Source organism: Yersinia sp. 2540 StPb PI, from assembly GCF_052217165.1.
Taxonomy (GTDB): Bacteria; Pseudomonadota; Gammaproteobacteria; order Enterobacterales; family Enterobacteriaceae; genus Yersinia; species Yersinia enterocolitica_E.
Genome location: NZ_JAZGQC010000001.1, coordinates 1 through 230686 on the forward strand (window position 1 = coordinate 1; position 230686 = coordinate 230686).

The window sequence follows — 230686 nt, forward strand, 5'->3', positions numbered from 1 at the left end:
GGCTAATGTGACTGGCTGTAACCTGATACCCATTCCAGTATGCAGACCTGCCACTAACGGTAATCTTCTGGCCCAACGGGCAAAGCATTAACTCCAGCGCCAACATATCAAAGGCAATAACCCGCAACGGGTAATCACTGCGTTTATCGCTCGATGCAAGAATTGTCGCTACAGCCATCACCTTCCCTGTGCTGCTCTGTACCCGCTTAGGGGCTTTGGTTATATGCCCCGTCACGGTCGCTATAGGTTCAGTGCTCACAACTTACATCTGATCTTCGGTATAGATACCGGCTGAAATAATGGCACCGCCGATAATTCGCTCACCGTAACCAATCGGAATAGGGTTTCCCTGTGCAACTGTATTCACAGGCCCACCAAATGCATAGCTTGGGGTATTCTCTGCTGATTGCCTTGACGCAAGTCCGCCCTGTTGCGGTGATAACATTTGCACCACCCCGCCGAGCATCATTGACGCACCAGACATGACCAACGGAACGCCCATAGGGGTAGCCCAAAGTATCGCCCCAACAGCAACCAAAACAGCTCCGAGAATGGTTTGAAATATTCCCGCTTTTTTACTGCCAATAATCACAGGGATAATCCGAATCGGAGCCTTACCATCAAGATCTAGCTCATTCTCACCAATATTCCGTTTTCCATTAAAAACAGCAAATGTAAGCCCTCTTGATTCACTGTCTAATAGGAATTGCTTAAAACCTTTAATTTGTAATCTTAAGGCTTGTATTGCCTCTGCTGGGCTTGATACATCCCAGTTATATTCCCGTCCGAATTTCTTACCTAAAACACCACCTAACACAATTTGTCTTTTCATAACCAATCTCCAATTAAATACCGTCAAAGGCTTTAAGCCGCTGTTGCTGTTTTTCGCTCAAGGTGTACGCAAAGTCTTCATGTTCAATCTGGTAAGTGCCAAAGCTCATCAGGAAGGCAATAGCCGGGTCTATCTTGTTGGCGGCTTTCTTCTTGTTCGGCTTGATGTTGGCGTTGGCGTCGGTTTCCATCACAACGTTGCTCATCGCCCAAGCCAAGACCGGATCGCCGTTGTGCTGAATTACCTTGCGGTTAACGAATACCTCGGCAGACTTGGCTACCGGGCTAAATTTCATGTAGGTCTGCGGGAACGGCTCTACATCCAGACCGGCCCCTTGTAGCTGTGTTCTAAGATGGGTGGCGTTCCACGTATCGAACCCTACCAACTTGATACTGAACCGCTGGCTATCTGCCAGTACATCATCACGGATGCGGTCATAATCGATACAGTCGCCCGGTGTGGTGCGTATCCAGCCACTTTTAACCCATTGCCGATATATGGCCCGGTTCTTATTGGCGGCATTATTCAACTGGGCTTCGGGGATATAGTGGCGGGTAAGTAGCAATACACGGTTCTCAACCGGGAACGAGTAGCACACACTGGTAATATCGCTGGTTGATGACAGGTCTAACCCGGCGTAACACTCCAGACCGGTTAAATCATCCTCGCTGTAATCGGCTATACAGGCGTCCCATGCACCAGCTCCCATCCACGGCGTTTCGCCCTGACACCAGATATTAAAGCGCTTGGTCAGCATCTCAACCCATTGAGAGGGAATGCCCCGCGCCTTATTGATGGTGTCAGTCAGTGCCGTAACATCAACAGAAACACCCAGATTAGGGTTCGCTTTAATCCATTGTTCGGGCTGCTCAACTTCGCTTTCGTCGTCCAGCTCGTAGATCAAGGCAAACAACGATTCGTTTTGTTCTTCACTGGCCAATATCTGGCAGCAATAGTCATAATGTTGCTTACAGGCTGAAACCACGTTGCTACCCGCTGTGGTGATAGCAAAGAGTATCCCTTCTGGCCGGGCACCCATTCCCAACTCAAGCGCCGAATAAACGGCGTTATCCGGGTGAAGATGGTACTCATCCACCACCGCCAGACTGGGGTTCGTCCCTTCAATGGTCGAGGCTTTGGAGGCCAGTGGCTTTAACAGGCTGTTGGTTTTGGCATAAATCAGTTTGTGCTGCTGAATAGTGAGACGCTTTCTCAAGGGCTTTGAGATAAGGCTCATCTGACGGGCATCATCAAATACGATACGGGCCTGATCACGACTCACGGCGGCGGTATAGATATCTTGCTGGCCCGGCTCCATCACCAGAAACCAGTTAGCCAGAATAGCCGCTACCGTTGACTTGGCATTCTTGCGAGGTACCTGAATGTAAGCACTGCGGTACTTTCTGCGGCCTGTAGCTGCCACCTTGAACCCCAACAAACAGGCAAAGGCAAACTGTTGCCACGGCTCCAGCACGATAGGCTGACCCCGTAGAGGGCCTTTTACGTGAGGGCAGAGGTGAGAGAAGGCAATAAAGCGCTCTACAGTGGCCCCATCGAACGTATAAAGCGGGTTATTCAGGTCATTAAAGTACCGCTCAACGGCCTGTTTTAGCCGCATACAGGCCGGGATTTTGCCGCTTTGTACCTCCAGCGCGTACCGGTTATAGGCTGTCAAGGGCGTCTGCCTCATCAACTTCCACCGGATTACGGCGGCGAGATACTGGATCAAAGCCCATAAGCGAGGACATTTTTATCATAATTTTCTCAGCGTCAGACTTGGCTTTCAACGCAGGGTTCGTGGTGGTCGCACCGCGAGAACCTTCAACCGAGAAACCCCGCGCCGCAAGGTCTGCCACGGCTCTGCGGTACATCGAGTAGTTGAGGCAATACAATTCAAGGTTACGCCAGTCCGCATCAATCAGATCGCCGCGCTCCATCAACTGCTTTGCCCTTGCCTTCCACTCTGCGGTAGCAATCTCATCTAAATAAGTGGGGGCTTTGGGTGGTCTAGCCATAAATTGCTGTTTCCTGTGCCTTTACTGCTACGAAAAAAAGTGCCGCGCGTAAAAATTTGAGGAGGCGGGTGGTGCCAGCGGTCTTGGGCTTTGTCCTCAAACCTCCCCCACCCCTTGCCCTGCGCCTCGTCACCGGTTTCGGAACGCATCCATTAACTCACGGTCACGCTTCGTCATACGCTTGCCTGTGGCTTGCTTAGACGCCTTGCTATGGCTCTGTATAAAACCCTCGCGACTACGCTGTAACTCGTTGATTAATCGCTGCATCTCTTCTTCACGCATTTTTGTTGTACTCATGTATCCAATCATTGCGGTGCTTGGCGGCCTCCTCTTGCTCATGGAACTTACCCGCTTTGCGCTGCTGCTTTGTCACAGGGTCTTGCGTAGTGGTCTTACGACTGTGGCAACTGACACACAAACCTTGATGATTACTCTCCGGCCAGAACAAAACATCTTCACCACCATCAATCGGGATAATGTGATCTACTATCTTGGCGGGGGTATAGATGCCTTGCTTCTCACAGCGGACACAAAGCGGGTGAGCCTTGAGATACATCAGGCGGTACTTATCCCATCTGGGCGTATAGCCACGTTCACGACGAGAACCACGTTGCGAATCCTGTTGCACTCTGGCTTCACGTTTATGCTCAACACAACGGCCAGCTTTCACACGTATGCGGCATCCGGGATAACTACAACGTTTCAATGGATGGACTGGCATCAGTACACCCCCGGATCGCGATAAGTACTCCACAATGCAGAAATGGTCAGTGGCACCTCTTTAGCCTCAACCTCACTGACCATCGTCCGGCCGTCATACAATTGAGATACATACATCAGGCACCCCACACGAATAGCAGGATTGAACTCCAGACCGGCATCAAACCGTTTACCGATATGCTGCTGACAGACCTCCAGCGCGGCATCGATATAAATCTGAATAAGTGAATCTTCATAATCACCATCAACACGACAATGTAGCTTTGCCTCATCCAGCGTTATCATTGGCTCACACCTCCCTTACACAGCAGCTCTAACCGGGTGGCTTTCTCATCGGGTATCACTGCGGTAATGTCATAATTCATGGGCTTGCCACCCCTGACGGTAAAGCGAATGCGGTTCGCTGAACTCACGCCAGCCCGGTAACGCATCCAGATCCGAATAGTGATTTCTGACATTTCCGCACCAGAGGCAATCAGCTCACGGCCACTAATTGCCTTCACTTCGGCCCAGACTGTAGCGACATCGTTCCATTGCTTTAATGGCTGGCCGGACGGTAGCTGAGTCGTGGTAAACGTCTGTATCGTCACTTTGTGTCGTAAGCCGCCAGCTCTCATAGGTCGTCCTTAGCATCGTCGGATTTCACCTGTACTGTCTGTTTCCATGCCTGACTGAATTCCTCACCACCGGCATACGCTGGCATCCCCTCACGCTCACGCGCTTCATTCGGAGACATCACGCCTGATTTAATGGCGGTTTCGTAACTGCGGAAACGTTCTTGAGGATTGGCCCGTAGCAAGTCGGCAGTGTCAAACTCCACCTGATAGCGAACCTGAACCGGGTGACTGGCCACCAGAAGAGAGGCTTTAACCTGTTGCTCAAAATTTGTTAGCCAGGGGCGCAAGGTCTGAGACAGAAAAGCGCGACTCGCCTCGCTGAAATTGCTGTAGGTGCTGTTGGAGTACTCTTGCAGGAATATCGGGCTGATATTGAATATCCGGGCGATGTCTTCAATGGTGAAGCGACGAGAGGCCAACCACTCAGCATCCTGATTGCTCATGCCTAACTGCTCGTACTTCATGCCGCCTTCGATAATCGGCGTTTTACCGGCATTGCGTGCGCCTTTGTAACGCTCCAATGCTTCCAGTGCCTTAGCGCCTTTTGGCCCGTCTAACCAGTCACCGGTTGTCAATACGCCGGACGCCATCAGGCCGTTATTCATCACCGACGAGCCATGACGTTGTTGAGCCAGTCCAAGCCCAACTGTTTCACGACAGACAGTGATCGGCGAACGCCCAAGGAAACCATCTTCAGTAGCATGTCGCAGGTGCAAGATTTCTTCCTGAAGGTACGTTTTTACCGTGCCGTCCGGGTGTGTAATGGTGTAGGCGAATCGGTGATTGCTCAGGCGTTTGGGTACCACGGCGCGAGGTGGGTAAGAATGCAGTGATTGCGGTTTACCATCCTTGCCCCATTCGATAACTGCATAAGCGTTACCATTGAGCAGACAATGACGCATCATCGTGCGCTTGAACTGGTAAGGGGTCTGGCAGTCATTCGGGTATTCATTCAGCAAGTAATCAACTGGATGCTCCGATAACCATTCTCTTTTCTCATTCTGAACCCGGTACAGGTAACACGGCATCGAGGCCACGGCTTCACTGATAACGGTCACAGCATTCATAACAGCCGGCAGAGATTCAGCAGTAGCAGCAGACACATGTTCACCGGCCCCCGTATTGGGGATGCCAGCCAGCGCCATAAACTCATCAATGGTCATTGAACGGCTTTCGGTCTTGCGTTTGAACGGCCACATATCACAACCCCGCCAGATAAGCCCAATGGGAACGCAGAGACAGATCCACCAGCTCCGGGTGTTGAGCTAACAGTGAGCGCTTGGCAATCTGAACATCCGTTTCACGGTAGGCCGGTAAGCTGGTCACGGTGATTTCCCGTAGTTCAGCCGCCAACACAGTACGGACATAGGGCTGTTTGGTACTGTCCCACTGGTCTTTTAATGCCCTAAATCCAAAGCTCATCCCTGATATATCGCCACGCTCAACCATGGTCAGCACATCACGGCCTAACTGGGTATCGGGTGGGGTTAGCTCAAAACGCAGACCGGTAGCGTCTTCACTTAACACTAGGGTATTTGACTGGGTGCGACCTAACAGCGCGGTATAGTCATGCTCAAACAAAGCGCGAACATCGGTACCGGCGGCAAGACTGGCTTTAAAGGCATTGGGCGCGAACTGCTCGACAAACTCATCCCACAGCACCTCTGAGCGGCTATTCCATTTCACGGCATAGCCCACTAACTTTTTATCGCTAGTGGATAAGCTGGCGGTGCGGATCTCAAAATCGGTGTCTTTCATTGGTAAACTCCCTGACAAGAAAGGGGCCGTAGCCCCCGACTGGATTACTTGGCCGCGGCCTTGATTTCCAGAACCTTGATCGCGTTGGAGTCCACCAACCCACCGCCCAGATACTTATCAGTGTGAACCTTATAGAAGCCCGGTTCGGTGATATTGTCAGGACGGGTGCGGGTGCCTGTTTCATGATCGACGATGAAATAGCCGCGCTTGAAGTCACCTACAGCAATAACCGGCTTACCCGGTTCAGCATCGGGCATATTTTCCAAATAGCGCACTGGATGGCCCAGCAACATATCCGGATCGCCAGCTTGCAGACGGTCACGCCAGATATAATCACCATTACCGTTTTTCAGCTTTTGCAACATGGCGGCACTGTTGGAGTTCATCACCCAAACAGCATTTTTGCGGTAGCGGCGGCGCAGCTTGAAGACCAAATCAATTAATTCATCAGCGGTAGGCGCATCACCGGCAGCAACCATTTTTTCCAGCGTTCCGAATGGGCGAGTACGGTCACCGGTTGCAGCACGAGGGTAAGACAGGAAGCCTTTAGCCTTTTTGGTACCATCACCATTAACTAAGTCGGTTTCTTCGGTCTCAATAAAGGTGTCGCTGATTTCTTCGGTCAACCAGCCCAAGATATCCACATCACTAAAATCAAGGATTTCCTGCGTGGTTTTCGGGTAAGCATAGATTGGGTTCAGCTTGATACTGACCTCTTCCAGCTTAGGCGTCGCGGTTTCGGTACGGGCTTCACCTTCTACGCCTCGACCTACCGCCGCGCCGCCCACGGACACAAGTTTTTTATACTCGTTGGATTTGGTGGTTTTGACGGTGCAAATTTGGCGCATTTCTGACTCATCAGCCAACATGCGCATAATTTCACTGTCCAGCTCAGGGATAACTGAATAGCCGCCACTCTCATTCACGGTGGTAGACAACATACGGGTTTCGCCGGTCATGATGTAATGGCGTAACTCGTCATTGGTCACTTTCTTACCATCGCCTACAGGCTTGGCTTTACCGCCCTGAGTGCGTTCTTCATCAGCAAGGGATTCATAACGGATGATATCAGTAACCAGAGCATCTGCCTGAGCACGGATTTCATCAAACTGGGTGGCTTCTTCGGGGGTAAGGCTGCGTTTTTCATCTTCGGCCTTGGTCAGCAGTGAGCGCATTTGAGTGGCTAACTCGGCTTTCTTCTGGCGTAACTCTAACAATTTTTTCATAGTGGTTTCCGTAAGTGTGAATACAGACGGGAAACCAACTTAAAAGGTAAAGCCGTTTAACAGAATTCCAGTGCGGAAAGGTGGGCGCTAAACGGCTAAAGTGACGGCTCCCGTCGGAGTGTCACTGACCAATATATGACTGAAAATAATAAAGAAAACCCCTCAAATATCGAGGGGTAAACACGAGTAAGCATGAGAACAAAACATTTACAAAACTATTTATTACTCCTTAATATTCCAAGGCGCGTTTTCCATTATTGACGCCAGATATTCAAGGTGTGAATTCATTCGACGTAACTCAATAAGTTTGAGTGCTTCGATAGTATCCTCATACCTGACGCCTGATTGACACATGGCGTCACGATCAGACTTTAGGTTGTTGGTTTCAAGTTTGCTTAATGACATATTTATTCCTCATTTACTGGATAATAAGCAGATGAACTCGGCTCGCTACTAGGCTTGAATTTAGCATCTGGCAGATATCGGATTCCAGCATCACCAGTGATATAAGGAACAATGGCACCCTCACCACCATCCACCATTGGGAATAGCCCCTCAAAATCTATATAAGTAGTTACATACTCCGAACCATTATTTAGGATTCTACAATTTGCCCATGCAACAATAGGCTGGAACCATGTATTACCTTCCTCGTCCTGACATTCAAGCCACCAGCCAGCAATCGAAGGTGTAATACTTTTGATTTTATACTCATCATCCACGCTCAGTACTCCTCAAGTTTTGATAGTTTTATATAAATACACGAAAAGTAGTTGTACCAGTTGTACCAGTTGTACCAAAAACAGATAACCTAATGTTAATTAACAAATTGACGTAAATTCTCTGGTACAACTACCCCCCTATTTTGGTACAACTCGATATGAGTCTGGTACAACTGTGCAAACTGACTATCCCACCTTCACTACCCTTGCATGGTTGTACCAAAAACCCCTTTAGTTGTACCAAAATGGCCTTGAGTTGTACCAGACTTGTACCAGAACTTAATTACAAACCACTTATAAAACAGATGTATATAATTAAAAACCCTTCTCTGGTACAACTGGTACAACGTATTTTCATTCTCTTATTGAGTTATTCTTCATCTGACAGTTGGACAATCAGGTAAGTCCGCTGCTTTATTCCGCCAAGGTGCTTAAGGCGTGGGGTGAATGTCTGATAACCATTCACATTGGCTGGTTTCTTTAGTCTGCCGGACTCATGAAGCGTTTTTGCAAACTGTGCCGAATCAAACCCCTTTGCCATTTCACCCTTGAATGTTGCGGGCAGGACATAGAACGTCACAGGGTCGCCGTAACTTTTGCTTTCCCGGTATCCTGCCAAATCACGAATAGGGAGGCTTTCCGGGTCGTAGGGCAGTGGCGCGAACCGGCTCATACCGTAGGCACTCAAAAATGCCTCTGCCTGTTCAATAATTTGTTCTATCTCTTTGTTGCCTGTGCCGAAAGCTGCCACCCATTCGTTAAACACATGCTGTAACGCATCACGGCACCCTTGTTCACTCCAACCGGTAACAGCCTTGCCCAGTACGAGTGAAGCCTCGATAACGGCAAAGCGATCAATAACCCGCTGTACCTGCTCACCGTAACTGCTTGGAATCAGTGCCCGCCATCGGGCTTTTGCCATTGCATAGACGGCTATAGCGTCCTGTGTATGCTCGGACAGGTAAGCAATCCACGCCCGACCTGCTGTGCCGTGGTTATGCTGCCATGCGTCCTTAAGGGCGTCGGCATGGGCCTTGCCATCTGGGTGGCCGTGAAGTTCCGTTGGTCGAGATACCGGAATATTGAGCAACCGCACCAGTTGCCCGGCGTTAACCTTGATACCTGCCCCTTTAAGGTAGGTTTCAATATCGCGCTCACCGGTACTGATAACGGCCGTTTTCCAGTATTTCAGCGCCCGGTTCCCGCCATCTTTATCACCTTGCAGCTTACCCTTGCCGTTAAACAGTGTGTAGGCCGATGTGTAAACGTGACGAGGGTTCGCGCCCTGATCCACTTCATCAAGCGCCATGAGTCCGTGATTATGCGCTTCCGCTTCGTTAGCAATACCCAGAGACGTCCCATACCACGTAAGGCGCTGGCGCTCTGGCTCACCATACAAACTTGATGCTAAATCTTCGGCTGTTGTCTTACCTGCGGTAGATTGGGCGTAGAGGTGGATGCCGAACCCGTCAGCGCCCACCAGTGGCAACATGGGCGCAGCCAGCGCAACCCCTACGGCCAACATTTGAAACGGATTACCGGCTGCCAGTCGCGCCACATTATCGCGCCAGCTTTCCGCCGTTCCTGCCACGCTGTAAGCCTCTGCTGCGGCTGTTCCACCGTTAAACATGATAGGTTGCTCTGGTTCACCGATGATAGAACCATCAGGCATGATATAAGCGCCCATATGCCAGCCAGAGCGAGGTGTTATACTCCACATCTCATCATCGGCGCTGCGTTGTAACCAGTCCCCTAAAGTAGCCCGTAAAGCCGGTTTTGTGGTGACATCTACACCCCCACCTTTCAGAATGCGCCAGCCCTCACGCTCACCAATATCCGCCTTTCGAATCGCTTTTGTGACAGGTAACTTCTGGCCCGATGCTTTCCAGCACAAAATCAAATATTGCTCACGATCTTCCTGACCCTTGCCGATAACTTCAAGCGGCGAACATAACCAGCTTTCATTGTTGATGATTTCGCCACTGTCTTTATCCACCTTTGGCGTGATCCAGAAAATGCCATCTTTTCGGCTGAGAACATGCGGTGCGAGCGGATCACGTTCTTCTTGGCCTTTTTTGCCGCCCTCTATCGCCGTGAGTTGAACGGACATGCTCGCCCCCTTTGGTTGATACAGTGATTCAGTAAAAGCGCGCGTAGTGGCCTCTGTGCCGTTTTGTTGGCGGTAGTCGTCCCAGTCGGCTTTATGGTGAGTCGGTGGCGTGGCTACCCAGCCAGAAACGGAAATGGCGGCTTTTTCAGCGGAGATAACACCAATATTCAGTTTGAGTTTACCTTTTTCGTCACATTCTCCCGATTCGTGCCAGTCGTTATCTGCGGCAATGATGATTTTTGCCAGTGGCCACCGTTCACGGCAGACCTTCGCGACGTGAATTAGGTTGCCTTCGTCCAGTGCGGCCAGTACCACCCCATCATCCAGTAACGAAACGGTAACGCCGGTTGCGTAACCCTCGGCGATCAGCACCGTTACAGGCTGTTCGTCCTCTGTTGGTGACTGGAGCCTTACCGGAATAAATGAACCTTTTTTCGCGGTACCCGCTAATAACCGTTTCGAGCCGTCAGGGTTAATCACCTGTGCGCCGGTGGTGGTGCCGTCCATTGCTTGCAGTATCAGCAACAGAGAGCCGTCACTGAGTAAGGCATTGGAGGGGCTTGGAAGGCCCTTATTGTGTAGGTACTGAGATTCACCCGATACTGTTTTAGCCACCAGCACCGCCACCTTGTCAGCTATAGCGATGTTGGGTTGAGGCTTCTCTCTGGCTGGCTTCGGCTCTGGCAAGGGCAGCGCCATTACACCCGCGACCATTTCTGCCGCTGAACGGGCGTCACACTGGTTAACCTTCATCACTAAATCCAACCCGGTACCCGCGCCACAGTGTGAGCAATAGTAGGTTCCGCGCCCCTCCCGATCATCAAATCGATAGCGGGTTTTACCGCCACAGCTTGGACACTCACCCTCGCTACGATTGGTTGGAATATCCAGACGTTGTAAAATAGCTTCCCAGTGGCCTTTGGCTTTGCTGCGAACGTCATTAACGAATGTCATTTTTGTACAGCCTCCCGTTCGAGCAAATGAACCGCCACAGGCCCGGCGAGATCCAGTGCTAACCCGATTAACTCCTTTTCGTCAGTAATATCTAAATCAACATCGGATTCAAACATCAGCAGCAAGAGCGCATTTAATTGACCTGCTTTATGCGTGGCAATATCCAGAGGTACGGGTTCTTTAGGCCGCAGTTCACGCATAGTTCACCCCCTTGATATTTTTCGCCGCTTTTGCTGCATGTTGTTGTGCAAATTCAAGAAGTTCATAACCAATATCTTCACCTTCTGGTTCGCCTATCAATAATTGAGCAACTTCCAGCATACGAGAGAGGCTAAACAACACATCGGATACTTCGCATGGGGTTAACTTATCCATGATTAGCCTCCAGAACAGCGCTGAGTGAATGATTAACCTCACTATTGATGTCACAAGCTATACATATAAGGTCGAGTAGTTGCTTCGAACATTCATCACTCGCTTTATCCAAAATGGTTTCATAAAGCGAACAGGCTAAACCGGTGCGATAGAGCGCTAAATCTAATGGGATAGGCTTACGCATGGATCACCTCCGGCAGGCGACCAGCAAAGGAAAGTACGAACTGACCGGACAGAGAGCGGCGGGCTTCTTGTTCAGAATGGGCGGTTACAGATTCACGGTGCGGCTTGGCGTTCAGGTCAGAACGGTGCACGGCGAGAAAGAGAAATTTAAAGCGAGTTGGGGTATGATTTAACATAGCTGCCTCGATATCTAATCTATCGTTGGTGGTTAAACGCCTCAGTAGTGTTCTAGCACTCTGGGGCGTTGCCTTTTGGTATGCACTTGTCATACACTTGACTACCAACCAAACATAGTTAGGTGTCAACCAAATGTCAACCATAGAAATAAAAGGTAAAGGTAATAAACAAATTGCTTTGCGTGTAGAACCTGCGTTGGAGGATGGTATCAAGCAAGCTTTGGCACAAGATGGAGATGCATCTGTTTCTGCTTGGATAAAGCGCATTATCCGAAAAGAGTTACAATCTCGCGGTATCGAGCAAAAAGGCTGAGTATTCAAAGGAGGTTTTACTATGGAAATACCAACTAAAGGGCAATCAGTAATAATCGTAATATTTGTAATATTGCTGTATTGGTTTACGAAAGGGCTGCTCTCAGGTGATATTAAAGTAAACCACGATCCAAATTCGAGTGATAAAGTTAACACCTCATTCAGTTTAAAATAAAAGCCAAAAGGCTGACCTACGAAAGTTTCGCAGGTACTAACATGCTGTTCTGCAAGATGTTGATTTTCCTCATGACTCAGATTTGAGTAATCATTTAGCATGTGTGGGTTTTGCGAATAGTTTCTAACTAGCTGCAAATCCTGCCGCGCTGCAAGATGTTGATTTAACTCATGATGGAAAAAACCATAACCACAAAGGGCGGTATTCTCAGTACCTCCCTTTTCTTTGCCTGTAACCTGCTGATTTTCGTTGTTACATCCGTTTCGAATGACTACCGAACCTAAGCAATGTTTATGTTCAGCCGAACCCGAATACTGTTCGTCTTTGTTTACTCGACTCCCTGCGCGGCAGGTTTGTGCAAGAATCAATGAGTTAGCTAATTCCATTTCAGCACAATTAAGTTTAATCAACAGGTTACGGTGTGCCGGTAAACTCGGTGAATTGCGGTGTTTAGTATGCGACTCGCTCAAAGATAGTCGGTTCAGGATGCCAGCCAAGGGAAAGGCTTTACTCTGGCTGGCTACTGGAGTTGTAAGCATCATGCCACTACCTCCACACGCAGACCTTTAGCTGTGTAGCCCTGAACCTGCTTACCATTCACACGAACCCGCTTTTTAGTCAGTAAACGGATGTGGTCGCCATACACATGAAGTAATTTCCCATCTAAAGCGACCTCGTTATAACCATATCGAGGCTTGTGTGACACCTGCACAAATGGGCCGCAAGCCTTGCTATTAGCGGGAACTGCTGGACATACCCCCTTATCATTGCCAGTTACACGATACAGCCAGAAACTCTCCTTCTTCCCTGTCAGCTTTCGCGTACGAACCGGCACATAGCCAGCTTTGCGCATGGCAATACTAAACGCTGAATCATCCGGGTAATACTGGCGACGAATAATAGCAGGTACTGAAATAGCGAAACTTTGCTTAGTCCAATACTCTGTCCACTGACTAACAAACTCGATAGGCAAGCCATTAACGTTAATACCGCTGAGTACGATTTTAGGCTGAGTTTGGGTACTGCCAGATAAGGCAGTTACTTTCTTAGATACCATTTTTATTGCTCCAATAAGTTCATTATTTAGAGCCGCCGCGACAGCATTTCAGATACTGCTATTTACTTTGTGCAATTGCTCGCAAGTTAATTTCTTTTCGCTGATCAGGCGATCTTGCGTGAGTTTGCATTGACACTCTGTTAGGCCAATTTGCGACCACATGGAGTATTAACGTTATTTACAGCCGGGGGATTGCGAACCCAGCAAAGTAAGTCACTGAGCAACCATGCACATGAGTTGCGGCCAAGAGGCTTACGGGCAGGGAAACGGCCTTCGTTCTCAAGAAGCCATGCAGTTGAGCGGGAAATAGAAGTAATGCGCTGACGTTCCTTTTCACGCACGAGGCGATCATTAGGTTCGGCATATTCGGCAAGAACAACACGGCGCTGTTCTGGGGTAGGGTTAAATTGATTGGTAGTCATGCTGCCTCCACTGCTTCTAAGTTTGTGGAGGCTATTTTGTCTGCATTAAAAAGCGTTAGCATTATGCAAAAATAACTTTTATTTCTCGCTTAATAAATTTACATAAAAAAGATTAAGAGATTTCTCTTTTGAATTTCTCTATAGAAGAAAAGTTAAAAATTTTATCTAAAAATGGTTTAATCGTCTGTGCTATATTAATTGAGTCATATTCACCATCAGGGAATAAAGTAACCGCTAGAACTCCATTCGTTATGCTATTATTTGTTTTTTCAGACCATGCCAACAAGTCGAATAATGGAATTATTTTATAGTCTAATATTTTTGCCCTTGAAACGGCCCATGATGAATTAACCGGTTCCTCACTAACAAGCACCCCCATCTCCTTTCGCCACTCAGGGATAAGCCTACTTAAACTATCTATTATTAATTTATCATCCAACTCAAGATCTATTTCTACGTAAATTGACCCATCATTATCTAATATTTCTTGAGGGATAGTATTTATATGTCTTTGTTTCATCCAGAATTTAGAAAAAAAACTCAATTCACTATTATTATCAATAGAATCTGAAAACTCTTTGCATCTTTTATATAAATGAAAAGCAGTGACTAACTCCATTGGTCTAACACCAACATATGAAGATAATCTTGGGCCTAACAATTCTGATTCTACTTTCATTTTATGGTCTTTTAAAGTGTGTAATGCATTCGGTTCTAAAATCACAGGCTCCATCAGAATATTGTTTATATCTTCAATATCATACATTTCATAATCTGATTTAATATCCAGCCGCTTAACTAATTGCTGTAGTAAAGATTCATCGTCTAATACTGAGAAGGCTTTATATTTATCAGCATCAAAATAGCTTGGCAACTGACTTTTTTTGTTAATTCTCATTTTTCACCAACCTTTAAAATAACAACGTTTTCATGATTACCGGCTAGCACATCCAGCCGTTCTATCCACTTGTTCAGAGCGTCCAGTTTCTCAGGCAAATACTGACTGCGGTTGTACACTGCCATAACGCCGGGCAGAGCATGACCAAGTAGTAGCTCCACGATATGCGGAGGTATACCCATATCATTCATACCTGTTGATAGCGTTCTGCGTAAATCGTGGAGTGTCCATAATTCACTATGCCCCAATCTTTTCCAAATACCCCGTCCAGTTTGGCTAACAGCAGATGAATCTTTTTCTTCACCTAATAAATAACCGCTCTTTTTATTCTGCTCTTTAAGGTTTTCTAACCATCCGTATATTGCGTCTGGTATTGGTCTTATTATTTTGTCTCCCGTTTTACTATGTTCTTTCGGGACAATCCATAATCTGGAATCAAAATCCCATTCATTCCAAGTAGAAAGACGAACTTCATGAGTACGAGCACCAAATACCACCAGCAATCGAACTAAATTTCGATAATATGGCAACATGTTATTTTCTTCGGTAGCAAGCCATACATCACGTAATTCTTTATCAGAAAGCACTCTTGAGCGTTTACTCTGCCTTTTCCCGACATCAGGTATAGATAACCAATCAAGGGCGTCACAGATTGCGTAGCGCCTCACTCGGCAATATTTCAATGCTTGTTTACACATCTGCAATACATAACCGGCTGCAACTGGTGAGTTTTTTTTCATGCGGTCAAAGCATTGCAACCAATATCTAGTTTCACAATCTGACAGCGCCATATGGCCTATGTAGGGGTAAATATGCTTATTAAGCTGGGCTTTATGTCTCTCCACATTCGCCCTATGTTCTGTAGCATATTCAATAACCCAATAATCCAGAGCCTCTTTTACCGTTACCGGCTTTAAAGACTCAGTAAGAGTAAGGTTTAACTGATGCTTAGGATCTTTCCCTGATGCCAGCCAAGAACGACATTTATCCCGTAATTCTCTGGCTTGTTTCAAAGTCACATCAGGATATCGACCAAGGGTAACCCTATGCAATTTAGCGCCACCGCCAGTAATTCGATAAGTGTATGTCCAGCTAATCCCACCAGTAGTGGAAACCCGGATGCTCAATCCTGCCCCATCAGCAAAAAACTCATATTTCGCCCTGGTAGTTCCAAGCAGATTTTTAAGTTTTTTATCTGTTAGCTTGTTCAGTTCACCGGCCATGACAACCCCATTTCTGTTATACAAATTGTTATACACTATTTGTCGCAAGAACCCAAAAGCAGTGAATAACATAAAAACAGAAATCAACGTAACCAATTGAACTTAAATATAAAAAATGCATTAACACGAATGAGTAAAAAAGCACAAAAACCATATATGCCATTCTACGGCATGAACTGATACTAGTCAGTTAAGTTGTTGTTTAAAAAGGCGTACTCCACACGGAGCGCGCCTTTTTTATTACGCAATCTCTACCCGATTGCGCCCTTGCTGTTTCGCTCGATATAGGGCTTCATCTGCCAGTTTGAGCGAATCTTCCAGCACACCCTCGCCATTCCAGTACGCCACGCCTAGCGAAATCGTAATGGGACGAATGTCCGATATCACCATCTTTTCTACATTTTGACGCAGCCGGTTAGCGACCTGTGTGGCCACATCCAACGTAGTACCCGGTAGCAACATCAGGAACTCCTCCCCTCCGCTACGACACAAGATATCCGTGTCACGGGAGCTATCGCGGATTTGGACTGCCAATTGCTTAATAACCTCATCACCAACGTCGTGGCCGTAAGCGTCATTAATCGACTTAAAGTGGTCAATATCCAGTGCAATAACCGAAAAATGCTGCCCAAGTTGTGAGATAGGCTCGAGGGTGATGGCCAATCCACGCCGGTTAAACAGGCCAGTCATGGGATCAGTTTGTGCCTCAAACTTCAATTTACCGATTTTCTTTTGCAACAAACTGATGCCAATCAATAGCGCCCGTTTGAGTTGGGTCGATTCGAAATACCAGGAAGGAATTTCCTTGATGCTGCTGGCAATATCGGGCTTATCCATATGGTTGGCACTGCCGGCGAGCAACCACAGCGGGCGGGCAATTAACCGGGATAACAGCCAAACACCCAGCAAAGTGAGTAGCGCCAATGGCGTGATATGACCAAGCCCTTTTAGCATTAAACCTTCCAGTGGCTTCAACGTTGACGCTTCGGGCCGTAAGGTAATGATTTCCCAACCGGAGGGTTCGACAATGGCATAGCCCGCCAGCATCGATTCGCCGCTAGTATTGGTAACCATCAAGCTGCCGTTAGTGGCGGTTTTTATCGCTTCCGTGATGGGCTTAGGTTCAAGTATTTCCCCGATACGGCTGGTATCTTGGTGATAAAGGATGCGCCGATCGCTGTCGAGCACCACGATATAGGAGCCATCACGATAATAATGCTCACCCAATAGCTCATTTAAAATACTTTGCTTGCGCAGGTAAATAGTACCGCCGATATAACCGCGATAACGTCCATCCGGCGTAAAGATGGGGGTCGAGATATTGATAACCAGATTATTTGCTGCCGATACATAAGGCTTACTAATTACCGGGCGACGTAGTTTTAACGCCTCCACTGACCCTGGTGATGTCAATACGTGACCTAATAACTGGAGATTGTCCGGGGATGTTGCGCGGATAACACCATGTGCATCCGTTATTACCACCGAGTTAAAACTATCGGTTTGGTATTTTAGCCGTGCGGTTTCCGCTTGCAGCACCTCATGATCATCAAAATTCTTGGCGACAATCATACTGCTGTAATGCAGTTGCTTTTGCGCGCTTCTCAGGAAAATATCCGTACTGGATGCCAGTTTAGTCGCATAAACACGGTTGGCTTCGAGTGTGTTATCAATCAGTAGCTGCCGCTGTACCCGATAACTGGCATAGAAACTGTTCGCAAGCGTCACAAAAGCGCTCATTACAGCTAGAATAAGGATTAGTCGACCTAAGTCGAGGCGGAAAATTTTGGCAGCAAGAATAGAGCGTAGCAAGACAGCCTTCCTGAGTCGATAAATGACTATGTTTAGCATGACGGTAACATGAAAATAAGGCGAGAATCCGCCTATATGTACACTGCTATCATATTTATCTCCTCAGATTAAGAGTTCTCACGCTATAGTCATTGTTAACAATTATCTATACTCAAAGTAATTGCCGTTACAGTGAGGTAACAAGCGCATCTCGTTGAGCTTATCAAGGTTCAGAGTGAAAACAGCTAACACTGCTGCAACGTCAAGTAGGAAGGGTATTGCTGACGAAGTCTGATTTGTACCGATAATAGGGGTTTGATTATGAATAAGCTGGTCATTGCCGTAGCACTTACAGCGACAGTATTAAGTGGATGTGCCAACAACAGAACTGCGTCTGGTGATACTTTCACCGCCTCTCAGGCACGACAAGTACAGACCGTAACCTACGGCACCGTTATCTCTGCACGGCCAGTCACCATTCAGGGCGGCAGTGAAAATAATGTGGCCGGTGCCATTGGCGGTGCTGTAGTCGGGGGCTTCTTGGGTAACACTATAGGTGGTGGCCGTGGTAATAGCCTGGCAACGGCAGGTGGTGCGGTAGCCGGTGGTATGGCAGGTCAAGGCGTGCAAAGCGCCATGAACCGTAGTGAAGGTGTACAACTGGAAATTCGCCGGGATGATGGCAGCAGTATCGTCGTCGTACAGGCACAAGGGCCAACGCGTTTCAGTGCGGGTCAACGCGTCATGATTGCCAGTGATCGTAGCGGCACAGTAACAGTTTCTCCTCGCTAAATTAATCAGCCGGGGGGATCCCCCTCCGGCTATTAGCGCATTAACACAAAAAATACCCCACAATTTAGCAACAACTTTTATCGGTGTAATAGGCTGTTTAGTAACATAAAAGGCATTACCTCTCGCCCCCTCCCAGATGAAAAAACTATTGATACTGATTATGATAGTCAAATATTGTGTTGCCACGAGGAATGTGTTGTGGTTAAATAGCCTCATCGGTTTGGAACACAGACCTTATGAAAGCAGTTTTAGTAAAGCAGTCCTCAGTTCAAGCGTTATCCATAGATATCCCTTCTCCGTGAGTCTCCTCCTAAGTGCCCAAATAAGTAATCCGCTGAAAAACAGACCACGTTCGCCGCACTATTGTGGCAAAAAATAATTGAAGGAAGTATCCCTATGTCTAATAAAATGACTGGTTTAGTAAAATGGTTTGACGCTGGTAAAGGTTTTGGTTTTATCACTCCTGCTGATGGTAGCAAAGATGTATTCGTACACTTCTCTGCCATCCAGAGCAATGATTTCAAAACGTTAGATGAAGGTCAAAAAGTTGAGTTCTCTATTGAGAACGGCGCTAAAGGCCCATCAGCGGTAAACGTAGTCGCTCTGTAATACAGCGTGATTAGGGGAGCAGGTTGCCGATAGCGATGACGGCCAGACCCGAGCAGTGTAACCCGCTCTCCAAATAAAGTAATAAGCAGTACCCGGTTGACAGTAACATTTATGCAAGCAGTTTTAGTAAAGCAGTTCTCCGTATTAGCGTTATCAGACAGATACCTCTTCTTCGCGAAATTCCTTCTAAGTGCCCCATAAGTTGTACCCAAGCCTATCCGTTCGCCTATGGCGGCAATCAAAAATAATTGAAGGAAGTATCTCTATGTCTAATAAAATGACTGGTTTAGTAAAATGGTTTAACGCTGATAAAGGTTTTGGTTTTATCTCTCCTGCTGATGGTAGCAAAGATGTGTTCGTTCACTTCTCTGCCATCCAGAGTAATGATTTTAAAACCTTAGATGAAGGTCAAAAAGTTGAGTTCTCTATTGAGAACGGTGCTAAAGGCCCAGCAGCGGCAAATGTTATTGCGCTGTAACAGCCAATAATAGATACCAAAACTATTGGAATAACGTACGATAGATGAAGGTGATAGCTCTGAGCCGTTACGTTATTCTGAATAAAAAGAACCCGCCTTGGTGCGGGTTTTTTTGTTGCCAAAAATAGGGCTACACTCAGAATAATATTCAATTGCCAGTAGGCAAAAAGTAATAAATCCAATAAGCAACGTTTATACATTAATCTTTACCAATAGATTTAATCTGTCCAACTTTCCTCTACTCAGGCTGCCCCTGGCTTTACCCTCTCGTCTATTAATGCAAAATTACGTTGTTTTAACAGATAAAATCCCGCGTAGGATAATTAATAAAGTAGAGTAACCGCTAAATTTCTTCTGAATTGTTCGCGCCAGAATAATATATATCTCCCGCTATGCATCCTCATCCCGAACAATATAAGAATGACTTTGATCAAAATGACTAGGTTATTTTGTCTATACTCTAAATAATTCAATTTGCAGGAAGGCGGTAACGAAGTGAACCTAATAAGTTTAGATAACTCAATGACTTGGATTAATGATGGCAGCCAACGCACATGCAGTTTGAAGTATGACGGATATATACAGTTATTTCATATAACCATCGCCTTAATCATCTCATTATTACCGCTTTTTCACTGGCGATGATTAACACTGCACATAAAATAGCATCAGGGTAAATAATCATGTCGATATTCAAAACACGTATAGGAAGGATGTTACTTATCCTATTTATTGGGATAGGTATCTGGTTTAGCCCAGTCCCGGAATCGGTTGATCCGCGCGCCTGGCACCTGATGGCGGTTTTTGCAGCGACGGTTATCGGCCTGATCCTGTCGCCATATCCGTTAGGAGCAATGGCGATATTCAGCCTGACAGTCGTCGCGGCTACAGGTTTGTTGAGCATCAAAGAAGTGTTAGCTGGTTTTGCTGACCCGACAATCTGGATGATAGCTTGCGCCTTCTTTATCTCACGCGGTTTTATTAAAACAGGTTTTGGCCGCCGGGTCGGTTATCTGTTTATCAGTAAGTTGGGCCACAGCTCGCTAGGTCTGGCTTATGGTTTGGTTCTAACCGATTTGCTATTCGCACCGGCGATGCCGTCTACCTCCGCCCGATGTGGTGGCATCATTACGCCGCTGTTCCGCTCAATTTCTGAAGCCTATGAATCGACACCAGAACGCGGTACCGAGCGCAAAATCGGGGCATTTCTGGTGCAATGTATCTTCCAGTGTAATGCCATTACCTGTGCGATGTTCCTGACCTCAATGGCCGGTAATCCAATGATTGGCAAACTGGCCGGTGAAATGGGGATTACCATTACCTGGACCAGTTGGGCATTGGCCGCCATCGTCCCTGGTTTAATCTCTTTGGCAGTAATCCCGTTGTTGCTGTATCGCTTCTATCCGCCAGAAATAAAGAAAACCCCGGAAATGCGCGCCCTGGCAATGGTGAAATTGAAAGAAATGGGGCCAATGAGCCGCAATGAATGGATTGTATTATCTGTTTTCGTCGGGCTGGTGACGCTGTGGGTATGTGGCGCAGCACTGAATATTGATGCCACCATGACCGCCTTTATTGGACTGGCAATTCTATTACTGAGTGGCGCACTGACTTGGGATGATGTGATTGCCGAGAAAGAAGCCTGGCATACGGTGATTTGGTTTGCGGTTCTGCTAACTCTCGCCAGCCAACTGAATAAGCTGGGCTTTATTACCTGGTTTGGCTCATCAATTGCCGGTTCAGTGCAGGGGATGAACTGGGTGCCAATGATGGGAATCCTGCTGCTGGCGTACTATTACAGCCACTATATGATGGCCAGCGCCATCGCCCATATCAGTGCCATGTATGCCATTTTTGTCTCCATTGCTATTGCAGCAGGTGCTCCGCCAATGCTGACAGTATTGGTATTCGGTATGTTCAGTAACCTGTATATGGCAACTACCCACTACTCTGGCGGCCCGGCCCCTATCCTGTTTGGTTGTAACTTTATCCCACTGGCGACCTGGTGGAAGATTGGTTTCCTGATAAGTCTGGTGGTTATCCCTATCTGGCTGATTATCGGTAGCGCCTGGTGGAAAGTGCTGGGTTTCTGGTAATACATTGAAATATTCAGAATAAAAAACACCGCGTGATGACACTGGTGCGGTGTTTTTTATCGGTTAATTACTGCTGTTTACGTAATTCGATACCCACATCTCCGCCAGGGTGCACCGCCAGTAGGGCCTGTTTGGTAAAACCTCTGCGTGCCATCAGGCAGGCGCAGATAGCATCAAACAGGGCTAATACCAGAACAATAGATGTGGTTGCTAACATATTCAGCGGGTCTATCTCTTGCTTCACATGCGTTTTCAGCACCAAGGCAGATACCTGCGCGATAGCCGACTGCTCGTTTTCCGTTACACTGATAATCTGCACTTGCTTGCGTTGCAGCGTTGGCAGCAACCGGGTCAGCTCATCGGAATTCCCACCACGAGAGATCAAAATGATGATGTCCTGTGACCCGAGGAAACCCAAATCGCCGTGCGCAGCATCCGTAGCATTCAGGTAAATCGCCGGTTGCTCTACGCAAGCCAGCATATGAGCAACCTTTCGTGCGGCAATACCTGATGTGCCCACCCCAGTTACCGCGATTTTGCCACGGCACCCAGCCAACATCTCCAGCACCTGCAACCACACTTGCGGATCGACATTATCCTTTAACGCCGCCAACTCGCGGCTATAAGTCATCCATGCGTCACTGGCTATCTGCCATTCATCACTCTGGCTCATCCTTCCTCCTGCATCAGTTCCTGATAGCGCATATGGTCGTGATACATCTGGTGGAACACGCGGTATTTGCGGTCGTAATAGGCTTTGATTTTGTTAGTTTGCGGTGTGACCGTTTTACCAATGCGGCTCATGGCAGCCATCGCCTCCGGCAGCGACTCAAACACACCTGCTGCGACCGTGCCCATCATGGCACTGCCGAGCAACATGGCTTCACTCTCTTCCGGCAGTAACATGGCGCAACCCGTCGCATTAGCGTGTTCTTGTACAAAGATCGGGTTTTTAGTCCCGCCGCCACTGGCCATCATAGTGTCAATGCAATAGCCGTTCTTATTCATGGTTTCGATGATATGCCGTGTTCCCAGCGCCAGCGCCTGAATGGTTGCCAAATAGCGCAACGCCATATCTTCAAAGGTGGTAGACAGTTTCAAACCAGTAATAATGCCCGTCAGATTCGGATTCGCGCGCGGTGAACGGTTACCGTGGAAGTACGGCAAAATGTGAATATCTTTGGTGAGGAAGGCGATATTCTCCGGTTCACCGGCAAGCTGGCGCAGAATATGATTTAGCGCCTCGTAAATAGTCTCACCTTTGCTTTTGGCCTGTGCCAACAGCTGTGGGTAACACGGATGTGTTTGAATAATATGGTCAATTAATGCTCCCGTCGCCGACTGCCCGCCCTCATTTAGCCAGTACTCCGGTAAAATAGCCGAATAATAGGGTCCCCAGATGCCGCCAATAAAATGCGCGGAACGGGACATCGCCATATGTGCCGTTGAGGTGCCACCAATCAGCGCAATGCGCCGATCAAAATTGGCATTTTCGCCAGTCACACCACTGGCACCGAGGATGCCAATGGTACCAGCATGGGCATCAATAATAGAGACACTGACCGCAGTGCCAGGGATCAACCCCATTTCTGATGCCGCGCGTTGGCTGAGCCCACGACCCAACGGCTCGCCCATTGGTTTAACGCTAGCGCCGATTTTCGCCGCATTGTTGTCCAGCAAATCAGCCAGCCCGACCAATTTGAAATAGGACGGGTCCCAGCGATCCTCATGGCCCAGATAGGTCCATTTACATACCGTGGAACAGAGCGAGCGAGTTTCATCTTTGGTCGCCCGCCAGGTGAGAAAATCCGGTAAATCAAACAGATGACCGACATTACTCCACGTGGTTGGCATATGCTGTTTCAACCACAGCAGTTTTGGGGTTTGCATTTCAGGTGAAATCACGCCGCCAACAAACTCCAATACCGGGTGTTTGGTGGCATTAATTCTTTCTGCCTGGGTAATGGCACGATGATCCATCCAGACAATTACATTCTGTTCGCTGCGCCCCGACGGGCTAACGGTCAACGGATTGCCTTCTTTATCCAGCACCACCAGCGAACAGGTGGCATCGAACCCCAGCCCTTTCACTTGGATCGGGTTGATATCAGCCTGATTCACCGCATCTCGTACCGCATTACACACCGCCTGCCAGATATTATCGGAAGACTGCTCAACAAAATCCGCCTTGGGCTTAAACATGGTAATTTCACGGCTGGCCTGCCCGACCATGCGGCCCTGCAAATCGAATACTCCGGCCCTTGCGCTGCCGGTCCCTACATCTACGCCGATAAAGTAACTTGCCATTGTTGTATCCCTCAATTCTTAAGCCTTACGATTCTGTAATGCGATAAAGAGGATCAGCACCCCCCCCCATAACGCCATGGTCAGGTAGCTACTCACCCCCAGCAAATTCAGGCCACTTTCCAATAGTTGCAGTACCACCAGCGCCAGGATCAAGCCGATGATGCGACCAAAGCCGCCATCCGGGTTAATGCCACCCAATACCGATGCCAGAATGGTGACTAATAGATAGGATTCGCCGTAACCGGCTTTGGCCGAGTTAAATTTCGCCATCATCAGGATAGCCGCCCCCCATCCTAATATGGCTGACAGGATATAGACCGCGACCTGTACCCGATGGGTATTCACGCCACTAAAACGGCTGGCCTGCTCATTGGAGCCGACCAGATAGATGCTGCGCCCCAAGGTCGTGTGTTCCAAAAGTACCCACAACCCAGCGGAGACCAGCAAGAACAAGATCATCGCGACCGGAATACCGGCGATATCACCACTGCCAATGTATTGAATCACCGGTGGGAAATCAGAGATCACGTCACCGTTGGACAATAAAATATTCAGGCCGGTAATCAATGTCATGGTGCCCAACGTCGCCAGAATTGGCGACACCCCGACCACTGAAATCAGTAAGCCATTCAACGCACCAATCACCACCGCCACCAGCAAGCCAGCAACTAATGCCAGTAGCAGAAACAGCGGCTGATCAGGGTGGCTGACAATGATGGCAGCCATGACTAATGAGCAAGCGTTCGCTCCGGCAATAATGGATAAGTTAATACCGCCGGTCAGCATGGTCAGCCCCATCCCCAGCGCCAGCATGCCTAAAATCGGCAACTGCGAGGAAATAGACTGGAAGTTACCCAAGCTGAAGAAGCGTTGTCCCAAGGTCAATGAGAAGGCCAACATCACTGCCACCAGAATCAATAATTGCAGGCGGATAATGCGGTCATCAGGAATAATTCGGTTTAGCCAGGTCATATCAGTGCTCCCTCAGCAATTTGCGTTTTTCATTCCATGCGGTGGTACTGATACTCACCAAAATGATTGCGCCGCTGAAAACCGTATGCCAGTAAGAGGAGACGCTCAGCAGCGTCAGGCCGTTTTGCAAAAATGCCAGCAACATCACGCCGAGCACGGTGCCACTGAGGGATCCACGGCCCCCCGTCATACTGGTGCCGCCCAAGACCACGGCGGCCAGCACGGTCAGCTCAAACCCCATCAATGAGTTCGGTGCCACTGACTGGGAAATCTGCGCCTGTACCACCGCCGCCACCCCCGCCAGCATGCCCATGTAGCCATAGACGTAGAGATGCAAACGCAGAATATTAATGCCCAGACGGGAAGCCGCATCTTTATTGCTGCCCATGGCAAAGATCTGCCGCCCAAGGCGGGTGTAGTTCATCAATACACCGGTGAAAATGATGGTCGCCGCCAGGCAGAACAGCGGTAGTGTCAAGCCATAGTCATAGCCGTCACTGCCGGTAAACGAGAACCAGTTAATCCCGGTCATAAACCAGTCAGGGAAGCCGTACAACCAGGTACCGTTGGTGAAATAAACCAGCAGGCCATAGAACAGATTCAGTGTGGCAATGGTGATAATTATCGCTGGGACTTTCAACCAATACACCAGCAACCCATTGATCAGCCCCAGCACTAAACCAACTGACATGGCCAGAACAAACGCTAGCGCGAAGCTGCCGCCATGGGTAATCACCCACGATGCCATGACATATTGCGCAATGGCCGTTACCGCCGGGAAGGAGATATCAATACCACCAGCAATCAGCACCACAAACAGGCCACAGGCCAGAATACCCAAAATGGCATAACTGGTGGCGACATCGGTCAGATTCCCTAAGGTCAGGAACTCCGGGCTTTTTACACTCAGTCCGATGACTAACAGTAATACCAATAGCCCAAGATAAAACTCATGTCGCCCCGTCAGTTGCCGCAGTTTTAGCTTATCCATTGACCACCTCGGCTACCTGTTGTTCGGTGCATTGATGCGGATAAAACTCGGCCACCAGTTCACCTTTGCGCATCACTAATATCCGGTGACTGTTGTAGTAAGCCTCCGGGATCTCGTCACAAATCATCAATACCGCCATCCCCTGCTCTGCCAAAGCTTTGGCAATATGGTAAATCCCTTCTTTGTTGGCGATATCCACGCCGACGGTCGGAGAATCGAGGATCAAAATACGCGGTTGCGTCGCTACCCATTTAGCAATAGCGATGCGCTGTGCATTACCACCCGATAACGTCTTGACCGGTAGGGCGGTATCGGACACTTTGATGTTCAGATCTTGCACCAGTTTTTTCACCAGCGCTGCGGCTTTGGCATGATCCAACAATCCACTACGGGTATGTAATTTGTCAAAAACGGACACGATGGTGTTGTCATAGATCGATTGCTCCATGATCAATCCCTGTGTCAGGCGATCTTCAGAGACATAACCGATCCCGTGGCGGATCGCATCACGGTTATTACGGAAATGCACTTGTTCACCGGCTACCCACACCTCGCCACTATCGGGTTGGGTCATGCCAAACAGGCTCAGACACAGCTCAGTACGCCCCGCCCCCAGTAAACCGGTGATCGACACTATTTCGCCCTGATGTAGGGTCAAATCGATGTTACGAAACTGCTCGCCACGACTCAGTTTTTTGATTTCCAGCAACGGCGTGGCTCCGGCCGCCAGTGGCGGTAACTGGCTGTAGGTAAAGCGCTGGCCGGTCATTAGGAACGCCAGCTCATGGCTGTCCAGTTCGCTGGCCGGCCAGGTACCAATGAGTTGGCCATCGCGCATGACACTGATTCTGTCGGCCACATCCATCACTTCATCCAGCCGGTGGCTAACAAACACCACGCAGATACCTTGTGATTTGAGATCACGTACCACATCCAGCAAGCCTTTCACTTCCTGACTGGTTAGCGAGGCAGTAGGTTCATCCATAATCACCAAGCGGGCATCGGCAGCGATAGCGCGGCAAATCGCCACTAACTGGCGGTCAGCAATAGAGAGTTGTTCAACTTTTTTATCGGGATCAAGGGTGACACCCACTCGCTGCATGGCGGCTAACGCACGCTCACGCATACTTTTGCGCTTCACCCAAAAATCACCACCTGGCAGATAACGGTGGACGGCAATATTTTCCGAAACGGTGAGATTAGGAAATAGCGACAAGTCTTGATATATCACCTGCACGCCATAGAAGAATGAGAGTTGCGGCGTAAACTGATGGAACAGCTTGCCGTCTATCAGGATACTTGCGCCTTTCTCTGGCTGATAAACTCCTGAAATCACTTTGATAATGGTGCTCTTGCCGCAGCCGTTCTGGCCTGCCAGACAGTGCACTTCTCCTTTATTCAGTGTGAGATTCACCTGATCCAGCGCCAGCACGCCGGGGAATCGCTTACTGATATTTTCAAGAGTGATAAATGCGTTGGCCTGAGTCATGACAATACCTTCCCTAACGCCATAAACATGGCGCTATTTTTACAGCAATTCGGTGATGATGGTGAGGGCTGCGGGGATGCTCTCCCGCTGCCTGATTTACTGCCAAGCACGGCTCGTTAGCCGGTAATTCCCTGGTGTGGCGTCTGAAAATCAGAAACCTAATGTTTTCGCATTATCTTTAGTGACTTCAAGGATCTTGTTGAAACGGATCACTCCTTTCTCGCTATCCACATCGGCTTTACCCAAGCCTTCGATGGTCAAGTCTGGCGTGATTTTTTGGCCTTTCAGTAATTGATCTGCAATCTGCACCACAGCAAAACCGGCGTCTTTTGGATCCCACAACAGGGCTTTTTTGATATCACCACGCATCAGATATGGCGCTGCCTGTGCTGGCATGGCGATACCCACTACTGCGATTTGATCTTTCGCGCGTTTCTTAGCCACTGCTTGACCGGCACCGATTGGCCCCAGTGAACCAAAACCAATGATCCCTTTCATTTTCGGATAGGTTTTCATCAGATCCAGAGTGGTGGAGTAAGACTTATCAATGTTCTCAGCCACTGGCAGGCGTGGAGTAACTTCGAACATATCGGGGTATTTTTCTTTCTGGTATTTGATAGCATAATCCGCCCAAGCGTTATGCAATGGCACAGTCAGGGAACCCACATAAATCGCATAACCCCCTTTGCCCCCCATGGCTTTCGCCAGTTCGTCCATGTTGGCCTGAGCATATTTTTCACTATCGATGGTCTCAACATCCCACTGCCCGATACGTTGATCAGGAGATTCGTGAGTTAACACCACAATGCCTTTCTCTTGCGCTTTTTTCAGTACTGGTTCCAGCACTTTGGCATCGTTTGGCACCACAATGATGGCATCTACATTTTTGGCAATAAGGTCTTCAATGACTTTAACTTGTTGCGCCGGGTCTGGCGTGGCAGGCCCAACCTGATAAGCATTAACATCCAGTTTTTTTGCTGCTTCATTTACGCCAACTTCCATACGGGTAAACCAAGGAATACCGGTAACTTTCGCGACAACAGCAATTTCATATTTTTTCTCTGCCATCGTTTGCGTAGTGAACAGCATGCATGCGGAAACGACACATGCATTCAGTAATGCGAGATTAAGTTTCATAGCAATACCTTCTTGTTTTCTTTCAGATAACGGGTTGGTTGCGAGGTGAGAAGCCCGTAGTGTGACACCGTGACTGTTTTATTTTCATGTGACTGCTTTTCACACACATGAGATTAACAAAGGAACACAATAGGCTGCGCGACGAGTCAGAGTGAATTGTGATGAAAGCCCAAAAAGGTAAAATTTAATGATTTGTTATGTTAATAATTGGTTAATTAAATATAAGAAAGAATAAATGTGATCAAATACAAAGGTAATAAATACAAATAAACATCAAATTAATAACATTAAAAACACAAATTGAATTTATAACTCCCTCTGTGGCACGTCGATAACCCCAAAATAGAACAACGGTAACAATAATTAATCGAAATTGAGATGAGTCTCTCATTTTCCAGCCAGTTGGCTTATTTCTCCTCGATTCTAAGGCACCATTTTCTGCGATATGCCGAACAGTAACGCAGTTTATATCGCGATAATTCCGCCAGCACATCTGGCGTTGATCTTTTTCTTTCATTTATCGCGAATATGGTATAATCCTCTGAAAGCCCCCATCGCTTATAGATAGCCTGCCTTCATGACCATCCCCTACGCGACCCCGCTTTTAATGTAAAAATTATGTCAATTGTCGTATTCACCAAAACAATAGTTGACCACCGGTGTCTGAAGAAATGTATCGCTATCGAGTTACATCCATATGCGTTACAAACCCGCACTTAACGCATAACGATAGAGTTCATATGATAAAGCCGCAGAAATTCCATATCTCACTGCTCCACCCGCACTACTGGCTGACCTGGTTTGGCCTGGGGGTATTATTTCTGTTAGTCCAACTCCCCTACCCGCTGTTAAACAAGTTAGGAATTTGGTTGGGGCGTACCTCAATGCGCTTCCTGAAACGGCGGGTATCTATCGCCCGGCGCAATCTGGAGCTTTGTTTCCCTGATATGGATAAGCAGACTCTTGAACGGACTATCGTCGGTAATTTTGAATCCTTAGGCATGGGGTTGCTGGAAACCGGCATGGCCTGGTTTTGGCCCGATGCGCGCATTAAGCGCTGGTTTACCGTGACGGGTCTGGATAACCTGAAAAAAGCGCAGCAAGGACAGCGCGGCGTACTGGTGATTGGCGTCCATTTTATGTCGCTGGAACTTGGCGGCCGCGTAATGGGGCAATGCCAGCCAATGATGGCGATGTATCGCCCGCATAACAATAAAGTGATGGAATTGGTGCAGACCTGGGGCCGTATGCGCTCGAATAAGGCCATGCTGGACCGTAAAGATCTTCGTGGCATGGTGCAGGCATTGAAAAAAGGTGAAGCTGTGTGGTTTGCACCGGATCAGGATTACGGCCCACGTGGCAGTGTGTTTGCACCACTGTTCGCCGTCAATCAGGCCGCGACCACCAGTGGCACTTTTATGTTGGCCCGGCTAGCCAAACCGGCACTGTTGCCATTGGTTTTACTGCGTAAAACAGATGGTAGCGGCTATGACTTGCTGATCCAGCCGGCATTAGAAGACTATCCGCTTGATGATGAGATAGCGGCCGCCAGCTATATGAACAAAGTTATCGAAAAAGAGATCATGCGCGCACCTGAGCAATATCTGTGGCTACACCGCCGCTTTAAAACCCGCCCAGCCGGTGCGCCATCGCTGTATTAAGCATCAACAAGATCTGTCATAAAAACCCGGCCTATGTCGGGTTTTTTATTAGCTAACATCCACTCAATATCGCGAAGCTATAACTGCGCTTCAGCTTCATCGGGATCATCTATCGCATCGTCTGGTGTGATAAGCGCACGCCCCGGCAACGTTTTGCATGCAGGCCCACCGGTAGGGGGGGCTGTAGTGGGATAACTCTCCTGCGGCGAGACATAAACTGGCGTGGTTGCCACGAAGCCATCACTGAATGTGGCCTCGATAAAGGTCGCCTGCCAACCGGTAGCTGGCGTGCTAAGTGCAACTTCAAGGGTATTACCCGGGGCCACGGCCAACGGAAATGCGCTATATCTTATATCGCACGCATAGCGGAAATCGCGAGCATCGGGGTTAGCTGCGGTCCATAACAGCACCTTTTCTGGCGTCTCTGACAGACTAACCGTGACGGTTTGCACCTTATCTTTCATTGCCAGAGTGGTATTCAACTGCGGCATCGGTGTGGCTTGCCGTAAACGGTTAACAAAGGTGATCAACGACTGTTCGCTAAATGCTTTAATACCAGAGTGACTGGAGTTAGGTACAACCCGCAACGTTTTATCACCGGGTAATTTGTCATAATAAAAATCCGTATTATCAGGCACGTAGAAATCATCACCACTGGCATTAATAATGTATTTCGCAATACTGAGCCGGGGTTGATACTCACTCGTCAGGTACTGTAGGGGATCCATAATCTGCATCAGTTTGGCAAAGCCGGGGGTACTCAGTTTCTTATCAATCTCTTCCTGATAGTAGGGGGTGAAGGCTATAGGCCAGTTGCCACCATAAGATTGATACATATGTTCCAATGCGGCGCGGGTATCCAGCAGATCAATCACAAAAGGCACAATAGCCTCCACACGTGAATCCGCAATTGCCGTCAGCCAACTGGTCCAGCCACGCTTGGATAAACCGGTGACAATAAAACTGTCTAAGGCTTTTTCCGGTAAGGCTTGCTGTGCCATGGTCATCGCCTGAGAAATCGCCGCCACCATCGGGACATGTAGCGGTAATATTGAACGGGCTTCTGGGGCATCTATAAATAAAGTCCAACTACGCGCAACACTATAATCTTCCTTACGCGGATTCCCATCTTGTTGATATTCAAGGTACTGATTGGGAATGGTGCTAATGGCAATCACCACCGTGTCAGTTGAGCGGGCAATATTTTGCAAGGTCTCGATAGCAAAATCGCCAGGACCGGAGGGAGGAATGGTTTCAGTACCATAGTTGGTACCATTATTGATGACCACCAGCGCCTTGGTGGACGTGCTATTTTCGGGAATAAAGATCTCCACTTCATGCTGCCATGCAGCAGGGGAGACTAAGCTCTCCGGCGACCAATTCTGCGAGGTCAGTTGGTAACGGCGCCACTCCAACCCCGGCAGGTTTTCCTGACTGAGCAAGTTATAGATAAGGGGTTCTGCGGCCAGCTTTTCTCTGTAACAAGACAGAACCTGAGTAAAATCGGTATCACTGCATTTTGCAGTTTCAACATTCACCTGTGCCAGACAACTGGCGGTAAACAGCAATGGCAGCCCGCACATCAGGGCGGTTAAATAACGAGGCATAATCCCTATCCTTCTCTCTAATGTGTTTACGTTAAAACACTCCCAAGAGGATTAGATAACGGATCAGAGATTTAAAAAATCCGAATTTCACCTGTCTATGCCGCTTTTTATGTTATTACATTGACGAAATGTATACCTCAGTCTGGTTCAATTACTCTTATCTCTCGTTCATCGCTGTATATAAGAATTTTCTGCACTAAAAAGTATCAATCCGCCGTTAAATGCGCCATTTAAGTGCATCCTACCCGGTCAGAAATTACCTACAAAGAGTTAACGCTAAGTAATTACTCATATCATCAATGAAATGCAACTCTGGCATCCCATTTGCTAATACCAAACTGGCTACACGCCAACAGACAGCGACGGTGCATCACTGGTGCGCTACAAAATTAAAATAGGCTCGACTTTGCCTCACAGGACGCTTTCATGAAGAAAATAATGATTTCAACACTGGTTGCCGCCGCCTCATTAGTGGCATTAGCGGGTCAGGCCCACGCGGGCACTACTTTGGATGCGGTGAAGAAAAAAGGTTTTGTACAATGTGGTATCAGTGATGGGTTGCCCGGTTTCTCCTATGCAGATGCCAGCGGCAAGTTCTCTGGTCTGGATGTCGATGTCTGCCGTGGCGTAGCTGCTGCCATTTTTGGTGATGCAGAAAAAGTAAAATACACCCCGCTTACCGCAAAAGAGCGTTTTACCGCCCTGCAATCGGGTGAAGTTGATATTTTGTCACGTAACACCACCTGGACTTCATCCCGTGATGCTGGCATGGGGATGTTATTTACCGGAGTGAACTATTACGACGGTATCGGCTTCCTGACCCACAATAAAGCGGGGCTGAAAAGCGCCAAAGAGCTGGACGGGGCGACGGTGTGTATTCAGGCCGGTACAGATACTGAGTTGAACGTCGCTGATTACTTTAAAGCCAATAAAATGCAATACACTCCAGTTACCTTCGACCGTTCTGACGAAAGTGCCAAGGCATTGGATTCCGGGCGCTGTGACACATTGGCCTCTGACCAATCACAACTGTACGCACTGCGTATCAAATTAGGTAAACCAGACGAATTTATAGTATTACCGGAAGTTATCTCTAAAGAACCACTGGGACCGGTTGTGCGCCGGGGTGATGAGGACTGGTTCGCCATCGTGCGCTGGACACTGTTTGCCATGTTAAATGCTGAAGAGATGGGTGTGACGTCGAAAAACGTCGAAGCACTGGCAGCAAAACCAACCACACCGGATATGGCCCATCTGTTAGGTCAGGAAGGCAACTATGGTAAAGATCTGAAAGTGCCTAACGATTGGGTGGTTAAAATCGTGAAACAAGTGGGTAACTACGGCGAAAGCTTCGACCGTAACGTCGGTTTGGGCAGTGAGCTGAAAATAAAACGCGGCCAGAATGCGCTGTGGAACAATGGCGGTCTCCAGTACGCGCCTCCGGTTCGCTGATTACTGATTACCTCTCCGGCAGGCCCGCCCTGCCGGATGTATTATCCAGACCGAGGCCCACACTATGTCACAACGCCCAACCGTCAAAGGTGCCTTTTCGCTGACCAATCCAGCGGTACGCGCCTGGTTGTATCAAATTATCGCGCTATTGATACTGATCGGATGCGGTGCGTATCTTTTCCATAACACCATTACCAACCTGTCGACCCGGGGCATCACCTCCGGCTTTGCTTTCCTGAATAACAGCGCCGGTTTTGGTATTGTTCAGCATCTTATCGATTATGAGCAAGGTGATACCTACGGCCGGGTGTTTTTGGTCGGGTTATTCAATACCTTGCTGGTATCAGTATTATGTATTTTCTTTGCGTCGATCCTCGGGTTCTTCCTTGGGCTGGCGCGTTTATCTGATAACTGGCTGTTACGCAAACTGTCCACTATCTATATCGAGACATTCCGTAATATCCCGCCCTTGCTGCAAATCTTCTTCTGGTATTTCGCGGTATTACGCAATCTACCGGGGCCACGACAGAGTCTGGATGCCTTCGGTGTGGCTTTTCTCAGCAACCGTGGCTTGTATCTGCCATCACCGGAGTTTGCTGCCGGTTTTATACCCGCCATACTCGCTGTGCTGCTGGCCGTTGTTATCACCGTGGCGCTGTATCGCTATAACCATTTCCGTCAGTTACATACCGGTCAGTTTCACCGCACCTGGCCGATGGCCTTACTACTGTTGATGGCTCTACCAGCAGCGGCCCATTTTCTGTATGGCTCGGCACTGCATTGGGATCTACCGCAGTTACGCGGCTTTAACTTTAAAGGTGGCCTGGTTCTTATCCCTGAATTGGCGGCCTTGACCTTGGCACTGTCAGTTTATACCTCGACCTTTATTGCTGAGGTGATTCGTTCAGGCATTCAGTCCGTGCCCTATGGTCAGCATGAAGCAGCCCGTTCACTGGCGCTGCCCAACACCGTCACCTTGCGTCAGGTTATTCTGCCACAGGCGTTACGGGTCATCATTCCGCCACTCACCAGTCAATACCTGAACATCGTCAAAAACTCCTCACTGGCAGCCGCTATCGGCTATCCAGATATGGTGTCGTTGTTTGCCGGCACAGTGCTGAACCAGACTGGTCAGGCGATAGAAACCATCGCCATTACCATGTCAGTCTATTTGGTTATTAGCCTATCCATTTCATTTTTAATGAATCTCTACAACCGGCGGATCGCGCTGGTAGAGCGCTAAGGGAAGCGAATGACGATGACACTAACCCGTGAACCACCCAGCACAGTACGGCCGGGCAACCCGTTAAGCCGGATGGTGTTTTGGGCGAGAAAGAATTTGTTTTCCAGTTGGACTAATAGTCTGCTGACGCTGCTGTGCCTGTGGCTGATGTGGCAATTGATCCCGCCATTACTGAATTGGACTATTTTTAACGCCAACTGGCTAGGTACATCGCGCACTGATTGTACCCGTGAGGGTGCCTGCTGGGTGTTTATTCATGCGCGCTTTGGCCAATTTATGTATGGCCTTTATCCCATTGAGCAGCGCTGGCGCATCAACACCACCTTGATCATCGGATTGCTGACGCTCATTCCATTGTTCTGGCGCGCTATGCCACATCGAGGCCGCTATTTGGCGGTGTGGATGGTGGCGTACCCACTGCTGGTGTGGTTGATGTTATATGGCGGTTTCCTCGGGTTAACCCGGGTTGAGACCCGCCAGTGGGGCGGCCTGACACTGACGCTGATCATTGCCGCAGTAGGTATTGCCGGTGCGCTACCGCTGGGGATTTTATTGGCCTTGGCCCGCCGTTCGAGTATGCCAGTGGTGCGTATTCTGTCAGTGGTATTTATCGAGTTCTGGCGCGGGGTGCCGCTAATCACCGTGCTGTTTATGTCCTCGGTGATGTTGCCGCTGTTTATGACCGAAGGCACCAGCATCGACAAACTGATCCGTGCCTTGGTCGGGGTGGTATTGTTCCAATCGGCCTATGTGGCAGAAGTGGTGCGCGGCGGGTTACAGGCCTTGCCCAGAGGACAGACCGAAGCCGCCGAGTCACTGGGGCTGGGCTATTGGAAAACCCAAGGGCTGGTCATTTTGCCACAAGCCCTGAAGATGGTGATCCCCGGGTTGGTAAACACCATTATCGCCCTGTTTAAAGATACCAGTCTGGTTATCATCATTGGTCTGTTTGATTTGTTCAGCAGCGTGCAACAAGCCACCGTCGACCCTGCCTGGTTGGGGATGTCGACCGAAGGCTATGTCTTTGCCGCCGCTGTCTATTGGATTTTCTGTTTCAGCATGTCGCGCTACAGCCAGCATCTGGAAAAGCGCTTTCACACCGGACGTTCCACACATTGAGGCATAACATGAGCGACAATCAGCCAACTCCAGGTGATAAAATGATGATTACGCTGGAAAACGTCAATAAGTGGTACGGGCAGTTCCACGTATTGAAAGATATCAATTTACATGTGCGCCCTGGCGAACGCATCGTACTTTGCGGTCCTTCTGGCTCAGGTAAATCTACCACTATCCGCTGCATCAACCATCTGGAAGAGCATCAGCAGGGGAAAATCATGGTGGATGGCATCGAACTTAACGATGACCTGCGCAATATTGAACGGGTACGTACCGAGGTCGGCATGGTGTTCCAACACTTCAATCTGTTCCCGCACTTAACGGTGATGCAAAACTGCACGCTGGCGCCAAGCTGGGTACGTAAGATGCCAAAGAAAGAGGCCGACGAATTGGCAATGCATTATTTAGAACGAGTGCGGATTGCAGAGCACGCCCATAAGTTCCCCGGCCAACTTTCCGGTGGCCAGCAGCAGCGGGTGGCAATCGCCCGTTCGCTGTGTATGAAACCCAAAATCATGCTATTTGATGAACCAACCTCGGCGCTGGACCCTGAGATGGTGAAAGAAGTGCTGGATACCATGATCAGTCTGGCAAATGAAGGCATGACCATGTTGTGTGTAACCCACGAGATGGGTTTTGCCCGTACCGTTGCCGATCGGGTTATTTTTATGGACCGTGGGGAGATAGTGGAACAAGCACCACCCGCCGAATTCTTTTCTAACCCGAAATCAGAGCGCACCCAGGCGTTTCTGGCGCAGGTTATTCATTAACTGATTCATTACTTTGGGTTTTCCATTGCGTACTTGCGGGTGAGGGTGTCCTCACCCTTTTTATAAACCGGCCACCGAACGGCAGCCGGATTTAAGAAGCGTTAACCTTCTTTTTCGATCAGCAGCGCTTCCAGCAAATCCAAATCGTGCAGCAGTTTTTGCAGCGTTTCATTGCTGATTTTCTGCGTCGCACGCAGGTGATACAGTTCCCCACGCTCGGCTCGTAATGCGGTTAAACGAAAACGCCGCTCCAGATTCTCAACCAGCAAGGTGTTCTCAATTTCATCCTTACTGCCGGTACGCCGTCGCAATGTCCCGATAACTCGTGAACTGATCTCTTTTAGCAACTCTGGGTCAATATTCTCCTCGCTGCTGGCTGCCAGCCGCTCTTCCATTTTATTCAGGCTAACAATTGCCACCTCGGCAGTCGCCGCCCGGGCGAAACGCACTTCTTCACGGCTGGCACTTTTATCTGCTACCACCACACCACGCAGCAATGGCGGCAAAGCAATCACCCCGATAATAACCGACAGCAGAATCACACCGGTGGCGATAAATACCAACTGGTAACGGGATGGGAAGGCTGAACCATCGCTGAGGAATAACGGAATAGAGAGGACACCGGCAAGAGTAATCGCTCCCCGTACCCCTGCGAATGACGCCACCCACAGTTCACGTGTGGTGTAATTGCCAAACTCCAGTGGCCGTTTGGTCAGGATGCGTTTACTGATTTTCTTCATCGACCATAGCCAGCTAAAGCGCAGTACCAACAACGCACCATAAATAATGGCAACATCCGCGAAGAGGTTCCAGGTTTGAATGGTTGGGTCCAGTTCAGCCTGTATGATTGATGTTTCCAAAATCCCCGGTAATTGCAGCCCCAACAGGATGAACACCATGCCGTTAAACACAAACTCCAGCATCGACCACACGCTGTCAGCACGTAACCGCATCGTCAATGGCGCATTACGGATAACCCCGGACTGACTGATGGTCATCCCTGCCGCCACTGCGGCCAGAATGCCGGAGACGCCAATATGCTCAGCAATCAGATAAGAAGCGAACGGCAACAGCAGCAGTAAGACAATTTGTGTTGCCGGATCATCACCACTCCAGCGGCTCATCAGGCGCAGTGACTTACTGTATAGCCAGGTTACCGCCACACCAGCCAGCAGGCCACCAATCGCCACTTTTAGGAACTCAAGTGTGGCACCAGACACGGTAAAGACCATCGTCCCCATTGCAACCGCAATGGCAAACTTTAGCGCAACCAGACCAGAGGCATCATTCATCAACGCCTCCCCTTCTAATACGCCCATAATCGATTTAGGTATGCGCCCTTTCCCCACAATGCCGGATAATGCCACAGCATCGGTTGGCGACAATACCGCCGCCAGTGCAAACGCGGCTACCAGCGGAATACCCGGCACCATCCAGTAAATCAGATAGCCGATACCCACCACGGTGACCAGCACCAATGCCAGCGCCAGACCAAATATCTCCCGCCCATGGTGAATAAACTCTCGTGTCGGTGTTTTCCAGCCGTCGGCAAAGAGCAGCGGTGGAATAAACAGTACCAGGAATAATTCCGGGTCAAAATCGACATGCAAACCAAAGTGGGGGAAGGCCAACAAGGCACCACAGACAATCTGCATCAGAGGAAGGGGGATTTGAAACGGCAACATCCGAGTGACAACGCCGGAAAGCGACACCACCAGAATCAGGATGAGGATTGTAAAAAAGATTTCCATGCTTTCCTTAGACTCAACTCAACACAACTCAATATAAGATTTAACCTCACCCGCCCGTAGACAGGGCCGGAGTTTAGCTTTTGATAGTAGATCACTTTTTTGTTAAACGGGGAAAAAACCTGTAACTGATGGCAGGAAAAAACAAAGAAAATAGGGTTATTAAAAACCGCTGTGGCATCGGGGACAGCGTCACCCCGATGCCAGCAAAAACTCATCGCTTAGATTGCCCAGCCACCCGCATAGAATGCCACTAACGCGATAGCGATAATCACAGTACCGACATTCAGTTTACGCCATTCACCGGAACAGATACGGCCAATAACCAGCGAGCTGAAGCCCAACATAATACCGGTGACGATATTACAAGTCAGCACGATAAACACGGCACAGAGCAGGCCAGACATCGCATCAACAAAGTCTTCGAAATCCAGTTTGGATACGTTGCTCAACATCAGCAACCCTACATACATCAGAGCCGGTGCCGTCGCATAAGCCGGAACCAAATAGGATAGTGGCGACAGGAACAGCATCAGCAGGAACAAAATACCTACCACGGTAGCGGTCAAACCGGTTTTACCACCAGCGGCAGTACCGGCGGCAGATTCGATATAAACCGCCGCAGGCGCAGCGCCCACCAAACCAGCAAAAATGCTGCTGACGGAGTCAGATGTCAGAGCTTTACCGCCGCTGATGATCTGGCCGTCTTTATCCAACAAATTAGCCTGACCCGCTACCGCGCGGATAGTCCCGGTGGCATCAAATACGGCAGTCATCACTAATGCCAATACACTTGGCAGCACCACAGGTTTCAATGCACCCATGATATCAAGGCTGAAAATCAATGAATTGCCGTTAGCATCCGCCAGGCTTGGCATCGCAAACAGCCCTTGATAGGTCACACTCGGATCAAAAATCAGGCCGATAACCGAGATGGCGATGATCACCAGCAGAATGCCACCCGGCACTCGCAGTTTTTCCAGACCGAAAATCACCGCCAGCCCCAGCAAAGTCATCATGACCGGGAAAGAGGTAAATGCACCCAGTGCAACCGGTAAACCTTCAATCGGGTTTTTGATAACCAGGCCGACACCGTTTGCTGCAATCAGCAACAGGAACAAGCCGATACCGATACCGGTACCATGTGCCACGCCCATCGGCAAATTACGCAATATCCATGAACGGATACCGGTCACAGAGATAATAGTGAACAGCACCCCCATCAGGAATACTGCCCCCAATGCCACAGGAATACTGATGTGTTGCCCCAGCACCAAGCTGAATGCCGTAAACGCTGTCAGTGATATGGCGCAACCAATCGCCATCGGCAAGTTGGCCCACAACCCCATCAACAAAGAACCAAGACCGGCAACCAGACAGGTTGCCACAAACACCGCTGTTGGTGGGAAACCCGCTTTGCCAAGCATACTTGGTACAACAATGACCGAGTAGACCATGGCGAGAAAGGTTGTCAGGCCAGCCAGCACTTCCTGGCGTACATTACTGCCGCGTTCACTAAGCTTGAAAAATGCATCAAGCGAACCTTTTGGCGTTACTGCCCGGTTCACTTGAGGGTTGGTGCTAGACATGGTTATGTCCCCTGTGTGTCATTTTAAAGTAGTCAGCAAGTCAGGCGCCCTTCCCTACGTAATCGTTTCCGTTTTTGCCGATTAACTCGACAACGCCTCCAACATCTTCATGGTGGAGAAAATAGCAAACGATTAGCTGGAAGCACGCATGACTGAAAAAAAATCGAAGGAAACAATCCCCCCGCAATAAGCGTATTGGAAGGCAAACGATTATCTAGCTATTGGCAGCGACTAATCAACACCAGATAGCGACATTTATTGCATTTTTTTACATTAATTTGTCGGGGAGCATTAATTTGACGGGAAACAAAAGTGTGAGTAGCCTCACACTCATTTACTTTGCGTGGCAATGATGCCGAATCATCGGTTATCAGCCTTCCAGTTTGTAAGCTCCGCCCTTCTCAATCGCCTGTTGGTAGGCTGGGCGCTGATGAATACGCACTAAGAAATCTTGCAGTTTCGGGAACCCCTCAAGACCACCACGGGTGTTGATTGCCTCGATAGGAAAACTCATCTGAATATCCGCCGCGCTGAAATCACTGCCAGCAAACCACTGATTATTCGTCAAATGCTGTTCCAGATAATCGCGGTGAGTAGCAATTTGCTTATTCAGATAACTTTTCTGTACGCCATCACCCAGAGCCTTGGCAACCGGGCGAATAATCCACGGCACTGGCGGCCCACCCAATCGGCTAAAGATAAGTTTCATCACCAGCAAGGGCATCAATGAGCCTTCGGCATAGTGCATCCAGTAACGGAACTGTTGACGATCATAGTGACCGGTGGGCTTAAATAGCCCCTGTGCATCATAGGTTTCCTGTAAATACTCAATAATGGCACCAGACTCCGCCAAGGTGAGATCACCATCAGTAATCACCGGTGATTTCCCCAATGGATGGATTTTTTTCAATTCTGGTGGTGCCAGTAAGCTGCCGGGGTCGCGCTGATAGCGCTTCAACTCATAAGGAACTTGCAGTTCCTCCAGCATCCACAAGATACGTTGTGAACGTGAATTATTCAGATGGTGAACCGTGACCATGACCAAGCTCCATATGATGAACATCAGAGTATTGATTATAGTGATAAAATCATTTTTTGGTTTGCAAAGCTGCCAACACCGATTTTAAGAAAGCAAAAACAGATATATCGAGGTATAAAAATCTCATCCCTCAGGCGCGGCTTAACACCAACAAAAAGCCCTGTCGAGACAGGGCTTTATTTTCCTAATCAGCACTGTTGTGCTTAAAAAACAGCGCCATCAGAACGGGATATCATCATCGAAATCCATTGGTGGCTCATTGCCGCCTTGTGGTTGTGCTGCTGGTGCAGACTGGGCCGGACGTGAAGTCTGACCGCCGCTGAACTGGTTACCACCTTGTGGCTGCTGAGGTTGACCCCAACCGCCTTGCGCCCCGCAGTCTTGTGGTGCACCACCACCTGCCGGAGCACCGCCGCCCTGACGGCCACCCAGCATTTGCATGGTGCCGCCCACATTAACCACAACTTCTGTGGTGTATTTCTCAACACCAGCCTGATCTGTCCATTTACGGGTTTGCAGTGCGCCTTCAATATAAACCTGAGAGCCTTTACGCAGATATTCACCCGCCACTTCTGCCAGTTTGCCGAACAACACCACACGGTGCCATTCAGTTTTTTCTTTCTGCTCGCCGGTGGCTTTATCACGCCAGCTTTCGGAAGTGGCCAGGGTGATATTGGCAACAGCTCCGCCGTTTGGCATGTAGCGGACTTCCGGGTCTTGGCCCAAATTCCCGACCAAAATCACTTTGTTTACGCCTCTGCTGGCCATGTGAACTCTCCTGATGAAGTAAATTTTGTACAGTACATGCTCTAAATAATTCGAGTTGCAGGAAGGCGGCAAACGAGATAATCCCGATGAGCTTACTGTCGTAAGTGATTCGGGTTATTAAGTGTAGCTAACGCACATGCAACTTGAAGTATGACGAGTATAAGCGAGTAAGTTTAACACGCTAGCAGGTAAACGGCACAGTAGATCATAACTGCGAAATGTGTTGCAGTTTTATCATGACATCTGCCTTAATTGCACTCGAATACTGGATATCCATTCAGGTTTTTTTGTGTCATAATTATCCGTTTCGTACTGGCTGTGTCCTTTTTTGACGCTGCAAAATGCGTCTATACATTACTCAAAGTAATTGGAGTTGCAGGTAGGCGGCGAGCGAGTCCCTATGAGCTTACAGCCAGTAAGTGATTAGGTGAGTGAACGCAGCCAACAACCCTGCGGCTTCAAGTACGAAGAGTAAAAAAGGGCACGGGAGAGGCTCAGTTTACATCCGGGAAGTGTTTGAATGGATAATATAGAAGTTCGGGGCGCTCGCACCCATAATCTTAAGAATATCAACCTGATTATCCCGCGCGACAAACTGATCGTGGTCACCGGTCTATCGGGTTCAGGCAAATCCTCACTGGCTTTTGATACCTTGTATGCCGAGGGGCAACGCCGTTATGTTGAGTCTCTTTCCGCCTATGCGCGCCAATTTCTATCGCTGATGGAAAAACCGGATGTCGACCATATTGAAGGTCTGTCACCGGCAATCTCTATTGAGCAAAAATCAACTTCGCATAACCCACGTTCGACTGTGGGTACCATCACTGAAATCCATGATTATCTGCGTTTGCTGTTCGCCCGTGTCGGTGAACCACGCTGCCCAGATCACGATGTTACGCTAGCCGCGCAAACCGTCAGTCAGATGGTGGATAACGTCATCAGTCAGCCGGAAGGCCGCCGCTTGATGTTACTGGCTCCGGTGGTAAAAGATCGCAAAGGCGAACATACCAAAACGCTGGAAGGTCTGGCTATGCAGGGCTATATCCGGGCGCGGATCGATGGCGAGGTGTGTGATCTGTCTGATCCACCGAAATTAGAACTGCAAAAAAAACATACCATTGAAGTGGTGGTCGATCGCTTCAAAGTGCGTGAAGATCTGGCTCAGCGTCTGGCTGAATCATTTGAAACGGCACTGGAGCTTTCTGGTGGTACTGCCGTCGTTGCCGATATGGACGACCCTCACGCCGAAGAGTTGCTGTTCTCCGCCAACTTTGCCTGCCCGATTTGCGGCTACAGTATGAGTGAGTTGGAACCACGCCTGTTCTCCTTTAACAACCCGGCGGGCGCCTGCCCAACTTGTGACGGCTTAGGGGTACAGCAGTTCTTTGATCCAGACCGTGTATTACAGAATCCAGAGCTGTCGCTGGCGGGTGGTGCCATCCGTGGTTGGGATCGCCGCAACTTCTATTACTTCCAGATGCTGCGTTCACTGGCAGATCATTATAAGTTTGATATCGAAACGCCATTTAACTCGCTCGATAGCGCGATACAGCACGCCGTTTTATACGGTTCTGGCAAAGATACCATTGAATTCAAATACATTAACGATCGGGGTGATACCACCGTTCGCCGCCACCCATTTGAAGGGGTGTTGCACAATATGGAACGTCGCTATAAAGAGACGGAATCCAGTGCAGTACGTGAGGAACTGGCCAAATATATTAGCAATCGCTCCTGTGCTTCATGCCACGGTACTCGCTTGCGCCGCGAAGCGCGTTATGTGTTTGTCGAAAACACCACTTTGCCCGAGATTTCTGAACTGAGCATCGGCCACGCACTGACCTTCTTCCAAAACATGAAACTAAGTGGTCAGCGGGCGCAAATTGCTGAGAAAGTACTGAAAGAGATTGGCGATCGGCTGAAGTTCCTGGTTAACGTCGGGCTGAATTATCTGTCGTTGTCCCGTTCGGCGGAAACACTGTCTGGTGGTGAAGCGCAACGTATCCGTTTGGCCAGTCAAATTGGCGCCGGCTTGGTGGGTGTCATGTATGTACTGGATGAACCGTCCATCGGCTTGCACCAACGTGATAATGAACGGTTGCTGGAAACGTTGATTCATCTGCGCAATCTGGGTAACACCGTGATTGTAGTGGAACATGATGAAGACGCTATCCGCGCAGCCGACCATGTGATTGATATTGGCCCGGGTGCGGGTGTGCATGGTGGTGAGGTGGTGGCCGAAGGGACCGTTGAGGACATCATGGCTGAGCCTAAGTCACTGACCGGTCAGTTCCTTAGCGGCAAACGAGAAATCGCCATACCTGCGCAACGCGTGCCGGGGGACCCAACCAAAGTGTTAAAACTGATTGGTGCCAGCGGCAATAACCTGAAAGATGTCACGCTGACCCTGCCGGTCGGGCTGTTTAGCTGTATTACCGGGGTTTCTGGCTCAGGTAAGTCAACGCTTATCAACGACACCTTATATTGTATCGCCCAGCGCCAGTTGAACGGCGCGACCAGCAACGAACCGGCGCCATTCCGTGAAATTCAAGGCTTGGAGCATTTCGATAAAGTCATCGATATTGACCAAAGCCCGATTGGCCGGACGCCACGCTCTAACCCGGCGACCTATACCGGTATCTTTACCCCCATTCGTGAGCTGTTTGCCGGTGTTCCTGAATCACGTACCCGTGGTTATACGCCAGGCCGCTTCAGCTTTAACGTCAAAGGGGGTCGTTGCGAGGCCTGCCAGGGCGACGGGGTGATTAAAGTCGAAATGCATTTCCTGCCCGATATCTATGTGCCATGCGACCAGTGTAAAGGTAAGCGTTATAACCGTGAAACGCTGGAAGTAAAATACAAAGGTAAAAGTATCCACGAAGTGCTGGCGATGACTATCGAAGAGGCTCGCGAGTTCTTTGATGCGGTTCCGGCACTGGCGCGTAAGCTGCAAACACTGATAGATGTGGGCCTGTCCTATATCTGTCTGGGGCAATCTGCGACTACGCTGTCGGGTGGTGAAGCGCAACGGGTGAAACTGTCGCGTGAACTATCAAAACGCGGCACCGGTCAGACGCTCTATATTCTGGACGAGCCGACTACCGGTCTGCATTTTGCTGATATTCAGCAACTGCTGGCGGTGTTGCATCAGCTGCGCGATCAGGGCAATACCATTGTGGTCATTGAGCACAATCTGGATGTGATTAAGACTGCTGATTGGATTGTCGATCTGGGGCCAGAAGGCGGTAGTGGCGGTGGCGAGATTCTGGTCGCCGGTACACCAGAGACTGTTGCAGAATGCGCCGCGTCACATACCGCACGCTTCCTCAAGCCAATGCTGCAACGTAAGTAGAGCATCAAATAATCTATCAGCATCCAAAATCATTGGAGCTGCAGGTTGGCAACCCGTGAACAACAAATCAGCCAGGCCCAAGGATGGGCCAAATAATGAACCTGGCTAACAACCCTGCAACTCCAAGTACCAAGGGGGTATCAAACAGCCAGCTCCTGTCGCCTATGTTCCGGTAACCCCTGCAATACCAATTGATAAGAGCGGTCAATTAACGAGTAAAATTGTGAGTTCGGTAATTGTCCATCCAGAAACACCGTGTTCCAGTGCGCTTTATTCAAGTGTTCACTCGGCACGATCTCCGGATGTTGCTCTCGCAAACTCTCCGCCAACTCAGGGCTGGTTTTTACCGAAATAGAGGGCCGCCCACCAATTTCACCCACCATCGCAAACATCACATCGGCTACTTTAATCTGATTGGTCTGCCATTCCTCATGATCACTCTGCTCTGCCCCCGGTTTAGACATGCAGTATTCCAATAATGCTGAATTATTCATTGGGTTATCTCCTGTAATGGGCCAGTGCCGTCTAGCGAAAGGGCCTCATAGCGTATTCATTCCATCGGATACAGCAACATGCTGAAGTATTAGCTTGCACTTATAACAGAAGATTTACTGTGAGCGATGAATGATCATTGGGCATGGGGCTGCCACCTTATTTAGTATATTCTTTAATCTATTTACAGCCATTGGCGGAGGGCTAACCAGACAGGTTATGTGGATAAGTGACGGAAAGATGGTGGAAAAAATAAAGCAAAAAGGCGATATTTCTATCGCCTTAAACAGTTCGTCGTCTCAGATAACGCGGATCTCTAATTACTGTACTGCCGCAAACGCAGCTGCTACCCGCTGAACATTGCTGTGGTTGACGCCTGCCATACACATCCTGCCGCTGGCAATCAGATACACGCCAAACTCGTCACGCAGACGGTCCACTTGAGCGGCACTAAAACCGGTATAGCTGAACATGCCACGCTGTTGCAGTAAGTAATCAAAATTGCGATTGGGTAGTGCTGCCTTCAAGGCTTCCACCAACGTGCTGCGCATTTCAATAATACGCCGACGCATCTGCTCCACTTCAGCCTGCCATTGCGCCCGTAACTCGCTGTCATGCAGTACTTTTGAAACAACCTGTGCACCAAAGTTTGGCGGGCTGGAATAGTTACGCCGCACCGTGGCTTTCAGTTGCCCCAATACCCGACCAGCAGCTTCTTCACTTTCACATACCACGGAAAGGCCACCGACCCGTTCGTTATACAGAGAGAAGATTTTAGAGAAGGAGTTACTGACCAGACAGGGTAACTCCGCTGCCGCCATGGCTCGAATCGCATAAGCATCTTCATTCAGCCCAGCACCAAAACCCTGATAGGCAATATCCAGGAACGGGATCAGATCCCGGTCTTTAGCCGCGCCAATAACCTGATCCCACTGTGCATTCGTCAGATCAGATCCGGTTGGGTTATGGCAGCAAGGATGGAGCAAAACAATGCTTCTGGCCGGTAACTGCTGCAACGTTGCCAGCATTTGATCGAATTTTACGCCCAGCTTGTCATTATCAAAGTACGGGTAGGTATTCACCTTAAACCCTGCGCCACTGAAAATAGCGACATGGTTTTCCCACGTAGGGTCACTGACCCACACCTGAGAATCTGGGAAATAGGAATGAAGGAAATCAGCACCCACTTTCAATGCACCGGAGCCACCGACAGTTTGGATAGTCGCTACTCGTTGCTGAGCCAGCATAGGGTGATCGCTGCCAAATAGTAGCTGCAAAATAGCAGTACGATAAGATTGCAGACCTTCCATCGGCAAGTAAACCGGTGTCCCATGTGGCTGAGCATTCAATTGGGTTTCAGCGGTATCCACTGCCTGCATTTGCGGGATCTCACCCTGCTCATTGTAATAAAGCCCGATACTCAGATTCACTTTATGTGCCCGGCTATCGGCTTTAAAACTCTCCATCAATGACAGGATCGGGTCACCTGCATAGGCATCAACATTTTGGAACACGGCGCTGCTCTCCTGGATTGATAATAATTGTCTATACCTTGATTAGTCAGCTTACCTTATTCCCCTAAATATTCCATCGCTACTCGGGAGGTCAGCTTGGTGATCAATTCATAGGCACTGATACCGGTGTAAGCGGCGATCTTCTCAACCGGTAAATCCGCGCCCCACAACAGCACTTCATCACCGACTTTGTCGCTGCTATCTGGCCCAAGATCAACTGAAATCATGTCCATCGATACCCGCCCCACAATGTGCACTTCGCGGCCATTGACCCACATCGGCGTACCCGATGGTGCGCTGCGCGGATAACCATCACCGTAACCAATCGCCACCACACCCAGACGCGTATCACGTTCACTGACCCAAGTACCGCCGTAGCCCACTGGCTCACCGGCTTTATGTTCACGTACAGCAATCAGGCTGGATTTTAATGCCATCGCTGGCAGTAGACCAAAATGGCTGGCATAAGGTTCATCCAGCGGCGAAACGCCATACAGTATGATACCGGGACGAACCCAATCACGATGCGCTTGCGGCCACAGCAAAATACCGCCAGATGCAGCAATAGACTGTTTACCCGGTTTGCCAATAGCAAAGGCGTCAAAACACGCCAGTTGCTGGCGGGTAGTAGCCACTTCAGGTTCGTCGGCACGACTGAAGTGGCTCATAATATTAACTGGCTGACTAACGTTGCCGCAAGCACATAGCCGCTGGTAGAAGGCTTCGGCCTGCTCAGGACGGACTCCTAAACGATGCATACCGGTATCGAGCTTCATCCAGACATTGATCGGAGCAGGGAGATTGGCCGCTTCCAGCGCTTCTAATTGTTCAATACTGTGTACTGCGGTTTCAATCCGGTTAGCCACCAGAATAGGCAAGTCCTCTGCGGTAAAAAACCCTTCCAGCAGTAGAATAGGTTTTACAATTCCGCCAGAACGTAGCATCAGAGCTTCGCCGATGCGCGCGACGCCATAGCAATCGGCATCCTGCAAAGTATGTGCTGTTTCTAATAACCCGTGGCCATAAGCGTTTGCTTTCACAACAGCAATCAGGCGGCTTTGTGGCGCCATGCGCCGTACCTGATGCAAGTTATGTCGCAGAGCGCGGCGGTCGATTACTGCTGTTGCCGCTTTCATTTCTTATCCTTAATAATTGATGTTATACCCAAAGAACCTGATGTTGCAGGTCGCCTGCCAGCGAGGGTTCCGCGTGAGTCATCGCCGCTAACAACCCTGCAGCGTCAAGGACTAAGGGGAAACTATTCGTCGTCGTACTGTGGACCGGCATAGTTATCAAAGCGCGACCATTGACCGTTAAATTTCAGCCGGACAGATCCGATCGGACCGTTACGCTGTTTACCCAAAATAATCTGCGCGATCCCTTTCTCATCACTGTTCTCGTGATACACCTCGTCACGATAGATAAACATGATTAAGTCCGCATCTTGTTCGATAGAGCCGGATTCACGTAAGTCGGAGTTAACTGGCCGTTTATCAGCACGTTGCTCCAAACTACGGTTAAGCTGTGATAACGCCACTACCGGGACTTGCAACTCTTTCGCCAGTGCTTTGAGTGAGCGCGAAATCTCGGCGATTTCCAACGTTCGGTTATCTGAAAGAGACGGTACCCGCATCAATTGCAGGTAGTCGATCATAATCAGACTCAAACCACCATGTTCGCGGAAAATACGCCGCGCGCGGGAGCGCACTTCTGTCGGTGTCAGACCGGATGAGTCATCGATGTACATATTGCGTTTTTCCATCAATATACCCATGGTGCTGGAAATACGCGCCCAATCCTCATCATCGAGTTGGCCGGTTCGGATACGGGTCTGGTCAACATGTGACAGCGACGCCAGCATACGCATCATGATCTGATCGCCGGGCATCTCCAAACTAAAGATCAATACCGGTTTTTCCTGCATCATCGCGGCGTTTTCACACAAGTTCATCGCAAACGTGGTTTTACCCATTGATGGACGTGCGGCGACAATGATCAAATCTGATTTCTGTAATCCGGCGGTTTTTTTATCAAGGTCGGTAAAGCCGGTTGAAACACCGGTCACCCCATCATGGGGCCGCTGATAAAGTTGCTCAATTCGCGCGACCGTGGCTTCGAGGATTTGATCGACACTTTTCGGCCCTTCATCTTTACTGGCACGGCTTTCAGCTATCTGAAACACTTTGGATTCAGCCAAATCCAGCAGATCTTCACTGCTACGCCCTTGAGGATCATAACCGGCGTCAGCTATCTCATTGGCGACCGAGATCATTTCACGAACTACCGCACGTTCGCGCACGATATCAGCATAGGCACCAATATTCGCCGCACTTGGGGTGTTTTTCGATAACTCTGCCAGATAGGCAAATCCCCCCACCGAATCCAGATCGCCTTTTTGCTCTAGCGACTCAGATAAGGTGATCAAATCGATCGGTTTGCTGTTTTCCAGCAAACGCTGCATTTCAGTAAAGATTCGGCGATGCGGGCGGCTGAAGAAGTCATTGCTGGCAACGCGTTCTGACACATTATCCCAGCGTTCATTATCCAGCATCAAACCGCCCAACACGGACTGCTCTGCCTCCAGCGAATGAGGCGGGAGTTTCAGCCCTTCCATCTGGCGGTCTCGTGGCTCTGTCATATTGTTGGTTGGTTTTTTTGCGGCCATGAAGAGTGTTCTTTACCTTTGTTGCGATAGGAAAATATCGAATAGAAAATATAACGGCCTAGTATATACACAAAGTAATTGGAGTTGCAGGTAGACCGCAAATGAATGGAGCTGATGAGTTCAGAAAGTTCGGTGATGAGGAAAAAAATGCCGCTCACATTGCAGTACCGTCTTATTCGCAGAGGTAATAATATTCCCTATTACATATCGGTATTAGCCAGATCTTGGCACTCCGAGCAGAACCCTGTAGGGTGAAAATACACCTATCTATAGGAGCTACCATGGCAAAGCATATCCAATTCAGTACCACTGGCGGGCCGGAAGTGTTGCAATACCTTGACTTCACCCCTTCTGACCCTGCAGCACATGAAGTTCAGGTAGAAAACAAAGCGATCGGTATTAACTATATCGATACTTATGTTCGCAGTGGGCTTTATTCACCATCACAGTTTCCTAGTGGGTTGGGAACAGAGGCGGCGGGAATTGTCACCAAAGTTGGTTCGTCGGTTAACACAATCAACGTCGGTGACCGGGTGGTATATGCCCAATCAGCTCTCGGGGCTTACAGCGAAGTGCATAATGTTGCGGCAGAGAAGATTGCCATACTTCCTGACAACATCTCTTTCGAGCAGGCCGCAGCATCATTCCTCAAAGGGCTGACCGTCCACTATCTGTTGCGCCAAACCCACGAGATAAAACCGGGTGAGGTATTCCTATTCCATGCGGCGGCGGGTGGTGTCGGGCTAATTGCTTGCCAGTGGGCGAAAGCGCTTGGTGCTAAGCTTATCGGCAGTGTTGGCTCTGATGAAAAGGCCGAATTGGCAAAAGCCGCTGGCGCCTGGGCCACGATTAACTATCGTACAGAAAATATCGCCGAACGGGTGGCAGAGCTGACGAATGGCGAGAAAGTGGGTGTGGTGTATGACTCGGTTGGGAAAAGTACCTGGCTGGATTCGCTTAATAGCCTTAAGCGCAGAGGCTTGATGGTGAGTTTCGGTAATGCCTCCGGCCCAGTGACAGGAGTAGATCTTGCCATCCTGAACCAAAAAGGCGGGCTATATGTTACTCGCCCCTCCCTCAACACTTATGTCACCAATCGGCAAGAGTTAGCAAGTGCCAGCCACGAACTGTTTTCACTGATTGCTGGCGGAGCCATTAATGTCGATGTGGCAAAAGCACAGCAATTCCCGTTGCGTGATGCTCACCGTGCCCATCAAATCCTAGAAAGCCGCCAGACCACAGGATCCAGCTTACTGATACCCTGAGTTGTTTGGCCATTCCTAAGGTAATATTGTTGAAAAAACAAAGGGCTCCGATTAAGGAGCCCTTCTTTACAACGCTTTCTTTGATGCACATGTAGGGGTACAGCAGCGTATTCTGTCAGAGCTAACTGCCGTTTATACGGCTATTTTTACCTCTGGCAGGGATGAAAATGCGATACCAAATCGTATCGGTTAGCATCCTAGCAAGCACGCCCGAGAAAAAATACGTTTTCCCTCTGATTCGCCCCACTAATCTTTCAGGCTGTGATCGCTACCGCAAGAAAGGGAAATTTTAGTAACGCCGGACTATCGGTTTCTGCATCGAACGCCATATCCAGACCGCCACAACCGCCAGAATCAACCAAGGTAGCAGCTTAATCATCATGACGAATAAGCCACCCACCATCATAAAAGCAGCAGCCACCAGCAATGCAGCGAAGATCCCTAACAGGGAAATACCGGTTACCATCAGCATGACAAAAAAGCCGATAACAAAGAGAATTTCAAACATGGCTGGCTCCTTAATAAGGGTGTATGTCCCACAACCACATCATTAAATATAACGAACAAATCGGGGATTTTATAAGAAGTACTACAAGAAGCATGCCAACTTTAACATATCGGCTAATTCATTGAATTTACTGATTAAGTAATATTAATGCCTACCAGAAAAATGGATAGGCATGGTCAATTTGACTAACTTATAGCTAATTTACTATTCTATTATACCCAAAGTAATTGGCGTCGCAGGTAGGCAGCAAGTGAACGCATCCCGATGAGCTTACACAGTCAAGTGATTTGGGTGACAAATCTGCCGGGAGCAGATTTGAACGCTGCTTGCAGCGGCCTCGCCTTGCGAGGCCCACCGGATGGGCCGAGTAACTAGCGTAGCTAACAACCCTGCGACTTCAAGGACGAAGGGTATAAGGCCGAGTGACCAGCGCTAAGGCTTGCTCTACTACAGCAACGCCAGCACCTGGCTTATGGGCATTTTCGCTTAGATGACGACGCCATTGACGCGCACCAGGAATTCCCTGAAAAATCCCAAGAATATGCCGGGTGATGTGGCCCAAATAAGCGCCGCGAGACAACTCCTGTTCGATATAAGGATAAAGCGCTTCAATCGCCTTAATGCTATCGACCACTGGGGCATTCACATCAAATAGTTCGCGATCCACTTGGGTCAAAATGCTTGGATTTTGGTAGGCTTCACGGCCCATCATTACCCCATCAAGATGTTTAAGATGCTCTTTGGCTTCAGCCAGCGTTTTCACACCACCATTAATGGCAATAGTCAGTGTTGGGAAATCACGCTTGAGCTGATAAACCCGCTCATAATCCAGCGGTGGCACTTCACGGTTCTCTTTCGGGCTAAGCCCTGAGAGCCAGGCTTTGCGAGCATGAATGGTAAAGATATCGCATTCGCCACGGTCCGCCACCGTTTGCACAAACTCGCACAAGAACTCATAGCTATCCAGTTGGTCAATGCCGATACGAGTTTTAACGGTGACAGGAATAGAAACCACATCGCGCATAGCTTTAATGCAGTCAGCGACCAGTTCAGCCTCACCCATCAGGCAAGCGCCAAAACGACCATTTTGTACCCGATCAGACGGGCAACCCACATTTAGGTTTATTTCATTGTAGCCGCGTTGTTCAGCCAATTTGGCACAATGGGCCAGCGCCTGCGGGTCACTGCCTCCAAGTTGCAGTGCCACCGGATGATCCTGTTCGCTATAAGCCAGATAGTCAGCTTTACCATGAATAATGGCACCGGTGGTGACCATTTCGGTATATAACAAGGTCTGCTTGGTTAACAAACGATGAAAATAACGGCAATGACGATCGGTCCAATCGAGCATCGGCGCGACGGAGAAACGTTGTAGGGGGTAGTGTGGCTTATTGGCCGGGGTGCTGGAAAAAGTCTGGGCTGCGTGCATTTACGGTGATTTCATCGGTTATTATTTCATCAAATACCCTTTGAAGTTGCCCGCCGAGCGAACCCTACAAAGGGATGGAATGACTAATTATACCATAGAAGCTGACCATAGCTGCCTGTGTGATAATTGAACTCTACGACTGATCGTTCTGTCATCGAATCCTGTGAATTAACAAAAGTGTGATACCCACCTTCCCCTCGTTTTTTCACCTCTCGGCGATTAACGCTAAATATGGTAAAATCAATTCAATTCAAATGCTGCGGGATGGATATAATGAAACCTATCGATGAGGAAAAGCTGCTGGCTCAGGCTGAAAGTCTGTGTCAACAACGTAACGTCCGGCTGACACCGCAACGTCTTGAAGTACTACGCTTAATGGCACAACAACCTGGCGCAATCAGTGCCTATGACCTGTTGGATTTGTTGCGTGTGTCTGAGCCACAAGCCAAGCCTCCAACTGTTTATCGCGCATTGGATTTTTTGCTGGAGCAAGGGTTTATTCACCGCGTCGAGTCGGCTAATAGTTATGTGTTATGTCATCATTTTGAAGAGCCAACCCATACTTCAGCGCTATTTATCTGTGATCGGTGCAAAATAGTCACTGAACGCACTACAGTGGGCATTGAAGAGGCATTGGCACAGTTAGCAAAACAATCAGGTTTTGTACTGCGTCACAGTGTGGTTGAAGCGCACGGTTTATGTGCTGAATGCGGGGAAGTTGAAGCATGCGAAAGCCATGAGCATTGTGACCATGACCACTCTATTGTCACTAAAAAGAAATAGCTGCGTACCTAATTGAAGTTGCTGCAATGTTAGCTGCTCTACAATTACTTTAGATATAAATCCCTGGTGGGTATATATCAGTTAATAAAAAGCAGACTGCCGCGAGCAATGCGACAGGGTAATAATTAATAATAAGGCACATCCGTGTGCAGACGTAGATATAAATACAGGTTAGCTAGAATAGCTTTTATTAAAATAACCTCACCGCTTCAGTATAATTGGAGTTGATACACCAATAACAAGACGGGGTTGATTAACAATACATATTCTATGAAACGAGAAACCCGATTAATTTATATCAATATCAATTTAATTCCATTTAATGCTGTTACCAGCGATATTTACTGTGGTCTTCCCAGGCTTTGACTTCTTTCTCGGCTTGCTCTTTCTGATAGCCGTATTTCTCCTGGATTTTACCCACTAGCTGGTCACGCTTACCTTCGATTACCGTTAAGTCATCGTCAGTCAGCTTGCCCCATTTTTCTTTCACTTTACCTTTAAACTGCTTCCAGTTACCGTCGGCTTGATCTTTATTCATAATATCTCCGTTACCTTGGGATTAGTCAGTTTATTTAATTCAATACGATAAACATTCTCTATTGAGAAAAACAACCACATTTAAATTAGTCACTCACAGTCATAATTTAAAATTAAACTTCGTTGTTTCGCTTACCGTACGAATAACTATAGCAGAGGATACTAGCAATTAAAGCCAGGATAATATTAATCACTGAGATTATAGCTATAAAGTAAAAATAAGCACTGATATTATTCAGTTAAAACAGTAGGTAATAACTTATTGTCGGAATCGTCTCAATCTAAATAACTTTTCCATACTTGGAGCTGTAGCAGGCTAGCTGTACTTGTTACTTGGCCCCTTCCCAGACATCACCTCTGAGAGGCCGCTGCAAGCAGCATTCAAATTTTCTCCCCGCAGATTTGTCATCCGAATCATCTACTTGTCGTTAGCATTGATCGGAATTAGCGAGCTTCTTTGCGGCTGCCTACCTGCAACGTCAATTATTTTGGGTATCTGAATCGTTTAATGGGGTCATTCATAATAAAAAGCCGCTCCTGAGCAGGAACGGCTTATCAGTTCAATATAAAACGCTAATGTTAGATCCAGTCGCCATTACGGATAACACCGACGGCCAATCCTTCAATGGTAAAGCTTTGTTCGCGCAGATCGACAATAATCGGTTGGAACTCACTATTTTCTGGCAGAAGCTGTACGATATTACCTTGTTTTTTCAAGCGTTTTACCGTCACTTCATCATCAATTCGTGCCACGACCACTTGCCCGTTACGCACATCTTGCGTTTTATGCACCGCTAATAGGTCGCCATCCAGAATACCGATATCTCTCATCGACATCCCATTAACCCGCAACAGAAAATCTGCACTCGGTTTAAACATTGATGGGTCTACTTTGTAGTGCCCTTCGATATGCTGCTGTGCCAGCAAAGGTTCACCTGCGGCAACCCGACCAATCAGTGGCAGGCCGTCTTCTTCTTCCATCAGCAAACGAATGCCACGGGAAGCGCCAGAAACAATCTCAATGACGCCTTTACGGGCCAGTGCTTTTAAATGCTCTTCAGCGGCGTTAGGAGAGCGAAACCCCAGACGCTGCGCAATTTCGGCACGGGTCGGTGGCATGCCGGTTTGCGCTAGGTGATCGCGAACCAGGTCATAAACCTCTTGCTGTCTGGTAGTAAGTGCTTTCATTCCGCCCCCTGTTTGTTTATACAGTCTTGCTGTGAGTATATACAGGTATGCGGGTGTTGGGAACCAAAGAGTGAATAAAAACAGGGATTAATCACAGCTTATTTCTGCGGCATTGTTCGGCATAACGTTAACCAGCATGCTGCCAAAGTACGGTTATCCAAACAAATAACGCTAACAAGATAGCGAGGAATACTGCCGCGGACCCCATATCTTTGGCGCGGCCCGATAGCTCATGGAACTCACTGCCAATCCTGTCCACTACCGCCTCAATCGCACTGTTAATGACTTCGATAATGATCACTAAAACCACGCTACCAATTAATAAAAGGCGTGCGATAGCATCTACATCCAGCCAGAAGGCCAGTATGATAGCGATTATGGCAGCAACAGCTTCCTGACGAAATGCCGCTTCGTTTTTCCAGGCAGCCGTTAAGCCTTTCACAGAATAACCGGCCGCTTTATAGACTCGGGCCAGCCCTGTTGATTGATTCGCCATGTTTTATTGCCTTTATCTTAAGTTAATGATGATTTTTGCCGCTTTCTGTTGTCTTATCACCACAGATCTCAAAACCAGTTTCTGGTATCCTTGCGACGAATTGCTAACAAGAGGCTTCATGTAGTTATGTCAGGTTGGCGTAAAATATATTATAAGTTATTGAATTTACCACTTAAAATGTTGGTAAAAAGCAAGGTTATTCCGGCAGACCCTGTGACTGAGTTAGGGCTAGACCCCTCTCGTCCTATTCTGTACGTTTTGCCTTACAATTCTAAGGCTGATTTGCTGACTTTGCGAGCGCAGTGTCAAGCACAAGACCTGCCCGACCCATTGATTCCATTGGAAATCGATGGCGTGCAACTGCCCAGCCATGTGTTTATCGATAATGGCCCGCGGGTCTTTCGCTACTACGCGCCTAAACAGGAATCGGTAAAGCTGTTCCACGACTATCTGGATTTGCACCGCAATAATCCCGAGTTAGATATCCAGATGTTACCGGTTTCCGTGATGTTTGGTCGTTCGCCGGGGCGTGAAGGCCACGGAACACCCCATCTGCGCGTGCTTAACGGAGTGCAAAAATTCTTCGCGGTATTGTGGCTGGGTCGCGATAGTTTTGTGCGTTTCTCTACCACAGTTTCACTGCGCAGGATGGCCAGCGAGCACGGTACCGATAAAACTATCGCCCACAAACTGGCTCGCGTAGCGCGGATGCACTTCTCCCGTCAACGCCTGGCAGCGGTTGGCCCTAGTCTGCCTGCCCGGCAGGATCTGTTCAAAAAGTTGCTGACCTCAAAGGCGATTGAAAAGGCCGTCGCCGATGAAGCGCGGACCAAGAAAATCTCCCATGAGAAAGCACAGCAAAATGCCATTACGCTGATGGAAGAGATCGCAGCCGACTTCTCATATGAAGCCGTGCGTCTCTCTGACAGAGTATTGAGCTGGACGTGGAACCGTTTGTATCAAGGTATTAACGTCCATAATGCAGAACGGGTGCGGCAGTTGGCGCAAGATGGCCATGAAATCGTCTATGTGCCTTGTCATCGCAGCCATATGGATTATCTGCTGCTCTCCTACGTGCTTTATCATCAAGGGCTGGTGCCGCCGCATATTGCCGCCGGGATTAACCTTAACTTCTGGCCTGCCGGGCCTATCTTCCGCCGTTTGGGCGCGTTCTTTATTCGTCGCACCTTTAAAGGCAACAAACTCTATTCAACGGTTTTCCGCGAGTATTTAGGTGAACTGTTCACCCGTGGTTATTCAGTTGAATACTTTGTTGAAGGAGGGCGCTCACGTACCGGCCGCCTGCTGGAGCCAAAAACCGGCACACTGTCGATGACCATTCAGGCGATGTTGCGTGGTGGCTCACGTCCAATCACTTTGGTGCCGATTTATATCGGTTACGAACATGTGATGGAAGTGGGTACCTATGCCAAAGAGCTGCGTGGTGCGACCAAAGAGAAAGAGAACCTGTTGCAGATGCTGCGGGGCTTGCGCAAGTTGCGTAACCTCGGTCAGGGCTATGTCAACTTTGGTGAACCGATCCCGTTGACCACCTATCTGAACACCAATGTACCGCAATGGCGTGATGCCATTGATCCGATTGAAGCTCAGCGCCCAAGCTGGCTAACACCGGCGGTAAATGATTTGGCCGGTAAAATCATGGTGAGAATAAATAATGCGGCAGCAGCGAATGCCATGAACTTGTGTTCTACCGCATTGTTAGCCTCACGTCAGCGTTCACTCACCCGTGAGCAGTTGCTTGAGCAACTTGATTGCTATCTGCAACTGATGCGTAATGTGCCGTATGCGAAAGATGTCACTGTGCCGGATAAAACACCGGAAGAGTTACTTAATCACGCCTTGAATATGAATAAGTTTGAGGTGGAGAAAGACAACATTGGTGACATTATCATCCTGCCACGGGAACAAGCCGTGCTGATGACCTATTATCGCAATAATATCCAGCACTTACTGATGCTACCGTCACTGATAGCCAGCATGGTGATGTACCACCGCCGCATTACCCGTGACGAATTGTTGCGCCAAATCAGTATGATTTATCCGATGTTGAAAGCTGAACTGTTCCTGCATTACAGCAAAGAGCAGTTACCACAGACGCTGGACACGCTGATAGATGAACTGGCCCGCCAGCAGTTGATTTGTGACAAAGGGACCGAACTAGTGCTGAATCCGGCCCGAATTCGCCCACTGCAATTACTGGCCGCCGGTGTGCGGGAAACCCTGCAACGATACGCGATTACCCTGTCGCTGTTCAGTGCCAATCCGAGCATTAACCGTGGGGCGCTGGAGAAAGAGAGCCGTATCATGGCGCAGCGATTGTCTGTTCTGCACGGGATTAACGCACCAGAATTCTTCGATAAAGCGGTATTTTCAACACTGGTCGGTACCTTGCGCGAAGAGGGTTATATCAGTGACAGTGGTGACGCGGTTCAGGAACATACGTTGGAAGTTTACAATATGCTGAGTGCGTTGATGACGCCGGAAGTGAAACTGACTATCGAGAGTGTCAGTATGCCAGCCGAAACCAGCAATCAACGGCCAGAATCCGAGGCAGAGGATAAATCGGAAGATTGATTCCTCAAGACGCTAAACAAAAATGGCCGGATTCATCATCTGGCCATTTTTTTGACTGTTTTCCAGAAACGTATTTACTGCCAATAACTAATCAGAATCCCTAAAAACAACACCAGCCCTACGTAATTATTATTCAAAAACGCACGGAAGCAGGCGTCGCGGTCACGCTGCACAATCATCTTTTGTTGGTGGATAAACAAGGCACCCGCCAGCAGGATTGACCAATAGAATGCGCCGCCCAACCCCATCAGCCAGCCGATAGCAACCATCAACACAAGTGTAGCCAGTTGCAGCAAACCTATAATCAGCTTGTCATGTTGACCAAATAAAATCGCCGTGGACTTAACCCCAATTTTCAGGTCATCGTCGCGATCAACCATTGCGTATTGCGTGTCATAAGCGACGGTCCAGCAGATGTTCGCCAGCAATAACAGCCAACAAACCAAGGGTAAGCTCTCACTCACCGCAGCGAATCCCATCGGAATTGACCAACCAAAAGCTGCGCCTAATACCACTTGGGGTAGATGAGTGACCCGCTTCATAAACGGATAAATCCAGGCTAACGCCAATGCTGCCAATGATAACCAAATGGTCATGCTATTAAGGGTTAACACCAGACCAAACGAGAGCAGTACCAATACCACAAACAGGATTTTGCTCTCTCGTTCACTGATAATACCACTGGGTAACGGGCGGGATGCCGTGCGTTTTACAAAGCCATCAATATTTCGGTCAGCATAATCATTGACGACACAACCAGCCGCACGCATAAAAAATACACCCAACACAAACACAATCAGTATTTTGGTTTCTGGGATACCCTGTCCCGCCAGCCATAATGCCCACAGCGTCGGCCACAATAGCAATAACGAGCCAATAGGCTTATCAATCCGCATTAAACGGCAATAAGCCTGCCATTTGGTCTGAACAGTACTTCCCTTCAATTTATCCATCTCCAAAATCTTACTACGGCTTAAACCGCATACAGTGGCGAGGCCGGTAAAAAAACTTCCGTCAGTAACAGGGGTTTGCCTGACAGACGCAGCAATGAGCGGCGCGCCCAAAGTTCATTCTGCCGCCCCACTTGAATATAATCACGGCTTAAATTGTCCCCACCAAATAAATAGCGCCCGAGTGGGAGGGTGCCCAAATCCACCAGCGCCCTATCTGGGCCAGACAGTGTCTGCTCGGGGATAACCGTGCGACCAAGCAGCCAGGGTTCATTATCACCACACAAAATGATTTCCCGTAGCCAATAGCGTTCGCTTACAGGTAAGTGTTCTGCATCTTCCCCTAACTCATTACGCGTAATAAAGCATTCTCGCTGGGGTTCGACATGGACTCGTTGGCAATATTGCTCAAAACGCCGGGTCATCGACCCCAATTCCATCAACCAATCAGCGATATCAGCAGGAAAATTGGGCTGGTCAATGGCACACCATTGGATAGGTTTTATAATTGATGCATCGCCGGTAGACATCTAGCTTGCTCCCTGCCGGGGAGAAAAGACTCTCCCCGCTAATTCGTAAAGAAGGGGACATTGTAGCGCAGATTGAGGATCCCGCGACATCAGGTTACTTTTTATTATGACCAACAAAGGACGTAATTTTATCGAATTGTTTTCTATTATTGATGAGTTAGGGGAACCCATCCCTTATAACGGATAATTGCCGCACCAGAGTTATCATGTCGACTGGACGGCCTGAAGTACATCTCAAGTAAATCTGCCGCCTCTTGTCCAGAAAGGTAGGTATTGTCTCCCTGGGTGATCAGCTCAGGAGTCAAATTTTCATATAATTGTCTTATCTTCGGCACCATTGAATTAAGCTGTTCTACATTTATTAAATTTGTATCAAAAACGTATAATCCTTCTTTGTTGGCAGTTTGCACAATGGTAATAACATGCCCCCTCTCCGGAAAAAATAAAATGCTTTCACCGGGTTTAAACTGCTAATTTCCGCTTTTATCGTCTGCAAATCGAAGGGATAGACAATCATTCAATTGATGATATCGGCGCAAGCTCAATCGCATGTCTTTTACATTCTCACTTAATCTTTTTCTTTCTGGCAAAAAACTAAATAAGTGAGTTTGAGATTTAAAGCAGAATTAACCACAACAGGGTGTCGCGAAGATAACCAATAGCAAAACGAGGCGTTGCGAACGGCAGTAGCTGTATATAAGACCCAACGAAAAAAGGTGCGCCAAAGCGCACCAACCATCTAGCCATATTCGGCAGTGCCGGGATTTAACCCTTGCCTTTTACACTACCAATAAAGGTTTTTCGGGCTGAAGTTGAGCCCAAATGTTCCGCCTCGTTCAACAATTTCAGCGCCTTATCGACATCACCGGCTTTCACCGCATCTTTAATCGCCTGGTTGAAGTAGTTTTCAGTCTCACTCAGCATTGGCTCCGCAGGTTTTATCGGTGCGGGTACTGCAGCTGGTGTAGGTTGAACCGCGCTGCCTACCACGACTGGAGCCGAAGCCGGTGCTGACTGTATTAAGCCAATCATAACGTTGCCCATCCCCTGCTCAGCAGTGGCCTTGATTTTCAGGTTGCCTGTCGGGGTGTGTTTAGCGATTGGATCTGGAATATCCGGTACCGCATTACCGACACCCATGGCATAAGCTTTGGCTGGGTCCAGCAGCTTGGTGGTTTTTGCCAAATCGTCACGGGTGGTGTAAACCAGCAAATAAATTTGTTTCTGGCCCAGTGCCGGGGTCAGTTTCATCACCCCTTGCAGACGATCACTGGTCATAATGCCCGCTTTTTCATAAGTGAAATAGCTGGACGGATAGTAAGCCGCTGGGCGCATTTGCTCGTCCAGCACTAAAACGCTAGGGGAAAAAAGCTGATTATCAGTCACTAAACTGCTAAGTGTAATCTCCATCGATCCACGATCGGCGGGTAAAGCAAAAGCGGCAACAGCCCCTTCAACATTCTCTTGAGAGATTTGTGGACTCGCCGCAGTCAGTTTGATGTCCTGCGTAGTCGGTGGCACTAATGGCTGCCATGGTAACTGCTGTAAGGTGGCGGTACTGATCGTCGGCGCGATAGAAACATTCGCCGGAGAAATAGTTGACTCTGCTTGCACCGCCAGAGGTGCTGTAACCCCTAAAGCCAATGCCAGACAAAGTGACAGTAGATTCTTTTTCATTGTTATTACCCTCATACATTGAGCGTCAGCGCTAACTGTGCACAGGCAAGGTCGGCAGAGTTAACCAAATCCCCATCATACTTCAAGCTGCATGGGCGTTGGCTGCAACTCGAATTATTTAGGGCATCTCACTTTTCTTGTTTAAACAATCAAACAGCCGCCCCAAAGGGCGGCTGCATCATGCTGTTACCACCAAGCTTCGAATTGCGCACCAAAGGTGACTTCGTTGCTCTTACCGCGGCTATCAGTACCGATAGTCCCATTTTGTGCCAGACCGTTGTCCGCGCTACCGCTGACATCGTTATAGCCCCACTTCTCATCCCAGTTGGCATAAGTTGCGAAGACACGAATTGCCGGGCGTGACCAGATGCTATCGCCTGCCTGCCACTGTTGTGCCAGGGTCAGTTTGTACTGGCCGTTACGGTCACCGGTACGTTGTGACTTAACATTGTCGTAGCCTGCTTCCAGCAAGGTACTCATGATTGGGGTCCATTTGTACATCGGACGCACCCCCACGCTGTACCACGTGGTGCCGTTTTGGTTGTCCCAGTCAGTGTCCTGATACAACGCGACGTACATCATGTCCCACTTCTCAGCCAGGTTGATGGCACCGTGGTCGATAACACGTAATCTGTTACCGTTGTTATTAACGTTTGCACCTTCAGAGTGACCTGATTGTGATGATGTCATTGAATCTGTTGCGTATTGCACCACGAACTTGTTAAAACCACCCATCATGCTTTGGGTATGTTCAACCGTCAGCATGGCACCATCTTTAGAGGCATCAGGAGCTAACGCGTAGTCGTCCTGAGTATTGGCGCGGCCATAATCCACACCAAACTCCAAGGTGCCGCCTGGGTTAGTTTCTAAACCGGCTAAACGCACATCGAACACATCATTAGCAGTGTGGTCAGCATCTTTACGGGCATTATCGATCCAGGCACTTGAACCACCCGCTTCTGAGTTACGGGTTGCTGCCAGAGATAACTTACCGAAGCCCAGATCAATAGCTTCTACACCTGCACCTGGACCTGAAATATCCCAGTAGTAGAAGTCAATCATATGGACGTCATGACGTTGATAGAAGCGTTTACCGGCCCACATGGTGGAACCCGGTAACCATTCGATCAGGTTTTTACCCTGCACGTTAGCCTCACGGAATGCAGGAGATGTTGACTCCCAGTCATTCTGTTGTGAAACGGAATACGCCACGTTGGTATCGAAGTAGAAGCTCTTGTCGCCTTCTTTCCACAATTCCTGGCCTAATTTAATTTCCGCATACGTTTCACACTCGTTACCCAGACGGTATTTACTTTGGGCGCCAGTGGCTTTGAAACATTGCTGTTCGCCACCGCTTCCTGTCCAACCGATACCGGAACGTGCATACCCGTGGAAATCAACAGCCATAGCTTGAGTAGAAAGAACACCAGCGGCAACAGCCAGTGCTATCGGTAACTTGCGCAGAGTAGTCATCAGTAATCTCCTGTTATATTTGCCTGTCGGCATGCGTGCTTTACATTCTGCTGTGGCTAGACGCCCAGTTCCTGGTACAACCGCTTACACGCAGTGCCGTCCTCACGGAACAGATGACAGCGTTGCGGCGGCAGGCCAATAGCGAATGTTGCACCTTCTTCTACCAGCACCACGTCGTTCTGGCGGTAGACCAGGTTCTGACGTATTGCCGGGATTTGGATGTGAATTTGAGTTTCATTACCCAGTTGTTCTACCACCTGAATCTCACCTTCCAGCGTGACTTCAGAGGCACTGCTTGGCAGCAGATGTTCCGGGCGAATACCCAAAGACATATTTGCACCGACCTGAACCTGAGTACCTTCCACCGGCAGCCACACTAACTGGCCATTTGGATTTGGCAGTTCAATCTGTACCTGACGAGGTTCAACGGCGGTCACTTTAACCGGTAAAAAATTCATTTTTGGCGAGCCGATAAAGCCCGCAACAAAGCGATTAGCTGGGTAGTGATACAGCTCCAGCGGCTTGCCGACCTGCGCAACATTGCCGGCATCCAGCACCACAATCTTGTCTGCCAGCGTCATCGCTTCCACTTGGTCATGGGTGACGTAAATCATGGTGCGTTGCAGGCGCTTGTGGAGGCGCGAGATCTCAATGCGCATCTGCACCCGCAGTGCCGCATCCAGGTTGGACAGGGGTTCATCGAGCAGGAATACATCCGGCTCAGCGACCAGTGTCCGGCCAATTGCCACACGCTGGCGTTGACCACCGGATAGCGCTTTTGGCCGCCGGTCCAGCAGGTGAGCCAGTTGCAGCACTTCGGCTACCTGATTCACCCGTTGGTTAATTTCGGCTTTCTTCGCACCCGCCAATTTCAGGCCGAACGACATGTTCTCTGCTACAGACAGATGGGGATAAAGTGCATATGACTGAAACACCATGCCAATACCGCGTTCAGACGGCGGCACTTCGTTCATCCGCTTGCCACCAATCAGCAACTCACCCGAGGTTATGTCCTCAAGACCGGCAATCATCCGCAGCAGCGTTGACTTTCCACACCCTGATGGGCCAACAAACACCACAAACTCACCGTCATCGATTTCCAGATTGATATCTCTGGAGATCACCGCCTCACCAAAGGCCTTATAAACGCCGCTCAGCGTTACATTAGCCATCTGTTACTCCTTTGCTTACGCAAACAACTTTTCATATGAACCTGAATGAAGAAAAATGGCGGAAGCAAACCCCGGCATAACCCATCGATTACTCCCAGCCCCTGATGACTCTCGCACTGCGCGTCGTACCGCCATGCTTAGAGCAGGTTGCCTCGGACGACGTCGCGGCCTGAGTATAGGGCTGCACATTGCTTAACGCTTCAAGGTGCTGATCTGTCTGGGTGATAATTAACCGAACAACCACATTTTGTTGGCGACGGTGTTTCAATGCTGCCGATAGTGCGCGAGTGGCACTATTTGGTAATCATCCGTAACAAAGTTTTTCATGGGGGAGGAGATGGGAGGATGAGGGAACGACCCGCGTGGGCAGAAGTTCCACTGGAAAGACAAATACGTGATCTGGCTTGCAAATTTCGACCTGCATTATTGTGTCTGACACCACAGAATAGGCAGCAGTGTTAACTGGGTCACAATAACCTGCTGGGGGGCGTAGAGGGGGGGAGGATGATGGTGTATCCGGTTGTGACTCAATATGTCGGCGTAGTGTTTTGGTCAGTGTAATAAATAATTTGCAGCCCAACATTTTTGCAGCGCTGCCACACCCTCCTCACTTAGTGATTCACGGCTACACCAGCCTGAAAATGGGCTACAGAATTCGCAGCTAATGATTCACAAGAAAGTCGATACCCACAAAATTGGATAAAAGGATTGGATTATGACTCGCAGCTTCACAAAATCCGGCATTGGTAAGACCGCACGTGTTTTGGCTCTTTCAGCATTAGCCACGCTGGTGCTCTCTTCCTCTGCTTTTGCCAAGATTGAAGAAGGTAAACTGGTTATCTGGATCAATGGCGATAAAGGTTATAACGGGTTGGCGGAAGTCGGTAAGAAGTTCGAGAAAGATACCGGCATCAAAGTCACTATCGAGCATCCAGATAAATTGGAAGAAAAATACCCGCAAGTGGCTGCCACTGGCGATGGCCCGGATATTATCTTCTGGGCTCATGACCGGTTTGGCGGTTACGCACAATCCGGTTTACTGGCTGAATTGCACCCTTCTAAAGCCTTCCAAGACAAACTGTTCCCGTTCACTTGGGACGCCGTTCGCTTTAATGGCAAACTGATTGGTTACCCGGTCGCGGTTGAAGCACTGTCGCTGATTTACAATAAAGACTTAGTGAAAGAAGCACCAAAAACGTGGGAAGAAATCCCAGCGCTGGATAAAACCCTGCGTGCCAATGGCAAGAGCGCCATCATGTGGAACCTGCAAGAACCCTACTTCACCTGGCCGGTTATCGCCGCTGACGGTGGCTATGCCTTCAAACTCGAAAACGGTGTATATGATGTGAAAAACGTTGGCGTGAACAATGCTGGCGCGAAAGCGGGTCTACAATTTATTGTCGATTTGGTGAAGAACAAGCACATCAATGCCGATACAGATTACTCCATTGCAGAAGCGGCCTTCAACAAAGGCGAAACAGCAATGACCATCAATGGCCCATGGGCATGGTCCAACATTGATAAGAGCAAAATCAATTACGGTGTGACCTTGCTGCCAACCTTCCACGGCCAGCCATCCAAACCGTTCGTCGGCGTGTTGACTGCCGGTATTAACGCCGCCAGCCCGAATAAAGAACTGGCAACTGAATTCCTGGAGAACTACCTGTTAACTGATCAGGGTCTGGCTGAAGTGAATAAAGACAAACCTCTGGGCGCAGTAGCACTGAAATCATTCCAGGAACAACTGGCAAAAGATCCACGCATTGCTGCCACCATGGATAACGCCACCAAGGGTGAAATCATGCCAAATATTCCACAAATGGCGGCTTTCTGGTATGCCACCCGCAGTGCGGTACTGAACGCCATCAGCGGGCGTCAGACAGTTGAAGCGGCATTGAACGACGCAGCAACGCGTATTACCAAATAACAGTTTCACCTGCAAAAGGGCACGATTCGTCGTGCCCAACACCACTTGCTGCAACACGATAACCATACTCAAAGTAATTGACGTTGCAGCAAGGCAGCCAATGAACGACAAGTTAGCTGAAACTAATTTGAACAGCATTTTATGCTGGCCCGTAGGGTGAGCCTCAAAGAGGCTTATTAATCCCGATAAGCTTACACAAGTAAGTAATTCGGGTGAGCGAGAGCAGCTAACACCGCTGCGACTTCAAGTACGAAGAGTATGAAGGGAGTTTTATGCAGTTATCCCACACCGAGTTCGAAAGTCATAAAAAGAAAACCGCCTGGTGGCAAAGTGATGTGCTTAAATGGCTGATTATCGGCACATTAAGCCTATTTACCTGCTATTTGATTGTGTTGATGTATGCTCAGGGTGAATATCTTTTTGCCATCGTGACGCTAATTTTGGTGAGTCTGGGGCTGTATGTCTTTGCCAATCGTCGCGCCTATGCCTGGCGCTATGTTTATCCCGGCGTGGCAGGTATGGGGCTGTTTGTGCTGTTCCCACTGATTTGCACTATCGCCATCGCTTTTACCAACTACAGCAGTACCAACCAATTAACCTTTGAGCGTGCCCAATCAGTATTAATGGATCGGCAGTTTCAGACCGGTAAAACCTTTACCTTTGGCCTTTATCCCAGTGATAACCAATGGCGTTTGCAGCTTACCAACCCTGATGACAGCTCTGTTCTGATTTCCGCGCCTTTCAGCCTTGATACGACGGGTGAGAAAAAAGTCACAGTCGCCCCCACCAGCACTGAACAGACCGGCGAACGCGCGTCACTGCGTATCATTACTCAGAATCGCCAGGCACTCGCTGAGTTGGTGGCACTGCTGCCCAGTAGTGGCGAACTGCGCATGAGTTCACTGCGCCAGTTTTCAGCGACCAGCCCGCTCTATAAACTGGGCGCTGACGGTAAAGAGCTGCTCAATCAGCAAACCGGGGTTATCTATCGGCCAAACCCTGATGTCGGTTTTTACCAAGCCATTAACGCCGACGGCCAGTGGCAAAACGAAAAACTCAGTCCTGGCTTTACCGTCACTATCGGCTGGAAAAACTTCCTGCGGGTGCTGCATGATGAAGGGATACAGAAGCCTTTTATCTCCATCTTTATCTGGACCATTATTTTCTCGCTACTGACCGTGGTACTGACAGTTGCCGTCGGTATGGTTTTAGCTTGTGTGGTGCAATGGGACTCGTTGAAAGGCAAAGCGGTTTATCGCGTGCTGTTAATACTGCCCTATGCGGTACCATCGTTTATTTCAATCTTGATTTTCAAAGGGTTATTTAACCAAAGCTTTGGTGAAATCAACCTGATGCTAAGTAGCCTGTTTGGCATCAAGCCCGCCTGGTTCAGTGACCCCATTACCGCGAAAAGCATGATTTTAATCGTCAACACCTGGCTCGGCTATCCCTACATGATGATTCTGTGCATGGGGCTACTCAAAGCGATTCCCGAGGACTTATATGAAGCCTCGGCAATGGATGGCGCAGGCCCGTTCCAGAACTTCTTCCGCATCACGTTGCCACTGCTGATTAAGCCGCTGACGCCGCTGATGATTGCCAGCTTCGCCTTTAACTTTAACAACTTTGTGTTGATTCAGTTATTGACCAATGGCGGCCCGGATATGATTGGCACCACCACGCCAGCAGGCTATACCGACTTGCTGGTCAGCTACACCTACCGTATTGCCTTTGAAGGGGGCGGCGGCCAGGACTTTGGCTTGGCGGCAGCGATTGCCACCCTGATTTTCATTCTGGTCGGCGCGCTCGCGATACTGAATCTGAAAGCCAGCAAAATGAACTTTGACTAAGGAGGAGATGCAAATGGCAATGGTTCAACCTAAATCCCAGCGTTTGCGTCTATGGGGCACTCATTTTCTGATGTTGTGCTTTATCGCGCTGATTATGTTCCCGTTGCTGATGGTGATTACCATCTCGCTGCGGCCTGGTAACTTTGCGACCGGTAGCTTGATCCCGGATCAAATTTCATGGGAACACTGGAAACTGGCACTGGGTATGAGTGTGACTCATGCTGATGGCAGCGTAACCCCACCACCATTCCCGGTGATGTTGTGGTTATGGAACTCCATCAAGATTGCGGTCATTACCGCCATTGGGATTGTCACGCTCTCCACTACCTGCGCTTACGCCTTTGCTCGCATGCGTTTTCGCGGTAAAAGCACCCTGCTGAAAGGCATGTTGATCTTCCAGATGTTCCCAGCAGTGCTGTCGCTGGTGGCGTTATATGCATTATTCGACCGTATCGGGCAGTATCTGCCATTTATCGGGCTGAATACCCACGGCGGGGTCATTTTTGCTTATATGGGCGGTATTGCCCTGCACGTCTGGACCATCAAAGGCTATTTCGAAACCATTGATAACTCGCTGGAAGAAGCCGCAGCACTGGATGGCGCGACCCCATGGCAAGCTTTCCGGCTGGTGCTGTTACCCCTGTCGGTGCCGATTTTAGCCGTGGTGTTTATTCTGTCGTTTATCGCCGCTATCACCGAAGTCCCGGTGGCATCGCTGCTATTGCGTGATGTGAACAGCTACACGCTGGCAGTGGGTATGCAGCAATATCTGAATCCGCAAAACTATCTGTGGGGCGATTTCGCCGCTGCTGCGGTGCTGTCTGCCATTCCCATCACCGCAGTCTTCCTGCTGGCACAACGCTGGCTGGTAGGTGGCTTAACGGCAGGTGGGGTGAAGGGTTAACGATATCATCATTCAAAATTTCATCACCCAATACCCAACGTAATTGGAATTGTAGCAAGGCAACAAACGAGTGACTAATCGGTTGAAAACCGATTTGAACAGCATTTATGCTAGCCCGCAGGGTGAGCCTCTTTGAGGCTCATTAATCCCGATGAGCTGACTTAGGTCAGTGATTCGGGTGAGATAGTGCAGTAAACAAAGCTACAATTTCAAGTAAGAAGGGTATTTTTTCCCTCTGGTACTGTGTCTTTAGGGCGGCCGTAATGGCCGCCATTTTTATTCTCTTTTTAATCTTTCGGTATTCGCCAAATACAAGGTCACCACCAGCAACAATATCGAACCGGAATAAATTAACGTATCGATCGGGTTTTCATGATCAACGATGATCAGGCGGATAATCGCGGTGATCCCGATATAGATAAAATAGCGCAACGGGAAGTGATAACCCGACTCAAAATACTTAACAATCAACGCAATAAACTCAAAGTACAGGAAATAAATTACAATCCCTTCAATCAGCATGTAAGAAGATGCATCCTGATTATTGACGAATAAGACCTTACCAAGATGGAAGGTTTCTTTTATCAAAAAGACCACCAAAATAGCGGCCAATGCAATCAACCCCACATTCAGTAAACGCTGTAGATTTTTGGCTATCCATTGAGAACGCGAATTTTTGGCCATAAATACTCCTATTGAAAGTAGGTGAAATAATCCGGGCCGAAAAAAAGCCCCTTACTGAGTAAGGGGCTAATAAGCACGGATCAAAGAGCTTAAGCCCGCAAGCTTAACGCCAGTTCTTGAAACGGTTAATCAACGCATTGGTAGAACTGTCATGACTGGTTACGTTTTTATCATCTGCCAGTTCTGGCAAGATACGGTTAGCCAGTTGTTTACCCAGCTCCACACCCCATTGGTCGAAGGTATAGATATTCAGGATAATCCCTTGAGTAAAGATCTTGTGTTCATACAGCGCAATCAATGCACCCAGGCTGAACGGCGTAATTTCACGCAGCAGGATGGAGTTGGTTGGGCGGTTGCCTTCAAACACTTTAAATGGCGCGACATGAGCCACTTGCTCAGGGGTTTTGCCTGCCGCAGCAAATTCAGCTTCAACTTCTGCCAGTGATTTGCCAAATGCCAGTGCTTCGGTCTGGGCAAAGAAGTTCGACAGCAGCTTGGCGTGATGATCACTCAGTGGGTTATGGCTGATAGCCGGTGCAATAAAGTCACAAGGAACCAATTTGGTGCCCTGATGGATCAACTGATAGAACGCATGTTGGCCGTTAGTACCTGGTTCACCCCAGATAATAGGGCCGGTCTGGTAATCAACCGGATTACCGTTACGATCCACATACTTGCCATTAGACTCCATATTGCCCTGCTGGAAGTAAGCCGGGAAACGGTGCATGTACTGATCGTAAGGCAGGATAGCTTCGGTTTCTGCGCCGAAGAAATTGTTATACCAGATGCCGATCAATGCCAGCAGGATTGGTAGGTTGTGCTCCGCAGACGTTTCGGCGAAGTGTTTATCCATGGCATGCGCACCACTCAGCAGTTGTTCGAAGTGTTCGAAACCAACCGACAGCGCGATAGATAAACCAATGGCGGACCACAGAGAGTAACGGCCACCAACCCAATCCCAGAATTCAAACATATTGTTGGTATCAATACCAAACTCACCCACAGCTTTGGCATTGGTCGACAATGCAGCAAAGTGTTTGGCGACATGTTCCACAGAAACCGCAGTAGACAGGAACCAGTCACGCGCACTGTGGGCGTTGGTCATGGTTTCTTGGGTGGTGAAGGTTTTTGATGCCACCAGGAACAGCGTGGTTTCTGGGTTCAACGGTTTCAACGTTTCAGCAATATGGGTGCCGTCAACGTTTGAAACGAAATGCATATTCAGATGATTTTTGTACGGGCGCAGTGCTTCAGTCACCATGTAAGGGCCGAGATCTGAACCGCCGATACCGATGTTCACCACATCAGTAATCGCCTTGCCGGTATAACCTTTCCAGTCACCGCCAATCACGCGGTCACAGAACTGTTTCATTTTAGCCAGCACTGCATTCACTTCTGGCATCACATCCTTGCCATCCACCACAATCGGGGTGTTACTGCGGTTACGCAAAGCAATATGCAGTACCGCGCGGTCTTCAGTGCGGTTGATTTTTTCACCGGAAAACATGGATTTAATTGCACCGGCCAGATCAGTTTCCTTCGCCAGAGCTTGCAGCTTTTCCATGGTTTCGCTGGTAATGCGGTTTTTGGAGAAATCCACCAGCATTTGATCATTAAACGTGGCTGAAAACTTGTTAAAACGCTGGTCGTCCTTGGCAAACAGACTGCTGATGGTGACATCTTTCATCTGCTCAAAGTGTTGCTGTAACGCTTTCCAGGCAGCGGTTTGACTAGGATTAATATTTTTCATAGCGGCGCTCTTCTAGGCTTAAGGATAATGAAACGAATGGGTTAATTGTATCCTGTTCGGGTGTGATTGAGATCTCTTTTCTTGCGATAGGTGTTATCTCTCGAAACAACACTTGATCTCATCCCTGTTTTCGCAGTGTGTCATTGTCTAACAGTATCTATTGCCAAAGTAATGGTAGTGGCAGGTAGGCAGCAAGCGAACGACAAATCGGTCGGGAACCGATTTGAACAGCAGTTATGCTAGCCCGCAGGGTGAGCCTCAAGGATGAGGCTCATTCATCCCAATGAGCTTACTCGGGTAAGTGAACGTAACTAACACTCCAGCAGCTTCAAGTACGAAGGGAATAGTCAATTTAGTGATATCACAGCGCATATTATTAAAGATGAAAATACCTCATAGCCATTTCATTGACAGAAAGTCGATAACCCGTTATTTCCTTGTACAGAGATAAATACTGATGACCCCCAAGATGGCATCCCTGATACGAGGTTTTTTTAGATGATTCAAGCAGCACCCCAGCAGAGCCGCAGCGCCCCTTCTGCGACCGTGGTTGCCAAATTTGGTGGCACCAGCGTGGCAGACTTTGATGCCATGAGTCGCAGCGCCGATGTGGTTTTATCGAACCCGGACGTTCGTTTGGTTATCTTGTCAGCTTCGGCTGGCATTACCAATCTGTTGGTCGCCCTTGCCGATGGCTGTGAGCCTGAAAAGCGTGAACTTCATTTAGCAGAAATTAGTCGAATTCAATCCGATATTCTAGCCAAACTCGGCAATCCGGTGGTTATCCGCGATGAAATTGAACGCATGCTAGAAAACATCGCCATGCTGTCTGAAGCAGCCAGTCTGGCAACGTCTGCGGCGTTAACCGATGAACTGGTGAGTCACGGCGAATTGATGTCTACACTGCTGTTTGTCGAGCTAATCCGCCAGCGTCAGGTGGCAGTGGAATGGTTTGATGTACGTAAAATCATGCGAACCAATGACCGTTTTGGTCGTGCTGAACCGGATACCCATGCGCTGTCTGAATTAGCCCAAACGCAATTGGCCCCACGTATCGCGCAGGCCATTGTTGTCACACAAGGTTTTATCGGCAGTGAAAGCAAAGGGCGCACCACTACCCTTGGCCGTGGCGGTAGCGATTACACCGCTGCGTTACTGGGTGAAGCACTGAATGTTGGCCGCATTGATATTTGGACAGACGTTCCTGGGATTTATACCACCGATCCACGGGTGGTTCCGGCAGCAAAACGCATCGATAAAATTGCTTTCGAAGAAGCGGCTGAAATGGCGACATTTGGTGCCAAAGTCTTGCATCCGGCCACCTTGTTGCCAGCCGTGCGCAGTGATATTCCCGTGTTTGTCGGCTCAAGCAAAGACCCAGCGGCTGGCGGCACCTTAGTCTGTAATGAGACCGAGAGTCCACCACTGTTCCGTGCCTTGGCATTGCGCCGCAAACAGACGCTGCTGACCTTACATAGCCTGAATATGTTGCATGCACGTGGTTTTCTGGCGGAAGTGTTTAATATTCTGGCGCGCCACAATATTTCAGTTGATTTGATAACCACCTCTGAGGTGAGTGTCGCGCTGACTCTTGATACGACAGGTTCGACATCAACGGCGGGCAGTCTACTGACCACCTCACTGCTGACTGAACTCTCCTCGCTATGTCGGGTTGAAGTGGAAGAGAATCTGGCGTTGGTGGCAATTATCGGCAATAACCTGTCACAAGCTTGTGGCGTCGGTAAGGAAGTATTCGGTGTCCTTGACCCATTCAATATCCGCATGATTTGCTATGGCGCCAGCAGCCATAACCTGTGCTTCTTGGTGCCAGGGAATGATGCTGAAAAAGTGGTGCAAACCCTGCATCACAATCTGTTTGAGTAACAATTTATTTGAATAATACGCTGTTTGAATAACACGGCTTGAGTCAGAGTAAAAACTAACTATACACTGCTAACAACAACAACAAGCTGATAACACCGACCGGGCGATTTCGTCCGGTTTTCTTATATCTGACACTGACGACTAAGGACTTTCGCTTCATGTTAGTAAAAATCACCCGGCTGTTCCCGCTGTGGGCGCTGCTGCTGTCAGTCGCGGCCTATTTCCGCCCGACCACCTTTATCGGTATCGGGCCTTATGTCGCCCCGCTACTCATGTTAATCATGTTTGCTATGGGGGTCACTCTGCGGCTGGATGATTTCAAACGTGTACTATCGCGCCCGGCACCGGTAGCCGCGGCAACTTTCCTGCATTATCTGATTATGCCGCTCACTGCCTGGATTCTGGCGATACTATTCCGTATGCCACCGGACTTGTCTGCCGGTATGGTACTGGTAGGCAGCGTTGCCAGTGGGACAGCATCTAATGTGATGATTTATCTGGCCAAAGGAGATGTCGCGTTATCAGTGACTATCTCGGCGGTTTCTACCCTGGTGGGGGTTTTTGCCACGCCATTACTGACCCGTTTATATGTCGACGCCACCATCAGTGTTGACGTAGTGGGAATGCTGAAAAGTATTCTGCAAATCGTGGTCATCCCTATTAGCGCAGGGCTGATTATCCATCACACCTTTACTAAAACGGTGAAACGTATTGAGCCTTATCTACCGGCGATGTCGATGGTCTGTATTGTCGCTATCATTAGTGGCGTGGTCGCCGGTAGCCAGAGTCATATCGCTTCAGTGGGTTTCGTGGTGATTATTGCGGTTATCCTGCATAACGGTATTGGCCTGTTAAGTGGTTACTGGGGCGGGAAACTGTTCGGCTTTGATGAATCCACCTGCCGCACACTGGCCATTGAAGTCGGTATGCAAAACTCAGGACTAGCAGCTACGTTGGGTAAAATTTACTTCTCGCCACTGGCTGCCCTACCCGGCGCATTGTTCTCGGTCTGGCATAACCTCTCCGGTTCACTACTGGCGGGCTACTGGTCAGGTAAACCAGTAGAGAAAGATAAAAAGTAATACCAAAGAGTATAAATGCCCGAACCACTCGGGCATTTTCAATTTTTCTGTTTCTTTTTATTCCTCGTTTTAGACAGAAAAACAACATCAATAACACCCAGCATTACCCTGATAATATTTAAAATAAATCTGAAAACAGTCACTCAATAACCGCTTAATATTAAAAATTTATTATATTTCCCTTCTCCCTTAATATTCCTTAATTATTGTCTTCAGCCCGCCGTCTCTACTCTTTAGGGACGGTAATAGTGCTGCCCGTAAATTTGACTCAAGGACGGAAAGGACTGGGTCCACTCATCGCGTTATACCCAGAAAATTCCCCCACAAATATCATGATAAAAAAACGTACCGCATTATGTTTTTTATTGAGCACGGGCGCTCACGCAAACATGACACCGGGGATAGATATTCCCTCCCCGATCAATGAATCACGCCAGAACCTACAGAACAGCAGTACTGAAATTAATCACTTAATAGAAGAGCGTCGTCAGCCTCATGCTAAACAGCCTGAGGCAGAGATAGAAACGCCCGAAAATAGTGCACCTGAATTAGATGATAGTGCGCAATGCCTCCCCATTAGCGGCGTCTATATCCAGGGTATTACCTTATTGACTGAAGCAGATTTAGAGACCTTAAGCCCAATACCGGAACAATGTATTGGTAGCGAAAATGTCAATCTGTTGGCTCGTGAACTCACTCAGCTTTATCTTAACAAAGGTTATATTACCGCCCGCGTCCAGTTTATTCCTACCGATGAAGAGGGCGAATTGGGTTTCGATGTAACCGAAGGTTTTATTGAGAGCATTGAAAGTGTTGACCCAGAATTAAACGGTGAAACTGTTTTCTCCAATATGGTCGGGGAACCATTAAATATTAAACAACTTGACCAAGGACTCGATCAAGCTAACCGTTTACCCTCCAATAAAATAACCGTCGATATTTTACCGGGAACAGAGCCGGGCGGTTCAATTCTCAGGTTGAGTAATATCCGGTCAAAACCCTGGCATCTGACAACATCACTCGATAATTATGGCAACAAAAGCACCGGTAAATGGTTAAGTCGTAATGCATTTTCTTTCGATAACCCCCTAGGGTTATCAGATTCTCTCAGCTTAAATATCAGCAGTACCACCGATAACCCACAGAAAAACCATAGCCGCGCCTATTCACTGTTTTATTCCGTGCCTTATGGTGCATTAACCTTCAGTGGCTTTGGCAGTTATTCCGAATACCTTTATCCGGTGCAATTACAATTTAATACCATCGAGCTACAGGGTAAAACCCAGCAGCATGGTTTGCGTACCGATTATGTTTTCTATCGCGACCAAGACCAAATTAATGGCTTAAGTGCACAACTAACCTATAAACAGGCAGAAAACTACTTTAACGAACAGAAAATCGCCGTCAGCAGCCCAACACTGACAGTATTAGAATTAGGTATTAATCATCTGCACATTATGCCCACTGGCATATTCAATGTGAATGTCAGCCTCGAGCAGGGATTATCATGGTTAGGTGCTGATCAGAATTTGACCGCCAATTATCAGGACAGCCAATTCACCAAAGCTAAAGCCGCTGTGACTTCCAATCAATATTTCAAACTGTTTGATGATTTCTACCTGTTTAGCAATCAGTTCTATGGCCAATACACCCGTGACCGTCTGCCAGGCGTTGAATGGTTGAGCGTCACCGACAGCAATGCTGTTCGCGGCTTTAGTCGCAATACCTTATCGGCGGATAGAGGTTGGTATCTCCAGAACACCTTATCGCGCAACTTTACCCTCGGCAATACCACCCTAACCCCGCGGCTAGGAGCAGATGTAGGCCGTATTCAGCAAAACCCTCAGGGCTGGAGCAGTGCTATGGGTTTAAGTGCCGGCATCAACGTCAGCTATCGCGATATCAAACTGGATATTGAAGCCAGCCGTGGACACTTATTGTCCGGTAAAACAGAGAATAAAGACCCTACTCAGATTCTGGCGCGCTTCTCTTATTCCTTTTAATTAATCCGCTGCCAGCGCAAGCCAATTTTTATCAACACCAAGCAATATGACAAAAATGGAGAAGTAAAAATGAAACAAAATAAGTTCAAGCTCTCCCCGGCAGGAAAGCTGGCGGCGGCAGTCGCGATTATTTCAGTATCAGTCGCTACCTGTTATGCCGCAGGTATTGTCGGCGCGGGCGATCCTGCTCATAATCCAGCTATTAATTCAGTCAATGGCGCTACGGTGGTCGATATTGTAAAACCTTCGGCCTCCGGTTTGTCCCATAACCAATATAATGAATTTAACGTTAACAAAGCAGGCGCTGTATTTAATAACTCCCTCAATGCCGGACAGTCACAACTTGCCGGACAATTATCTGCTAACCAGAACTTAAATGGTCAAGCGGCAAGTATTATTCTGAATGAGGTTATCAGCCGTAATCCTTCATTATTATTAGGCAAGCAGGAAGTCTTTGGTATGGCTGCTGACTATATTCTGGCTAACCCTAATGGAATTACCTGTGATGGCTGCGGTTTTATTAATACTACCCGAAACTCACTGGTAGTCGGTAACCCACTAGTAGACCAAGGTAAATTACAAGGCTTTGACACCCGCAACAATACAAACTTGTTAGACATAACAGGTGGTTATACTTCAGCACTTGGGCCAATAGACTTAATTGCGCCACGTATTAATATGCTGGGAGCTGTAGACTCCAGAGAAGGCATTAATATCATTCTCGGCCAAAACAAAGTGGGTACTGATGGAGAAATACTCGCATCACAAAAATATGTTGGTTCAGCGTACGACAGTAAAATATTTGGCGGTATGGTGGCTGGTAGAATCAGAATAGTTAATACCGCAGAAGGTAATGGGGTAAATATGTCAAGTGGGTATTCTGCCCGTGACTCGATAGAAATTTCAACACCGGGAAGATTGAATCTTGATGTTGATTCCGATCCAAACTTGAATTATAACCCGACCCCCGCCAACTTAAGCGGTAATGATATAACAGTCACCGCCGGTGATATTTTTACCTCAGGCGATATTATTGAATCTTCCGCTGGCGGCTCTACCACACAAACACTCAAACGCACCAAAATAAAAGGCTCGAACATTTCGATTATTGCCAAGAAAAAAAACCATCTTAGTGCGGCCATCATTGATGGTAAAAACATCACTATTCAAGGTGGGGATATTCAACTGGATTCAGAGAAACTCACTAATACACAGGCCAATGGCTATTCAGAAAAGGGTGGGTGGGGGCTACATAACTGGAGCAAATCTGAAGATAATAAAAACCAACAACAAACAGTTATTGGAACCACTATCATTGCGGAGAATAACATCTTTCTTAAATCAACCAAAGGGGATATAAAATTATCAAGTTCTTCTGTAAGGGCAGGCGATAATCTTTCAGTCAAAGCGGAAAAAGATTTACAACTCAAAGGCCAGATTGAACAAAGTTCAAAATATGGAAAAGGCCATAACTATGTGCAAATGAGAGAGGATAAATCTTGGGACAATAAAGAAAATACTCAAACACTCAATAAAACCACGCTACAAGCCGACGGGAATTTGGGTTTAACGGCAGAAGGAAAAATTACCGGCAATGGTGTTAAGGCCTCTGCTGGCGGTAATTTATTAATCAATGCCAATGAAGTCAATATTGGTGTAAAAAAGACCAAAGATATTACGTTAACTAACGGCAAGAATGAACAAAACTTAGGTCTGGGTGGTATTGATCACAATAATAACAATAAAAATGCAGAAACCATCCATCGTTCTGAAATAACGGCTGATGGAAAAATTTTGGTTATCGGCAATAAAGGTGTTTCCATTACCGGTAGCCAGGTTAAAGGAACACAGGATGGTTATGTGCAGGCCAGCGAAGGTGGTATTAAAATTGACAATGCTATCAGTACCACTACCACAAAAATAGATGAACGTACTGGGGTCGCTTTTAATATCACCGGCAGCTCTCATAAAGCCAATAATAGTGATGAAACAGTTATCGGTGGTGAATTAGCGTCAGACGCCAATCTAAAAATAATCAGTAAAGATAATGTTGATGTTATTGGCAGCCTGGTAAAAAGCGCCGGTGAGCTGGGTATTGAAACGCTAGGTGAAGTCAATGTTAAAGCCGCACAAACCCAACAGAAAATAGATGAGCAAAAAAGCAAGCTGACTATTTCAGGTTTCACCAGTGATGATGGTAAAAATCAGTATCAGGCAGGTTTAAAACTGAACCACACCAGTGAGAGCGAAAAAACTGACAGTATCAAAAACCACGGCGCAGCACTTGAAGGTAGCAGCATCAAACTGGATGCCCAAAAAGACGTCACTTTCACGGGTTCGAAAATCACTGCTACCACTGGTGATGCAGAAATTAAAGGCGAAAACGTCTCGTTTGTCGCGGCACAAGACAGCCTCTCCAGCAACAAAACCAAAGAAAGTGTTGGAGTTGATTTCCACTACACCGGTGGCATGGATAAAGCCGGCAGTGGTGTAAACGTAGGCTACGAGGATACCCAAACCAGCAGTGACAAATCAACCGCCGTGGTCTCGGGTTCACAGGTGGCGGGTAATCTGAATATCACCGCAACAAAAGATGTCACCAATCAGGGAACAGACCATAACGTCGGCGGTGCTTATCAGGCTCAGGGCCATAATATCCACAATCTGGCCGCCGAGAACAGTGAAAAAACACATACCAAAACTACCAAGGTTGATGTCGGTTATGAGGCCAATATTGCTTATGGCGAAGTCACCCGCCCAATTGAAGGGGTAGTCAATAAAGCACAAGAGCTTGATTTGGGAGGCATGATTGAGTCAGTCGGCGAAGTGGGTGGTCCCAATGCCGGGTTAGACCTCTATGCTAAAGGCGGAACTAAAGAAACCAACCTCAATAGTAGCCAATCGGTGGTGACATCAATTAAAGGCGGTAACATCGCGCTCAATGCCGCAGGAGAAGTTAAAGATCAGGGGACAAAATATCAAGCCGATAAAGGTGGCATTACTCTGGATGCTGCGAGCCATACCTCAGAAGCCGCCGTTAATCGTTCTGACCGACATGTTACCGAAACCTCTGGCGAGGCGGGTATTCGCGTTTACACCTCTACCGGAAAAGATATTACTCTGGATGGCAAAGGTAAAGGCGGCTCGAAAGATCAGCATGTCAAAGGTGATATCGCGCAAGTTGGTAGTATGAACGCCGCCAATGGCATCAATATCAACGTGAAACAAGATGCGACCTATCAAGGCACCAATATGAATGCAGGGGATGGCAAAATCGCAGTTAATGCGGGCGGAGATATTCGTTTTGATCAGGTCACCAACCATACTAGCGAAAGCCATAATAATGTTGAGGCTAACGCTAAAGCTAATCTTGGCACTAACGTCGGCAGTAAAAACTTTGGTGCTGGTTTAGGTGGTGGCAACAGTAAGGGGCAAAGCAGCACCTCAGTTGCTCAGGTCAGCCAATTACAAGGTCAGCAAGGTGTTGAACTGAATGCAGGGAAAGACTTAACCCTGACAGGCACAGCATTTGGCAGTAAAGACAAAGCAACGGGTGATGTTCAGTTGATAGCTGGCGGCAAAGTTGATGTGCTGGCCGCACAATCACAAGGCTCCAAACAGGATATCACCTGGTCAGCCAGCGCCAACGCCGGTATCAGTCAAAGTTCTGGGACAGATAAAAATAACAAAGGAATCAGTGCGGGAGCTGAAGTCAAAGTTGCTGACAAAGATGAATCAGCACTCAAGCATCAGGGCACCATTATCAATAGTAATGGTACGGTAACGGTTAAAGCGGGTAGTCACGATAACCAAGCCATCCATATGCAAAATACCAATATTACCAGCCAAAAAACCACACTAACGGCTGATAATGGCGGTATCTTGCTGGAGTCGGCCCAAGACAAAGAGCATAGGGATAACTGGAACTTTACTGTCGGAGCCAATGGTAATCAAAACAGCTCTTTCAATAAAGATGACAAAGGTGTTGTTGATAAACAAAGCAGCGGAAAACTTCATAATATCAGTGCTGAATTGGATGTTGGTGTTAAACAGTTAGATACTGTCATACAGCAAAACACCCATATCAATAGCAATAATATCGCCATGAATAGCGCCAAAGACACGGCTCTGGCGGGTGCTATGCTCAAAGCTAATGATATTACTGGCACTATCGGCGGTAACTTGAAAGTGCAAAGCCGTGAAGATGTCCGACAGGAGGTCAACGTCAACACCGGCTTGAGTTTCAATCACAGTAACGAGAAACAAGACAGCATGATTAATCAGGTAGCCGATGCGACGCCAATCGGCTCGGATAAAGTGAAAAAAACCCTGACCACTAAATCCAATAAGTTATTCGATAAAGTCAAAAAGCAGTATGACCAAATCTCAAGCCGCTTTGATAGCAAGAAAGAAGATAATGTCCAGCCTGTTAGCTACACTAAAAAAGGCAGTGAAGCCACCTTGACCGAGTCTAAGGAAGAAGTAGAAACCAAAGACAAATGGTGGCAGAAAGGGGCCAAAGCAGCAGGCAAAAAAATCAAAAGTAATGTTCAGGATGAACAAGTCAAAGGTGGCAACGGCAAAGCTAAAGTTGAAGTGGAAGTCGTTGAAAATAAAGCGGTTGAAGAACAGTCAGCCATTAGCGGCACACAGTCAGTTAATTTGAACGTAACGGGTAAAACTGAACTTATTGGTGGCAAAATATCCAATAGAGACAGCGATGTAAACTTACAAACCAATGGTCTGGAATTACAGGATATCAACGGTAAACACACCCAGGGCGGGGCGAGAGTAAATGCATCGTCTAAAGTTACCGAGATAATTGGTAGTGGCATTGGTGAGATGATGGAAGGCAAAACACCGCTGCTCGGCGCTCATGGTGGCTCCGAACAGAAAAATGCCGTAGCAGGTGTGACGCGAGGCTAAAGCACGCAAACCACTGGGTTAAAGGGCATTAAAAAAGGAGATAGTCATCGCGGCTATCTCCTTTCATTTTACTGAACAACTGACTTAAATATCAGTCCGCATCATAACCCAAGTTCGGGGCTAACCAGCGCTCGACCTCCGCTATCGGCATCCCCTTACGGGCAGCGTAATCTTCCACCTGATCACGCTGAATCTGTGCCACTGCAAAGTATTTGCTGTCTGGATGGCTGAAATACCAGCCTGATACCGAGGCACCCGGCCACATGGCGTAGGATTCGGTCAACTTCATGCCAGTGTGAGTTTCTACATCCAGCAACTGCCAGATTTGGCCTTTTTCAGTATGTTCCGGGCAAGCCGGATAGCCCGGTGCTGGGCGAATCCCTTGATAGTTCTCGCGCACCAATTCTTCGTTGCTCAGGTTTTCATTCGGTGCAAAGCCCCAATATACCTTACGTACCCGCTCATGCAGATATTCTGCAAAAGCTTCTGCCAGACGGTCTGACAAGGCCTTAATCATGATTTTATTGTAATCATCATGCTGAGCATCATAAGCCTCGGCCAAGGCATCTTCTTCCAAGCCACCGGTGACAGCAAATGCTCCGTAGTAATCAGTTTTGCCACTAGATTTAGGTGCGACATAATCAGCCAGGCAATAGTTCGGGAAGTCGGTCTTCTCGGTTTGTTGGCGCAGATGATGACTGACCACCAGCACATCCTCACGCCGCTCATCGCGATAAATTTCAATATCATCGCCGACGCTGTTAGCCGGGAATATCCCCACCACGCCTTTCGGATGCAGCAAGTTTTCTGCCGACAATTTATCCAGCAGTTCATTGGCATCGGCAAATAGGCGTTTGGCCTCTTCGCCGACCACCTCATCTTCCAAAATACGTGGGTATTTACCCGCCAGCGACCAGGTCATAAAGAATGGCGTCCAGTCGATGTAATTGCGCAGAGTTTCGATACTGGCCTCGACAGGCTGCACACCTAATTTATGGGCGACTGGCGGCGTATAATTTTCCCAATCGATTACGGTTTGGTTATCCCGCGCGACCTGTAAACTGACCGGCGGGGTACGCGGTTTTTTACGCGCATGCTGAATACGGACGGTTTCATATTCTTTGCGCGTTTTTGCTACGAAATCATCACGCTGCGTGTCAGATAACAACGCTGAGACCACGCCAACGCTGCGTGAGGCATTGGAGACGTAAGTGGTGGAACCACTGTAGTTCTGTTCGATTTTAACCGCGGTATGGGCTTTCGAGGTGGTCGCGCCGCCAATCAATAACGGCAAGGTGAAACCCTGTCGCTCCATCTCTTTGGCAACGTTAACCATTTCATCCAGCGACGGGGTTATCAGGCCGGACAAGCCGATAATATCGACCTTTTCCTCCCGCGCCGTGCGCAGGATTTTTTCGGTCGGCACCATCACACCCAGATCGATAATCTCATAGTTATTACACTGTAAAACCACACCCACAATGTTTTTGCCGATATCGTGCACATCACCTTTAACCGTTGCCAGCAGGATTTTGCCCGCGGTAGTGCCTTTCTGCTTACTGGCTTCAATATAAGGTTCGAGATAGGCTACTGCCTGTTTCATCACTCGGGCAGATTTTACCACTTGTGGCAGGAACATTTTCCCTTCACCGAACAGGTCACCAACCACATTCATCCCGGCCATCAATGGCCCTTCGATAACCTCGATTGGCCGCTCAGCCTGCTGACGGGCTTCTTCGGTATCCAGCTCGATGAACTCAGTGATGCCTTTAACCAGTGAATATTCCAGCCGTTTTTTTACATCCCAGCCACGCCACTCCGCTTGTTGAATCGCCACTTCACCACTTTTGCTGCTGCGATATTTTTCGGCCAGATCCAACAACCGCTCAGTGCTGTCGCTACGGCGATTAAGGATCACATCTTCCACCGCATCACGTAGCTCATCCGACAGATCATCATAGATAGCCAATTGGCCAGCATTGACGATCCCCATATCCATGCCATTACGGATAGCGTAATAGAGGAAAACAGCATGGATCGCCTCACGCACCGGATCATTACCGCGGAATGAGAAGGAGACGTTGGAGACACCACCTGAAATCATGGCATGAGGGAGCTCGGCTTTGATATCGGCGCATGCCTCAATAAAGTCGACCGCATAGTTGTTATGCTCTTCAATCCCGGTGGCGACGGCGAAAATATTGGGATCGAAGATGATGTCTTCCGGCGGGAAGCCGACAGTTTCGGTCAATATCTTATAAGCGCGGCGGCAGATTTCGATTTTACGCGCACGGGTATCCGCCTGCCCGGTTTCATCAAATGCCATCACCACCATGGCCGCACCATAACGGCGCACCAGCTTAGCGTGATGGATAAAGGCAGCTTCGCCCTCTTTCATCGAAATAGAGTTAACAATTCCTTTGCCTTGAATACATTTCAGGCCTTTTTCGATCACATCCCACTTAGAGGAATCGATCATGATTGGCACCCGGGCGATATCTGGCTCACCGGCAATCAGGTTGAGGAAGCGCACCATCGCGGCTTCTGCGTCCAACATACCCTCATCCATATTGATATCGATGATCTGCGCGCCGCTTTCAACCTGTTGGCGGGCTACATCCAGCGCTTCATCATATTTATCTTCTTTTATCAGCCGCTTAAAACGAGCCGAACCGGTGACGTTGGTGCGCTCGCCGACGTTAACAAATAGCGAGTTGGCATCGATAGTCAGCGGTTCCAGACCAGCCAGACGGCAAGCCACTGCAATATCCGGCAACGGGCGCGGAGGGACGCCAGCGACGGCTTTAACCATCGCCGCAATATGCCGTGGTGTGGTACCACAACAACCACCGACAATATTCAAAAATCCAGCCCGCGCCCACTCACCAATCTGCTCGGCCATCTCTTTGGCTTCCAAATCGTATTCACCAAAAGCATTAGGCAAACCGGCATTCGGGTGTGCACTGACATAATATTCAGAGATACGGGATAACTCCGCCACATATTGACGTAATTCATCCGGTCCCAACGCGCAGTTCAGGCCAAAAGAGAGCGGTTTAACGTGGCGCAGCGAGTTATAAAAAGCTTCCGTGGTTTGGCCTGATAATGTCCGGCCCGAGGCATCAGTAATGGTGCCGGAAATCATCACCGGCAACAGCACACCCATGGCTTCAAATTCAGACTCAACAGCAAAGGTAGCCGCTTTCGCATTAAGGGTATCGAAGACCGTCTCGATCATAATCAGATCAACACCACCTTCAATCAAGGCGCGGGTAGATTCCCGATAAGCCTCAACCAACTGATCAAAACTGACATTACGGAACGCCGGATCATTAACTTTAGGCGAGATAGACGCGGTACGGTTGGTCGGGCCAAGAACCCCGGCAACATAGCGCGGCTTCTCTGGGGTACGGGCGGTCCATTCATCAGCGCAAATCCGAGCCAACCGAGCAGCTTCATAGTTAATTTCGGCTGACAGCGACTCCATCTGATAATCCGCCATCGCAATGGTGGTGGAGTTAAATGTATTGGTTTCGAGAATATCAGCGCCCGCTTCAAGGTAGGCATTGTGAATGGCGATAATGACTTCCGGTTTAGATAGCACCAATAAGTCGTTGTTACCTTTCAGATCACTTGGCCAATCAGCAAAGCGCGCTCCACGATAATCAGCCTCTTCCAGCCGATAGCTCTGGATCATCGTGCCCATACCACCGTCCAGCACCAGGATCCGTTGTGCCAGTTGCCGATGCAATTGCTTAACCTTATTGTTTAATACTGTGTCCACCACTGTCTGTCGCCTCTTTACCCTGTTGCCTTGCCATTATCTGACGTATCTTGGTTGTTTATTTGTATCAGATATGCTGAAAAATTCATCTGTCATCCTAGCACAAGTTATCAATGTAATGAGTCCGCTAGCAGTTGAGACTTTTTCAGGTAGAGAAACCGACTCATCGGATGAGCGTTTTCTATCGTTTGCATGCATAATTGAAAAACGAAAATGAATTCCATAAAAATAGATGAGAGGTGGATTTATGGCGTTACCGATTGCGATTAAACGGGGGAAAAAACCCAAGGCAGCTGCACAAACCACCCCTGCTGCAACCGGTCAGGTTCAGTCATTAACGCGCGGGCTTAAATTACTGGAATATATTTCCGAATCACAAGGCAGTGTCGCCCTGACGGATTTAGCACAACAGGCGGGATTGCCGAATTCTACCACTCATCGCCTGCTGACAACCATGCAACAGCAAGGTTTTGTCCGTCAGGTGGGGGATTTAGGGCTTTGGACCATGGGGGCTCACGCCTTTATTGTTGGCAGTAGCTTCCTGCAAAGCCGCAATTTGCTGGCCATGGTGCATCCGATGCTACGCCGTTTGATGGATGAATCAGGCGAAACCGTCAACCTGGCGGTGCTCGACCATAGCGACTACCAGGCCATTATTATCGATCAAGTACAATGTACTGCGCTAATGCGCATGTCAGCCCCCATTGGTGGCAAACTGCCGATGCATGCTTCCGGTGCGGGTAAAGCCTTTCTCTCTACTCTGACAGATGATCAATTAGTGCAGTTGTTACATAAGAAAGGGCTGCACGCATATACCCAACATACCCGTACCAATCCAGCCAGCCTGAAAGAGAATCTGGCACTGACTCGCAAGCAAGGTTATTCATTTGATGATGAAGAACATGCCCTCGGCTTGCGTTGTATCGCCGCCTGTCTGTTCGATGAACACCATGAAGCCTTTGCCGCAATCTCTATCTCCGGCCCGGTATCACGCATTACCGACGACCGCGTCACCGAACTTGGCGCACTGGTTATTCATGCTGCGAAAGAAATAACTCAATCATACGGCGGCGGGAATCGGAGTTAATTAGTTAAAACTTTGTCGTTCGGTGAGAACAAGCAGTTCGTAAAGACGCCGTAAATACTTCCCTGTAGGCTCGAGCCGCGCCGTCCTGGCGCGGACGCTTTACTCTTCTGCCTGCCCTCACCTCTCTGAATCGAGAACTAATTACTCACAACAGTGTTTCTTTACATTCCCAATCAAGGCGTAGCGAGCTAAGCCAGTTTAGGTGCGGCCAGCGCGGAAAAACCGGAGCGTACACGAAGTACGTGAGGATTTTGAGCACTGCCCAATCCTAAAATGACAACGCGCAGTAGCCGCTAATTTAAAGCCCGCTGGGAGAAACGCTGCTTCCGGCGATAGGCAAAAACATCCTCCACATGCCCGTCCTTAATACGCTGCTGCAACCCACGCCAATAGCTGGCGTGAAACAGGTCGCTGTGCATCTCCTCAAAAAAATGCCGTATTTTCAGATCAGTGCATAAGAAATGACGAAACTCTTCAGGGAATACATCATTGGGCGATACGCTATACCACGGCTCGCTGGCCATCTCATCTTCCGGGTAGCGCGCTGGCGGAATATCGCGGAAATTAACCTCTGTCATATAGCAAATTTCATCGTAATCGTAGAACACCACGCGACCATGGCGGGTCACACCAAAGTTCTTAAATAACATATCACCGGGGAAGATATTTGCCGCAGCCAACTGCTTAATGGCATTACCATACTCCTCGATAGCATCCTTTAGTTGCTGATCATTGGCCTGCTCCATATAAAGGTTCAATGGCGTCATCCGCCGTTCCATATAGAGATGCTTAATAATGATTTGGTCGCCTAAATCTTCTAACTTTTCCGGCACTTCCCGTTGTAGTTCGGCCAGTAACTCTGGGCTTATCCGCTGCTTATCAATAACAAAATTCTCATACTCTTGAGTATCCGCCATGCGCCCGACGCGGTCATGCTCTTTAACCAGTTGATAGCACTCTAAAACTCGTGCCTGGCTGACCTCTTTTTGCGGCGCAAACTGATCCTTAATTACCTTAAATACCCGATCAAATGACGGTAGGGTAAACACCAGCATCACCATGCCTTTAACCCCTGGGGCGATAATAAACTGTTCACTGGATTGATGAACAAAGGTGAGGTATTCACGATAACTTTCAGTTTTGCCGTGTTTCTGGCATCCAATTGCCATATACAGCTCAGCTGTCGATTTACCCGGTAATATTTCCCGTAGCCATTCCACCATTGCCGCTGGCAGCGGGGCATAGACCATAAAGTAAGAGCGAGCAAAACCGAACACAATGCTGGCCTCCGCTTTACCGGTGAGGCAAGTATCAATAAATAGGGCGCCAGATTCATTGTGATGGATGGGGAGCAGGAAGGGATAAACCCCCTCAGCCAACCGCAATTTACCGACTAACCAAGCCGCTTTATTGCGATAAAACAGTTCATTAGCGATTTGAAAACGTGCGCCTATCAGTTGCTCATCAGGGAATGCTTGCCGAAGAGCCTCTGTGATATAGCCGATATCACGCGGCAGATCTTCCCACGGCAAACGCAGCGGCAAATCACTAAGAACCATCTGCAACATGCCACTCAGATCCCCTTTTGGGGAAAAATCGCGCGCTAACGGGCGTGGGATCTCACGAAAGCGCCGCTCCGGTTGCGAGCTGAAAACAAACAGCTTATCCGGCGTTAAATCACGGTGCTTAAACAACCGGCAGTAAACAGAATTAAAAAAACTCTCCGCAATTTCAAAACGCGGGTAATCCGGCAACAACTCGGTGTAGATCTCTTTTACCCGTGCCAGAAATTCTGCATCAAAACAGCGCTGATCGGTGATGTGCTTTAGTTGCTCAACCACCAGACCGACATGGTGGTCATAGAGGTGAATACGCTTCTTCATCGCCTGCTGAACGGCATGCCAGTCCGCCTGCTCAAAACGGTGCTGAGCGCTGGCAGTGACCTCTAGAAAGCGACCATATTGTGCATCGAAGCCCTGCAAGATTGTCTGAGCGATTAATCGTTCCAGTTTTACCGCCATACTCACCCCCGCCATACGGAACAGAGCCTGCATATGCAGGCTCCTGAAAGACACGCGTTCAATCAAACCGCATTTAGAATTGCTGTTCTTCCGTCGAGCCAGTCAATGCCGTCACCGATGATTCGCCACCCTGAATGATATTGGTGACTTTATCGAAGTAGCCCGTACCCACTTCTTGCTGATGGGATGCAAAGGTATAACCGCGCTCAACTGATGCAAATTCTGGCTGCTGCACTTTCTCAACATAGTGCTTCATACCCTCGCCCTGCGCATAAGCATGGGCTAAATCAAACATGTTGAACCACATGCTGTGGATGCCTGCCAGGGTAATAAACTGGTATTTGTAACCCATCGCCGACAGATCATCCTGGAAGCTGGCAATCTGCTGGTCGGTCAGATTCTTTTTCCAGTTAAATGATGGCGAGCAGTTATAAGCCAATAATTTACCAGGGAATTTCGCATGAATCGCCTGCGCGAAGCGTTTAGCCAGTTCCAGGTCCGGTGTAGAGGTTTCACACCAGACCAAATCAGCATAAGGGGCATAGGCCAGGCCACGGCTGATCGCTTGCTCAATACCGGCATGTGTGCGGAAGAAGCCTTCGGCTGTGCGCTCGCCGGTCACGAATTCACTGTCATATGGATCGCAATCAGAAGTCAGTAAATCAGCCGCATCAGCATCAGTACGGGCAATCAACAAGGTTGGCACACCCAGAACATCGGCGGCTAAACGGGCAGCAACCAATTTTTGAATCGCTTCTTGAGTCGGCACCAACACCTTACCGCCCATATGACCACATTTCTTCACCGCAGCCAGTTGGTCTTCAAAATGCACCCCCGCCGCGCCAGCTTCAATCATGGCTTTCATCAATTCAAAAGCATTCAGCACACCACCAAAACCGGCTTCAGCATCAGCCACAATCGGCAGGAAATAGTCGGTATACCCTTTGCTACCCGGTTCAATATTATTCGACCACTGAATCTGATCCGCGCGGCGGAAGCTATTATTAATTCTTTTAACCACCGCAGGGACGGAGTCGACTGGGTATAACGACTGATCGGGATACATGCTAGAGGCGGTATTCGCATCGGCGGCAACCTGCCAGCCCGACAGATAAATTGCCTCAACACCGGCTTTCGCTTGTTGCAGAGCCTGACCACCGGTTAACGCGCCGAGACAGTTGATATACCCTTTGCGCGCGCCACCATGCAGTAATTCCCACAGTTTGTGTGCTCCGTGCTGCGCCAGCGTACATTCAGGATTCACTGAACCGCGCAGTTTAATCACCTCTTCTGCGCTATATGGTCGGGTGATACCTTTCCAGCGCGGCGATGTCCATTCCTGTTCCAACTGCTGAATTTGTTGAGTACGAGAGGTAGTCATGGTGATATTCCTTATTATTCAATCTTGTAGGGTTAATAGAGTGTCATATCCAAAGTAATTGGAGTTGCAGCTAGGCAGCAAGCGAACGAATCCCGATGAGCTTACACAAGTAAGTGATTCGGGTGAGCGAACGTAGCTAACACCGCTGCAACTTCAAGTACGAAGGGTGTTTTAGGCTAGTAATGCATAGCCTGGTAGCGTCAGGAAGTCGATAAGCTCATCTTGTGTTGTAATTCGCTCCATCAGACGCGCGGCTTCTTCAAACCGCCCGCCATCAAAGCGCTCTGCGCCAAGCTCAAGCTTCACTACCTGCATTTCTTCACTCAACATGCTGCGGAACAGCTCTTTGGTCACCGTCTGGCCATTACTCAAGCTTTTCTGGTGATGGATCCATTGCCAAATAGAAGTACGCGAAATCTCTGCTGTTGCGGCATCTTCCATCAGGCCATAAATTGGTACGCACCCATTGCCAGAGATCCATGCCTCAATATATTGCACTGCCACCCGAATATTGGCTCGCATCCCTTCTTCAGTACGATCGCCAGTGCAAGGCTCCAATAACTCAGCAGCCGTAATTGGCTTATCCTGCTCACGCGTGATCTCTAACTGATTTGGCCGTGAACCTAATACGCGGTTGAAGACCTCCATCACGGTATCTGCCAACCCAGGATGCGCAACCCAAGTACCGTCATGGCCATTGCTGGCTTCCAACTCTTTGTCAGCACGAACTTTATCCAGTACCAGAGCATTCTTTTCTGCATCTTTATTCGGGATAAAGGCCGCCATGCCGCCCATCGCCAACGCACCACGCTTATGACATGTCTTGATCAGCAGGCGAGAGTAGGCACTGAGGAAAGGTTTCGTCATCGTCACTGACTGACGATCCGGTAATACACGATCACTGTGATTCTTCAGCGTTTTGATATAACTAAAGATATAGTCCCAACGGCCACAATTGAGAGCAACAATATGATGGCGCAGGTGGTAGAGGATCTCGTCCATCTGGAATACAGCGGGTAATGTTTCAATTAACACCGTGGCTTTGATGGTGCCTTGTGGCAAATCGAAACGTTGCTCAGTAAAGCTGAAAACATCACTCCACCAGGCAGCTTCCTGATAGGATTGCATTTTTGGTAAATAGAAATAAGGGCCGCTACCGTTGGCCAGTAATTGCTTATAGTTATGGTAGAAATACAACGCGAAATCGAATAAGCCTCCGGGGATAGCTTCCTCTTGCCATTTAACATGCTTCTCTGGCAAGTGCAGGCCACGAACCCGAGCAATCAATACCGCAGGATTAGGTTTTAACTGATAAATTTTGCCAGATTCATTTGCATAAGAAATTGTGCCTTTTACCGCATCGTGCAGATTAATTTGACCCTCGATAACCTTATCCCAGCTCGGTGCTAATGAATCTTCAAAATCGGCCATAAAGACTTTCACATTAGCATTGAGGGCATTAATCACCATCTTGCGCTCAACCGGCCCGGTGATTTCCACTCTGCGGTCACGTAAGTCTGTAGGAATACCTTGAATCTTCCAGTCACCATCACGAATGGAATTGGTTTCCGAAATAAAATCAGGTAAAGCGCCCTGATCAATGGTCTGTTGCCACGATGCCCGTGTAGCAAGGAGTTTGTTCCTCGGCTCAGCAAATTTCACCACCAATTCGGTCAAAAATTCAATGGCCTCATCTGGCAAAACTTGCCGCTCAGCAGCGTTAAAATGCTGTGTGAAAACTAACTCCGTGCCAACTAACTGTTGTGTCATTACCCTTCCCCTTACCAATCTCACTTCGTTCACATCAACGCTAACGTAGCGTCACTCTTGGATTCTTATCGGGTAATGCCTTCCGGCTGGAAATTTAAGGCTGGATTTCATGGTTATTTTTCACCCCGACAGGACTAAGAATAATCAATTAATTATTAAAATCAAAAACGATTTCCATTTTTATTTAAAATAATTTTTTAATCTTTATTTATCATATTGTTAGCATAGGTATGTGTTATATACAGATAGGAATAGGCTTCCATTACTGGCGTTTTTCGAAGATAACTCATTGTTTAACAAAGAGATCAGACCAGTTTATCGAGGGGGAATAAGCTTTTTTACTGGGGAATAATAGACAGGCGGCATCGATTCAGCCGCCTTTATTAACATTTAAGGTGATAAAAAGTCAGTCGAGCGTAGGATTCATATGGCGCAAATCAAATGGGGTGATTTGGTACACGTAGTAGTTCAGCCAGTTCGCAAACAGCAGATGACCGTGGCTACGCCACGATGCTTTTGGTGGTAAAGAAGCATCGTCATCAGGAAAGTAATTGAGTGGAACTTGTGGGTTAAGACCGGCGGCCACATCACGCTGATATTCACCTGCTAGCGTGTCGACGTCGTATTCAGGATGACCGGTAACAAAAGCCACTCGCTTATCTTTACTGGCAAACAAATAAGCTCCAGCCTCTTCTGATGAGACCAGGATATCCAAATCTGTATATTGCTTAAGCACCTCAAGTGGGAAATCGGCATAGCGAGAATGAGGTGCCAGGAATGTTTCATCAAACCCTCGGGTGAGCAGTGCCAGTGGCTCTCGAGTTTGGTGCTGGTAAATACCAGAGAGTTTGACCTCGCGAGTCATCTTAGGAATGCCATACAGGATATTTAATGCCGCCTGTACCGCCCAGCATACGAACAAGGTTGAGGTCACGTGGTCCTTTGCCCAAGCAATAATACGTTCGATCTGTGGCCAGTATGCGACGTCACAAAAATCAACTAAACCGAGAGGTGCGCCAGTCACGATCAACCCATCAAAATTCTGATCTTGAATATCTTCAAAGTCACAGTAGAAGTTATTCAGATGCTCTGCTGGCGTATTTTTTGACTCACGGCTATCAATCCGCAGTAATTGGATATCAATCTGTAAGGGTGAGTTAGAGAGTAAACGTAGGAATTGATTCTCCGTCTCAATTTTTTTAGGCATTAGATTCAGAACCAACACCTTCAGGGGACGAATTTCCTGGGTTTTCGCACGCGATGAGGTCATCACAAAGACATTCTCATTGCGTAAGAAACTCACTGCGGGTAATTCATCAGGAACCCTAATTGGCATGCCTATATCCTCAATATATCCGTTTATACGTTTAGACTTCTAGATGCCTGAAGATAGCGGGTTTTCAGTAAAAAGTCGAGTGATCTGCCACAACCTGAAAATGTTTCATTACCACCATCTCAATAGTACTTAGTGCAGTGAACAGTCGGCATATATTTTCGATACTGCCAAAATGCAAAAACCCTCTACAAATGCAGAGGGTTATCATTTTCTATGACTTTATTTTTGAGGGCTATATGTGATTTAGCTACATTTTCAGCATACAACAAACTCGTCACTAACATCTATTTTCGGATAGCACAAAAGCAAAAACCCCACGCTTTTGGCATGGGGTCTTTACTTGATTTGATACCTGGCAGTGTACGAATGGCTTTCCTGCCATTCGCCCTTCGGGCCGTTGCAAGCAACGTTAAAAATCGTTCCCGACGATTTTTTCCTACAATATTCGTCTCATCTTGAGGATGAGTCTCACCCCTCCGGGGCCAGCGCAAGCGCTGTTCAAACTGCATTCGCAGTAGTATTCGTCTCATCTTGAAGATGAGTCTCACCCCTCCGGGGCCAGCGCAAGCGCTGTTCAAACTGCATTCGCAGTTTGTCGCATGTCATGCTCGGGTTGTATTCTGTCTGAACCCATAAGCAAAAAAGGCCACCCGTTAGGGTAGCCTTTTTTGCTTATTTGATACCTGGCAGTGTCCTACTCTCGCATGGGGAGACCCCACACTACCATCGGCGCTACGGCGTTTCACTTCTGAGTTCGGCATGGGGTCAGGTGGGACCACCGCGCTATTGCCGCCAGGTAAATTCTTTTCTACTACTACCGAACTTTAACCCATGTAATTGGTGCTGATACCCAGAGTCGAACTGGGGACCTCACCCTTACCAAGGGTGCGCTCTACCAACTGAGCCATATCAGCACAACTAAATTTGATGCCTGGCAGTGTCCTACTCTCGCATGGGGAGACCCCACACTACCATCGGCGCTACGGCGTTTCACTTCTGAGTTCGGCATGGGATCAGGTGGGACCACCGCGCTAAGGCCGCCAGGCAAATTCTGTCTAAACTAAACCCGCTATATGTTTCCACACAGCCAGCCAGCCCAATCTCGGAACTTCGCTGAAAATATCAATCTTTCAAATCTAAAACACCTTTGGTGTTGTAAGGTTAAGCCTCACGGATCATTAGTACTGGTTAGCTCAATGCATCGCTGCACTTACACACCCAGCCTATCAACGTCATAGTCTTTAACGTTCCTTCAGGGGGCTTAAAGCCCCAGGGAAGACTCATCTCGAGGCAAGTTTCCCGCTTAGATGCTTTCAGCGGTTATCTCTTCCGAATTTAGCTACCGGGCAATGCCATTGGCATGACAACCCGAACACCAGTGATTCGTCCACTCCGGTCCTCTCGTACTAGGAGCAGCCCCTCTCAATCTTCCAACGCCCACGGCAGATAGGGACCGAACTGTCTCACGACGTTCTAAACCCAGCTCGCGTACCACTTTAAATGGCGAACAGCCATACCCTTGGGACCTACTTCAGCCCCAGGATGTGATGAGCCGACATCGAGGTGCCAAACACCGCCGTCGATATGAACTCTTGGGCGGTATCAGCCTGTTATCCCCGGAGTACCTTTTATCCGTTGAGCGATGGCCCTTCCATTCAGAACCACCGGATCACTAAGACCTACTTTCGTACCTGCTCGAGCCGTCACTCTCGCAGTCAAGCTAGCTTATGCCTTTGCACTAACCTCACGATGTCCGACCGTGATTAGCTAACCTTCGTGCTCCTCCGTTACTCTTTGGGAGGAGACCGCCCCAGTCAAACTACCCACCAGACACTGTCCTCACCCCGGATCACGGGGCCGAGTTAGAACATCAAACATTAAAGGGTGGTATTTCAAGGTTGGCTCCATGCAGACTGGCGTCCACACTTCAATGCCTCCCACCTATCCTACACATCAAGGCTCAATGTTCAGTGTCAAGCTATAGTAAAGGTTCACGGGGTCTTTCCGTCTTGCCGCGGGTACACTGCATCTTCACAGCGAGTTCAATTTCACTGAGTCTCGGGTGGAGACAGCCTGGCCATCATTACGCCATTCGTGCAGGTCGGAACTTACCCGACAAGGAATTTCGCTACCTTAGGACCGTTATAGTTACGGCCGCCGTTTACTGGGGCTTCGATCAAGAGCTTCGCCTTGCGGCTGACCCCATCAATTAACCTTCCAGCACCGGGCAGGCGTCACACCGTATACGTCCACTTTCGTGTTTGCACAGTGCTGTGTTTTTATTAAACAGTTGCAGCCAGCTGGTATCTGCGACTGGCTTCGGCGCCGGGAGCAAGTCCCATTACCTAATGCCAGCGTGCCTTCTCCCGAAGTTACGGCACCATTTTGCCTAGTTCCTTCACCCGAGTTCTCTCAAGCGCCTGAGTATTCTCTACCTGACCACCTGTGTCGGTTTGGGGTACGATTTAATGTTACCTGATGCTTAGAGGCTTTTCCTGGAAGCTTGGCATCAACTACTTCACCACCGTAGTGGCTCGTCATCACACCTCAGCGTTGATAAGCAACCGGATTTACCAAGTCACTCCGCCTACATGCTTAAACCGGGACAACCGTCGCCCGGCTAGCCTAGCCTTCTCCGTCCCCCCTTCGCAGTAACACCAAGTACAGGAATATTAACCTGTTTCCCATCGACTACGCTTTTCAGCCTCGCCTTAGGGGTCGACTCACCCTGCCCCGATTAACGTTGGACAGGAACCCTTGGTCTTCCGGCGTGCGGGTTTTTCACCCGCATTATCGTTACTTATGTCAGCATTCGCACTTCTGATACCTCCAGCAACCCTCACAGGTCACCTTCAACGGCTTACAGAACGCTCCCCTACCCAACAACACCTAAGTGTCGCTGCCGCAGCTTCGGTGCATGGTTTAGCCCCGTTACATCTTCCGCGCAGGCCGACTCGACCAGTGAGCTATTACGCTTTCTTTAAATGATGGCTGCTTCTAAGCCAACATCCTGGCTGTCTGTGCCTTCCCACATCGTTTCCCACTTAACCATGACTTTGGGACCTTAGCTGGCGGTCTGGGTTGTTTCCCTCTTCACGACGGACGTTAGCACCCGCCGTGTGTCTCCCGTGATAACATTCTTCGGTATTCGGAGTTTGCATCGGTTTGGTAAGTCGGGATGACCCCCTAGCCGAAACAGTGCTCTACCCCCGAAGATGAGTTCACGAGGCGCTACCTAAATAGCTTTCGGGGAGAACCAGCTATCTCCCGGTTTGATTGGCCTTTCACCCCCAGCCACAAGTCATCCGCTAATTTTTCAACATTAGTCGGTTCGGTCCTCCAGTTAGTGTTACCCAACCTTCAACCTGCCCATGGCTAGATCACCGGGTTTCGGGTCTATACCTTGCAACTAGACGCCCAGTTAAGACTCGGTTTCCCTACGGCTCCCCTATTCGGTTAACCTTGCTACAAAATATAAGTCGCTGACCCATTATACAAAAGGTACGCAGTCACACCACGAAGGTGCTCCCACTGCTTGTACGTACACGGTTTCAGGTTCTATTTCACTCCCCTCGCCGGGGTTCTTTTCGCCTTTCCCTCACGGTACTGGTTCACTATCGGTCAGTCAGGAGTATTTAGCCTTGGAGGATGGTCCCCCCATATTCAGACAGGATGTCACGTGTCCCGCCCTACTCATCGAGTTCACAGCAAGTGTGTTTTGGTGTACGGGACTATCACCCTGTACCGTGCGACTTTCCAGACGCTTCCACTAACACACAAACTGATTCAGACTCTGGGCTCTTCCCCGTTCGCTCGCCGCTACTGGGGGAATCTCGGTTGATTTCTTTTCCTCGGGGTACTTAGATGTTTCAGTTCCCCCGGTTCGCCTTGCATGGCTATGTATTCACCATGCAATAGTGCAACGAATTGCACTGGGTTTCCCCATTCGGGTATCGTCGGTTGTAACGCTTCATATCAGCTTACCGACGCTTTTCGCAGATTAGCACGCCCTTCATCGCCTCTGACTGCCTAGGCATCCACCGTGTACGCTTAGTCGCTTAACCTCACAACCCAAAGATGTTTCTTATGTTCAAGTCGGTTGCGCGTCGTGAATACAGCGTTGTGCGGTACTCGGAATGCTCATGAACGTTAAGTTCACTCCGCGTCCTCCGTGCCGTACGCCTTGCCTTCACTTAGCTCACGCGACTCTCTTCATCAGAATGCACATTGGCATTGCGATTATTTGAGAGACTCTATTACAGGTTACTCTTTATCTCAGTATATCTACGGAGAGATAAATTTCGGCTGTAATGTTTCAATTTTCAGCTTGTTCCAGATTGTTAAAGAGCAATATTTCACAACACACTGTGCCTTACGACCGCAGTACGTTTTGAAATAGTTTTTTTATATGGTGGAGCTAAGCGGGATCGAACCGCTGACCTCCTGCGTGCAAGGCAGGCGCTCTCCCAGCTGAGCTATAGCCCCATATAAAAAGCAAAATACCTTATCGGCATAACTCATTCTCAGACAAGACGCAGTCACGCGACGTTTATGGGTATAAACGAGTGTGTCTGTAACGCACTATGAGGATGAGTTGGTGGGTCTGAGTGGACTTGAACCACCGACCTCACCCTTATCAGGGGTGCGCTCTAACCACCTGAGCTACAGACCCAACAAGGTACTAAAGCCCGACTAATCTCTCAGTCCGGCCTTATTTGCTCGTTACTTTCTATCAGACAATCTGTGTGGACACTACGCAATGCGTATCGTTTAGGTAAGGAGGTGATCCAACCGCAGGTTCCCCTACGGTTACCTTGTTACGACTTCACCCCAGTCATGAATCACAAAGTGGTAAGCGCCCTCCCGAAGGTTAAGCTACCTACTTCTTTTGCAACCCACTCCCATGGTGTGACGGGCGGTGTGTACAAGGCCCGGGAACGTATTCACCGTAGCATTCTGATCTACGATTACTAGCGATTCCGACTTCATGGAGTCGAGTTGCAGACTCCAATCCGGACTACGACAGACTTTATGTGGTCCGCTTGCTCTCGCGAGTTCGCTTCACTTTGTATCTGCCATTGTAGCACGTGTGTAGCCCTACTCGTAAGGGCCATGATGACTTGACGTCATCCCCACCTTCCTCCGGTTTATCACCGGCAGTCTCCCTTGAGTTCCCACCATTACGTGCTGGCAACAAAGGATAAGGGTTGCGCTCGTTGCGGGACTTAACCCAACATTTCACAACACGAGCTGACGACAGCCATGCAGCACCTGTCTCACAGTTCCCGAAGGCACCGAAGCATCTCTGCTAAGTTCTGTGGATGTCAAGAGTAGGTAAGGTTCTTCGCGTTGCATCGAATTAAACCACATGCTCCACCGCTTGTGCGGGCCCCCGTCAATTCATTTGAGTTTTAACCTTGCGGCCGTACTCCCCAGGCGGTCGACTTAACGCGTTAGCTCCGGAAGCCACGCCTCAAGGGCACAACCTCCAAGTCGACATCGTTTACAGCGTGGACTACCAGGGTATCTAATCCTGTTTGCTCCCCACGCTTTCGCACCTGAGCGTCAGTCTTTGTCCAGGGGGCCGCCTTCGCCACCGGTATTCCTCCAGATCTCTACGCATTTCACCGCTACACCTGGAATTCTACCCCCCTCTACAAGACTCTAGCTTGCCAGTTTCAAATGCAGTTCCCACGTTAAGCGCGGGGATTTCACATCTGACTTAACAAACCGCCTGCGTGCGCTTTACGCCCAGTAATTCCGATTAACGCTTGCACCCTCCGTATTACCGCGGCTGCTGGCACGGAGTTAGCCGGTGCTTCTTCTGCGAGTAACGTCAATCAACCGTGCTATTAACACGATTGCCTTCCTCCTCGCTGAAAGTGCTTTACAACCCGAAGGCCTTCTTCACACACGCGGCATGGCTGCATCAGGCTTGCGCCCATTGTGCAATATTCCCCACTGCTGCCTCCCGTAGGAGTCTGGACCGTGTCTCAGTTCCAGTGTGGCTGGTCATCCTCTCAGACCAGCTAGGGATCGTCGCCTAGGTGAGCCATTACCTCACCTACTAGCTAATCCCATCTGGGCACATCCGATGGCGTGAGGCCCGAAGGTCCCCCACTTTGCTCTTGCGAGGTCATGCGGTATTAGCTACCGTTTCCAGTAGTTATCCCCCTCCATCAGGCAGTTTCCCAGACATTACTCACCCGTCCGCCGCTCGCCGGCAAAGTAGTAAACTACTTCCCGCTGCCGCTCGACTTGCATGTGTTAGGCCTGCCGCCAGCGTTCAATCTGAGCCATGATCAAACTCTTCAATTTAAGATTTGTTTGATTTGCTACTAATAAAAGCAGCGATGCTCAAAGATTACTTTCTGCAAATAAGCATTCGAACCGAAGTTCAAATGTGTACTGCTTTGGTCACTCTTCAAGACTTTGATATTGCTTCTGCCTGCCGAAACAGGCTTCGATATCGTCTTGCGAGTGCCCACACAGATTGTCTGATAAATTGTTAAAGAGCAGTGCGTTAGCAACCGGTGGTTGGTAACGCGAGGTGCGCATATTACGCTTTCCTCATTCAGAGTCAACTACTAATTTCGTTGAATTTCTCTGTTCTCTTTGCCAGTCACTTAACTACTTGATTCGTTGTGTGCCGTCTCGATGGATGCGCATTATAGGGAGTTCCGCGCCGCCCGCAACCGCTAATTTCAATAAAAATGACTGTTTGCTGCATTCCACAGCAAAACCCCGCTTTATACCCAGTTGTGCACAAACTTATCCACAGATTGAATCTGCACTCAAAATTGACGAGCATCACGCAATCGTTTTCGCTACAATTCCCCGCGGCGAAAAAGAGTGACCTTGTCGGCAAAATATCGATGACATGATGTGATTTTTTATAAAACTGGGGAATACCGCTCAGGATAAAGCGTATTTTATTGTGGTAGAGGATGAATCGCCCTGGTGAAAGCAGCAAAGAGTGGCATTGCTCCCTATTTGGGACGTTATCTGAGTTTGTTCCTCTCTATATAGTTACCTATATAAGAAGGTAGGATTCAGATAACGCTCTATTGAATGATTGCGAAGAATAACTGCGACTCCAAAGCCAAGGGATAAAACCATGCAACAACGCCGCCCAATCCGCCGTGCTCTACTCAGTGTGTCTGACAAAGCCGGTATCATCGAATTCGCCGCCGCACTTTCTCAGCGTGGCATCGAGTTACTTTCCACCGGTGGAACTGCCCGCCTGCTGGCCGATGCGGGTCTGCCCGTCACTGAGGTTTCTGACTATACCGGTTTCCCGGAAATGATGGACGGACGCGTTAAAACGTTGCATCCAAAAGTGCATGGCGGCATTTTGGGCCGTCGTGGTCAGGATGATGGCATCATGGCTCAACATGATATTCAGCCAATTGATATTGTTGTCGTGAATCTATATCCGTTCGCTCAGACAGTTGCTCGCCCGGATTGCTCACGGGAAGATGCAGTTGAGAATATCGATATCGGTGGCCCTACCATGGTGCGCTCCGCCGCCAAGAACCATAAAGATGTCGCCATTGTCGTTAAGAGTAGCGACTACCCAGCGATTATTGCCGAACTGGACGAGAATGATGGTTCATTAACTTATCCAACCCGTTTCGACTTGGCTATCAAGGCGTTTGAGCACACCGCCGCTTACGACAGCATGATTGCCAATTACTTCGGCGCGCTGGTGCCACCTTACCATGGTGATACCAAGCAGCCATCAGGCCGCTTCCCACGCACCCTGAATCTTAACTATATAAAGAAACAAGATATGCGCTATGGTGAAAACAGCCACCAGCAAGCGGCCTTCTATATAGAAGAAGAGGTTAAAGAGGCATCTGTGGCTACCGCACAGCAATTGCAGGGTAAAGCGCTCTCCTATAACAATATCGCAGATACCGATGCGGCATTAGAATGTGTGAAAGAGTTCAGCGAGCCTGCCTGTGTGATCGTCAAGCATGCCAACCCATGCGGCGTGGCGATTGCCGACTCGCTGTTGGCCGCTTACGAAAAAGCCTATAAAACTGACCCAACTTCTGCTTTCGGCGGCATTATTGCCTTTAACCGTGAATTGGATGCCGAAACCGCCAGCGCAATTATCAACCGCCAGTTTGTTGAAGTCATCATTGCCCCCGCAGTCAGCACTGAAGCACTGGCATTGCTTGCCGCCAAACAAAATGTCCGTGTTCTGACCTGTGGCCAGTGGCAGGAGCGTGCTACCGGTCTGGACTTCAAACGCGTCAATGGTGGTTTGCTGGTCCAAGACCGCGATTTAGGTATGGTGACCGCAGCCGATCTGCGCGTGGTGTCCAAGCGCCAGCCAACGGAGCAAGAACTGCGTGATGCACTGTTCTGCTGGAAAGTAGCTAAGTTCGTTAAATCCAATGCTATTGTCTATGCACGCGACAATATGACTATCGGTATAGGCGCAGGCCAAATGAGCCGTGTCTATTCTGCCAAAATTGCCGGTATTAAAGCGGCGGATGAAGGATTAGAAGTAGCCGGTTCTGCCATGGCCTCCGATGCTTTCTTCCCGTTCCGTGACGGTATCGATGCTGCTGCATCTGTCGGGATCAGTTGTGTTATCCAACCGGGTGGTTCAATCCGTGACGATGAAGTCATTGCTGCGGCTGATGAGCATGGTATCGCCATGATCTTTACCGACATGCGCCATTTCCGCCATTAATTAACCCGCTTAACGGAGTCATCTGATGAATATTTTGATTATTGGTAATGGCGGGCGTGAACACGCGCTGGGCTGGAAAGCAGCACAGTCGCCTTTAGCGGGCAAAATTTATGTCGCGCCGGGTAATGCTGGCACCGCACTAGAATCTGGTTTAGAAAATGTCGATATCGCGGCAACTGATATTGCGGGTCTGTTGGCCTTTGCTCAGAGCCATGATATTGGCCTGACCATTGTCGGCCCGGAAGCACCGTTAGTTATTGGTGTGGTTGATGCTTTCCGCGCAGCCGGTTTGACCATTTTTGGGCCAACGCAAGCCGCGGCTCAGTTGGAAGGATCTAAAGCTTTCACCAAAGACTTCCTGGCGCGCCACAATATCCCAACTGCGTTTTACCAGAACTTCACAGAGGTGGAGCCTGCTTTAGCCTATGTTCGTAAAATCGGTGCACCGATCGTGATTAAGGCTGATGGGCTGGCCGCCGGTAAAGGCGTGATTGTTGCGATGACGTTGGAAGAAGCAGAAACCGCTGTTCATGACATGCTGGCAGGCAATGCCTTTGGTGATGCAGGCCACCGTATCGTGGTGGAAGAGTTTCTCGACGGCGAAGAAGCCAGCTTTATCGTGATGGTTGATGGTGAAAATGTATTACCAATGGCCACCAGCCAGGACCATAAGCGGGTTGGCGATGGTGATACCGGTCCGAATACCGGTGGCATGGGGGCATATTCCCCGGCACCGGTAGTCACTGATGAAGTTCATCAGCGAGTGATGGAAAGTGTTATCTGGCCGACAGTGCGCGGTATGGCGGCAGAAGGTAATGTCTATACCGGCTTCCTCTATGCCGGTCTGATGATTTCCGCTGACGGGCAACCAAAAGTGATTGAGTTCAACTGTCGCTTTGGTGACCCGGAAACTCAACCCATCATGCTACGCATGCGTTCAGACTTGGTTGAATTGTGCTTAGCCGGTGCGCAAGGCAAATTGAATGAGAAAACCTCTGACTGGGACGAGCGCCCATCGCTAGGTGTGGTGTTGGCCGCTGGCGGTTATCCGGCAGATTATCGCCAGGGTGATGTCATTCATGGATTACCACAGCAGGAGGTAGCTGACGGTAAAGTGTTCCACGCCGGAACCAAACTGAATGGCAATAATGAAGTCGTCACTAGCGGCGGTCGCGTATTGTGTGTAACTGCGCTGGGTGCCACCGTCGCCCAGGCACAGCAAAACGCGTATCGGTTAGCTGAAAATATTCAGTGGGAAGGGGCTTTCTACCGTAAAGACATTGGTTATCGGGCGATTGCTCGCGGTAAATAAATCTACCCTTGTATTCTACGGGCGCAGCTTGCTGTGCCCTGCTTCTTATCAGGTCTTACAAACTACCGGCTGTCGGCTCCCAGCGGCAGAAGTCCTGATTGGCAACCAACAGCAATTGCTGACCCTGCGACGAATCCAACCACGCGACGCCCAGAGGTTGCGCACTGCCCTCTCCCCGTTTGCTCAGCCATGCCTGTGAGTTATCGTCAACTTTCAATCGCAACGTTTTCTTATCACAGGTGGTAACCACACCATCTCGCCACTGTCCCTGAATTAACCTGACATTTCCGGCGCGCAGTGCACTGCTCTGTTCGAGAATTCGTTTCGCTTCCAACTGATAGACCGCGATATTATCCGCAGAGAGCTGCTCACGCCGTTCGGCCAGTTGGCGCTGCATAAAACTCACCTGTCCTTGTTCATCAAAACGCAGCTCGACGCTCTGCGGGTTATGACCCAAATCGTTGCGCCGAATTTCCCGCAAAATGCCATTTTGATATTCGTAGAAGGTTACGCGAGTATTGTCCCCGGAATAGGGGCTGTAGACGCTCATCAGCACTTGTGGCTGCTGCTGCGCATTATCCTGACGCCATAAACGAACGACACCGCTATCGGCGATATATCCGCTGGCACTAAATTGAGGGGAACCTGACTGACTGCTACAGGCGCTGAGACCAAAGGCTAAACCGAGGGTCATCAGCACCCGCTGCATAAACAAAAGGGGCTTTGCCACCCCCCTGCTTATTATTTTCACTGACACACTATTAAGATTTAACAGAATCTTTCAGTGCTTTACCAGAAACAAACGCTGGCACATTAGCTGCAGCAATTTTGATTTCTTTACCAGTCTGTGGGTTGCGGCCAGTGCGCTCATTACGATGGTTTACCTTGAAAGTACCAAAACCAACCAATTGTACTGGATCACCGTCTTTCAGAGATTCGGTAATTGCAGCCAGTGTGGACTCCAAAGCAGCTTTAGCTTGTGCTTTAGAAAGGTCCGCTTTGTCCGCGATTACGTCAATCAGTTGAGTCTTATTCATAAGTTATCCTTACAGTGTGTTTATCGTTTGCAAAGCATCGAGTGCGACGGATATGCCGATGGACAGCACTCTCCTGCATACACGCACCGATAGCCACTTTTTTTCGCCCCCCAAATGTAGAACAGACAGGGGGCAGATGTGAAGCCTTAAGACGTGACAAATCAGGCGTTAAATCACGTTTTCTTGCCTTATTGCGTTAAATTTATGCCAATGTTGCTAACAGCCGCTTCCCGCAGGTCAGATCGTAGCCCTTTTATCAGATCTAAGTCGCGCTCTTCACAGTCAGCTAACAGACGGAAAATCTCCCATTGGATATCCCATTCTTCTTCAATCGCAGGCAAAATTTTCAGTTCTTCATCGGTCATTTCTTTACCGGCCAACGTCATTTCCAACATTGCAACGGTACGAATTGATGCTTCGCTGATAGCGACAGCATGTTCCAGTGTTTCACCACTCAAACGCGAATGGATGGCCTCGCCCAATGCAATACAGGCATCGATGGCAGGATAAACACCGTAGATAGCATAGTCATCGGCTGAAGGAATTGCCTCTTCCAGCTTCTCTAACTGGCTATCAAAGTTAACTTTTGCGTCTTTTATGACCAAAGTTTCCCAGATCAGGTCCAGAATGCGCCGGTAAACAGCCGGGTCGCCAAATTCAGTTTCCAGACAAAATTGCTGATAGTTGGGATACATCCGCTCACATAAGCAAGCCATGAAAGTCAGGTGTTGCCAACTTTCCAGCTTCTCGAGACGTAGATGAATCGGATTACGTATCATTATAAGTTCTCATTATTCATTATCTGCGCGGCAGTGTACCCGAAATTAAATCATATCCCTATGGTTGCCAAGTAAATCAGGATTTTTCCGCACCCAACGCTGAAATTGCGGGCGGTTTGAGGCGATAGCATCAGCCCAACGGGTTGGCTCAGGCAAACGGTAGCCCGCCATGCAAGCCTGTACCCACGCCAAAGCACTGCTAACACTGACCCGATGACCGGGCGAGATAAACAGTGGATTGCAACGGACTTTGCTGCGCCACACCCAGCCAAGTTGCTCATCACCATCAATGAGTGGTTGTAATGCGCCGTTATCGCTCTCTAGCGGCAGAGAGTGCCCACACAGGCGACTTTTGGCGACACCAATGGTCGGAACATCAACCAACAGCCCAAAATGGCTGGCAACGCCTAAACGACGCGGATGTGCGATACCTTGCCCATCAACAAACACCAGTTGAGGCCGTTGCTGCAACTGCCCCCAGGCGGCTAATAATGCAGGATATTCACGGAAAGAGAGTAAACCGGGGATATACGGCAGTGAAGTTGCCACGCGGGCAACCTGATATTCCACCAGTTCTAGCGAGGGATAACGCAAAATCGCGATAGCAGCACGGGTAATCTCCCCCTGCTGCTCAAAACCAACATCCGCACCGGCAATAAAGTGCACTGACCCACTATCAAAATCATCGTGAAGAATAATGTCAGATGCTCGTTGTAACTGTTCTGCCCGTAACGCTTTGGTATCTATCATCGGCCAACCTCCCTCGCGCTTGAAGCTACAGTGCGGTTACCTGCCGCCCCAATGACTTTGGGTATAAGCGATTAGTTTTGATGATAAGGCTTTGATAACGTATGCACTGCATCAACAAAAGCCCCTGCATGTTGTGGCGGAACATCCTGATGAATGCCGTGCCCCAGATTAAACACATGCCCTTCACCCTGGCCAAAACTTGCGAGAATAGTACCCACTTCCTGCTCAATACGGGCAGGTGGTGCGTATAGCACAGAGGGGTCCATATTACCTTGCAGAGCGACCTTATCACCCACCCGACGGCGCGCATCGCCGATATCCGTGGTCCAATCCAACCCTAATGCATCACAACCGGTAGCAGCCATTGCTTCCAGCCATTGCCCGCCACCTTTGGTGAACAAGGTCACCGGCACCCGACGCCCGTCGTTTTCGCGGATCAGGCCATCGACGATTTTATGCATGTAGTTCAAGGAGAATTCAAGATAATTACGCCCTGTCAGTACCCCGCCCCAAGTATCAAACACCATCACAGATTGAGCGCCAGCTTTGATTTGCGCATTGAGATACAAGATGACGCTATCGGCCAGTTTATCCAGTAGCAGATGCAGGGTTTGCGGCTCGGCATACATCATTTTCTTCAGTTTGGTGAACGCTTTGCTACTACCACCTTCAACCATATAGGTTGCCAGCGTCCATGGGCTGCCGGAAAAACCAATTAATGGCACTGCACCTTTCAGCTCACGGCGAATGGTTCTTACCGCGTTCATCACATAACCCAATTCCTGTTCTGGGTCGGGGATGGGTAACTTTTCGACGTCGGCGCAACAAGTAATCGGGGATTGGAAGCGTGGGCCTTCACCGGTTTCAAAATAGAGCCCCAGCCCCATAGCATCGGGGATGGTCAGAATGTCTGAAAACAGAATCGCGGCGTCCAATGGATAGCGACGTAATGGCTGCATCGTCACTTCACAAGCCAGTTCCGCATTTTTGCACAGCGACATAAAATCCCCGGCAACCGCGCGGGTAGCTTTATATTCCGGCAAATAACGGCCCGCCTGACGCATCATCCATACCGGCGTTACATCTACCGGTTGACGCAATAAGGCTCGCAGATAGCGATCGTTTTTCAACTCATTCATGGTGGAGCTCCCTTAATTATCTGGCGGCCATCTTTTAGCGGACCATATTGTAGCATGTCAGATAATACTTTCCTGCTAACTGCCGCCGCTATTAAGGGCGCGATAATGACTCACTCTCATGGGGTTTAAACTGCGTCGGCTATGAGGTTAGCGCTTCAGTACTCCCTTCTGATTAGATCAACTCACGGTGCTCGCGGCATAACACCACGGTATCTTCAATTAATCGTCGTGCTACGGTGCCTGGCGGCGGCAGTAATGGCAATTGGTCATAACGATACCAACCGGCATTTAGCAGCTCTTTAGGGTCATGTCGTAATTCACCACTGTCATACTCGGCCATAAACGCCATCATCAGTGAATGGGGGAACGGCCAAGGCTGTGATGTTACGTAGCGCAGATTTTTAATGTGAATATTACTTTCTTCTAAAACTTCACGGGAAACCGCCTGCTCCAGAGTCTCACCCACTTCGACAAAGCCTGCCAATACGGTATTAATGCCGCCACGATGCCGTACATGCTGCGCCAATAAAATTTCATCATCACGGCGAATGGCAACAATCACACAAGGGGCGACTTGTGGGTAATAGCGCTCACGGCAATGATTACACAGACAAGCCCACTCGGAACGGCTGGCCTGCATTTGGTGACCGCAATAACCACAAAAACGGTGAGAACGATAAAACTCTGCCAGTTGCACACCACGCCCAGCCAATTGGAACAAGCCGCGATCCACATCCAGTAATTGCCGCACGGACCCCATATCAGTAGACATCATCTGACGGATCAGCCATACCGCCTGCCCTTGCCATTCACCGATTTGCCTTGCCGTTGCGCCCTGCAATGACCAATTAGCGGCATTACCTTGTGGTAACTCCCCTTTCGGCAACCATAATTTGTTTTCATGACTGACAATCCACCAGCCACTTTCTTTACCTGTAAGTTGTAGTTCCATATCGTTGTTGCACAACCTCGACTTCACTGGCAATCTAGAATCCGGCTTGTTACATTTTTGTAACCCACTATTACTTTTCCTTACTCACGGAGTCGTTCATGCTCAACCGACTAGAAAGCCTGACTCAACGCGTTGGCGGCAGTAATGAATTAATTGATCAATGGCTTCATGCGCGTAAAGAACTGTTAGTTTCATATTGCACAGTGATCGGTATTAAGCCGCAAAAAGAAAAGCATACCCCGCTTAACGAAAAAGCGCTGGAGAACTTTTGCCATAATTTAGTGGATTATCTCTCTTCCGGGCATTTTCATATCTATGACAGAATTATCAAACAGGTGGAAGGCGCGTCTAGCCCAAAAATGGCGCTGACGACCAAAGTGTATCCTGCGTTAAAAAATAATACTCAAACGATCATGACATTCCATGATCGTTATACCAACATTGAGATCGATCAGGACAGTTGTATCGAGTTTCAACAAGCATTATCTGATATCGGTGAAGCCCTTGATGCCCGTTTCCGCTTGGAAGATCAATTGATTCAATGGGCATCCGAGTCGTGGCAAGCCGCCCAGCCAGTTATTCAAACAGGGCAGGTAAAATAACCCACTGAACAGCACGGGCTTGTAGTTTTAATTCAACCTCGTATAGTAAAGATTCTTGTCGGAGTGCCTAGCGATTGCCTTTTTAGGAAAGCAAACGCAGGCTGAGACCGTTAATTCGGGATCCGCGGAACCTGATCGGGTTAATACCCGCGAAGGGAACAAGAGTAATTTATCGCTACAGGCCCGGTCTTTATCCTTACAGGTAGCTGCCGGTTACTGGCCAACATCGTTACTCCCGCCAAGCTCCAGACAAGCAATTTTCCCTATAAACCACACTGGTAGGAATTGCTATGTCTAATAATACAACCACTAAAAGTTCATCACGCCCACGTAAACCTATTCCACGTAAGCCTATTCCACGTAAACAACAACGTGAACAAGCTCAACAGTTTATTGATACCTTGCAAGGTGTCACTTTCCCCAACTCCCAACGTATTTACCTACAAGGCTCACGGCCAGATATTCTGGTACCGATGCGCGAAATCCAGCTCAGTCCGACACTGATTGGCGGTGGCAAAGACGCACCACGCTATGAAGATAACGAAGCCATCCCGGTGTATGACACTTCCGGCCCATATGGTGACTCAAATGCCAAACTGGATGTTCACAGCGGGCTACCCAAATTACGCGATAGCTGGATAGCTGAACGCCAGGATAGCGCCGCACTGACCTCTGTCAGCTCTGGCTTCACCCAACAACGTTTAGCCGACGAAGGCTTGGATCATTTGCGTTTTGAGCATCTGCCACACCCGAAGAAAGCCATCACAGGCAAATGCGTCACCCAACTGCATTACGCCCGTCAGGGTATCATCACGCCAGAGATGGAGTTTATCGCGCTGCGAGAAAATATGGGCCGTGAACGTATTCGCGGTGAAGTACTACGCCAGCAGCATCCAGGACAGGCTTTTGGCGCTAACCTGCCAGAAAATATCACTGCCGAATTTGTACGTCAGGAAGTGGCGGTGGGCCGAGCTATCATTCCCGCCAATATTAACCACCCAGAATCTGAGCCGATGATTATTGGTCGTAACTTTTTAGTGAAAGTGAATGCCAATATCGGTAACTCTGCGGTGACCTCCTCCATCGAAGAGGAAGTAGAAAAACTGGTGTGGTCAACCCGCTGGGGTGCAGATACCGTGATGGATTTGTCCACGGGACGCTATATCCATGAAACCCGCGAATGGATCCTGCGCAATAGCCCGGTCCCTATTGGTACCGTTCCTATCTATCAGGCATTAGAAAAAGTAAATGGTGTGGCTGAGAACCTAACCTGGGAAATGTTCCGTGACACGCTGTTGGAGCAGGCCGAGCAAGGGGTGGATTACTTTACTATCCATGCCGGTGTGTTGCTGCGTTATGTGCCGATGACCGCCAAACGCTTGACCGGTATCGTCTCCCGTGGCGGTTCAATTATGGCGAAGTGGTGCCTTTCCCATCATCAGGAAAACTTCCTGTATCAGCATTTTCGCGAAATCTGCCAGATCTGTGCGGCCTATGATGTCTCACTGTCACTGGGTGATGGTCTGCGCCCTGGTTCCATCCAGGATGCCAATGATGAAGCCCAGTTCGCTGAACTGCATACCTTGGGTGAATTGACCAAAATCGCCTGGGAATATGATGTGCAGGTGATGATTGAAGGCCCCGGTCATGTGCCGATGCAGATGATTCGCCGCAATATGACCGAAGAGTTGGAACACTGCCATGAAGCACCATTCTATACCTTAGGCCCGCTAACCACGGATATTGCGCCAGGTTATGACCATTTCACGTCAGGTATTGGGGCGGCCATGATTGGCTGGTTCGGTTGCGCCATGCTGTGTTACGTCACACCGAAAGAACATCTTGGCCTGCCTAATAAAGAGGATGTGAAACAAGGACTTATTACTTATAAAATCGCCGCCCATGCCGCAGATTTGGCCAAAGGCCACCCCGGTGCGCAGATCCGCGATAATGCCATGTCGAAAGCGCGCTTTGAATTCCGCTGGGAAGATCAGTTCAATCTGGCGCTTGATCCAGAAACCGCACGAGCCTATCACGACGAAACCCTGCCGCAGGAGTCCGGCAAAGTGGCCCACTTCTGCTCAATGTGCGGGCCGAAATTCTGCTCGATGAAAATCTCTCAGGAAGTCCGCGACTATGCCGCTACGCAAGAACAGGCTGCGGCGCAAGAGCTAGCAGCGACACAAGAAACAGCAGCCCAACCGATCGAAATTTTACAATCAGGTATGGAACAGATGTCAGCGGAGTTCCGCTCTCGCGGCAGCGAGCTGTATCACAGCCCCGTTAACCTCAAGAGCGAGGCCAATAATGAACCTGTCTAATCATGCCTCATTTTCTGCAAAGAAAGGTTTCCCTGCGACGGTACAGCGTCTTGGTCTCTATCCCGTCGTCGATAGCCTACTTTGGATAGAGCGCCTGCTTGCCGCAGGTGTAACTACAATACAACTACGTATCAAAGAGTTAGATGATGCGCAGGTAGAACAAGACATTGCCGCTGCCATAGCGTTAGGCAAACGCTATCAGGCACGCTTATTTATCAATGATTATTGGCGGCTGGCGATTAAGCATGGTGCCTATGGTGTTCATCTGGGTCAGGAAGATCTGGCAACAGCCGACTTGGCTGCGATTCAGCAAGCTGGATTACGGCTGGGCGTATCAACCCATGATGAGCAGGAACTGGCGATAGCTAAAGCTGTCCGGCCCTCTTATATCGCCATGGGTCACATCTTCCCCACACAAACCAAGCAAATGCCGTCATCACCACAAGGGTTGACGGTGCTCAAGCAGATGGTCGACAACACGCCAGACTACCCGACCGTTGCCATCGGCGGCATCAGCATTGAGCGCGTACCGGCGGTCCTGGCCACGGGTGTCGGTAGTGTAGCGGTCGTCAGTGCTATTACCCTGAGTGACGATTGGCAGCAGGCAACAGCACAATTACTGCACCTGATCGAGGGCAAGGAGCTGGCTGATGACAAACAAGCATGAGTTGAGTGACAGCGAATTCTTGCGCTACAGCCGCCAGTTATTACTGGAGGATATCGGCCCTGAGGGCCAGTTGAAGCTGAAAAGTGCCTGTGTGCTGATTATCGGCCTTGGCGGTCTTGGTTCGCCTGCTGCGCTCTATTTGGCGGCAGCCGGCGTCGGTAAGCTATTACTGGCTGATGATGACCAACTGGAACTGACCAATTTACAGCGCCAGATCCTGTATCGCACCACAGATATCAGCCAAACATCCTTTGCTAATCAAAGTAAAGCACGGTTAGCCCAGCGTCATTTGCAAAGCCTCAATCCGTTGATTGAGGTTGTCCCATTTGATACGCGGCTGCTAGGTGCGGCATTGGCCGATGCGGTAGCTAACGCTGATTTGGTGCTGGATTGCAGCGACAACATGGAGACGCGCCATCAGGTAAATGCAGCCTGTATCACCGCACAAAAACCATTAATTAGCGGTAGTGCCGTGGGATTCAGCGGGCAATTGCTGGTGATTGAGCCGCCTTATTCTCAAGGCTGCTACGCCTGTCTATATCCCGATAAAGAATTACCACAACGTAACTGCCGTACTGCTGGCGTATTGGGGCCGGTGGTCGGCGTCATTGGCACCTTGCAAGCACTGGAGGCTATCAAGATGTTGGCAGGACTGCCGTCGGCACTGAGCGGGAAATTACGCTTATTCGATGGCAAGCAGCAGAGCTGGAGCACCCTGCAACTGACTCGGGCGAAGCATTGCCCTGCCTGTGGAGGTTCACAGTGAAAACGGGTCACATACAGATTGTGCTCAATGATCAGCCGTTAGTGGTGGTGAGCAATATCACCGCTGAAATGCTGCTCAATCAGCTCAAACGCCACCAGCCGGGTACGGCTCTGGCAATTAATCAGGTCATCGTCCCCCGCACTGACTGGGAAAAATGCCAGTTACACGAGGGTGATAACATTTTGCTATTCCAAGCGATTGCCGGGGGCTGACATGCTGAAGATCGCCGATACCACTTTTACCTCACGTTTATTTACCGGTACGGGAAAATTCTCCACCCCTGAATTGATGCTGGAAGCATTGCGCGCCTCGGGGTCACAACTGATTACTATGGCGATGAAGCGGGTTGATTTACGGGCCGGGAACGATGCAATTCTTGCGCCCTTGCAACAATTAGGTGTGCGTTTGCTGCCTAATACCTCGGGGGCTAAAACTGCGCAAGAGGCTGTATTTGCCGCCCGTCTGGCGCGCGAAGCGCTGGGTACCCATTGGGTAAAATTGGAAATTCATCCCGATGTGAAGTATTTACTGCCTGACCCAATAGAAACCCTGAAAGCCGCCGAAATACTGGTCAAAGAGGGATTTGTTGTTTTGCCTTACTGTGGCGCGGACCCGGTATTGTGCAAGCGGCTGGAAGAAGCAGGCTGCGCTGCCGTCATGCCATTGGGTGCACCGATTGGCTCAAATTTGGGCTTACGTACCCGCGACTTTCTGCAAATCATTATCGAGCAGGCCAAAGTGCCCGTGGTAGTCGATGCTGGAATTGGTGCGCCAAGCCATGCGCTTGAGGCAATGGAATTGGGAGCTGATGCCGTGCTGGTCAATACCGCAATTGCCGTGGCACGCTCACCCGTGCACATGGCGCATGCTTTCCGTTTGGCGGTTGAATCCGGTGAATTGGCGCGTCAGGCTGGGCTTGGCAACCAACAGTTTGGCAAGGCCATTGCCACCAGCCCACTGACTGGCTTTCTCAGCCAGTTAGAGGAGGAGCATCATGTCTGAAGATTTCAGCCAACACTGGCAACAATTAGATTGGGATGATATTTCTCTGCGTATTAACAGTAAAACCGCCACTGATGTTGAACGGGCCATTAATGCCGTCAAACCGAATCGCGACGACTTAATGGCGTTGATTTCGCCCGCAGCACTGGCTTATCTCGAACCAATGGCGCAGAAGGCTCAACAATTAACCCGCCAGCGTTTTGGTAACACGGTGAGTTTTTATGTGCCGCTCTACCTTTCTAATCTGTGTGCTAATGATTGCACTTATTGTGGTTTCTCGATGAGCAATCGCATCAAGCGCAAAACCTTAGATGAAGCAGAAATCATCCGTGAGTGTGATGCTATCAAAGCGCTAGGCTTTGAACATCTGCTACTGGTCACTGGTGAACATCAGGCAAAAGTAGGAATGGATTACTTTCGTCGTCACTTCCCAGTCATCCGTAGTCGATTCAGTTCACTGATGATGGAAGTTCAACCATTGGCGCAAGAAGAGTATGCGGAGCTAAAAACGTTGGGATTAGACGGTGTGATGGTTTATCAGGAAACCTATCACCCAGCGACTTACCAGCAACATCACTTGCGCGGGCATAAGCAAGATTTTCACTGGCGACTGGCAACCCCAGATCGTCTCGGTCGGGCTGGGATCGACAAGATCGGACTAGGTGCGTTGATCGGGCTGTCTAATAGTTGGCGCACTGACTGTTATATGCTGGCGGAGCATCTGTTTTATCTGCAACAGACCTATTGGCAAAGTCGCTACTCTATTTCGTTCCCACGACTACGACCTTGTGCGGGCGGTATCGAGCCAGCATCTCTGATGAGTGAGCCGCAACTGCTGCAATTGATCTGTGCTTTTAGATTGTTTGCCCCGGATGTGGAACTGTCGCTATCTACCCGTGAATCACCTTTCTTCCGCGACAATGTCATTCCGGTCGCGATTAATAATGTCAGTGCGGGTTCCAAAACTCAGCCTGGTGGGTATGCAGATAATCATCCAGAACTTGAGCAATTCGCTCCGCATGATAATCGCACACCAGAGCAGGTAGCACAGGCATTGACACGGGCGGGGTTACAGCCGGTGTGGAAGGATTGGGATCGCCATTTAGGGCGTTCTCTGCAATAAACCGATCGTTTAAATCCTAAAAAAAGCAAAAAAAAACCGCCCCATAAGGAGCGGTTTTTACGTTGGTGAGCAACAAAGAGATTAGTCTTTGCTGTTACCAAAACCGGCGTTAAGCAATTCAGCCAGGTTAGCCGTTGCTTCATCCGCGCTAACTTGCGGTACAACAGGAACTTCACCCAGAGCTTTACGGCGTGCACGATCCTGATGATAAGCGTAACCGGTACCGGCTGGGATCAGACGGCCCACGATTACGTTTTCTTTCAGGCCACGCAGTTCATCACGTTTACCGGCAACTGCCGCTTCAGTAAGAACGCGCGTGGTTTCCTGGAACGAAGCCGCAGAGATGAAGGACTCGGTCGCCAAGGATGCCTTGGTGATACCCAGCAGGTCACGCGTGAACGTAGCCTCGATTTTGCCTTCGGCTGCCAGCTTACGGTTAGCGATTTTAACGCGAGACATTTCTGCCTGCTCGCCTTCCAGGAAGTCAGTGCTACCTGAGTCAACGATGGTGCCTTTACGCAACATCTGACGAACGATAACTTCGATGTGTTTATCGTTAATCTTAACGCCTTGCAGACGGTAAACTTCCTGCACTTCGTTGGTGATGTAACGGGTAACCGCGTGAACGCCACGCAGACGCAGAATGTCATGTGGAGATTCTGGGCCGTCGGATACCACGTCACCGCGTTCTACAATTTCACCTTCGAACACGTTGAGCTGACGCCATTTCGGAATCATCTCTTCGTATGCATCGCTACCATCCAACGGTGAGATAACCAGACGACGTTTGCCTTTGGTCTCTTTACCGAACGAGATGATCCCGCTGATTTCAGCCAGGATTGCAGGCTCTTTCGGACGACGTGCTTCGAACAAGTCAGCAACACGTGGCAGACCACCGGTAATATCCTTGGTACCGCTTGATTCCTGAGGAATACGCGCCAGGGTATCACCTGCACCGATCTGAATGCCGTCTTCCAGCTGTACAATCGTTTTACCTGGCAGGAAGTATTGAGCAGGCATATCAGTACCTGGGATCAATACATCGTCGCCTTTGGCGTCAACGATTTTCAGTGCCGGACGCAGGTCTTTACCGCTACCGGTACGCTCTGCACTATCCAGTACTACCAGAGAAGACAAACCAGTCAGTTCGTCGGTCTGGCGGGTAATGGTCTGGCCGTCAACCATGTCCGCGAAGCGAATGAAACCGCTCACTTCGGTCACAACTGGCATGATGTGCGGATCCCAGTTAGCAACGGTTTCGCCGCCCTGGACTTCTGCGCCATCGCCTTTAGCCATTACAGCACCGTAAGGCACTTTGTAGCTTTCTTTAGTACGACCGAATTCGTCGATCAGCTTCAGCTCGGTATTACGAGAAGTAATAACCAGCTTGCCCGCTGCATTGGTAACGAACTTGACGTTGCTCAGTTTCAAGCTGCCTTTGTTCTTAACCTGAATGCTAGACTCTGCTGCCGCACGAGATGCCGCACCACCGATGTGGAACGTACGCATCGTAAGCTGGGTACCCGGCTCACCGATTGACTGTGCTGCAATAACACCAACTGCTTCACCTTTGTTGATGATGTGACCACGTGCCAGGTCGCGACCATAGCAGTTTGCACACACACCAAAGTCAGTTTCACAGCTTACTACTGAACGAACTTTAACGCTGTCGACGGAGTTTTCTTCTAACAGATCACACCATTTTTCGTCCAACAGGGTGTTACGCGGAACCAGAATATCAGCCGTACCCGGCTTGATAACTTCTTCTGCGGTCACACGACCCAGAACGCGATCGCGCAGTGGCTCTTTAACATCACCACCTTCGATAACCGGGGTCATCACGATACCGTTATGGGTACCACAATCGTCTTCGGTTACCACCAGATCCTGTGCCACGTCAACCAAACGACGGGTCAGGTAACCGGAGTTCGCAGTTTTCAATGCGGTATCCGCCAAACCTTTACGCGCACCGTGGGTTGAGATGAAGTACTGAAGTACGTTCAAACCTTCACGGAAGTTCGCAGTGATTGGCGTTTCAATGATCGAACCATCTGGCTTGGCCATCAGACCACGCATCCCTGCCAGCTGACGAATCTGTGCAGCAGAACCACGCGCACCGGAGTCGGCCATCATAAAGATGCTGTTGAATGACACTTGCTGTTCGACAACGCCGTCACGGTTGACAACATCTTCTACAGACAAGTTATCCATCATCGCCTTGGCAACACGTTCGTTAGCCGCGGCCCAGATATCGATCACTTTGTTATAACGTTCGCCTGCGGTTACCAGACCAGATTGGAACTGCTCCTGGATCTCGGCAACTTCAGTTTCAGCTTCTTCGATGATCCCTGCTTTCGCTTCTGGGATAACCATGTCATCGATACCTACAGAGGCGCCTGAGCGTGCTGCGTAAGCAAAACCGGTGTACATGATCTGGTCAGCAAAGATAACCGTTGGCTTCAAGCCCAGGATGCGGTAACAGGTGTTCAGCATCTTGGAGATAGCTTTCTTGCCCAGCGGCTGGTTCACGATAGAGTAAGGCAGGCCTTTCGGGACGATCATCCACAAAATAGCACGGCCAACTGTCGTATCGATGATGCTGGTGCGCGTAATGCTTTCGCCTTCGACATTACGAATTTCTTCAGTAATACGTACTTTTACGCGAGCATGTAGCGATGCCAGGCCACCACGATAAATACGTTCAGCTTCTTTCGGGCCAGTCAGAACCATGCCTTCGCCTTTGGCGTTAACACAGTCGCGGGTCATGTAATACAGACCCAATACAACGTCCTGAGAAGGAACGATGATTGGCTCGCCGTTCGCTGGTGACAGGATGTTGTTGGTAGACATCATCAACGCACGCGCTTCTAACTGAGCTTCCAGTGTCAGCGGTACGTGAACAGCCATTTGGTCACCATCGAAGTCGGCGTTATATGCCGCACAAACCAATGGGTGCAACTGGATTGCCTTACCTTCGATCAGAACCGGTTCAAACGCCTGGATACCCAAACGGTGAAGGGTTGGTGCACGGTTCAGCAGCACTGGGTGTTCGCGGATAACTTCATCCAGGATATCCCAAACCACAGCTTCTTCACGCTCAACCATCTTCTTGGCGGCTTTAATGGTGGTAGCAAGACCACGCAATTCCAGCTTGCCGTAGATGAACGGTTTGAACAGCTCAAGAGCCATTTTCTTAGGCAGACCGCACTGATGCAGACGCAGGTATGGACCAACGGTGATAACCGAACGACCTGAGTAGTCAACACGTTTACCCAGCAAGTTCTGACGGAAACGACCTTGCTTACCTTTGATCATGTCAGCCAGTGACTTCAACGGACGCTTGTTAGAGCCGGTAATCGCACGACCGCGACGGCCGTTATCCAGCAATGCATCTACTGCTTCTTGCAGCATACGCTTTTCGTTACGTACGATGATGTCAGGAGCCGCCAAGTCCAGCAGGCGCTTCAAACGGTTGTTACGGTTGATCACGCGACGATACAAATCGTTCAGATCAGAAGTCGCAAAACGACCACCATCCAACGGAACCAATGGACGCAAGTCTGGCGGCAACACAGGCAGCACGGTCAGGATCATCCACTCTGGCTTATTGCCAGACTGTACGAACGCTTCCAGCAGCTTGATACGCTTAGTCAGCTTCTTACGCTTGGTTTCAGAATTTGTTTCGTTCAATTCTTCACGCAGGATCTCGCACTCAGCTTCCAGATCCATGTTTTTCAACAGGGCCTGAATCGCCTCGGCGCCCATTTTCGCGTCGAACTCATCACCAAACTCTTCCAACGCGTCCAGATACTGCTCTTCAGTCAGGATCTGACGACGTTCCAGGTTGGTCATACCGCCTTCAACAACCACATAGGATTCGAAGTACAGTACACGTTCGATGTCACGTAATGGCATATCCAGCAGTAAACCGATGCGGGATGGCAGCGATTTCAGGAACCAGATGTGCGCAGTTGGAGAAGCCAGTTCGATGTGACCCATACGCTCACGGCGCACTTTGGTTTGAGTCACTTCAACGCCGCATTTCTCACAAATAACACCACGGTGTTTCAAACGCTTGTACTTACCGCACAGGCATTCGTAATCTTTTACTGGGCCAAAGATACGGGCACAGAAAAGGCCGTCACGTTCTGGTTTGAACGTACGGTAGTTAATGGTTTCCGGCTTTTTAACTTCACCGAACGACCATGAACGGATCATGTCTGGCGATGCCAGAGCAATTTTGATCGCATCAAACTCTTCGGTCTTAGTTTGCGCTTTCAGAAACTTTAATAAGTCTTTCACGGATTGGCTCCTGTCGGAGTTAGACCTGATAGGCGCTCAAACGAAATTTGAGCGCCCCTGTGACCAGTACGAACCACCAGCAGACTCCCGGCTGTAAGAGTCTGCCGTCTGGCGAAGAGTTACTCTTCTTCCAGCTCGATATTGATGCCCAGCGAGCGGATTTCTTTCAACAATACGTTGAAGGACTCCGGCATGCCTGGTTCCATACGGTGATCGCCATCCACGATGTTTTTGTACATCTTGGTACGGCCGTTTACATCGTCGGACTTGACGGTAAGCATTTCCTGCAATGTGTACGCGGCGCCATAAGCTTCCAACGCCCACACTTCCATCTCACCGAAGCGCTGACCACCGAACTGAGCCTTACCACCCAGCGGCTGCTGAGTAACCAGGCTGTAAGAACCGGTAGAACGCGCATGCATCTTGTCATCAACCAAGTGGTTCAGTTTCAGCATGTACATGTAGCCGACAGTAACCTGACGTTCGAATTGCTCGCCGGTACGGCCGTCAAACAGAGTAATCTGACCAGAAGTTGGCAGACCACCTAGCTGTAACAGTTCCTTGATCTCTTTCTCTGTCGCGCCATCGAAGACTGGTGTTGCAATTGGCATACCTTTTTTCAGGTTCTCAGCCAGACGCAATACTTCGTCATCGGTGAAGGTGCTCAGATCAACTTTCTGACAAACGTTGTCGCCCAGATCGTAGGCTTTCTGGATGAACTCACGCAGTTTGGCAACTTCTTCCTGCTTCTTCAGCATGGCGTTGATTTTCTCGCCAATGCCTTTCGCTGCCATCCCTAAGTGGGTTTCCAAAATCTGACCGATGTTCATACGCGATGGTACGCCCAGCGGGTTCAGAACGATGTCTACCGGCGTACCGTTTTCATCGTAAGGCATATCTTCGATCGGGTTAATCTTGGAGATAACACCTTTGTTACCGTGACGACCGGCCATCTTGTCACCCGGTTGAATCTGACGTTTAACCGCCAAATACACCTTGACGATCTTCAGCACGCCTGGTGCCAAATCATCACCTTGGGTGATCTTACGACGCTTGGCATCCATCTTCTTCTCGAATTCGGATTTCATTTCGTCGTACTGCTCTGCCAACTGTTCCAGTTGGTTTTGCTTGTCTTCGTCGGTCAGGCCCAGTTCGAGCCAACGATCACGTGGTAACTTGCTCAGCTTGTCAGCTTCGATGCCACCAGAAACCAGTACTGCATGGATACGTGCAAACAGGCCCGCTTCCAGGATCTGCAACTCTTCAGTCAGGTCTTTCTTAGCCTGCTTCAGTTGCATCTCTTCGATTTCTAACGCACGTTTGTCTTTTTCTACACCGTCGCGAGTAAAGACTTGTACGTCAATAACCGTACCGGAAACACCGTTTGGTACACGCAGAGAAGAGTCTTTAACATCAGACGCTTTCTCACCGAAGATCGCACGTAACAGCTTCTCTTCTGGCGTCAGTTGGGTTTCACCTTTAGGTGTTACCTTACCAACCAGAATGTCGCCGCCAGTCACTTCAGCACCGATATACACGATACCGGACTCATCCAGTTTGGACAGTGCAGCTTCACCCACGTTCGGGATATCAGCCGTTATCTCTTCTGGCCCCAGCTTGGTGTCACGGGACACACAGGCCAGTTCTTGAATGTGGATGGTGGTGAAGCGATCTTCTTGTACCACGCGCTCGGAGACCAAGATGGAGTCTTCGAAGTTGTAACCGTTCCAAGGCATGAACGCTACGCGCATGTTCTGACCCAATGCCAGTTCGCCCAGGTCTGTTGATGGGCCATCTGCCAGCACGTCGCCGCGCTCGATTGGCTCACCCAGATTCACACACGGCATCTGGTTGATACAGGTGTTCTGGTTAGAACGGGTGTATTTAGTCAGGTTATAAATATCAATGCCTGCTTCGCCCGGATACATTTCGTCTTCGTTAACTTTAATAACGATACGGGATGCATCTACGTATTGAACCGTACCGCCACGTTTGGCTACAGAGGTTACCCCTGAGTCAACCGCTACTGCACGTTCCATACCAGTACCCACCAGCGGCTTATCAGCACGCAGAGTAGGAACCGCCTGACGTTGCATGTTCGCACCCATCAATGCACGGTTGGCGTCATCGTGTTCCAGGAATGGAATCAGAGAAGCACCAACAGACACCACCTGTTGAGTGGAAACGTCCATATAGTCAACTTGGTCGCGGCTAAACAGGCTTGATTCGCCTTTGCTACGACAAGTGACCAAGTCTTCAATGAAGCGGCCGTCTTCGTCCAGGTTGGAGTTCGCCTGAGCGATAACGAAATTGCCTTCTTCAATAGCAGACAGGTAGTTAATTTCATCGGTCACCACACCATCGCGCACGCGACGATAAGGTGTTTCCAGGAAACCATACTCGTTGGTCTGTGCGTAGACAGACAAGGAGTTGATCAGACCGATGTTTGGACCTTCTGGCGTTTCGATTGGACATACGCGACCGTAGTGAGTCGGGTGTACGTCTCGAACTTCAAAGCCAGCACGTTCACGGGTCAAACCGCCCGGGCCCAATGCAGAGATACGGCGTTTATGCGTAATCTCAGACAACGGGTTGTTCTGGTCCATAAATTGTGACAACTGGCTGGAACCGAAGAACTCTTTCACCGCCGCCGAAATCGGCTTAGCGTTGATCATGTCCTGAGGCATCAGAGTGTCGAGGTCGCCCAGAGACAAACGCTCTTTAACTGCACGCTCAACACGAACCAGACCTACACGGAACTGGTTTTCAGCCATTTCACCAACGGAACGAATACGACGGTTGCCCAAGTGGTCGATATCATCCACTTCGCCGCGACCATTACGGATATCGATGAGCTTTTTCATCACTTCGGTGATGTCTTCTTTGCTCAGGATACCGGAACCTTCGATTTCGTCACGCAGCAGAGAACGGTTGAACTTCATCCGGCCAACCGCTGACAAATCATAGCGGTCTTCAGAGAAGAACAGGTTCTCAAACAGATTTTCAGCAGCTTCGCGTGTTGGTGGCTCACCAGGACGCATCATGCGATAGATCTCAACCAAGGCGCTCAGACGATCGCTGGTTGGGTCAACACGCAGGGTCTCGGAGATATAAGCACCGTGATCCAGATCGTTGGTGAACAATGTTTCGATGTGCTTGTGGCCAGACTGGCTCAGTTTAGCCAGCAAATCCAGTGACAGCTCCATGTTGGCTGCACAGATAAGCTCACCGGTGTTCGTATCGATATAGTCTTTTGCAACTACTTTACCGGCAATGTATTCAACCGGAACTTCGATGCGATCAATGCCGTCTTTTTCAAGCTGGCGAATATGACGTGCAGTAATACGGCGCGCTTTCTCGACGTAAACCTTGCCATTCGCTTCAATATCAAAGGATGCCGTTTCACCGCGCAGGCGCTCTGGAACTAATTCCATCTGCAGCTTGTTGTCACGAATCTCAAAGACCACTTTCTCGAAGAACAGATCCAAGATCTGTGCAGTGGTGAAACTCAATGCGCGCAGAATGATGGTTGCAGGCAATTTACGACGACGGTCGATACGGACAAACAGGTTGTCTTTCGGGTCAAACTCGAAATCTAACCATGAACCGCGGTAAGGGATGATACGTGCGTTGTACAGCACTTTACCCGATGAATGGGTTTTACCCTTATCACTGTCAAAGAATACGCCAGGGCTACGGTGTAGCTGAGATACGATAACCCTCTCAGTACCGTTAATGACAAAGGTACCGTTTTCGGTCATGAGTGGAATTTCACCCATGTAGACTTCTTGTTCTTTGATGTCTTTGACCGTACCTTCAGGAGCTTCGCGCTCATAGATTACCAGACGCAGCTTAACGCGTAGCGGTGCGGAATAGGTCACACCACGGATCTGGCACTCTTTAACATCAAATACAGGTTCACCAAGACGGTAGCTAACGTATTGCAGCTCCGAATTGCCACTGTAGCTCTGAATTGGAAAAACAGAACGGAATGCTGCTTCCAGACCGTGCTGCCCTTCGGGATCTTGCTCGATGAATTTCTGGAACGAGTCAAGTTGGATAGAAAGGAGATAAGGTATGTCCAGAACTTGTGGACGTTTACCAAAATCCTTACGAATACGTTTTTTCTCGGTATAGGAGTAAACCATAGGGTTCCTCAGCTCGCTGAAAAGTCGACCCACTCTGTCTGCCCTGAACATAGGACAGTTCATGCAACACTATTATTTAGAGAGAAGTTGAAACACTTCTCGAAATACTCTTTTCTATCACTCTTAAACCATTTCATCGCGTTACTTTGACTACCGAGCTACCCGAGTGGGTCGTAGCTGAGAACGCAGTATATTAAGTCGTAAATAGAAAGGAATATTGGGGGTTAGTCAGCCGCTAAACAGTGTGAAATGCGACTAACGCCCTACAGCGCAAAAAGGCTGATGACTAAAAAGTCACCAGCCATCAGCCTATAAGTTAGGCTGCGAACTCAAAGCTAAACTTACTTGATCTCAACAGAAGCACCAGCTTCTTCCAGAGATTTTTTCAGAGACTCAGCTTCGTCTTTGTTCACGCCTTCTTTCAGAACTGCAGGTGCAGACTCAACCAGGTCTTTAGCTTCTTTCAAGCCCAGACCAGTTGCGCCGCGAACAGCTTTGATTACTGCAACTTTGTTGTCGCCGAATGAAGCCAGAACAACGTTGAATTCAGTTTGTTCTTCTACAGCTTCAGCAGCAGCAGCAGGACCTGCAGCAACAGCAGCAGCTGAAACGCCGAATTTCTCTTCCATAGCAGAGATCAGTTCAACGATTTCCATTACAGACAGAGCTGCAACGCCTTCCAGAATTTGGTCTTTAGTGATAGTTGACATAACAAGTGTTCCTAAAATACAGAAATAGTTTATACGTTAAAAAGCAGTGACTGACAAAAGTGAGGGCGATTAAGCCGCTTCAGCTTCTTTCTGATCACGCAGCGCAGCCAGAGTACGAACCAATTTGCCAGCAGCGGCTTCTTTCATGGTTCCCATCAGACGTGCGATTGCTTCTTCGTAGGTTGGCAGAGTTGCCAGGCGGTCGATCTGAGCCGCAGGGATTAACTCGCCTTCAAAGGCTGCTGCTTTAACCTCAAATTTTGCATTATCTTTAGCAAATGCTTTGAACAGACGAGCAGCTGCGCCCGGGTGTTCAGAAGAGAATGCGATCAAGGTTGGACCAACAAACGTGTCTTTCAGGCATTCGAATTGAGTGCCTTCAACAATGCGGCACAGCAAGGTGTTACGAACAACTTGCATGTGAACGCCAGCTTCACGACCTGCTTTACGCAGTTCAGTCATTTTGTCAACGGTAACGCCACGAGAATCCGCAACAACCGCAGACAGCGCACCTTTGGCTACTTCTTTAACTTCAGCAACAATCGCTTGTTTGCCTTGAAGATTTAGTGCCATTAGTTCTTGCTCCTGGATTAACCGGAGAGTAATTCCCCGGAACTCACGTCACCCAATCCACTACAAAATGCAATGAACGGGCGTTGAAACACGGTGAGCAGAATTCAGCAAGGACAATTCTTTATAGGAAAGAAAAAAATGCTTTAGGTTCTGTCACCGTCTACGCAGGAAATTAAGTGTCTTACGACACACCTGCGGTCTTGGACGGAGGCTTGGATAAGGCCAAGCTCCAACCGAAAATTCTGGTGTTCTGCTGATAAGTAACCCCATCAACAGAAGCATGGGCGTAAGATTCTAGACAAACCTTACACCCACGTAAAGCGATAAAATCAATTCGTGATTAGATCACTACTGCTGACAGACCGCTTTGATCGATTGCAACGCCAGCACCCATGGTGGTGGAGAGGCTGATTTTCTTGATATAAACGCCTTTCGCTGTAGCAGGTTTAGCACGCTTCAGCGCAACAACCAGAGATTCTAAGTTTTCTCTCAACTTATCTGAGTCGAAATCAACTTTACCAATGGTAGTGTGGATAATACCGTTTTTGTCGTTGCGATAACGAACCTGACCTGCTTTAGCATTCTTAACTGCTTCAGCAACGTTAGGAGTAACAGTACCCACTTTAGGGTTAGGCATCAGGCCACGTGGGCCCAAGATTTGGCCCAATTGACCTACAACGCGCATTGCATCTGGGGAAGCAATAACAACGTCGAAGTTCATTTCGCCTTTCTTGATCATATCAGCCAGATCTTCCATACCTACCAATTCAGCGCCTGCTTCTTTCGCAGCTTCAGCGTTTGCACCCTGAGCGAAAACAGCAACGCGTACTGAACGGCCAGTACCATGTGGCAACACAGTTGCACCACGAACGTTCTGGTCAGATTTACGTGCGTCGATACCGAGATTAACGGCAACGTCTACACTTTCTACGAATTTAGCAGTAGCCAGCTCTTTCAGCAGGGCAACAGCTTCGTTGATATCGTATTGCTTAGTCACATCAACTTTGTCACGGATCACGCGCATGCGCTTGGTCAGCTTAGCCATTTATTAACCCTCCACTACCAGGCCCATGGAACGAGCAGTACCTTCGATTGAACGCATCATGTCGTCAATTGAAGCACCAGTCATATCCGCAGCTTTGGTTTCTGCGATTTCACGGACCTGAGCACCGGTCACAGTCCCTACTTTGTCTTTGTTCGGCTTGCCAGAACCAGACTTAATACCTGCCGCTTTTTTCAGCAGAACTGCTGCTGGCGGGGTTTTAGTAACGAAAGTGAAAGAGCGATCAGAATAAACAGTAATAACAACAGGGATCGGCAGGCCTTTTTCAATGCTTTCAGTCTTAGCATTGAACGCTTTACAGAATTCCATGATGTTAACACCCTGCTGACCCAAAGCTGGACCAACTGGTGGACTTGGGTTCGCCATACCAGCTGCTACTTGCAGCTTGACATAGGCTTGTACTTTCTTAGCCATTTACGATTTCCTCGATTTGGGTAGTATCGCCTCGCGTTCGAGGCTCCCCGTGTTTTGTCTCGCTATTATTTACGATGAAATAAGTTGCCACGGATGACAAAAGCAAGACATCTAAAAACAAAAGGCGCGAAATTATATTTTAATTTCGCGCCTAAGACAAGACTCAAATTTCAATCACTGCTGAAAAATGAATCAGCCTTTTTCTACCTGACTGAAATCCAGCTCGACCGGTGTTGCACGGCCAAAGATAGAAACAGATACTTTCAGGCGGCTCTTCTCGTAGTCCACTTCTTCAACAACACCGTTAAAGTCGGCAAATGGACCATCGCTGACACGCACCAGTTCACCTGGTTCAAACAGTGTTTTAGGACGTGGTTTATCACCCACTTGTTGAAGACGATTCATAATCGCATCAACTTCTTTATCACTGATTGGTGCAGGGCGATCGGATGTACCACCGATAAAGCCCATAACACGTGGCACGCTACGCACTAAGTGCCAGCTGGCATCGTTCATCACCATCTGGACCAGTACATAGCCTGGGAAGAATTTGCGTTCACTTTTACGACGTTGACCACCACGAATTTCGACGACTTCTTCCGTTGGAACCATGACTTCGCCAAACAGCTCTTCCATGTCATGTAACTTGATATGCTCACGCAGCGATTGAGCTACGCGGCCTTCAAAACCGGAAAACGCCTGAACGACGTACCAACGCTTTTTTGGTGCTTCAGACATCTTAGAACCTCAGGCCAGTAATAAATGATACCAGGCGGACTAGGATACCATCTAGCCCCCATAGAATCAGTGACATTACAGCAGTTACCGCAGCAACGATTAACGTTGTATGCAGAGTTTCCTGACGGGTAGGCCAAATCACTTTACGCACTTCCGTGCGTGCTTCACGAGCAAACGCTACAGTGGCTTTACCTTTTGCCGTCATCAATGCAACAGCACCGGCAACAGCGATAATTACTACAACTGCCAACGCACGCAACGGCAGGCTGTAATCACGGAAATAATAGTTACCAACAATAGCTGTAACTAATAATACAGCAACGATTAGCCATTTAGCCGTTTCCAGGCCGCGTCCGCTCCCTGGAGCCTCGGTATTCGCACTCATAAACCAACCTGTCACTATGATTCAGAACAACAACTTTGCTTCGCATCGCAAAGCAAACCAAGCCGAAGGATGCTCTAGAGACTCTCTAATCGGCACCACTCGGCACTATTCGCCGTATTTCCAGAGCCCATCTCACCAGTAATTATGATGAAAAAACCACTGATGAGATAGGTTCTAGCATGACAACGTAGAAAAAGGGCATCAAATGATGCCCTTTTATCGCATGTCGCGTCAAATCTTATTCAATGACTTTAGCAACAACGCCAGCACCTACCGTACGGCCGCCTTCACGAATTGCGAAACGCAGACCGTCATCCATTGCGATAGGCGCAATCAGGTTAACAATCATTTGAATGTTATCACCTGGCATCACCATCTCAACGCCGTCTGGCAATTCAATAGTACCGGTTACATCCGTTGTACGGAAGTAGAACTGAGGACGGTAACCTTTGAAGAACGGAGTATGACGGCCGCCTTCGTCTTTGCTCAGAATATAAACTTCTGATTCGAATTTAGTATGTGGCTTGATAGAACCTGGCTTAGCTAATACCTGACCACGCTGTACGTCATCACGTTTAGTACCACGCAGCAGAACACCAACGTTCTCACCCGCGCGGCCTTCGTCCAGCAGTTTGCGGAACATTTCAACGCCAGTACATGTTGTTCTAATGGTATCGATAATACCAACGATTTCAACTTCTTCACCAACTTTAACAATGCCACGCTCTACACGGCCAGTGACGACTGTACCACGGCCTGAGATAGAGAATACGTCTTCGATTGGCAGCAGGAATGGTCTATCGATTGCACGCTCAGGCTGTGGGATGTAGCTATCCAGTGCCTCAGCTAATTCAATAATTTTTGCTTCCCACTCTGGCTCGCCTTCTAACGCTTTCAGCGCTGAACCACGGATAACGGGAGTATCGTCGCCAGGGAAATCATATTGAGACAGAAGTTCGCGGACTTCCATTTCTACCAATTCCAGCAATTCTTCATCGTCAACCATGTCACACTTGTTCAGGAAGACCAGGATGTAAGGAACACCAACCTGACGACCTAACAAGATGTGCTCGCGAGTCTGTGGCATCGGGCCATCAGTTGCAGCAACAACCAAAATCGCGCCGTCCATCTGAGCAGCACCGGTTATCATGTTTTTAACGTAGTCGGCATGCCCTGGGCAGTCAACGTGCGCATAGTGGCGCGACGGGGTGTCATATTCAACATGTGATGTGTTGATGGTGATACCACGCGCTTTCTCTTCCGGAGCGTTGTCGATCTGGTCGAATGCACGAGCACTACCGCCGTAGGTTTTAGCCAGTACGGTGGTGATTGCAGCAGTTAGGGTAGTTTTACCATGGTCAACGTGGCCAATAGTACCCACATTAACGTGCGGTTTTGTACGTTCAAACTTTTCTTTAGACATCGATTGTCCCTCTAAGACACGGAATCGGTGGTTTCACCACATCACCAAGCGCATGCTTGCTGAATCCATAACACAGAAAGAAAATCAGGGGACGAGAGAATGAGAAATGGTGCTGATAGGCAGATTCGAACTGCCGACCTCACCCTTACCAAGGGTGCGCTCTACCAACTGAGCTATATCAGCACATCTTGGAGCGGGCAGTGGGAATCGAACCCACATCATCAGCTTGGAAGGCTGAGGTAATAGCCATTATACGATGCCCGCATCTTAGAACTCGGCTACCTGACTTAATCTGCAGAAATTTGAAAGGAAGGGCTTGGCCACTTCACTCTTCATCGAGAGCGGTGCTCTCGCCTTGAGTGTGTATTAGGAGTTCGATCTTCTGAATCACCCTGAGACTCAAGGTTAAATATGGTGGTGGGGGAAGGATTCGAACCTTCGAAGTCGATGACGGCAGATTTACAGTCTGCTCCCTTTGGCCGCTCGGGAACCCCACCTAAATTTTAGTACTTGAATGGTGCCGGCACCAAGAGTCGAACTCGGGACCTACTGATTACAAGTCAGTTGCTCTACCAACTGAGCTATGCCGGCATCAAGTGCAGCGCATTCTAGGTAGAGCGAGCTTATGATGCAACAAAAAAATTGCATAAGTCGACCTTTCGCTCACAAAACAGCCACTTTTTAAAAGCCAGATGTATTATTAACCATAGTTAGCTCATTTCACATCCAGCACGCCCACTTTTGTAATCAACGCCATGAATGAAAAATCCCCCCTTAAATGAGTTCACCTCTCATTGTGCCATTAATTTTAGTACCACTGACTGAGTATAAATTTAGTTTTACGCCTCAAAAAAGGGAGAGTGCCCCAATTGAGTGCATCTCGTCTAAAGAAATATTGCTCCAATGAGGGTAATCACACTACTCATATTTGGCTTGTTTATTGCTTAAACATAGACATAAGCATAGACCAGCAGCGGTTGAGGAGTTTGATCATGAAGATAGTTTTACTTAATGCGGCAACATTGCCTATATATCGCAGTGAGCTGGCAAGTTTACTGATTGATGCCGTAGCTCATGGGGCATCTGTAGGCTATGACTCCCGCTCTCTGTCGCAGAAAGAAGCTGAGAGCTATTACGATGGTCTGCGCCCGGCCATCGCCAAAGGAGCGTTACTATTATGGATAGCACGCGATGAGATGGGGATTACTGGAACTATCCAATTAGACCTTTGCCAAAAGCCAAATGGTTTAAATCGAGCCGAAGTGCAGAAATTATTGGTGCATAGTCGTAGCCGTCGTACTGGTATTGGGCACAAATTGATTCTCGCGATGGAGAGTACCGCGGTTCAACTACGCCGTGGATTGCTATATCTCGATACTCAAGCAGGTTCTCCTGCTGAATCTTTTTACCGTGCACAAGGTTATCGTTGCATGGGAGAAATTCCGGATTATGCCTGCACACCCGATGGCAGCTATCATCCGACCGCAATCTATTTCAAACGTTTATTTTCAGTAAATCAATCACATACTGCCATAGCCAGTTGATGACAGTGATTGTTATCTATAAAAAGGGTAGAACCTGCCATCCGTGTTCTTAATTGATTGGAATAGCAACGTACATCAAATAAATCACTCACTAAGCACAAAAATGTCTACGCCAAAAAGCAAGCTGCCTATAATATGCAGCTTGTTTCTTATCTGGAGTTGGCGTCCAGCGCCTTTCCCAACCTGCGTTAACAGGCAGAATTTGGCTTATGACAAAAAGAGATCAATCTTTAGCGACGCCTTATCTACAGTTCGATCGTACCCAGTGGGCAGCCTTGCGCGACTCAGTACCATTGACACTAACAGAAGAAGAAATCGTTAAACTCAAAGGGATTAACGAAGACCTTTCATTAGATGAAGTGGCACAGATATACCTGCCACTTTCGCGCCTGCTTAACTTTTATATTAGTTCTAATTTGCGGCGACAGGCGGTTCTGGAACAATTCCTTGGAACTGATGGCCAGCGTATTCCCTATGTCATTGGCATTGCAGGCAGTGTTGCTGTCGGTAAAAGCACCACCGCGCGCTTACTGCAAGCGCTACTGAGCCGCTGGCCGGAACATCGCAGTGTAGAACTGATTACAACAGATGGTTTTCTTTATCCCAATAAAGTCCTGAATGAGCGCGGGCTGATGAAGAAAAAAGGATTCCCACAATCCTATGATATGCATAATCTGGTGAAGTTTGTCTCAGAAGTAAAATCAGGGACAGGTTATGTTACGGCTCCGGTTTATTCTCATTTAATATATGATGTTGTCCCTGACGGTAATAAGATCATCAAGCAGCCTGACATTCTCATATTAGAGGGCTTAAATGTTCTACAAAGTGGAATGGATTACCCTCATGATCCGCACCATGTATTTGTCTCTGATTTTGTAGACTTCTCTATATATGTCGATGCCCCTGAAGATTTACTTCAAAGTTGGTATATAAACAGGTTCCTTAAGTTTAGACAGGGTGCATTTTCCAATCCTGATTCTTATTTCCATAACTATGCTAAATTGCCTGAAGCAGAGGCAATCAAGATTGCCACTCAATTATGGAAAGAGATTAACGGGTTGAATTTAAAGCAAAATATACTGCCAACGCGTGAGCGTGCCAGTCTGATAATGACTAAAAGTGCCAACCATGCCGTTGAGAGTGTACGTTTGAGAAAATAGCCAAAGTGGGAGGTTCTAACCTCCCATCTATTATAAAATTAAACGCCACGTAGAGATATTTCACCGCCAATATAAGGTTTTACATTGCCATTTTGCTCCAATAATAATGCACCTTGTTGGTCAATACCTCTAGCAATACCAAATATCTCTTGATTGCCAATAATCAATTTCACAGGGCGATCAAGATAATTGTCCATTTCTCGCCAACGAGAAATAAAAGCAGATAAGCCTTCGTTTTCAAATTTAACGACTGCAAGTCGTAATTCAGATAACAGTTCAGCCGTCAGTTTATTACGATCAATATTAACACCCGCTTCCTGTAAGTTGATCCAATCCTGACTGATGACGTTAGTCGTTGATTCACGCATTGTTAAATTAATGCCCGCACCAATTACCAACTGAGCAGCATCTCCTGTTTTCCCTGTGAGTTCTACCAATATACCTGCCAGTTTTTTATCATTTAAATACAGGTCATTTGGCCATTTTACACGAACCTGCTCAGCACCGAGTTTACGTAGAACCTCAGCCATGACAATCCCAACCACCAGGCTTAATCCCATTGCAGCAGCAGGGCCTTGCTCCAGCCGCCAGAACATAGATAAATAGAGATTCGCACCAAAGGGAGAGATCCACTGACGCCCCCGTCTTCCTCGCCCTGCATGTTGGTATTCAGCCACACAAGCATCGCCAGACTTCAATTCAGTAATGCGGTCTAATAAATATTGATTCGTCGAGTCGACGACAGGCAAGACAGCCACCTGGCCTGCGGGGAGATAATTTAATATTGTTTGTTCATTAAGCAGTTGAATAGGTGCAGGTAAACTATAGCCCTTACCAGGGACAGTAAAGACATCTAGTCCCCACTCTCTGATAGTTTGCATATGCTTGTTAATTGCGGCACGACTCATCCCAAAGGTTTCGCCTAATTGCTCTCCTGAATGGAAAGCACCATCAGCTAATATGCCAATCAACCGTAAAGGGATTTTAATATCTTTCACGACAAACACTCCACAGCATTAACCTCACCATTACTTGCGATAAATCGCACTTCTGGTTCCAACCAGATTGCAAATCTCTTGGCAACTTGCTGACGGATATAACTGGCAAGGCCTATCACATCCTGACCTGTCGCTTCTGCCAGGTTAATCAACACTAACGCCTGCTGCTGATGCACCGCCGCACCGCCAATCTGATATCCCTTAAGCGCACATTGATCGATAAGCCAACCGGCAGCCAGCTTAACAGAACCATCGGGTTGCAGGTAATGGGGCGCATTGGGGTAGCGCTTTACAATCTCTTCAGCTACAGCGGCATCCACAACCGGATTCTTAAAAAAACTGCCTGCATTGCCGGTCACTGCGGGATCGGGTAGCTTACTACGCCGCATGGTACAAACTGAGTTGAATATCTCTTCTGCTGTAACTGTCGATGGATCCATTCGCGTTAAATCACCATAGCCCAATGTTGGGATCCATGATTTTACCAATTTAATGCCTACAGCTACGATGGCAAATCCATGACCATAGTGATGCTTAAAAATGCTGTCGCGATAGCCAAATTGACAATCTTTAGCTGAAAGGCGTATCACTGTGCCCTTATCCATATCAAGCAAATCAACGTATTCGCATACCTTTTGCAGCTCAACACCATAAGCACCAATATTCTGAATGGGTGCAGAACCGACACAACCTGGGATTAACGCCAGATTTTCTAGACCTGGCATGTTATTTAGTAATGAATAACAAACTAATTGATGCCAATTCTCTCCAGCCCCAACATGCAGGTGCCAGGCAATATCATCCTCAGTAGAAGTGATACCCTTAATCCGATTAAGTAATACTGTTCCTGAATAGTTTTCAATAAACAGCACGTTGCTGCCTTCGCCAAGTAAAAGCACTGGCTGATGCTTAGAAACAGACTCATGCCAAGCATTAATCAATTCTTCAGGTGAGTTAACGCTAATTACTTTGCTCGCATAAGCTGCTAATGCAAAAGTATTGAGATGTTTTAGCGGGGAGTGTTGATTCGACATGACATTGGATACTCATTCTAACTAGTTCTGGCGCTAGTCTAACCGATCATAATACTCATATTGTATTTTGTTTTAACTGAAGGTAAAAAAAGCCACCTATCAAGGTAGCCTTCTGTTTTATTCATCGCTGTAACGGCCGGATTTGACTCACCTGCCCCTGCAATATTTGACTCATCTGACTATGAACCCTGCGGCGCAACCACTCTAAGGTCACTATTTATACATATTTCACTATTCTGCCCATAGCAAAAACCCCACGCTTTTGGCATGGGGTCTCGGCTTTATTTGATGCCTGGCAGTGTCCTACTCTCGCATGGGGAGACCCCACACTACCATCGGCGCTACGGCGTTTCACTTCTGAGTTCGGCATGGGATCAGGTGGGACCACCGCGCTATGGCCGCCAGGCAAATTCTGTCTAAACTAAACCCGCTATATGTTTCCACACAGCCAGCCAGCCCAATCTCGGAACTTCGCTGAAAATATCAATCTTTCAAATCAAAACACCTTTGGTGTTGTAAGGTTAAGCCTCACGGATCATTAGTACTGGTTAGCTCAATGCATCGCTGCACTTACACACCCAGCCTATCAACGTCATAGTCTTTAACGTTCCTTCAGGGGGCTTAAAGCCCCAGGGAAGACTCATCTCGAGGCAAGTTTCCCGCTTAGATGCTTTCAGCGGTTATCTCTTCCGAATTTAGCTACCGGGCAATGCCATTGGCATGACAACCCGAACACCAGTGATTCGTCCACTCCGGTCCTCTCGTACTAGGAGCAGCCCCTCTCAATCTTCCAACGCCCACGGCAGATAGGGACCGAACTGTCTCACGACGTTCTAAACCCAGCTCGCGTACCACTTTAAATGGCGAACAGCCATACCCTTGGGACCTACTTCAGCCCCAGGATGTGATGAGCCGACATCGAGGTGCCAAACACCGCCGTCGATATGAACTCTTGGGCGGTATCAGCCTGTTATCCCCGGAGTACCTTTTATCCGTTGAGCGATGGCCCTTCCATTCAGAACCACCGGATCACTAAGACCTACTTTCGTACCTGCTCGAGCCGTCACTCTCGCAGTCAAGCTAGCTTATGCCTTTGCACTAACCTCACGATGTCCGACCGTGATTAGCTAACCTTCGTGCTCCTCCGTTACTCTTTGGGAGGAGACCGCCCCAGTCAAACTACCCACCAGACACTGTCCTCACCCCAGATTATGGGGCCGAGTTAGAACATCAAACATTAAAGGGTGGTATTTCAAGGTTGGCTCCATGCAGACTGGCGTCCACACTTCAATGCCTCCCACCTATCCTACACATCAAGGCTCAATGTTCAGTGTCAAGCTATAGTAAAGGTTCACGGGGTCTTTCCGTCTTGCCGCGGGTACACTGCATCTTCACAGCGAGTTCAATTTCACTGAGTCTCGGGTGGAGACAGCCTGGCCATCATTACGCCATTCGTGCAGGTCGGAACTTACCCGACAAGGAATTTCGCTACCTTAGGACCGTTATAGTTACGGCCGCCGTTTACTGGGGCTTCGATCAAGAGCTTCGCCTTGCGGCTGACCCCATCAATTAACCTTCCAGCACCGGGCAGGCGTCACACCGTATACGTCCACTTTCGTGTTTGCACAGTGCTGTGTTTTTATTAAACAGTTGCAGCCAGCTGGTATCTGCGACTGGCTTCGGCGCCGGGAGCAAGTCCCATTACCTAATGCCAGCGTGCCTTCTCCCGAAGTTACGGCACCATTTTGCCTAGTTCCTTCACCCGAGTTCTCTCAAGCGCCTGAGTATTCTCTACCTGACCACCTGTGTCGGTTTGGGGTACGATTTAATGTTACCTGATGCTTAGAGGCTTTTCCTGGAAGCTTGGCATCAACTACTTCATCACCGTAGTGACTCGTCATCACACCTCAGCGTTGATATACAACCGGATTTACCAAGTCGTACCGCCTACATGCTTAAACCGGGACAACCGTCGCCCGGCTAGCCTAGCCTTCTCCGTCCCCCCTTCGCAGTAACACCAAGTACAGGAATATTAACCTGTTTCCCATCGACTACGCTTTTCAGCCTCGCCTTAGGGGTCGACTCACCCTGCCCCGATTAACGTTGGACAGGAACCCTTGGTCTTCCGGCGTGCGGGTTTTTCACCCGCATTATCGTTACTTATGTCAGCATTCGCACTTCTGATACCTCCAGCAACCCTCACAGGTCACCTTCAACGGCTTACAGAACGCTCCCCTACCCAACAACACCTAAGTGTCGCTGCCGCAGCTTCGGTGCATGGTTTAGCCCCGTTACATCTTCCGCGCAGGCCGACTCGACCAGTGAGCTATTACGCTTTCTTTAAATGATGGCTGCTTCTAAGCCAACATCCTGGCTGTCTATGCCTTCCCACATCGTTTCCCACTTAACCATGACTTTGGGACCTTAGCTGGCGGTCTGGGTTGTTTCCCTCTTCACGACGGACGTTAGCACCCGCCGTGTGTCTCCCGTGATAACATTCTTCGGTATTCGGAGTTTGCATCGGTTTGGTAAGTCGGGATGACCCCCTAGCCGAAACAGTGCTCTACCCCCGAAGATGAGTTCACGAGGCGCTACCTAAATAGCTTTCGGGGAGAACCAGCTATCTCCCGGTTTGATTGGCCTTTCACCCCCAGCCACAAGTCATCCGCTAATTTTTCAACATTAGTCGGTTCGGTCCTCCAGTTAGTGTTACCCAACCTTCAACCTGCCCATGGCTAGATCACCGGGTTTCGGGTCTATACCTTGCAACTAGACGCCCAGTTAAGACTCGGTTTCCCTACGGCTCCCCTATTCGGTTAACCTTGCTACAAAATATAAGTCGCTGACCCATTATACAAAAGGTACGCAGTCACACCACGAAGGTGCTCCCACTGCTTGTACGTACACGGTTTCAGGTTCTATTTCACTCCCCTCGCCGGGGTTCTTTTCGCCTTTCCCTCACGGTACTGGTTCACTATCGGTCAGTCAGGAGTATTTAGCCTTGGAGGATGGTCCCCCCATATTCAGACAGGATGTCACGTGTCCCGCCCTACTCATCGAGTTCACAGCAAGTGTGTTTTGGTGTACGGGACTATCACCCTGTACCGTGCGACTTTCCAGACGCTTCCACTAACACACAAACTGATTCAGACTCTGGGCTCTTCCCCGTTCGCTCGCCGCTACTGGGGGAATCTCGGTTGATTTCTTTTCCTCGGGGTACTTAGATGTTTCAGTTCCCCCGGTTCGCCTTGCATGGCTATGTATTCACCATGCAATAGTGCAACGAATTGCACTGGGTTTCCCCATTCGGGTATCGTCGGTTGTAACGCTTCATATCAGCTTACCGACGCTTTTCGCAGATTAGCACGCCCTTCATCGCCTCTGACTGCCTAGGCATCCACCGTGTACGCTTAGTCGCTTAACCTCACAACCCAAAGATGTTTCTTATGTTCAAGTCGGTTGCGCGTCGTGAATACAGCGTTGTGCGGTACTCGGAATGCTCATGAACGTTAAGTTCACTCCGCGTCCTCCGTGCCGTACGCCTTGCCTTCACTTAGCTCACGCGACTCTCTTCATCAGAATGCACATTGGCATTGCGATTATTTGAGAGACTCTATTACAGGTTACTTTTTATCTCAGTACATCTACGGAGAGATAAATTTCAGCTGTAATGTTTCAATTTTCAGCTTGTTCCAGATTGTTAAAGAGCAATATCTTAAACACGACTCGTTAAAGTCATCTTTAAGATATTCAGTTGATAATGTCTTTCACACATTATCGGAGTGGCGTCCCCAAGGGGATTCGAACCCCTGTTACAGCCGTGAAAGGGCAGTGTCCTAGGCCTCTAGACGATGGGGACACAAAAATTTCTACTGAATCACTGATTCAGTATTTTTGTGTAAAGGTGAGAATGTGGTGACACATTCGAACGACTGATGCAGTAAAAACTCGATACTGAGGTCTTATTGCACAATCATCACCCTCATCAACAGGTGCTCTTGCTCATTTACATTCATCAGACAATCTGTGTGGACACTGCGCAATGCGTATCGTTAGGTAAGGAGGTGATCCAACCGCAGGTTCCCCTACGGTTACCTTGTTACGACTTCACCCCAGTCATGAATCACAAAGTGGTAAGCGCCCTCCCGAAGGTTAAGCTACCTACTTCTTTTGCAACCCACTCCCATGGTGTGACGGGCGGTGTGTACAAGGCCCGGGAACGTATTCACCGTAGCATTCTGATCTACGATTACTAGCGATTCCGACTTCATGGAGTCGAGTTGCAGACTCCAATCCGGACTACGACAGACTTTATGTGGTCCGCTTGCTCTCGCGAGTTCGCTTCACTTTGTATCTGCCATTGTAGCACGTGTGTAGCCCTACTCGTAAGGGCCATGATGACTTGACGTCATCCCCACCTTCCTCCGGTTTATCACCGGCAGTCTCCCTTGAGTTCCCACCATTACGTGCTGGCAACAAAGGATAAGGGTTGCGCTCGTTGCGGGACTTAACCCAACATTTCACAACACGAGCTGACGACAGCCATGCAGCACCTGTCTCACGGTTCCCGAAGGCACTAAAGCATCTCTGCTAAATTCCGTGGATGTCAAGAGTAGGTAAGGTTCTTCGCGTTGCATCGAATTAAACCACATGCTCCACCGCTTGTGCGGGCCCCCGTCAATTCATTTGAGTTTTAACCTTGCGGCCGTACTCCCCAGGCGGTCGACTTAACGCGTTAGCTCCGGAAGCCACGCCTCAAGGGCACAACCTCCAAGTCGACATCGTTTACAGCGTGGACTACCAGGGTATCTAATCCTGTTTGCTCCCCACGCTTTCGCACCTGAGCGTCAGTCTTTGTCCAGGGGGCCGCCTTCGCCACCGGTATTCCTCCAGATCTCTACGCATTTCACCGCTACACCTGGAATTCTACCCCCCTCTACAAGACTCTAGCTTGCCAGTTTCAAATGCAGTTCCCACGTTAAGCGCGGGGATTTCACATCTGACTTAACAAACCGCCTGCGTGCGCTTTACGCCCAGTAATTCCGATTAACGCTTGCACCCTCCGTATTACCGCGGCTGCTGGCACGGAGTTAGCCGGTGCTTCTTCTGCGAGTAACGTCAATCAACCGTGCTATTAACACGATTGCCTTCCTCCTCGCTGAAAGTGCTTTACAACCCGAAGGCCTTCTTCACACACGCGGCATGGCTGCATCAGGCTTGCGCCCATTGTGCAATATTCCCCACTGCTGCCTCCCGTAGGAGTCTGGACCGTGTCTCAGTTCCAGTGTGGCTGGTCATCCTCTCAGACCAGCTAGGGATCGTCGCCTAGGTGAGCCATTACCCCACCTACTAGCTAATCCCATCTGGGCACATCCGATGGCGTGAGGCCCAAAGGTCCCCCACTTTGCTCTTGCGAGGTCATGCGGTATTAGCTACCGTTTCCAGTAGTTATCCCCCTCCATCAGGCAGTTTCCCAGACATTACTCACCCGTCCGCCGCTCGCCGGCAAAGTAGTAAACTACTTCCCGCTGCCGCTCGACTTGCATGTGTTAGGCCTGCCGCCAGCGTTCAATCTGAGCCATGATCAAACTCTTCAATTTAAGATTTGTTTGATTTGCTACTAATAAAAGCAGCGATGCTCAAAGATTACTTTCTGCAAATAAGCATTCGAACCGAAGTTCAAATGTGTACTGCTTTGGTCACTCTTCAAGACTTTGATATTGCTTCTGCCTGTCGAAACAGGCTTCGATATCGTCTTGCGAGTGCCCACACAGATTGTCTGATAAATTGTTAAAGAGCGTTCGTTACCCGTTTGCCTTTCGGCGAATCTTACGGTAACGCGGGAGGCAGATAATACGCTTTCCCGCTGAAGAGTCAAGAGTTTCTTTGGTTTCTTTCGAAGTCAAAATCATTCTTTTCGCTTCCTGACCCGGCGAAGTATGTTTCGTTGTTCCCGGTCAGTGGAGGCGCATTATAGGGAGTTCCTGACAGCCTGCAACCCCTAATTTGAAAAAACTTTTCAACCGCGTTTTATTTCAACGATTTGCCGTGATAAACGGCATTATTGCTATTTTTTGTACTGTAGCGCCAAGAAATCCTGAGAAAAACTGCTTACCTGTTGCCAATCCGTATATTCAACTTCTTTACTGGTATCCGTTTCGCCGCCCGTCATACGCATAATAAGTTGAATCATCACCCGATCTATCCAGCGATAACGGGGATAACGCAAAGCGCCCGCAAATACCGTACATAGCGTTGGCTGCCACGGGGTACTGAGTAAGAACTTACGCACATAGGCATTGGTTTGCGGGGATCGCTTTTCCGGCTTGCGTGCTGTCAGATTCACTGCAAAGAACGCACTCGGCATCTGATTAAGTTGTTCAACGTGTTTGTTGACGAATTTACTCAATACTGGGCTGAAGTGCCCATAACGCACCGACGCACCAATCATGACTTGCTGGTATTGATTCAGATCGATTTGCCCTACCTGCGATAAGTCCTGTATTTCACAGGTAGCTGCCGCTGATAACTGTTTAGCTATATAAGAAGCAATAGTCTGTGTTTGGCCATCTCGGCTGGAGTAAAGAATCAGAACTTTCATTGCAATGTTCCTTATGCAGAATTACTCACGCCAGAATGTTGGAGTGAATAGAACCAGCAGGGTGAAAACTTCTAACCGACCAAATAGCATGGTGATCACCAATATCCACTTGGCGGCCGGATTCATCGACGTGAAGTTATCAGCTACCACCCCCAGACCAGGGCCAAGGTTATTCAGCGTCGCAGTCACCGCCGCGAAAGCAGAGAACTCATCAACACCGGTCGCGATAATAGCCAGCATGCTAATAATAAATACCAGAGCATACGCGGAGAAGAATCCCCAGACCGCTTCCAGGATTCGTTCCGGCAGCGCCCGCCGCCCCAATTTGATGGTATAAACCGCATTCGGGTGGACCAGTCGCTTTAACTCACGCGAACCTTGCAGGTAGAGCAACAGAATACGGATAACTTTCAGGCCGCCACCGGTTGAGCCCGCACAACCACCAATAAACGCAGAACATAGTAAGAGTATCGGCAGGAACAACGGCCATTTTGAAATACTGTCAGTGGTGAAACCCGCAGTAGTAGCCATTGATACTACTTGGAAAAATGCCTGATTTATCGTCTCCAGACCGGATTTATAGACATTATGATACCAAAGCACCAAGGTACACACGGCGACCAGTGTCAATTGGACAAAGATAAACATACGGAATTCAGGGTCACGCCAATAAACTTTTAAACTGCGCCCACTCAATACCGCGAAGTGCAAACCAAAGTTACAACCGGAAATCAGCAAGAAGATAGCGATAATGGTGTTAATAGTTGGACTGTTGAAGTAACCGATACTGGCGTCATGGGTCGAGAAGCCGCCAATCGCAATTGTCGAGAAGCTGTGGGAGATGGCATCAAATACCGACATCCCTGCCCCCCATAAAGACAGCGCGCAAGCAATGGTCAGTAAGACATAGATAAGCCACAGGGTTTTAGCCGTCTCCGCAATGCGGGGCCGCATTTTATTATCTTTCAATGGGCCAGGCATTTCCGCCCGATAGAGCTGCATTCCCCCGACCCCCAAGATAGGCAGGATAGCCACTGCTAACACGATTATCCCCATACCGCCGAGCCATTGCAGCATTTGGCGATAAAATAGAATGGCTTTAGGCAGTGAATCTAACCCTACTAATGTGGTCGCGCCAGTAGTAGTCAGCCCGGAGAATGATTCAAAGAATGCATCCGTTAATGAAAGATTAGGCCGCTCTGAGAATAAGAAAGGTAATGCCCCTACACTGCCCAGCACCGTCCAGAACAGAACCACGATGAGAAAGCCCTCACGAGGCTTTAACTCATGCTTCTGTTTTCGGTTCGGCAACCAAAGAAAGAGGCCGATTGCCAGAGCAACAAAAAAGGTTTCGCTGAAGGCACGGCCGGCACCATCACGATAGATCAATGCCACCAGTCCGGGAATAAACATTGTTCCAGAGAATAAGATGACCAGCAGACCAACAATACGGGTTATGGCACGAAAATGCATTCCGGCACGTTCCTTAGCAATTCACTTGGATGGGGATTATTGCGAAATGGGCGTCAATTGCAACGTACCACGACTGAGATCACGCAATTTGTCCCCGGTCTGACTGGCTTGAGTTGCTGGCAAAGAGAGATGAAGCGTTACGAATTGTGCGTACTCACTCCGTATAATCTGGCCTTCAACCTGCTGTAACAAGGTTTCTACTATGGCAAGCTGCCCATAGTCACACTGCAAAGTATATTCTACCTGTGGGACTTTATATTTTACTTCGATCTGTTTTAACGCTTGTTGAACACCGCTACCATAAGCCCTTACTAACCCACCAGTACCGAGTTTGATGCCACCATAATAGCGCACAACTACTGCGGTTATCTCACCAATACCACTCCCCATCAGTTGAGCCAAGATAGGTTTACCCGCAGTACCTGAGGGTTCACCATCATCAGAAAAACCTAATTGCTGCGAATCCGTCGGCTTACCGGCAACAAAAGCCCAGCAATGATGCCGGGCGGTGGGATGCTGCTGCTTAACCTGCTGAACAAAATCTTTCGCTTCACTCACCCCGCTGGTATGGGCCAGCAAGGTGATAAAACGACTTTTTTTGATCTCTTCGCTGATAGTCACCGGACTTGCAGGGATTAGATAAGGCTGCATCAGGCCAGTTTCAGGTCACGTGTCATGTTCTCAACCCGGTTATCGTGAATAACGATATTATCTTCTATACGAATACCGCCGTAAGGCTTCAGCGCATCAATACGTTCCCAATTGAAATACTTGCTGAACTCACCGTTACGCCAAGGTGCCAGCAGAGATTCGATGAAGTACAGACCCGGCTCAATAGTCAGTACCATACGCGGTTGTAAAATACGCGTACAACGCAAGTAAGGGTATTTGGATGGTGCGCCAAGATGGGTGCCTTTATCATCTTGCATAAAACCAGCAGTATCATGCACTTGTAGCCCAAGAGGGTGGCCTAACCCGTGCGGCAGGAATGGGCAGGTAATGCCTTGTTCGACCATGGCCTCTTCACTGATACCGGTAACCAGATGATGCGTACGCAATAACTTCGCAATGCGCTGATGCATCTGGATATGGTAATCGGTATAGCGCTCACCACTTTTAATGGTTTTGATCAGTTCAAGCTGCTCGGTATTAAGGTCATTAACCAACGCGGCAAAATCGCTATCACTGTTTGCGGCGTAAGTGCGAGTCAGATCTGCGGCATAACCGTTATATTCCGCACCGGCATCCATCAAGAAACTACGCATTTCTGCCGGAGGCTGATGTTGGAACGTGGTGTAATGAAGTACCGCCGAGTGTTCATTCAGCGCAACAATATTATCGTAAGGGACATCAGTATCACGATGACCGGTAGCCATCAGATAGGCCAGATTGATATCGAACTCACTCATACCGGACTGGAACGCTTCATGTGCTGCACGATGGCCGACAACTGCCGTCTTTTGTGCTTCACGCATACAAGCCAGTTCATAATCCGTTTTATAAGAACGATAGAAATGCAGGTAATCCAATACTGGTTGCGGGTTAATGTTTTCAGCACTAAACCCCAGCGCCTGCGCACGTTGTTGGGCATAACCGATATAGGCCACACGCTCCCGTTGCACCGGTAATTGCTGAGCAATATCATCTGCATTGGCTAATGGCTGGATATCGATAGCCTTGGTCCAGAAGCTATCTGGTAATGGCTCAACACTGTGCCAATAATCAACTGGGGAATAAAACCATAATTTTGGTGTATTAACCCCATCGACCCATAACCAACAGTTTGGTACTTGAGTGACCGGCACCCAAGCTTTGAACTGCGCATTGGCTTTAAAAGGATAGTCACGGTCATCGAGAAAAATACGTTGTAACTCACCGGAATGAATCAGTAAAGCGTCTAACTGATGGCGTTCCAGCACATCGCGGGTGCGCTGTTGTAGAGTGGATAAATGTTCGTTATATAAAGAAGCCAGCGTTTCCATCACAGTACCCTTTGCTATTAGAACTTAATTTTTTTCATCTTATCATAGTCGCCAGAATCATGTTTTAGCGACCGCTTATCTGCCTATCAAATACATTATCCGCCCCCAAAACTGAATATTTCCCCCTCCAATCCACTGCGAATAAATATGATAGAAATCAATTACCCCATCTGAATGACTGTGATCTTCACTGCAAAAAATCAATCTCTTATTTGCAATTCGTTAACAAAATATCCACACTTCCTGAATATCTGGTCATACCAGATCACATGCGCTTATTCAGGAGATAGATATGCTCTACCAAAGCGAAACACTACAGCTTCACTGGTTGGAAAACGGCATTGCCGAGTTGGTGTTTGATGCACCGGGTTCAGTAAATAAGCTGGATACTAAAACTGTAGCCAATCTGGGTGAAGCCCTAACGGTGTTAGAGAAACAAAGCGAACTCAAAGGGTTGCTGTTGCGCTCCGCCAAAGCGGCCTTTATCGTCGGTGCCGATATCACCGAGTTTTTATCCCTGTTTAATGCCCCACCAGAAAAGCTGCACCAGTGGTTGGTTTTTGCTAATGATATTTTCAACCGTCTGGAAGATTTACCGGTTCCGACCATTTCTGCGATCAATGGATATGCATTAGGTGGTGGCTGTGAATGTATTCTGGCCACAGATTTCCGTGTTGCCTCGCCAGAAACACGGATCGGTCTGCCGGAAACCAAGTTGGGCATCATGCCAGGCTTTGGCGGCTCCGTGCGATTACCACGTTTGTTAGGGGCGGACAGTGCATTAGAAATTATTGCCGCAGGCAAAGATGTGAATGCCGCTGAAGCATTAAAAATTGGTTTGGTTGATGCCGTTGTCGCCCCCGAAAAACTGGCCGATGCCGCCCTAATCATGCTGAAACAGGCGATTGACGGCAAGCTGAACTGGAAAGCCGCGCGTCAGCCGAAACTTGACCCACTGAAACTCAATTCAACTGAAGCGACCATGTGCTTTACCATTGCTAAAGGCATGGTGATGCAAGTCGCCGGGAAGCACTACCCAGCACCACTGGTTGCAGTAAAAACCATCGAAGCGGCCGCTAAACTTGGCCGAGCTGAAGCATTGAAACTGGAAACCAACAGTTTTGTCCCGTTGGCGGGTTCCAATGAAGCGCGCGCGTTAGTTGGGATATTCCTCAACGACCAATTTGTGAAAGGGCAGGCGAAAAAACTGTCGAAAGGTGCTAGTGCACCGAAACAAGCAGCAGTTTTGGGCGCCGGGATTATGGGGGGTGGGATTGCCTATCAGTCAGCACTGAAAGGTGTGCCAGTCATTATGAAAGATATTAATGACAAATCCCTGACCCTGGGGATGAACGAAGCAGCCAAGTTACTGAATAAACAGTTGGAACGCGGCAAAGTGGATGGCCTGAAAATGGCAAACATTTTAGCGACTATCCAACCCACTCTGGATTACACCGGCATTGAGCGTGCTCAGGTCATTGTGGAAGCGGTAGTGGAAAATCCCAAAATCAAAGCTGCGGTGCTGGCAGAGGCTGAAGCACTGATCGGCGAAGATACGGTACTTGCTTCTAATACCTCTACAATCCCTATCGACCAACTCGCAAAATCACTTAAACGCCCTGAGAATTTCTGCGGTATGCACTTCTTCAACCCCGTGCACCGCATGCCGTTGGTTGAAATCATTCGTGGCAGCAAAACCTCAGATAAAACCATCGCTGCGGTGGTGGCATACGCCACACAAATGGGTAAAACACCAATAGTGGTTAATGATTGCCCAGGCTTCTTCGTTAACCGCGTGTTATTCCCTTATCTGGCTGGGTTTGGCATGTTGGTTAGAGACGGTGCTGACTTCCGCCAAATCGATAAAGTGATGGAAAAACAGTTTGGCTGGCCGATGGGACCAGCCTATCTGCTAGATGTCGTGGGTATTGATACCGCACACCATGCACAAGCCGTGATGGCCGTTGGCTTCCCTGATCGGATGAACAAAGATTATCGCGATGCGGTTGACGTGATGTTCGATAACCAACGATTTGGCCAAAAAAATGGCCAAGGCTTCTACCGCTATACCCAAGATGCAAAAGGTAAGCCGCGTAAAGAAAATGACGAAATTGTAGATAGCTTGCTGGCAACAGTTAGCCAACCGATTCAGAAGTTCAGTGACGACGATATTATTGCCCGCACCATGATACCGATGATCAATGAAGTGGTGCGATGCCTGGAAGAAGGCATTATTGCCAGCCCAGCCGAAGGTGATATGGCGTTGGTATATGGTCTTGGCTTCCCTCCTTTCCACGGGGGTGTGTTCCGTTATCTCGATACTATCGGCAGTACAAACTATGTCGAAATGGCCCAGCGCTATGCTCACCTTGGCGCGCTGTATCAAGTCCCCGTAGGGCTGAGAGCCAAAGCTGAACACAACGAAAGCTATTATCCTGTGGCAGCAGCGCTGCTTGATGTTTCTACCAGTCAACCGGCATGAGGCCTGAAAATATGGAAAATGTAGTCATTATTGATGCCGTCCGTACACCGATGGGCCGCTCCAAAGGGGGCGCATTCCGTCAGGTTCGGGCTGAAGATCTCTCCGCTCACTTAATGCGTGAGGTTCTGAGCCGTAATCCTGGGCTAAACGCGGCCGAAATTGACGATATCTATTGGGGTTGTGTACAGCAGACGTTGGAGCAGGGTTTTAACATCGCTCGCAATGCTTCTTTACTGGCAGAAATCCCCCATAGCGTACCGGCCGTTACTGTTAACCGCCTGTGTGGTTCATCAATGCAAGCTTTACATGATGGTGCCAGAGCCATCATGGTGGGTGATGCACAAATCAGTTTGATTGGTGGCGTAGAGCATATGGGTCATGTGCCAATGAATCACGGTGTGGACTTCCATCCAGGTATGGGCCGAACTGTGGCGAAAGCCGCCGGAATGATGGGATTAACTGCTGAAATGCTGGCAAAAATCTACAATATCAGTCGCCAATCTCAAGATGAATTTGCTGTTCGCTCTCACCAACGCGCTTATGCCGCGACTCAGGCGGGCCATTTTACCAGTGAGATTGTCGCCACCAATGGGCATGATGCTGATGGTATCCTGAAACGTTTTGATTTCGATGAAGTTATTCGCCCGGAAACTAATCTCGCAGGTTTGGCAGCATTGCGCCCAGCCTTTGATCCGGTCAATGGCACGGTGACTGCCGCAACATCATCTGCATTATCCGACGGTGCTTCTGCCATGCTTATCATGAGTGAATCCCGAGCTAAATCATTAGGTTTAAAACCGCGTGCCCGTATTCGCTCAATGGCCGTGGTGGGTTGCGATCCATCAACCATGGGTTATGGCCCCGTGCCCGCTAGCCAATTGGCATTAAAACGTGCCGGGCTAACCTTGGAAGATATTGGTTTATTTGAATTAAACGAAGCGTTTGCAGCTCAGTCGCTGGCTTGCCTGAAAGGGTTGGGTCTGCTGGAAAGCATGGATGACAAAGTGAACCTGAATGGTGGCGCTATTGCATTAGGCCATCCACTGGGTTGTTCAGGTGCTCGTATCTCTACCACCTTACTTAATCTGATGGAACGCCGTGACGTGCAGTTCGGTTTGGCAACCATGTGTATCGGTTTAGGCCAAGGCATTGCGACCATTTTTGAACGCGTATAACCTCCAAACGAATTAACCTAAAAAATATTAAGGGCCTGAATACAGGCCCTTATAACCGCTGTACCTGGTGTTTAGTTGCCGTTTTCCCGCCTGTCAGGGGCGGGCTTTTTTTATCCGCGATACAAACAACAATATGGATAAAATCTTAATATACCCAAAATAATTCAAGTTGCATGAAGGCAGCTAACACCGATGCAGCTTCAAATATGACCGGTAAATTAGATAAAGGCGAAAGCATCACCATAGATATGCGCTTCCTGAGCGCCGCGCTCAGCACAAAAACGCTCACGAGCAATTTTAGCCATTTCAAAACGGCCAGCGATATAGATATCTTGCTCAGCAAGAGAGCCATAGTCTTGTAATACAGCACTCAATACCGTTCCTGTGCGGCCACGCCACCCATCTTCCGGCTGCTCTACCACTGGGATAACTTTCAACTGTGGATACTTAATTGACAGCGCTTCCAGCTCGTTTAGATCATATAAATGCACGGCTTCGCGCCCCCCCCAATAAACAGACACTTCACGGTCAGGTTGCTCGGCTAACGCCGCCAATAAAATTGAACGCACATAGGAAAAACCAGTGCCGCCAGCAATCAGGACCAATGGACGTTCACTGCCCTCACGGAACCATGCATCTCCGTGAGGAATATCCACATCCAGCGTTTTCTCTTTCAGAATACGGTCCATCACTGCCATGGCGTACAGATTCAGTTCCGACGCCCCGATATGCAGCTCGATAAAGTCTTGCTGCAACGGCGTGGATGCCATAGAGAATGGGCGCTTATCACGCTCGTCCATTACTACCATCAAATACTGCCCAGCACGGAAAGAAAACGCAGATGCAGGCACCAATTGCACCCGGTACACCGTATCGGTAATGGCCTCTACGGAGGTTACTTTACAGCTTAAAGTTGTCATGCCTTCCCTCTGTCGGGTCATCAAATGCAAAACCAAGGACAAAATCGACGCCGGTTAGCGTTTCGTCTCTTTGTCACTGAAAATGGCGAGCTCATCCCAAATAGCATCAATACGGGCGCGAACGTCTTCATCCATTTTAATTGGACGCCCCCATTCACGCGAAGTCTCAGCAGGCCACTTATTGGTGGCATCCAGCCCCATTTTCGATCCTAAACCGGAAACCGGTGAAGCGAAATCCAAATAATCTATTGGTGTATTTTCAATCAACACCGTATCGCGGGATGGGTCCATTCGGGTCGTAATTGCCCAAATGACATCATTCCAATCACGAGCATTAATATCATCATCACAAACAATAACAAATTTTGTATACATAAACTGACGTAAAAACGACCAAACCCCCATCATTACGCGTTTAGCATGCCCTGCATATTGTTTCTTGATGGTTACAACAGCCAGCCGGTATGAGCACCCCTCGGGCGGAAGATAGAAATCAACAATTTCCGGGAATTGCTTTTGTAAAATAGGAACAAACACTTCATTCAGCGCAACCCCCATCACCGCAGGTTCATCCGGTGGACGACCCGTATAAGTGGAATGGTAAATTGCATCTTTGCGCTGAGTAATATGTGTGACCGTAAAAACAGGGAAGCTATCTACCTCATTATAATAACCCGTATGGTCACCATAAGGGCCTTCTGGCGCCATATCACCCTGCTCAATATATCCTTCCAATACAATTTCTGCACTCGCAGGAACTTCAAGTGAGTTGGAAAGGCACTTTACGACCTCTGTTTTATGCCCGCGCAACAAACCGGCAAAAGCATATTCAGACAGCGTATCGGGGACCGGGGTTACCGCAGCCAGAATAGTCGCAGGATCTGCGCCCAAGGCGACGGCGACGGGGAAACGTTCACCAGGGTGTGCTTCACACCACTCTTGATAGTCCAAAGCGCCGCCACGATGGGATAACCAGCGCATAATTAATCTGTTTTTACCCAACACTTGTTGGCGGTAGATACCCAGGTTTTGCCGCTCTTTATGCGGGCCACGCGTAATAGTCAGCCCCCACGATACTAACGGAGCTGCATCCTCAGGCCAGCAATGCATAACTGGAATGCGGCTAAGATCGACATCATCGCCCTGCCAAACTTGCTCCTGACAAGGAGCCGAACTCAAGCATTTCGTTGGCATATTCAACACTTGCTTAAATTTCGGCAGTTTATCGAATAAATCACGGAAACCTTTCGGCGGATCCGGCTCTTTCAGGAAAGCCAACAACTTGCCAACATCTCGCAGTGCGCTGACATCTTCTTGCCCCATGCCCATGGCAACCCGTTTGGCCGTGCCAAACAAGTTACACAATACGGGCATTGTGTAACCCTTAGGATTTTCAAACAGTAATGCAGGCCCACCAGCACGTAAGGTACGGTCGGCAATTTCTGTCATTTCCAGATAGGGATCAATGGGCTGGCTAATACGTTTAAGTTCACCCCTCTGTTCCAGCAACGAGAGGAAGTCACGTAAGTCACGGTATTTCATGCTGATCATTTCGGCGGCTATGTGATGCGCCATTATAGGCTGTCTTTATAGCAGTTGCTGTCTTTTTGTTAAAAATGAATACAGGCTCACTCAAAAAAATATCATGCTGCAATTTATCGCTAATTATCATCAGTACAAATATGATTTTGTCGATATAAAATAGACTAAATCTTTGTATAACAAACTATATATCCTGAACTGATGTATTCTTCCTCTCTATATATATCCTTCTACTTTTGTTATGCTGCCAAGTAGTACTTAAAGGCATGTGAAATTATGAAACACTGGCATTTATTATATTGTAAACGTGGTCAGCTTTTGCGCGCCAAGGAACATTTAGAGCGGCAAACTGTGGATTGCTGGACACCGATAGTGACTATCGAAAAGATAGTGCGAGGGAAACGCACTGAGGCGACTGAGCCCTTATTCCCTAACTATCTGTTTGTGGAGTTCGATCCTGAACATATTCACACCACAACAATCAGCGCAACGCGTGGTGTAAGCCACTTCGTCCGTTTTGGCGCACAACCCGCGGTGATCCCAGCAATTGTTATTGCCGAGATGCAATCTCATACAACGGATAAAATCATTGATCCAGAGGTGCCGGTTCCAGGCGATATCGTGACGATCACTGAGGGTGTTTTTGCTGGGTTACAGGCGATTTATACTGAACCAGACGGTGAAGCGCGCTCAATGTTGTTACTGAACATGCTTAATAGCCAGGTGATGCAAAGTTTGGATAATCGTCAATTCGAAAAGCAATAATATATCTGCCAAGGTAGGCACGCTCGGTACCTACCTCATCAACAACCATCCCGTGGCTTAACGTTGCATATGATCGTCATATAACCATTGTGCGACTTGCTTGGCGAAATAAGTTAATACCCCATCAGCACCGGCACGCTTAAAGCACAACAGAGACTCCATAACGGTTGGTTTCTCTTGCAACCAGCCATTCTGGAAGGCAGCCATATGCATAGCATATTCGCCTGACACCTGATAGGCGAAGGTCGGCACACCAAAGGTATCTTTCACCCTACGTACCACATCCAAATATGGCATCCCCGGCTTAACCATTACCATATCAGCACCTTCCTGCAAGTCCTGAGCAATCTCTTGTAAAGCCTCATCACTATTGGCCGGGTCCATCTGATAGGTTTTCTTATTCCCACCTTTCAGATTACTGCTAGAGCCAATGGCATCACGGAATGGGCCATAGTAGCAAGACGCATATTTCGCTGAATAGGCCATAATTTGCGTATTCACCAACCCTTGTAGCTCTAGTTGAGAGCGCACTGCACCGATGCGTCCATCCATCATGTCGCTTGGCGCGACAATCTCGGCACCAGCCTCGGCGTGTGATAACGCCTGACGGACTAAAATCTCTTTAGTTATGTCATTAATGACATAACCATCGGTATCAATTACCCCATCTTGCCCGTGGGTTGTATAAGGATCGAGAGCAACATCAGTAAGGATACCTAACTCTGGTACTGCGTCCTTTAACGCACGCACGGTTCTTTGTACCAAGCCATTCGGATTATAGGCTTCTTCGGCATGTAATGATTTCAAGCTAGATTCAATCACTGGAAACAGCGATATGACCGGCACACCTAGCTTAGCTATGGCCTCAGCTTCTTTCACTAGCAGATCGATCGTCATACGTGAAACACCCGGCATTGACGGGACGGCTTGCTGCTGGTTGGTCCCCTCCATAACAAACACCGGATAGATCAGGTCATGGACTGTCAGCTGATTCTCTGCGACCAGACGACGACTGAAATCATGACGGCGCACACGGCGCATACGGCGACCAGGGAAGGTGCCCGGAAATGCATAGCTCATCTTGTTCTCCTAACTCAAACCAACCGGAAAATCCGGCGGGCGTTTTCATCAGTTTTCTGCCCCAGCCATTTAGGGTCTTCTTGTCGCCAGACAGCAACCTGCTGGACGATATGGGGTAGAAAGCAGGGTTCATTGCGGCGGGATGCCGGCTTAGGATGTAAATCCCTTGGCAATAAATAGGGGGCATCTGTTTCTAGCAACAATTGCTGAACAGGAATACGTGGCAGTAACGCCCGTAGCTCAAGACCACGACGCTCATCGCACACCCAACCGGTAATACCAATAGATAAGCCTAATGCCAGACAAGAGTCCAACTCATCAGCCGTGCCAGTAAAACAATGCACAACCGCAGCGGGGAGTTTATCTAGCCAAGGCGCAAGCAAGGCAATGAAACGTTCGTGAGCATCGCGGCAATGTAAAAACACCGGCAGTTCGAGTTCGGCAGCCAGCGCCAGTTGTGCAGTAAATGCGACTTCTTGTGCTACTGGAGTAGAGAAATTGCGGTTAAAATCCAGTCCGCATTCACCAATAGCGACTACTGCAGCATTCGCGGCTAATAATCTGATTTGCTGTTCAACATCTATTTGCCAACAACTCGCCTGATGGGGATGAACACCCGCAGTTGACCAGCAGTAGCCAGGATAGGCAAGGGTAAGCTCCAGTGCTGCCTGGCTTTCTTCAGCATCCGTACCCGTAATAAGCATACCGGTAACTGCAGCATTTTTGGCTCTGTTGACCACTTGATCGTAATCTTTGGCAAATTGCGCGCTGGTTAAATTCACACCAATATCAAACATGAGCGTTCCAAAACAGAAGCCGCCTCAAAGGGCGGCTAAAATATCCAGGCATATACCCACAGATTTAAGGCACTTTCGGATGGCTATCCGCTCCTTCATCCTCTTCGTCAATATCTACCCGGCGTTGCTTACCCGTATAAAAACGAGCAAAGAACACCCCAACCTCAAATAGCAGATACATCGGGATCGCCAATAATGTCTGAGACAGCACATCAGGCGGGGTGAGAAGCATGCCGACAACAAAAGCGCCGACAAATACATAAGGGCGTTTTTTCTTCAATGCCTCGGGCGTTGTAACCCCTGCCCAGCACAATAGAATTATCGCAATTGGGACTTCAAAAGAAATACCAAAAGCCATAAAGAGCGCCATAACAAAATCAAGGTATTTAGTGATATCCGTGGCAATCAGCACGCTTTCCGGTGCTGTTTTGGCAAAAAAACCAAAAGCTAACGGGAAAACCACAAAGTAAGCAAATGCCATACCCAGATAAAACAATAGGCTGCTGGAGATAAGCAGCGGCACCATCAGACGGCGTTCATGCTTATATAACGCTGGGGCAATGAAAGCCCACACCTGATAAAGGATCATCGGTGCGGAAACAAACACCGAGACCATCATGGTCAATTTAATCGGGGTAAAGAAAGGCGATGCAACATCTGTTGCGATCATACTGGCACCGGCGGGCAACTGTTTGATTAACGGTGCTGATACCAAGTGATAAATATCATTGGCAAAAAATACCAATACCAGAAAAACCACCAAAATAGTGATTATGCAATTCAATAGCCGCTTACGCAGTTCTATCAAATGAGTGATTAGGGGTTGGGTATCATCAACAGCCATGTTTACCGATCGCCGCCAGGTTGGTGAGTTCGAGGTTGTTCAGTACTGAATGAATCAGTGCTATGGGAGTCAGTTGCGGTAGTTTGGGCCTTGGTTACGGATGGATTCGTAACAGTCACAAGATCCCCGGCTACAGTAGGAATAGGCTTAACAGATTCCTCAACCTGAACTACGGGTTTCTCAACGCCAGCAGGCTCAGTTTCAACAGTTGGTTTAATTGTCACCAACGCGCCCGCATTATCGACATCAGGAATTTGCGGTGATGCCGAAACTTGAGTTGCGGACTCCGCAGGCGTAACACCATCATGAATCGCTTCCGGTTCAGTCACCAGCGGATTATGGATAGTATGCGGTGCCTGGGAGCTAACGTCTGAGTGATAAGAACGTTTCAGCGCTTCTGCGGCTTCCTTAAGTTCATCCATCGAAGCTTTCAACTCCGGTGTCAGATTCTGCAAGCCAGCCTGTTCTGCTTTTTTCAGGCTGTCTTGCAACTCTTGAATCTTAAGTTCTTGTGCCAACTCGTTTTGTACGGTTGCCGCCAGTGAACGTAGTGTACGAATCCAACCGGCAACCGTTCTGACAGCAACCGGTAATCTTTCCGGCCCAAGCACGACTAGGCCGATCACAAGTACCAGCAGCAGTTCACTAAACCCGATGTCGAACACAGCTTATCCCTGCTCTTTGTCGTGACTCTTAGACTCTTCAGCTTTAACTACCGGCTGCTGTTTTTCAGTAATCGATTTTGCAAAATCAGCATCATTGCTGGTTTTATCAGTGTTAGTTGGAGGAGTCTGTGGATCATCACCAATTGCCTTTTTAAAGCCTTTGATGGATGCACCCAAGTCTGACCCTAAAGTCCGCAGTTTGTTAGTGCCAAACAGCAGAACGACAATCACGGCAATGATTAACAACTGCCAAATACTTATACCGCCCATCACATTCACCTCTATATTACAGGGGTTATTCCACAGAGGGCCGCATTATACGTCATACTGCCTCTTTGGATACTAATCTAACTTACCGCATTTTGAACTCGCGCATAGCGTTTTTAACTGATGAATGACTTCTTGAACAACTTTTACATAACACTCATACATAACGCCCAAGCTATGCTCTCGCCCATTAACCGGCACTCTTAGCAATAAACAAATTAACTGGTTCGTCGCCAACCGATAAACCAAGCCAATACGCCTGCGATAATACACCCCGTAGAGATTTCTACCGCATCCGCCAAAAATAAAATGGTACCACTGACTAATAGTGTAGCGCCAACACCGAACAAATACCGTGACTGACCCTGACGTTGTTGCTGACCTTGCATCTGGGTGGTTAGTTTATCAACACTTTGCTGTAATAATTTATGTTGCTGCAAGCTGTCGTAAACCAATTCCGGCAACTCAGGGAATTTTTCTGCCCAAAAAGGCGCCTTTTCTTTCAATGCCCGGATAACAGCAGGCAGACCGACTTGATCCCGTAGCCAGCTTTCCAGGAACGGTTTCGCTGTTGTCCAGAGATCAAGCTGAGGATATAACTGACGACCCAAGCCTTCGACATACAATAAGGTTTTTTGTAGCAGAACCAACTGTGGCTGCACTTCCATATTAAAGCGGCGCGCAGTGTTAAAGAGATTCAACAACACATGTCCAAACGATATTTCGGCCAGTGGTTTTTCAAAAATGGGTTCACAAACGGTGCGAATAGCGAACTCAAAATCCTCAACATTGGTATCACGGGGAACCCAGCCTGAATCAACATGCAGTTCCGCAACCCGCCGATAATCCCTATTAAAGAAAGCAATAAAGTTTTCAGCCAGATAGCGCTTATCTGCTTTGTTCAGTGAGCCTACAATACCGCAGTCAATACCGATGTAAAGTGGATCATGAGGATGCTCATAGCTGACAAAAATATTCCCCGGATGCATATCTGCATGGAAAAAACTGTCACGAAAAACTTGGGTGAAGAAGACTTGAACCCCACGTTCGGCCAGCAACTTCATATTGGTACCTTGGCTTTCTAAAGCCGTAATATCAGATACCGGAATGCCGTAAATACGCTCCATCACCAATACACTTTCCCGGCAATAATCGGAATAGACTTCGGGAATATAAAGCATTGGGCTGTCTTCAAAATTACGACGTAATTGAATAGCATTAGCTGCCTCACGCAGCAGGTTCAGCTCATCAAGCAGGGTTTTTTCGTATTCACGCACCACTTCGCGTGGTCGTAATCTACGTCCATCAGGCAACAACTTAGGTACCCAGCCAGCCAGCCGGTACATCAAGCGCACATCTGCTTTGATAATCGGCAAGATATCAGGGCGAATCACTTTTAGGACCACTTCCTGACCGTTCTCTTTTAAACGCGCCGTATGTACCTGAGCAATTGAAGCGGAAGCTAAAGCTTGCTGATCAAAATCGTCAAACCAGGTTTCTAATGGCCCACCCATTGCTATTTCAATATACTTTCGTGCGAGTGCGCCATCAAATGAAGCAACCCGGTCTTGTAATAGGGCAAGTTGATCGGCAATTTCCGGTGGGAAGAGATCACGGCGAGTGGACATCATCTGACCAAATTTGATCCAGACTGGTCCTAATTCTTGTAAGGCAAGGCGTAAACGCTCACCCAATGGCTTATCTTTATGTCGATTCGGCAACCAGAAAAACAGATGACGGCCAATACGTAGTGGTAACGTCAAACGGATATTCGGGATTAACTCATCTAACCCGTAGCTCAAGAAAACCCGAATAATTAGATACAGGCGCCGAAGTTCTCCTGGCGTCATTATTTTTTCTCCATGGTTGCCAATCTGGCATTCAATGCCTCAGTTGCACGGGCTGTGGCATCAACCTCTTCGTTAAACCACACCACTTCCAGCGGTGCTGGAGCCACTTTCCATTCTTCGGTTATTGCTTCAGCCAGATAGTGTTGTTGCTGCTGCAATTGCCCACTCAGAAAATAGCTACTTTTATGCGCAACCTGCCCGATGGTTTCCGCGGCAATATCACCGATGTAGGGCGCCAGCCACTCAGCCGGATCCCACTCAGCAAGATCCAAAAGCGCGACAACTTGCTGAACCACTTGTATATCGCCTTCAACAATCAGTTTACCGCTACGCATCAAAGGTGAAAGTTGCTGGCGATCCCGCAGTTTTGCCAACACAGCAACTTCCGTTTTAACTATGCAATCCGCATCACCATCCCATTGACTTAACACATCAACCTGCCGTTCACTAAATACCAGCAGCAAAGGAAAATTGATCTCACGTAACTCGATCCGCAGGACTTTCCCTACCAAGCGTAAACGTGCAGCCTTCATGCTTTTATCGCGAAACAGCACACTGTTTAATGATGTTTCTATCGCAGCAGTAATGAGTTGCGACAGCAACATAGGTTTCAGTGAGAAGGTTTTAGATATCAGTGATTTTAGCGGCATAGCCATATTCCTGTTAAAACTTAAAGCCCCGATGTAACGCAACAATGCCACCGGTTAAATTGGAATAGGTTACGTTTTCAAACCCAGCATCTACCATCATGCCTTTCAGCGTTTCTTGATCAGGGTGCATCCGAATAGACTCCGCTAAATAACGGTAACTTTCAGAGTCCTGGGCCACAAGTTCGCCAATCTTGGGCAAAATATGGAAGGAATAAGCATCGTAGGCTTTGCTCAAAGGTTCCAGAAGTGGTTTGGAGAATTCGAGAACCAACAAACGACCACCGGGCTTTAATACCCGAAACATAGAGCGTAAGGCTTTTTCTTTTTCGGTTACATTTCTCAGGCCAAATGAAATGGTAATACAATCAAAGTAATTATCAGGGAAAGGTAAAGCCTCAGCATTAGCCTGCACATAACTGACATTACCTACAATACCTTTGTCACGTAGCTTTTCTCTACCCATACGCAACATCGATTCATTGATATCAGCCAGAACCACTTCACCCTGCTCACCCACAAGGCGAGAGAACTTGGCCGTTAAATCTCCGGTGCCACCCGCCAGATCTAATACCCGTTGACCGCGCCGAACACCACTACAGTCAATGGTAAAACGCTTCCAAATACGGTGAACACCGAACGACATCAGGTCATTCATCAGATCGTATTTGGCGGCTACGGAATGAAAAACTTCTGCCACCATGCCTTCTTTCTGTTCTTTGGCTACGGTGCGGAAACCAAAATGAGTGGTTTCCTTCTCCTGATCTACCATTTTCTGTGCCTGCTTTTCAGTCAATCTTTCGAGGAAGTGTACCAGAACTCCGATGAAAGCCCCACCTCACCTGGTATTAAGGTAACTGCTTATTCGCAGTATTCTCAACATCATACAGAAGAGGACCATGCAACTAACCCTGATACTTCAGCGGTGCTGAATCATTTATATCCTTCTTACACAAAACTACAGCGGCATTAGCAGCTCTCATCCGCGTCACTGATTATAAGCTAACTCAGCGGTGCCACTCATGTTGCCTTACTGCAATCCTGATTGCTTTGGATATGTCTCTGACTCAGCATCATCAGATAGCGCTAAATCGCCTTCTGGTTGATGCTCAGCGCTGGCTCTTTCTGCCAGTAATGGGCTAATAGGCCGTTTTACCTCGACCCCCAGAGTACGAAAACTTTCTACTTGCCCAATCAGGTTACCACGGCCTTGCGACAGTTTGTTCATTGCCTGACGATAACTTAGGTGCGCTTTATCGAGGCTTTGCCCCAACGACTCCATATCATCAACAAATAAGCGCAACTTGTCATAGAGTTTGGCTGCCCTATCGGCAATACGCTGTGCATTCTGGCTTTGATGCTCGTAACGCCATAAATTAGTAATCGTCCGCAAAGCCACCAGCAATGTTGTCGGGCTAACCAACATAATATTGTGCTGTAGTGCTTCACTTATCAACTCTGGCTGGCGATCAATGGCCACCAGAAATGCAGGTTCCACCGGAATAAACATCAATACATAATCAAGCGACCGCAACCCTGGAAGTTGTTGGTAATCCTTACGGCCTAACATTCTAATATGGGCGCGTAGCGATGATAAATGTTCATTGAGTGCTACTTCCCGCTCTGCGTCATCTTCGCTATTAAAATAGCGCTCATATGCAACCAACGACATTTTAGCGTCAATCACCACATCTTTACCCTGTGGTAAGCGCACAATGACATCTGGCTGCATACGACTGTTGCTATCAAGCTTTACACTTACCTGAGTTTGATACTCATAACCTTCACGCAGCCCAGAAGCTTCAAGCACTTTAGCCAGAACGACTTCCCCCCAGTTCCCCTGCGTTTTATTATCACCTTTCAGTGCTTTAGTCAGGTTTAGTGCTTCTCGCGCCATTTGAGCATTCAATTGTTGCAGACTGCGTATTTCATGGGTCAGCGTGTGGCGCTCTCTGGCTTCCTGTCCAAAGCTATCCTGAACCTGACGGCGGAAACCATCCAACTGTTCCCGTAAAGGCAGTAATAAGCGGTCCAGACTTTGTTTATTTTGTTCGTCCGCACGACGGCCAGTTTGTTCAAAGATGCGGTTCGCCAGATTTTCGAATTGTGTGGTCAGCCGCTGTTCACTGTTAATGAGGAGTCGCTGTTTTTCCTCGCCAGTCAGACGCGTTTCTTCCAAACGGATAGTGACTTCGCGCAGTTCCGCCTCTTGGGCGCTATTAACTTCTCTTTGAGCACGGAGTTCTTGATTGAGTTGATCACATTCATTACGCCAATGAGCTAACTGTTGCAGTTTTTCAGCATTTGCTGCCAATTGACTGTGCAAACTACGTTGTTCCAATTCATCTTGCCGTAATTGCTGCTCATTGCGCTGTAAAGCAGTTTGTAGCTCGACAATATTCTGCTGCGCCTGCTGTAAGGACTGCTCTAGTAATCGCCGTTCTATATCCTGTTGCGCTTTATTCCGTTGCTGGTACAAGCTGGCAATTAGCCAACCAATAAGTCCACCGATAAGGCAGCCTGCCAGCCCATAAAATAAACTGATATCCACGGTTATCTCCCCATTAACCTATTGTCAGTCAAGGTAAGGGGATACTGTATGGATGTCCAGAGTGTTTTTCCGTTACATGCTATCTTGCGAAGCTGTGCGCATAAATAACACACAGTCCAAAAAACGCTCACCTTGCGACCCAAAATAGGTTAAAACAGCTATCCATTGACGAACGGCGAGCCACTTACGTACTTAATCTATCCAGTGAGATAGCCATTGAATGCCGAACGCGCCCGGAGCCAGAATACCGAAGGCCCAAATTAGAGCGGAAGTGATGTTGGCTAACTGAAAATAGAACTTTGGCATAGCACAGATCCCGGCAACCAAAGGAACAACTGCGCGTAGTGGGCCAAAGAAGCGGCCAATAAACGCGCCAAAGAATCCCCAACGCTCAAAGAATGCATGGCCACGAACGAGTAACTGAGGATTGCGGGAAAGTGGCCACAAAGTGCCTACTCGGTCTTTGTAATGGACACCAATCCAATAAGAGAGCCAATCGCCAAAGAAAGCACCGGCCGCAGCAGCGGCCCAAATTGGCCAGAAAGAGATACCACTTTCACCGATAAGCGCCCCCAATCCGAGCAAGATGACCGTTGCAGGTAGCAGTAAAGAAAGAAAAGCTAGCGACTCACCAAAAGCCAGGATAAAGACGATAGGAATGGCCCATGCTTCGTGTTCACGAACAAAATCGATAATGATAGTAATGACATCATTCAGGGTCACATGCATTTTCCTGTTAGCAACATAGTTGCTATTAGCATACCCAATGTGTCGTGATCTTTGTTTAACAAAAAATAAACGGCCGGAAGATTCCGACCGTTTATAGACTCAAGATCATTGCCGTTACAGCAAGGCTGCCAACGAACGAATCCTAATAATCTGACTCAAGTCAGTGATTCGTTTAAGCCGGAGCCACTGGCCACACTGCAACTTCAAGTAAGAAAGAGTGCAGGTTAATGCAATGAATCAAAGATATCAGGCGTTAGCCGTCACTACTTTATTGCCAGCCATTTCAGCAGAGCGGCGGATCCACAGTTCACGCCATTTTTTCAGTGCTGATATCAGGATAATGACGCCCAGTGTCATCATAATAATCGAGATGATGCCATTGAACAGATTGTAGCCCTTAGCTGCTGAGTTGAAATACACGTGAGTGATCATCCAGTAACCAGCATAATTTACGGTTACAAACAGATAGGCCAGTGGGATAACACAGGTCAGCATGTAAATACGTTTGGTTGCCAACCGCAGAATAATAGTGGCACCAATGATTAAACCAACAGAAGCCATTAATTGGTTTGATACGCCGAATAACGCCCAGACAGAGTTGATATCACCTGAGTTAAGCAGGTAACCCCACAGTGCGCAGGCAATAACACTGCATGCCAATGTACCTGGTAACCAATCAGTACGTTTCAGTGGTGCCCAAATATCACCTAAGAAGTCTTGCAGCAGGTAACGAGCAACACGCGTGCCGGAGTCAACAGCAGTCAGAATAAATACCGCTTCAAACATAACAACAAATTGGAAGAAGTAAGCCGCCAGACTGCTGAACCATGGCACACGAATGAAGATATCCGTCATACCAACAGCTAAGGTTACCGCACCACCGGTACGACCATAGAGATCCAGGCCAATTTCCTGACTCAGTTTTGGCAGGTTCACCACTTCCATACCGAGCATACTCCAGGCTTCAGCGGAAGAGTTAATCGCAAAGTAGTCAGCAGGATGCAAGGAGGTCGCCGCGATCAAGGCCATAACCCCAACCATACATTCGGCCAGCATCGCACCAAAGCCGACGGGTAAGATATCACTCCATTTGTCGATCTGTTTTGGTGTTGTCCCTGAGCCAATAAAGGCATGGAAACCAGAAATGGCACCACAGGCAATGGTAATAGAGATAAACGGCCAGACTGGGCCTGCCAGAACCGGGCCTCCACCATGAATAAACTGGGTCAATGCTGGGAATTGAATTTCAGGGTTAATAAATACAACCCCAACAATCAACGCACCGAATACACCGATCTTCATAAAGCTGGAAAGGTAACCACGAGGGGTTAATAGCATCCACACTGGGAGGGCGGTCGCAAAGAAAGCATACATTGGCAGAATGATACTGACGGTATCCGCTTTCAGCATTAACCAATCGCCCAGCCAGGTTCCTTCAATATAAGGGCCGACAAATACGCACACCATGATAGCAGCGATACCGACATAAGAAGCGCCCTTCATGCTGCCAGTCATGCGCTCCCATAAGCCAACGCAGATAGCGATAGGGATTGTCATGAACACGGCGAAAGTACCCCAAGGGTTACGTTCCAGTGCATGTACCACCACCATCGACAACCCGGCCATGGTAATAGTAATGATGAACAACATTGCCAGACCGGTACACCAGCCAGCAACCGGGCCAAGCTCTGATTTTGCCACTTCCGACAGGGATTTCCCCTGATGTTTCATGGAAGCAAACAGAACAACCGTATCGTGAACCGCGCCGCCGATCACACAACCGATCAGCAACCACAGAAAACCAGGTAAATAACCATATTGGGCTGCCAGCACAGGGCCGACCAATGGACCAGCCGCAGCGATTGCCGCAAAGTGGCTACCAAAGTTCACCCATTTTTTAGTTGGAACGTAATCTTTACCATCTTCGAAGGTGTGGGAAGGTGTTACTTCACTGTCATCGACGCGCAAAACCTTACGAACAAAAAAGATACCGTATAAACGGTAGCAGATCATAAGGATACACGCTGAAGCGATAACAAAGGTAATCGCATGTTGCATGAGCATTCTCTCCAGGGAATTTGTCAGGCGTTAACATACGCCTGGGCCCTAAGAGAAATATCAGCGATCTGGTTAAGCGGTAGTTTGTATCATTAAGCGGTTAAAAAGAGCCACCCAGTGGTGACTCAATACCATAAAGATCAGAAATATTCCGGGTAGATAAACCACTACTCTAAAAAATAGGACTGTAACTTTTCGCGCTCAGCGCTACCAAGACCAAACTCCTGTTGCAGCCAGTGCTCACGGCTACTATAACGCTCTTCAATGCTACGCAGAGCCGTTTGAATAAACTCTTCTTTGGCCGATAAGACAAAAGCGAATTGTCCTAACGCTTGGTCATTCAGTTTGAGTGCCAACTCTGCCAGCATATGTTCACGAAAAGGGGCCAGAGTGGTTTCAGTCAACAGATAATCTTCCAATACCGTCGATTCATCGGCACCCAAGGCAAATAACACCAGTGCAGAACCAATACCAGTACGGTCTTTCCCGACAGCACAATGTTGTACCACACCCGCAGCAGCATGCTTCGAAGACGCGCAATTTTGCAACAATTCAACCAGTTGTTTATAGGCTTGATTATTAAAAGGCAGCCGGCGATAAAGCTCTAACATAAAACCACGGGCATCAAATGCCGCTAATGTCTCGTTAGTCAGCTTTTCCAAATTGGCGTTGACTTCACTGCTCAACGGATTGGCTGGAATATTATGATAACTGGCTCCGTGCCACACCACATCGGGTTTGGCCTGAACTTCATCAGCATCGCGATAATCAAGAATTTGAGCGACGGAGCCACTACTGAGGAAATCACAATCTCTGGTACTTAAGCGGTCGAGTGAACCTGAGCGGAATAGCAATCCGCGCTTGATACGCCGCCCATCAGCAGCCTGATTACCGCCAAGGTCACGAAAATTAATACCGCCATCAAGTGCGATTAGGGAGGGATGGGATAGAGCAGTTTTCGTCATATTTTCCTCTTATTATTGTTCTTTATAAGAGTGATGACCTTACCAGATAAAGCGGAGAAATAAAAAACGGGCCAGAAAGCTGACCCGATAATAGACGGTTTGTTGACTCGCCAATCGTCGCTATTAGCTCAGACGGCGGGCCTAGATCAAATGACGAGCTGCTTCTACCACAATTTTCACCGCGTCACTTTCAGTCGCTTTCATAGTTTCTTCGTTTGGGATCTCTTGCTGGGTGCGGTTTACAATTACCCCTGCGACCATGCCGGCGCGCAAGCCCTGGCTGGCACACATGGTGAGCAAGGTTGCAGATTCCATTTCATAATTCATCACGCCCATAGATTGCCATTCTTCCATGGAGCCTTTAAAACGGCTGACAACACGGCCAGAGAAGGTGTCATAACGCTCCTGCCCCGGATAGAAGGTATCGGAAGAGGCGGTCACACCAATATGAGTAGTCGCCCCCACTGATTTGGCAGCATTAACTAATGCAGTGGTGCAGGTAAAGTCAGCCACTGCTGGGAACTCCATCGGCGCAAAATGCAGGCTGGCTCCGTCTAAACGCACAGCGGCGGTGGTAACCAACACATCACCAACATTAATATGTGGCTGAATAGCACCAGTGGTACCAATACGTAGGAAAGTCCGTACACCAAGCTGTGCCAGCTCTTCAACCGCAATAGAAGTCGATGGGCCACCGATACCCGTTGAGCAGACGATCACTGCTTTGCCATCCAATTCGGCGCGCCACGAAGTAAATTCACGATGAGAGGCCAAATGTACTGGGTTATCCATCAATTTAGCGATTTTCTCAACACGCTGTGGATCACCCGGAACGATAGCCAGAGTCGCCCCTTGCAGATCATTTTTAGTCAGGCCCAAGTGAAAAACGTCAGATTTAGCCATGTGTGAGAGTCCTCTTTCATGAGAGATGTTGTAGGGGGGTGCAAAGAAATACTTTACTCAAAATTGCCACCTTATTTCGTGATGACAGTCACTTTGCCAAAAGAAATGAATTACACGATACATTTTAAATGTGATTAAAATCACATTTAATGGCAATTAAGACTATTTTTTAGACCAAACTGGCGAAAAATGACAATTATACCCAAGCTGATTACAGTTGCAGCTAACACCACTGCAACGCCAGGTACGAAAGGTATATTTCTCTATAAGCAAGAATGATAGACCAATATTCTGCTATCAATTGCTAACTTCTATCGATTGTTAAACTCTATCAACTATTAGTCTGAGTTATAAAATTCAAGATATGAATCACCAAAAATTATAATTACAAAAAACCTGATCTCATTAATCTCAAAGATTACCTATAGTTAAACTCGGCAATAGCAAAAATCAGGGAGTAATGGGTAATTCAACTCGGTAATTTTTTCTCATATCGCAAGGAGACCACAGTGAAAACTGATCAACTTATGACTCCCAGGCAGGCGGCAGGCGGTTTCACCTCTGCGGTAGGCCCACTGGCCTCGACGACCCGCCATACCGATCAACAAGGTATTCACTGCACAGAAACCACCATTCCGTCTCAGGGCGATGAATTACCGGCCTATATTGCCAAACCGGCCCAGCAAAACGGGCCATATCCGGTGGTTATTGTCGTGCAAGAAATCTTTGGCGTACATGAGCATATTCAGGATATCTGCCGCAGACTAGCGAAACAGGGTTATCTGGCCATTGCACCTGAGCTGTTCTTCCGCCAAGGCGATGCCAAAGAATATGATGACATCAATGCATTAGTGAAAAATCTGGTGGGTAAAGTGCCAGACCGTCAGGTTATGGTGGATCTTGATCATGCGGCGCATTGGGCATCACGCCATGGTGGGGATACCAGTAAACTGGCCATTACCGGATTTTGCTGGGGTGGGCGGATTGCATGGTTGTATGCGGCCCATAACCCACAGTTAAAAGCGGCAGTGGCTTGGTATGGCAAACTGGTCGGTGAAAAAACCTTACTGTTACCCAAATCTCCGGTTGATGTCGCGGTTGATCTCAATGCTCCGGTGCTAGGGTTGTATGGCGGCAAAGATGGCAGTATTACGCAAGAACATATCGATACTATGCGTCAGGCATTGCGTGCAGCAAATGCCGATGCAGAAATTATTGTTTATCCAGATGCTGGGCATGCTTTTAATGCTGACTACCGCCCAAGTTATCACGCCGAATCCGCACTGGATGGCTGGCAACGGATGCTCGATTGGTTTGATCAACATGGTGTTGCCGCCAATCCCATATCTGAATACGTGAAATAACGGCAATAAAAAGGGCGCGAGATGCGCCCAGAATTTAACGATTAGATCGAGATAGCATCAGAGCTGTTCTGCACGCAAACGCTGCGCAGCCAGTACCATGTTTGCCAGTGCCTGACGGGTTTCTGGCCAACCACGGGTTTTCAAACCACAATCCGGGTTAACCCACAAACGTTCTGCCGGGATACGTTGAGCGGCTTTACGTAGTAATGCTTCAATCCACTCCACACTTGGCACATTTGGTGAGTGAATATCATAAACGCCGGGCCCAATTTCATTCGGATAAGCAAAATCTTCGAATGATTCGAGCAATTCCATATCGGAGCGAGAGGTTTCGATGGTAATCACATCGGCATCCAGCGCAGCAATGGAATCCATGATGTCATTAAACTCGCAATAACACATATGAGTGTGAATCTGGGTGTCATTCTGCGCGACAGCCGCATTCAGTTTAAAGGCATCGACGGCCCATTGTAGATACGCTTGCCAATCAGCACGGCGCAGAGGTAAGCCTTCACGTAGCGCAGGCTCATCAATCTGGATGATGCCAATCCCGGCTTTCTCCAGATCTTCCACTTCATCACGCAGCGACAGAGCAATCTGTTTGGCGATGGTTTCACGGCTGACATCTTCGCGCGGGAATGACCAACACAGGATAGTGACCGGGCCGGTCAACATGCCTTTTACTGGTTTGTCCGTCAGCGATTGAGCATATTTGGCCCATTCAACCGTGATAGCTTGCGGGCGGCTGATATCACCAATAATGACCGGCGGCTTAACACAACGGGAACCGTAACTCTGCACCCAACCATTTTGGGTAAAAACGAAACCATCCAGATGTTCGCCAAAATATTCAACCATATCATTACGTTCTGCTTCGCCATGAACCAGTACGTCCAGACCTAAACGCTCTTGTTCAGCAATGGCTTGCTTGATATGTTCGCTGATACCGGTGCGGTAGTTTTTTCCATCCAAACGGCCTTGCTTGAAGTCCAGACGCAGACCACGGATCTCGGTGGTTTGCGGGAATGAGCCGATAGTGGTGGTTGGCCAGGCTGGTAAGTTAAAGCGCTTACGCTGCGCTTCAGCTCGGCCTTCATAAGGCAGTTGGCGTTCAATATCCTGCGCAGTAATGGCCGCCAGACGTTGTTCCACCTGCGTATTATGTACACGGCTGGAAGATTGACGGGCACGGATCGGTGCACTGTACGCTGCCAGCTCGGCCAATTTGGCTTCGCTCGGCGTGTTTAACGCTTGTGTTAATAATGCCAGTTCAGCGCATTTTTGCAGCGCAAAGGCAAACCAGCTTTTCACTTCTGCATCAAGACGTGTTTCTTCACTTAAATCAATCGGGCTGTGTAATAAGGAGCAAGAGCTACCCAGCCAGAGTTGGCGGCCATTAGCCTGTGGTTGCAGGCGTTCGAACCAGTTGCTAAGGTCTGCACGCCACACGTTACGGCCATTAATCACCCCCAGCGAGAGCAGCCACCCTGTTGGCAATTTTGCATCCAGAACAGCAATATCATCTTTGCCTGCAACCACATCAACATGCAGACCTTGCACTGGTAACTCACGGATAACGTCAAGGTTATGGCCGATGCTGTCGAAATAGGTGGTCAGCAACAATTTAACCTTGCCTTCCAGCGCCTGATAAGCCGACTGATAAGCGTCCAGCCACTCTGGTGGTAACTCCAGTACCAATGCAGGTTCGTCAATCTGTACCCACTCAATACCACGTTTCGCTAATTCAGCCAGCACTTGTTGGTACACCGGGAGGATATCTTGCAGCAGAGAGAGGCGGTCAAACTGCTCGCCTTTAACTTTACCCAGCCACAGATACGTTACCGGGCCCAACAATACTGGTTTGATTTTGTGACCTAATGCCAGCGCTTCGTCCACCTCATCCAGCAGTTGAGTCCAGCCCAGTTTGAACTGCTGACCTAGTTGGAACTCTGGCACCATGTAGTGATAATTGGTGTTAAACCATTTCGTCATTTCCGCCGCTGCCGCAGGCTTACCGGTTGGTGCACGGCCACGGCCAATACGGAAGAGCGTATCCAAATCAATAGAACCATCCGTATTTTGATGGCGCTCTGGGACGTTGCCCAACAGCAGGCTGGTGGTCAATACATGGTCATACCACGCGAAGTCACCGACCGGCACCAAATCAATACCTGCTTGCTGCTGCTGTTGCCAATGGCGGGCGCGCAATTCACGACCCACATTGAGCAGTTCTTCTTGCGTGGAGTTGCCTGCCCAGTAACTTTCTTGTGCTTTTTTCAGTTCACGTTTCAGACCTACACGCGGAAAACCCAGTGTGTGATTTAAAATTGTCATCGTCATATTTCCCATTTAGCCATCCAGATGTTTACACATCCATAATCAGCAGGTACTGTATAATCCACAAGCGCATTTTGTTCACTGTCACTGTGAAGGACTCTCATGATCGAACTGAAACACTTACGCACCCTGCAAGCTTTGCGTAATACCGGCTCGCTGGCGGCGGCGGCAACGCAACTTCATCAGACCCAATCGGCCTTGTCTCATCAATTCAGCGATCTGGAACAACGTCTGGGTTACCGTCTGTTTGTGCGTAAAAGCCAGCCGCTACGTTTCACTACGCAGGGAGAGATCTTGTTACAACTCGCAGAACAAGTGCTGCCACAAATTAAACAGGCACTGCAAACCTGCAATGAGCCGCACCAAACTGCGCTGCGCATCGCCATCGAATGCCATAGCTGTATTCAGTGGCTGGCACCTGCCTTGGATAACTTCCACAAAAACTGGCCGCAAGTGGCGATGGACTTCCAATCAGGCGTGACTTTCGATCCTCAACCCGCCTTGCAGCAAGGGGAGCTGGATCTGGTGCTGACATCAGATATCTTGCCGCGCAGTGGTCTGCACTATTCGCCAATGTTTGATTTTGAGGTGCGTCTGGTGCTGGCACCAGACCACCCATTAGCCAATAAGGCCCGCATCGAGCCGGAAGATTTAGCGCAAGAAGTGTTAATGATTTATCCGGTACAGCGGCAACGGTTAGATGTCTGGCGGCATTTCCTGCAACCCGCGGGGGTAAATCCGCCGCTGAAGAATGTGGATAATACTTTGCTACTGATTCAAATGGTGTCAGCACGCATGGGGATCGCCGCCCTACCACATTGGGTGGTAGAGAGTTTCGAACGTCAGGGATTGGTCGTCACTAAAACACTGGGAAATGGTTTATGGAGCCGGTTATACGCGGCCGTCCGTGATGGAGAGCAGCGCCAACCGGTTACTGAAGCTTTTATTCGTTCGGCCCGGCAACACGCTTGCGAGAGTCTGCCGTTTGTAAAGAATGCGGAGCGACCCAATGCCGGTGTACCCATAGCGAAGCCATTATCACAATTGCCCCAATGATAAAACTGGGCCAATGGGGCTTTTCTTGCCAAATCGCCAGATTCACCAGCAGCCCAGCCGGAACATGCACGTTATTCATGATCCCCAAGGTGCCAGCATCGACTTGTGTCGCGCCATAGTTCCACATGAAATAACCTAACGCAGAAGCCCCGACGCCCAGCCACACCAACACGCCCCACTGCAATTGCGTCGTGGGTAGTTTTTGTGGGTTACCAAAGGCAAACCAGGCAACAACCGCGACGGCGAAAGCACCAATATAGAACCATGAGAATGCCACATGCTGTGGGATCGGGTGGACTTCCATCAAGCGTTTGTAGCCCACTTGTCCGATGGCAAAACAGAGGTTTGCCGCCTGAACCAGCAGCAACCCCCACCAAAAATGCTCGCTCAAATGGTCGTAGCGAATGATAGCCGCCCCGACTACTGCCAGTAACGCACTCAGAGCATAGCCCCAGCGCAAGCGCTGGCGGCGCAGTAAATCATAGATCAAAGTGACATACAGCGGGGTCATCACCGTGAACAGCAAGAATTCCGGTACCGTCAGGTAGAGATAGGCACGGAAGCTGAACAAGTACATGATACCTAACTGAATTGAACCCACAGCTATGTACAGCAGGATCACCCGCCAGTGGATGTTTTTCCAGCGCAAGAACGGCAAAAAGACCAGCGCGGCTAGCCCAACCCGCATTAGCACAGAGAACCAACTATCCACCTGTCCTGCCAGATATTCGCCAATCAGGCTAAATGAAAATGCCCATAAAATGGTGGTAACGACCAGTAACAACACGATAGTTTGGCTCATTGAGAAGATAAAGTGCAATTGTAGCGGAAGCCACAACGCAACTTTGCACAAACTAGGTTTACATCTGCTCGTATTTAACCCAGTCGAACTATCTTCATGTCAGGTACTATTCCAATAATCACCTAAGAGTTACATTCCCACGCCGATAATGGTCAGGATTAACGGTGTTGTGACCGCGGCAAGCACTGTAGACATCACCAAACTGGCGGCGGCGGGGCCAGTCAGTACATTAAACTGGCGTGACATCAGATACACATTCACGCCGGTAGCCATTGACCCCAGTAATACCACCACCTGCGTTTCCAGCGCTGGCAGGCCCATCGCCCATGCCAATGCCCAAATCACCATCGGCTGAACAATCAATTTGAGAAAACAGATCGCACTGCTGATTTGCCAGCCTTCCGTGACGCGATATTCCGCCAGCCCCATTCCCAATACAATCAGCGACAACGGCGGTGCTACCTGCCCTAACATGGTTACAGGTTGATCAATAAACTGCGGTAATTGCAGACCAGTCAGGCTGAATAAAGTGCCAGAAATAATGCCTATAATCAGAGGGTTAGTCAGCACGCTACGGGCAGTTTTCGCAAAGCCCTCCAGTGTTGGCGAGCCATTGCGCGCCCACTCCACCGAGATGGTGACTAATGTCCAGAGGATCAGGCCGTTAAACACCAAAACCAGCGCCACTGCTGGGATAGATTTCTCCCCCAACATAATGGTGGCAATAGGCAGGCCCAGCATCACGTTATTAGAGAAAATGCCGCCGAGGGCAAAAACGGAACCGGACACGCCATCCAGATGAAATATCCGGCTGGCAACAATCCGCCCGATAACAAACACCACCAGACAACTACCAAAAAAGGCAATCAGCAGGCGTGCATCCACCGCTGGGCGCTCAGAGAAATCGCACATCATACGAAACAGCATAGCGGGCAATGCGAGGGAGAAAACAAAGCGGGTCAGGCCATCCGTTATGGTAGAGGGCCATTTACCAAATCGTACCAAACAGTAACCCAGCGCAAGCAGCACAAATAACGGTGAAGACAACACAATCTGGTGCCAAAGCGAAATAACAAAGGCGGGCATGGTTCACTTCCTGTCAAGCCGGGCCAGACCAGCCCGTAAATGTAAGAATGGCTGACCTACTCTGTTTCCTGTTTTATTTATATCAAAGTCATTGGAGTTACAGGTAGGCGGCAAGCTAACACCCCTGTAGCTTCAAGAACGAGGGCATATCAAATCTATACGGTCAGTACAGATACAGTCAACGCCCCACTTTAACAATTCCTGCGCACGCGCCGGTTGGTTGACGGTATAGACCAAAATACGCAGCCCGGCGGCTTTGAGTAACGCTACTCGCTCCGCGGTCAACTGTTTGTGGTTAATGTGCAAAGAGACACAATCCAACTGACGGGTCATCGCCTGCCAGTTGTCATCCCATTTATCCAACAATAAACCACGTGGCAGCTCAGGTGCGGCCTGTTGGGCTGCTGCTAATGCATCAAACGAAAAAGAGGACAATAACGGCGGTATCGCCTGACCTTGCCACAACAAGCGGGCAGCCAGTGCAATAGCTCGGCCAGTGGCTATTTCAGTGCCAGTGGTGGGTTTAATCTCGATATTAGCGGCCATATCATGCTGTGCACAGCGAGCTGCCACTTCGGATAAAAGAGGCAGGCGCTCACCACGAAATGCTGTGCTATACCAGTCTCCGGCATCTAACTGAAAAAGGTTTTCCCATGACAAATCACCGGCAACTCCCCAGCCATTACTGGTGCGTTCCAGCGTATCGTCATGCAATAGAAATATCTGGCCGTCGTGCGATAATTTTACGTCAAACTCAATCATCTTGTGGCCATAACGAGCGCCAACATCAATGGCTGCTAAGGTGTTTTCCGGTGCCAGTGAACCACCACCGCGGTGAGCGACGATCGAAGGGTAAGGCCAGTTTTTACTCATGATTCCATCCGTAGTCCGCTATCTGAATCAAAAAAGTGCAGCGCCGTTGGCGGTAAATATAAATGTAATGTACTGCCCACCGCAGGCATTTCCTCGTGGGATAGGCGGGCAATAACACTCTGTCCACCCCACTGACCATGTGCCAGATTATCTGCACCCAACAATTCCAGCGTCAATAGTGGCATCGGTATACCCTGCGCCGAAGTTGCCTGCTGAATATGCTCCGGGCGAATGCCGAGGGTCAAGCGCCGATCCGCCCATTGTGGCCGAGGCTGTTCCAACGGCAGAGTTAGGCCATCAGATAAAATAAACCCGCCGCCATCCGGGCTGACGGTTCCGGCTAACAAATTCATCGCAGGCGAGCCGATAAAACTGGCCACAAACAGTGTCGCTGGCCGTTGGTAAACCTCGCTTGGCGTACCAATTTGTTCGGCAACCCCTTTATTCATCACAATCACCCGCTGAGCCAATGTCATCGCCTCAACCTGATCATGGGTCACATATAGACTGGTGGTTTTTAGTCGGCGGTGCAACTGTTGCAGCTCAAGGCGCATCTGCACCCGCAGTTTGGCATCCAGATTGGAAAGTGGCTCATCAAACAAGAAAACCGCCGGTTCACGCACAATGGCCCGCCCCATTGCCACCCGCTGCCGCTGGCCGCCAGATAGTTCACGCGGTTTACGTTTTAGTAGCGGTTGCAGTTCCAGAATTCGTGCGGCTTCATCCACTCGCTGGCGGATCTGCTCTTTGCCAAAACCACGAATTTTCAGGCCATAAGCCATGTTGTCGAACACACTCATGTGGGGATACAGCGCGTAGTTCTGAAACACCATCGCGATGCCACGATCTTTGGGTTCCAGATGGGTAACCCGCTGATTATCAATATAGATATCACCACTGGTGGTGCGCTCCAATCCAGCAACCATACGCAGCAGCGTCGATTTACCACAGCCAGAGGGGCCAACCATCACGATGAATTCACCGTCGGCGACATCTAAATCAATTTGTTTAATCACTGGCGTGACGCCGTCATAAGATTTGGTTACTGCCTGAAGTTTTAAACATGCCATATCAGATTACTTCTCACTGTCTACCAGGCCGCGTACAAACCAACGCTGCATCAGAAGGACCACCGCGACCGGTGGAATTAAAGTCAGGATCATCGCTGCCATCACCTGATTCCATTGAGTTGGCGCACCTGAGCTAGAGATCATGCTCCTTATCCCAGCCACCGCGGTGCCCATAGAGGCATCGCTGGTAATCAGAATTGGCCAAAGATATTGGTTCCAACCATAGATAAAAGTGATCACAAACAGCGCGGCCAAATTGGTTTTAGATAGTGGCAATACGATATCCCAAAAAAAGCGCATCGCCCCGGCACCGTCAATGCGCGCCGCTTCCAATAGCTCATCGGGCAGGGTCATAAAGAACTGGCGGAATAAGAAGGTTGCGGTGGCTGACGCCATCAGCGGCAGGGTCAACCCGGTATAACTGTCGAGCATATTCAGGTTCGCAATCACCTGAATTGTTGGGAAAATACGCACTTCCACCGGCAGCATCAGGGTCAGGAAAATCAACCAAAAAAACAGGTTACGTAGCGGGAAGCGAAAGTAAACGATGGCATAAGCAGACAACATCGACACGGTGATTTTGCCAACAGTAATCGCAAACGCCATCACGAAACTGTTAAACAGCATCAGCCCGAAAGGCGCACTGTTATTCCCCACCCCGACATGCCAGATGTGGCTAATGTTCTGCCACAAATAGGGCCCGGGGATCAGGGTCATCGGTACCTGAAACACTTGAGTGTCATCCAGCGACGCGGCAACAAAAGCCACATACAGTGGGAACAGGATCAGTAACACGCCGATAATCAGCATGACGTGACAAAAAATGTCCAGCCCACGACGATTCTCAATCATTGGTAACGCACCTTACGTTCAACAAAACGGAACTGGATAACCGTCAGGCCAATCACCAGTAACATCAGCACCACCGACTGAGCGGCAGAGCTAGATAAGTCCAGACCAGCAAAGCCTTCGCGATAAATTTTATAAATCAGGGTCGTCGTGGCTTGCATCGGCCCACCGCCCGTCGCCGCATCGATAACGGGGAAAGTATCGAAGAAGGCATAGACCAGATTCACCACCAGCAGGAAGAAACTGACCGGTGAAATCAGCGGCAGCACCAGATTAAAGAAGCGGCGTACTGGTCCGGCGCCGTCAATAGCAGCGGCTTCAACCAATGAGCGCGGAATGGATTGCAGCGCGGCAAGGAAAAATAGGAAGTTATAACTGATTTGCTTCCATACTGAAGCCAACACCACCAAGAACATGGCCTGCCCGCTGTTTTGCGCGTGGTTCCAGTTGTAACCCAATGTGGCAAGGAAATGTGTTATCAACCCCAGCCCCGGATTGAACAGGAAAATCCACAATACAGCAGCGACAGCAGGGGCCACCGCATACGGCAGAATCATTAAGGTTTGATAGATACGACTGCCGCGCAGAACGTAATCCACCATGGCGGCCAGAAACAGCGAAACAATCAAACCAATACCAGCCACCAACGAGCTAAAAATCAGCGTGGTATAAAACGAAGCCAAATAGTATTCATCCTGAAAAAGCTGAATAAAGTTACTCAGCCCGACAAATTTATTGGAGAGACCAAAAGGGTCCAACATTTGTACCGAGTACCACAGCGCCTCACCGGCAGGCCACAGGAAGAAAACAGCGGTAATGGCCAGTTGGGGCAATACCAACAGGTAAGGCAACCAACTACAGGAGAAACCGGGACGGGAAGATGACATAAAATTAACCGTTTATCAGACGTGATATTGATTACACCAGCGTGCTAATTGAAAACGTGACGCCCTAATTTAATACCGCACAGCACTATTGGTTGGCGTTATTGGCGCAGGCAGTTTGGGTGCGAACAGTGCACCCAAACTGGCAAGTAGAGTAGCCAAATAACCTTATTGATTAGCTTGTTCAAAGCGGCGCAGTAACACATCACCACGTTTAACAGCGCTATCCAACGCTTCTTGAGCTGTTTTCTTACCGGTCCACACCCCTTCCAGCTCTTCATCTACCACGGTACGGATCTGTGGCATGTTGCCCAGACGCAAGCCTTTGGTGTACGGCAATGGCGGTTTGTTCAACATCTGGCGAGTCGCCACGTCAGCACCTGGGTTCTTATCATAGAAACCTTGCTGTTTGGTCAGCTCATAGGCTGCCGTCGTGATTGGCAGGTACCCCGTCTTCTGATGCCATTCGGCAGCAATTTCTGGTTGAGCCAAGTATTGCAGGAATTCAGCGACACCTTTGTAAGTGTCTTTATCTTTGCCATCCATCACCCACAGACTGGCACCGCCGATAATGGCGTTTTGTGGTGCATTTTTCTCGTCAGCATCGTAAGGCATCATGCCAACGCCATAGTTAAATTTGGCGTAATGGCGGATATCAGCAAGTGAACCGGAAGAGGCCGTAGTAATGGCACAATCACCGTTATAGAACTTGGCCGTTGACTCATCTTTGCGGCCAAAATAGGTGAAATCACCTTTTTTATTCATATCTGACAGCAACTGGATATGCTTAACCTGTACTGGTTTATTGAATTCCAGTACCGCATCGGTGCCATCAAAACCATTATTCCGGCTGGCAATGGGTTGACCGTGCCATGCACTGAAGTTTTCAATTTGAATCCAACCCTGCCAGCCGCTGGCGTACCCACAGCTTGAACCCGCTGCGCGCAGTTTTGCAGTATCGGCCGCCAATTCCTGCCATGTTTTTGGTGGTTGATCCGGGTTCAAACCTGCTTTCTTAAAGGCATCTTTGTTGTAATACAACACGGGAGTGGAACTGTTAAATGGTTGAGATAATAAGTGGCCAGTCTTGGCATCGGTGTAATAACCGGCGACTGTTGGCACGAACACCGATTCATCAAATTTGATATTGGCATCTTTAAATACTTGGAATACTGGCTTAATCGCTTTGCTGGCCATCATGGTGGCAGTGCCCACTTCATACACCTGCAAGATTGCGGGGGCTTTACCCGAGCGAAACGCTGCTATCCCTGCCGCCAGGCTCTGTTCGTAGTTCCCTTTATATACGGGTACAATTTTATAGTCGCTATGGGACTGGTTAAATCGGTCAGCTAATGAATTAACCTCGACACCTAACTCCCCTTCCATCGAATGCCAAAAAGGAATTTCAGTCACTGCCATCGCATTGGCACTAAATGCCAATGTCAGCGCAATACCAAGCGATGTCTTACGAATGATTTTATTAAACATATTGGCCCCTGAATAAATCCGTATGGCTCACATCAATGAATTACTGTGGACAAGTGAGCGAAATAAATCAGTTTTTGTTCGCAAACAAACATGACACCCTTTCATGACGGAAATATAACAATTACATGACATAAAAATGACAATAAAATAAACAAGATATATCAACATCATTAATTATTCGAATAACACAAACCATTATAATAATAAAGTTACCGCCATTTAAAAAACAAGGTTAAATTAAAAAAAACGTAAAAACCCACATATAAATACTAAAAATTCCATAAAGAATAAAAATTAATAATATTACACCAATCATCCATAACAATATTAAATGCAACATGATCAGCACAATAAAATAGGAGTAACTCTCACTTGAAAAAATGCCATTTAAAATGTTAGTGTTCTTTCCGGCTTATGCGGAAGTGTATTAACACGATTTTTAACACCCTCATCATCACCACAAAAGCCACAAGCATCATTAATCCCTTTCCAGTCGGATAAGGATTTTAAATATAACGGACCATCAGGTATTTAATAATGAAAAAGACGCTACTTTCTATGGTAACCATGGCAATATTAGCCACCAGCGTTAGTGCCAATGCTAATCTAGCAGCAAGTTTACAGTCTGGTATAAATAAGGCTCAAGTTCAAGGCATGCAGAATATGAATCAGTCTGATCAGAATGTCTATTTTAAACCTGCATTAACGAAAGAAATCACAGTTGAATTAGAAGTACCTAAAATAGTTAAATTTTCTAAGTCAAACGGTGATGATCTGACTTCGATTAAACTTAACATGGACGCCACCATGAGTTCATACAGTGCGACAGAGAACATCCGAGTAGAATCTAATGGCGACAGTAAAGTTCGTATTGGTCTTGGAAAACCATTTAATTTAGTGTCTAACAATGGTTCAAAAATACAATCCGACCCTGTTGTAATGTTAGGTGACAGGATGCTGAATGGAGCTGCTCATGTTGGGCTTGGTGGCGCCGCAATGTTCCCTTTAACTAACTCAGTACTGGATACCACTCTAAAAATTAGCGTGCGAAATAACGGACTTAAGTCTGCCGAAGTATACACTGGCACACTTAATCTTGTTATTGAAACGGCTGCTTAATTTAGTAAAAACATCATAATTTCCTTATTTTTTACACATACAGTCAGGGGGTAAACTCCTGGCTGCATGCTCCTTTGAATCAAAAATATAACGTAATGGTATAGCTATAACCATAAAAATACATTGGTCAAATGGAAGGAGCATCTCGCCATAGTTAACAGTGGAATGGAATCCTATGACAGATAATTCAATAATTAATAAGGCCACTTTACTTTTGTTATTACTGGCTACAATTACTTCAGCACCGGCAGAAGAGATAACGATCGAACACTTAGTGCCTGCCGGTTTTTCCGCGGCGGAAGAAAACGACACACTACAATTATTGGGCATATTAGAGGGTAAAACATTACCCCGCCCATTTTTTTTCTCGGAAAAAAAACAGCAGTTAAGTTTTGATCAACAACAATATCGCAATAACCACATTGATGAAAAATCAATTATTTTATTAGAAAACATTTTACCCCAAATACCTTATTTGCAATGCAAGAATGGCTGCGATTATATCTTATCTAACCATCGCGTCACCGTAGATAAGGTCAATAATGTAGTAACGATAACCAATAACAGCAACCGTTATTTAATGCCCGTCACTACTTGGGGATTGGTCCATAATCAATCCTTTGACCTGCGTATGACCGCAGAAAATTACCGCGCTATTTCAGGCCGTGGGCAAGGATATATTGGTCTACCCTTGCAATCTTTTGGCTTTGCCAATTGGTTTTATAACACCACCCGTTCAAAGAGCAACTATCACACCACACATCAGGCTCAATATCAGCAGCAAACTCAAATGGGTATCGATAGTTGGTACTTGCAAAAAAACTTCCAGGCACTCTACCTACGGGCAGGTAGACAAAATAATCTGGATAACAGTGCTGGCAGCATTCATACCCTGATTAACCCTGCTTTAGACCAATTCGTGACGCTGGGCAGCCAAAGTTATTTAGCTATTGATAAGCCCTCCGCGGGCAGCTTAGTGCTATATGCCACCAGCGATGGCGATTTCGAAATCTATCGCGATAACCAACTTATCCGCCGAATCCCTGCTCAACTGGGCCGTAATGAAATTGATTACAACCAACTTCCCAGCGGCTATTACAACGTTGAGATCCGGTTAGTCGACCGTACAGGGAAAGTCGTCAGTCAGGAAAGTCAAACCATCAGTAATATCAGCACTCAAACCAATAATGGCTGGTTCCTGACTATGGGTAAAGGAATGGCGCGTAACCGTAGCTCTCCCCACCTGATGCAGTTTGGTCGCAGTATGAACCTGCAAAGCGTGCAAACGAATATCACGCTACTCAAAGATAGCGCTAGCCACTGGGCAGCAGAAGGGAGTATTTCGCGCCCCTACATTTTTTCCGATCTCGATCTTACCCCGACTCTGGGCGTGATGTCTGGCGAAAAACGTGATGGAGGATATCTGCGCATCGCCGGTGGAAGTACCGCACTGGGATATGCAGCGGTATCCCGCTATCAAACGCCAGATGTGTCTATATATGCACCAAACGCGGGTAGCACATCAGCTTCTTATAGTCGCCAATTGGGGCCAGTCCAACTTAGCTATCAATTCAATCAATTTAACACCAGCCAGCAACACCGTATCCAAGGCCGCTGGGATTGGCGTCGGCCACAATACAACCTTGCACTGTCCCTGGGTGTACAAAAAGGTGGGCAATGGAGCAACCAAAATAATTACGGTGTATTTCTGAATACCACGCTCTCATTTATCAAAAGCAGTGCCAGTATCAACAGTGCCTATGATCAGCAGCAGTTAGTTACCAGTGCCAGTTATCAAAAAGAGTTTAACGATAACTATGGCACCAGCACCTTGGGTGTTGATGGCAGTACCAGTGGGAAAACGTCCAGTATCGGCAGCTTTGCTTATCGCAGTGGCAGCCGTGGTGATGTATCGGCACGAATGGGAGTTGATAACAAGATAGCCAATGGCAGCATCAGTTATAGCGGCATGCTGGCTATCAGCCCGCAAGGTATGGCATTAGGTCGCAGCAGCTACAGCGGAACCGCATTACTGATAGAGACACCGGACTTGGCTGGCACGCCATATAGCTTCAATGCGGAAGGCCATCCGATAACCGGCGCGGGTACTTACGCTATACCGATTCCACGGTATCAGGACCGTTTCTTTGTGCAAACACATACCGAACGCAATGATCTGGATATGAATATTCAGCTACCCGTCAATATTGCTCGCGCCCATCCTGGGCAAGTATTTTCCAGTAAGGCCGATATCACATTGAACCTGCTTTACAGCGGTTTCCTCAAGGATGAGCACGGACAACCTGTTAGCGGGGTTATTCAGGAAACTGGTGATACCGTCCACCCCAATGGACTATTTTCTATTCACTCTCGTGCCAAGCTGAAAAATATTCAGGTTCAAAACAACTTAGCCCGTTACCGCTGCAATATGAGCCAGCAACGCGATCATATTTATCTTTGTCACTTGGATTAATACCAACAGGAATTGTTATGAAATATGCTTATTTACTCTTCACTCTCGCCTTCTTGTTGGCGCCGATTACCGCTACTTATGCGCAGTTAGTGGCTATCCCTACCCGTACCACAGTGGAATCACTGGACCAACACCGGACAATCCAGGTCTATAACAGCGGTGATAAGCCACTGTATCTGGATATCACACTACAACGAGTAGATAACCCCGGGGTGCATCCTGAACAGAAAACACTGATAAGTGATATCTCGCAGCCTGAAATGATTTTTAACCCCAACCGGATTACTTTAGGACCGAAGCAGAAGCGTGATATTAAACTATTGCCCTTAAAATCTCCGACGCAGGAAACGCTGTATCGGCTGTATATCAACCCGGTAGTCGATATCAAAGCGGTCGGTCAGCATGAGGACAAAAGCAAAATCCATGCTCCTATGACCATCAGTATTGGTTATGGTGTGTTGATTCATCATGTGCCCCCTTTAACTGCACAGGTTCGTCACTGGCAACATCAATGCTTGCCGGGCGGTCATCTCATGCTTACCTCCAGCGGCACAGTTCATAGCAAATTTGAGCAACTGAACTCCGGCGACAAGACAGATAGCCTGAATCTATATCCCGGAACCCCCATCACCCTGTCAACCAAACAACTCAGCGGTAAGGTAGATAATGAAACGTTTACTGTTCATTGCGGCTAGCCTCCTGCCGCCCTCGGTTTTCAGTGCCATAGATATTCAGCCACATGTGCTGGAAATAGAGCAGGAAAGTACGGTGGTGACAGTAACTAATTACGGTTTAGACCCTGAGTACGTGACAGTTCAACTGTACCAGCTTAATAACCCAGGCGAGTCGCCAGAACAAGAATCACTAACCTCGGTAGGCGAACAGCGACATCCCGCACTGTTTGCATTCCCAGCAAAACTGACTCTGGGACCAAAACAGAGTGGGAGAATATTTCTTAAAGCACTTAGCACGCCGGATAAAGAGCAGGTATATCGACTCGCAGTAGCACCGGTTAATAACCTGCAAGTTACCGGTGGCCATACTGCCGTGTTGGGGGTGCAGTTAAGTTATATGGGATTGGTCAGGCATCTGGCTGCATCACCGCAACCCCAGTGGGCACACCGCTGTCTTGACGGGGGGATAGTGTTGGAGAATACCGGTAACACCCGCCTACAGTGGCGTCAGTTGAAAACCCAGGAACAGGATATAGAGGACTTTAATCTCTATCCCGACCAGCATCGGCAGCTGGCGGTCAGTGATGTACGAGGAATGATCGAGGATAAGCCCTTCAACTTGCGATGTATCGCAGGGTAAAGATAAGGAACATTATGAATATCATAAAAATCGTCGCCCTATCCCTATTACTCCCCTCACAGGCAAGGGCAGATTCAATTCCTCTGGGGAATATCGATGTCAGATTAGAAGTGACAGCACACCCCAGGATCGAGGTTGAAAAGCCACAAGGGGGTTGGTATAGCAGTATAAAACTGGAAAGTAGCCCCGAAAATCACTTGCTGTATCAAAAGGAACTCCCAGTAGTCGTCAAGCTACGCCGGCAAGAAGGATTTCGAATTTCGGTGAAAAATCCACTGATACTGACTCGTCACTCTACTGTATTGACGGGAGCAGATCAGGCATTCTCCCCCGCGCAAGTGCGCTGGGGCACGGATCGCGCCAACCTGCGCGTGTTATCAGCCATCCCTGAGACATTCAACATAACCCAGGGTAGAACCCGCCAAACCAGTACCGACTATATATTACATATTTCAGCATTAGCGCCCAGTGGGCCAAATTCCGCAGGGAAATATCACGGGCAGCTAACATTAATATTTGAAACGAATAGCTGAAATAAATAACTGATAGTCATGGAGAGATAATCAAGTGAATGTTAAATACAGACTATTCCTTATGGGGCTATTATTGCTAATAATTCAGCCTATAGCTATGGCAAACCTCTATTTTTATCCCTACACCCAACAATACTCTAATTGCAAAATCAAACTAAACGATGATGACAGCGTGGAGGTTTATTTTCGGGCGATGCTGAAAGATTTATATTCCTCATCAGGAACAATGGTAAATGGAAAACATATATTAGCCTGGGGAAAATTACTAAATATCCCAACTGATGAGATGAAAAATATCGGGTTACCTAACCGGCGTGCGCTCCTGTCACTTTATTTCTATAAAGCTGATGGCTCACGAGATTTCAGTATTCAATTTAATGATATCACTAATCTTTCGCTCAATGGCGAAGCACCCTCAGATTCGAATGATAATACTCAGGAAATACTGTTCAACCGTGATCTCAAATCATCACCCTTTGACAAGAAGTATTACTATGTTTCATTCAAAGTTGCCGCACATGTCCTCAAGGATATCAGAATCGGTGCAACTGTAGGTGGTGCGATCCATTACAAAGGGCAATATCACTCATTGATGTCATCTACTGGCGTTTCCTTTGGTCAGAATGGCAAACAATGCACACTCTTTAATCCTCAGGCGGACGTGGCACCAGAAGCCTTTAAAATTGATCCTAAATTCCGTATGAACGCGAAAACATGGCAATTGAAGTCTTTCGATTTAGATGAATTACTTGAGAAAATTGAGCGCAGCGCTAAAGGGAAAAGCGTACACGCGCCATTGATTAATCCAGCAGGTAACCGTTTTTGTATCCGCTATCGCGCCACCGGGATTCAACGGACGCGTTATATGATTAGCGCCACCAACCGAAATGGATTAGCAGCAAACACTGCACATTTTCAGTTAAAGGAAGCTGAGAGTGATAAGACCATCGGTTATACCGTGGAATTTCAAAACCAAGCAGGTAATACGAAAAACTTTTTACTGCCAAAAGAGAAAAAGTTTATTCAGTTGAGAAATGATAATAACGGTGAGATGTGCTGGTCACCACGCATACGGCTTTATAATACCAAGACAACCGATAAAGGAAGTTATAGCGATACACTCAATTTCACTATTACACCACAGGCATGATGCCGAACAGCTAGAAGATAGCTTTATGATTAGCTAATAACTAAGGCCCGGAAACGGGCCTTCATAGATAATGAAAAACGACGATTTAACCGCCCAGATAAGCTGAACGCACGGCTTCATTAGCTAACAACGCAGCCCCCGTGTCTTCCAGAACAATACGACCATTCTCTAGTACATACCCACGATCTGCTAACTTCAAAGCCTGATTCGCATTCTGCTCAACGAGGAAAATAGTCATCCCTTCTTCTCGTAATTGTTGAATAGTATCAAATATTTGCAGAATAATTATCGGTGCTAATCCTAATGAAGGTTCATCCAGTAACAGTAATTTTGGCTGGCTCATCAGGGCACGGCCTATCGCCAACATCTGTTGCTCGCCACCAGACATGGTTCCTGCTCGCTGAGCCCGACGTTCAAATAATCGCGGGAACAAGTCGTAAACCCGTTCAATACGTTGCTGATATTGCTGACGATCAGCGAAAAATCCCCCCATCGCCAGATTTTCTTCAACCGTCATTCGGGAAAATACCCGTCGGCCTTCAGGAACAATCGCAATCGCCTCACGCATAATGCGTGCGGTCTGCCAATCCGTAATATTCTGCTCACCAAAAACAATACTGCCCTCGGTCGCACGCGGCTCACCACACAATGTCCCCAACAGTGTGGTTTTACCCGCACCGTTAGCACCAATCAGTGTAACGATCTCACCTTGTTGAATATGCAGGCTAACCTGATGCAATGCCTGAATTTTGCCGTAATGGGCAGAAACGTTATTAAATGACAACATGTTATGTTTATGCCTCGCCCACTTTTTATTTACCCAAAAATACTTTTACTTAAAAATAAGTTATTCGCCCAAATAGGCCCGGATCACATCCGGGTTATTACGGATTTCGCTGGGTGTGCCTTGTGCTAACGGCGTTCCCTGATTGACCACATAAATGCGATCAGAAATTCCCATCACCAGTTTCATATCATGTTCGATTAACAATACCGAGACTTGGTGTTGGTCACGTAACTCCATAATCAACTGATTCAGTTCATCAGTCTCTTTGGGGTTCAATCCCGCAGCGGGCTCATCTAACATCAATAGCTCAGGGCGAGTCACCATGCAGCGGGCAATTTCCAGACGACGCTGCTGGCCATAGGCCAAATTCCCCGCCTGTCGGTTTGCCAGCTCTAATAGGCCGACACGCTCCAACCAAGTGGCTGCACGCTCCAACGCGTCGGCCTCTGCTCGCCGAAAACCGGGGGTTTTCAGCAAACCGGCAAAAACCCCACTTTTAAGGTGCCGATGCTGAGCCACCAGCAGGTTCTCTACCACCGTCATTTCACGGAACAGACGCACATGCTGGAAAGTACGAATCACCCCCATTCGGGCAATCATCTGGCCGGGTAGCCCTTCAAGATGACGATCACGTAACTTAATCGTGCCGCCGGTCGGGCGGTAAAAACCGGTTAGGCAGTTAAAAATTGTGGTCTTACCTGCCCCATTAGGGCCAATCAGCGAGACAATCTCACCCTGATTGAGGGTCAGACCCACATTGTTCACCGCCAGTAACCCACCAAAACGCATGGACAGCCCTTCAACTGCTAACAAAGGTTGCGTATTCATATCTGCTCCCCTTTTTTAGCTTTTATCTCTGCGACTTTTAGCTTTAGCTGTGGCCGTTTCATTGGCAGCAACCCTTGTGGACGCCAAATCATCATCAGTACCATCAATGCACCTAACAGCAACATACTGTAAGCATTGAGGTCACGCATTAATTCCCGCGAAACCACCAGCAATACCGCCGCCAGGATGACCGCGAACTGCGACCCCATGCCACCTAACACCACAATCGCTAGCACGAAAGCCGATTCAACAAAGGTGAAGGATTCAGGACTAACGAAACCCTGTCGGGCGGCAAACAAAGTACCGGCAAAACCAGCAAACGCGGCACTGATAGTAAATGCAGTCAGCTTGATTTTGGTTGGGCTAAGGCCCAATGAGCGGCAGGCGATTTCATCTTCACGCAATGCTTCCCATGCTCGGCCCAGCGGCATACGCAGCAGTCGATTGATCACAAACAAGGTCAGGATCACTAATAACAACGCCACCATATACAAGAAAATGATACGGTCACTAGGATCATAAGTCAGGCCAAAGAAGTTGTGGAAAGTATCCCAACCGCCATCCTTCGCAGTGCGGCTGAACTCTAAACCAAACAGTGTTGGTTTTGGAATTTGGCTAATCCCATTCGGCCCACCAGTGATTTCCGTATTATTGAGCAGCAAAATACGCACAATTTCACCGAAACCCAAAGTGACAATCGCCAGGTAATCCCCCCGCAAGCGTAATACCGGGAAGCCCAACAAGAAGCCAGACAGTGCTGCGACTATGCCAGCCAGCGGTAAACTCTCCCAAAAACCTAAACCGTAATAGTGATTCAACAGCGCATAGGTATAGGCACCAATGGCATAGAATCCACCGTAGCCTAGTACCAACAGGCCAGACAGCCCCACGACAACGTTCAATCCCAACCCCAACATGACATAAATCAACGTCAGGGTCGCAATATCCACTGAACCTCTGGAGACCAGGAACGGCCAGGCGATTGCGGCGATAATAATTGCTGCGGCTAATAGTTTTTGACGGGGGGTGGTGCCATCAAAACTAGGCAATACCCATGCCGGACCAGAGACTTTTTTAATACCTTGCTGGATGTACGGGCGCACCAGTTGGAAGAAAAACACCACGATACAACCCGCGCCAATCCACAGCCAGCGGACTTCTGCTGCCCCTTGCACAATGAGTTTGGTGCCGTCTAACTGCAACTGCAAACCCATTACAAACGAGGCGAGGACGAAGAGCACAAAACTGGAAATAATGGCATTAACAAAGTTGAGTTGTTTCATACTTTTTCAACCTCTGGACGGCCTAAGATCCCAGTAGGCATAACAAGCAGCACCACAATCAGCAATGCGAATGAAACTGCATCTTTGTATTCAGTGCTTAGATAAGCAGAAGTTAATGCTTCAGCCACACCCAGAATCAAGCCACCGATCATCGCGCCAGGAATACTACCAATGCCACCTAATACGGCTGCGGTGAAGGCTTTCATACCGGCCATAAAACCAATATATGGGTTGATAACCCCATAGAACTGGCCAAGTAATACCCCTGCCACGGCGGCCATCAATGCCCCGATAACAAAGGTCAGCGAGATAACCCGGTCAGTATTAATACCCAGCAGGCTCGCCATTTTTAAGTCTTCAGCACAGGCACGGCAGGCACGACCCATACGGGAATAGCGGATAAATAAGGTTAATGCCAGCATCGCCAAGAAAGTAACTACCCAGATGGTCAGTTGCATGGTGCTTATGGTCGCGGCAAACCCATTGGTTTCTGCCAAAGTCCATTGCCCGGTAACCAAACTCGGTAGTGCTAAATCCCGTGAGCCTTGCGTCAAGCTGACGTAGTTTTGCAGGAAGATTGACATCCCAATCGCCGAGATCAGTGCAATCAAACGCTTGGAGCTACGAACCGGCTTATAGGCCACCCGTTCAATACTCCAGCCATAAGCACTGGCGATCACGATAGAGACGAGAAAAGCAGAGCCGATCAATAACCAGCTAGCGTCGATCCCCATCATCATCAATGCGGCGATCACGATAAACGAAACGTAGCTGCCGATCATATACACTTCGCCGTGAGCAAAGTTGATCATGCCGATAATGCCGTACACCATGGTATAACCAATGGCGATCAGCGCATACGTGCTGCCCAACGTAACACCGTTGAACATCTGTTGCAGAAAATAAAGAAACTGCTCTGACATACCCTAACCCTTTGATTCACTTGCCTGGCTGCCCTAGCCAACTGCGCCAAATCTACTGTGTGCAGAGAGGAAAATCCCCCCGAAACATGGGGGGATGCAGTTGGTAAAAGGGGCCGGGTTGCTGCGGGAGCAACCCTACAACTTGATGATTCTAATATTATTGTTATTTGACCGCAGTTGACGAACCATCTGCGTGCCATTCAAAAATACCGAATTCAAACCCTTTCAAATCGCCTTTTTCATCCCAACTCAATGGCCCCATCACTGTTTCAACCGGCTTACCAGTTTTCAGATCTTTGACCAAATCAGCCGGCTCTTGGCTGCCGCTACGTTCCATTGCCGTGGTTAGCGATTGCAATGCAGCATAGGTTGTCCAAACAAACGGACCGGTTGGGTCAAGTTTCTTCGCTTTCAGCGCATCAACAATAGGCTGGTTAGTTGGCACCTGATCATAACGTTTCGGTAATGTCACCAGCATGCCTTCAGAAGCGTCACCAGCGATATTAGATAGTGAGGAGTTACCAACACCCTCTGGCCCCATAAAGCGAGCTGTCAGACCTGCTTGCTTCGCCTGACGCAGGATCTGACCCATCTCTGGGTAGTAACCACCAAAGTAGACGAAATCGACATTCTCTTTCTTCAGACGAGCCACCAACGTAGAGAAATCTTTATCACCCGCGGTCACGCCTTCAAACAGCACCACTTCGGTACCTTGCTTTTTCAAGCTGTCACGTACAGAACGCGCCAAGCCTTCACCGTACTGCTGCTTATCATGTACCACTGCAATACGTTTAGGCTTAATAGTCTCAATGATATATTTGGCAGCGGTTGGGCCTTGATCAGAATCCAAACCGGTGGTGCGCATGATCATTTTATAACCACGCGTGGTCAGATCGGCATTGGTTGCAGCAGGAGTGATCATAATCACGCCTTCATCTTCATAAATGTCTGAGGCAGGCTGAGTTGAAGAAGAGCACAGATGGCCGATAACATAACGAATACCGTCGTTAATGACTTTGTTGGCAACGGCGACAGCTTGTTTCGGGTCGCAGGCATCATCGTATTCCACGCCAACCAGTTTATCGCCTTTGATTCCACCTTTGGCATTGATATCAGCAATAGCCTGACGTGCGCCGGTAAATTCCATGTCACCATATTGGGCAACCGGGCCTGACATCGCGCCAACAATGGCGACTTTAATGTCTTTAGCCAGTACAGAGTGGCTCATCGCCATTGCTATACACCCAGCCAGCAACACTTTACCTTTTGTTAATTTCATCCGCGAATTCCCCATCTGTCATTGTGAACGTGCTTGTTGTGTCGGTCTTAACGTTTTATCGAATGTAACGTTTTATTCATAAGTAATAATGATTTAGTCTCAAAAGTAATAGATTTTTCTAATAAGACTTTATTTTTCATGTCATTAAACAGGAGTTTTATGCTGTAAATCAACTAAGACAAGCAGAAACAAGCGGTGTAAACAGCATAAAATTAGGATTAAATTGAATGGGTTTTACTCAAATGATAGTGGGTTGTGCTGGTTATGTGATCTTTTACTCCGGTAAAACTCGGAAAATGCAGTAGCGAAAAAACATTTTCCGCCGTGAACGTACAGAAAAACTTACACAACGCTCTGGTCTGTGATCTAGTACAATAAACCACAGCCCCATTACCCTTACTTTTTTGTGGTCTCTCGACGATGAAACTGACTATTGAACGATTAACAACCCTTACTCATCAGGATCTTATCGATTTAGCGAAGATCTGGCCTGAACAACAGCCAACGCTCTGGCAGCAGTGGATTAACGATGGTAAGCCGCTGTTTGGCGCGCGTTTTAACGAGCGTCTATTAGGTGCAGTCAAAATCACGGTGAATGGTCAGCAGGCTGAGTTTCAGGATTTGTATGTCAGAGAGGTGACTCGTCGCCGTGGCGTGGGATTATATTTGATTGAAGAAACGCAGCGTCAGTTACCGACAGTACAGCACTGGCAACTTAAGGATGAGCAGGTTATAGCCGAACAACATGAGGCGATGGATGGTTTTATGCACGCCTGTGGTTTTAGCCGTGGCACACAAGGCTGGCACAAATAGCCAGTATCAATAAAATAGCGATCTCAGCTCATTTGATTTTGCTAGATAAAACGGGTTTTGCTAAATAAATTTTGTTGATGGAGAGTGCCAAAAAAGCAAAAGGGCGACATTAATAAATAATATCGCCCTTCATGTTACGCCATATCCCGTTTATAGCTAACATCGCAGTAGTGTTTAACTGCAATGCTAATGGTTTTGGGTATATGTATTAGGCTTCAATCGCCATGCGTAATTTTTTCATCGCGTTCTTTTCAAGCTGACGCACACGTTCAGCAGATACACCGTACTGATCGGCCAGCTCCTGTAACGTTGACTTGTTGTCATCGTCCAACCAACGGGCGCGAATAATATGCTGGCTCCGCTCGTCCAATCCTTCCAACGCATAAGACAGTTTATCTGCCGCATGGTTATCCCAGTTATCCTCTTCAATGCCATCAGCAAAATCAGAGGTTTTATCCTGTAAATACAGGACCGGCGCCATAGATTGGCCATCACGTGCTTCGTCATCTGGAGATGGATCAAATGTCATATCCTGTGCGGACATGCGTGATTCCATCTCGCGAACATCTTTACTGGTCACACCCAGTTCTTTGGCAACCAGCTCGACTTCATCCTGATTAAACCAACCCAGACGCTGCTTGGTTTTACGCAGGTTGAAGAACAATTTACGCTGAGCTTTGGTGGTTGCGACTTTGACAATTCGCCAGTTACGCAGAACATATTCGTGAATTTCTGCTTTGATCCAATGTACCGCAAAGGACACCAGACGTACCCCGACTTCAGGGTTAAAACGGCGAACTGCTTTCATCAAGCCAATATTACCTTCCTGAATAAGGTCAGCCTGCGGCAAACCATACCCGGAATAGTTGCGGGCAACATGAGCGACAAAGCGCAGGTGAGACAGGATAAGCTGTTTAGCCGCTCCCAGATCGCCCTGGTAATGCAGCCGTTCAGCCAGCTCCCGTTCTTCCTCTGCGGTCAGCATCGGATAGGCGTTGGCGGCCCGAATATAGGCTTCCAGACTACCTTGGGGTACTAAGGCTAAAGTTTGCATTTCTTTGGTCATTCAAAACCCTCTCATTGCATGTTTAGTGCAGTTTTGTCTCAGCGCAGATATTTTAGCATCTGCTTAAACAGATTCAAGCGCTGGGCACATTATCATTTCACTGTGTTATTGGACTGGTTATTGCCGTAAAAGTTCATACCAGATCACACTTTTTGACTCTGGATCTTAGCAGATAACCGGTCAAGCGGATCAGGAAGTGTAGATGGAATTCACTACAGCAAACACCTCTTTCCCTGCTTTAGTTCAACACCGCAGGGAAAGAGTATAACAAACATTCTTTACTGCGGTGTAAATCGACGTAAATGTTGGACCGTTGCCAGCCACGCTGCAATCCAGCCGATCATGGCAGAGATCAATACCAGCAACAGGCACTCATCCCAGCTCAAGCCATGTAAGGTAAATTGGGTACCGAACACCGCTGCCACCTGCGTAACCACCGAGCCAAGCTTCCATACCAGCCCTTCTGATAGGATCAGAGATAACACCGCACCACCAAATCCCAGCATTGCCCCGCCGTTCAGGAACGGTCGCAGAATGAACCCATCCGTTGCACCAATCAACTTCATAACATTGATAGTATCGCGGCGGCTAAAGATACTCAGACGCACACTGTTACCAATTACCAGGAACACGGCAACCACCATCAAAACACCAATCATGGCCGCGACCTGCCCGACCAGGCCTGTCAGCGCGGCCAAACGGGCAAACCAGCTATCATCCATGCGGACTTCAGCCACCCCTTCCACCTTACTAACCCGATCACGCAGGGTATCCAGCGTCCCTGAGCTTTGGAAATCCAATTTAGGGGTGATAATGGCAACTGCGGGCAGCGGATTTTCTTCCAGCATATCCAGCGCTCCACCAAAACCGGACCAGTTGCGGAACTCACCCATCGCTTCTTCCCGCGACAGATAATTAACCTTCTCCACACCTGCTTCCGCTTTCAGCGTAGTCACCACGTTCTCAGCTGCGTTATCGTCCAGTGCTTTATCTAAATAGACCGTCAGTTGTGGGGTTGGATACCATTGATCTGCCGCCTGACTGACGTTCTTCCACACGATATAGCATACGCTTGGCAGTGTTAACGAAATGGCAATCACCATCACCGTTAACAGTGTCGCCAGTGGTTGGCGCATCATATCGGCAATGGCATTAACCCACGAATAGCGCCACTGTTCACGCCAACCGCCTTTTAGCGCTTTGGTTTTTGCTTTCTGTGCGTTATTCGCCATGATGCGCTCCTAACATCCGCCCCTGACTCAATGTCAGAATCGGGTAGCGCCGCCGGGCAATCAACGACGTATCGTGGGTTGCCATCAACACGGTAACGCCCACACGGTTAAATTCTTCAAACAAACGCAAAATACCTTCGGATAATGCATCGTCCAGGTTACCCGTCGGTTCATCAGCCAGTAATACTGCCGGTTTATTCACTACCGCCCGAGCAATGCCTACACGCTGTTGCTCACCGCCGGAAAGTTGAATTGGGAAGTTTTTCGCCTTATCCAACAACCCTACTTTATCCAGAGCTGCGGATACTCTGCGGCGAATATCTTCAGTGCTGGCACCAGCAATAATCAATGGCATAGCGACATTGTCATATACCGTTCTGTCCAACAACAGGTGATGATCCTGGAAGATCATCCCGATCTGGCGACGCAGGAAAGGTACTTCTCGGTTTTTCAAGCGACTGATATCGTGACCACCAAACCATATATGACCGGCACTGGGGCGCTCGATACCACAAATCAGTTTCAGCAGGGTGCTTTTCCCTGCACCGGAATGGCCGGTCAGAAACGCCATTTCCGCTGGGCGCAGATGAAAATCGACCCCTTGGAGCGCTTGTCGTCCGCCCAGATAAGCTTTACTGACCTGTTCAAAGCGAATCATCCGTATTAGTCCTCTCGGGCAAAAAGAGCCTCAATAAAATCGTCAGCCTTAAATGGCCGCAAATCTTCTATACCTTCCCCAACACCGATATAACGGATTGGGATTCCGAACTGATCTGCGATGGCAAAAATCACCCCGCCCTTGGCGGTACCATCCAGTTTAGTCAGGGTAATTCCGGTCAGACCGACTGCTTCATTAAACAGTTTCGCCTGACTCACCGCATTTTGTCCGGTACTGGCATCTAACGTCAGCATAACCTCATGGGGGGCGTCGCCGTCCAGCTTTTTCATCACTCGGACAATCTTCTTCAACTCTTCCATCAGGTGGGCTTTATTTTGTAAACGCCCGGCAGTGTCCGCCAGCAGCACATCAATACCTCGGGCTTTCGCTGCCTGAATAGCATCGAAAATCACCGAAGCAGAGTCTGCACCGGTATGCTGTGCCACCACGGCAATCTTGTTACGATCCCCCCAAACTTGCAGTTGTTCTACCGCAGCCGCGCGGAAAGTATCACCCGCCGCCAGCATGACAGATTTACCTTCAGCCTGGAATTGGCGTGCCAGTTTCCCGATGGTGGTAGTTTTCCCCACACCATTAACGCCAACCATTAGGATAACAAAGGGATTTTTGCCACTGACATCCAATGGCTTGTCTACTTTAGACAGAATTTCAGACATTTCCTCTTTAAGCTTGCCATATAACGCTTCGGCATCTTTTAGCTGCTTACGACTGGCATGTTCGGTTAGAGAGGTAATAATTTTACGGGTAGTTTCGACGCCAACGTCGGCGATCAGGAGCTGTTCTTCTAACTCTTCAAACAGATCGTCGTCGATTTTCTTACCACTGAACAGCCCCATAAAACCGGAGCCAAGATTCTGCTTGGTTTTAAGTAAGCTGCGTTTTAAACGAGCAAAAAAACCTTCTTTGGTTGGGCGTTCTTGTTCCTGAACCGCTACCGGCACAATTTCGTTTACCGCTTCAAGCTCTGTTTGTGACTCAAATTCTTCTTCAATTACTGCTGTTTCGCCGCTAACCTCGACCCACGGTTCTTCCACAATAGCTTGTGGCGCAGAGACATCGAGAACCAGGTTATCTTCTGTCAATGGCAGTTCTGGCGCACTGACGGTGCCTTCATCCCATTGAGCAACATTATCGTCTTCATTCTCATGTTGTGAGAAATGATGTTGTAAATACTGAGGATCAGAAGAGAAATCTATCGGTTCCTCAACTCCTTGCGCTGTAGGGTCTACATCCAGCTCAGGCAGAATTTCAGCCGCGGCTTCACTGACAACGGCGCTATCCCATTCACCCGGTGCGGCAGTGACATGCTCTTCTAGCTCAACAGGCGGATGCTCAGATGCTATCTCAATCTGTTTCTCACTGATGGCTTGCTCTTCAGCATGCTCAGCAACACCTTCTTTTTCAGTAGCCAATGGCTCTGTTGGTTGTTCTTCATTCTGACGGCCAAGGCCCAGCCAGGAAAAAAAACCACGTTTTTTTTCTTTTGCCATTTGCGACTACACTCCTCGCGGTTTAATCATGGCTTTACCCTTATGACTTCGGGTTTGCATAAATAAGATAATAGTTTGCAAGTCTATCACTTTCCCCTGAACAGCAACACGCGCACGATGCTGGTTTCTATTGTGAATTCAGTCAACAAAGGTTTAACGTTTCCCCCACACAGCAGTCGTAGGTAGAATAGCGATTAACTCTTTTATTCAGCGCTGCAATACTGGCTCAACTTTCAAGCAAAGCAATCTATGGCAAAACGACCTACAACACGATCGACAACCCAACGGCCTAGCGCAAAACCGGCAGCGGGGCAGATCCGCATCATTGGTGGCAAATGGCGAGGCCGTAAATTGCCCGTGCCTGATAGCCCAGGGCTACGCCCAACCACTGACCGGGTCAGAGAGACACTGTTTAACTGGCTGGCACCGATGATTCAGGGTGCCCGGTGTCTGGATTGCTTTGCGGGCAGCGGCGCATTGGGGCTGGAAGCGCTATCCCGTTATGCCGGTGTAGCCATATTATTAGAAGCCGATCGGCATGTCGCCAAGCAACTTGGCAGCAATCTGGCATTATTGAGTGCCGAGAATGGTCAAGTAGTGAATACCAATTCTTTGCAGTGGCTGGCTCAACCGGGGCAGCCTTTTGATCTGGTATTCCTTGATCCCCCTTTCCGTAAAGGCTTGTTAGCTGAAACCATCACACTGCTGGAGCAATATAACTGGCTGGCAGAACAGGCTTGGATTTACGTTGAAGCAGAGGCTGAAAGTGCCGCTGCGGATGTTCCCGGCAGTTGGCAGTTACATCGCGAGAAAATTGCCGGTCAAGTGGCCTATCGTCTCTATATTCGTAATGAACAGACTCACCAACACGCTGTATCAGCGGAAGAACTGGAGCAACACCATGTGGATTAATCTCGGCCGGTTATTGATGTTAGGGGTATGGTTTTTCTTACTGCTAAACCTGTTCCAACCCTTCCCTAAACCATTGAGATACTTTATTAATGTCGCCATGATATTTATGGTTTTGATGCATGGTTTGCAACTGGTTCTACTCAAATCCACACAACCTAAAGATCAACCGATCAGTGGCTTACAGCAACTTAAAATCTTTGTGTTCGGTGTCTTTGAATTACTGGCCTGGCAAAAGAAGCAACCATCACTGCCTAAAAAATAAACTTATCTGTCGCCTGCAACTTCAAGTCTATTGGATATACCTTGGTTGTAGCGGCAAATTGTTGATTGCAGGCTGACTTATTTGGCGACAGATTTAGTCGGGGACTGACGTCGGGGTAAAACCAATATAGCGGGAGCCTTGTAAACGTAACGTTCCCTGTGCGCCTTGTACAATAGTATTGTACGCCTGCTGTGGCAGTATCATTTTGATTTCACGGTTACTTTTCACCTCAATACTACTGATAAGCGGCTGGAAAGTAACTTCATAGCGTTTTTCTTCTGCAACAATTTCTTCGCGCTGCCGTGAGCGACGATTGGGCGCTAATACTTCTCGTTTATTAATGACTTCAACGTGTAAACTGCGCACCAGCGCTCGGTCATTTTCTGTATCCTGCCGTTTTTTTTGCCAATACTGACGGGTCGCCAATACGGCTATCAGTACCACCACAGCAATCAATAATAACGGAGGTTTATTCATACACTATCCATCAGGACTTATTGCCCGGCAGATAGGGGAAACTCATCACATTACTGCCCAATTCAGAGATCCGAGCGCTGCCCTTTTCCGTTACGGCATCGATACGAATCACCGAATGAAGAGGAATATAGCTGCGGTTAACACCTGAAAATTCTGTTTTCAGTTTTTCAGTTGAAGGGTCCACCAGCAATGTTGATTGACTATCAAAGACAAAATCAGCAATTTCAATAAACCCAAACAAGTTACTCGGGCCTACCTCACGGACATAGAGCTGATAATTCTTACCGTTATTTATAAATTGAATACGATAAAGCAATTGTTCATTGGCCATGGCGCTACTGCCTCTATCCCTTGATTTAGCGAAAGGAAATTGGCCTTAACATAACATGTGGACCAAACAACACCAAGATCTCCGCTGGCGGATGGTGCCGCTAAATCTGATTATGCGGACTGTTACGCATTAAGTGGCACAAATCATGCAAATCACAATAGCGTCGCTATCGCTCTTGGCTTCCATCCCTTACACTTGATGAATGTATACTCGGAGTCATTAGCATTACGGATTATCATTACAACACAGGTACTTTCACTGAAACCTGCATAGAAAAAAGGATAAATAATGAGCTGGCCATTCCTTGCCGTATTTTTTTCTGGTTGGTTGTTTGTTGATGCAACTTACCGAGGCCCACGCTGGCAGCGTTGGGTATTCAAACCTGTCACCCTGTTACTTTTACTGTTACTTGCCTGGCAAGCACCTATTCTTGGTCCTGTCGGCTATCTCATTGTCTTGGGCTTACTTGCGACTCTGGTAGCTGATGCATTATTACTGCTACCCAGTGAGCGCTTACTTTATGCTCTGGGCGCATTCTTCCTTTCCCATTTACTCTATACCATCAGTTTTGCCAGCCAGATGACATTCACGCTGTTCTGGCCTCTTCCGTTGGTTTTGATCGTGATTGGCACATTACTGATAGCCACTATCTGGACACGGCTGGAAGATATGCGCTGGCCAGTGATCGCTTTCGTTGGCATGACGTTACTGATGGTCTGGATGGCGGGCGAGCAATACTTTGCCCGCAGTACAGATTTAAGCTTCTCTCTGCTGGCGGGTACGGTGTTACTGCTGGTTTCGCATAGCATTTGGCTACTGAATCGCTATCGTTTTTCATTCCGGGCTTCAGATGCAATTGTCGCTGGCTGCTACTTTGTCGGGCATTTCCTGATTGTCCGGTCGCTGTATTTGTAATTAAATCAGTACCACAATACGTTTTTAGCCGTTTGAGCTGCGTGCTCCACCGAAGGGGCACGCATTTCAATGCGCTGGATACGCTCACTTTAGTCATACCCTGCCATGTAGCAAAAATCCCATTTAGCAATTACTCTCATTTCCCTCTTGACTCTGGAGTTGACTCCAAGGTGTAGAGTGCTGCAATACCTGTTACATGCTTTCCAGGAGGCACCATGCATTCACATTCTGAACATCAGCATCCAACGGATACACACAACAACTGTGGCTGTGGTCACACTCATGCCAAACAACAAACCGGTTGCAGCAGCCAGAAAAAAACCAGTGCCAGCAATGACAGCCCAGACTCAGTGAGTGAACACTCACATAATGATGGGGGTTGCTGTAGTCAGGGCCAAAGCGATGAGGGTGATGACGAAAGTGACATACTCGCGCCAGCGATACCTTCAGATAGCCAGCGCTTCAGTTGGCAGGTCAAAGGGATGGACTGCCCAAGCTGTGCCCGAAAAATTGAAAATGCCGTCAGTAATCTGGTCGGGATTGAAAATGTAAAAGTCCTCTTTGCCACAGAAAAATTAGTGGTTGATGCACGCACAGATATTCGCCCTCAAGTCGTGAATGCAGTCACTCAGGCTGGATTCACTCTGGTCGATACCCAATCAAGCGCAGGAAGTAAAGCCGCCGCGCCAGAATCACGCCTGCGCGAATACTTACCTATCGCATTATTAACCACACTGATGCTTATCAGTTGGGGGATCTCGTTATTCAGCCTTGAACTAAGTGAGTTTGCCTTCACTGCAACCACCATTGTCGGGCTGATCCCGATCACCGCCAAAGCCTGGAAGCTTATCCGCTCTGGGACTCCCTTCGCCATTGAAACCTTGATGAGCGTGGCAGCTATCGGGGCGATGTTTATTGGCGCAACCGCTGAAGCGGCCATGGTATTACTGCTGTTTATGGTCGGCGAACTGCTCGAATCTTATGCCGCAAACCGTGCACGCCGTGGGGTAACTGCCCTGATGGCACTGGTGCCAGAAGAGGCACTGTTGTTAAAAGACGGTGAGCGTAGGCAGGTTCCTGTCGCCAGTTTGCGCCCCGGCGATATCATCGAAATCTCGCCCGGTGGCCGCTTACCCGCAGATGCCGAATTAATGACCCCTTTTGCCAGTTTCGATGAAAGCGCCCTCACCGGAGAATCTATCCCTGTTGAGCGTCAGCAAGGCGAAAAAGTTGCGGCCGGGAGCTTATCGGTCGATCGCGCCACTGAAATGCGAGTTATCTCAGAACCGGGCAATAATGCTATTGACCGTATTCTGCAACTAATTGAATTAGCAGAAGAACGCCGTGCACCCATTGAGCGTTTCATTGACCGCTTCAGTCGTATTTATACGCCAGCGATCATGCTGCTTTCAGCGCTGGTCATGTTAGTACCGCCTTTGGCTTTCGCCGAACCTTGGGAAACCTGGCTGTACCGCGGCCTGACACTATTACTGATAGGTTGCCCATGTGCGTTGGTTATCTCCACACCTGCGGCAATTACATCTGCATTAGCGGCGGCAACCCGCCGTGGTGCATTGATCAAAGGGGGAGCAGCACTGGAGCAGTTGGGCCGAATTCAAACGGTTGCCTTTGACAAAACCGGTACCCTGACCGAGGGCAAACCTAAAGTTACCGATATTCTGCCTATATCCGGTGTGAGTGAAACCCGCCTGTTAGCATTGGCCGCCGCCGTTGAAGCTGGTTCCCACCATCCGTTAGCGATCGCTATTATGCAACGCGCACAGCAAAACACCCCAATATTGCCACTGGCGAGTGAGCGTCGAGCTCTGGCGGGGGTGGGCGTTGAAGGTGTGGTTAATGGTCTGACGGTGCGCGTCAGCGCCCCCAGTAAGTTGCCCCCACAGTTATTGACTGCTGAGTGGCAAACACAGCTCGACCAGTTGGAAAGCAGCGGTAAAACAGCCGTCGCCGTGCTGGAAGATGAAACGCTAATTGGTTTATTGGCATTACGTGACACGTTACGAACTGATGCCAGGCAAGCCATTGATGCGCTGAAGAAGTTAGGTATTCAGGGGGTGATGCTCACTGGCGATAATCCACGAGCCGCAGCGGCAATTGCCGGTGAATTGGGGATTGATTACCGCGCCGGATTACTGCCCGCCGATAAAGTGCAAGCGGTTATGGCATTGAATGCGGCACAACCTACGGTGATGGTCGGTGATGGCATCAATGATGCTCCGGCGATGAAAGCAGCCAGTATTGGTATTGCCATGGGCAGTGGCACCGATGTGGCATTGGAAACAGCCGATGCCGCGTTGACCCACAACCGGTTAACCGGATTAGCAGAAATTATTCTGTTATCACGGGCGGCCAACGCCAATATCCGCCAGAACATTACTATCGCACTGGGCCTAAAGGGAATCTTCCTGGTTACCACACTACTGGGGTTAACCGGTCTCTGGTTGGCAGTATTAGCAGATTCCGGTGCTACCGCCTTAGTAACAGCCAATGCGTTACGGCTACTGCGCAAGCGGGATGTTTGAATCAAGCATCGGTTCTGATAATTGGGGCAGAGGCGGGTGTTACTGCGCTTTTGCCCCTTTCTTGACCAAATACCGATACGGCGTCTGCCCGGTATCTTGTGCCAACAACTGATGGTCCATAAAACGGCAAAAACCAGGAATATCGCGGGTGGTGGCAGGGTCGTCAGCAATAATCAGTAGAGTTTGGCCATCTTCCATGTGCCGGACCGTTTTTCGCACCATCATCACCGGCTCAGGGCAGCGCAGGCCCAGTGCATCAAGTGTTTTGTCTGGATTGGCAAAAATATCGGTCATGGTGAGTCTCTTGTTGGTCGTTATGGGTTTGCTAGCAGTATAAAGATAAAATATAAGCCTGTGTGCGAAGGCGGATAGTTTACCCCGTCGATTTTTAGGCGCAAGCGACGCTAACGTTTGCGTTAAAATTAGCCATTGCATTCGTTGCGCAAACGCGTATTATGCCGCCGCGTCGCAGAAATTGCGGCACATTCTGTTTGGGTTCCCTCACCCCAATAACCAAAAAGGTCACATTTATGTTTTCGTTTACTGCCCAACAGCGGATGACCGCTTTGGTATGGCTGTCGCTATTCCATATTGTCATCATTACCTCCAGCAACTACCTGGTGCAATTACCGATCGCTATCTTCGGTTTTCATACCACCTGGGGCGCTTTTACTTTTCCGTTTATCTTCCTTGCCACTGACCTGACAGTGCGGATTTTTGGTGCTCCTTTGGCGCGCCGGATCATTCTGTCGGTTATGGTGCCAGCGTTGCTGATTTCATATCTGATTTCAGCCCTGTTTTATCAGGGGAGTTGGCAGGGGTTACCGGCATTAACCAGCTTTAATTTGGTGGTAGCCCGTATCGCGATTGCCAGCTTTATGGCCTATGTACTCGGCCAGATTCTGGATGTTCAGGTATTTAACCGCCTGCGTCAGCGCAGTGCCTGGTGGGTTGCCCCTACTGCTGCCATGTTCTTTGGCAATATCAGTGACACCATGGCGTTCTTCTTTATTGCGTTCTATCGCAGTACTGACCCATTTATGGCTGCAAACTGGGTAGAAATCGCTTTGGTGGATTATAGCTTTAAGCTGCTGATCTGCATGTTGTTCTTCCTTCCTGCCTATGGCGTGATGCTCAATGTATTGCTGAAATATTTTGCCCGACAAACCGAACAGCAAGCACTAAAGCAGGCTACTGCCACTGAACAATAGATTGCTTTTAGCGTCTGAATAAGGTGCGATAAGGCTATACCCAGATTAGTTGGCGTTGCAGGGGTGTCACTAACCCCCTGTAAGTTCAAGTAACAAGGGGATATTAATCATCAATAAAGGGATTCCCATGCATAAAATAACCAAATTTCTTGCTGTCGGTCTGTTGGTTGCAGGATTAAGTGCTTGTGATGGCAACAGCAATAGTAACGTGGGCCAACCGGTCAGCCTGCTGGAAGGCAAAGTGGCCTTCAGCTTGCCGGCAGACTTGTCTGATCAAAGCGGAAAGATGGGCAATCAAGCGAATAACATGCACGTTTACGCCAATAAAACCGGCGATAAAGCAGTTATCGTGATTTTAGGTGATAACACCAATGAAGAACTGGAAGTGCTGACAACGCGTTTAGCAGACCAGCAACGCGCCCGTGATGCTAACCTGCAAGTCGTCACCAATAAAGCCATTAAAATTGACGGACAACCGTTCCAGCAGTTAGATAGCATTATTACCAGTGGCGGCCAGAAAGCCTATTCGTCCGTGTTGATGGGTAAAGTCGATAACCATTTGATGACAATACAAATTACGCTGCCCGCAGATAATCAGCAGCAAGCTCAGACTGAAGCCGAATCGATTATTAGCACGCTCAAGCTAAAATAGTATTCCTTAACAGAGCGCGGCTCATCAGCGCTCTGCCTGCATTATCCTATTCCAAAATTAAGCTAAAGCCTGTGCCAATAAAGTGATCGGATGTTCGCATTTTTTGCTGGTCGACATTTCAATCTGCCACTTACAGGTTTCGCAATCGGTAATCACCAAATCAACCCCACTCTCCTCGATTTGCTGGAACAGTGAGGCACCAATCCCTTGCGATGTTGCGTAGTTCTCTGATTTAAAACCATAAGTTCCGGCAATCCCGCAACACTGCGAATCCAATACCACCAGCTCAATACCGGGGATACGCTGTAGCAAAGCCAGGGTATAGGCCGTCCAGCCCATTTTCTCCATATGGCAAGGTGTGTGATAGGCAATACGCAACGGCGTATTGTTTGCCGAGAACAGCGCTTTCAACGGTAAGTCGCGGCCCTGATCCAATAAGCGGTAGAGATAGCGTGTCGCCAACTCCACTTTGTCGCGCACGGGGGCAGTATCAACATCTAACAAGTGTGGATACTCATCACGCAAGGTAAAGGTGCAACTTGATGAAGTTGCCACTACCGGGATATCCCGCCCGATAACCGCATCAGTCAGTGATTCCAGATTCACCCGTGCCTGTTTTTTCGCCTGCTCAATAAATCCATTAGCAATCAGTGGTACGCCACAGCATTTTTCCCGTTTAAGTAATTGAACGCCAATGTTCATCGCATTGAATACACTGACTAAATCTTTACCTAACTGGGGATGATTGTAATTTACGAAGCAACCATGGAAAAATGCCACTTGTTCGCTATATTGCTGCTGTTTTTCAGCCTGTTTACGATACCAGCGGCGAAAGGTACCAAACGAGTATTTTGGTAATTCACGCCGATGATCAATTTTCAGCGCTTTATCCAACAAGGCACGCACCGGTTTCAAACCGGTGACCGCATTCACTACCGGTGCAAACGGTGTTGAGAGGGTACCCATGATATCGGTATGACTGAGGATCGCATCGCGCAGTTTGGGTTTATTGCTGCTGTAACTGGCTTTCGCACGTTGGATGATGTCGCCGATTTTAACATCGGACGGGCATGCCACTTCGCAACGTTTACAGTTCGTGCAATATTTCAATGCATCGTCATACAGTGCCGGATCTTTCAAACGTAAGCGCTCACCATCAGGGCCAGCCTGCTTCGGCCCCGGATAAAGCGGGTTAACCTTGGCGACCGGGCAATAAGTGGTGCAAACCGTGCACTTAATACAACTTTCAAAACTGTTATCCCGTGCCAAGTGTTTATCCTGCGGCAAATGTTGATTCTGAGAAAAAGTGTTGCTGTCTCCGTTCTGCGGTAACCACGTCATAATGTCACCTCCATTGCGTTGACAATCTGCTCTGCAACAAACAGTGCGCTGGTTAGTGAAACCCCTGCGCCACAGCCTTGTTGCAACGGATCGTATCCCCCCAGTACCGCACCGATAACATGTAGATTATCCAGTGCAATACCCCCACGTAGCGCCCGTAACCGGTTATCAGTGTTAACCCCAAATTGCAGATAAGGCTGGGGCGCAAACATATTGCTGCGGCTCCAGTCGGCACGGTTCGGTAGCGATAAAATATCCAGATCCAGTATCGGTTCGTAAACATGCTCAAAAGTGGCCACTAACCCATTGCTGAAGAAGCTACCGCTGGCCAGCACCATCTGGGCGGCACGCAACGGAATATCGCCATGGTTACGGCTATAAAGCCCGGTAATCCGGTCCCCCACCAGCTCAGCACGTAATACCGCATCACCGGGCATGATAATGCCCCCCAATTGCTGGAAGCGATGGCGCAGAGCCTGATGTAATCGCATACCAAGTAACGACGGTGGTAGCGTCGGCAGCAGTTGAATGGGTTTCCCGACCGCGGCTCGCAATGCTTCCAGTGGCGCAGACACATCCAGCCCGATACAAGCTGGCAGTAAAATCATTTCTGCTGCTGATGACAGACGGGATAACTCATCCGCCAGCGGTTGCAGGTTTTCTGGTAAATCCAGCACACGAGCAATATTGACCGCACGAAATTCGCTAGGGTTATCCCGCAGACGATCAAGCGCCGGTAAATGCAGATAATCTGGCGTCGCATCAACACCCTGCTCTTGTAAGGCGCTGGCAACCATTTGTGGTTGGAAATCGAGGAAACCTTCAATACCAATTACCGCGACTTTTTGCCACGGCAGCGGGCCTTCCAATGGCGCAACCGGGATATCCGCCGGGCTGAGCCAGGTTGGTCGGCAACTGCCCAACGGCGTAAGCCGCAGATGGTTCTTCGCCGCGCTGCCCACAAATTTCAGGCCGCACCGCTGTAACAGGGATTCAGCTTCTTGTGCTAATTCACCCACTTGTGCCACTTGCCCCATCTTGCTATAGGGGTGTTCAGGCGCTAATTCAGCCAAGGTCGCGAGTGCGGATAACGGCTGGCTGACTGCCTGCCCATCCGGTAATTTTGCCAATAGATCCAAAGAGCCGGAGGAAAAGTGCAGCGCATTTTGCCCGGCGCTGACAATCGCACAATATTTGCCTTGCTCAGCCAGGCGGATACCGCACGCCAGACCAGCCAAGCCACCACCGATGATAATGACATCAAATTTCATCGTGTTTCTCCTGAACGTTGGCCGCAGACGGGGTGTCATCCAGACCACACAGCCCTTGATAGACCCAATGCGTAAATTCACTCTCCCGCAAAGCATCACCCCAAGCTATCGGGCGCACACCTTTCCAACGCTCATTAAGAAATTGCACCAGCTGTTCACGGGATTGCTGCGGCGTGGTCACTTTAAAGCGGCTGAGTAAACCCGCGGCCCGGCAGGCACAGAGTTCACCCTGACAGGTCCCCATGCCAACACGGGTACGACGACGTAAATCCAGTAGGTTATTGACCGATAGCGATTCAATCGCATAGCGCACTTCGCCGGCAGTCACTGCCTCGCATTCGCACACCAGGCTGTTATCCAGACGGTTTCCGGCCAATAGTTGTGTCGCGCGATCCCCATGGCGATAAACCGCTGAGCCACGAATACTGGCAGGCAGAGAAATGACTTTGCTAAGAGTTTGCTCCGCTGATTGCTGTGAACCGGGTAGTGGCGCTTGGGCGGTGGTACAGGCTGCGGTAATACCTAATTTTTCACACACTTTATCTGTTGCCCACTCAGCCATCAGACGGTAGGTCATCAGTTTGCCACCGGTAATGGTGATAAAACCTTCCAGACCATCGCGGTTAGCATGATCCAGTAACACAATGCCACGGCTGACATTACGCCCCGACGGGTCATCATCACTGGCAACCAGCGGCCTGACACCGGCGTAAGCACGTAAGATGCGCGTTTGCGCCAACTGGGGTGAAAGTTTTGATCCTTCGCGGATTAAGGTATCCACCTCTTGTGCCGTTACTACCATATTATCGATTTGATCGTATTCAATATGGGTTGAGGTCGTCCCGATCAATGAAATGGTGTCGCCCGGGACCAAAATGTCAGCATCAGCCGGTTTACGACAGCGGTTGATCACCATGTTGTTGATCCGATGACCCAAGATCAACAGAGCACCTTTTGCCGGAAACATGCGGATACGAAGATCAGCATATTCAGCAATATGTTGCCCCCAGATCCCCGCAGCATTGACCACTATTTGTGCATGAATATCATACTGGCGCTGATTCTTATGATCGAAAACGCGCACGCCGCTCACCCTATCACCGTGGCGTAGCAAGCCAATAACTTCGTGATAAGTCAGTACATTCGCACCGTGCTCGCGCGCATCCAGCATATTCGCGGCAGTTAAACGGAAGGGATCGACGGTACCATCTGGCACGCGGACGGCAGCAATCAACGTCGGATTAGCAGCCGGCTCCAGCCGTAAGGCCAGCTTTGGATCAATGGCTTCGGCCTCGATACCGGCGTCCTGGCAGCGCGCGATAAATTGCTGCTGATATTCCAGCGAGTCTTCCGGCAACGTGATAAACAGGCCATCCGTTTGCTCAATACAATGGCGTGCAATACGTTTCAGAATACGATTTTCTTCAATACATTCGCGGGCAGATTCGCCATCAGTTACCGCATAGCGTGCGCCGCTGTGTAGCAAGCCATGGTTACGGCCAGTCGCACCAGTGGCAATGTCATGCCTCTCCAAGAGCGTACAGGCTAAACCACGGCGAGCGCAGTCACGGGCAATCCCGGCGCCGGTCGCACCACCACCAATGATGATGACATCCGTTTCTGTGTAAGGAGAACTGTTCGTCATGAAGGACCCCACATTATCAGACAGCCGCCTGGCGGCTAATTATGCGTCTATTGGGCCACAATCTTTAAGGTTATTGTTTGATAAGGAACAAAAACGAACGAAAAACGAAAGCAATGTGGTGTTTAAAAACCATGATTGTGATCAAAGTCACAGGTAATTTGTCATTGTGGGTTTCAAAATGTTAACCAATCGCTCAAAATTGCCGCCGCTTTCATATAACTGTAACAAATGAGCCATCACTCACAGATAAGTTATGCGAATTTATCTAGCATGGCGCTCGTTATGGAACATAAACGACAGCAAGTTAGCCGTTTAACTACCGGGTAGATACCAGGCTATACCGGGGTCAAAAACTACAAAAAAGCCATCGGAGGCACTCATGTTGAGTATTTTTAAGCCCGCGCCGCATCAGGCCCGGCTTCCAGCAGAACAGATTGATCCCACCTACCGCCGCCTACGCTGGCAAATCTTTATGGGCATCTTTTTCGGTTACGCCGCTTACTATCTGGTGCGTAAAAACTTTACTCTCGCCATGCCGTATTTGATCGAACAAGGGTTCTCTCGCGGGGATCTGGGGTTCGCGTTATCGGGTATTTCTATTGCCTACGGTTTCTCAAAATTCATCATGGGTTCGGTTTCTGACCGGTCTAACCCACGGGTATTCCTCTCTGCCGGTTTGATTCTCGCCGCCGCCGTGATGCTGTTTATGGGCTTTGTGCCTTGGGCAACATCCAGTATCGCCGTGATGTTCGTGCTGCTGTTCTTATGTGGCTGGTTCCAGGGTATGGGTTGGCCGCCATGTGGCCGTACCATGGTGCACTGGTGGTCGAAGAAGGAACGCGGCAGTATCGTGTCAGTCTGGAACTGCGCCCATAACGTCGGTGGTGGCTTACCACCATTACTGTTCCTGCTGGGGATGGCGTGGTTTAACGACTGGAAAGCCGCACTCTACATGCCTGCTTTTGGTGCCATTCTGGTGGCATTGATTGTCTTTGGTCTGATGCGTGATACCCCTCAATCCGTGGGCTTGCCGCCGATTGAAGAGTACAAAAACGACTATCCAGATGACTACAGCGAAGAAGCAGAAGAAGAACTGACTGCTAAACAGATCTTCATGCAATACATATTGCCCAACAAACTGTTGTGGTATATCGCGATTGCTAACGTTTTTGTTTATTTACTGCGTTACGGCATCCTCGACTGGTCACCGACCTACCTGAAAGAAGTGAAACACTTCGCACTGGATAAATCCTCATGGGCTTATTTCCTGTATGAATACGCTGGTATTCCAGGGACGCTGTTGTGCGGTTGGATGTCCGACAAAGTGTTTAGAGGTAACCGCGGGGCTACCGGTGTGTTCTTTATGACTCTGGTGACTATCGCTACCATCATTTACTGGCTGAACCCGGTCGGTAACCCAGGTATCGATATGGCCTGTATGATCACCATCGGCTTCCTGATCTATGGCCCGGTAATGTTGATTGGCTTACATGCGCTTGAATTAGCACCGAAAAAAGCAGCAGGGACCGCCGCGGGCTTCACCGGCTTGTTCGGTTATCTGGGCGGCTCGGTAGCAGCGAGTGCCATCGTCGGTTATACCGTGGACTACTTCGGTTGGGACGGCGGCTTTATGGTCATGATCGGCGGCAGTATCTTGGCTGTTCTGTTACTGATCGTTGTGATGTTTAGTGAGAAAAAGCATCACGCAGAGCTGGCTAGAAAACAGGGCTTATAAGTTCATCTAGTTACGTTTTTTCAGGCTGTGTCGTTATTGATGGATTTATAGCGACATAGCCTTTTTCATACCCTGAGATTGATAAATGGAGCACTATCAATGCAAACCCACATCAAAACCCTGTTGGCGAGTATTATTCTGGCATCCTCAGTTACCGGTATGGCGCAGGCCGCCGAGCAGTCATCAGTAGTCACCAAACCGTCGGCAAGCAAAGTTGTCATCGCACACCGTGGTGCCAGTGGTTATCTGCCGGAGCATTCACTGCCCGCTAAAGCCATGGCCTACGCGCAAGGTGCGGATTATCTTGAACAAGATTTGGTGATGACCAAAGATAATGAGTTGGTGGTTCTGCACGACCATTATCTGGATCGCGTGACCGATGTGGCTGAGCGCTTCCCCGATCGCGCACGCAAAGATGGCCGCTATTACGCCATTGACTTTACGCTACCAGAAATTAAATCACTGAAATTTACCGAAGGCTTTGATATTGATAAAGACGGTAAGAAAGTGCAGAGCTATCCGGGCCGTTTCCCGATGGGCAAATCTGACTTCCGTGTACATACCTTCCAGGAGGAGATTGAATTTGTTCAAGGTTTGAATCATTCGACCGGTAAAAACGTTGGGATTTACCCAGAAATAAAAGCACCGTGGTTCCATAAACAAGAAGGGAAAGACATCTCAACCAAGGTGTTGGAAGTACTGAAACAGTACGGTTACACCACCAAGGGCGATAAAGTTTATCTGCAATGCTTTGATGCCAATGAATTAAAGCGCATCAAAAACGAGCTGGAACCGAAGATGGGTATGGACCTAAAACTGGTCCAACTGGTGGCTTATACCGACTGGAATGAAACCTACGAACAGAAGCCTGATGGCAAATGGGTCAATTACAGTTACGACTGGATGTTCAAGCCAGGAGCGATGAAGCAAGTAGCACAGTATGCCGATGGCATCGGCCCTGACTACCATATGCTGGTGGTTGAAACCTCTACGCCGGATAACATCAAGCTGACCAATATGGTCAAAGATGCGCATGCCAACAATATGATGGTTCACCCATACACCATCCGTGCGGATAAGCTGCCGAAATACGCGACTAACGTCAATCAGCTATTCGATATTATCTACAATCAAGCACAGGTTGACGGGGTGTTTACTGACTTCCCGGATCAAGGTGTGCAGTTCCTGCAAAAACAGGGGCAACACCAGTAAGTTGATGCTCTGAGATAACGGAATAAACCAGTGGCGCAATTATGTTTAATGCGCCACTTTTTCGTTTACGGCAAGTTGCATTTACTTCTATAAATCAGTTACTTATCTGTACCTAAAAACATCTTACGCAAATAGTGTGGAACAGCATCATCGGCGTTTGAACCTATCACTTCCAGATTCGGTAACATGTCTTTTAGCCGTTGATGCGCATCACGCATGATGCAGCCTTTGCCAGACATCGACAGCATTTCCAGGTCATTCATACCATCACCAAAAGCGATACATTCTTTCAGTGAATAACCGATAATTTTGGCAACTTGATCTAGCGCATGCCCCTTAGAGACACCGCCGCCCATCACTTCCAGACAGGTTGGGAAAGAAAAACTGACATTAACTCGATCGCCCCAACGTGCATTGATGGCTTCTTCTAAAATCAACAACTTGTCATGATCTTCACAGGTGAAGTAAACCTTACACACACCATCGGTTGGCAGTAATGCAGGTTCAAATACCTGATAATTAAATACCGACTCACGGAAAAATTCTTTCTGTGCCGGGCTTTCACGGTTCATAAACCATTCGTCGTTCAGATAGACGTTGGTCAGGATATCCGGGTTATGGTGCTCAATATTGTACAAATCACGCGCAATATCTGCATCAAGGTTATGACTAAAAATCAGCTCTCCCGCCGTGTTGTGCACCCGTGCGCCGTTGGAGGTAATCATAAAGGCACTGATTTCCAAGCTATCGCGGATTTGTGCCACATCGATATGATGGCGACCAGTGGCAAACACAAAATGCACGTCGCGCTGCGTCAGCAACTTGAGTGTTTCTTTGGTATATGGCGTTAAAAGATGATCAGGTGATAGCAGGGTGCCATCTAAATCGGAAGCAACAACATGATACATAGCGGTATGTTCTAACCTCTGGTGGCGTCGGAGCCATAATGGCCGACTGATGATTGATGTTGCGCGAAAAAGCGCAATATGGCGCTCAGCGCCTCGGCACGAAGCTGGTCCCGCTCGAACAGGATCTCATGGCGTGCACCTTGAACTCTCTTAGGTTGCCCCCCTTCGCAAGGGTGTCCTGCCAAAGTCATTGCCTGAGAAAAAGCATCATGAGCCGGGTTATGTACTACCCGATCCTCACTGGCTTGTAATAATAGAACCGGCGTGGTTATCTTTTCTGCTTGCGCGATGATTTGCTCGCCCACCAGCAGACTTTCTCGGATCCAATGATAGGTTGGCCCACCAAGACGTATTTCCGGTGTATCCGCATATTGGCGTAAATAGCGGCGATATCGCTCACGGCTATGGGTTAACACATTGACCAGATAGGGCAGTGGCCGCCACTGGCCGGTACCAATAGCATAATAGTCGCGCAGCGTTTGATACCTTTCGGCCCAGTCGACAATGCGGTGAGCCAGCCAGCCGGGCATCGGTAAGTGGATACCAAACATCGGAGCACATAATGCTACCGCATTAAACACATCCGGTTCTCTGGCCAGATAACGCGTGAGAATTGCCCCCCCCATTGAATGAGCCAGGGCAAATCGCTGCTGATAATGGCTATCAGTTATTTCGCGCTGCACTAACTGCGCAAAATCCTCAATATAATCATCAAACTTAATCACATGACCACGGTTACCATCCTCAAGCAAGCGACCCGACCGCCCTTGCCCACGATGATCCAGCACTATCACATCATAGCCTTGCTGAAACAGATCATAAGCCACTTCAGGATATTTAACGTAACTTTCAATGCGGCCGGGCACCACCACCACCACTCGAGTGTGTTGTGGTGCACGAAAGCGGACAAAGCGAATCGGAATATCATCGACGCCGATAAACTCATCCTCATCTCGCTGTTGCCAAAAATCTAACAGCGGCCCGTTAACAAAAGCAGCAAACTGCTCTTCACGCATTAACCAGCTATTGTCTAACGGCATAGCGTGGCTCGATATAGCATGACCTTGTAAATCATGACTGATGACATCCTTTGACCGGAATTGCTCAATGTTCAATACACCTGATATTCTGGTAAACCCAGTCGTTCTGTGAGCCATAGCACAACTATTAGCAATAGAGTATTGTGGCATAAATTTATGCATTCAGGGAGCTTTGCCGATGACCTTAGACTGGTGGTTAACCTATCTACTGACCACATTGATCCTCAGCCTGTCCCCTGGTTCTGGGGCCATTAACACCATGAGCACCGCTATCAGCCACGGTACGCGCGGGGTTGTAGCCTCAATTTGCGGACTGCAATTGGGATTAGCCGTGCACATTGTATTAGTTGGCGTGGGGTTGGGTGCACTGATTTCACAATCCTTGCTGGCATTTGAAATACTAAAATGGCTTGGTGCGGCTTACTTAATCTGGCTTGGGATTCAGCAATGGCGCGCTGCCGGTGCGCTGGATCTGCATGCGCTAGCCAACAGTATGCCGCGGCGAAAACTGTTTAAACGCGCGGTGTTTGTTAACCTTACCAACCCAAAAAGCATCGTTTTTCTGGCGGCATTATTCCCACAATTTGTGCTGCCACATCAACCGCAAGTGGCGCAATATCTGATTCTCGGCACCACCAGCGTGGTGGTTGATATTATTGTGATGATTGGTTACGCCACCCTTGCCACCCGAATTGCTGGCTGGATTAAATCACCACAACAAATGAAATTACTGAACCGGATATTTGGTGGCTTATTTATGCTGGTAGGCGCGTTATTGGCAACCGCCAGAAAAGTGTAATGCTAATTCAAACAAATGATTACCCAACCGGCATCATCTGCCAGTTGGGGCATTAATTAGCGCGATAAGATCAAATGGATACCAAAACCGGCAAACAGTACTCCCGCCAGCCCATCAATCCATTTTGATAAACGCTGATAGCCACGGCGCATCACCGGCAAGGCAAATACGCAGGCGACAATAGTGAACCAGACGAAGGTTTCACCAACAATCAGCACGAACAAGCCCCAGCGCGCACCCGCACTGACGTCATCGCCGACAAACAGTGAGAACACACTGCCAAAATAGATAACGGCTTTCGGGTTCGACAGATTAGTCAGGAAGCCGCGCAGGAAGGTCCGACCACGGGCGGGTAGTGCAACTTGAACCTCCCCCTCGCTACCATGACGTTTGGCTCGGGCAGATTTCAGCAGTTGCCACCCCATCCAGCACAGATATAGCCCACCACCGACCATAATAATCTGATGTAACCACGCCATTTTCTGCAAGATAAGGTTCAACCCCATCAGCGCCACACCAGCCCAGATAACAATTCCCAGCGAGATCCCGACCACCCCCATCATCGCCTCACGGCGCGAACGGCTGGCGGCGGTTTGCGAGACAAAAAAGAAATCCGGCCCTGGGCTCATTAATGCAACCAGATGGACCAGCGCAACGGTAAGGAATAGCATCAACATGATAGATTCTCATATACCCTGCGAACCGAAAATCGCAGGGGCGTTAGCGAAAGGCGACCGGTTAGTCGTCGTTGTTGTCTACATGGTCGCGGATCATCGCCATAAACGGCGCGCCAAAACGCTCCAGTTTGCGTTGCCCAACACCATTGACGCTCAACAGCTCGCTGGCAGTAATCGGCATCTGTTCCGCCATCTCCAGCAAGGTAGCATCGTTAAACACCACATAAGGCGGAATATTGCCTTCGTCAGCGATAGATTTACGCAACTTGCGCAATTTGGCGAACAACTTGCGATCATAATTGCCGCCATAAGATTTTTGATTAGCGCTACTGCGCACTTTCAGGCTCTGAATACGCGGCACTGCCAATTGTAACGGCAATTCAGCACGCAGAATCGGGCGAGCGGCCTCAGTCAGTTGTAACGCTGAAAACATTGCGATATTTTGGCTCAGCAACCCGAGATGGATAAGCTGGCGCAATATACTGACCCAGTGTTCGTGGCTTTGTTCGCGGCCAATCCCATACACTGATAACTTGTCATGACCCATTTCACGGATACGCTGGTTATTCGCCCCGCGCAACACCTCGACAATATACCCCAGACCAAACCGCTGTCCGACACGATAAACACACGAGAGGGCTTTTTGTGCATCAGCCAGCCCATCGTAGCGCTTCGGCGGATCGAGGCAAATATCACAGTTACCACACGACTGCTGTTTACCCTCACCAAAATAGTTGAGCAGCACCAGACGACGACAAGTCTGCGCCTCGGCAAAAGCGCCCATAGCATTTAATTTATGCCGTTCAATATCTTGCTGTGCCCCTGCAGGTTTCTCTTCCAGACAGCGACGTAACCACGCCATATCCGCCGGATCGTACAGCAACACGGCTTCAGCAGGCAGGCCATCACGTCCGGCACGGCCGGTTTCCTGATAATAAGACTCGATAGTGCGCGGGATATCAAAATGCACCACAAAGCGGACGTTGGGTTTGTTAATCCCCATACCAAAGGCCACGGTCGCGACCACCACTTGCAGATCATCGCGCTGGAATGCTTCCTGCACCTGCCCCCGACGCTCATTATCCAGCCCGGCATGGTAGGCCGCCACACTTAAGCCACGGCTCTGCAAACGGGCGGTGGTGTCTTCCACTTTTGCCCGGCTGTTACAATAGATAATGCCACTTTTGCCACGTTGGTCTTGCACAAAACGCCATAATTGATCGAGCGGTTTGAACTTCTCTACCAAGGTGTAACGGATATTGGGGCGGTCAAAACTGCTGACTTGAATCAGTGGCTGATCCAGATTAAGCAGACGAACAATATCCCCCCGCGTCGCGTCATCCGCCGTGGCAGTGAGCGCAATAACCGGTAAATCAGGGAAACGTTGCTTTAACTGGCCTAGAGCACGATATTCCGGGCGGAAATCATGACCCCATTGAGAAATACAGTGCGCCTCATCCACCGCCAATAAAGCCGGCCGCCACTGATACAATTGATCGAGGAAACTCTCCATGACCAAGCGTTCTGGGGCAATATACAACAGCTTAATCTGACCGCTACGGCAACCGTCCATCACGGCTAACTGTTGTTCACGCGTTTGCGATGAGTTTAAGCACCCCGCACCAACGCCGTAAGCCAGCAGTTGGTCGACCTGATCCTTCATGAGCGAGATCAACGGAGAGACTACCAGCGTCAACCCATCCGTCACCAGTGCCGGAATCTGATAACACAAGGACTTACCACCACCGGTAGGCATCACTACCAGACAGTCTTGCCCTGATAGGGTGGCGTTGATAATTTCCTGTTGTCCGGGCCGGAATTGCTGATAGCCGAAAGTATCTCGCAATACCTGCACTGCCAGTAATTCCCTATTTATCACTGCTGCGGTCGACACACTCTTCCCCAACTATAAGATCTGCACAGGCCGGTTAACCGGCCTGTGTCTGAAACTTTTCTAACGCCGGATGACGTTAAAGGACATCGTTTAACATGATACCCACACCCACCCGTGTTTGCCTAAAGTTATAGTCAATCATTGACTCACCATAGCCACTGAACACTTGGGTATAGAAACGAACATGCTTGGTGATAGGATAGCTCCAGCCCATTTCTGCGCCGCCATAACCGGTATTCCAGTTATAATGGCCATCCACGCTGAATACACTGTCACCCAAGGCATAACCGACTTTCAGACGATAATAACCCATGTATTTATTGATATCCGGGTTGTCATCTTTCTCGTCGCTTTCTGGCAGACGATACCAAGGCTTCAAGTCAATTTCTAAATTGCCACGCTGTGCCATCACACGGGTGTAAACACGGTCCCAGCTACGTGAGGTTGGATCCGCTTTACCGTTAGACTGGTGGTTATAACCAAACTCTACTTCACGGAAAGTCCAGCCCGCCAACTCGTAATCAGTTGCCCATGCCAGGAACAGTTGCGGTTCATAGTTTGTTTCGCGGAATGGCGAGGACTCATCACTATTGGATGCCTGCCACCAAGAACGTTGAGTATAAGAAGCACCCAGTAATGAGTTATCACCGGCAATACCACGCCAAATAGGGAAACCTAAACTCAGTTGGAATTTAACTTCATCTCTCTTGGCATTTTCAGCCCAATCATAAGAGCTAATAGCATCTTTATTGATATTACTGGTATAGGTATATAACAGATAGTTTGTTTCATATGGATAAAGCAGAAACGGATTATCGTGATCCTGCAACATTGCCGCAATAATACTACCACGCACCTCAGGTGCATCATGAATCTTCTCAACCGTTGCAGCTTCTGCCTGTGCCAACGTTGGCACCAGTAACAGCGCTATCAGTATCCGCCAAAATCTTCCCATTATTCCCCCATCACCTTACGGATTATTTCTATTTGTAATGAAAACAGCTCATTCTACACACAAATGTTATCTGAGATTAGTGTTGTTTATATTTATGGCTTAACGGCTGGAAAACAACAAAGCAGAAGCATAAAATAAACAATTCGTTAACTTACACTATGATTGCTTATCGGCAACCAAGAAGAGAATAGGGAAAAATGCCAGCAACAACTTTAACGTTAGAGGATGCTCGCCGCATGATTGGCGAAGTATTTGTGTATCACATGCCATTTAACCGTGAGCTTGGTCTGCGATTAACCCGTTTCGAGCAAGATTACGCCGAGATTGCTTTCGATAATAATGACAAGTTAGTTGGCAATATTGCACAACAAATTTTGCATGGTGGCGTTATTGCCGCAGTGCTGGATGTGGCTGCCGGACTGGTGTGCGTTGGGAATAGCCTGGTACGCCATGAACCGCTCATTAAAGAACAATTGCAAATATATCTGGCTAAAATGGGCACTATCGATCTGCGTGTTGACTATCTACGCCCCGGCCGCGGCAAACATTTTATTGCCAGCAGCAGTATTTTGCGCAGTGGCAATAAAGTGTCGGTTGCCCGGGTTGAGCTGCATAATGAAAGCCAAATGCACATCGCTAGCGCAACGGCAACTTATCTGGTTGGCTGATTTACCCGTCAGCGGTGATGATTCGTAACGCGAAGTTAAGTACACTCACCGCATCTCCTTTCTTGTCCCGAGCTACACCATGGATAAACAACGAACCCGTCAGGGCATTTTATTTGCTCTGGCAGCCTATTTTATTTGGGGTATTGCCCCAGCTTATTTCAAGCTCATCCAGCAGGTGCCGGCTGATGAAATTTTGACTCATCGGATTATCTGGTCATTTTTCTTTATGTTGATCCTGCTAACTGTTAGCCGCAATTGGCCACAGGTACGCAGTGCCTGTAGAAACGGCAAACGCCTGTTATTGCTAGCAGTTACTGCTGTGTTGATTGCCAGTAACTGGCTGTTGTTTATCTGGGCGGTAAACCACAATCATATGCTGGAAGCCAGTTTGGGCTATTTCATTAACCCGCTAGTAAATGTGTTATTCGGCATGTTGTTTCTGGGTGAGCGTTTTCGTCGCATGCAGTGGGTTGCGGTGGCATTAGCGTTCGGCGGGGTATTGATTCAATTATGGCAGTTTGGCTCGCTACCGATAATCGCCCTGGGACTCGCGATAAGCTTTGCTTTATACGGTCTGATTCGTAAAAAACTCGGGATAGATGCCCAAACCGGCATGCTGGTGGAAACTATGTGGCTATTGCCGATAGCAGCGGTGTATCTGTTCTTTATTGCCGATAGCCCAACCAGCCACATGAGCACCAATGCGTGGTCGCTTAACCTGTTATTGGCAGCAGCCGGGGTGATTACCACTATCCCGCTACTGTTCTTCACCGCCGCCGCCACTCGCTTAAAACTATCGACATTGGGCTTTTTCCAATACCTCGGGCCAACGTTGATGTTTATTCTGGCGGTAACCTTCTACGGCGAAACCATTGGCAACGATAAAATGGTGACTTTCGCCTTTATCTGGGCGGCACTGTTGCTGTTCACATTGGATGCGCTCTACACCCAACGTAAGCGCCGCGCCTAGATATCAAGCCGACAAAACATGCCCGGTTACTCATCGAGTTATGATATTGATAACCAAAGAACTTGAAGTTGCAGGTAGGCTGCCAGTGAACTCATCCCGATGAGCTTACACAGTCAAGTGATTCGGGTGCGTGAACGCAGCTAACACCCCTGCAGCTTCAAGGGCGAAGGTTAGGTTAGAGCCAGTTCTTGCGCTTGAAATAGAGATACGGTGCTAAACCCGCGATAATCATCAAACTGATCGCGCCCGGATAGCCAAATGACCAGCGCAATTCCGGCATAAACTCAAAGTTCATCCCGTAGCTGGATGCCACCAGTGTTGGCGGCAGGAACACCACCGATACCACCGAGAAGATCTTGATAATCCGGTTCTGCTCGATATTGATAAAGCCCATTGCTGCCTGCATCAGGAAGTTAACCTTCTGGAACAGGGATTCATTGTGTGGCAATAGGGATTCGATATCGCGCAATACCTCACGGGCTTGCTCCAGTTGACCACTCGGCAAGCGGGCTTTACGTACCAGGAAATTCAGTGCTCGCTGGGTATCCATCAGACACAAGCGCACTTTCCAGCCGATATCTTCCTGTTCCGCTAAGGTAGACAACGCGGCGTCATATTCATCACCTTGCTGCCCTTCCATAATGACGCGACTTAAGGCTTCCAAATCGCTATAAATGTTTTCGATTTCATCGGCTAGCTGCTCAATTTTGGTTTCGAACAGATCCAGCAACAGCTCATAGGCATTGCCATCAACCAGTGTTTGGTTACGCGCCCGCATCCGATATAAACGAAAAGCCGGTAACTCGCGCTCACGCAGGGTATACAGGCGACCATCACGGATGGTAAATGCCACGGTTGAGTTACCCGCATGGTCTTCAGCATCTTCATAATAGAAGAAGGAGTGGATATGCAGGCCATCCTCATCTTCAAAGAAGCGAGCGGAAGCCTCGATGTCGTCCAACTCTGGCCGGGTCGCCAGGCTTTGCCCTAACTCAGACTGGACGCGTTCGCGCTCCCCTTCTTCCGGTTCAACTAAGTCGACCCAAATTGATGAGGTCAGATCATCTGACTCATCTGATTCATCCAGCTCCAAACGGGATAAGCGATTGTTACTTAATTTAAATGCGCTCAGCATGTGCCAAAACTCCCTTGCGGTGATGGATAGGGATAACGCATTGAAGCACAGAAACAGCGAGGTATTGAGAAATACTCTATGTTTCAGACCATAAGGAGATCTGACTCACAGCGACGGCTTAGCGGGGCCGCTGACAACCACGAAGGCTATCAGCAAATATGAGGATAGCCTTAGAAGTTGCACCATATGAACAGGTTATTGAGCCAGTATCTACTGGGTGTGTCCAAGGCGAATGTCCTCATCAAGAATAGTGCGCGCATGTTACGCCGAGAAGAAAAAGACTGTCAACCGGTTAAAAGTAGTTAATAGCTGAGCTTTATTTTTAGTTGTTACGGACACAACAGGCGATAACACATCTTGGCGGCAGCTATTTGGCATGAACTGGCTAAAAAGCAAAAAAAAACCGAAGCCAACATCGACTTCGGTTTTGTGTATCCTGCATCTTCATTTAGCCAAAAACCGGCAAAATTCACAAAACAGGCTTTCCCTTTGGTATTGGCAAAATATCAACGCTTTATATTTTTAAACTGTTTGGTGGTGTCCGTTAGTGCAATTTCAGTCGGCAGACGTTCCATCGAACTGGCACCATAAAAACCGTCACATTGCGGGCAGTTATCCATAATGTATTGGGCATCTTCTGGTGAGGAAATTGGCCCACCGTGGCACAGCACAATGATATCTTCACGTACCGCTTTTGCCGCCGCAGCCCAGTCATTAATCAGAGGCACACAGTCCGCCAGTTTCAGTGCCGTGTCCGCACCGATGTTACCGCCAGTCGTCAGCCCCATATGTGGCACAATAATGTCAGCACCCGCTTGTGTCATGGCAACCGCATCGGCGGCACTGAAAACATAAGGGGTGGTCAGTAAATCTTTTTCGTGAGCCAGGCGGATCATATCCACTTCCAAGCCATAACCCATGCCGGTCTCTTCCAGATTGGCACGGAAGTTACCGTCAATTAACCCAACGGTTGGGAAGTTCTGCACGCCAGAAAAACCCAATGCTTTCAATTGGTCCAAAAAGTGATCGAACTGACAGAATGGGTCAGTACCATTCACTCCCGCCAGCACTGGCGTATTTTTGACTACCGGCAGCACTTCTTTGGCCATATCGACCACGATTTCATTGGCATTCCCGTAGGCCAGCAAACCTGCCAGCGACCCACGCCCCGCCATACGATAGCGGCCTGAGTTATAGATAACGATAAGATCAATTCCACCAGCCTCTTCACATTTAGCTGACAGCCCTGTGCCCGCACCGCCACCGATAATCGGCTCACGGCGGGCAATCATTTCCCGAAATTTGGCTAAAATGGCCTGGCGTTGAAATTTTGGCATATGTTTCTCCACGAATAAAATGGCCCTAATGGGATGGGCTCTTTGTTATTTCTTTAAAGTTTTCTACTGCGGCCTGGGCAAATTCTGGGTCATTGATGTTGAACGGATAGTGCACCAAGCGGCGTTTATCAGTTTGAATGACGGTCTCTTCCAGCGTATCAATAAAGGCTTTCAACGCTTTTTCATCCCAGAATGGCTGGCCCGGCGCATCCAATGCTGAGAATCCGCCGGCTGGAATTAAGAAGCGCACTTCACCCTGACAACGATTGAGCTTTTCACCAATCCAGCGTGCCATTTGAATATTCTCTTGCTCGGTGGTGCGCATCAGTGTCACTTGGGCGTTATGTTTATAGAACAAGCGATCGGCATATTTAGCCGGAATAGTTGCCGGGCTGCCGAAGTTGACCATATCCAATGCACCGCAAGAGCCGACATACGGGATGTTGCTGTGAGCAATAGCATCGAAGCGTTCCGGCCCACAGGCCAATACCCCGTCAAATAACAGGTCGCAGACCTCGGTGGTGGTCAGATCAAGTGCCCCCGCCAGCAAGCCACTTTCGGCCAGTTTTTCCATGGCTTTGCCGCCGCTACCTGTGGCGTGGAATACCAAACAGTCATATTCGTCTGATAATGCGGCACTGACGGCCTGAATACAGGGAGTTGTCACACCAAACATGGTCAAGCCCAGCGCCGGTTTATCATCAACCAGTAACTCTTCTTTGGCGAAATAGACTGCTCCGGCAATCTGGTGAGCCGCATTACTCAGTACACGACGAGAAATACGGTTAAGCCCGGCAATATCGGTGACGGAATACATCATGGCGATATCACTGGCACCGATGTAACCTGAAACATCACCAGAAGCCATGGTAGATACCATCAGTTTAGGAATACCAATCGGTAAGCTTTGCATCGCCGGTGTAATCAGCGCGGTGCCGCCGGAACCTCCCAGACCTAATAACGCGGCCACATCATCACGGCTGGCAATAAAACGCTCAAAAGCGACGGCCATTGCACTTATCGCCCGCCCCCTATCACCACAGAACACCGCCTGACGCCCATCCGGGTGATAGCCCGCTACTGTCTCGGCAGAGATATCTGCGCCACTGGCTCGTTGACCTTCTTTAGTCGATAAATCCACCGTGACCGTTGTTAGCCCGGTTGCTTTAATCAATTCACTGACATACGTCAGCTCTTCGCCTTTGGTATCTGTGGTAGTCGCGATAAAAATATGACGAGGCATCTGAACATCCTTCTATGAATGCGCGTGTAGCTCACTTCTTTTTATTGGAAGTTTATTTTCTACTTACAGCCGAACAACGAAGCGAGTTGGTTAAGATAGAATCATATTGAGACTAGAGTATCATTTTCGCAAAGGGTACTGCTGTTTTTTGAGACTGGAGTCTCAAAATTAGTTTGCAGGTGAAATGCATTCATGGCGATTTGTGCGGTCGGTTTGTTATAGTGAGCGCAGATACTCGTTATTGACCATGGAGTGACCGTGCATAATCAGGATAAACAGGAGCGCGCCTCTCCATCACTGACCACCATCAAAGCCAGAACCCGGCGGTTACTGATCGATACGGCGATGTCGATGTATGAACAAGGGACATTTCCGTCGATAACAGACGTAGCAAATGCGGCGCAACTCTCGCGCGCTACGGCTTATCGTTATTTCCCGACGCAAAGTGCGTTGGTTTCTGCCATGGTCGATGAAAGCCTTGGGCCGATATTGGCATGGCAGCCTACCCAACCAGATGCCCGGCAACGCATTGCGGAACTGCTCTCTTTTGCTTATCCACGCATGTTGCAACACGAAGGTGTACTTCGTGCCGCGCTGCATCTGTCATTGCAACAATGGGCGGCTGACCGCAGCAATCCTAACAGTGAAGAGAAGTTGGTGCGTGGTAACCGTAAGCGGTTATTGAAGCTGGCTGTCGAGCCGCTGGAAGGGAAGTTGTCACCGGAAGCCTTGCAACGGGTGATCTATGCTTTCTCGTTAATCTATGGCTCAGAAGTGTTTATGGTGCTGAAAGATATTTGGCATTTGGATGATGCGGGTATTCAAGATGTGACGCAGTGGATGGGGAAAGCGATTTTGTTGCAGGCTGAAACCGATGCCAGGCAAGCGCCTCAGGATGAGAGCCGCTAATGCCGCGGCTACATTAATTACCCAAAGTTATTGGCGTTGCAGCAAGGCAGCAAATGAACGCATCCCGATGAGCTTACACAGTCAAGTGATTCGGGTAAGTGAGTGCCGCTAACGCCGCTGCGGCGTCAAGACCGCAGGGTTTACCCAAAGTTATTGGCGTTGCAGCAAGGCAGCAAATGAACGCATCCCGATGAGCTTACATGAGTAAGTGATTCGGGTAAGTGAGTGCCGCTAACGCCGCTGCGGCGTCAAGACCGCAGGGTAAATTTATACAGCCTCTAATCGGGCGTAAGCCGCGACCAACCACTTAATCCCCTCTCCGGGGAAAGCGATTTGCAACCGGCTGTGTTCGCCGCTACCTTCCAGATTAACCACGGTACCTTCACCAAATTTAGGGTGACGCACCCGTTGACCCAGTGAGAAACCACTGTCATTTTCATTCATCGGCGTCCCCATATTGCGGTGGTTAACCGGGCGAGAAACCGTTGCACGTAGCCGTACTTCTTCGACGCATTCCTGCGGCAGTTCGCCGATAAAGCGGGATGGCCGATGATTCACCTCTTTGCCGTACAGACGGCGGCTCTCTGCATAGCAAAGAGTCAGTTTCTGCATCGCGCGGGTGACCCCAACATAGGCCAGTCGGCGCTCTTCTTCCAAGCGGCCACCTTCATCCAGTGACATCTGGCTCGGGAACATCCCCTCTTCCATACCCACAATGAACACCTGTGGGAACTCCAAGCCTTTCGCGGAATGGAGAGTCATTAATTGCACTGCATCCTGATAAGCATCGGCCTGCCCCTCTCCCGCTTCCAGCGCCGCATGAGACAAAAATGCCTGTAGTGGCATCAGATCCTGATCTTCATCCTGATAACTGTATTGGCGGGTCGCATTGACCAACTCTTCAAGGTTCTCAACGCGCGCCTGACCTTTTTCACCTTTTTCCTGTTCGTACATCGACCACAAACCGGAATCACGAATCACCCGGTCACTTTGGACATGCAACGGCATATCCGCCGTTTCATGAGCCAGGGAGTCGACCAGCTCAACAAACCGTTGCAGTGCAGAGGCTGCGCGGCCTGCCAGCACTTTTTCCTGCAACATGGCACGGGTTGATTGCCACAGCGTTAGCTGACGGTCACGGGCGGTTTGGCGCACCACATCTAAGGTACGATCGCCAATACCGCGAGTAGGTGTATTGACCACTCGCTCAAAAGCAGCATCATCATTACGGTTGGAAATTAGCCGCAAATAAGCCAGTGCATCTTTAATCTCCTGACGTTCGAAGAAGCGCTGACCGCCATAAATACGGTACGGCATCGCGGTCTGCAATAGTGCTTCTTCCAAAACGCGCGATTGGGCGTTGCTACGATACAAGATGGCACAATCATTCAGAGCACCACCGTTGTCCTGCCAGGCTTTGATGCGGTTAACCACAAAGCGCGCTTCATCCAGTTCGTTAAAGGCGCAATAGAGTGAGATCGGTTCGCCTTCGGCACCGTCCGTCCACAGATTTTTCCCCATGCGGCCATCATTATTGGCAATCAGGGTATTTGCTGCCGTCAAAATATTGCTGGTAGAACGGTAATTCTGCTCCAACCGGATGGTTTCAGCGCCGGGGAAATCTTTCAAAAAGCGCTGGATATTTTCCACCTGCGCCCCACGCCAGCCATAGATTGATTGGTCATCGTCACCGACAATCATCACATTAGAACGGTCACCTGCCAGCAGACGAATCCAGGCGTATTGGATATTGTTAGTATCCTGAAACTCATCCACCAAAATGTTGGTGAAGCGTTCACGATAATGATTAAGAATATGGGGTTTGTTTAGCCACAATTCGTGTGCTCGCAGCAACAGCTCGGCAAAATCCACCAGACCGGCGCGGTCACAAGCTTCCTGATACGCCTGATAGATACGCAGCCAGGTGGCTTCAACCGGATTGCCATAGCTCTCAATATGCTGTGGTCGTAATCCTTCGTCTTTTTTGCCGTTGATGTACCACATCGCCTGACGCGGTGGCCATTGTTTATCATCTAAATTCAGTGCTTTAACCAACCGCTTTAATAACCGTAGCTGGTCGTCGCTGTCGAGAATCTGAAAATCCTGCGGCAAGTTGGCATCCATATGGTGAGCGCGCAGCAAGCGGTGCGCCAACCCATGGAAAGTCCCAATCCACATTCCGCCCTGACTGGTGCCAATCAAGTGTTCAATACGGTGGCGCATTTCGGCCGCCGCTTTATTGGTGAACGTCACTGCGATAATTGAGTACGGAGACGCATTTTCTACTGATAACAACCAGGCAATGCGATGAACCAGCACCCGGGTTTTGCCACTGCCTGCACCGGCCAGGACCAACAGGTTGCAGCGTGGCGCAGCCACGGCTTCGCGTTGTTTTTCATTCAGGCTGTCGAGCAGATCAGAAACGTCCATAGGCACCGTTTATCGGGTAAGGGAAAATAGCGAAATCGCCGAGTATTCGGGTATTTCGCCACCATTCCACTGTGAATTTATACAGATTTATTGCAGGGGATTATAGCAATGCTGTCAGGGAAGCCAACTGAGAAATCTCAATATGTGGCAATAAGCGGCTATCACTGGCCGTCATCAGGTTCTGCTGACGGTCATTAATCCAGCAAGCCTGCATACCGCAACGTAGCGCGCCGGCGACATCGGTAGTCAAATCATCACCCACATGCAGAATCTGTTTGAGTGGGATATCCAGATGGTTTGCCGCTTTATGGTACATATCGCGAAAAGGCTTGGCACGGCCATGGGGGCCGGAACGCAGCACAAACTGGAAGTATCGATCCAGACCACAGGCTTTAGGATCGGCATTGCCATTGGTGATAGCCACCAGCGGATAATGCTCCGCCAGCGCGCTCAAAGTGTCATGGGTGGCCGCTGGCACATAAATACGGCTACGCCATAGGGCAAAATTCTCCATGGCTGCATCAGCGCCACATTGCGCCTCAGACTTACTTAAGCCATGACGTATCAAGCCCAGTTCAATCGCATGCCAACGCCACTGGGTAACATCGTGGTAGATGCCCGGGTCCTGCGCCAGCAATTCAGCGCGAAAACGGTGAAAATCAGCGGCCTGTAACTGCGCCAGATTGGGATGATACTGCTGTAAGAATGCCACCGACTCTTGTTCAGTGCGGGTAATCACTGGCCGATTATCATACAGGGTGTCATCCAAATCGAAGCTAATGGCGGAAATACTCTCGAGTGGGCGATAAAAATGCATCAGGATTTGCCTCGTTTGGCGCGTGGATGAGCAGCATCATACACTGTCGCCAGATGTTGAAAGTCGAGATGAGTATAAATTTGTGTGGTCGTCAGATTGGCGTGGCCCAGTAGCTCCTGCACCGCGCGCAAATCACCACTGGATTCCAACATGTGAGTGGCGAAAGAGTGGCGCAATTTGTGTGGGTGAATATGGCTGCTGACACCTTGCTTTACACCCCATTCGGCAAAGCGTTTTTGCACATTGCGCGCTGAAATTCGCTTACCGGTATTGGCTAAAAAGATAGCATCGTCAACAGGTTCAAATAACTCGCGCAGTTCCAGCCAATGCTCTAACCAGGTCACTGCGGTCCTGCCAATCGGTACTTTACGCTCTTTACTGCCTTTCCCCATCACCCAGACTTCACCGCTGGCTAAATCTACGTGTTTGCAGTTCATGCCAACCAGTTCGGATAGACGCAAACCCGCGCCATACATCACTTCCAGCATCGCCCGATCACGGACCGCCAAGGGATCATTGAGGTCGATATCCAACAGTTTATCGACCTCATCGACATCGATGTTTTTTGGCAGATGGCGGCCTGAACGCGGTGTACTCACCCCTTTTGCGGGGTTGGCCTGCAATACGCCCTGACTCACCAGCCAATCAAGAAAGCTGCGCAAAGCTGAGAGGCGCAGCGCAAGGCTTGAGGAATGTAAACCGGCACGTTTACTGCGAGAAACCAGTGACCGCACCTGAGCCGCGTCAAGCTGCTGCCAGTGCGCCAGGCCCATTTGCTCGCCCATTTCCATGAGTGCCTGTAGCTGGCGTCGATAACTGGTAATAGTCAGTGGACTGAGCTGACGCTCAACTTTGAGATAACGCAAGAAAGCCTCTACCTGCGGGGCAAGTGAGGCACTGAATTCGGTCATACCGGCTCTATCCAACGCTCCAGCAGGCTCGGCAATAACGTCGATAACTGATTCAGCATCACGGTACCCATGCCCTGCTGATAATGTTGCGTATCACGGCTGCTGAAGATAATGACACCTAGATCGCCATCTTTGCCCAGTAACGAGAGTGCGACCGACCCTACCTGCTTGGCCTGAGGCAATAACAACAGCAGTTCCGGCCCGTTCAAACCGCCCAGATAATGGTTATCGCTCCCCAAACGCTGAATACGTAGTGGCTCGAAGGCGTGACGGGCAAGTGCCAAATGGGTGAAATCAGACGGCGCACCAATATGCCAGCGGTCACTGAATAAGCGCACATTAGCACCTGCCAAGCCGAAGTCGCGTGCCCAGCGCTGCAAGCGATTAAGCATATCTTGCAAGCTGCTGGCCGCAGCCAAATTGCTTTGTAGTTGCAGCAAGCGATTAAACAACACTTCATTCAAGCCCGCCTGCTCCATTAGCAAGGTGATCTCTTCTTCCAACTGACCAATCTGATTACGTTGTCGCCCTAGCTGCCACTCCACCAGCGAGACACTGCCGCGAACAGGATGAGGAATATGCATCTGTTCGACCAGACGGGCATTGCGGATAAAAAAGTCAGGGTTTTGCAATAAGTACTGCATGACAGCATCGTCGTCCAACTCGATGCCAGCTAACGCCTGCTCCTCATAACTTTTCATTTAATACCCGCCATAATGAATATTTATACCCTAAATAATTCGAGTTGCATGAAGGCGGCCAACACACATGCAGCTTGAAGTATGACGGGTATACTATAAATGAATGAAGCCATCATACACATGTGTTGCCGGCCCGGTCATATACAGTGGGTGGCCCGGCCCTTTCCAACTGATATGCAAGCTGCCACCTGGCAGTTCAACATGAACCTCTTCAGCCAACAACTCTTGCTGGATCCCCACCGCCACTGCTGCACAAGCACCGCTACCACAGGCTTGCGTTTCGCCAGCACCGCGCTCATATACCCGTAAGTGTATATGCTCGCGGCTAACCACCTGCATAAAACCAATATTAGCCCGTTCGGGGAAGCGCTCATGGCTTTCCAATACTGGACCCAGCAAGGCAACATTAGCAACCGAAACATCATCAACCTGCATCACACAGTGAGGATTGCCCATTGATACCACGCCGCACAACACCGTATGTTCCGCCGCGCGTAAAATGTAGGTTTTCTCTGCTTTAGTTGCTCTGAAAGGCACCGTTTGCGGGTCAAAATTGGGTTCGCCCATATTGACACAAACCAGCTCGTCTTCAGTAACACTCAATATCATGCGGCCAGTTTGGGTACTCACACTGATATCACGTTTATTGGTCAACCCTTTCAACCGAACAAACCGGGCAAAACAACGTGCACCATTGCCACACTGAGAAACTTCGCTGCCATCGGCATTAAAAATACGGTAGTGAAAATCCAGCTCAGGATCATAAGGCGGTTCAACCACCAGCATCTGATCAAAGCCCACGCCAGTGTGCCGGTCTGCTAATCGACGAATTAACTCCGGCGAAAAGTAAACATTTTGGGTAACTGCATCGACAACCATAAAGTCGTTGCCAAGACCGTGCATTTTGGAGAACTGCATTTCATACTCCGCTGACTTTCATTTACCGGCTAAATTTGGCACGGGCAAATTAAATACTGACTCAATCTGGCTGCGATAAAAATAATTACTGCGGCCCGGCAATAGATTTTGTCTGGTTGGTACCTGACAGGTCCTGCTGGTTTCGCTCTACCTGACCACTATCCGGTTGCGCGGTTTCTACTTTTGGTTTGTCAGCGGGTGGAAAATATAACGGGCCTTTCAAGCCACAACCCGCCAGTGCGAATACCATCATCGCAGCCAGCGGCCAACATAATTCTTTTTTCATTTTTAACGCCTGTAAATTGTTTTAGCACCTATTATACCCAAAGAATCTGGCGTTGCAGGTTGGCCGCAAACGAATCCCAATGCGCTTACATCGGTAATTGATTCGGGTGAGTGCACACTGCTAACCCCTGCGGCTTCAAGTATGAAGGGTATATCGCATTAATACTTGTGATTCATGCGTCCATGCTCTCTATAATCGCAGGTGGATCATGAAAAGCAATAGGAATTGAATATGAACGATAGCGAGTTTCATCAGTTAGCCGATCAATTGATGCTTTACATTGAAGAGACACTGGATGGTTTTAGCGGCGATAGTGATGTCGATTATGAAACCAATGGCGGGGTGATGACCCTGACATTCGAAAATGGCAGTAAGATTGTTATCAACCGCCAAGAGCCACTGCATCAGGTATGGTTGGCGACTAAAGCAGGTGGTTACCATTTCAATTATCGTGAAGGCCACTGGTATTGCTCACGCAGCGGCGAAGAGTTCTTCGCCAAATTATCTCAAGCGGCTAGCGCGCAGGCGGGTGAAGAGGTGAGTTTTATCTAGTCGCATGCGGCTTCAAGGACACAAGTCATTCCCCAAAGTCATTGGAGTTGCAGGTAAGCAGCCAGCAAACGCATCCCGATGAGCTGACTCAAGTCAGTGATTCGGGTAAGAGCGCGCAGCTAACACCCCTGCGGCTTCAAGGACACAAGTCATTCTCCAAAGTCATTGAAGTTGCAGGTAGGCAGCCAGCAAACGCATCCTGATGAGCTGACTCAAGTCAGTGATTCGGGTAAGAGCGCGCAGCTAACACCCCTGCGGCTTCAAGGACACAGGGGAAATTAATGTAACTGCAACTGCTGCGCAGGCTGGCTTGGCTCTTTGTCGACGATATATAGATGGGATAATGTGTTGCTGCGAAAAGGGATCACTTGGGTACGGCCATCTAATTGCACAATTTGGTAGAACTGCGGCAGGTTAAAGTTAATAAAGCTGGAGCCGTAGGTAAAACGGTCGTGAGACGATGAATAAAAACGGCTGACATCTCGCACCAACTCCTCTTTACTGCCCTCGCAGTGGTGATAAACCTCAACGCGGTTTGATTCATCCAAAATATAAATGTTAAAGCCTTTTTCATCTGCGGTGCCTTCGAAGAAGAACTGAATGATCCCTTCGCTGGCAAAACCGTCCACCACTGGCGGCAGATGAATTTGATCGGTTTCTACCTGAATCGATAGCCCATGCAGTTTGTTATTAGAAATCGCACCGTAAAATTCGACCGCATTTTCCAATTTTTGAACGGAAACACTCAGGCGTTCAAAGAACAAACCCCAGGTCTGGCCGGAAACTCGTACCGCTTTAAAACGGCCCGGTTCCTGACGGGTACTGGATAAGCGCAACTCAATACACTCGGAAACCAACTGCTGAATGCGGGTACGAATCAAACCACGCAAATGCTGGCTGTAACAGAACACATCCACTGACTCCGGCGGTGCCGCATCCTGATGCATTTTGCCTAAAATGGTTTTCAATGCTTCCAACACCGCCTGCTCACCACTGAAATGCAAGGTTCGCACTTCATTCCAGGAGTTGCGGTACAGCAAATCGATACTGCCCACCAGACACTGCTGCTGCTCGCCAAAACTGAATACATCCAGTTTACGGAAATCAAAATGCACCACCTGATTGCGGAAAGCCGCTGTCGGGTCATGCTCTAAATTGACGATAATCGCCAAATGGCGAATCTCACACGGGCTATAGAGTGCTTTAGGTGTCGGTGCAGGCAAGCGCAACGGGAAGTGGTGAGAGATATCCGTCACCAATTCTTGCAATTTCACCGTATCGCACAGATTGGCGCTTTTAATATGTAGCCGTGTCTTGCTGGTCAACAGGCCGTTGAAATAGGCCCAGGACACCAGTTTGTTCAGGTAACGGTTATATTCCAGCGGCTGGTGACTCACAATCGCATCCATAGAGGGCGCTTGATTATATAAGTACCAACCCGCGCGGTTAGCACGGCCTGCCGGAACATGAATGAAAGTCAGATGTTCTTCCGATAAATCCGGTGAAATTTGCGGGTTAACCAGCGTCACTTTGCCAGGTAAAGCTTCAAATGCCGCGTACAGTTTACGGGTCAAAACGCCGATATCCTGCGGACTGGCACTGACACTCAGATTGTTGCGCCGCGCGAAACGGATCAAATTGCGATAACTCTGCATCATCGCATCCAACAGCTCGTTATGCGCTTCACGTACCCGCTCAATCTTCCAGTTAGCACGGTTATCCAGCACCGCCAAACTCTCGTCACTCCAGCCCCATTCACTGACCAGTTGGCTGAGGATTTCACGCCGCCAGCCGACACTCGCCGGGCTACGGGACAGTTTTTCGCACACTTTCAGATAGAAACAACGCCGCACCAAATTCAGACGGGTGGTGTCATTGATTTGGGTCAGATAGCGAGTGACGCGATCAAGCATCATGCAATAAGCATCAAGACCGAAAGCCACAATTTCACCGGCATGCAGGCGCTGTTTGATCTCCATCGCCAGCAATTGAGAATTGGGGTATTCCCACGAATACGCTTCCAGCAATAAGGTTTTCAGCACCGCCTTATAGGGCGAATCGATACTTTTATACAATTGCCACAAACTGGCACCGAAATACTCTTCGGCTGACAGGGTGCTCAAACCGCCCAAATCCAGCCACTCATTCGGTGTTAATACGCCCTGCGCATAGAGCGACAGTACGTAATCGTCATAATTATTTTCTTCTTCGACCGGAACCATATTCCACAGAATACGTTTCCCTGCCAGACGAACCGCGCTGCGGTAAAACTCATCCAGCAATAATATGTGTTGGGTTGAACCGCAATCTTCGCCCCCCAAGCTGCCACTGGCATTATGGCGGAAACGGTTTTCATCTATCAGGAAGAAGCTGACTTCAACACCCATTGATGCAGCCCATTTTTCCAGCAGACTGCATTTTTGTTGCAAGCGGTTACGCTCTTCAGAATCGAGCCAGGCCTGATGGCACACCCAAACATCAAGATCTGAAGTATGGCATTGCCCAATAGAGGAAGTGCTACCCATAGAATAGACGCCGGTAATCGGCAGTTCGCCGCCGACACTCTGTTGCAAAGGTTCGCCCCACTTGGCTTCAACCTCAGACAGATAATCCTGTTGCGTTTCATTGGACGTAAAAAGGCAGACGCCATGGGGAACGTTACCATCAAGGTAACCCGGCATCAGTGGATGATGATAATGTAGTAGGGTCGGTAGCAGACTGTAGACCTTTTGGAAGGCTGGCCCCATAGCCGCCAAGGCGCGATCGACTCGTAATTGGTTGATCGCATCCAGTCGCTGTTTCAGTGTCTCGATGTAGAGGTACAAGACGTCTCGCCTGGTTATTCCGGTGCTTAGAATTGTTCCGGTGCTTAGAAAAAAACCCGCGTCCCAGATTCGTTTATTACTTTTTTTGACTTTCAGCGAAAAATGTACTTTTTGTTGTACTGACCAAAAAACATTTTGTTTGAAGACATTTTGTTTGAATAACAATTAACGAATTATTGCTGGAAACGTGATCAATCTAACACCTTGCCGATTGACCGTAAAGCTATCCCTACAATTGTAATGTCTATCTATACCTTTCTTAGCTGACATTCACAGGTAGGTTGGCTGATAACGACGCCGTGGTATTAAGGAAGAAGTTATCCCGCCATGTATTTGTTACAATAGCTGCTTTCTTGTGCTCTTATCCGTCGTCTTCATGTGGCTATCGCACTGACAGCATTCACTGGTCAATGATAGGATGGGCCGCAAAATATAAAACGGTAACAAGCAATGTTAGACAAAATTATTCGAATTGCCACGCGACAAAGCCCGCTCGCCTTATGGCAAGCACATTATGTTCAACATTTACTGCAAGCCAATCATCCCGGCTTGCAGGTTGAGTTGGTCCCAATGGTTACCCGTGGGGACATCATTCTGGATACCCCACTGGCAAAAGTCGGTGGTAAAGGCTTGTTCGTCAAAGAGTTAGAGCTGGCCCTACTGGAAGATCGCGCGGATATCGCCGTCCACTCCATGAAAGATGTGCCCATCGCCTTCCCTGAGGGCTTGGGTCTGGTCACCATTTGTGAACGCGATGATCCACGTGATGCTTTTGTAGCGCCACATTTTGCTCATCTCGATGATTTACCTGCGGGCAGCATCGTCGGCACCTCCAGCCTGCGTCGCCAGTGCCAATTGCGCGAGCGTCGCCCGGACCTGATTATCCGCGACCTGCGGGGTAATGTAGGCACTCGCCTTGCCAAGCTTGATAACGGCGATTACCACGCGATTATACTGGCGGTTGCGGGCCTCAATCGCCTGGGGCTGGCATCGCGGATTCGCTACGCCATGCCCGCCGAGGAGTCGTTACCGGCTGTCGGTCAGGGTGCCGTCGGCATTGAATGCCGCCTGGATGACGATTTTACCCGCCAACTGCTGGCACCACTCAATCATCGTGCCACCGAGCTGCGAGTATGTGCCGAGCGAGCCATGAACACCCGTCTCGAAGGAGGCTGTCAGGTGCCGATCGGCAGCTATGCTGAGTTAGAAGGCAACACGCTGTGGCTCCGTGGATTAGTCGGTGCGCCGGATGGCAGTGAGATCATTCGCGGTGAGCGCCGAGGACCGGCGGAGAATGCAGAGCAAATGGGGATTGAGCTGGCCGATGAGTTACTATCACGTGGTGCGCGCGCAATATTGGCCGATGTTTATCAGGATACCCCCCCACTATGACCATTTTGGTAACCCGTCCATCTCCTGCTGGAGAGCAGTTAGTCAGTCGCCTGCGTGCGCTGGGCCGGGTTGCCTATCATGCGCCATTGATTGATTTCTCTCCGGGGGTAGATCTGCCTAAATTACCGGCATTGCTCCAAGAGATGCAAGCTGGTGATCTGGTATTTGCGTTATCACAGAATGCTATCCGCTACGCTAACCCACTGTTAAAAAGAAATAACCTGTTATGGCCAGCACAGTTATCTTATTATGCTATTGGCCGTACCACCGCATTGGCATTGCATACTGCCAGCCGTTTGCATGTCACCTTCCCCCCGATGGGGGAGACCAGCGAGATGCTGTTATCATTACCAGACCTGCAAACACTGTCCGGTAAAAAGGTGTTGTTACTGCGCGGTAATGGCGGGCGGGAACTGCTAGGCGAAAGTCTGGCACAGCGAGGCGCGGCAATTACCTACTGTGAATGTTATCAACGCAGCCCCATCTTTTATGATGGCAGTGAGCAAAGTGCGCATTGGCAACGTGCGGGGGTCAATATTCTGGTAGTGACCAGCGGCGAAATGTTACAACAGATCTATACTTTAGTTCCTGATTACTATCGTTCTTCGTGGCTGCTACGCTGCCGCCTGGTTGTAGTGAGTGAGCGTTTGGCTGCCCTGGCCGCCCAAATGGGCTGGCGTGATACCCGGGTGGCAGAAAATGCGGATAATGACGCGCTGATCCGCGCGCTACAAGACTTTCAATAAACCTGAAACCTGACTATGGGATGCCCAATATGACGGAACAAAATACCCCATCCGCACCAGTGGAAGAGACAACCACTGCGGTTGAGAGGCACCAACAGCCAGAACCTGAAGGCCGCCGGGAGAAACGAACCGGCCCAATTCTGGGTGCCATTGCTATTGCATTGGCTATCGCGCTGGGTGCCGGGCTTTATTATCACGGACAGCAGCAGGCTCAGTTACAAGATGTGGCGAATATCGCGCTACAAGAACAGTTGGCTGAACTAAAACAGAGCCAATTGCAGGAAAAACAGCAGCTTGAGTCATTACTACAACAGCAAGGCAAAGCGCTGGAAGCAGCAGATCGTCAGCAAACCTCGCTGATCCGCCAACTTAACGAATTACAGGAAAAAGTCGCCACTATTTCGGGTAGCGATGCCAAAACATGGCTACTGGCACAGGCGGATTTTCTGGTGAAAATGGCTGGGCGCAAACTGTGGAGTGATCAGGATGTCGCCACCGCAGCGACTTTACTGAAAAGTGCCGATGCCAGTCTGGCTGACATGAATGACCCAAGTCTTATCGACGTACGCCGCGCACTCACCGAGGACATCAGTACCCTTTCAGCGGTAAGCCAGGTGGATTTTGACGGCATTATCCTCAAACTGAATCAGCTGTCGAATCAGGTGGATAATCTACGTTTGGCTGATAACAATACCGATGATTCGCCGATGGATGCCGATAGCGATGAGCTATCCAGTTCATTAGCCGAATGGCGTCAGAATCTAACCAAAAGCTGGCACAGCTTTATGTCTGATTTTATTACTATCCGCCGCCGTGATAGCAGCGCAGAGCCACTGCTGGCACCGAATCAGGATGTTTATTTACGCGAGAATATTCGCTCCCGCTTGCTGGTCGC

189 protein-coding genes, 8 tRNA genes, 7 rRNA genes, 1 pseudogene and 1 riboswitch (1 of these 206 cut by a window edge) are annotated in these 230686 nt (G+C 48.8%); of the genes and pseudogenes, 60 read left to right on the top strand and 145 right to left on the bottom strand.

Translation table 11 applies throughout. The features are described from left to right. From V1956_RS00005 to V1956_RS00110, 22 genes are all read right to left on the bottom strand, one after another. On the bottom strand, positions 1-259 hold a 259-nt coding region (locus V1956_RS00005; protein ID WP_442824705.1), incomplete at its 3' end, for a hypothetical protein. 3 nt (positions 260-262) lie between these two features. Further along, a complete protein-coding gene (locus V1956_RS00010; RefSeq protein ID WP_046694469.1) occupies positions 263-832 on the bottom strand; it encodes a tail assembly protein in 570 nt (189 codons plus the stop codon). Positions 833-845: 13 nt separating this feature from the next. Then, positions 846-2507 carry a terminase large subunit gene (locus V1956_RS00015; RefSeq protein WP_442825767.1) on the bottom strand — a complete coding sequence of 554 codons (1662 nt, stop codon included), beginning with the start codon at positions 2505-2507 and terminating at the stop codon, positions 846-848. Continuing rightward, a complete protein-coding gene (locus tag V1956_RS00020) occupies positions 2494-2847 on the bottom strand; it encodes a phage terminase small subunit P27 family (RefSeq protein ID WP_050321885.1) in 354 nt (117 codons plus the stop codon). Before V1956_RS00020 ends, V1956_RS00015 begins: the two co-directional genes overlap by 14 nt. A 129-nt stretch (positions 2848-2976) precedes the next feature. After that, positions 2977-3144, bottom strand: a complete 168-nt coding sequence (locus V1956_RS00025) for a hypothetical protein (RefSeq protein ID WP_442824706.1) — start codon at positions 3142-3144, stop codon at positions 2977-2979. After that, complete coding sequence (locus tag V1956_RS00030; protein ID WP_226715783.1) at positions 3122-3568, bottom strand: HNH endonuclease; 447 nt, start codon at positions 3566-3568, stop codon at positions 3122-3124. The genes V1956_RS00025 and V1956_RS00030 overlap by 23 nt, the downstream gene beginning before the upstream one ends. Beyond that, a complete protein-coding gene (locus V1956_RS00035; RefSeq protein ID WP_025376817.1) occupies positions 3568-3852 on the bottom strand; it encodes a head-tail connector protein in 285 nt (94 codons plus the stop codon). Before V1956_RS00035 ends, V1956_RS00030 begins: the two co-directional genes overlap by 1 nt. Continuing rightward, positions 3849-4184 carry a phage head closure protein gene (locus V1956_RS00040; RefSeq protein ID WP_442824707.1) on the bottom strand — a complete coding sequence of 112 codons (336 nt, stop codon included), beginning with the start codon at positions 4182-4184 and terminating at the stop codon, positions 3849-3851. The genes V1956_RS00035 and V1956_RS00040 overlap by 4 nt, the downstream gene beginning before the upstream one ends. Continuing rightward, the gene (locus V1956_RS00045; protein ID WP_226715781.1) at positions 4181-5383 is read right to left on the bottom strand and encodes a phage portal protein; all 1203 of its coding nucleotides are present in this window, start codon (positions 5381-5383) and stop codon (positions 4181-4183) included. The genes V1956_RS00040 and V1956_RS00045 overlap by 4 nt, the downstream gene beginning before the upstream one ends. A 1-nt stretch (position 5384) precedes the next feature. After that, complete coding sequence (locus tag V1956_RS00050; protein WP_048618033.1) at positions 5385-5942, bottom strand: HK97 family phage prohead protease; 558 nt, start codon at positions 5940-5942, stop codon at positions 5385-5387. Between the two features lie 44 nt (positions 5943-5986). Further along, positions 5987-7168: a phage major capsid protein gene (locus tag V1956_RS00055; protein WP_442824708.1), complete on the bottom strand. Its 1182-nt coding sequence runs from the start codon at positions 7166-7168 to the stop codon at positions 5987-5989. Between the two features lie 407 nt (positions 7169-7575). Next, positions 7576-7890, bottom strand: coding sequence for a hypothetical protein (locus tag V1956_RS00060; RefSeq protein ID WP_442824709.1), 315 nt, complete (start codon positions 7888-7890; stop codon positions 7576-7578). Positions 7891-8260: 370 nt separating this feature from the next. Then, positions 8261-10954 (bottom strand): DUF927 domain-containing protein, encoded by a 2694-nt coding sequence (locus V1956_RS00065; protein ID WP_442824710.1) that lies wholly within the window; start codon positions 10952-10954, stop codon positions 8261-8263. After that, positions 10951-11154 carry a hypothetical protein gene (locus tag V1956_RS00070; protein ID WP_050078201.1) on the bottom strand — a complete coding sequence of 68 codons (204 nt, stop codon included), beginning with the start codon at positions 11152-11154 and terminating at the stop codon, positions 10951-10953. The genes V1956_RS00065 and V1956_RS00070 overlap by 4 nt, the downstream gene beginning before the upstream one ends. Then, positions 11147-11329, bottom strand: coding sequence for a hypothetical protein (locus tag V1956_RS00075; protein ID WP_049604556.1), 183 nt, complete (start codon positions 11327-11329; stop codon positions 11147-11149). The genes V1956_RS00070 and V1956_RS00075 overlap by 8 nt, the downstream gene beginning before the upstream one ends. Beyond that, positions 11322-11513, bottom strand: a complete 192-nt coding sequence (locus V1956_RS00080) for a hypothetical protein (protein ID WP_046694456.1) — start codon at positions 11511-11513, stop codon at positions 11322-11324. The genes V1956_RS00075 and V1956_RS00080 overlap by 8 nt, the downstream gene beginning before the upstream one ends. Next, complete coding sequence (locus tag V1956_RS00085; RefSeq protein WP_442824711.1) at positions 11506-12717, bottom strand: host cell division inhibitor Icd-like protein; 1212 nt, start codon at positions 12715-12717, stop codon at positions 11506-11508. Before V1956_RS00085 ends, V1956_RS00080 begins: the two co-directional genes overlap by 8 nt. Continuing rightward, positions 12714-13232: a hypothetical protein gene (locus V1956_RS00090; RefSeq protein ID WP_442824712.1), complete on the bottom strand. Its 519-nt coding sequence runs from the start codon at positions 13230-13232 to the stop codon at positions 12714-12716. The genes V1956_RS00085 and V1956_RS00090 overlap by 4 nt, the downstream gene beginning before the upstream one ends. Positions 13233-13372: 140 nt before the next feature. Then, positions 13373-13654 (bottom strand): helix-turn-helix transcriptional regulator, encoded by a 282-nt coding sequence (locus tag V1956_RS00095; protein WP_427259495.1) that lies wholly within the window; start codon positions 13652-13654, stop codon positions 13373-13375. A gap of 112 nt (positions 13655-13766) precedes the next feature. Further along, on the bottom strand, positions 13767-14552 hold the full coding sequence (locus tag V1956_RS00100; RefSeq protein WP_087770046.1) for a DUF6387 family protein: 786 nt from the start codon (positions 14550-14552) through the stop codon (positions 13767-13769). After that, positions 14549-15775 carry a tyrosine-type recombinase/integrase gene (locus V1956_RS00105; RefSeq protein WP_087770045.1) on the bottom strand — a complete coding sequence of 409 codons (1227 nt, stop codon included), beginning with the start codon at positions 15773-15775 and terminating at the stop codon, positions 14549-14551. Before V1956_RS00105 ends, V1956_RS00100 begins: the two co-directional genes overlap by 4 nt. Positions 15776-16015: 240 nt before the next feature. Next, complete coding sequence (locus V1956_RS00110; protein WP_442825768.1) at positions 16016-17575, bottom strand: sensor domain-containing diguanylate cyclase; 1560 nt, start codon at positions 17573-17575, stop codon at positions 16016-16018. Between the two features lie 312 nt (positions 17576-17887). On the opposite strand from V1956_RS00110, the gene V1956_RS00115 reads away from it, so the two are divergent. The 4 genes from V1956_RS00115 to V1956_RS00130 all read left to right on the top strand — a co-directional run bounded on the left by V1956_RS00115 (position 17888) and on the right by V1956_RS00130 (position 21541). Further along, complete coding sequence (locus V1956_RS00115; protein WP_083162175.1) at positions 17888-18358, top strand: glycine zipper 2TM domain-containing protein; 471 nt, start codon at positions 17888-17890, stop codon at positions 18356-18358. 396 nt (positions 18359-18754) lie between these two features. Beyond that, complete coding sequence (cspE, locus tag V1956_RS00120) at positions 18755-18967, top strand: transcription antiterminator/RNA stability regulator CspE (protein WP_005163090.1); 213 nt, start codon at positions 18755-18757, stop codon at positions 18965-18967. Positions 18968-19232: 265 nt separating this feature from the next. Further along, positions 19233-19445 (top strand): cold shock protein CspG, encoded by a 213-nt coding sequence (gene cspG, locus V1956_RS00125; RefSeq protein ID WP_032907660.1) that lies wholly within the window; start codon positions 19233-19235, stop codon positions 19443-19445. 683 nt (positions 19446-20128) lie between these two features. Beyond that, complete coding sequence (locus V1956_RS00130) at positions 20129-21541, top strand: anion permease (RefSeq protein ID WP_042568990.1); 1413 nt, start codon at positions 20129-20131, stop codon at positions 21539-21541. Between the two features lie 67 nt (positions 21542-21608). Here V1956_RS00130 and V1956_RS00135 read toward each other — a convergent pair whose 3' ends face one another. The 6 genes from V1956_RS00135 to V1956_RS00160 form a co-directional block, all read right to left on the bottom strand. Beyond that, positions 21609-22214: a KpsF/GutQ family sugar-phosphate isomerase gene (locus V1956_RS00135; RefSeq protein WP_083162165.1), complete on the bottom strand. Its 606-nt coding sequence runs from the start codon at positions 22212-22214 to the stop codon at positions 21609-21611. Beyond that, positions 22211-23848 (bottom strand): FGGY-family carbohydrate kinase, encoded by a 1638-nt coding sequence (locus tag V1956_RS00140; protein ID WP_372560385.1) that lies wholly within the window; start codon positions 23846-23848, stop codon positions 22211-22213. Before V1956_RS00140 ends, V1956_RS00135 begins: the two co-directional genes overlap by 4 nt. 18 nt (positions 23849-23866) lie before the next feature. Then, positions 23867-24820 carry an ABC transporter permease gene (locus tag V1956_RS00145; RefSeq protein WP_420071531.1) on the bottom strand — a complete coding sequence of 318 codons (954 nt, stop codon included), beginning with the start codon at positions 24818-24820 and terminating at the stop codon, positions 23867-23869. A 1-nt stretch (position 24821) separates the two neighbouring features. Beyond that, the gene (locus V1956_RS00150; protein WP_032907665.1) at positions 24822-25811 is read right to left on the bottom strand and encodes an ABC transporter permease; all 990 of its coding nucleotides are present in this window, start codon (positions 25809-25811) and stop codon (positions 24822-24824) included. Beyond that, positions 25804-27300 carry a sugar ABC transporter ATP-binding protein gene (locus V1956_RS00155; protein ID WP_442824713.1) on the bottom strand — a complete coding sequence of 499 codons (1497 nt, stop codon included), beginning with the start codon at positions 27298-27300 and terminating at the stop codon, positions 25804-25806. Before V1956_RS00155 ends, V1956_RS00150 begins: the two co-directional genes overlap by 8 nt. A gap of 150 nt (positions 27301-27450) precedes the next feature. Beyond that, complete coding sequence (locus V1956_RS00160) at positions 27451-28437, bottom strand: autoinducer 2 ABC transporter substrate-binding protein (RefSeq protein WP_005191421.1); 987 nt, start codon at positions 28435-28437, stop codon at positions 27451-27453. Positions 28438-29177: 740 nt separating this feature from the next. On the opposite strand from V1956_RS00160, the gene lpxP reads away from it, so the two are divergent. Next, positions 29178-30098: a kdo(2)-lipid IV(A) palmitoleoyltransferase gene (lpxP, locus tag V1956_RS00165; protein ID WP_442824714.1), complete on the top strand. Its 921-nt coding sequence runs from the start codon at positions 29178-29180 to the stop codon at positions 30096-30098. A gap of 77 nt (positions 30099-30175) precedes the next feature. Here lpxP and V1956_RS00170 read toward each other — a convergent pair whose 3' ends face one another. Continuing rightward, the gene (locus V1956_RS00170; protein WP_372560382.1) at positions 30176-31705 is read right to left on the bottom strand and encodes a PhoPQ-activated pathogenicity-related family protein; all 1530 of its coding nucleotides are present in this window, start codon (positions 31703-31705) and stop codon (positions 30176-30178) included. A gap of 426 nt (positions 31706-32131) precedes the next feature. Between V1956_RS00170 and V1956_RS00175 the strand changes: the two genes are divergently transcribed. The 4 genes from V1956_RS00175 to V1956_RS00190 all read left to right on the top strand — a co-directional run bounded on the left by V1956_RS00175 (position 32132) and on the right by V1956_RS00190 (position 36289). Next, positions 32132-33157 carry an amino acid ABC transporter substrate-binding protein gene (locus tag V1956_RS00175; RefSeq protein WP_083162157.1) on the top strand — a complete coding sequence of 342 codons (1026 nt, stop codon included), beginning with the start codon at positions 32132-32134 and terminating at the stop codon, positions 33155-33157. Between the two features lie 64 nt (positions 33158-33221). Then, on the top strand, positions 33222-34400 hold the full coding sequence (locus V1956_RS00180; RefSeq protein ID WP_372560381.1) for an amino acid ABC transporter permease: 1179 nt from the start codon (positions 33222-33224) through the stop codon (positions 34398-34400). Between the two features lie 15 nt (positions 34401-34415). Further along, on the top strand, positions 34416-35519 hold the full coding sequence (locus tag V1956_RS00185) for an amino acid ABC transporter permease (RefSeq protein ID WP_420071407.1): 1104 nt from the start codon (positions 34416-34418) through the stop codon (positions 35517-35519). An 8-nt stretch (positions 35520-35527) separates the two neighbouring features. Then, entirely contained in the window at positions 35528-36289 is a 762-nt protein-coding gene (locus tag V1956_RS00190) for an amino acid ABC transporter ATP-binding protein (RefSeq protein WP_042568985.1), read from the top strand. Positions 36290-36390: 101 nt separating this feature from the next. On the opposite strand, the gene V1956_RS00195 is transcribed toward V1956_RS00190, so the two are convergent. The 4 genes from V1956_RS00195 to ssb1 all read right to left on the bottom strand — a co-directional run bounded on the left by V1956_RS00195 (position 36391) and on the right by ssb1 (position 41433). Beyond that, entirely contained in the window at positions 36391-38040 is a 1650-nt protein-coding gene (locus tag V1956_RS00195) for a Na+/H+ antiporter (protein WP_083162147.1), read from the bottom strand. Positions 38041-38258: 218 nt separating this feature from the next. Further along, positions 38259-39626 (bottom strand): NCS2 family permease, encoded by a 1368-nt coding sequence (locus tag V1956_RS00200; RefSeq protein WP_372560378.1) that lies wholly within the window; start codon positions 39624-39626, stop codon positions 38259-38261. Positions 39627-39996: 370 nt separating this feature from the next. Further along, on the bottom strand, positions 39997-40665 hold the full coding sequence (locus V1956_RS00205; RefSeq protein ID WP_083162143.1) for a glutathione S-transferase family protein: 669 nt from the start codon (positions 40663-40665) through the stop codon (positions 39997-39999). A 219-nt stretch (positions 40666-40884) separates the two neighbouring features. Next, positions 40885-41433 (bottom strand): single-stranded DNA-binding protein SSB1, encoded by a 549-nt coding sequence (gene ssb1 / locus V1956_RS00210; protein WP_442824715.1) that lies wholly within the window; start codon positions 41431-41433, stop codon positions 40885-40887. A gap of 520 nt (positions 41434-41953) precedes the next feature. On the opposite strand from ssb1, the gene uvrA reads away from it, so the two are divergent. Next, entirely contained in the window at positions 41954-44785 is a 2832-nt protein-coding gene (uvrA, locus tag V1956_RS00215; RefSeq protein WP_420071401.1) for an excinuclease ABC subunit UvrA, read from the top strand. Positions 44786-44925: 140 nt separating this feature from the next. Here the strand turns inward: uvrA and V1956_RS00220 are convergent, their stop codons facing one another. The 4 genes from V1956_RS00220 to dnaB form a co-directional block, all read right to left on the bottom strand. Continuing rightward, positions 44926-45279, bottom strand: coding sequence for an MmcQ/YjbR family DNA-binding protein (locus tag V1956_RS00220; RefSeq protein ID WP_083162137.1), 354 nt, complete (start codon positions 45277-45279; stop codon positions 44926-44928). Between the two features lie 318 nt (positions 45280-45597). Next, positions 45598-46791: an amino acid aminotransferase gene (locus V1956_RS00225; protein ID WP_420074632.1), complete on the bottom strand. Its 1194-nt coding sequence runs from the start codon at positions 46789-46791 to the stop codon at positions 45598-45600. A 56-nt stretch (positions 46792-46847) separates the two neighbouring features. Beyond that, complete coding sequence (alr, locus tag V1956_RS00230; protein WP_420074631.1) at positions 46848-47927, bottom strand: alanine racemase; 1080 nt, start codon at positions 47925-47927, stop codon at positions 46848-46850. Positions 47928-48049: 122 nt separating this feature from the next. After that, positions 48050-49456 carry a replicative DNA helicase gene (gene dnaB / locus V1956_RS00235; RefSeq protein ID WP_005191462.1) on the bottom strand — a complete coding sequence of 469 codons (1407 nt, stop codon included), beginning with the start codon at positions 49454-49456 and terminating at the stop codon, positions 48050-48052. Positions 49457-49737: 281 nt separating this feature from the next. Here dnaB and V1956_RS00240 point away from each other — a divergent pair, with 281 nt between their 5' ends. Continuing rightward, complete coding sequence (locus V1956_RS00240; RefSeq protein WP_372560375.1) at positions 49738-50721, top strand: quinone oxidoreductase; 984 nt, start codon at positions 49738-49740, stop codon at positions 50719-50721. A 289-nt stretch (positions 50722-51010) separates the two neighbouring features. Here V1956_RS00240 and pspG read toward each other — a convergent pair whose 3' ends face one another. Then, the gene (pspG, locus tag V1956_RS00245; RefSeq protein ID WP_420071404.1) at positions 51011-51229 is read right to left on the bottom strand and encodes an envelope stress response protein PspG; all 219 of its coding nucleotides are present in this window, start codon (positions 51227-51229) and stop codon (positions 51011-51013) included. Positions 51230-51626: 397 nt separating this feature from the next. Beyond that, positions 51627-52658: a tRNA dihydrouridine(20/20a) synthase DusA gene (gene dusA / locus V1956_RS00250; RefSeq protein WP_372560374.1), complete on the bottom strand. Its 1032-nt coding sequence runs from the start codon at positions 52656-52658 to the stop codon at positions 51627-51629. A gap of 273 nt (positions 52659-52931) precedes the next feature. Between dusA and zur the strand changes: the two genes are divergently transcribed. After that, entirely contained in the window at positions 52932-53441 is a 510-nt protein-coding gene (zur, locus tag V1956_RS00255; RefSeq protein WP_372560373.1) for a zinc uptake transcriptional repressor Zur, read from the top strand. Positions 53442-53769: 328 nt separating this feature from the next. On the opposite strand, the gene V1956_RS00260 is transcribed toward zur, so the two are convergent. The 3 genes from V1956_RS00260 to V1956_RS00270 form a co-directional block, all read right to left on the bottom strand. Continuing rightward, the gene (locus tag V1956_RS00260) at positions 53770-53979 is read right to left on the bottom strand and encodes a CsbD family protein (RefSeq protein WP_004391853.1); all 210 of its coding nucleotides are present in this window, start codon (positions 53977-53979) and stop codon (positions 53770-53772) included. A gap of 578 nt (positions 53980-54557) precedes the next feature. Further along, positions 54558-55166 (bottom strand): transcriptional repressor LexA, encoded by a 609-nt coding sequence (gene lexA / locus V1956_RS00265; RefSeq protein ID WP_005191485.1) that lies wholly within the window; start codon positions 55164-55166, stop codon positions 54558-54560. 127 nt (positions 55167-55293) lie between these two features. Continuing rightward, positions 55294-55662 (bottom strand): diacylglycerol kinase, encoded by a 369-nt coding sequence (locus V1956_RS00270; protein ID WP_083162113.1) that lies wholly within the window; start codon positions 55660-55662, stop codon positions 55294-55296. A 126-nt stretch (positions 55663-55788) separates the two neighbouring features. Here V1956_RS00270 and plsB point away from each other — a divergent pair, with 126 nt between their 5' ends. After that, positions 55789-58257, top strand: coding sequence for a glycerol-3-phosphate 1-O-acyltransferase PlsB (gene plsB, locus V1956_RS00275; RefSeq protein ID WP_442824716.1), 2469 nt, complete (start codon positions 55789-55791; stop codon positions 58255-58257). Positions 58258-58331: 74 nt separating this feature from the next. Here the strand turns inward: plsB and ubiA are convergent, their stop codons facing one another. The 6 genes and pseudogenes from ubiA to V1956_RS00305 form a co-directional block, all read right to left on the bottom strand. Beyond that, positions 58332-59201, bottom strand: a complete 870-nt coding sequence (gene ubiA, locus V1956_RS00280) for a 4-hydroxybenzoate octaprenyltransferase (RefSeq protein WP_083164025.1) — start codon at positions 59199-59201, stop codon at positions 58332-58334. 29 nt (positions 59202-59230) lie between these two features. Next, the gene (ubiC, locus tag V1956_RS00285; protein WP_372560371.1) at positions 59231-59737 is read right to left on the bottom strand and encodes a chorismate lyase; all 507 of its coding nucleotides are present in this window, start codon (positions 59735-59737) and stop codon (positions 59231-59233) included. A gap of 765 nt (positions 59738-60502) precedes the next feature. Further along, positions 60503-61414 carry a maltose operon protein MalM gene (malM, locus tag V1956_RS00290; RefSeq protein ID WP_442824717.1) on the bottom strand — a complete coding sequence of 304 codons (912 nt, stop codon included), beginning with the start codon at positions 61412-61414 and terminating at the stop codon, positions 60503-60505. A 186-nt stretch (positions 61415-61600) separates the two neighbouring features. Beyond that, positions 61601-62887, bottom strand: a complete 1287-nt coding sequence (locus tag V1956_RS00295) for a maltoporin (protein WP_442824718.1) — start codon at positions 62885-62887, stop codon at positions 61601-61603. A 56-nt stretch (positions 62888-62943) separates the two neighbouring features. Then, positions 62944-64059, bottom strand: a complete 1116-nt coding sequence (gene malK, locus V1956_RS00300; RefSeq protein ID WP_005191494.1) for a maltose/maltodextrin ABC transporter ATP-binding protein MalK — start codon at positions 64057-64059, stop codon at positions 62944-62946. Positions 64060-64074: 15 nt separating this feature from the next. After that, positions 64075-64303 (bottom strand): annotated as a pseudogene (locus tag V1956_RS00305) (hypothetical protein). 471 nt (positions 64304-64774) lie between these two features. Here V1956_RS00305 and malE point away from each other — a divergent pair. The 3 genes from malE to malG all read left to right on the top strand — a co-directional run bounded on the left by malE (position 64775) and on the right by malG (position 68740). Further along, the gene (malE, locus tag V1956_RS00310) at positions 64775-65986 is read left to right on the top strand and encodes a maltose/maltodextrin ABC transporter substrate-binding protein MalE (protein ID WP_083162101.1); all 1212 of its coding nucleotides are present in this window, start codon (positions 64775-64777) and stop codon (positions 65984-65986) included. Between the two features lie 272 nt (positions 65987-66258). Next, a complete protein-coding gene (gene malF, locus V1956_RS00315; RefSeq protein WP_420071142.1) occupies positions 66259-67836 on the top strand; it encodes a maltose ABC transporter permease MalF in 1578 nt (525 codons plus the stop codon). A gap of 13 nt (positions 67837-67849) precedes the next feature. Beyond that, positions 67850-68740 (top strand): maltose ABC transporter permease MalG, encoded by an 891-nt coding sequence (gene malG, locus V1956_RS00320; protein WP_032907691.1) that lies wholly within the window; start codon positions 67850-67852, stop codon positions 68738-68740. 276 nt (positions 68741-69016) lie between these two features. On the opposite strand, the gene psiE is transcribed toward malG, so the two are convergent. Together psiE and pgi are read right to left on the bottom strand one after the other, a co-directional pair. Then, positions 69017-69424 (bottom strand): phosphate-starvation-inducible protein PsiE, encoded by a 408-nt coding sequence (psiE, locus tag V1956_RS00325; protein ID WP_004705335.1) that lies wholly within the window; start codon positions 69422-69424, stop codon positions 69017-69019. A 103-nt stretch (positions 69425-69527) separates the two neighbouring features. Further along, entirely contained in the window at positions 69528-71174 is a 1647-nt protein-coding gene (gene pgi / locus V1956_RS00330) for a glucose-6-phosphate isomerase (protein WP_372560367.1), read from the bottom strand. A gap of 498 nt (positions 71175-71672) precedes the next feature. Between pgi and lysC the strand changes: the two genes are divergently transcribed. From lysC to V1956_RS00350, 4 genes are all read left to right on the top strand, one after another. Beyond that, positions 71673-73058 (top strand): lysine-sensitive aspartokinase 3, encoded by a 1386-nt coding sequence (gene lysC / locus V1956_RS00335; RefSeq protein ID WP_372560366.1) that lies wholly within the window; start codon positions 71673-71675, stop codon positions 73056-73058. A 158-nt stretch (positions 73059-73216) separates the two neighbouring features. After that, positions 73217-74140, top strand: a complete 924-nt coding sequence (gene panS, locus V1956_RS00340; protein ID WP_083162093.1) for a ketopantoate/pantoate/pantothenate transporter PanS — start codon at positions 73217-73219, stop codon at positions 74138-74140. Between the two features lie 332 nt (positions 74141-74472). Next, complete coding sequence (locus V1956_RS00345; protein ID WP_420071759.1) at positions 74473-76143, top strand: ShlB/FhaC/HecB family hemolysin secretion/activation protein; 1671 nt, start codon at positions 74473-74475, stop codon at positions 76141-76143. A 69-nt stretch (positions 76144-76212) separates the two neighbouring features. After that, positions 76213-81069, top strand: a complete 4857-nt coding sequence (locus V1956_RS00350) for a hemagglutinin repeat-containing protein (protein ID WP_442824719.1) — start codon at positions 76213-76215, stop codon at positions 81067-81069. A gap of 91 nt (positions 81070-81160) precedes the next feature. Here V1956_RS00350 and metH read toward each other — a convergent pair whose 3' ends face one another. Further along, a complete protein-coding gene (gene metH, locus V1956_RS00355) occupies positions 81161-84856 on the bottom strand; it encodes a methionine synthase (RefSeq protein ID WP_372560362.1) in 3696 nt (1231 codons plus the stop codon). A gap of 244 nt (positions 84857-85100) precedes the next feature. Between metH and iclR the strand changes: the two genes are divergently transcribed. Continuing rightward, positions 85101-85940, top strand: coding sequence for a glyoxylate bypass operon transcriptional repressor IclR (iclR, locus tag V1956_RS00360; RefSeq protein WP_372560361.1), 840 nt, complete (start codon positions 85101-85103; stop codon positions 85938-85940). 293 nt (positions 85941-86233) lie between these two features. Here iclR and aceK read toward each other — a convergent pair whose 3' ends face one another. The 12 genes from aceK to V1956_RS00420 form a co-directional block, all read right to left on the bottom strand. After that, positions 86234-87961, bottom strand: a complete 1728-nt coding sequence (aceK, locus tag V1956_RS00365) for a bifunctional isocitrate dehydrogenase kinase/phosphatase (RefSeq protein ID WP_420074870.1) — start codon at positions 87959-87961, stop codon at positions 86234-86236. 73 nt (positions 87962-88034) lie between these two features. Then, positions 88035-89342, bottom strand: a complete 1308-nt coding sequence (aceA, locus tag V1956_RS00370; protein ID WP_372560360.1) for an isocitrate lyase — start codon at positions 89340-89342, stop codon at positions 88035-88037. A gap of 171 nt (positions 89343-89513) precedes the next feature. Beyond that, positions 89514-91112: a malate synthase A gene (gene aceB / locus V1956_RS00375; protein ID WP_442824720.1), complete on the bottom strand. Its 1599-nt coding sequence runs from the start codon at positions 91110-91112 to the stop codon at positions 89514-89516. A gap of 406 nt (positions 91113-91518) precedes the next feature. Further along, positions 91519-92448 carry a homoserine O-acetyltransferase MetA gene (gene metA / locus V1956_RS00380; RefSeq protein ID WP_372560358.1) on the bottom strand — a complete coding sequence of 310 codons (930 nt, stop codon included), beginning with the start codon at positions 92446-92448 and terminating at the stop codon, positions 91519-91521. Between the two features lie 681 nt (positions 92449-93129). Beyond that, positions 93130-93245: ribosomal RNA gene (gene rrf, locus V1956_RS00385) — 5S ribosomal RNA — on the bottom strand. 41 nt (positions 93246-93286) lie between these two features. Next, a tRNA-Thr gene (locus V1956_RS00390) sits at positions 93287-93362 on the bottom strand. A 15-nt stretch (positions 93363-93377) separates the two neighbouring features. Beyond that, positions 93378-93493: ribosomal RNA gene (gene rrf, locus V1956_RS00395) — 5S ribosomal RNA — on the bottom strand. A gap of 112 nt (positions 93494-93605) precedes the next feature. Next, positions 93606-96512, bottom strand: a 23S ribosomal RNA gene (locus V1956_RS00400). A gap of 345 nt (positions 96513-96857) precedes the next feature. Then, a tRNA-Ala gene (locus tag V1956_RS00405) sits at positions 96858-96933 on the bottom strand. 110 nt (positions 96934-97043) lie between these two features. Next, positions 97044-97120, bottom strand: a tRNA-Ile gene (locus V1956_RS00410). A gap of 103 nt (positions 97121-97223) precedes the next feature. Then, a 16S ribosomal RNA gene (locus V1956_RS00415) occupies positions 97224-98766 on the bottom strand. The 16S, 23S and 5S rRNA genes sit together here with 3 tRNA genes alongside, the layout of an rRNA operon. A gap of 99 nt (positions 98767-98865) precedes the next feature. Then, entirely contained in the window at positions 98866-99006 is a 141-nt protein-coding gene (locus V1956_RS00420; RefSeq protein WP_186368661.1) for a hypothetical protein, read from the bottom strand. A gap of 559 nt (positions 99007-99565) precedes the next feature. Here V1956_RS00420 and purH point away from each other — a divergent pair. Both purH and purD read left to right on the top strand, forming a co-directional pair. Then, positions 99566-101155 carry a bifunctional phosphoribosylaminoimidazolecarboxamide formyltransferase/IMP cyclohydrolase gene (gene purH / locus V1956_RS00425; RefSeq protein ID WP_420071231.1) on the top strand — a complete coding sequence of 530 codons (1590 nt, stop codon included), beginning with the start codon at positions 99566-99568 and terminating at the stop codon, positions 101153-101155. 25 nt (positions 101156-101180) lie between these two features. Then, the gene (gene purD, locus V1956_RS00430; protein WP_372560007.1) at positions 101181-102467 is read left to right on the top strand and encodes a phosphoribosylamine--glycine ligase; all 1287 of its coding nucleotides are present in this window, start codon (positions 101181-101183) and stop codon (positions 102465-102467) included. A 55-nt stretch (positions 102468-102522) separates the two neighbouring features. On the opposite strand, the gene V1956_RS00435 is transcribed toward purD, so the two are convergent. From V1956_RS00435 to nudC, 6 genes are all read right to left on the bottom strand, one after another. Continuing rightward, on the bottom strand, positions 102523-103176 hold the full coding sequence (locus V1956_RS00435; protein ID WP_442825769.1) for a DUF1481 domain-containing protein: 654 nt from the start codon (positions 103174-103176) through the stop codon (positions 102523-102525). Between the two features lie 52 nt (positions 103177-103228). Beyond that, a complete protein-coding gene (gene hupA / locus V1956_RS00440) occupies positions 103229-103504 on the bottom strand; it encodes a nucleoid-associated protein HU-alpha (RefSeq protein ID WP_004876782.1) in 276 nt (91 codons plus the stop codon). 188 nt (positions 103505-103692) lie between these two features. Then, the gene (locus V1956_RS00445) at positions 103693-104283 is read right to left on the bottom strand and encodes a YjaG family protein (protein ID WP_372560008.1); all 591 of its coding nucleotides are present in this window, start codon (positions 104281-104283) and stop codon (positions 103693-103695) included. Between the two features lie 45 nt (positions 104284-104328). Continuing rightward, positions 104329-105033 (bottom strand): deoxyribonuclease V, encoded by a 705-nt coding sequence (nfi, locus tag V1956_RS00450; protein ID WP_372560009.1) that lies wholly within the window; start codon positions 105031-105033, stop codon positions 104329-104331. A 71-nt stretch (positions 105034-105104) separates the two neighbouring features. Continuing rightward, positions 105105-106172, bottom strand: coding sequence for a uroporphyrinogen decarboxylase (gene hemE / locus V1956_RS00455; protein WP_442824721.1), 1068 nt, complete (start codon positions 106170-106172; stop codon positions 105105-105107). 172 nt (positions 106173-106344) lie between these two features. After that, positions 106345-107124 carry an NAD(+) diphosphatase gene (nudC, locus tag V1956_RS00460; protein WP_372560011.1) on the bottom strand — a complete coding sequence of 260 codons (780 nt, stop codon included), beginning with the start codon at positions 107122-107124 and terminating at the stop codon, positions 106345-106347. Positions 107125-107222: 98 nt separating this feature from the next. On the opposite strand from nudC, the gene rsd reads away from it, so the two are divergent. The 7 genes from rsd to thiH all read left to right on the top strand — a co-directional run bounded on the left by rsd (position 107223) and on the right by thiH (position 113605). Beyond that, positions 107223-107726, top strand: coding sequence for a sigma D regulator (rsd, locus tag V1956_RS00465; protein ID WP_372560012.1), 504 nt, complete (start codon positions 107223-107225; stop codon positions 107724-107726). Between the two features lie 49 nt (positions 107727-107775). Next, positions 107776-107901: riboswitch (TPP riboswitch) on the top strand. 115 nt (positions 107902-108016) lie between these two features. After that, positions 108017-110047 carry a phosphomethylpyrimidine synthase ThiC gene (gene thiC / locus V1956_RS00470; protein ID WP_420074422.1) on the top strand — a complete coding sequence of 677 codons (2031 nt, stop codon included), beginning with the start codon at positions 108017-108019 and terminating at the stop codon, positions 110045-110047. Next, positions 110034-110714 carry a thiamine phosphate synthase gene (gene thiE / locus V1956_RS00475; RefSeq protein ID WP_372560014.1) on the top strand — a complete coding sequence of 227 codons (681 nt, stop codon included), beginning with the start codon at positions 110034-110036 and terminating at the stop codon, positions 110712-110714. Before thiC ends, thiE begins: the two co-directional genes overlap by 14 nt. Next, on the top strand, positions 110698-111480 hold the full coding sequence (locus V1956_RS00480) for a HesA/MoeB/ThiF family protein (RefSeq protein WP_420074421.1): 783 nt from the start codon (positions 110698-110700) through the stop codon (positions 111478-111480). The genes thiE and V1956_RS00480 overlap by 17 nt, the downstream gene beginning before the upstream one ends. Continuing rightward, the gene (gene thiS / locus V1956_RS00485; protein WP_372560016.1) at positions 111477-111692 is read left to right on the top strand and encodes a sulfur carrier protein ThiS; all 216 of its coding nucleotides are present in this window, start codon (positions 111477-111479) and stop codon (positions 111690-111692) included. The genes V1956_RS00480 and thiS overlap by 4 nt, the downstream gene beginning before the upstream one ends. 1 nt (position 111693) lies before the next feature. Beyond that, complete coding sequence (locus V1956_RS00490) at positions 111694-112482, top strand: thiazole synthase (RefSeq protein ID WP_372560017.1); 789 nt, start codon at positions 111694-111696, stop codon at positions 112480-112482. Continuing rightward, entirely contained in the window at positions 112475-113605 is a 1131-nt protein-coding gene (thiH, locus tag V1956_RS00495) for a 2-iminoacetate synthase ThiH (RefSeq protein ID WP_420071225.1), read from the top strand. The genes V1956_RS00490 and thiH overlap by 8 nt, the downstream gene beginning before the upstream one ends. Positions 113606-113686: 81 nt before the next feature. Here thiH and rpoC read toward each other — a convergent pair whose 3' ends face one another. From rpoC to V1956_RS00560, 13 genes are all read right to left on the bottom strand, one after another. Continuing rightward, a complete protein-coding gene (gene rpoC / locus V1956_RS00500) occupies positions 113687-117907 on the bottom strand; it encodes a DNA-directed RNA polymerase subunit beta' (protein WP_005192331.1) in 4221 nt (1406 codons plus the stop codon). A gap of 119 nt (positions 117908-118026) precedes the next feature. Next, positions 118027-122055, bottom strand: coding sequence for a DNA-directed RNA polymerase subunit beta (gene rpoB / locus V1956_RS00505; protein ID WP_083162047.1), 4029 nt, complete (start codon positions 122053-122055; stop codon positions 118027-118029). A gap of 341 nt (positions 122056-122396) precedes the next feature. Then, on the bottom strand, positions 122397-122765 hold the full coding sequence (gene rplL, locus V1956_RS00510; RefSeq protein WP_004876762.1) for a 50S ribosomal protein L7/L12: 369 nt from the start codon (positions 122763-122765) through the stop codon (positions 122397-122399). A 69-nt stretch (positions 122766-122834) separates the two neighbouring features. Beyond that, a complete protein-coding gene (rplJ, locus tag V1956_RS00515; protein WP_083162045.1) occupies positions 122835-123338 on the bottom strand; it encodes a 50S ribosomal protein L10 in 504 nt (167 codons plus the stop codon). Between the two features lie 340 nt (positions 123339-123678). Further along, the gene (gene rplA, locus V1956_RS00520; protein WP_049614735.1) at positions 123679-124383 is read right to left on the bottom strand and encodes a 50S ribosomal protein L1; all 705 of its coding nucleotides are present in this window, start codon (positions 124381-124383) and stop codon (positions 123679-123681) included. A 3-nt stretch (positions 124384-124386) separates the two neighbouring features. Next, on the bottom strand, positions 124387-124815 hold the full coding sequence (gene rplK / locus V1956_RS00525; protein WP_004712403.1) for a 50S ribosomal protein L11: 429 nt from the start codon (positions 124813-124815) through the stop codon (positions 124387-124389). A 192-nt stretch (positions 124816-125007) separates the two neighbouring features. After that, on the bottom strand, positions 125008-125553 hold the full coding sequence (nusG, locus tag V1956_RS00530; protein ID WP_002210671.1) for a transcription termination/antitermination protein NusG: 546 nt from the start codon (positions 125551-125553) through the stop codon (positions 125008-125010). A 1-nt stretch (position 125554) separates the two neighbouring features. After that, positions 125555-125938, bottom strand: a complete 384-nt coding sequence (secE, locus tag V1956_RS00535) for a preprotein translocase subunit SecE (RefSeq protein WP_005192343.1) — start codon at positions 125936-125938, stop codon at positions 125555-125557. Positions 125939-126176: 238 nt separating this feature from the next. Next, positions 126177-127361, bottom strand: coding sequence for an elongation factor Tu (tuf, locus tag V1956_RS00540; protein WP_042568960.1), 1185 nt, complete (start codon positions 127359-127361; stop codon positions 126177-126179). A 107-nt stretch (positions 127362-127468) separates the two neighbouring features. Further along, a tRNA-Thr gene (locus tag V1956_RS00545) sits at positions 127469-127544 on the bottom strand. Positions 127545-127550: 6 nt separating this feature from the next. Continuing rightward, positions 127551-127625, bottom strand: a tRNA-Gly gene (locus tag V1956_RS00550). A 148-nt stretch (positions 127626-127773) separates the two neighbouring features. Then, positions 127774-127858, bottom strand: a tRNA-Tyr gene (locus V1956_RS00555). 18 nt (positions 127859-127876) lie between these two features. Then, a tRNA-Thr gene (locus V1956_RS00560) sits at positions 127877-127952 on the bottom strand. A gap of 401 nt (positions 127953-128353) precedes the next feature. Here V1956_RS00560 and V1956_RS00565 point away from each other — a divergent pair. Together V1956_RS00565 and coaA are read left to right on the top strand one after the other, a co-directional pair. After that, positions 128354-128905, top strand: coding sequence for a GNAT family N-acetyltransferase (locus V1956_RS00565; protein ID WP_083162043.1), 552 nt, complete (start codon positions 128354-128356; stop codon positions 128903-128905). A gap of 209 nt (positions 128906-129114) precedes the next feature. Beyond that, on the top strand, positions 129115-130065 hold the full coding sequence (gene coaA / locus V1956_RS00570) for a type I pantothenate kinase (protein ID WP_083162041.1): 951 nt from the start codon (positions 129115-129117) through the stop codon (positions 130063-130065). 38 nt (positions 130066-130103) lie between these two features. On the opposite strand, the gene birA is transcribed toward coaA, so the two are convergent. The 10 genes from birA to pepQ all read right to left on the bottom strand — a co-directional run bounded on the left by birA (position 130104) and on the right by pepQ (position 142153). Then, positions 130104-131063, bottom strand: a complete 960-nt coding sequence (birA, locus tag V1956_RS00575) for a bifunctional biotin--[acetyl-CoA-carboxylase] ligase/biotin operon repressor BirA (RefSeq protein WP_372560019.1) — start codon at positions 131061-131063, stop codon at positions 130104-130106. Then, positions 131060-132097, bottom strand: coding sequence for a UDP-N-acetylmuramate dehydrogenase (gene murB, locus V1956_RS00580; protein ID WP_372560020.1), 1038 nt, complete (start codon positions 132095-132097; stop codon positions 131060-131062). The genes birA and murB overlap by 4 nt, the downstream gene beginning before the upstream one ends. 290 nt (positions 132098-132387) lie before the next feature. Next, positions 132388-132503, bottom strand: a 5S ribosomal RNA gene (gene rrf, locus V1956_RS00585). A 111-nt stretch (positions 132504-132614) separates the two neighbouring features. Further along, a 23S ribosomal RNA gene (locus V1956_RS00590) occupies positions 132615-135521 on the bottom strand. A gap of 359 nt (positions 135522-135880) precedes the next feature. Next, positions 135881-135956, bottom strand: a tRNA-Glu gene (locus V1956_RS00595). A 198-nt stretch (positions 135957-136154) separates the two neighbouring features. Continuing rightward, positions 136155-137697, bottom strand: a 16S ribosomal RNA gene (locus tag V1956_RS00600). A gap of 467 nt (positions 137698-138164) precedes the next feature. Continuing rightward, entirely contained in the window at positions 138165-138698 is a 534-nt protein-coding gene (hemG, locus tag V1956_RS00605) for a menaquinone-dependent protoporphyrinogen IX dehydrogenase (RefSeq protein ID WP_083162034.1), read from the bottom strand. Positions 138699-138719: 21 nt separating this feature from the next. Next, a complete protein-coding gene (trkH, locus tag V1956_RS00610; RefSeq protein WP_083162032.1) occupies positions 138720-140171 on the bottom strand; it encodes a Trk system potassium transporter TrkH in 1452 nt (483 codons plus the stop codon). A gap of 36 nt (positions 140172-140207) precedes the next feature. Next, entirely contained in the window at positions 140208-140822 is a 615-nt protein-coding gene (locus V1956_RS00615) for an IMPACT family protein (RefSeq protein WP_420071157.1), read from the bottom strand. Continuing rightward, a complete protein-coding gene (gene pepQ / locus V1956_RS00620) occupies positions 140822-142153 on the bottom strand; it encodes a Xaa-Pro dipeptidase (protein ID WP_420071158.1) in 1332 nt (443 codons plus the stop codon). The genes V1956_RS00615 and pepQ overlap by 1 nt, the downstream gene beginning before the upstream one ends. A 292-nt stretch (positions 142154-142445) precedes the next feature. Here pepQ and fadB point away from each other — a divergent pair, with 292 nt between their 5' ends. Both fadB and fadA read left to right on the top strand, forming a co-directional pair. Beyond that, the gene (gene fadB, locus V1956_RS00625; RefSeq protein WP_420071159.1) at positions 142446-144635 is read left to right on the top strand and encodes a fatty acid oxidation complex subunit alpha FadB; all 2190 of its coding nucleotides are present in this window, start codon (positions 142446-142448) and stop codon (positions 144633-144635) included. Between the two features lie 11 nt (positions 144636-144646). Next, positions 144647-145810, top strand: coding sequence for an acetyl-CoA C-acyltransferase FadA (gene fadA / locus V1956_RS00630; RefSeq protein WP_442824722.1), 1164 nt, complete (start codon positions 144647-144649; stop codon positions 145808-145810). Between the two features lie 218 nt (positions 145811-146028). Here the strand turns inward: fadA and fre are convergent, their stop codons facing one another. After that, positions 146029-146730 carry an NAD(P)H-flavin reductase gene (gene fre, locus V1956_RS00635; RefSeq protein WP_372560025.1) on the bottom strand — a complete coding sequence of 234 codons (702 nt, stop codon included), beginning with the start codon at positions 146728-146730 and terminating at the stop codon, positions 146029-146031. Positions 146731-146784: 54 nt separating this feature from the next. Next, a complete protein-coding gene (gene ubiD / locus V1956_RS00640; RefSeq protein ID WP_372560665.1) occupies positions 146785-148281 on the bottom strand; it encodes a 4-hydroxy-3-polyprenylbenzoate decarboxylase in 1497 nt (498 codons plus the stop codon). A gap of 267 nt (positions 148282-148548) precedes the next feature. On the opposite strand from ubiD, the gene rfaH reads away from it, so the two are divergent. Next, a complete protein-coding gene (rfaH, locus tag V1956_RS00645; RefSeq protein ID WP_372560026.1) occupies positions 148549-149037 on the top strand; it encodes a transcription/translation regulatory transformer protein RfaH in 489 nt (162 codons plus the stop codon). 57 nt (positions 149038-149094) lie between these two features. Here rfaH and hemB read toward each other — a convergent pair whose 3' ends face one another. The 13 genes from hemB to udp all read right to left on the bottom strand — a co-directional run bounded on the left by hemB (position 149095) and on the right by udp (position 162393). Continuing rightward, a complete protein-coding gene (gene hemB / locus V1956_RS00650) occupies positions 149095-150117 on the bottom strand; it encodes a porphobilinogen synthase (protein ID WP_420074354.1) in 1023 nt (340 codons plus the stop codon). 14 nt (positions 150118-150131) lie between these two features. Further along, positions 150132-150914 (bottom strand): 3'-5' ssDNA/RNA exonuclease TatD, encoded by a 783-nt coding sequence (gene tatD / locus V1956_RS00655; protein WP_083162016.1) that lies wholly within the window; start codon positions 150912-150914, stop codon positions 150132-150134. A gap of 64 nt (positions 150915-150978) precedes the next feature. Next, complete coding sequence (tatC, locus tag V1956_RS00660; RefSeq protein ID WP_420074355.1) at positions 150979-151758, bottom strand: Sec-independent protein translocase subunit TatC; 780 nt, start codon at positions 151756-151758, stop codon at positions 150979-150981. A 2-nt stretch (positions 151759-151760) separates the two neighbouring features. Further along, positions 151761-152423, bottom strand: a complete 663-nt coding sequence (gene tatB, locus V1956_RS00665; RefSeq protein WP_420071162.1) for a Sec-independent protein translocase protein TatB — start codon at positions 152421-152423, stop codon at positions 151761-151763. Positions 152424-152426: 3 nt separating this feature from the next. Next, positions 152427-152693, bottom strand: a complete 267-nt coding sequence (gene tatA, locus V1956_RS00670) for a Sec-independent protein translocase subunit TatA (protein ID WP_083162010.1) — start codon at positions 152691-152693, stop codon at positions 152427-152429. 215 nt (positions 152694-152908) lie between these two features. Beyond that, positions 152909-154540, bottom strand: coding sequence for a ubiquinone biosynthesis regulatory protein kinase UbiB (gene ubiB, locus V1956_RS00675; RefSeq protein WP_372560029.1), 1632 nt, complete (start codon positions 154538-154540; stop codon positions 152909-152911). After that, positions 154540-155190, bottom strand: a complete 651-nt coding sequence (gene ubiJ / locus V1956_RS00680; protein ID WP_372560030.1) for a ubiquinone biosynthesis protein UbiJ — start codon at positions 155188-155190, stop codon at positions 154540-154542. Before ubiJ ends, ubiB begins: the two co-directional genes overlap by 1 nt. Before the next feature lie 13 nt (positions 155191-155203). Beyond that, entirely contained in the window at positions 155204-155959 is a 756-nt protein-coding gene (gene ubiE, locus V1956_RS00685) for a bifunctional demethylmenaquinone methyltransferase/2-methoxy-6-polyprenyl-1,4-benzoquinol methylase UbiE (RefSeq protein ID WP_083162004.1), read from the bottom strand. A 258-nt stretch (positions 155960-156217) separates the two neighbouring features. Then, positions 156218-157738, bottom strand: a complete 1521-nt coding sequence (gene rmuC, locus V1956_RS00690) for a DNA recombination protein RmuC (RefSeq protein WP_193784764.1) — start codon at positions 157736-157738, stop codon at positions 156218-156220. A 192-nt stretch (positions 157739-157930) separates the two neighbouring features. Continuing rightward, positions 157931-158461 (bottom strand): DedA family protein, encoded by a 531-nt coding sequence (locus tag V1956_RS00695; protein WP_372560032.1) that lies wholly within the window; start codon positions 158459-158461, stop codon positions 157931-157933. A 252-nt stretch (positions 158462-158713) separates the two neighbouring features. Next, a complete protein-coding gene (locus tag V1956_RS00700; protein ID WP_372560033.1) occupies positions 158714-160525 on the bottom strand; it encodes a carbon starvation CstA family protein in 1812 nt (603 codons plus the stop codon). A 167-nt stretch (positions 160526-160692) separates the two neighbouring features. Continuing rightward, on the bottom strand, positions 160693-161490 hold the full coding sequence (locus tag V1956_RS00705; RefSeq protein WP_442824723.1) for a tyrosine-protein phosphatase: 798 nt from the start codon (positions 161488-161490) through the stop codon (positions 160693-160695). Between the two features lie 141 nt (positions 161491-161631). Further along, positions 161632-162393, bottom strand: coding sequence for a uridine phosphorylase (udp, locus tag V1956_RS00710; protein ID WP_005187884.1), 762 nt, complete (start codon positions 162391-162393; stop codon positions 161632-161634). A 509-nt stretch (positions 162394-162902) separates the two neighbouring features. On the opposite strand from udp, the gene V1956_RS00715 reads away from it, so the two are divergent. Beyond that, positions 162903-163757 (top strand): dienelactone hydrolase family protein, encoded by an 855-nt coding sequence (locus V1956_RS00715; protein WP_420071165.1) that lies wholly within the window; start codon positions 162903-162905, stop codon positions 163755-163757. A gap of 57 nt (positions 163758-163814) precedes the next feature. On the opposite strand, the gene metE is transcribed toward V1956_RS00715, so the two are convergent. Further along, complete coding sequence (gene metE / locus V1956_RS00720; RefSeq protein WP_420071166.1) at positions 163815-166091, bottom strand: 5-methyltetrahydropteroyltriglutamate--homocysteine S-methyltransferase; 2277 nt, start codon at positions 166089-166091, stop codon at positions 163815-163817. 105 nt (positions 166092-166196) lie between these two features. On the opposite strand from metE, the gene metR reads away from it, so the two are divergent. Then, on the top strand, positions 166197-167150 hold the full coding sequence (gene metR, locus V1956_RS00725; RefSeq protein ID WP_372560037.1) for an HTH-type transcriptional regulator MetR: 954 nt from the start codon (positions 166197-166199) through the stop codon (positions 167148-167150). Here the strand turns inward: metR and V1956_RS00730 are convergent. The 7 genes from V1956_RS00730 to ugpB form a co-directional block, all read right to left on the bottom strand. After that, a complete protein-coding gene (locus V1956_RS00730; RefSeq protein ID WP_442825770.1) occupies positions 167038-167937 on the bottom strand; it encodes a carboxylate/amino acid/amine transporter in 900 nt (299 codons plus the stop codon). The genes metR and V1956_RS00730 overlap by 113 nt on opposite strands. Positions 167938-168081: 144 nt before the next feature. Continuing rightward, positions 168082-169038 carry an AEC family transporter gene (locus V1956_RS00735; protein ID WP_420071167.1) on the bottom strand — a complete coding sequence of 319 codons (957 nt, stop codon included), beginning with the start codon at positions 169036-169038 and terminating at the stop codon, positions 168082-168084. A 132-nt stretch (positions 169039-169170) separates the two neighbouring features. Continuing rightward, the gene (gene ugpQ, locus V1956_RS00740) at positions 169171-169911 is read right to left on the bottom strand and encodes a glycerophosphodiester phosphodiesterase (protein ID WP_372560039.1); all 741 of its coding nucleotides are present in this window, start codon (positions 169909-169911) and stop codon (positions 169171-169173) included. Next, positions 169908-170981 (bottom strand): sn-glycerol-3-phosphate import ATP-binding protein UgpC, encoded by a 1074-nt coding sequence (locus V1956_RS00745; RefSeq protein ID WP_372560040.1) that lies wholly within the window; start codon positions 170979-170981, stop codon positions 169908-169910. Before V1956_RS00745 ends, ugpQ begins: the two co-directional genes overlap by 4 nt. Positions 170982-170987: 6 nt before the next feature. Next, positions 170988-171833, bottom strand: a complete 846-nt coding sequence (gene ugpE / locus V1956_RS00750) for a sn-glycerol-3-phosphate ABC transporter permease UgpE (protein WP_420071169.1) — start codon at positions 171831-171833, stop codon at positions 170988-170990. Then, positions 171830-172717 (bottom strand): sn-glycerol-3-phosphate ABC transporter permease UgpA, encoded by an 888-nt coding sequence (gene ugpA, locus V1956_RS00755; RefSeq protein WP_372560042.1) that lies wholly within the window; start codon positions 172715-172717, stop codon positions 171830-171832. Before ugpA ends, ugpE begins: the two co-directional genes overlap by 4 nt. 165 nt (positions 172718-172882) lie before the next feature. Next, the gene (gene ugpB, locus V1956_RS00760; RefSeq protein WP_372560043.1) at positions 172883-174202 is read right to left on the bottom strand and encodes a sn-glycerol-3-phosphate ABC transporter substrate-binding protein UgpB; all 1320 of its coding nucleotides are present in this window, start codon (positions 174200-174202) and stop codon (positions 172883-172885) included. 537 nt (positions 174203-174739) lie between these two features. Between ugpB and V1956_RS00765 the strand changes: the two genes are divergently transcribed. From V1956_RS00765 to V1956_RS00790, 6 genes are all read left to right on the top strand, one after another. Further along, entirely contained in the window at positions 174740-175321 is a 582-nt protein-coding gene (locus V1956_RS00765) for a CS1 type fimbrial major subunit (RefSeq protein ID WP_442824724.1), read from the top strand. 175 nt (positions 175322-175496) lie between these two features. Next, the gene (locus V1956_RS00770; RefSeq protein WP_442824725.1) at positions 175497-177794 is read left to right on the top strand and encodes a TcfC E-set like domain-containing protein; all 2298 of its coding nucleotides are present in this window, start codon (positions 175497-175499) and stop codon (positions 177792-177794) included. Between the two features lie 17 nt (positions 177795-177811). Next, the gene (locus V1956_RS00775) at positions 177812-178489 is read left to right on the top strand and encodes a pilus assembly protein (RefSeq protein ID WP_372560046.1); all 678 of its coding nucleotides are present in this window, start codon (positions 177812-177814) and stop codon (positions 178487-178489) included. Further along, positions 178461-179108, top strand: a complete 648-nt coding sequence (locus tag V1956_RS00780) for a hypothetical protein (RefSeq protein WP_372560047.1) — start codon at positions 178461-178463, stop codon at positions 179106-179108. Before V1956_RS00775 ends, V1956_RS00780 begins: the two co-directional genes overlap by 29 nt. Positions 179109-179122: 14 nt before the next feature. Next, positions 179123-179641, top strand: a complete 519-nt coding sequence (locus V1956_RS00785) for a fimbrial protein (RefSeq protein ID WP_420070859.1) — start codon at positions 179123-179125, stop codon at positions 179639-179641. A gap of 34 nt (positions 179642-179675) precedes the next feature. Continuing rightward, complete coding sequence (locus V1956_RS00790) at positions 179676-180791, top strand: hypothetical protein (RefSeq protein ID WP_420074260.1); 1116 nt, start codon at positions 179676-179678, stop codon at positions 180789-180791. An 85-nt stretch (positions 180792-180876) separates the two neighbouring features. Here V1956_RS00790 and livF read toward each other — a convergent pair whose 3' ends face one another. The 5 genes from livF to V1956_RS00815 form a co-directional block, all read right to left on the bottom strand. Beyond that, the gene (livF, locus tag V1956_RS00795; protein WP_083161973.1) at positions 180877-181578 is read right to left on the bottom strand and encodes a high-affinity branched-chain amino acid ABC transporter ATP-binding protein LivF; all 702 of its coding nucleotides are present in this window, start codon (positions 181576-181578) and stop codon (positions 180877-180879) included. A 60-nt stretch (positions 181579-181638) separates the two neighbouring features. Next, positions 181639-182406, bottom strand: a complete 768-nt coding sequence (livG, locus tag V1956_RS00800) for a high-affinity branched-chain amino acid ABC transporter ATP-binding protein LivG (RefSeq protein ID WP_420074259.1) — start codon at positions 182404-182406, stop codon at positions 181639-181641. Further along, a complete protein-coding gene (locus V1956_RS00805; protein ID WP_372560050.1) occupies positions 182403-183689 on the bottom strand; it encodes a high-affinity branched-chain amino acid ABC transporter permease LivM in 1287 nt (428 codons plus the stop codon). Before V1956_RS00805 ends, livG begins: the two co-directional genes overlap by 4 nt. Then, the gene (gene livH / locus V1956_RS00810) at positions 183686-184612 is read right to left on the bottom strand and encodes a high-affinity branched-chain amino acid ABC transporter permease LivH (protein ID WP_083161967.1); all 927 of its coding nucleotides are present in this window, start codon (positions 184610-184612) and stop codon (positions 183686-183688) included. The genes V1956_RS00805 and livH overlap by 4 nt, the downstream gene beginning before the upstream one ends. Before the next feature lie 163 nt (positions 184613-184775). Beyond that, positions 184776-185891 carry a branched-chain amino acid ABC transporter substrate-binding protein gene (locus tag V1956_RS00815; RefSeq protein WP_083161965.1) on the bottom strand — a complete coding sequence of 372 codons (1116 nt, stop codon included), beginning with the start codon at positions 185889-185891 and terminating at the stop codon, positions 184776-184778. A 420-nt stretch (positions 185892-186311) separates the two neighbouring features. Here V1956_RS00815 and panM point away from each other — a divergent pair, with 420 nt between their 5' ends. After that, positions 186312-186704, top strand: coding sequence for an aspartate 1-decarboxylase autocleavage activator PanM (panM, locus tag V1956_RS00820; RefSeq protein WP_083161963.1), 393 nt, complete (start codon positions 186312-186314; stop codon positions 186702-186704). A 208-nt stretch (positions 186705-186912) separates the two neighbouring features. Here the strand turns inward: panM and rpoH are convergent, their stop codons facing one another. The 4 genes from rpoH to ftsY form a co-directional block, all read right to left on the bottom strand. Beyond that, complete coding sequence (gene rpoH, locus V1956_RS00825; protein ID WP_004391342.1) at positions 186913-187770, bottom strand: RNA polymerase sigma factor RpoH; 858 nt, start codon at positions 187768-187770, stop codon at positions 186913-186915. Between the two features lie 278 nt (positions 187771-188048). Continuing rightward, positions 188049-189002, bottom strand: a complete 954-nt coding sequence (gene ftsX, locus V1956_RS00830) for a permease-like cell division protein FtsX (RefSeq protein ID WP_083161961.1) — start codon at positions 189000-189002, stop codon at positions 188049-188051. Continuing rightward, complete coding sequence (ftsE, locus tag V1956_RS00835) at positions 188992-189660, bottom strand: cell division ATP-binding protein FtsE (protein ID WP_019213191.1); 669 nt, start codon at positions 189658-189660, stop codon at positions 188992-188994. Before ftsE ends, ftsX begins: the two co-directional genes overlap by 11 nt. A gap of 5 nt (positions 189661-189665) precedes the next feature. Next, entirely contained in the window at positions 189666-191171 is a 1506-nt protein-coding gene (gene ftsY / locus V1956_RS00840) for a signal recognition particle-docking protein FtsY (RefSeq protein ID WP_372560051.1), read from the bottom strand. Positions 191172-191420: 249 nt separating this feature from the next. On the opposite strand from ftsY, the gene rsmD reads away from it, so the two are divergent. Next, a complete protein-coding gene (rsmD, locus tag V1956_RS00845; protein WP_442824726.1) occupies positions 191421-192083 on the top strand; it encodes a 16S rRNA (guanine(966)-N(2))-methyltransferase in 663 nt (220 codons plus the stop codon). Continuing rightward, on the top strand, positions 192073-192345 hold the full coding sequence (locus V1956_RS00850; protein ID WP_032906890.1) for a DUF1145 family protein: 273 nt from the start codon (positions 192073-192075) through the stop codon (positions 192343-192345). Before rsmD ends, V1956_RS00850 begins: the two co-directional genes overlap by 11 nt. Positions 192346-192438: 93 nt before the next feature. On the opposite strand, the gene V1956_RS00855 is transcribed toward V1956_RS00850, so the two are convergent. Continuing rightward, positions 192439-192822 (bottom strand): DUF2500 domain-containing protein, encoded by a 384-nt coding sequence (locus V1956_RS00855; protein ID WP_372560053.1) that lies wholly within the window; start codon positions 192820-192822, stop codon positions 192439-192441. A gap of 10 nt (positions 192823-192832) precedes the next feature. Further along, positions 192833-193153: a DUF1820 family protein gene (locus V1956_RS00860; protein WP_083161953.1), complete on the bottom strand. Its 321-nt coding sequence runs from the start codon at positions 193151-193153 to the stop codon at positions 192833-192835. 288 nt (positions 193154-193441) lie between these two features. On the opposite strand from V1956_RS00860, the gene V1956_RS00865 reads away from it, so the two are divergent. After that, complete coding sequence (locus V1956_RS00865; protein WP_442824727.1) at positions 193442-194068, top strand: lysoplasmalogenase; 627 nt, start codon at positions 193442-193444, stop codon at positions 194066-194068. A gap of 215 nt (positions 194069-194283) precedes the next feature. Beyond that, on the top strand, positions 194284-196611 hold the full coding sequence (locus V1956_RS00870; protein WP_442824728.1) for a zinc/cadmium/mercury/lead-transporting ATPase: 2328 nt from the start codon (positions 194284-194286) through the stop codon (positions 196609-196611). Positions 196612-196650: 39 nt separating this feature from the next. On the opposite strand, the gene tusA is transcribed toward V1956_RS00870, so the two are convergent. Next, the gene (tusA, locus tag V1956_RS00875; RefSeq protein ID WP_372560055.1) at positions 196651-196905 is read right to left on the bottom strand and encodes a sulfurtransferase TusA; all 255 of its coding nucleotides are present in this window, start codon (positions 196903-196905) and stop codon (positions 196651-196653) included. A 236-nt stretch (positions 196906-197141) separates the two neighbouring features. Between tusA and V1956_RS00880 the strand changes: the two genes are divergently transcribed. Further along, complete coding sequence (locus V1956_RS00880) at positions 197142-197822, top strand: 7-cyano-7-deazaguanine/7-aminomethyl-7-deazaguanine transporter (RefSeq protein WP_372560056.1); 681 nt, start codon at positions 197142-197144, stop codon at positions 197820-197822. Between the two features lie 127 nt (positions 197823-197949). After that, the gene (locus tag V1956_RS00885; protein WP_083161941.1) at positions 197950-198474 is read left to right on the top strand and encodes a DcrB family lipoprotein; all 525 of its coding nucleotides are present in this window, start codon (positions 197950-197952) and stop codon (positions 198472-198474) included. Between the two features lie 57 nt (positions 198475-198531). Here V1956_RS00885 and glpC read toward each other — a convergent pair whose 3' ends face one another. The 3 genes from glpC to glpA are packed head-to-tail and all read right to left on the bottom strand — an operon-like array spanning position 198532 to position 202731. Further along, positions 198532-199815, bottom strand: a complete 1284-nt coding sequence (glpC, locus tag V1956_RS00890; protein ID WP_372560057.1) for an anaerobic glycerol-3-phosphate dehydrogenase subunit GlpC — start codon at positions 199813-199815, stop codon at positions 198532-198534. Beyond that, entirely contained in the window at positions 199812-201086 is a 1275-nt protein-coding gene (glpB, locus tag V1956_RS00895) for a glycerol-3-phosphate dehydrogenase subunit GlpB (protein WP_442824729.1), read from the bottom strand. Before glpB ends, glpC begins: the two co-directional genes overlap by 4 nt. Further along, positions 201076-202731: an anaerobic glycerol-3-phosphate dehydrogenase subunit A gene (glpA, locus tag V1956_RS00900; protein ID WP_372560059.1), complete on the bottom strand. Its 1656-nt coding sequence runs from the start codon at positions 202729-202731 to the stop codon at positions 201076-201078. Before glpA ends, glpB begins: the two co-directional genes overlap by 11 nt. A gap of 379 nt (positions 202732-203110) precedes the next feature. On the opposite strand from glpA, the gene glpT reads away from it, so the two are divergent. Both glpT and glpQ read left to right on the top strand, forming a co-directional pair. Further along, positions 203111-204466 (top strand): glycerol-3-phosphate transporter, encoded by a 1356-nt coding sequence (glpT, locus tag V1956_RS00905; protein WP_005187993.1) that lies wholly within the window; start codon positions 203111-203113, stop codon positions 204464-204466. Between the two features lie 99 nt (positions 204467-204565). After that, positions 204566-205678: a glycerophosphodiester phosphodiesterase gene (glpQ, locus tag V1956_RS00910; protein ID WP_372560060.1), complete on the top strand. Its 1113-nt coding sequence runs from the start codon at positions 204566-204568 to the stop codon at positions 205676-205678. 98 nt (positions 205679-205776) lie between these two features. Here glpQ and yigL read toward each other — a convergent pair whose 3' ends face one another. Both yigL and pldB read right to left on the bottom strand, forming a co-directional pair. Beyond that, complete coding sequence (yigL, locus tag V1956_RS00915) at positions 205777-206586, bottom strand: sugar/pyridoxal phosphate phosphatase YigL (protein WP_372560061.1); 810 nt, start codon at positions 206584-206586, stop codon at positions 205777-205779. Positions 206587-206597: 11 nt separating this feature from the next. Continuing rightward, positions 206598-207626 (bottom strand): lysophospholipase L2, encoded by a 1029-nt coding sequence (gene pldB / locus V1956_RS00920; protein ID WP_442825771.1) that lies wholly within the window; start codon positions 207624-207626, stop codon positions 206598-206600. A gap of 178 nt (positions 207627-207804) precedes the next feature. On the opposite strand from pldB, the gene rhtB reads away from it, so the two are divergent. Beyond that, positions 207805-208425 carry a homoserine/homoserine lactone efflux protein gene (gene rhtB / locus V1956_RS00925; RefSeq protein WP_005188003.1) on the top strand — a complete coding sequence of 207 codons (621 nt, stop codon included), beginning with the start codon at positions 207805-207807 and terminating at the stop codon, positions 208423-208425. Positions 208426-208481: 56 nt separating this feature from the next. Here the strand turns inward: rhtB and rhtC are convergent, their stop codons facing one another. From rhtC to pldA, 3 genes are all read right to left on the bottom strand, one after another. Further along, positions 208482-209102 carry a threonine export protein RhtC gene (gene rhtC, locus V1956_RS00930; RefSeq protein WP_372560063.1) on the bottom strand — a complete coding sequence of 207 codons (621 nt, stop codon included), beginning with the start codon at positions 209100-209102 and terminating at the stop codon, positions 208482-208484. A 61-nt stretch (positions 209103-209163) separates the two neighbouring features. Next, positions 209164-210996 carry an ATP-dependent DNA helicase RecQ gene (gene recQ, locus V1956_RS00935; protein WP_372560064.1) on the bottom strand — a complete coding sequence of 611 codons (1833 nt, stop codon included), beginning with the start codon at positions 210994-210996 and terminating at the stop codon, positions 209164-209166. Between the two features lie 76 nt (positions 210997-211072). Further along, on the bottom strand, positions 211073-211951 hold the full coding sequence (gene pldA, locus V1956_RS00940) for a phospholipase A (protein WP_083161924.1): 879 nt from the start codon (positions 211949-211951) through the stop codon (positions 211073-211075). A 197-nt stretch (positions 211952-212148) separates the two neighbouring features. On the opposite strand from pldA, the gene V1956_RS00945 reads away from it, so the two are divergent. Both V1956_RS00945 and rarD read left to right on the top strand, forming a co-directional pair. Next, positions 212149-212619, top strand: a complete 471-nt coding sequence (locus V1956_RS00945) for a thioesterase family protein (RefSeq protein ID WP_372560065.1) — start codon at positions 212149-212151, stop codon at positions 212617-212619. A gap of 79 nt (positions 212620-212698) precedes the next feature. Next, positions 212699-213589 (top strand): EamA family transporter RarD, encoded by an 891-nt coding sequence (rarD, locus tag V1956_RS00950; protein WP_083161919.1) that lies wholly within the window; start codon positions 212699-212701, stop codon positions 213587-213589. A 175-nt stretch (positions 213590-213764) separates the two neighbouring features. On the opposite strand, the gene corA is transcribed toward rarD, so the two are convergent. The 3 genes from corA to V1956_RS00965 all read right to left on the bottom strand — a co-directional run bounded on the left by corA (position 213765) and on the right by V1956_RS00965 (position 217304). Further along, complete coding sequence (corA, locus tag V1956_RS00955) at positions 213765-214724, bottom strand: magnesium/cobalt transporter CorA (protein WP_005188027.1); 960 nt, start codon at positions 214722-214724, stop codon at positions 213765-213767. A gap of 506 nt (positions 214725-215230) precedes the next feature. Continuing rightward, on the bottom strand, positions 215231-216061 hold the full coding sequence (locus V1956_RS00960; protein WP_083161917.1) for a phosphoenolpyruvate hydrolase family protein: 831 nt from the start codon (positions 216059-216061) through the stop codon (positions 215231-215233). Positions 216062-216086: 25 nt separating this feature from the next. Then, a complete protein-coding gene (locus V1956_RS00965) occupies positions 216087-217304 on the bottom strand; it encodes a Tm-1-like ATP-binding domain-containing protein (protein ID WP_420074256.1) in 1218 nt (405 codons plus the stop codon). Positions 217305-217562: 258 nt separating this feature from the next. Here V1956_RS00965 and V1956_RS00970 point away from each other — a divergent pair, with 258 nt between their 5' ends. After that, complete coding sequence (locus V1956_RS00970; RefSeq protein WP_372560067.1) at positions 217563-218213, top strand: TetR/AcrR family transcriptional regulator; 651 nt, start codon at positions 217563-217565, stop codon at positions 218211-218213. A gap of 267 nt (positions 218214-218480) precedes the next feature. Here V1956_RS00970 and uvrD read toward each other — a convergent pair whose 3' ends face one another. From uvrD to lptM, 6 genes are all read right to left on the bottom strand, one after another. Further along, on the bottom strand, positions 218481-220643 hold the full coding sequence (gene uvrD / locus V1956_RS00975) for a DNA helicase II (RefSeq protein WP_050073972.1): 2163 nt from the start codon (positions 220641-220643) through the stop codon (positions 218481-218483). A 100-nt stretch (positions 220644-220743) separates the two neighbouring features. Further along, positions 220744-221460, bottom strand: a complete 717-nt coding sequence (gene yigB, locus V1956_RS00980; RefSeq protein WP_083161913.1) for a 5-amino-6-(5-phospho-D-ribitylamino)uracil phosphatase YigB — start codon at positions 221458-221460, stop codon at positions 220744-220746. Continuing rightward, positions 221460-222371 carry a tyrosine recombinase XerC gene (gene xerC, locus V1956_RS00985; protein WP_372560069.1) on the bottom strand — a complete coding sequence of 304 codons (912 nt, stop codon included), beginning with the start codon at positions 222369-222371 and terminating at the stop codon, positions 221460-221462. Before xerC ends, yigB begins: the two co-directional genes overlap by 1 nt. After that, a complete protein-coding gene (locus V1956_RS00990) occupies positions 222368-223072 on the bottom strand; it encodes a DUF484 domain-containing protein (protein ID WP_083161909.1) in 705 nt (234 codons plus the stop codon). Before V1956_RS00990 ends, xerC begins: the two co-directional genes overlap by 4 nt. 93 nt (positions 223073-223165) lie before the next feature. Next, on the bottom strand, positions 223166-223990 hold the full coding sequence (gene dapF / locus V1956_RS00995; protein ID WP_372560070.1) for a diaminopimelate epimerase: 825 nt from the start codon (positions 223988-223990) through the stop codon (positions 223166-223168). Between the two features lie 85 nt (positions 223991-224075). Further along, positions 224076-224276, bottom strand: coding sequence for an LPS translocon maturation chaperone LptM (gene lptM / locus V1956_RS01000; protein WP_083161905.1), 201 nt, complete (start codon positions 224274-224276; stop codon positions 224076-224078). Between the two features lie 231 nt (positions 224277-224507). On the opposite strand from lptM, the gene cyaY reads away from it, so the two are divergent. After that, positions 224508-224828: an iron donor protein CyaY gene (gene cyaY / locus V1956_RS01005; protein ID WP_083161903.1), complete on the top strand. Its 321-nt coding sequence runs from the start codon at positions 224508-224510 to the stop codon at positions 224826-224828. A 278-nt stretch (positions 224829-225106) separates the two neighbouring features. Here cyaY and V1956_RS01010 read toward each other — a convergent pair whose 3' ends face one another. Beyond that, a complete protein-coding gene (locus V1956_RS01010) occupies positions 225107-227653 on the bottom strand; it encodes a class I adenylate cyclase (RefSeq protein ID WP_372560072.1) in 2547 nt (848 codons plus the stop codon). Between the two features lie 450 nt (positions 227654-228103). Here V1956_RS01010 and hemC point away from each other — a divergent pair, with 450 nt between their 5' ends. The 3 genes in view from hemC to hemX are tightly spaced (at most 29 nt apart) and all read left to right on the top strand, a layout consistent with a single transcriptional unit that may run on beyond the window. After that, positions 228104-229045 (top strand): hydroxymethylbilane synthase, encoded by a 942-nt coding sequence (gene hemC, locus V1956_RS01015; protein ID WP_372560073.1) that lies wholly within the window; start codon positions 228104-228106, stop codon positions 229043-229045. After that, positions 229042-229791 carry a uroporphyrinogen-III synthase gene (gene hemD, locus V1956_RS01020; protein WP_372560074.1) on the top strand — a complete coding sequence of 250 codons (750 nt, stop codon included), beginning with the start codon at positions 229042-229044 and terminating at the stop codon, positions 229789-229791. The genes hemC and hemD overlap by 4 nt, the downstream gene beginning before the upstream one ends. 29 nt (positions 229792-229820) lie before the next feature. Next, on the top strand, positions 229821-230686 hold the 5' portion of the coding sequence (gene hemX, locus V1956_RS01025) for a uroporphyrinogen-III C-methyltransferase (protein WP_083161894.1). It continues 259 nt past the right edge of the window; only the first 866 of its 1125 coding nucleotides appear in the window; it begins with the start codon at positions 229821-229823; the stop codon falls past the right edge of the window.

Excerpts from the sequence above, each read along its gene's own strand:
- V1956_RS00010 (WP_046694469.1), bottom strand. The coding sequence starts at position 832 with ATGAAAAGACAAATTGTGTTAGGTGGTGTTTTAGGTAAGAAATTCGGA.
- V1956_RS00020 (WP_050321885.1), bottom strand. The coding sequence starts at position 2,847 with ATGGCTAGACCACCCAAAGCCCCCACTTATTTAGATGAGATTGCTACC.
- V1956_RS00025 (WP_442824706.1), bottom strand. The coding sequence starts at position 3,144 with ATGAGTACAACAAAAATGCGTGAAGAAGAGATGCAGCGATTAATCAAC.
- V1956_RS00030 (WP_226715783.1), bottom strand. The coding sequence starts at position 3,568 with ATGCCAGTCCATCCATTGAAACGTTGTAGTTATCCCGGATGCCGCATA.
- V1956_RS00035 (WP_025376817.1), bottom strand. The coding sequence starts at position 3,852 with ATGATAACGCTGGATGAGGCAAAGCTACATTGTCGTGTTGATGGTGAT.
- V1956_RS00040 (WP_442824707.1), bottom strand. The coding sequence starts at position 4,184 with ATGAGAGCTGGCGGCTTACGACACAAAGTGACGATACAGACGTTTACC.
- V1956_RS00045 (WP_226715781.1), bottom strand. The coding sequence starts at position 5,383 with ATGTGGCCGTTCAAACGCAAGACCGAAAGCCGTTCAATGACCATTGAT.
- V1956_RS00050 (WP_048618033.1), bottom strand. The coding sequence starts at position 5,942 with ATGAAAGACACCGATTTTGAGATCCGCACCGCCAGCTTATCCACTAGC.
- V1956_RS00055 (WP_442824708.1), bottom strand. The coding sequence starts at position 7,168 with ATGAAAAAATTGTTAGAGTTACGCCAGAAGAAAGCCGAGTTAGCCACT.
- V1956_RS00065 (WP_442824710.1), bottom strand. The coding sequence starts at position 10,954 with ATGACATTCGTTAATGACGTTCGCAGCAAAGCCAAAGGCCACTGGGAA.
- V1956_RS00070 (WP_050078201.1), bottom strand. The coding sequence starts at position 11,154 with ATGCGTGAACTGCGGCCTAAAGAACCCGTACCTCTGGATATTGCCACG.
- V1956_RS00075 (WP_049604556.1), bottom strand. The coding sequence starts at position 11,329 with ATGGATAAGTTAACCCCATGCGAAGTATCCGATGTGTTGTTTAGCCTC.
- V1956_RS00080 (WP_046694456.1), bottom strand. The coding sequence starts at position 11,513 with ATGCGTAAGCCTATCCCATTAGATTTAGCGCTCTATCGCACCGGTTTA.
- V1956_RS00085 (WP_442824711.1), bottom strand. The coding sequence starts at position 12,717 with ATGATGCTTACAACTCCAGTAGCCAGCCAGAGTAAAGCCTTTCCCTTG.
- V1956_RS00090 (WP_442824712.1), bottom strand. The coding sequence starts at position 13,232 with ATGGTATCTAAGAAAGTAACTGCCTTATCTGGCAGTACCCAAACTCAG.
- V1956_RS00095 (WP_427259495.1), bottom strand. The coding sequence starts at position 13,654 with ATGACTACCAATCAATTTAACCCTACCCCAGAACAGCGCCGTGTTGTT.
- V1956_RS00100 (WP_087770046.1), bottom strand. The coding sequence starts at position 14,552 with ATGAGAATTAACAAAAAAAGTCAGTTGCCAAGCTATTTTGATGCTGAT.
- V1956_RS00105 (WP_087770045.1), bottom strand. The coding sequence starts at position 15,775 with ATGGCCGGTGAACTGAACAAGCTAACAGATAAAAAACTTAAAAATCTG.
- V1956_RS00115 (WP_083162175.1), top strand. The coding sequence starts at position 17,888 with ATGAATAAGCTGGTCATTGCCGTAGCACTTACAGCGACAGTATTAAGT.
- cspE (WP_005163090.1), top strand. The coding sequence starts at position 18,755 with ATGTCTAATAAAATGACTGGTTTAGTAAAATGGTTTGACGCTGGTAAA.
- cspG (WP_032907660.1), top strand. The coding sequence starts at position 19,233 with ATGTCTAATAAAATGACTGGTTTAGTAAAATGGTTTAACGCTGATAAA.
- V1956_RS00130 (WP_042568990.1), top strand. The coding sequence starts at position 20,129 with ATGTCGATATTCAAAACACGTATAGGAAGGATGTTACTTATCCTATTT.
- V1956_RS00135 (WP_083162165.1), bottom strand. The coding sequence starts at position 22,214 with ATGAGCCAGAGTGATGAATGGCAGATAGCCAGTGACGCATGGATGACT.
- V1956_RS00140 (WP_372560385.1), bottom strand. The coding sequence starts at position 23,848 with ATGGCAAGTTACTTTATCGGCGTAGATGTAGGGACCGGCAGCGCAAGG.
- V1956_RS00145 (WP_420071531.1), bottom strand. The coding sequence starts at position 24,820 with ATGACCTGGCTAAACCGAATTATTCCTGATGACCGCATTATCCGCCTG.
- V1956_RS00150 (WP_032907665.1), bottom strand. The coding sequence starts at position 25,811 with ATGGATAAGCTAAAACTGCGGCAACTGACGGGGCGACATGAGTTTTAT.
- V1956_RS00155 (WP_442824713.1), bottom strand. The coding sequence starts at position 27,300 with ATGACTCAGGCCAACGCATTTATCACTCTTGAAAATATCAGTAAGCGA.
- V1956_RS00160 (WP_005191421.1), bottom strand. The coding sequence starts at position 28,437 with ATGAAACTTAATCTCGCATTACTGAATGCATGTGTCGTTTCCGCATGC.
- lpxP (WP_442824714.1), top strand. The coding sequence starts at position 29,178 with ATGATAAAGCCGCAGAAATTCCATATCTCACTGCTCCACCCGCACTAC.
- V1956_RS00170 (WP_372560382.1), bottom strand. The coding sequence starts at position 31,705 with ATGCCTCGTTATTTAACCGCCCTGATGTGCGGGCTGCCATTGCTGTTT.
- V1956_RS00175 (WP_083162157.1), top strand. The coding sequence starts at position 32,132 with ATGAAGAAAATAATGATTTCAACACTGGTTGCCGCCGCCTCATTAGTG.
- V1956_RS00180 (WP_372560381.1), top strand. The coding sequence starts at position 33,222 with ATGTCACAACGCCCAACCGTCAAAGGTGCCTTTTCGCTGACCAATCCA.
- V1956_RS00185 (WP_420071407.1), top strand. The coding sequence starts at position 34,416 with ATGACACTAACCCGTGAACCACCCAGCACAGTACGGCCGGGCAACCCG.
- V1956_RS00190 (WP_042568985.1), top strand. The coding sequence starts at position 35,528 with ATGAGCGACAATCAGCCAACTCCAGGTGATAAAATGATGATTACGCTG.
- V1956_RS00195 (WP_083162147.1), bottom strand. The coding sequence starts at position 38,040 with ATGGAAATCTTTTTTACAATCCTCATCCTGATTCTGGTGGTGTCGCTT.
- V1956_RS00200 (WP_372560378.1), bottom strand. The coding sequence starts at position 39,626 with ATGTCTAGCACCAACCCTCAAGTGAACCGGGCAGTAACGCCAAAAGGT.
- V1956_RS00205 (WP_083162143.1), bottom strand. The coding sequence starts at position 40,665 with ATGGTCACGGTTCACCATCTGAATAATTCACGTTCACAACGTATCTTG.
- ssb1 (WP_442824715.1), bottom strand. The coding sequence starts at position 41,433 with ATGGCCAGCAGAGGCGTAAACAAAGTGATTTTGGTCGGGAATTTGGGC.
- uvrA (WP_420071401.1), top strand. The coding sequence starts at position 41,954 with ATGGATAATATAGAAGTTCGGGGCGCTCGCACCCATAATCTTAAGAAT.
- V1956_RS00220 (WP_083162137.1), bottom strand. The coding sequence starts at position 45,279 with ATGAATAATTCAGCATTATTGGAATACTGCATGTCTAAACCGGGGGCA.
- alr (WP_420074631.1), bottom strand. The coding sequence starts at position 47,927 with ATGAAAGCGGCAACAGCAGTAATCGACCGCCGCGCTCTGCGACATAAC.
- dnaB (WP_005191462.1), bottom strand. The coding sequence starts at position 49,456 with ATGGCCGCAAAAAAACCAACCAACAATATGACAGAGCCACGAGACCGC.
- V1956_RS00240 (WP_372560375.1), top strand. The coding sequence starts at position 49,738 with ATGGCAAAGCATATCCAATTCAGTACCACTGGCGGGCCGGAAGTGTTG.
- pspG (WP_420071404.1), bottom strand. The coding sequence starts at position 51,229 with ATGTTTGAAATTCTCTTTGTTATCGGCTTTTTTGTCATGCTGATGGTA.
- dusA (WP_372560374.1), bottom strand. The coding sequence starts at position 52,658 with ATGCACGCAGCCCAGACTTTTTCCAGCACCCCGGCCAATAAGCCACAC.
- zur (WP_372560373.1), top strand. The coding sequence starts at position 52,932 with ATGAAACCTATCGATGAGGAAAAGCTGCTGGCTCAGGCTGAAAGTCTG.
- V1956_RS00260 (WP_004391853.1), bottom strand. The coding sequence starts at position 53,979 with ATGAATAAAGATCAAGCCGACGGTAACTGGAAGCAGTTTAAAGGTAAA.
- lexA (WP_005191485.1), bottom strand. The coding sequence starts at position 55,166 with ATGAAAGCACTTACTACCAGACAGCAAGAGGTTTATGACCTGGTTCGC.
- V1956_RS00270 (WP_083162113.1), bottom strand. The coding sequence starts at position 55,662 with ATGGCGAATCAATCAACAGGGCTGGCCCGAGTCTATAAAGCGGCCGGT.
- plsB (WP_442824716.1), top strand. The coding sequence starts at position 55,789 with ATGTCAGGTTGGCGTAAAATATATTATAAGTTATTGAATTTACCACTT.
- ubiC (WP_372560371.1), bottom strand. The coding sequence starts at position 59,737 with ATGTCTACCGGCGATGCATCAATTATAAAACCTATCCAATGGTGTGCC.
- malM (WP_442824717.1), bottom strand. The coding sequence starts at position 61,414 with ATGAAAAAGAATCTACTGTCACTTTGTCTGGCATTGGCTTTAGGGGTT.
- V1956_RS00295 (WP_442824718.1), bottom strand. The coding sequence starts at position 62,887 with ATGACTACTCTGCGCAAGTTACCGATAGCACTGGCTGTTGCCGCTGGT.
- malK (WP_005191494.1), bottom strand. The coding sequence starts at position 64,059 with ATGGCTAATGTAACGCTGAGCGGCGTTTATAAGGCCTTTGGTGAGGCG.
- malE (WP_083162101.1), top strand. The coding sequence starts at position 64,775 with ATGACTCGCAGCTTCACAAAATCCGGCATTGGTAAGACCGCACGTGTT.
- malF (WP_420071142.1), top strand. The coding sequence starts at position 66,259 with ATGCAGTTATCCCACACCGAGTTCGAAAGTCATAAAAAGAAAACCGCC.
- malG (WP_032907691.1), top strand. The coding sequence starts at position 67,850 with ATGGCAATGGTTCAACCTAAATCCCAGCGTTTGCGTCTATGGGGCACT.
- psiE (WP_004705335.1), bottom strand. The coding sequence starts at position 69,424 with ATGGCCAAAAATTCGCGTTCTCAATGGATAGCCAAAAATCTACAGCGT.
- pgi (WP_372560367.1), bottom strand. The coding sequence starts at position 71,174 with ATGAAAAATATTAATCCTAGTCAAACCGCTGCCTGGAAAGCGTTACAG.
- lysC (WP_372560366.1), top strand. The coding sequence starts at position 71,673 with ATGATTCAAGCAGCACCCCAGCAGAGCCGCAGCGCCCCTTCTGCGACC.
- panS (WP_083162093.1), top strand. The coding sequence starts at position 73,217 with ATGTTAGTAAAAATCACCCGGCTGTTCCCGCTGTGGGCGCTGCTGCTG.
- V1956_RS00345 (WP_420071759.1), top strand. The coding sequence starts at position 74,473 with ATGATAAAAAAACGTACCGCATTATGTTTTTTATTGAGCACGGGCGCT.
- V1956_RS00350 (WP_442824719.1), top strand. The coding sequence starts at position 76,213 with ATGAAACAAAATAAGTTCAAGCTCTCCCCGGCAGGAAAGCTGGCGGCG.
- iclR (WP_372560361.1), top strand. The coding sequence starts at position 85,101 with ATGGCGTTACCGATTGCGATTAAACGGGGGAAAAAACCCAAGGCAGCT.
- aceK (WP_420074870.1), bottom strand. The coding sequence starts at position 87,961 with ATGGCGGTAAAACTGGAACGATTAATCGCTCAGACAATCTTGCAGGGC.
- aceA (WP_372560360.1), bottom strand. The coding sequence starts at position 89,342 with ATGACTACCTCTCGTACTCAACAAATTCAGCAGTTGGAACAGGAATGG.
- aceB (WP_442824720.1), bottom strand. The coding sequence starts at position 91,112 with ATGACACAACAGTTAGTTGGCACGGAGTTAGTTTTCACACAGCATTTT.
- metA (WP_372560358.1), bottom strand. The coding sequence starts at position 92,448 with ATGCCAATTAGGGTTCCTGATGAATTACCCGCAGTGAGTTTCTTACGC.
- V1956_RS00420 (WP_186368661.1), bottom strand. The coding sequence starts at position 99,006 with ATGCGCACCTCGCGTTACCAACCACCGGTTGCTAACGCACTGCTCTTT.
- purH (WP_420071231.1), top strand. The coding sequence starts at position 99,566 with ATGCAACAACGCCGCCCAATCCGCCGTGCTCTACTCAGTGTGTCTGAC.
- purD (WP_372560007.1), top strand. The coding sequence starts at position 101,181 with ATGAATATTTTGATTATTGGTAATGGCGGGCGTGAACACGCGCTGGGC.
- V1956_RS00435 (WP_442825769.1), bottom strand. The coding sequence starts at position 103,176 with ATGCAGCGGGTGCTGATGACCCTCGGTTTAGCCTTTGGTCTCAGCGCC.
- hupA (WP_004876782.1), bottom strand. The coding sequence starts at position 103,504 with ATGAATAAGACTCAACTGATTGACGTAATCGCGGACAAAGCGGACCTT.
- V1956_RS00445 (WP_372560008.1), bottom strand. The coding sequence starts at position 104,283 with ATGATACGTAATCCGATTCATCTACGTCTCGAGAAGCTGGAAAGTTGG.
- nfi (WP_372560009.1), bottom strand. The coding sequence starts at position 105,033 with ATGATAGATACCAAAGCGTTACGGGCAGAACAGTTACAACGAGCATCT.
- hemE (WP_442824721.1), bottom strand. The coding sequence starts at position 106,172 with ATGAATGAGTTGAAAAACGATCGCTATCTGCGAGCCTTATTGCGTCAA.
- nudC (WP_372560011.1), bottom strand. The coding sequence starts at position 107,124 with ATGGAACTACAACTTACAGGTAAAGAAAGTGGCTGGTGGATTGTCAGT.
- rsd (WP_372560012.1), top strand. The coding sequence starts at position 107,223 with ATGCTCAACCGACTAGAAAGCCTGACTCAACGCGTTGGCGGCAGTAAT.
- thiC (WP_420074422.1), top strand. The coding sequence starts at position 108,017 with ATGTCTAATAATACAACCACTAAAAGTTCATCACGCCCACGTAAACCT.
- thiE (WP_372560014.1), top strand. The coding sequence starts at position 110,034 with ATGAACCTGTCTAATCATGCCTCATTTTCTGCAAAGAAAGGTTTCCCT.
- V1956_RS00480 (WP_420074421.1), top strand. The coding sequence starts at position 110,698 with ATGACAAACAAGCATGAGTTGAGTGACAGCGAATTCTTGCGCTACAGC.
- V1956_RS00490 (WP_372560017.1), top strand. The coding sequence starts at position 111,694 with ATGCTGAAGATCGCCGATACCACTTTTACCTCACGTTTATTTACCGGT.
- thiH (WP_420071225.1), top strand. The coding sequence starts at position 112,475 with ATGTCTGAAGATTTCAGCCAACACTGGCAACAATTAGATTGGGATGAT.
- rpoB (WP_083162047.1), bottom strand. The coding sequence starts at position 122,055 with ATGGTTTACTCCTATACCGAGAAAAAACGTATTCGTAAGGATTTTGGT.
- rplL (WP_004876762.1), bottom strand. The coding sequence starts at position 122,765 with ATGTCAACTATCACTAAAGACCAAATTCTGGAAGGCGTTGCAGCTCTG.
- rplJ (WP_083162045.1), bottom strand. The coding sequence starts at position 123,338 with ATGGCACTAAATCTTCAAGGCAAACAAGCGATTGTTGCTGAAGTTAAA.
- rplA (WP_049614735.1), bottom strand. The coding sequence starts at position 124,383 with ATGGCTAAGCTGACCAAGCGCATGCGCGTGATCCGTGACAAAGTTGAT.
- rplK (WP_004712403.1), bottom strand. The coding sequence starts at position 124,815 with ATGGCTAAGAAAGTACAAGCCTATGTCAAGCTGCAAGTAGCAGCTGGT.
- nusG (WP_002210671.1), bottom strand. The coding sequence starts at position 125,553 with ATGTCTGAAGCACCAAAAAAGCGTTGGTACGTCGTTCAGGCGTTTTCC.
- secE (WP_005192343.1), bottom strand. The coding sequence starts at position 125,938 with ATGAGTGCGAATACCGAGGCTCCAGGGAGCGGACGCGGCCTGGAAACG.
- tuf (WP_042568960.1), bottom strand. The coding sequence starts at position 127,361 with ATGTCTAAAGAAAAGTTTGAACGTACAAAACCGCACGTTAATGTGGGT.
- V1956_RS00565 (WP_083162043.1), top strand. The coding sequence starts at position 128,354 with ATGAAGATAGTTTTACTTAATGCGGCAACATTGCCTATATATCGCAGT.
- coaA (WP_083162041.1), top strand. The coding sequence starts at position 129,115 with ATGACAAAAAGAGATCAATCTTTAGCGACGCCTTATCTACAGTTCGAT.
- murB (WP_372560020.1), bottom strand. The coding sequence starts at position 132,097 with ATGTCGAATCAACACTCCCCGCTAAAACATCTCAATACTTTTGCATTA.
- hemG (WP_083162034.1), bottom strand. The coding sequence starts at position 138,698 with ATGAAAGTTCTGATTCTTTACTCCAGCCGAGATGGCCAAACACAGACT.
- trkH (WP_083162032.1), bottom strand. The coding sequence starts at position 140,171 with ATGCATTTTCGTGCCATAACCCGTATTGTTGGTCTGCTGGTCATCTTA.
- V1956_RS00615 (WP_420071157.1), bottom strand. The coding sequence starts at position 140,822 with ATGCAGCCTTATCTAATCCCTGCAAGTCCGGTGACTATCAGCGAAGAG.
- pepQ (WP_420071158.1), bottom strand. The coding sequence starts at position 142,153 with ATGGAAACGCTGGCTTCTTTATATAACGAACATTTATCCACTCTACAA.
- fadB (WP_420071159.1), top strand. The coding sequence starts at position 142,446 with ATGCTCTACCAAAGCGAAACACTACAGCTTCACTGGTTGGAAAACGGC.
- fadA (WP_442824722.1), top strand. The coding sequence starts at position 144,647 with ATGGAAAATGTAGTCATTATTGATGCCGTCCGTACACCGATGGGCCGC.
- fre (WP_372560025.1), bottom strand. The coding sequence starts at position 146,730 with ATGACAACTTTAAGCTGTAAAGTAACCTCCGTAGAGGCCATTACCGAT.
- ubiD (WP_372560665.1), bottom strand. The coding sequence starts at position 148,281 with ATGATCAGCATGAAATACCGTGACTTACGTGACTTCCTCTCGTTGCTG.
- rfaH (WP_372560026.1), top strand. The coding sequence starts at position 148,549 with ATGAAACACTGGCATTTATTATATTGTAAACGTGGTCAGCTTTTGCGC.
- hemB (WP_420074354.1), bottom strand. The coding sequence starts at position 150,117 with ATGAGCTATGCATTTCCGGGCACCTTCCCTGGTCGCCGTATGCGCCGT.
- tatD (WP_083162016.1), bottom strand. The coding sequence starts at position 150,914 with ATGTTTGATATTGGTGTGAATTTAACCAGCGCGCAATTTGCCAAAGAT.
- tatC (WP_420074355.1), bottom strand. The coding sequence starts at position 151,758 with ATGGCTGTTGATGATACCCAACCCCTAATCACTCATTTGATAGAACTG.
- tatA (WP_083162010.1), bottom strand. The coding sequence starts at position 152,693 with ATGGGCGGTATAAGTATTTGGCAGTTGTTAATCATTGCCGTGATTGTC.
- ubiB (WP_372560029.1), bottom strand. The coding sequence starts at position 154,540 with ATGACGCCAGGAGAACTTCGGCGCCTGTATCTAATTATTCGGGTTTTC.
- ubiJ (WP_372560030.1), bottom strand. The coding sequence starts at position 155,190 with ATGCCGCTAAAATCACTGATATCTAAAACCTTCTCACTGAAACCTATG.
- ubiE (WP_083162004.1), bottom strand. The coding sequence starts at position 155,959 with ATGGTAGATCAGGAGAAGGAAACCACTCATTTTGGTTTCCGCACCGTA.
- V1956_RS00700 (WP_372560033.1), bottom strand. The coding sequence starts at position 160,525 with ATGCAACATGCGATTACCTTTGTTATCGCTTCAGCGTGTATCCTTATG.
- V1956_RS00705 (WP_442824723.1), bottom strand. The coding sequence starts at position 161,490 with ATGACGAAAACTGCTCTATCCCATCCCTCCCTAATCGCACTTGATGGC.
- udp (WP_005187884.1), bottom strand. The coding sequence starts at position 162,393 with ATGGCTAAATCTGACGTTTTTCACTTGGGCCTGACTAAAAATGATCTG.
- metE (WP_420071166.1), bottom strand. The coding sequence starts at position 166,091 with ATGACAATTTTAAATCACACACTGGGTTTTCCGCGTGTAGGTCTGAAA.
- metR (WP_372560037.1), top strand. The coding sequence starts at position 166,197 with ATGATCGAACTGAAACACTTACGCACCCTGCAAGCTTTGCGTAATACC.
- V1956_RS00735 (WP_420071167.1), bottom strand. The coding sequence starts at position 169,038 with ATGCCCGCCTTTGTTATTTCGCTTTGGCACCAGATTGTGTTGTCTTCA.
- ugpQ (WP_372560039.1), bottom strand. The coding sequence starts at position 169,911 with ATGAGTAAAAACTGGCCTTACCCTTCGATCGTCGCTCACCGCGGTGGT.
- V1956_RS00745 (WP_372560040.1), bottom strand. The coding sequence starts at position 170,981 with ATGGCATGTTTAAAACTTCAGGCAGTAACCAAATCTTATGACGGCGTC.
- ugpE (WP_420071169.1), bottom strand. The coding sequence starts at position 171,833 with ATGATTGAGAATCGTCGTGGGCTGGACATTTTTTGTCACGTCATGCTG.
- ugpA (WP_372560042.1), bottom strand. The coding sequence starts at position 172,717 with ATGTCATCTTCCCGTCCCGGTTTCTCCTGTAGTTGGTTGCCTTACCTG.
- ugpB (WP_372560043.1), bottom strand. The coding sequence starts at position 174,202 with ATGTTTAATAAAATCATTCGTAAGACATCGCTTGGTATTGCGCTGACA.
- V1956_RS00765 (WP_442824724.1), top strand. The coding sequence starts at position 174,740 with ATGAAAAAGACGCTACTTTCTATGGTAACCATGGCAATATTAGCCACC.
- V1956_RS00770 (WP_442824725.1), top strand. The coding sequence starts at position 175,497 with ATGACAGATAATTCAATAATTAATAAGGCCACTTTACTTTTGTTATTA.
- V1956_RS00775 (WP_372560046.1), top strand. The coding sequence starts at position 177,812 with ATGAAATATGCTTATTTACTCTTCACTCTCGCCTTCTTGTTGGCGCCG.
- V1956_RS00780 (WP_372560047.1), top strand. The coding sequence starts at position 178,461 with ATGAAACGTTTACTGTTCATTGCGGCTAGCCTCCTGCCGCCCTCGGTT.
- V1956_RS00785 (WP_420070859.1), top strand. The coding sequence starts at position 179,123 with ATGAATATCATAAAAATCGTCGCCCTATCCCTATTACTCCCCTCACAG.
- livF (WP_083161973.1), bottom strand. The coding sequence starts at position 181,578 with ATGTTGTCATTTAATAACGTTTCTGCCCATTACGGCAAAATTCAGGCA.
- livG (WP_420074259.1), bottom strand. The coding sequence starts at position 182,406 with ATGAATACGCAACCTTTGTTAGCAGTTGAAGGGCTGTCCATGCGTTTT.
- V1956_RS00805 (WP_372560050.1), bottom strand. The coding sequence starts at position 183,689 with ATGAAACAACTCAACTTTGTTAATGCCATTATTTCCAGTTTTGTGCTC.
- livH (WP_083161967.1), bottom strand. The coding sequence starts at position 184,612 with ATGTCAGAGCAGTTTCTTTATTTTCTGCAACAGATGTTCAACGGTGTT.
- V1956_RS00815 (WP_083161965.1), bottom strand. The coding sequence starts at position 185,891 with ATGAAATTAACAAAAGGTAAAGTGTTGCTGGCTGGGTGTATAGCAATG.
- panM (WP_083161963.1), top strand. The coding sequence starts at position 186,312 with ATGAAACTGACTATTGAACGATTAACAACCCTTACTCATCAGGATCTT.
- rpoH (WP_004391342.1), bottom strand. The coding sequence starts at position 187,770 with ATGACCAAAGAAATGCAAACTTTAGCCTTAGTACCCCAAGGTAGTCTG.
- ftsX (WP_083161961.1), bottom strand. The coding sequence starts at position 189,002 with ATGGCGAATAACGCACAGAAAGCAAAAACCAAAGCGCTAAAAGGCGGT.
- ftsE (WP_019213191.1), bottom strand. The coding sequence starts at position 189,660 with ATGATTCGCTTTGAACAGGTCAGTAAAGCTTATCTGGGCGGACGACAA.
- ftsY (WP_372560051.1), bottom strand. The coding sequence starts at position 191,171 with ATGGCAAAAGAAAAAAAACGTGGTTTTTTTTCCTGGCTGGGCCTTGGC.
- rsmD (WP_442824726.1), top strand. The coding sequence starts at position 191,421 with ATGGCAAAACGACCTACAACACGATCGACAACCCAACGGCCTAGCGCA.
- V1956_RS00850 (WP_032906890.1), top strand. The coding sequence starts at position 192,073 with ATGTGGATTAATCTCGGCCGGTTATTGATGTTAGGGGTATGGTTTTTC.
- V1956_RS00855 (WP_372560053.1), bottom strand. The coding sequence starts at position 192,822 with ATGAATAAACCTCCGTTATTATTGATTGCTGTGGTGGTACTGATAGCC.
- V1956_RS00860 (WP_083161953.1), bottom strand. The coding sequence starts at position 193,153 with ATGGCCAATGAACAATTGCTTTATCGTATTCAATTTATAAATAACGGT.
- V1956_RS00865 (WP_442824727.1), top strand. The coding sequence starts at position 193,442 with ATGAGCTGGCCATTCCTTGCCGTATTTTTTTCTGGTTGGTTGTTTGTT.
- V1956_RS00870 (WP_442824728.1), top strand. The coding sequence starts at position 194,284 with ATGCATTCACATTCTGAACATCAGCATCCAACGGATACACACAACAAC.
- tusA (WP_372560055.1), bottom strand. The coding sequence starts at position 196,905 with ATGACCGATATTTTTGCCAATCCAGACAAAACACTTGATGCACTGGGC.
- V1956_RS00880 (WP_372560056.1), top strand. The coding sequence starts at position 197,142 with ATGTTTTCGTTTACTGCCCAACAGCGGATGACCGCTTTGGTATGGCTG.
- V1956_RS00885 (WP_083161941.1), top strand. The coding sequence starts at position 197,950 with ATGCATAAAATAACCAAATTTCTTGCTGTCGGTCTGTTGGTTGCAGGA.
- glpC (WP_372560057.1), bottom strand. The coding sequence starts at position 199,815 with ATGACGTGGTTACCGCAGAACGGAGACAGCAACACTTTTTCTCAGAAT.
- glpB (WP_442824729.1), bottom strand. The coding sequence starts at position 201,086 with ATGAAATTTGATGTCATTATCATCGGTGGTGGCTTGGCTGGTCTGGCG.
- glpA (WP_372560059.1), bottom strand. The coding sequence starts at position 202,731 with ATGACGAACAGTTCTCCTTACACAGAAACGGATGTCATCATCATTGGT.
- glpT (WP_005187993.1), top strand. The coding sequence starts at position 203,111 with ATGTTGAGTATTTTTAAGCCCGCGCCGCATCAGGCCCGGCTTCCAGCA.
- glpQ (WP_372560060.1), top strand. The coding sequence starts at position 204,566 with ATGCAAACCCACATCAAAACCCTGTTGGCGAGTATTATTCTGGCATCC.
- yigL (WP_372560061.1), bottom strand. The coding sequence starts at position 206,586 with ATGTATCATGTTGTTGCTTCCGATTTAGATGGCACCCTGCTATCACCT.
- pldB (WP_442825771.1), bottom strand. The coding sequence starts at position 207,626 with ATGCCGTTAGACAATAGCTGGTTAATGCGTGAAGAGCAGTTTGCTGCT.
- rhtB (WP_005188003.1), top strand. The coding sequence starts at position 207,805 with ATGACCTTAGACTGGTGGTTAACCTATCTACTGACCACATTGATCCTC.
- rhtC (WP_372560063.1), bottom strand. The coding sequence starts at position 209,102 with ATGTTGATGCTATTCCTTACCGTTGCGCTGGTCCATCTGGTTGCATTA.
- pldA (WP_083161924.1), bottom strand. The coding sequence starts at position 211,951 with ATGGGAAGATTTTGGCGGATACTGATAGCGCTGTTACTGGTGCCAACG.
- V1956_RS00945 (WP_372560065.1), top strand. The coding sequence starts at position 212,149 with ATGCCAGCAACAACTTTAACGTTAGAGGATGCTCGCCGCATGATTGGC.
- rarD (WP_083161919.1), top strand. The coding sequence starts at position 212,699 with ATGGATAAACAACGAACCCGTCAGGGCATTTTATTTGCTCTGGCAGCC.
- corA (WP_005188027.1), bottom strand. The coding sequence starts at position 214,724 with ATGCTGAGCGCATTTAAATTAAGTAACAATCGCTTATCCCGTTTGGAG.
- V1956_RS00960 (WP_083161917.1), bottom strand. The coding sequence starts at position 216,061 with ATGCCAAAATTTCAACGCCAGGCCATTTTAGCCAAATTTCGGGAAATG.
- V1956_RS00965 (WP_420074256.1), bottom strand. The coding sequence starts at position 217,304 with ATGCCTCGTCATATTTTTATCGCGACTACCACAGATACCAAAGGCGAA.
- uvrD (WP_050073972.1), bottom strand. The coding sequence starts at position 220,643 with ATGGACGTTTCTGATCTGCTCGACAGCCTGAATGAAAAACAACGCGAA.
- yigB (WP_083161913.1), bottom strand. The coding sequence starts at position 221,460 with ATGCATTTTTATCGCCCACTCGAGAGTATTTCCGCCATTAGCTTCGAT.
- xerC (WP_372560069.1), bottom strand. The coding sequence starts at position 222,371 with ATGACCGAATTCAGTGCCTCACTTGCCCCGCAGGTAGAGGCTTTCTTG.
- V1956_RS00990 (WP_083161909.1), bottom strand. The coding sequence starts at position 223,072 with ATGAAAAGTTATGAGGAGCAGGCGTTAGCTGGCATCGAGTTGGACGAC.
- dapF (WP_372560070.1), bottom strand. The coding sequence starts at position 223,990 with ATGCAGTTCTCCAAAATGCACGGTCTTGGCAACGACTTTATGGTTGTC.
- lptM (WP_083161905.1), bottom strand. The coding sequence starts at position 224,276 with ATGAAAAAAGAATTATGTTGGCCGCTGGCTGCGATGATGGTATTCGCA.
- cyaY (WP_083161903.1), top strand. The coding sequence starts at position 224,508 with ATGAACGATAGCGAGTTTCATCAGTTAGCCGATCAATTGATGCTTTAC.
- hemC (WP_372560073.1), top strand. The coding sequence starts at position 228,104 with ATGTTAGACAAAATTATTCGAATTGCCACGCGACAAAGCCCGCTCGCC.
- hemD (WP_372560074.1), top strand. The coding sequence starts at position 229,042 with ATGACCATTTTGGTAACCCGTCCATCTCCTGCTGGAGAGCAGTTAGTC.